The organism is Rhodococcoides corynebacterioides NBRC 14404 (genome assembly GCF_001894765.1).
GTDB classification, from domain to species: Bacteria; Actinomycetota; Actinomycetes; order Mycobacteriales; family Mycobacteriaceae; genus Rhodococcoides; species Rhodococcoides corynebacterioides.
Window position 1 is genome coordinate 113,193 of the sequence record NZ_BCWV01000005.1, and the last position, 230,686, is coordinate 343,878.

200 protein-coding genes, 1 tRNA gene and 1 pseudogene (2 of these 202 only partly in view) are annotated in these 230,686 nt (G+C 71.1%); 120 read left to right on the forward strand and 82 right to left on the reverse strand.

Translation table 11 applies throughout. From position 1 onward, the window contains the following. The 9 genes and pseudogenes from RC2_RS13050 to aroB form a co-directional block, all read left to right on the forward strand. Window positions 1-848, forward strand: the 3' portion of a protein-coding gene (locus RC2_RS13050) for a replication-associated recombination protein A (protein ID WP_371828698.1). 496 nt of this gene lie to the left of the window's left edge; the window shows 848 of its 1,344 coding nt (coding positions 497-1,344); the start codon falls outside the window, past its left edge; its stop codon occupies window positions 846-848. A 10-nt stretch (window positions 849-858) separates the two neighbouring features. Next, complete coding sequence (alaS, locus tag RC2_RS13055) at window positions 859-3,525, forward strand: alanine--tRNA ligase (RefSeq protein ID WP_068150517.1); 2,667 nt, start codon at window positions 859-861, stop codon at window positions 3,523-3,525. Window positions 3,526-3,527: 2 nt separating this feature from the next. Then, window positions 3,528-4,097, forward strand: coding sequence for a Holliday junction resolvase RuvX (gene ruvX, locus RC2_RS13060; protein ID WP_068150458.1), 570 nt, complete (start codon window positions 3,528-3,530; stop codon window positions 4,095-4,097). Between the two features lie 48 nt (window positions 4,098-4,145). Beyond that, on the forward strand, window positions 4,146-5,471 hold the full coding sequence (locus RC2_RS13065) for an endolytic transglycosylase MltG (protein ID WP_068150461.1): 1,326 nt from the start codon (window positions 4,146-4,148) through the stop codon (window positions 5,469-5,471). 3 nt (window positions 5,472-5,474) lie between these two features. Continuing rightward, on the forward strand, window positions 5,475-6,305 hold the full coding sequence (locus RC2_RS13070; RefSeq protein WP_068150465.1) for a shikimate dehydrogenase: 831 nt from the start codon (window positions 5,475-5,477) through the stop codon (window positions 6,303-6,305). A gap of 100 nt (window positions 6,306-6,405) precedes the next feature. Then, entirely contained in the window at window positions 6,406-6,993 is a 588-nt protein-coding gene (locus tag RC2_RS13075) for a prepilin peptidase (RefSeq protein ID WP_082895626.1), read from the forward strand. A 13-nt stretch (window positions 6,994-7,006) separates the two neighbouring features. Next, window positions 7,007-8,194 carry a chorismate synthase gene (gene aroC, locus RC2_RS13080; protein WP_068150520.1) on the forward strand — a complete coding sequence of 396 codons (1,188 nt, stop codon included), beginning with the start codon at window positions 7,007-7,009 and terminating at the stop codon, window positions 8,192-8,194. A 209-nt stretch (window positions 8,195-8,403) separates the two neighbouring features. Then, window positions 8,404-8,919, forward strand: a pseudogene (locus RC2_RS18455) (shikimate kinase); the annotation flags it as partial. 194 nt (window positions 8,920-9,113) lie between these two features. Beyond that, window positions 9,114-10,274 carry a 3-dehydroquinate synthase gene (aroB, locus tag RC2_RS13090; protein WP_068150471.1) on the forward strand — a complete coding sequence of 387 codons (1,161 nt, stop codon included), beginning with the start codon at window positions 9,114-9,116 and terminating at the stop codon, window positions 10,272-10,274. A gap of 4 nt (window positions 10,275-10,278) precedes the next feature. Here aroB and RC2_RS13095 read toward each other — a convergent pair whose 3' ends face one another. Then, the gene (locus RC2_RS13095; RefSeq protein ID WP_139277391.1) at window positions 10,279-10,812 is read right to left on the reverse strand and encodes a B-4DMT family transporter; all 534 of its coding nucleotides are present in this window, start codon (window positions 10,810-10,812) and stop codon (window positions 10,279-10,281) included. Between the two features lie 104 nt (window positions 10,813-10,916). Between RC2_RS13095 and RC2_RS13100 the strand changes: the two genes are divergently transcribed. The 25 genes from RC2_RS13100 to RC2_RS13220 all read left to right on the forward strand — a co-directional run bounded on the left by RC2_RS13100 (window position 10,917) and on the right by RC2_RS13220 (window position 36,336). Continuing rightward, a complete protein-coding gene (locus tag RC2_RS13100) occupies window positions 10,917-12,011 on the forward strand; it encodes a M24 family metallopeptidase (protein WP_068150477.1) in 1,095 nt (364 codons plus the stop codon). A 114-nt stretch (window positions 12,012-12,125) separates the two neighbouring features. Further along, entirely contained in the window at window positions 12,126-12,689 is a 564-nt protein-coding gene (gene efp / locus RC2_RS13105; protein WP_068150480.1) for an elongation factor P, read from the forward strand. After that, window positions 12,690-13,277: a transcription antitermination factor NusB gene (nusB, locus tag RC2_RS13110; protein WP_068150481.1), complete on the forward strand. Its 588-nt coding sequence runs from the start codon at window positions 12,690-12,692 to the stop codon at window positions 13,275-13,277. Between the two features lie 100 nt (window positions 13,278-13,377). Beyond that, window positions 13,378-13,962, forward strand: a complete 585-nt coding sequence (gene pyrR, locus RC2_RS13115; protein ID WP_068150484.1) for a bifunctional pyr operon transcriptional regulator/uracil phosphoribosyltransferase PyrR — start codon at window positions 13,378-13,380, stop codon at window positions 13,960-13,962. After that, the gene (locus RC2_RS13120; protein WP_068150486.1) at window positions 13,959-14,903 is read left to right on the forward strand and encodes an aspartate carbamoyltransferase catalytic subunit; all 945 of its coding nucleotides are present in this window, start codon (window positions 13,959-13,961) and stop codon (window positions 14,901-14,903) included. Before pyrR ends, RC2_RS13120 begins: the two co-directional genes overlap by 4 nt. Further along, window positions 14,900-16,192: a dihydroorotase gene (locus tag RC2_RS13125; protein WP_072681495.1), complete on the forward strand. Its 1,293-nt coding sequence runs from the start codon at window positions 14,900-14,902 to the stop codon at window positions 16,190-16,192. The genes RC2_RS13120 and RC2_RS13125 overlap by 4 nt, the downstream gene beginning before the upstream one ends. Beyond that, on the forward strand, window positions 16,192-16,722 hold the full coding sequence (locus tag RC2_RS13130; protein ID WP_068150491.1) for a PH-like domain-containing protein: 531 nt from the start codon (window positions 16,192-16,194) through the stop codon (window positions 16,720-16,722). Before RC2_RS13125 ends, RC2_RS13130 begins: the two co-directional genes overlap by 1 nt. Further along, the gene (gene carA / locus RC2_RS13135) at window positions 16,719-17,873 is read left to right on the forward strand and encodes a glutamine-hydrolyzing carbamoyl-phosphate synthase small subunit (RefSeq protein ID WP_068150493.1); all 1,155 of its coding nucleotides are present in this window, start codon (window positions 16,719-16,721) and stop codon (window positions 17,871-17,873) included. Before RC2_RS13130 ends, carA begins: the two co-directional genes overlap by 4 nt. Then, window positions 17,873-21,283: a carbamoyl-phosphate synthase large subunit gene (gene carB, locus RC2_RS13140; RefSeq protein WP_068150496.1), complete on the forward strand. Its 3,411-nt coding sequence runs from the start codon at window positions 17,873-17,875 to the stop codon at window positions 21,281-21,283. The genes carA and carB overlap by 1 nt, the downstream gene beginning before the upstream one ends. Beyond that, window positions 21,280-22,119, forward strand: a complete 840-nt coding sequence (gene pyrF, locus RC2_RS13145) for an orotidine-5'-phosphate decarboxylase (RefSeq protein ID WP_068150499.1) — start codon at window positions 21,280-21,282, stop codon at window positions 22,117-22,119. Before carB ends, pyrF begins: the two co-directional genes overlap by 4 nt. Window positions 22,120-22,337: 218 nt before the next feature. After that, window positions 22,338-22,658, forward strand: a complete 321-nt coding sequence (gene mihF, locus RC2_RS13150) for an integration host factor, actinobacterial type (protein WP_068101046.1) — start codon at window positions 22,338-22,340, stop codon at window positions 22,656-22,658. A 7-nt stretch (window positions 22,659-22,665) separates the two neighbouring features. After that, a complete protein-coding gene (gene gmk, locus RC2_RS13155; protein WP_068150502.1) occupies window positions 22,666-23,319 on the forward strand; it encodes a guanylate kinase in 654 nt (217 codons plus the stop codon). 51 nt (window positions 23,320-23,370) lie between these two features. Further along, complete coding sequence (gene rpoZ / locus RC2_RS13160; RefSeq protein WP_068101049.1) at window positions 23,371-23,664, forward strand: DNA-directed RNA polymerase subunit omega; 294 nt, start codon at window positions 23,371-23,373, stop codon at window positions 23,662-23,664. Further along, on the forward strand, window positions 23,661-24,992 hold the full coding sequence (gene coaBC / locus RC2_RS13165; RefSeq protein WP_082895627.1) for a bifunctional phosphopantothenoylcysteine decarboxylase/phosphopantothenate--cysteine ligase CoaBC: 1,332 nt from the start codon (window positions 23,661-23,663) through the stop codon (window positions 24,990-24,992). The genes rpoZ and coaBC overlap by 4 nt, the downstream gene beginning before the upstream one ends. A gap of 97 nt (window positions 24,993-25,089) precedes the next feature. Continuing rightward, complete coding sequence (metK, locus tag RC2_RS13170; protein WP_068150505.1) at window positions 25,090-26,304, forward strand: methionine adenosyltransferase; 1,215 nt, start codon at window positions 25,090-25,092, stop codon at window positions 26,302-26,304. Next, entirely contained in the window at window positions 26,301-28,325 is a 2,025-nt protein-coding gene (locus RC2_RS13175) for a primosomal protein N' (RefSeq protein WP_174552330.1), read from the forward strand. The genes metK and RC2_RS13175 overlap by 4 nt, the downstream gene beginning before the upstream one ends. Window positions 28,326-28,330: 5 nt before the next feature. Further along, a complete protein-coding gene (locus RC2_RS13180; protein ID WP_072681498.1) occupies window positions 28,331-29,254 on the forward strand; it encodes a methionyl-tRNA formyltransferase in 924 nt (307 codons plus the stop codon). Further along, window positions 29,251-30,792, forward strand: coding sequence for an RsmB/NOP family class I SAM-dependent RNA methyltransferase (locus tag RC2_RS13185; protein WP_072681500.1), 1,542 nt, complete (start codon window positions 29,251-29,253; stop codon window positions 30,790-30,792). Before RC2_RS13180 ends, RC2_RS13185 begins: the two co-directional genes overlap by 4 nt. Next, a complete protein-coding gene (locus RC2_RS13190; RefSeq protein WP_068153542.1) occupies window positions 30,789-31,511 on the forward strand; it encodes an SGNH/GDSL hydrolase family protein in 723 nt (240 codons plus the stop codon). Before RC2_RS13185 ends, RC2_RS13190 begins: the two co-directional genes overlap by 4 nt. Window positions 31,512-31,576: 65 nt before the next feature. Next, window positions 31,577-32,242 carry a ribulose-phosphate 3-epimerase gene (rpe, locus tag RC2_RS13195; protein WP_068153541.1) on the forward strand — a complete coding sequence of 222 codons (666 nt, stop codon included), beginning with the start codon at window positions 31,577-31,579 and terminating at the stop codon, window positions 32,240-32,242. Continuing rightward, entirely contained in the window at window positions 32,242-33,402 is a 1,161-nt protein-coding gene (ribD, locus tag RC2_RS13200) for a bifunctional diaminohydroxyphosphoribosylaminopyrimidine deaminase/5-amino-6-(5-phosphoribosylamino)uracil reductase RibD (RefSeq protein ID WP_072681502.1), read from the forward strand. Before rpe ends, ribD begins: the two co-directional genes overlap by 1 nt. Next, window positions 33,387-33,989, forward strand: a complete 603-nt coding sequence (locus tag RC2_RS13205; protein ID WP_072681504.1) for a riboflavin synthase — start codon at window positions 33,387-33,389, stop codon at window positions 33,987-33,989. Before ribD ends, RC2_RS13205 begins: the two co-directional genes overlap by 16 nt. A 112-nt stretch (window positions 33,990-34,101) precedes the next feature. Continuing rightward, a complete protein-coding gene (locus tag RC2_RS13210) occupies window positions 34,102-35,373 on the forward strand; it encodes a bifunctional 3,4-dihydroxy-2-butanone-4-phosphate synthase/GTP cyclohydrolase II (protein ID WP_068150903.1) in 1,272 nt (423 codons plus the stop codon). Between the two features lies 1 nt (window position 35,374). Next, window positions 35,375-35,857 (forward strand): 6,7-dimethyl-8-ribityllumazine synthase, encoded by a 483-nt coding sequence (gene ribH / locus RC2_RS13215; protein WP_068150907.1) that lies wholly within the window; start codon window positions 35,375-35,377, stop codon window positions 35,855-35,857. Between the two features lie 17 nt (window positions 35,858-35,874). Then, window positions 35,875-36,336, forward strand: a complete 462-nt coding sequence (locus tag RC2_RS13220) for a PH domain-containing protein (RefSeq protein ID WP_068150910.1) — start codon at window positions 35,875-35,877, stop codon at window positions 36,334-36,336. Here the strand turns inward: RC2_RS13220 and ggt are convergent. Continuing rightward, window positions 36,333-38,321: a gamma-glutamyltransferase gene (gene ggt, locus RC2_RS13225; protein ID WP_072681506.1), complete on the reverse strand. Its 1,989-nt coding sequence runs from the start codon at window positions 38,319-38,321 to the stop codon at window positions 36,333-36,335. The two genes, RC2_RS13220 and ggt, sit on opposite strands and share 4 nt — an antisense overlap. Window positions 38,322-38,440: 119 nt before the next feature. Here ggt and uvrC point away from each other — a divergent pair, with 119 nt between their 5' ends. From uvrC to ppc, 9 genes are all read left to right on the forward strand, one after another. After that, a complete protein-coding gene (uvrC, locus tag RC2_RS13230; protein WP_072681508.1) occupies window positions 38,441-40,615 on the forward strand; it encodes an excinuclease ABC subunit UvrC in 2,175 nt (724 codons plus the stop codon). A 44-nt stretch (window positions 40,616-40,659) separates the two neighbouring features. Then, window positions 40,660-41,550 carry an RNase adapter RapZ gene (gene rapZ / locus RC2_RS13235; protein WP_072681510.1) on the forward strand — a complete coding sequence of 297 codons (891 nt, stop codon included), beginning with the start codon at window positions 40,660-40,662 and terminating at the stop codon, window positions 41,548-41,550. Next, complete coding sequence (locus tag RC2_RS13240; protein ID WP_072681512.1) at window positions 41,547-42,548, forward strand: gluconeogenesis factor YvcK family protein; 1,002 nt, start codon at window positions 41,547-41,549, stop codon at window positions 42,546-42,548. Before rapZ ends, RC2_RS13240 begins: the two co-directional genes overlap by 4 nt. Continuing rightward, on the forward strand, window positions 42,545-43,522 hold the full coding sequence (gene whiA, locus RC2_RS13245) for a DNA-binding protein WhiA (protein WP_174552331.1): 978 nt from the start codon (window positions 42,545-42,547) through the stop codon (window positions 43,520-43,522). Before RC2_RS13240 ends, whiA begins: the two co-directional genes overlap by 4 nt. 142 nt (window positions 43,523-43,664) lie before the next feature. Beyond that, window positions 43,665-44,684, forward strand: coding sequence for a type I glyceraldehyde-3-phosphate dehydrogenase (gap, locus tag RC2_RS13250; protein WP_068153568.1), 1,020 nt, complete (start codon window positions 43,665-43,667; stop codon window positions 44,682-44,684). A gap of 4 nt (window positions 44,685-44,688) precedes the next feature. Beyond that, a complete protein-coding gene (locus tag RC2_RS13255) occupies window positions 44,689-45,906 on the forward strand; it encodes a phosphoglycerate kinase (RefSeq protein ID WP_068153565.1) in 1,218 nt (405 codons plus the stop codon). Next, window positions 45,903-46,688, forward strand: coding sequence for a triose-phosphate isomerase (gene tpiA, locus RC2_RS13260; protein WP_068153563.1), 786 nt, complete (start codon window positions 45,903-45,905; stop codon window positions 46,686-46,688). Before RC2_RS13255 ends, tpiA begins: the two co-directional genes overlap by 4 nt. A gap of 86 nt (window positions 46,689-46,774) precedes the next feature. Further along, window positions 46,775-47,008 carry a preprotein translocase subunit SecG gene (secG, locus tag RC2_RS13265; RefSeq protein ID WP_068101111.1) on the forward strand — a complete coding sequence of 78 codons (234 nt, stop codon included), beginning with the start codon at window positions 46,775-46,777 and terminating at the stop codon, window positions 47,006-47,008. Window positions 47,009-47,088: 80 nt separating this feature from the next. Then, window positions 47,089-49,866 (forward strand): phosphoenolpyruvate carboxylase, encoded by a 2,778-nt coding sequence (gene ppc, locus RC2_RS13270; RefSeq protein WP_068153561.1) that lies wholly within the window; start codon window positions 47,089-47,091, stop codon window positions 49,864-49,866. A gap of 268 nt (window positions 49,867-50,134) precedes the next feature. Here the strand turns inward: ppc and pgl are convergent, their stop codons facing one another. The 5 genes from pgl to tkt are packed head-to-tail and all read right to left on the reverse strand — an operon-like array spanning window position 50,135 to window position 56,548. Continuing rightward, complete coding sequence (gene pgl, locus RC2_RS13275) at window positions 50,135-50,863, reverse strand: 6-phosphogluconolactonase (protein WP_072681514.1); 729 nt, start codon at window positions 50,861-50,863, stop codon at window positions 50,135-50,137. Further along, a complete protein-coding gene (gene opcA, locus RC2_RS13280; RefSeq protein WP_174552332.1) occupies window positions 50,856-51,764 on the reverse strand; it encodes a glucose-6-phosphate dehydrogenase assembly protein OpcA in 909 nt (302 codons plus the stop codon). The genes pgl and opcA overlap by 8 nt, the downstream gene beginning before the upstream one ends. After that, on the reverse strand, window positions 51,761-53,320 hold the full coding sequence (gene zwf, locus RC2_RS13285; protein WP_068153345.1) for a glucose-6-phosphate dehydrogenase: 1,560 nt from the start codon (window positions 53,318-53,320) through the stop codon (window positions 51,761-51,763). Before zwf ends, opcA begins: the two co-directional genes overlap by 4 nt. Window positions 53,321-53,323: 3 nt before the next feature. Beyond that, window positions 53,324-54,442, reverse strand: a complete 1,119-nt coding sequence (tal, locus tag RC2_RS13290; RefSeq protein ID WP_068153343.1) for a transaldolase — start codon at window positions 54,440-54,442, stop codon at window positions 53,324-53,326. A 6-nt stretch (window positions 54,443-54,448) separates the two neighbouring features. Then, entirely contained in the window at window positions 54,449-56,548 is a 2,100-nt protein-coding gene (gene tkt, locus RC2_RS13295; RefSeq protein WP_072681518.1) for a transketolase, read from the reverse strand. 219 nt (window positions 56,549-56,767) lie between these two features. Between tkt and RC2_RS13300 the strand changes: the two genes are divergently transcribed. After that, entirely contained in the window at window positions 56,768-57,748 is a 981-nt protein-coding gene (locus RC2_RS13300) for a heme o synthase (RefSeq protein WP_068151986.1), read from the forward strand. A gap of 4 nt (window positions 57,749-57,752) precedes the next feature. Here the strand turns inward: RC2_RS13300 and RC2_RS13305 are convergent, their stop codons facing one another. Next, window positions 57,753-58,721 (reverse strand): quinone oxidoreductase family protein, encoded by a 969-nt coding sequence (locus RC2_RS13305; protein ID WP_068151994.1) that lies wholly within the window; start codon window positions 58,719-58,721, stop codon window positions 57,753-57,755. 105 nt (window positions 58,722-58,826) lie between these two features. Between RC2_RS13305 and RC2_RS13310 the strand changes: the two genes are divergently transcribed. Then, complete coding sequence (locus tag RC2_RS13310; protein WP_068151998.1) at window positions 58,827-59,207, forward strand: hypothetical protein; 381 nt, start codon at window positions 58,827-58,829, stop codon at window positions 59,205-59,207. On the opposite strand, the gene RC2_RS13315 is transcribed toward RC2_RS13310, so the two are convergent. The 4 genes from RC2_RS13315 to mptB all read right to left on the reverse strand — a co-directional run bounded on the left by RC2_RS13315 (window position 59,171) and on the right by mptB (window position 63,783). After that, entirely contained in the window at window positions 59,171-60,148 is a 978-nt protein-coding gene (locus RC2_RS13315) for a COX15/CtaA family protein (RefSeq protein WP_068152001.1), read from the reverse strand. The two genes, RC2_RS13310 and RC2_RS13315, sit on opposite strands and share 37 nt — an antisense overlap. A 68-nt stretch (window positions 60,149-60,216) precedes the next feature. After that, window positions 60,217-61,032: an ABC transporter permease gene (locus RC2_RS13320; RefSeq protein WP_068152048.1), complete on the reverse strand. Its 816-nt coding sequence runs from the start codon at window positions 61,030-61,032 to the stop codon at window positions 60,217-60,219. A 49-nt stretch (window positions 61,033-61,081) separates the two neighbouring features. Further along, window positions 61,082-62,038, reverse strand: a complete 957-nt coding sequence (locus RC2_RS13325) for an ABC transporter ATP-binding protein (RefSeq protein WP_068152004.1) — start codon at window positions 62,036-62,038, stop codon at window positions 61,082-61,084. Further along, a complete protein-coding gene (gene mptB / locus RC2_RS19070) occupies window positions 62,035-63,783 on the reverse strand; it encodes a polyprenol phosphomannose-dependent alpha 1,6 mannosyltransferase MptB (protein WP_072681520.1) in 1,749 nt (582 codons plus the stop codon). Before mptB ends, RC2_RS13325 begins: the two co-directional genes overlap by 4 nt. A 71-nt stretch (window positions 63,784-63,854) precedes the next feature. On the opposite strand from mptB, the gene RC2_RS13335 reads away from it, so the two are divergent. The 7 genes from RC2_RS13335 to RC2_RS13365 are packed head-to-tail and all read left to right on the forward strand — an operon-like array spanning window position 63,855 to window position 70,266. After that, window positions 63,855-64,721: a helix-turn-helix transcriptional regulator gene (locus RC2_RS13335; RefSeq protein ID WP_082895713.1), complete on the forward strand. Its 867-nt coding sequence runs from the start codon at window positions 63,855-63,857 to the stop codon at window positions 64,719-64,721. Beyond that, window positions 64,718-66,166 carry a Fe-S cluster assembly protein SufB gene (gene sufB, locus RC2_RS13340; RefSeq protein ID WP_068152006.1) on the forward strand — a complete coding sequence of 483 codons (1,449 nt, stop codon included), beginning with the start codon at window positions 64,718-64,720 and terminating at the stop codon, window positions 66,164-66,166. Before RC2_RS13335 ends, sufB begins: the two co-directional genes overlap by 4 nt. Next, entirely contained in the window at window positions 66,163-67,335 is a 1,173-nt protein-coding gene (gene sufD / locus RC2_RS13345) for a Fe-S cluster assembly protein SufD (RefSeq protein ID WP_068152009.1), read from the forward strand. Before sufB ends, sufD begins: the two co-directional genes overlap by 4 nt. A 48-nt stretch (window positions 67,336-67,383) precedes the next feature. Further along, window positions 67,384-68,157, forward strand: a complete 774-nt coding sequence (gene sufC / locus RC2_RS13350; protein ID WP_068152011.1) for a Fe-S cluster assembly ATPase SufC — start codon at window positions 67,384-67,386, stop codon at window positions 68,155-68,157. Next, window positions 68,154-69,407, forward strand: a complete 1,254-nt coding sequence (locus RC2_RS13355; RefSeq protein WP_068152013.1) for a cysteine desulfurase — start codon at window positions 68,154-68,156, stop codon at window positions 69,405-69,407. Before sufC ends, RC2_RS13355 begins: the two co-directional genes overlap by 4 nt. Continuing rightward, complete coding sequence (gene sufU, locus RC2_RS13360; protein WP_068152014.1) at window positions 69,404-69,889, forward strand: Fe-S cluster assembly sulfur transfer protein SufU; 486 nt, start codon at window positions 69,404-69,406, stop codon at window positions 69,887-69,889. The genes RC2_RS13355 and sufU overlap by 4 nt, the downstream gene beginning before the upstream one ends. Beyond that, a complete protein-coding gene (locus RC2_RS13365) occupies window positions 69,886-70,266 on the forward strand; it encodes a metal-sulfur cluster assembly factor (protein ID WP_068152015.1) in 381 nt (126 codons plus the stop codon). The genes sufU and RC2_RS13365 overlap by 4 nt, the downstream gene beginning before the upstream one ends. Here the strand turns inward: RC2_RS13365 and RC2_RS13370 are convergent. The 7 genes from RC2_RS13370 to RC2_RS13400 form a co-directional block, all read right to left on the reverse strand. Next, complete coding sequence (locus tag RC2_RS13370; RefSeq protein WP_068152017.1) at window positions 70,256-71,437, reverse strand: GNAT family N-acetyltransferase; 1,182 nt, start codon at window positions 71,435-71,437, stop codon at window positions 70,256-70,258. The two genes, RC2_RS13365 and RC2_RS13370, sit on opposite strands and share 11 nt — an antisense overlap. Continuing rightward, window positions 71,434-72,234, reverse strand: coding sequence for a phosphatidylserine decarboxylase (locus RC2_RS13375; protein WP_068152021.1), 801 nt, complete (start codon window positions 72,232-72,234; stop codon window positions 71,434-71,436). Before RC2_RS13375 ends, RC2_RS13370 begins: the two co-directional genes overlap by 4 nt. Beyond that, entirely contained in the window at window positions 72,231-72,491 is a 261-nt protein-coding gene (locus RC2_RS13380; RefSeq protein WP_139277392.1) for a hypothetical protein, read from the reverse strand. Before RC2_RS13380 ends, RC2_RS13375 begins: the two co-directional genes overlap by 4 nt. Next, entirely contained in the window at window positions 72,488-73,735 is a 1,248-nt protein-coding gene (locus RC2_RS13385; RefSeq protein WP_068152025.1) for an SDR family oxidoreductase, read from the reverse strand. The genes RC2_RS13380 and RC2_RS13385 overlap by 4 nt, the downstream gene beginning before the upstream one ends. 160 nt (window positions 73,736-73,895) lie before the next feature. After that, the gene (gene ku / locus RC2_RS13390; protein ID WP_068152029.1) at window positions 73,896-74,921 is read right to left on the reverse strand and encodes a non-homologous end joining protein Ku; all 1,026 of its coding nucleotides are present in this window, start codon (window positions 74,919-74,921) and stop codon (window positions 73,896-73,898) included. A gap of 43 nt (window positions 74,922-74,964) precedes the next feature. Further along, window positions 74,965-76,098, reverse strand: a complete 1,134-nt coding sequence (locus tag RC2_RS13395) for a lycopene cyclase family protein (RefSeq protein ID WP_245811110.1) — start codon at window positions 76,096-76,098, stop codon at window positions 74,965-74,967. A gap of 2 nt (window positions 76,099-76,100) precedes the next feature. After that, window positions 76,101-76,871: an SDR family oxidoreductase gene (locus RC2_RS13400; protein ID WP_068152033.1), complete on the reverse strand. Its 771-nt coding sequence runs from the start codon at window positions 76,869-76,871 to the stop codon at window positions 76,101-76,103. A gap of 100 nt (window positions 76,872-76,971) precedes the next feature. On the opposite strand from RC2_RS13400, the gene RC2_RS13405 reads away from it, so the two are divergent. Next, window positions 76,972-78,603 carry an ABC-F family ATP-binding cassette domain-containing protein gene (locus RC2_RS13405; RefSeq protein WP_068152036.1) on the forward strand — a complete coding sequence of 544 codons (1,632 nt, stop codon included), beginning with the start codon at window positions 76,972-76,974 and terminating at the stop codon, window positions 78,601-78,603. Here the strand turns inward: RC2_RS13405 and RC2_RS13410 are convergent. The 3 genes from RC2_RS13410 to RC2_RS13420 all read right to left on the reverse strand — a co-directional run bounded on the left by RC2_RS13410 (window position 78,590) and on the right by RC2_RS13420 (window position 83,576). Further along, a complete protein-coding gene (locus tag RC2_RS13410; protein WP_068152038.1) occupies window positions 78,590-80,077 on the reverse strand; it encodes an acetyl-CoA acetyltransferase in 1,488 nt (495 codons plus the stop codon). The genes RC2_RS13405 and RC2_RS13410 overlap by 14 nt on opposite strands. After that, on the reverse strand, window positions 80,074-80,643 hold the full coding sequence (locus tag RC2_RS13415) for a TetR/AcrR family transcriptional regulator (protein WP_068152050.1): 570 nt from the start codon (window positions 80,641-80,643) through the stop codon (window positions 80,074-80,076). Before RC2_RS13415 ends, RC2_RS13410 begins: the two co-directional genes overlap by 4 nt. A gap of 128 nt (window positions 80,644-80,771) precedes the next feature. Next, window positions 80,772-83,576: an aconitate hydratase gene (locus RC2_RS13420; protein ID WP_068152041.1), complete on the reverse strand. Its 2,805-nt coding sequence runs from the start codon at window positions 83,574-83,576 to the stop codon at window positions 80,772-80,774. 278 nt (window positions 83,577-83,854) lie between these two features. On the opposite strand from RC2_RS13420, the gene RC2_RS13425 reads away from it, so the two are divergent. Both RC2_RS13425 and RC2_RS13430 read left to right on the forward strand, forming a co-directional pair. Next, window positions 83,855-84,481, forward strand: coding sequence for an Rv1476 family membrane protein (locus RC2_RS13425; protein ID WP_068152043.1), 627 nt, complete (start codon window positions 83,855-83,857; stop codon window positions 84,479-84,481). A 311-nt stretch (window positions 84,482-84,792) separates the two neighbouring features. Further along, window positions 84,793-86,388, forward strand: coding sequence for an NlpC/P60 family protein (locus tag RC2_RS13430; protein WP_068152045.1), 1,596 nt, complete (start codon window positions 84,793-84,795; stop codon window positions 86,386-86,388). A 19-nt stretch (window positions 86,389-86,407) separates the two neighbouring features. Here RC2_RS13430 and RC2_RS13435 read toward each other — a convergent pair whose 3' ends face one another. Further along, window positions 86,408-88,321 (reverse strand): HNH endonuclease signature motif containing protein, encoded by a 1,914-nt coding sequence (locus RC2_RS13435; protein WP_139277394.1) that lies wholly within the window; start codon window positions 88,319-88,321, stop codon window positions 86,408-86,410. A gap of 282 nt (window positions 88,322-88,603) precedes the next feature. Between RC2_RS13435 and RC2_RS13440 the strand changes: the two genes are divergently transcribed. From RC2_RS13440 to RC2_RS13465, 6 genes are all read left to right on the forward strand, one after another. Next, the gene (locus RC2_RS13440; protein WP_082895760.1) at window positions 88,604-89,719 is read left to right on the forward strand and encodes an AAA family ATPase; all 1,116 of its coding nucleotides are present in this window, start codon (window positions 88,604-88,606) and stop codon (window positions 89,717-89,719) included. Next, the gene (locus RC2_RS13445) at window positions 89,716-90,666 is read left to right on the forward strand and encodes a DUF58 domain-containing protein (protein WP_068153018.1); all 951 of its coding nucleotides are present in this window, start codon (window positions 89,716-89,718) and stop codon (window positions 90,664-90,666) included. The genes RC2_RS13440 and RC2_RS13445 overlap by 4 nt, the downstream gene beginning before the upstream one ends. Further along, window positions 90,663-91,658, forward strand: a complete 996-nt coding sequence (locus RC2_RS13450) for a VWA domain-containing protein (protein ID WP_068153015.1) — start codon at window positions 90,663-90,665, stop codon at window positions 91,656-91,658. The genes RC2_RS13445 and RC2_RS13450 overlap by 4 nt, the downstream gene beginning before the upstream one ends. 85 nt (window positions 91,659-91,743) lie before the next feature. Next, a complete protein-coding gene (gene fabG1 / locus RC2_RS13455) occupies window positions 91,744-92,472 on the forward strand; it encodes a 3-oxoacyl-ACP reductase FabG1 (RefSeq protein WP_068153012.1) in 729 nt (242 codons plus the stop codon). 40 nt (window positions 92,473-92,512) lie between these two features. Further along, a complete protein-coding gene (gene inhA / locus RC2_RS13460; RefSeq protein ID WP_068153010.1) occupies window positions 92,513-93,337 on the forward strand; it encodes an NADH-dependent enoyl-ACP reductase InhA in 825 nt (274 codons plus the stop codon). A 52-nt stretch (window positions 93,338-93,389) separates the two neighbouring features. Further along, entirely contained in the window at window positions 93,390-94,442 is a 1,053-nt protein-coding gene (locus RC2_RS13465) for a ferrochelatase (RefSeq protein ID WP_068144345.1), read from the forward strand. A gap of 4 nt (window positions 94,443-94,446) precedes the next feature. Here the strand turns inward: RC2_RS13465 and RC2_RS13470 are convergent, their stop codons facing one another. After that, window positions 94,447-95,256: an Rv1486c family protein gene (locus tag RC2_RS13470; RefSeq protein ID WP_068144323.1), complete on the reverse strand. Its 810-nt coding sequence runs from the start codon at window positions 95,254-95,256 to the stop codon at window positions 94,447-94,449. Window positions 95,257-95,371: 115 nt separating this feature from the next. Between RC2_RS13470 and RC2_RS13475 the strand changes: the two genes are divergently transcribed. From RC2_RS13475 to RC2_RS13485, 3 genes are all read left to right on the forward strand, one after another. Then, window positions 95,372-96,193, forward strand: a complete 822-nt coding sequence (locus RC2_RS13475; RefSeq protein WP_068144321.1) for a DUF3097 domain-containing protein — start codon at window positions 95,372-95,374, stop codon at window positions 96,191-96,193. Between the two features lie 96 nt (window positions 96,194-96,289). Then, on the forward strand, window positions 96,290-96,721 hold the full coding sequence (locus RC2_RS13480) for an NfeD family protein (protein ID WP_068144318.1): 432 nt from the start codon (window positions 96,290-96,292) through the stop codon (window positions 96,719-96,721). Continuing rightward, entirely contained in the window at window positions 96,722-97,921 is a 1,200-nt protein-coding gene (locus tag RC2_RS13485) for an SPFH domain-containing protein (protein ID WP_068144315.1), read from the forward strand. Window positions 97,922-97,937: 16 nt separating this feature from the next. Here the strand turns inward: RC2_RS13485 and RC2_RS13490 are convergent, their stop codons facing one another. The 3 genes from RC2_RS13490 to RC2_RS13500 form a co-directional block, all read right to left on the reverse strand. Beyond that, window positions 97,938-98,453: a hypothetical protein gene (locus tag RC2_RS13490; protein ID WP_068144313.1), complete on the reverse strand. Its 516-nt coding sequence runs from the start codon at window positions 98,451-98,453 to the stop codon at window positions 97,938-97,940. Next, entirely contained in the window at window positions 98,450-99,076 is a 627-nt protein-coding gene (locus RC2_RS13495; protein WP_068144311.1) for a hypothetical protein, read from the reverse strand. Before RC2_RS13495 ends, RC2_RS13490 begins: the two co-directional genes overlap by 4 nt. Window positions 99,077-99,166: 90 nt before the next feature. Further along, the gene (locus RC2_RS13500; protein ID WP_245811111.1) at window positions 99,167-99,880 is read right to left on the reverse strand and encodes a TVP38/TMEM64 family protein; all 714 of its coding nucleotides are present in this window, start codon (window positions 99,878-99,880) and stop codon (window positions 99,167-99,169) included. A 268-nt stretch (window positions 99,881-100,148) separates the two neighbouring features. On the opposite strand from RC2_RS13500, the gene RC2_RS13505 reads away from it, so the two are divergent. From RC2_RS13505 to meaB, 3 genes are read left to right on the forward strand one after another with little or no spacing between them, the layout of a single operon-like run. Then, a complete protein-coding gene (locus RC2_RS13505; RefSeq protein WP_082895314.1) occupies window positions 100,149-102,080 on the forward strand; it encodes a methylmalonyl-CoA mutase family protein in 1,932 nt (643 codons plus the stop codon). A 50-nt stretch (window positions 102,081-102,130) separates the two neighbouring features. After that, window positions 102,131-104,365: a methylmalonyl-CoA mutase gene (gene scpA / locus RC2_RS13510; protein WP_068144336.1), complete on the forward strand. Its 2,235-nt coding sequence runs from the start codon at window positions 102,131-102,133 to the stop codon at window positions 104,363-104,365. Window positions 104,366-104,367: 2 nt separating this feature from the next. Further along, on the forward strand, window positions 104,368-105,384 hold the full coding sequence (gene meaB / locus RC2_RS13515; protein WP_068144309.1) for a methylmalonyl Co-A mutase-associated GTPase MeaB: 1,017 nt from the start codon (window positions 104,368-104,370) through the stop codon (window positions 105,382-105,384). On the opposite strand, the gene RC2_RS13520 is transcribed toward meaB, so the two are convergent. The 5 genes from RC2_RS13520 to RC2_RS13540 all read right to left on the reverse strand — a co-directional run bounded on the left by RC2_RS13520 (window position 105,360) and on the right by RC2_RS13540 (window position 110,722). Further along, window positions 105,360-106,358 (reverse strand): nucleoside hydrolase, encoded by a 999-nt coding sequence (locus RC2_RS13520; protein WP_068144306.1) that lies wholly within the window; start codon window positions 106,356-106,358, stop codon window positions 105,360-105,362. The two genes, meaB and RC2_RS13520, sit on opposite strands and share 25 nt — an antisense overlap. Further along, the gene (locus RC2_RS13525; protein WP_245811113.1) at window positions 106,355-107,695 is read right to left on the reverse strand and encodes a CoA transferase; all 1,341 of its coding nucleotides are present in this window, start codon (window positions 107,693-107,695) and stop codon (window positions 106,355-106,357) included. Before RC2_RS13525 ends, RC2_RS13520 begins: the two co-directional genes overlap by 4 nt. 2 nt (window positions 107,696-107,697) lie before the next feature. Continuing rightward, window positions 107,698-108,960, reverse strand: a complete 1,263-nt coding sequence (locus RC2_RS13530; RefSeq protein WP_068144302.1) for a saccharopine dehydrogenase family protein — start codon at window positions 108,958-108,960, stop codon at window positions 107,698-107,700. A gap of 21 nt (window positions 108,961-108,981) precedes the next feature. Beyond that, window positions 108,982-110,478 carry a glutamate-cysteine ligase family protein gene (locus RC2_RS13535; protein WP_068144298.1) on the reverse strand — a complete coding sequence of 499 codons (1,497 nt, stop codon included), beginning with the start codon at window positions 110,476-110,478 and terminating at the stop codon, window positions 108,982-108,984. 158 nt (window positions 110,479-110,636) lie between these two features. Beyond that, window positions 110,637-110,722: transfer RNA gene (locus RC2_RS13540), tRNA-Leu, on the reverse strand. Window positions 110,723-110,892: 170 nt separating this feature from the next. On the opposite strand from RC2_RS13540, the gene RC2_RS13545 reads away from it, so the two are divergent. Continuing rightward, window positions 110,893-112,224 carry a M20/M25/M40 family metallo-hydrolase gene (locus tag RC2_RS13545; protein WP_072681546.1) on the forward strand — a complete coding sequence of 444 codons (1,332 nt, stop codon included), beginning with the start codon at window positions 110,893-110,895 and terminating at the stop codon, window positions 112,222-112,224. 44 nt (window positions 112,225-112,268) lie between these two features. Continuing rightward, on the forward strand, window positions 112,269-112,796 hold the full coding sequence (locus RC2_RS13550; protein ID WP_068144296.1) for a YbhB/YbcL family Raf kinase inhibitor-like protein: 528 nt from the start codon (window positions 112,269-112,271) through the stop codon (window positions 112,794-112,796). A gap of 41 nt (window positions 112,797-112,837) precedes the next feature. On the opposite strand, the gene RC2_RS13555 is transcribed toward RC2_RS13550, so the two are convergent. The 3 genes from RC2_RS13555 to RC2_RS13565 are packed head-to-tail and all read right to left on the reverse strand — an operon-like array spanning window position 112,838 to window position 115,146. Next, window positions 112,838-113,905, reverse strand: coding sequence for a quinone-dependent dihydroorotate dehydrogenase (locus tag RC2_RS13555; protein ID WP_281250875.1), 1,068 nt, complete (start codon window positions 113,903-113,905; stop codon window positions 112,838-112,840). A 23-nt stretch (window positions 113,906-113,928) separates the two neighbouring features. After that, complete coding sequence (locus tag RC2_RS13560) at window positions 113,929-114,162, reverse strand: DUF5703 family protein (RefSeq protein WP_371828492.1); 234 nt, start codon at window positions 114,160-114,162, stop codon at window positions 113,929-113,931. A gap of 24 nt (window positions 114,163-114,186) precedes the next feature. Beyond that, window positions 114,187-115,146: a YncE family protein gene (locus RC2_RS13565; protein WP_156509715.1), complete on the reverse strand. Its 960-nt coding sequence runs from the start codon at window positions 115,144-115,146 to the stop codon at window positions 114,187-114,189. A gap of 218 nt (window positions 115,147-115,364) precedes the next feature. Between RC2_RS13565 and RC2_RS13570 the strand changes: the two genes are divergently transcribed. Then, window positions 115,365-115,736, forward strand: a complete 372-nt coding sequence (locus tag RC2_RS13570; protein WP_068144328.1) for a hypothetical protein — start codon at window positions 115,365-115,367, stop codon at window positions 115,734-115,736. Here the strand turns inward: RC2_RS13570 and RC2_RS13575 are convergent. Beyond that, window positions 115,733-116,671 (reverse strand): aldo/keto reductase, encoded by a 939-nt coding sequence (locus tag RC2_RS13575; protein WP_068144286.1) that lies wholly within the window; start codon window positions 116,669-116,671, stop codon window positions 115,733-115,735. The genes RC2_RS13570 and RC2_RS13575 overlap by 4 nt on opposite strands. 92 nt (window positions 116,672-116,763) lie before the next feature. Between RC2_RS13575 and RC2_RS13580 the strand changes: the two genes are divergently transcribed. The 5 genes from RC2_RS13580 (at window position 116,764) to mshC (ending at window position 121,168) form a co-directional block, all read left to right on the forward strand. Continuing rightward, on the forward strand, window positions 116,764-117,609 hold the full coding sequence (locus RC2_RS13580; RefSeq protein WP_174552333.1) for an undecaprenyl-diphosphate phosphatase: 846 nt from the start codon (window positions 116,764-116,766) through the stop codon (window positions 117,607-117,609). A 23-nt stretch (window positions 117,610-117,632) separates the two neighbouring features. Next, window positions 117,633-118,346, forward strand: a complete 714-nt coding sequence (locus RC2_RS13585) for a histidine phosphatase family protein (RefSeq protein ID WP_072681524.1) — start codon at window positions 117,633-117,635, stop codon at window positions 118,344-118,346. Window positions 118,347-118,457: 111 nt separating this feature from the next. After that, window positions 118,458-119,054 carry a DUF3090 domain-containing protein gene (locus RC2_RS13590; protein ID WP_068151548.1) on the forward strand — a complete coding sequence of 199 codons (597 nt, stop codon included), beginning with the start codon at window positions 118,458-118,460 and terminating at the stop codon, window positions 119,052-119,054. Beyond that, window positions 119,051-119,881, forward strand: a complete 831-nt coding sequence (locus RC2_RS13595) for an SCO1664 family protein (protein WP_068151563.1) — start codon at window positions 119,051-119,053, stop codon at window positions 119,879-119,881. The genes RC2_RS13590 and RC2_RS13595 overlap by 4 nt, the downstream gene beginning before the upstream one ends. A 45-nt stretch (window positions 119,882-119,926) precedes the next feature. Continuing rightward, window positions 119,927-121,168, forward strand: a complete 1,242-nt coding sequence (gene mshC, locus RC2_RS13600) for a cysteine--1-D-myo-inosityl 2-amino-2-deoxy-alpha-D-glucopyranoside ligase (RefSeq protein WP_068151547.1) — start codon at window positions 119,927-119,929, stop codon at window positions 121,166-121,168. 551 nt (window positions 121,169-121,719) lie between these two features. Here the strand turns inward: mshC and RC2_RS13605 are convergent. From RC2_RS13605 to RC2_RS13625, 5 genes are read right to left on the reverse strand one after another with little or no spacing between them, the layout of a single operon-like run. Next, complete coding sequence (locus RC2_RS13605) at window positions 121,720-125,844, reverse strand: TIGR02680 family protein (protein WP_068151546.1); 4,125 nt, start codon at window positions 125,842-125,844, stop codon at window positions 121,720-121,722. Next, window positions 125,841-127,175: a DUF2398 family protein gene (locus tag RC2_RS13610; RefSeq protein ID WP_068151545.1), complete on the reverse strand. Its 1,335-nt coding sequence runs from the start codon at window positions 127,173-127,175 to the stop codon at window positions 125,841-125,843. Before RC2_RS13610 ends, RC2_RS13605 begins: the two co-directional genes overlap by 4 nt. After that, window positions 127,172-128,665: a TIGR02677 family protein gene (locus RC2_RS13615; protein ID WP_245811114.1), complete on the reverse strand. Its 1,494-nt coding sequence runs from the start codon at window positions 128,663-128,665 to the stop codon at window positions 127,172-127,174. The genes RC2_RS13610 and RC2_RS13615 overlap by 4 nt, the downstream gene beginning before the upstream one ends. Window positions 128,666-128,715: 50 nt before the next feature. Beyond that, window positions 128,716-129,864 (reverse strand): MFS transporter, encoded by a 1,149-nt coding sequence (locus RC2_RS13620; RefSeq protein ID WP_082895691.1) that lies wholly within the window; start codon window positions 129,862-129,864, stop codon window positions 128,716-128,718. 25 nt (window positions 129,865-129,889) lie between these two features. Beyond that, window positions 129,890-130,720: a PAC2 family protein gene (locus RC2_RS13625; protein WP_082895690.1), complete on the reverse strand. Its 831-nt coding sequence runs from the start codon at window positions 130,718-130,720 to the stop codon at window positions 129,890-129,892. A gap of 148 nt (window positions 130,721-130,868) precedes the next feature. On the opposite strand from RC2_RS13625, the gene metH reads away from it, so the two are divergent. The 4 genes from metH to hisG are packed head-to-tail and all read left to right on the forward strand — an operon-like array spanning window position 130,869 to window position 136,307. Next, window positions 130,869-134,438: a methionine synthase gene (gene metH, locus RC2_RS13630; RefSeq protein WP_068151532.1), complete on the forward strand. Its 3,570-nt coding sequence runs from the start codon at window positions 130,869-130,871 to the stop codon at window positions 134,436-134,438. Beyond that, the gene (locus tag RC2_RS13635; protein ID WP_068151530.1) at window positions 134,431-135,102 is read left to right on the forward strand and encodes an HAD family hydrolase; all 672 of its coding nucleotides are present in this window, start codon (window positions 134,431-134,433) and stop codon (window positions 135,100-135,102) included. Before metH ends, RC2_RS13635 begins: the two co-directional genes overlap by 8 nt. Before the next feature lie 25 nt (window positions 135,103-135,127). Continuing rightward, a complete protein-coding gene (locus RC2_RS13640) occupies window positions 135,128-135,409 on the forward strand; it encodes a phosphoribosyl-ATP diphosphatase (RefSeq protein WP_174552328.1) in 282 nt (93 codons plus the stop codon). A 46-nt stretch (window positions 135,410-135,455) separates the two neighbouring features. Further along, window positions 135,456-136,307 carry an ATP phosphoribosyltransferase gene (gene hisG / locus RC2_RS13645; protein ID WP_068151526.1) on the forward strand — a complete coding sequence of 284 codons (852 nt, stop codon included), beginning with the start codon at window positions 135,456-135,458 and terminating at the stop codon, window positions 136,305-136,307. On the opposite strand, the gene RC2_RS13650 is transcribed toward hisG, so the two are convergent. Beyond that, complete coding sequence (locus RC2_RS13650; protein ID WP_068151559.1) at window positions 136,304-137,113, reverse strand: thioesterase family protein; 810 nt, start codon at window positions 137,111-137,113, stop codon at window positions 136,304-136,306. The two genes, hisG and RC2_RS13650, sit on opposite strands and share 4 nt — an antisense overlap. Further along, complete coding sequence (locus RC2_RS13655; RefSeq protein WP_371828708.1) at window positions 137,110-137,937, reverse strand: RecB family exonuclease; 828 nt, start codon at window positions 137,935-137,937, stop codon at window positions 137,110-137,112. The genes RC2_RS13650 and RC2_RS13655 overlap by 4 nt, the downstream gene beginning before the upstream one ends. Window positions 137,938-138,053: 116 nt before the next feature. Between RC2_RS13655 and RC2_RS13660 the strand changes: the two genes are divergently transcribed. From RC2_RS13660 to prcA, 6 genes are all read left to right on the forward strand, one after another. Further along, entirely contained in the window at window positions 138,054-138,935 is an 882-nt protein-coding gene (locus tag RC2_RS13660; RefSeq protein WP_068151522.1) for a tRNA (adenine-N1)-methyltransferase, read from the forward strand. Between the two features lie 94 nt (window positions 138,936-139,029). Further along, entirely contained in the window at window positions 139,030-140,811 is a 1,782-nt protein-coding gene (gene arc, locus RC2_RS13665) for a proteasome ATPase (protein ID WP_068151519.1), read from the forward strand. Between the two features lie 82 nt (window positions 140,812-140,893). Then, window positions 140,894-142,393, forward strand: a complete 1,500-nt coding sequence (gene dop / locus RC2_RS13670; RefSeq protein WP_068151517.1) for a depupylase/deamidase Dop — start codon at window positions 140,894-140,896, stop codon at window positions 142,391-142,393. 95 nt (window positions 142,394-142,488) lie between these two features. Continuing rightward, window positions 142,489-142,680 (forward strand): ubiquitin-like protein Pup, encoded by a 192-nt coding sequence (locus RC2_RS13675; RefSeq protein WP_068101305.1) that lies wholly within the window; start codon window positions 142,489-142,491, stop codon window positions 142,678-142,680. Beyond that, window positions 142,677-143,546, forward strand: a complete 870-nt coding sequence (gene prcB / locus RC2_RS13680; RefSeq protein ID WP_068151514.1) for a proteasome subunit beta — start codon at window positions 142,677-142,679, stop codon at window positions 143,544-143,546. The genes RC2_RS13675 and prcB overlap by 4 nt, the downstream gene beginning before the upstream one ends. After that, on the forward strand, window positions 143,543-144,346 hold the full coding sequence (gene prcA / locus RC2_RS13685) for a proteasome subunit alpha (protein ID WP_068151512.1): 804 nt from the start codon (window positions 143,543-143,545) through the stop codon (window positions 144,344-144,346). Before prcB ends, prcA begins: the two co-directional genes overlap by 4 nt. Here prcA and RC2_RS13690 read toward each other — a convergent pair. Further along, complete coding sequence (locus tag RC2_RS13690) at window positions 144,322-145,794, reverse strand: bifunctional phosphatase PAP2/diacylglycerol kinase family protein (protein ID WP_068151510.1); 1,473 nt, start codon at window positions 145,792-145,794, stop codon at window positions 144,322-144,324. The genes prcA and RC2_RS13690 overlap by 25 nt on opposite strands. A gap of 42 nt (window positions 145,795-145,836) precedes the next feature. Here RC2_RS13690 and pafA point away from each other — a divergent pair, with 42 nt between their 5' ends. From pafA to RC2_RS13725, 7 genes are all read left to right on the forward strand, one after another. Further along, window positions 145,837-147,195, forward strand: coding sequence for a Pup--protein ligase (pafA, locus tag RC2_RS13695; protein ID WP_201132967.1), 1,359 nt, complete (start codon window positions 145,837-145,839; stop codon window positions 147,193-147,195). A gap of 65 nt (window positions 147,196-147,260) precedes the next feature. Continuing rightward, complete coding sequence (locus RC2_RS13700; RefSeq protein ID WP_068151506.1) at window positions 147,261-148,262, forward strand: helix-turn-helix transcriptional regulator; 1,002 nt, start codon at window positions 147,261-147,263, stop codon at window positions 148,260-148,262. Beyond that, entirely contained in the window at window positions 148,259-149,236 is a 978-nt protein-coding gene (locus RC2_RS13705) for a helix-turn-helix transcriptional regulator (protein WP_068151503.1), read from the forward strand. The genes RC2_RS13700 and RC2_RS13705 overlap by 4 nt, the downstream gene beginning before the upstream one ends. A 90-nt stretch (window positions 149,237-149,326) precedes the next feature. Beyond that, complete coding sequence (gene tatA / locus RC2_RS13710) at window positions 149,327-149,617, forward strand: Sec-independent protein translocase subunit TatA (RefSeq protein ID WP_068151502.1); 291 nt, start codon at window positions 149,327-149,329, stop codon at window positions 149,615-149,617. A gap of 74 nt (window positions 149,618-149,691) precedes the next feature. Continuing rightward, complete coding sequence (gene tatC / locus RC2_RS13715) at window positions 149,692-150,672, forward strand: twin-arginine translocase subunit TatC (protein WP_068151498.1); 981 nt, start codon at window positions 149,692-149,694, stop codon at window positions 150,670-150,672. Window positions 150,673-150,701: 29 nt separating this feature from the next. Next, window positions 150,702-153,458, forward strand: a complete 2,757-nt coding sequence (locus RC2_RS13720) for a DEAD/DEAH box helicase (protein ID WP_371828707.1) — start codon at window positions 150,702-150,704, stop codon at window positions 153,456-153,458. A gap of 94 nt (window positions 153,459-153,552) precedes the next feature. Then, a complete protein-coding gene (locus RC2_RS13725) occupies window positions 153,553-154,275 on the forward strand; it encodes a DUF4333 domain-containing protein (protein WP_068151553.1) in 723 nt (240 codons plus the stop codon). A gap of 141 nt (window positions 154,276-154,416) precedes the next feature. Here the strand turns inward: RC2_RS13725 and RC2_RS13730 are convergent, their stop codons facing one another. The 4 genes from RC2_RS13730 to RC2_RS13745 form a co-directional block, all read right to left on the reverse strand. Next, window positions 154,417-155,244 (reverse strand): IS3 family transposase, encoded by an 828-nt coding sequence (locus tag RC2_RS13730; protein WP_072681526.1) that lies wholly within the window; start codon window positions 155,242-155,244, stop codon window positions 154,417-154,419. A 48-nt stretch (window positions 155,245-155,292) separates the two neighbouring features. Then, window positions 155,293-155,508, reverse strand: a complete 216-nt coding sequence (locus RC2_RS13735) for a hypothetical protein (RefSeq protein WP_082833963.1) — start codon at window positions 155,506-155,508, stop codon at window positions 155,293-155,295. 23 nt (window positions 155,509-155,531) lie between these two features. Further along, window positions 155,532-157,388 (reverse strand): DUF222 domain-containing protein, encoded by a 1,857-nt coding sequence (locus RC2_RS13740; RefSeq protein WP_072681528.1) that lies wholly within the window; start codon window positions 157,386-157,388, stop codon window positions 155,532-155,534. A 101-nt stretch (window positions 157,389-157,489) separates the two neighbouring features. After that, complete coding sequence (locus RC2_RS13745) at window positions 157,490-158,452, reverse strand: 5'-3' exonuclease (RefSeq protein WP_068149389.1); 963 nt, start codon at window positions 158,450-158,452, stop codon at window positions 157,490-157,492. Window positions 158,453-158,520: 68 nt separating this feature from the next. Here RC2_RS13745 and RC2_RS13750 point away from each other — a divergent pair, with 68 nt between their 5' ends. Both RC2_RS13750 and RC2_RS13755 read left to right on the forward strand, forming a co-directional pair. Then, entirely contained in the window at window positions 158,521-159,639 is a 1,119-nt protein-coding gene (locus RC2_RS13750) for a M24 family metallopeptidase (protein WP_068149392.1), read from the forward strand. Then, complete coding sequence (locus tag RC2_RS13755; protein WP_068149394.1) at window positions 159,636-160,394, forward strand: maleylpyruvate isomerase N-terminal domain-containing protein; 759 nt, start codon at window positions 159,636-159,638, stop codon at window positions 160,392-160,394. Before RC2_RS13750 ends, RC2_RS13755 begins: the two co-directional genes overlap by 4 nt. Here RC2_RS13755 and RC2_RS13760 read toward each other — a convergent pair. Continuing rightward, the gene (locus tag RC2_RS13760; RefSeq protein ID WP_068149426.1) at window positions 160,391-160,795 is read right to left on the reverse strand and encodes a PPOX class F420-dependent oxidoreductase; all 405 of its coding nucleotides are present in this window, start codon (window positions 160,793-160,795) and stop codon (window positions 160,391-160,393) included. The two genes, RC2_RS13755 and RC2_RS13760, sit on opposite strands and share 4 nt — an antisense overlap. 56 nt (window positions 160,796-160,851) lie before the next feature. Between RC2_RS13760 and dprE2 the strand changes: the two genes are divergently transcribed. The 4 genes from dprE2 to RC2_RS13780 are packed head-to-tail and all read left to right on the forward strand — an operon-like array spanning window position 160,852 to window position 164,396. After that, on the forward strand, window positions 160,852-161,613 hold the full coding sequence (dprE2, locus tag RC2_RS13765; protein WP_068149396.1) for a decaprenylphospho-beta-D-erythro-pentofuranosid-2-ulose 2-reductase: 762 nt from the start codon (window positions 160,852-160,854) through the stop codon (window positions 161,611-161,613). Beyond that, entirely contained in the window at window positions 161,610-162,827 is a 1,218-nt protein-coding gene (locus RC2_RS13770; protein WP_068149429.1) for a bifunctional cobalt-precorrin-7 (C(5))-methyltransferase/cobalt-precorrin-6B (C(15))-methyltransferase, read from the forward strand. Before dprE2 ends, RC2_RS13770 begins: the two co-directional genes overlap by 4 nt. After that, a complete protein-coding gene (gene cobM / locus RC2_RS13775; RefSeq protein ID WP_068149399.1) occupies window positions 162,824-163,573 on the forward strand; it encodes a precorrin-4 C(11)-methyltransferase in 750 nt (249 codons plus the stop codon). The genes RC2_RS13770 and cobM overlap by 4 nt, the downstream gene beginning before the upstream one ends. A gap of 37 nt (window positions 163,574-163,610) precedes the next feature. Then, window positions 163,611-164,396: a cobalt-precorrin-6A reductase gene (locus RC2_RS13780; protein ID WP_068149402.1), complete on the forward strand. Its 786-nt coding sequence runs from the start codon at window positions 163,611-163,613 to the stop codon at window positions 164,394-164,396. Here the strand turns inward: RC2_RS13780 and cobJ are convergent. Both cobJ and RC2_RS13790 read right to left on the reverse strand, forming a co-directional pair. Continuing rightward, a complete protein-coding gene (cobJ, locus tag RC2_RS13785; RefSeq protein WP_068149407.1) occupies window positions 164,356-165,849 on the reverse strand; it encodes a precorrin-3B C(17)-methyltransferase in 1,494 nt (497 codons plus the stop codon). The genes RC2_RS13780 and cobJ overlap by 41 nt on opposite strands. Further along, window positions 165,846-166,472 (reverse strand): precorrin-8X methylmutase, encoded by a 627-nt coding sequence (locus RC2_RS13790; RefSeq protein ID WP_068149410.1) that lies wholly within the window; start codon window positions 166,470-166,472, stop codon window positions 165,846-165,848. The genes cobJ and RC2_RS13790 overlap by 4 nt, the downstream gene beginning before the upstream one ends. Window positions 166,473-166,565: 93 nt before the next feature. Between RC2_RS13790 and RC2_RS13795 the strand changes: the two genes are divergently transcribed. Continuing rightward, window positions 166,566-166,931, forward strand: coding sequence for a hypothetical protein (locus RC2_RS13795; protein WP_068149413.1), 366 nt, complete (start codon window positions 166,566-166,568; stop codon window positions 166,929-166,931). Window positions 166,932-166,938: 7 nt separating this feature from the next. Here RC2_RS13795 and cobG read toward each other — a convergent pair whose 3' ends face one another. After that, window positions 166,939-168,066: a precorrin-3B synthase gene (gene cobG / locus RC2_RS13800; RefSeq protein ID WP_068149416.1), complete on the reverse strand. Its 1,128-nt coding sequence runs from the start codon at window positions 168,064-168,066 to the stop codon at window positions 166,939-166,941. Window positions 168,067-168,253: 187 nt separating this feature from the next. Between cobG and cobN the strand changes: the two genes are divergently transcribed. Both cobN and RC2_RS13810 read left to right on the forward strand, forming a co-directional pair. Continuing rightward, window positions 168,254-171,856 (forward strand): cobaltochelatase subunit CobN, encoded by a 3,603-nt coding sequence (cobN, locus tag RC2_RS13805; RefSeq protein WP_068149419.1) that lies wholly within the window; start codon window positions 168,254-168,256, stop codon window positions 171,854-171,856. An 18-nt stretch (window positions 171,857-171,874) separates the two neighbouring features. Then, a complete protein-coding gene (locus RC2_RS13810; protein WP_068101363.1) occupies window positions 171,875-172,255 on the forward strand; it encodes a PPOX class F420-dependent oxidoreductase in 381 nt (126 codons plus the stop codon). Between the two features lie 4 nt (window positions 172,256-172,259). Here the strand turns inward: RC2_RS13810 and RC2_RS13815 are convergent, their stop codons facing one another. Genes RC2_RS13815 through RC2_RS13825 form a run of 3 tightly spaced genes read right to left on the reverse strand, consistent with a single transcriptional unit; the run spans window position 172,260 to window position 175,949 of the window. Beyond that, window positions 172,260-173,651, reverse strand: coding sequence for a metallopeptidase TldD-related protein (locus RC2_RS13815; protein WP_068149423.1), 1,392 nt, complete (start codon window positions 173,649-173,651; stop codon window positions 172,260-172,262). Beyond that, window positions 173,648-175,180 carry a TldD/PmbA family protein gene (locus RC2_RS13820; RefSeq protein WP_072681530.1) on the reverse strand — a complete coding sequence of 511 codons (1,533 nt, stop codon included), beginning with the start codon at window positions 175,178-175,180 and terminating at the stop codon, window positions 173,648-173,650. The genes RC2_RS13815 and RC2_RS13820 overlap by 4 nt, the downstream gene beginning before the upstream one ends. Window position 175,181: 1 nt before the next feature. Next, entirely contained in the window at window positions 175,182-175,949 is a 768-nt protein-coding gene (locus RC2_RS13825) for a TSUP family transporter (protein ID WP_068150034.1), read from the reverse strand. 35 nt (window positions 175,950-175,984) lie between these two features. On the opposite strand from RC2_RS13825, the gene RC2_RS13830 reads away from it, so the two are divergent. From RC2_RS13830 to RC2_RS13855, 6 genes are all read left to right on the forward strand, one after another. Continuing rightward, entirely contained in the window at window positions 175,985-177,190 is a 1,206-nt protein-coding gene (locus RC2_RS13830) for a sensor histidine kinase (protein WP_068150018.1), read from the forward strand. A 10-nt stretch (window positions 177,191-177,200) separates the two neighbouring features. After that, window positions 177,201-177,860, forward strand: a complete 660-nt coding sequence (locus RC2_RS13835) for a response regulator (RefSeq protein ID WP_068150015.1) — start codon at window positions 177,201-177,203, stop codon at window positions 177,858-177,860. 38 nt (window positions 177,861-177,898) lie between these two features. After that, window positions 177,899-178,459: an FxsA family protein gene (locus RC2_RS13840; protein ID WP_068150012.1), complete on the forward strand. Its 561-nt coding sequence runs from the start codon at window positions 177,899-177,901 to the stop codon at window positions 178,457-178,459. Window positions 178,460-178,500: 41 nt separating this feature from the next. Next, window positions 178,501-180,081: an amidohydrolase gene (locus RC2_RS13845; RefSeq protein ID WP_068150026.1), complete on the forward strand. Its 1,581-nt coding sequence runs from the start codon at window positions 178,501-178,503 to the stop codon at window positions 180,079-180,081. Between the two features lie 2 nt (window positions 180,082-180,083). Beyond that, the gene (lnt, locus tag RC2_RS13850; protein ID WP_082895599.1) at window positions 180,084-181,658 is read left to right on the forward strand and encodes an apolipoprotein N-acyltransferase; all 1,575 of its coding nucleotides are present in this window, start codon (window positions 180,084-180,086) and stop codon (window positions 181,656-181,658) included. 329 nt (window positions 181,659-181,987) lie between these two features. After that, a complete protein-coding gene (locus RC2_RS13855) occupies window positions 181,988-195,430 on the forward strand; it encodes a non-ribosomal peptide synthetase (RefSeq protein WP_082895597.1) in 13,443 nt (4,480 codons plus the stop codon). 60 nt (window positions 195,431-195,490) lie between these two features. Here RC2_RS13855 and RC2_RS13860 read toward each other — a convergent pair whose 3' ends face one another. After that, complete coding sequence (locus RC2_RS13860; RefSeq protein WP_068150009.1) at window positions 195,491-195,835, reverse strand: RNA polymerase-binding protein RbpA; 345 nt, start codon at window positions 195,833-195,835, stop codon at window positions 195,491-195,493. Window positions 195,836-195,937: 102 nt separating this feature from the next. Here RC2_RS13860 and RC2_RS13865 point away from each other — a divergent pair, with 102 nt between their 5' ends. Then, on the forward strand, window positions 195,938-196,267 hold the full coding sequence (locus RC2_RS13865; protein WP_072681533.1) for a hypothetical protein: 330 nt from the start codon (window positions 195,938-195,940) through the stop codon (window positions 196,265-196,267). Between the two features lie 7 nt (window positions 196,268-196,274). Here RC2_RS13865 and RC2_RS13870 read toward each other — a convergent pair whose 3' ends face one another. The 8 genes from RC2_RS13870 to RC2_RS13905 form a co-directional block, all read right to left on the reverse strand. Then, window positions 196,275-197,153 carry an oxygenase MpaB family protein gene (locus RC2_RS13870; RefSeq protein ID WP_082895596.1) on the reverse strand — a complete coding sequence of 293 codons (879 nt, stop codon included), beginning with the start codon at window positions 197,151-197,153 and terminating at the stop codon, window positions 196,275-196,277. Further along, a complete protein-coding gene (locus RC2_RS13875; protein ID WP_082895598.1) occupies window positions 197,150-198,592 on the reverse strand; it encodes an aldehyde dehydrogenase family protein in 1,443 nt (480 codons plus the stop codon). Before RC2_RS13875 ends, RC2_RS13870 begins: the two co-directional genes overlap by 4 nt. A gap of 65 nt (window positions 198,593-198,657) precedes the next feature. After that, the gene (locus RC2_RS13880; RefSeq protein WP_068150001.1) at window positions 198,658-199,947 is read right to left on the reverse strand and encodes a lipase family protein; all 1,290 of its coding nucleotides are present in this window, start codon (window positions 199,945-199,947) and stop codon (window positions 198,658-198,660) included. Between the two features lie 14 nt (window positions 199,948-199,961). Then, window positions 199,962-201,566 carry a GMC oxidoreductase gene (locus RC2_RS13885; protein ID WP_082895595.1) on the reverse strand — a complete coding sequence of 535 codons (1,605 nt, stop codon included), beginning with the start codon at window positions 201,564-201,566 and terminating at the stop codon, window positions 199,962-199,964. Window positions 201,567-201,636: 70 nt separating this feature from the next. Beyond that, the gene (locus tag RC2_RS13890; protein WP_068149998.1) at window positions 201,637-202,200 is read right to left on the reverse strand and encodes a TetR/AcrR family transcriptional regulator; all 564 of its coding nucleotides are present in this window, start codon (window positions 202,198-202,200) and stop codon (window positions 201,637-201,639) included. After that, entirely contained in the window at window positions 202,197-203,378 is a 1,182-nt protein-coding gene (locus RC2_RS13895; RefSeq protein WP_245811115.1) for an MFS transporter, read from the reverse strand. The genes RC2_RS13890 and RC2_RS13895 overlap by 4 nt, the downstream gene beginning before the upstream one ends. Further along, on the reverse strand, window positions 203,375-203,959 hold the full coding sequence (locus RC2_RS13900; RefSeq protein ID WP_068144668.1) for a GNAT family N-acetyltransferase: 585 nt from the start codon (window positions 203,957-203,959) through the stop codon (window positions 203,375-203,377). Before RC2_RS13900 ends, RC2_RS13895 begins: the two co-directional genes overlap by 4 nt. Next, entirely contained in the window at window positions 203,956-205,182 is a 1,227-nt protein-coding gene (locus tag RC2_RS13905) for a cation:proton antiporter domain-containing protein (protein WP_068144670.1), read from the reverse strand. Before RC2_RS13905 ends, RC2_RS13900 begins: the two co-directional genes overlap by 4 nt. A 95-nt stretch (window positions 205,183-205,277) precedes the next feature. Between RC2_RS13905 and RC2_RS13910 the strand changes: the two genes are divergently transcribed. Then, window positions 205,278-206,108, forward strand: coding sequence for a dienelactone hydrolase family protein (locus RC2_RS13910; RefSeq protein WP_068144673.1), 831 nt, complete (start codon window positions 205,278-205,280; stop codon window positions 206,106-206,108). A gap of 6 nt (window positions 206,109-206,114) precedes the next feature. On the opposite strand, the gene RC2_RS18710 is transcribed toward RC2_RS13910, so the two are convergent. From RC2_RS18710 to RC2_RS19465, 5 genes are all read right to left on the reverse strand, one after another. Next, on the reverse strand, window positions 206,115-206,300 hold the full coding sequence (locus tag RC2_RS18710; protein WP_371828665.1) for a hypothetical protein: 186 nt from the start codon (window positions 206,298-206,300) through the stop codon (window positions 206,115-206,117). Window positions 206,301-206,632: 332 nt separating this feature from the next. Beyond that, window positions 206,633-206,899 (reverse strand): metal-sensitive transcriptional regulator, encoded by a 267-nt coding sequence (locus RC2_RS13920; protein ID WP_068144678.1) that lies wholly within the window; start codon window positions 206,897-206,899, stop codon window positions 206,633-206,635. A 52-nt stretch (window positions 206,900-206,951) separates the two neighbouring features. Further along, a complete protein-coding gene (locus RC2_RS13925; RefSeq protein ID WP_068144680.1) occupies window positions 206,952-207,371 on the reverse strand; it encodes a DUF302 domain-containing protein in 420 nt (139 codons plus the stop codon). A 32-nt stretch (window positions 207,372-207,403) separates the two neighbouring features. Beyond that, window positions 207,404-209,470, reverse strand: coding sequence for an MMPL family transporter (locus RC2_RS13930; RefSeq protein ID WP_139277408.1), 2,067 nt, complete (start codon window positions 209,468-209,470; stop codon window positions 207,404-207,406). A gap of 151 nt (window positions 209,471-209,621) precedes the next feature. Continuing rightward, a complete protein-coding gene (locus RC2_RS19465; protein ID WP_502226408.1) occupies window positions 209,622-209,789 on the reverse strand; it encodes a DUF8730 family Cys-rich protein in 168 nt (55 codons plus the stop codon). A 240-nt stretch (window positions 209,790-210,029) separates the two neighbouring features. Between RC2_RS19465 and RC2_RS19305 the strand changes: the two genes are divergently transcribed. After that, entirely contained in the window at window positions 210,030-210,158 is a 129-nt protein-coding gene (locus tag RC2_RS19305) for a hypothetical protein (protein ID WP_281250876.1), read from the forward strand. Window positions 210,159-210,189: 31 nt separating this feature from the next. Here RC2_RS19305 and RC2_RS13935 read toward each other — a convergent pair whose 3' ends face one another. Together RC2_RS13935 and RC2_RS13940 are read right to left on the reverse strand one after the other, a co-directional pair. Beyond that, on the reverse strand, window positions 210,190-210,696 hold the full coding sequence (locus RC2_RS13935) for a VOC family protein (protein ID WP_245811116.1): 507 nt from the start codon (window positions 210,694-210,696) through the stop codon (window positions 210,190-210,192). Between the two features lie 100 nt (window positions 210,697-210,796). Beyond that, window positions 210,797-211,360 carry a TetR/AcrR family transcriptional regulator gene (locus RC2_RS13940; protein WP_068144689.1) on the reverse strand — a complete coding sequence of 188 codons (564 nt, stop codon included), beginning with the start codon at window positions 211,358-211,360 and terminating at the stop codon, window positions 210,797-210,799. Between the two features lie 118 nt (window positions 211,361-211,478). Here RC2_RS13940 and RC2_RS13945 point away from each other — a divergent pair, with 118 nt between their 5' ends. Then, window positions 211,479-212,078, forward strand: coding sequence for an NAD(P)H-dependent oxidoreductase (locus tag RC2_RS13945; protein WP_068144691.1), 600 nt, complete (start codon window positions 211,479-211,481; stop codon window positions 212,076-212,078). Between the two features lie 93 nt (window positions 212,079-212,171). Continuing rightward, a complete protein-coding gene (locus RC2_RS13950) occupies window positions 212,172-213,578 on the forward strand; it encodes an HNH endonuclease signature motif containing protein (RefSeq protein ID WP_068144695.1) in 1,407 nt (468 codons plus the stop codon). Between the two features lie 6 nt (window positions 213,579-213,584). Here the strand turns inward: RC2_RS13950 and RC2_RS19310 are convergent, their stop codons facing one another. Together RC2_RS19310 and RC2_RS13955 are read right to left on the reverse strand one after the other, a co-directional pair. Next, the gene (locus RC2_RS19310; protein WP_261773484.1) at window positions 213,585-213,710 is read right to left on the reverse strand and encodes a hypothetical protein; all 126 of its coding nucleotides are present in this window, start codon (window positions 213,708-213,710) and stop codon (window positions 213,585-213,587) included. A gap of 59 nt (window positions 213,711-213,769) precedes the next feature. Next, a complete protein-coding gene (locus RC2_RS13955; RefSeq protein WP_068144699.1) occupies window positions 213,770-214,429 on the reverse strand; it encodes an SDR family oxidoreductase in 660 nt (219 codons plus the stop codon). 72 nt (window positions 214,430-214,501) lie between these two features. Between RC2_RS13955 and RC2_RS13960 the strand changes: the two genes are divergently transcribed. The 4 genes from RC2_RS13960 (at window position 214,502) to RC2_RS13975 (ending at window position 218,169) form a co-directional block, all read left to right on the forward strand. Beyond that, entirely contained in the window at window positions 214,502-215,122 is a 621-nt protein-coding gene (locus tag RC2_RS13960; RefSeq protein ID WP_371828666.1) for an FKBP-type peptidyl-prolyl cis-trans isomerase, read from the forward strand. Between the two features lie 118 nt (window positions 215,123-215,240). Then, complete coding sequence (locus RC2_RS13965; protein WP_068144703.1) at window positions 215,241-216,281, forward strand: ABC transporter substrate-binding protein; 1,041 nt, start codon at window positions 215,241-215,243, stop codon at window positions 216,279-216,281. Between the two features lie 101 nt (window positions 216,282-216,382). Then, window positions 216,383-217,345, forward strand: coding sequence for a FecCD family ABC transporter permease (locus tag RC2_RS13970; protein ID WP_082895330.1), 963 nt, complete (start codon window positions 216,383-216,385; stop codon window positions 217,343-217,345). Continuing rightward, on the forward strand, window positions 217,342-218,169 hold the full coding sequence (locus RC2_RS13975; protein ID WP_068144705.1) for an ABC transporter ATP-binding protein: 828 nt from the start codon (window positions 217,342-217,344) through the stop codon (window positions 218,167-218,169). The genes RC2_RS13970 and RC2_RS13975 overlap by 4 nt, the downstream gene beginning before the upstream one ends. On the opposite strand, the gene RC2_RS13980 is transcribed toward RC2_RS13975, so the two are convergent. After that, on the reverse strand, window positions 218,102-218,827 hold the full coding sequence (locus RC2_RS13980; protein WP_068144707.1) for an SDR family oxidoreductase: 726 nt from the start codon (window positions 218,825-218,827) through the stop codon (window positions 218,102-218,104). The two genes, RC2_RS13975 and RC2_RS13980, sit on opposite strands and share 68 nt — an antisense overlap. Beyond that, window positions 218,824-219,165 carry a nitroreductase/quinone reductase family protein gene (locus RC2_RS13985; RefSeq protein WP_068144738.1) on the reverse strand — a complete coding sequence of 114 codons (342 nt, stop codon included), beginning with the start codon at window positions 219,163-219,165 and terminating at the stop codon, window positions 218,824-218,826. The genes RC2_RS13980 and RC2_RS13985 overlap by 4 nt, the downstream gene beginning before the upstream one ends. Before the next feature lie 118 nt (window positions 219,166-219,283). Between RC2_RS13985 and RC2_RS13990 the strand changes: the two genes are divergently transcribed. Both RC2_RS13990 and katG read left to right on the forward strand, forming a co-directional pair. Then, complete coding sequence (locus RC2_RS13990; RefSeq protein WP_068144709.1) at window positions 219,284-219,733, forward strand: Fur family transcriptional regulator; 450 nt, start codon at window positions 219,284-219,286, stop codon at window positions 219,731-219,733. A 29-nt stretch (window positions 219,734-219,762) separates the two neighbouring features. Next, a complete protein-coding gene (gene katG, locus RC2_RS13995; protein WP_068144711.1) occupies window positions 219,763-221,970 on the forward strand; it encodes a catalase/peroxidase HPI in 2,208 nt (735 codons plus the stop codon). A gap of 45 nt (window positions 221,971-222,015) precedes the next feature. Here the strand turns inward: katG and RC2_RS14000 are convergent, their stop codons facing one another. From RC2_RS14000 to RC2_RS14015, 4 genes are all read right to left on the reverse strand, one after another. Further along, on the reverse strand, window positions 222,016-223,371 hold the full coding sequence (locus RC2_RS14000; protein ID WP_068144715.1) for a lipase family protein: 1,356 nt from the start codon (window positions 223,369-223,371) through the stop codon (window positions 222,016-222,018). A 27-nt stretch (window positions 223,372-223,398) separates the two neighbouring features. Next, window positions 223,399-224,385, reverse strand: a complete 987-nt coding sequence (locus RC2_RS14005) for an ABC transporter substrate-binding protein (RefSeq protein ID WP_068144719.1) — start codon at window positions 224,383-224,385, stop codon at window positions 223,399-223,401. Window positions 224,386-224,457: 72 nt separating this feature from the next. Then, window positions 224,458-225,375 carry a TIGR03620 family F420-dependent LLM class oxidoreductase gene (locus RC2_RS14010; RefSeq protein ID WP_068144721.1) on the reverse strand — a complete coding sequence of 306 codons (918 nt, stop codon included), beginning with the start codon at window positions 225,373-225,375 and terminating at the stop codon, window positions 224,458-224,460. 5 nt (window positions 225,376-225,380) lie between these two features. Beyond that, complete coding sequence (locus RC2_RS14015; protein WP_068144724.1) at window positions 225,381-225,875, reverse strand: SRPBCC family protein; 495 nt, start codon at window positions 225,873-225,875, stop codon at window positions 225,381-225,383. A gap of 130 nt (window positions 225,876-226,005) precedes the next feature. On the opposite strand from RC2_RS14015, the gene RC2_RS14020 reads away from it, so the two are divergent. Continuing rightward, window positions 226,006-226,830, forward strand: a complete 825-nt coding sequence (locus tag RC2_RS14020; protein WP_211266783.1) for an SDR family NAD(P)-dependent oxidoreductase — start codon at window positions 226,006-226,008, stop codon at window positions 226,828-226,830. Between the two features lies 1 nt (window position 226,831). Here the strand turns inward: RC2_RS14020 and RC2_RS14025 are convergent, their stop codons facing one another. Together RC2_RS14025 and RC2_RS14030 are read right to left on the reverse strand one after the other, a co-directional pair. Continuing rightward, complete coding sequence (locus RC2_RS14025; RefSeq protein ID WP_068144727.1) at window positions 226,832-227,554, reverse strand: Clp protease N-terminal domain-containing protein; 723 nt, start codon at window positions 227,552-227,554, stop codon at window positions 226,832-226,834. A gap of 31 nt (window positions 227,555-227,585) precedes the next feature. After that, a complete protein-coding gene (locus tag RC2_RS14030; RefSeq protein ID WP_068144730.1) occupies window positions 227,586-229,097 on the reverse strand; it encodes a flavin-containing monooxygenase in 1,512 nt (503 codons plus the stop codon). 70 nt (window positions 229,098-229,167) lie between these two features. On the opposite strand from RC2_RS14030, the gene RC2_RS14035 reads away from it, so the two are divergent. After that, the gene (locus tag RC2_RS14035; protein ID WP_072681536.1) at window positions 229,168-230,175 is read left to right on the forward strand and encodes an AraC family transcriptional regulator; all 1,008 of its coding nucleotides are present in this window, start codon (window positions 229,168-229,170) and stop codon (window positions 230,173-230,175) included. Between the two features lie 30 nt (window positions 230,176-230,205). On the opposite strand, the gene RC2_RS14040 is transcribed toward RC2_RS14035, so the two are convergent. Next, window positions 230,206-230,686 carry the 3' portion of an SDR family NAD(P)-dependent oxidoreductase gene (locus RC2_RS14040; RefSeq protein ID WP_068147797.1) on the reverse strand. 197 nt of this gene lie beyond the right edge of the window, so only the last 481 of its 678 coding nucleotides appear in the window; its start codon lies beyond the right edge, outside the window; the stop codon is at window positions 230,206-230,208.

The following is a 230,686-nucleotide window of genomic DNA, read 5'->3' on the forward strand; positions in this document are numbered from 1 at the left end:
TCCAGTTGCGTCCCCTCACCGACGACGACGTTCGGGTCGTGCTCACCCGCTCCGTCACCGACCCGCGCGGTCTGAACGGCACCGTCACCGTCGACGACGACGCGCTCGATCACCTGGTGCGTCTCGCCGGTGGCGACGCCCGCCGCGCCCTGACGGCGCTCGAGGCCGCGGCGGACACCGCCGTCGGCCTCGCGGCGCAGGACCCTCCGGTGGTCGACCTGACGGCCGTCGAGACCAGCGTCGACCGGGCCGCCGTCCGCTACGACCGCGACGGCGACCAGCACTACGACGTCGTCAGCGCGTTCATCAAGTCCATCCGCGGGTCCGACGTCGACGCGGCGCTGCACTATCTGGCGCGCATGATCACCGCCGGTGAGGACCCGCGATTCATCGCCCGGCGGTTGGTGGTGCACGCGAGCGAGGACGTCGGGATGGCCGATCCGACCGCGCTTCTGTCGGCCACCGCCGCCGCCCAATCCGTCGCGTTGATCGGCATGCCCGAGGCGCGGCTCGCCCTCGCGCAGGCGACGATTCATCTGGCGACCGCACCGAAATCCGGTGCGGTCACGGCGGCGTTGGGGGCGGCGATGGCCGACGTCGCGGCAGGCAAGGCCGGTCCGGTGCCGCCGCATCTGCGCGACGGGCACTACGCGGGCGCGGCGGCCCTGGGGAACGCGCAGGGGTACGCCTTTCCCCACGACGACCCCGACGGCGTCCTGGCGCAGCAGTACCCGCCGGACGAGTTGGTCGGCGTCGATTACTACCGGCCGACGACCCACGGTGCGGAGCGCGATCTGGCGACACGAGTGGGCAAACTCCGGCGGATCGTGCGGCGGTCGTCGCGATAGGGTGACCGTCGTGCAGACCCACGAGATCCGTCGCCGCTTCCTGGACCATTTCGAGAACTTGGGCCACACCCCGGTGCCCAGTGCCTCGCTGGTTCTCGACGATCCGAATCTGCTCTTCATCAACGCCGGCATGGTGCAGTTCGTGCCGTACTTCCTGGGTCAGCGCACCCCGCCGTTCGATCGCGCCGTCAGTGTCCAGAAGTGCGTGCGTACCGGCGACATCGAGAACGTCGGTGTCACCACCCGGCACAACACGTTCTTCCAGATGGCCGGCAACTTCTCCTTCGGCGACTACTTCAAGCGCGAGGTCATCGGGTTCGCCTGGACGCTGCTGACCTCCTCCGTGGAGGACGGCGGATACGGCTTCGACCCCGAGCGCATCTGGGCCACCGCGTATCTCGACGACGACGAGGCCATCCGGATCTGGAAGGACGTCGCCGGTCTGCCCGACGAGCGCATCCAGCGCCGCGGGATGGCGGACAACTACTGGTCGATGGGCATCCCCGGCCCCTGCGGACCCTGTTCGGAGATCTACTACGACCGCGGACCCGAGTACGGCCGCGACGGCGGTCCGGAAGCGGACGAGGATCGCTACATCGAGATCTGGAACCTCGTGTTCATGCAGAACGAGCGCGGCCAGGGGACCGGCAAGGACGACTTCGAGATCCTGGGACCCCTGCCGCGCAAGAACATCGACACCGGCATGGGTGTCGAGCGCGTCGCGTTCCTGCTCCAGGAGGTCGACAACGTCTACGAGACGGACCTCGTGCGCCCGGTGATCACGGAGGCGGAGCGGCTCTCCGGCCGCACCTACGGCGAGAATCACGAGGCGGACGTGCGCTTCCGCGTCATCGCCGACCATGCGCGGACCGCTGTCATGCTGATCGCCGACGGCGTCACCCCGGGCAACGACGGGCGGGGCTACGTCCTGCGACGGCTGCTGCGCCGCATCGTGCGCAGCGCCCGCCTGCTCGGCGCGACCGATCCGTCGATGTCGCGGTTCGTCACCGTCGTGCGCGACACGATGGCCGAGTCCTACCCGGAACTGGTCGAGGACTTCGCGCGCATCGAGTCCGTCGCCGTGGGGGAGGAGAGGGCGTTTCTCACCACCCTGACCTCCGGTTCCAAGCTGTTCGAGACCACCGCCCAGTCGGTCACCGCCGCCGGCGGGACGCGCATCGGTGGCTCCGAGGCGTTCGTGTTGCACGACACCTACGGGTTCCCCATCGACCTCACCCTGGAGATGGCCGCCGAGGCGGGTCTCGAGGTCGACGAGGACGGCTTCCGCACCCTCATGGCGGAGCAGCGCAGTCGCGCCAAGGCGGACGCACAGGCACGCAAGCACGCGCACACCGACCTGTCGGTGTACAAGGAGTTCGTCGATCGCGGGCCCACCGAATTCACCGGTTTCGACGAGCTCGACACCGAGGCCTCCGTGCTCGCCCTCATCTCCGGTGGCGTTCGCGTCCCCACCGCGGCCGCGGGGGAGGACGTCGACGTGATCCTCGACCGCACGCCGCTCTACGCGGAGGCCGGCGGCCAGCTCGCGGACATCGGCACGATCACCGGACCGGGCCTCCGTGTCACCGTGCGGGACGTGCAGAAGATCGCCAAGACCGTGTGGGTGCACAAGGTCACCGTCGACGAGGGGCAGCTGACCGAGGGTGACACCGTCACCGCGCACACCGATCCCCAGTGGCGCCGCGGTGCCACTCAGGGCCACTCCGGCACCCACCTCGTGGGTGGCGCGCTCCGGCAGATCCTCGGTCCGAACGCGGTGCAGGCCGGATCGCTGAACAAGCCCGGCTACCTGCGCTTCGACTTCACCTACCAGGGCGGGCTGAGCGAGTCCCAGCGCGAGGACATCGAGGCGGTCACCAACGACGCCGTCGGGTCCGACTATCCGGTCAACACGTTCACGACCGGTCTCGACGAGGCCAAGGAGATGGGCGCGCAGGCACTGTTCGGCGAGAACTACGGCGACGAGGTCCGCGTCGTGGAGATCGGCGGACCGTTCTCCCTCGAACTGTGCGGCGGCACCCACGTGCAGCACTCGTCGCAGATCGGCCCGGTCACCATCCTCGGCGAATCCTCGGTCGGCTCGGGGGTACGCCGCGTCGAGGCGTTCGTCGGACTGGACTCGTACCGGTACCTCGCGAAGGAGCGTGCGCTGCTCGCCGGTCTCGCCACATCGCTGAAGGTGCCCACCGACGAGGTGCCCGCGCGAGTGGAGAACCTCGTCGAGCGTCTGCGCGTCGCCGAGAAGGAACTCGAGGCCACGCGTGCTGCCGCGGTGCTGTCCTCCGCCGGATCGTATGTCGATGCAGCGCGGACGGTCGGAACGGTGCGGGTGGTCGCTGCCCCCGCGCCGACGGGTGTCGCCGCGGGTGACCTGCGCACACTCGCGTTGGACATCCGTGGCCGCTTCGGATCCGAGCCGGCCGTGGTCGCGCTCTTCGGCGACGTCGACGGCAAGGTGCCGTTCGTCGTCGCCACCACCTCCGGTGCGCGCGATCTCGGGATCGCCGCCGGTGAGCTGGTCTCGTCGTTCGGCCCGGCCATCGGTGGACGCGGCGGCGGGAAGGCCGACGCCGCCCAGGGGTCCGGCACCGACGCCGCCGGCATCCCCGCGGCGATCGACGCGGTCACCGCACGTATCGGCGAGATCGCGTCCTGACCGTGCCGCTCCGCGACGTCGTGCCGGACCGGCCCGGGGCCGACGATCCGGGACGGGGGCGTCGTCTCGGGATCGACGTGGGCAGCGTCCGCATCGGCGTTGCGTCCTCCGATCCCGACGGCGTCCTCGCGACGCCGGTGGAGACCGTGGCGCGTGCTCCGAAGACTCATCCCGACGCGTCCGACGTGCGACGCATCGTCGCGCTCGCCAACGAGTACGAGGCGGTGGAGATCGTCGTCGGGCTTCCGCGCACCCTGCGTGGGGAGCGCGGGAAGGCCGCCGACATCGCTGTCCGGTTCGCCCGAGTTCTCGGACGCGCCCTTCCCGGCACGCCGGTTCGCCTCGCGGACGAACGCTTGACTACGGTGAGTGCGGCGCGCGGACTTCGTGACAGCGGAATCCGGGCCCGGAATCAACGGTCGGTGATCGACCAGGCCGCAGCCGTGGCGATTCTGCAGGGGTGGCTCGACGAACGTCGGCGGCTCGAGCGCGACGACACGACCGTGCTGGACGAGACGGAGGGGGCACCGATGCCCGACAACGGTGACGACGGCGCGGGAGCCACGCAGTGAACGACGGCGCAGGAGCCACGCAGTGAACGACGGCGCAGGAGCCACGCAGTGAACGACGAGTGGGACACCGACCGCATCCCCGTGGTCCGGGAGGACCGAGGGCGCGACGGATCGCGAGAGCGTCGCCCGAGCGACGGGTCGGGTGCGGCGCGGCCACGCCCGGTGGGTGAGCGAGGCGGACCCACGCCGACGTCCGGTCGGGCGGGTACCCGACGCCGCCGGGCCGCGGAGGGTCGGCGGCGTCGCGCGCGCGTCGTCGGCGGTCTCGCGGTGATCGCGCTGGTGGTGCTGGTCGGCGCGGCCGGTGTGTGGGCGTTCTCGGCGTTCCGGGGTGGCCCGGAGCCGGCGGCGGACTTCGCCGGACCCGGCGGCGCCACCGTCGTCGTCGCGGTCCAGCCCGGGGACACCGCCGAGCAGATCGCGGAGGAGATGGCCGACAAGGGCGTCACCGCGTCCTCCGGCGCGTTCTACGAAGCAGCGCTGCAGAACTCGGCGATCACCGCGGTCCAGCCGGGCTTCTACCGACTGCAGGAGGGACTGCCGGCCGCGGACGCGGTGGCCACACTGGTGGATCCCGCCGCGCGTGTGGGTCAGATCCAGATTGCCGAGGGGCGACAGTTGCACGACACCACCGACGTCAACACCGGCGCCGTACGCAAGGGTATCTACACCTTGATCGCCGAGGCGAGTTGCGCTGTGGGCGAGGGTGTTCCGTGCGTGACCTACCAGCAGCTCGACGAGGCCGGGGCGGGCGATCCCGCCGAGCTCGGTGTCGCCGACTGGGCCCGCGACGCCGTGTCGCGCGTCCCCGATCGCGATCGCCAGCTCGAGGGGCTGATCGCCGCGGGCACCTGGAACGTCGACCCCAGCGCCAGTCCCGCGGAGATGATCCGTCAGCTGGTCACCGAGAGCGCCGAACTCTACGAGAGCACCGGACTGCTCGAGACCGGGGCGACCTCCGGCCTCGACCCCTATCAGGTGCTGGTCGCGGCATCGCTCATCGAACGCGAGTCCCTTCCCCAGGACTTCGCGAAGGTGGCCCGAGTCATCCTCAACCGGCTCGCGATCGGGCAGAAGCTCGAGTTCGACTCCACCGTCAACTACGCCCTGGACACCACCGAAGTGGCCACCACGGACGTGGACCGCGGCACGGTCACCCCGTGGAACACGTACGCGAGCGAAGGCCTGCCGGCCACCCCGATCTGCTCGCCGGGCGTCGGCGCCGTGCAGGCCGCCGAGAATCCGGAACCGGGCAACTGGCTCTACTTCGTGACCATCAACGCGCAGGGCGAGACGCTCTTCACCGACAATTATCAGACGCACCTCGACAACATCCAGAAGGTCGAGGGCGGATTCCTGGACAGTGGGCGCTGAGCGGTGGACGCCGACACCGGGCCCCGCCGGGCGGCCGTTCTCGGGTCGCCGATCGCCCATTCCCGGTCGCCGATCGTGCACCGAGCCGCGTTCGCCGCGCTCGGGCTGACCGACTGGACGTACGAGCGCATCGAGTGCACCGCCGACGAGCTCGCGCCGCTCCTCGACTCCTTCGGCCCCGAGTGGGTGGGGGTCTCGGTCACGATGCCCGGCAAGTTCGCCGCGCTGGCGTACGCCACCGAGCGCACCGCGCGCGCGGACGCGGTCGGGTCGGCCAACACCCTCGTCCGCATCCCCGACGGATGGCGCGCCGACTGCACGGACGTCGACGGCGTGACGGGCGCGCTCGGTACCGTCGGCGTCACCGATCTCACCGGCGCGTCCGTGGTCGTCGTGGGGGCGGGGGGCACGTCGCGGCCCGCGCTGGTCGCGGCCGCCGACCGCGGCGCCACCTCCGTCACCGTCGTCTCTCGCGATCGCGGGCGCGCGGCCGGAGCACTCGACTGCGCCGCGCGATGCGGTCTCGACGCCCGGTGGGCCGATCTCGCGGACCCCGGACTCGGCGACACCCTCGCGGGCGCCGCCGTCGTGATCTCCACGGTGCCGGCGGACGGCGCCGAGGCACTGGTGCCCGTTGCCGGAGACGTCGCGGTGCTGCTCGACGCCATCTACGACCCGTGGCCGACACCGTTCGCCGCGGCCGTCGAGCGAGCCGGGGGAATCGTGGTGGGCGGAGTGCAGATGCTGCTCCACCAGGCCTTCGGCCAGACCGAGCAGTTCACGGGCCGTCCCGCTCCGCGCGAGGTGATGACGCGGGCACTGCTGGGCGACTGACCGCCGTCCGTCGCGCGGGCGCTTCTCCCCGGGTGGGCGACCGTCCCCGGGGCACTGTTCGCGGCCCTGCCGGGGCGCGCCCGGATGCGAGCGTCGACCCGTGGTCGAACCCGTCCTCCCGCTCTGGGCCGTCGTCGCGGCCGCCTCGGTTCTCGGTGTCCTCGCCGTCGCGACCATCGGGCGATGGACACGGCCCACCCCGGCGGACCACGCGGCGGTCGCATTCGCGTGCGGGTGTGCCGCGGTCTCGAGTGGCGGGTCCGGGATCGCGGAGACCGCGGCCGTCGTCGCCCTCACGGCGTGGGCCGGGGTGCTGTGCGTCGTGGACGCTCACCTGCTCCGTCTGCCGGACGAGCTGACCCTGCCTGCGGCCGCGGCCGTGATCCTCGCCGCGGACCACCCGGGTCCGGCGATCGTCGGGGCGGCGACGTACGCGGCACTGCACTGGCTGGTCGCCGCGGCGGTGCCGGGTGCGGTCGGCGGCGGCGACGTCAAGCTGTGTCTGGCACTCGGCGCGGTGGGTGGGCAGGCCGGGACCGAGGTGTGGGTGTCGGCGGCCGTCCTGGCGCCGATCCTCGGACTGGTCGCGGCGGCCGCCGCGGCCGGTGTGGGCGCCCGCGGCCCGTATCCGTACGGACCGCCACTGTGCGCGGCGACCCTGGTGGCGTGGCTCGGCGCCGCGACGTGAAAAGATGGGACTCGTGTTGCGATGGATCACGGCCGGCGAGTCCCACGGCCCTGCACTGGTGTCGGTTCTCGAGGGCATGGTCGCCGGAGTCGAGGTGACCAGCGAGGACATTGCCGCTCAGCTCGCCCGGCGGCGTCTCGGGTACGGCCGCGGTGCGCGCATGAAGTTCGAGGCCGACCAGGTGACCGTGATCGGCGGTGTGCGGCACGGCCGCACCCTCGGTGGTCCCGTCGCGATCGAGGTCGGCAACACCGAGTGGCCCAAGTGGGAGCAGGTCATGTCGGCCGACCCGGTCGACCCTGACGTGCTGGCCGACCTCGCCCGCAACGCCCCTCTCACTCGCCCCCGGCCGGGCCACGCCGACTACTCCGGCATGCTCAAGTACGGCTTCGACGATGCCCGTCCGGTCCTCGAACGCGCCTCCGCACGGGAGACCGCGGCCCGCGTCGCGGTGGGCACCGTCGCGCGCGCCTTCCTGCGCCAGGTCCTGGGCGTGGAGGTGCTCTCCCACGTCGTGTCGATCGGCGCATCGGAGCCGTACGTCGGGCCGGAGCCGCAGCCCGGCGACCTCGAGGCGATCGACGCCAGCCCGGTGCGTGCCCTGAACTCCGCGACGGAGCAGTCGATGATCGCCGAGATCGAGGCCGCCAAGCGCGACGGCGACACGCTCGGCGGTGTCGTGGAGGTGGTGGTTCACGGCCTGCCCGTCGGACTGGGCTCGTTCGTCACCGGTGACAGCAAACTCGACGCCCGGCTCGCCGCGGCGCTCATGGGCATCCAGGCCATCAAGGGTGTCGAGGTGGGCGACGGTTTCGAGACGGCGCGACGGCGCGGCAGCGCCGCCCACGACGAGATCACGCCGGGTGACGACGGCATCGTCCGCTCCACCAACCGTGCCGGCGGTCTCGAGGGTGGCATGACCAACGGTGCCCCGCTGCGTGTGCGGGCGGCGATGAAGCCCATCTCGACGGTGCCGCGGGCTCTGTCGACGGTGGACATGTCGACGGGTGAGCAGGCCGTCGCGATCCATCAGCGCAGCGACGTCTGCGCCGTCCCGGCGGCCGGTGTGGTCGCCGAGACCATGGTGGCCCTGGTGCTGGCGCAGGCGACCCTCGAGAAGTTCGGCGGGGATTCGGTGGCCGAGACCGCGGACAACGTGCGTCGCTACGTCGAGAACGTGTCCCAACGCCCCCCGCGATGACCGGGCAGGCCGGAGGCCGGTCGAGTGATACCGGGCAGGCCGGAGGCCGGTCGCAGGACACCGGGCAGGCCGGAGGCCGGTCGCAGGACACCGGGCAGGCCGGAGGCCGGTCGCAGGACACCGGGCAGGCCGGAGGCCGGTCGCAGGACACCGGGCAGGCCGGAGGCCGGTCGAGTGATACCGGGCAGGCCGGAGGCCGGTCGGATCCGCTGCCGGGAGTACGGCCGCGAGTGGTGTTGATCGGCCCGCCCGGCGCGGGGAAGTCGACGATCGGTCGGCGGGTCGCGAAGGCCCTGGGCGTGGAGCTGTACGACACCGACGCCGCGATCGAGGAGCGCACCGGCCGGACGATTCCGGACATCTTCGCCGTGGACGGCGAGGCGGCGTTCCGGGAGATCGAGGAGCAGGTCGTCGTCGAGTCGCTGCAGTCGCGGTCGGGTGTGGTGTCGCTCGGCGGGGGTGCCGTGCTGTCCCCTCGGACCCGGGCTGCGCTGCAGGGCCACACGGTGGTCTACCTCGAACTCGGCGTCGGGGAGGGACTGCGCCGGACGGGCGCGCTGAACGCGAACACCTCGCGCCCGTTGCTGACGGGCGTCGATCCGAAGGCGAAGTACCGAGAACTGATGCGGATTCGCCGTCCGCTGTATCGGGAGGCGGCGACGATTCGGATCCGGACGGACGGGCGTAGTCCGTCACGCGTCGTGGCGGCGGTGCTCGATCGCTTGGGTGCGCCGCGCGAGCCGGCGGAGGCCGGACCGGATCGGACCCGGCGCACCGGTGCCCGGCGGCGGTCCCGCCGCGGAACGGGGCGGTCCGGGACGCACCGATCGGGGTCGTCCCAACCCGGGGCGTCGCCCGCCACTCCCGATCACCCGACCACACCTTCGGGGCGACCCGCCCCCCGATCGCAGGAGCCGACATGAGCCCGGACACCGACGGACGCAGCGACACCGACACCGGATCGGTCACGGGATCCGAGCCGGTGACGATCACCGTGAACTCGGCGGATCCGTATCCCGTCGTCATCGGCCGCGGTCTGCTGACGGAGTTGGTGGATCAGCTGCGCGGGACGCGAACGGTCGCGATCTTCCACCAGCCGCCCCTCGCCGAGACGGCGGAGGTGGTGCGGGCCGCTCTCGCGGAGACGGGTGTGGATGCGCATCGCATCGAGATCCCCGACGCGGAGGACGGCAAGGAACTGCCCGTCGCAGGGTTCTGCTGGGAGGTCCTCGGCCGGATCGGGCTGACCCGCAGTGACGCCGTCGTCGGGCTCGGCGGTGGAGCCGCGACGGACCTGGCCGGCTTCGTCGCCGCCACGTGGATGCGCGGGGTGCGCGTGGTGCACGTGCCCACGACGCTGCTGGCGATGGTCGACGCGGCGGTGGGCGGCAAGACGGGGATCAACACCGACGCCGGCAAGAACCTGGTGGGCGCCTTCCACGAACCGTCCGCGGTGCTGGTGGACCTCGTGACCCTCGAGACGGTGCCGCGCCACGAGATCGTGGCCGGGATGGCCGAGGTGATCAAGACCGGATTCATCGCCGACCCGGTCATCCTGGATCTGATCGAGGCGGACCCGGAGGCGGCTCTCGATCCCACCGGCGACGTGCTGCCGGAGCTCGTCCGGCGGTCCATCGAGGTCAAGGCCCGGGTGGTGGCAGCGGATCTCAAGGAGTCGGATCTGCGGGAGATCCTCAACTACGGACACACCCTCGGGCACGCCATCGAGCGGCGTGAGAAGTACCGGTGGCGGCACGGCGCCGCGGTGTCGGTGGGCCTGGTGTTCGCGGCGGAACTCGCTCGCGTGGCCGGTCGCCTGTCCGACGAGGTGGCCGACCGCCACCGGCGCATTCTCGAGTCGGTGGGGCTACCGGTCGGTTACGACGGCGATGCCTTCGGTCAGTTGCTCGAGGGGATGCAGACCGACAAGAAGAACCGGAACGGTCTGCTGCGCTTCGTCGTCCTCGACGACCTGGCCAAGCCGGGACGTCTCGAGGGACCGGATCCGTCGTTGCTCGCCGCCGCGTACTCCGCGATCGCGCGCGACGCGGGACCGGCTTCGACGACCGTCCTGCTCTGAGTCCCTAGGACCGGTCGCGAGCCGGCGCGAAGACCTCGGTGTCGGCGGACGAGTCGGCGGACGAGTCGGCGTCGGCGCGTCGCTCGTCGGGATCGGCGGAGCGGGTGCGAGGTCCGTCGTTCACGCCGCGCCGCGCCCACCATCGGCCGATCGCGACGGAGACGGTCGCGGGAACGAAGACCAACAGCACGGTGAAGGCAGCACCGGCGGTGATCTCGAAGATCAGGGAGTTGGCGCTGACGGCGAGGTTCGCGATCGCGGTGAACAACCACGAGAGGAACCCGGCGGCGACGCCGGCGACCAGCGAGGCCTTCAGCCAGACCATGGTGTGATCGGTGGCGTCCTCGTCGCCGCGTCGACCGGCGGCGATGCCGTCGAGAGCGCCCCAGACGAGCGCGACGAGCAGCACCGCCACGAGGGTCAGTATCTGCAGCATCGACCCGCGGGTGGGCGCGGCTGCGACGGCCAGAGCCAGCACCACCCGGGCCACCACGTGAACGAGCGTCATCCCCACACCGCGTACCACCCAGCCAGTCATGGAGCACACAGTAGCCACCGCGTCGTGACGGCGGGCGCACACCGGCCAGGTCCGTGCCCGGACACGGCCCCGGATGCCCTGCGGCCGAGCGGTACGTTCGAGTGATGCTCTCCGCCGATCATGCCGCCCGCCGCGACGCCCTCCGTTCCCTCGTCCGCACCGAGGGATGGGACGCGATGCTGGTCACCGACCTGCTGAACGTGCGCTACCTGACGGGGTTCACGGGATCCAACGCGGCGCTGCTGGTGTCCGCGTCCGACACGGCGGCGGGCGAGGACGGCACGGTGATCTGCACCGACGGCCGCTACGTCACGCAGGTGGCCGCCCAGGTGCCCGATCTGCGGGCGGTGATCGACCGGGCGGGCCCGGTGCGCCTGCTCGCCGACACGCCCGCGCGGCGGGTGGGTTTCGAGTCGCACGTCGTGTCGGTCGACGACCACGCTCGGTGGGCCGAGGCGGCGGACGTCGAGTTGGTGCGTGCCGCGCGCCCGGTCGAGCAGTTGCGCGTCGTCAAGGACGAGGTCGAGGTCGCGCTGCTCCGGGAGGCGTGCGGGGTGGCCGACCGTGCCTTGGCCACCTTGATCGAGCGGGGCTCGCTCAGGCCCGGTCGAACGGAGAAGGACGTGGGTCTCGAGCTCGACCACACCATGCTCGAGCTGGGGGCCGACGGCATCTCGTTCGAGACCATCGTCGCCACGGGCGCCAATTCGGCTGTCCCGCATCATCGTCCGGACGCCACGGTGCTGCAGCACGGCGATCTGCTGAAGCTGGACTTCGGCGCCGAGGTGGGTGGTTACCACTCCGACATGACGCGTACGGTCGTGCTCGGTGCGGCGCAGGACTGGCAGCGCGAGCTGTACGAGCTGGTGGCGCGGTCGCAGGCCGCAGGTCGGGAGGCCCTCCGGCCGGGCGCCGAGGTGCGAGCGGTCGACGGCGCGGCGCGCGCCGTCATCGACGACGCCGGCCACGGTGAACTGTTCCTGCACGGCCTCGGACACGGCGTCGGTCTGGAGATCCACGAAGCGCCCGGAATCGGCGCCACCGGCACCGGTACACTGCTTGCCGGTGCAGCGGTGACGGTGGAGCCCGGCGTGTACTTCTCCGGTCGCGGAGGCGTACGGATCGAGGACACGCTCATCGTCCGTGAGGACGAGCCGGAACTGCTCACGCTGACCAGCAAGGACTTCACCGTCCTCTGACGGCCCCACCCCGCGCCCGCGTGCGGCGCGCGATGCGGTGTGCCGGACGGCGAGTCCGACGCGGGCGTGCACCACCCGGGATTTTCCACCGCGACACGAGGAGATGCGAAGCACGTGGCTTCCACCAGTGATTTCAAGAACGGGCTCGTCCTGAAGATCGACGGCCTGCTCTGGTCGATCATCGAGTTCCAGCACGTCAAGCCGGGCAAGGGCCCCGCCTTCGTCCGCACCAAGCTCAAGAACGTGACGTCGGGCAAGGTGGTCGACAAGACCTTCAACGCCGGCGTCAAGGTCGAGACCGCGACGGTGGACCGCCGCGACATGACGTACCTGTACCACGACGGCAGCGACTACGTCTTCATGGACGGCGACACCTACGACCAGATCTCGATCGGCGAGGCCACCATCGGCGACGGGGCGCGCTTCCTGCTCGAGAACATGACGGTGCAGGTCGCCATGCACGAGGGTCTGCCGCTCTACGTGGAGCTTCCCGTCACCGTCGAGCTCGTCGTCCAGCACACCGATCCCGGCCTGCAGGGTGACCGGTCCACCGGCGGAACCAAGCCGGCGACCCTCGAGACCGGCGCCGAGATCAACGTCCCGCTGTTCATCAACACCGGCGACAAGCTCAAGGTCGACTCGCGTGACGGCAACTACCTCGGGCGTGTGAATTCCTGAGTGAGCGAGTCCGCCAAGACCGGTCGCCCGGCACCGAAGAAGCTCGGCGCGCGGCACAAGGCGCGCAAGCGCGCCGTGGATTTCCTGTTCGAAGCGGAGGCGCGTGACCTCGACCCCGTGGCCCTGGCCGCGGACCGTCGTGCGCTCTCCGCGGAGGACGACGCCGTCGCTCCCGTCAACGTCTACACCGACACCCTGGTCGCGGGCGTCGCGGAGAGCCTCGACCGCATCGACTCGGTCATCTCCGACCACCTGCACCAGTGGACCCTGGCGCGCCTGCCGGCCGTCGACCGCGCCATCCTGCGCGTCGCGGTCTGGGAGTTGCTGAACGCGACCGACGTGCCGCCGGTGGTGGCCGTCGACGAGGCGGTGGAGTTGGCCAAGCAGCTCTCCACCGACGAGTCGCCGTCGTTCGTCAACGGGGTGCTCGGTCAGATCGTGTCGGTGGCGCCGCAGGTTCGTGCGGCCGCCGCCGCTCGGCCGGTGGCAGAGCAGACAGCCGCCGCTCGGCCGGCGGCAGAGCAGACAGCCGCTGCCAGGCCGGCGGCAGAGCAGCGTGACGACGTTCCGGGGGAGCGGACCGACTGACACCGAGCGCCGTGCGCCGTCGGGCGCATTGCTAGACTCTGCTCGTTCGACATCCTTTAACGATCCGTCCCGTGAGGCGGAGAAGGAGGTCCCGTTTCTCGTGTCCGACGACGAGAACGTTTCCCACCACAGCCGCGAGCTGCTGTCCGCTGCCGACGTCGGCCGGACCGTCGCCCGCATGGCGCATCAGATCATCGAGAAGACCGCCGTCGGGTCCGACGGCGCGCCGCCGCTGATCCTCATCGGCATTCCGACGCGGGGGGCGACGCTCGCCCAGCGCCTCGCCGACCGCATCGAGGAGTTCGCCGGCACCCGGCCGCCCGTGGGGTCGCTGGACATCACGCTCTACCGAGACGACCTGCGCACCAAGCCGCACCGCGCGCTCGAGCGGACCTCGATGCCGGACACGGGCGTCGACGGCGCCCTCGTGGTTCTGGTGGACGACGTGCTGTTCTCCGGCCGCTCGGTCCGTGCCGCGCTCGACGCGCTGCGCGACCTGGGGCGGCCCCGCGCGGTCCAGCTGGCGGTTCTGGTCGACCGCGGCCATCGCGAGCTGCCGCTCCGTGCGGACTACGTCGGCAAGAACGTGCCGACGGCGCGGTCCGAGGACGTGTCGGTGCTGCTGGTCGAGCACGACGGCCGGGACGGCGTCGAGCTCCGGTCCGCCGGGGAGGACGTCCGATGAGCCGGCATCTGTTGACCACGGCCGCCCTGAGCCGCGTCGAGGCCACCGCGATCCTCGACGAGGCCGAGCGCTTCGAGCAGGCTCTGCTCGGTCGGGACGTCAAGAAGTTGCCGACTCTGCGCGGCAAGACCGTCATGACGGTCTTCTACGAGAACTCCACCCGCACGCGGGTGTCCTTCGAGGTTGCCGGCAAGTGGATGAGCGCCGACGTCATCAACGTCAGCGCCTCGAGTTCCTCGGCGTCCAAGGGCGAATCGCTGCGGGACACCGCGTTGACCTTGCGCGCCGCGGGGGCCGACGCCCTGGTGGTCCGCCACCCGGCGTCGGGGGCGGCGCACCGGATCGCCGACTGGACGGCGAACGCCGACGGCACGGGACCCGCGGTGATCAACGCCGGAGACGGTACGCACGAACATCCGACCCAGGCGCTGCTCGACGCCCTGACGCTGCGTCAGCGCCTCGGTGACATCGAGGGCCGTCGCATCGCGATCGTCGGCGACGTCCTGCACAGCCGTGTCGCCCGGTCGAACGCCACGTTGCTGGCGACCCTCGGGGCGGAGGTGGTGGTCATCGCACCTCGCACCCTGCTTCCGGTCGGCATCGAGACCTGGCCGGTGACGGTGGCGTCGTCTCTGGACGCGGAGTTGCCGGCACTGGACGCGGTCATGATGCTCCGGGTGCAGGCCGAGCGGATGAACGGCGGGTTCTTCCCGTCCGCGCGGGAGTACTCGATCGGATACGGGCTGAACCAGCGCCGGTTCGAGTTGCTTCCCGAGCACGCGGTGGTGCTGCACCCCGGTCCGATGCTGCGCGGCATGGAGATCGGCTTCTCCGTTGCCGACGCTCCCGAAACCGCTGTCCTGCAACAGGTTCAGAATGGAGTACACGTGCGCATGGCCGTCCTGTTCCGTCTCCTCATCGGATCGGAGGAGACGCGGTGAGCGTGTTGCTGCACCGAGTGCGTCCGTACGGTGAGGGCGAGCCGGTGGACGTCCTGATCGAGGACGGGATCATCACGCGGATCGAGGCGGACGTGGACGCGCCGTCGGCCGAGGTGGTCGACGGCGGGGGAGCGGTCCTGCTGCCCGGCTTCGTCGATCTGCACACCCACGTTCGCGAGCCCGGCCGGGAGGACACCGAGACCATCGAGACGGGGTCGGCCGCGGCGGCGCGTGGGGGATACACCGCGATCTTCGCCATGGCCAACACCTCGCCGGTCGCCGATTCGGTGGTGGTGACGGACCACGTGTGGCGTCGCGGTCGCGAGGTCGGGCTGGTCGACATCCACCCGGTGGGCGCGGTCACGGTGGGGTTGAAGGGCGCCGCACTCGCCGAGATGGGCACGATGCACGCCGGCGACGCGGGAGTGCGACTCTTCAGCGACGACGGTCACTGCGTGGCCGATCCGCTTCTGATGCGGCGTGCGCTGGAGTACGCCGCCGGGCTCGGCGTCGTGATCGCGCAGCATGCGGAGGAACCGCGTCTCACCGAGAACGCCGTGGCCCACGAGGGCCCGACCGCCGCTCGGTTGGGTCTGGCGGGGTGGCCCCGCTCCGCGGAGGAGGCCATCGTCGCGCGGGACGCGATCCTGGCCCGCGACGCGGGTGCTCGCGTGCACATCTGCCACGCCTCCACCGCGGGGACGGTGCAGCTGCTGGACTGGGCGAAGAAGCAGGGCATCGCCATCACCGCCGAGGTCACCCCGCACCATCTCTTCCTCGACGACTCCCGGCTCGAGACCTACGACGCCGTCAACCGGGTGAACCCGCCGCTGCGCGAGGCCTCCGACGTCGCCGCGCTGCGCGAGGCCCTGGCGTCGGGTGTCGTGGACTGCGTGGCCACCGACCACGCGCCGCACGCGGAGCAGGACAAGTGTTGCGAGTTCTCGCAGGCTCGCCCGGGGATGCTCGGACTCGAGACCGCGCTGTCCGTGGTCGTCGCCTCGATGGTCGAGACGGGCCTGCTGGACTGGCGCGGAGTCGCCCGGGTGATGAGCGAACGGCCCGCGGAGATCGTCGGGCTGACCGATCAGGGCCGTCCGATCGCCGTCGGCGAGCCGGGGACGGTGACCGTCGTCGATCCGGACACGCGCTGGACGGTCGCCGCGGAGGAGCTCGCCTCGCTGTCCGCCAACACTCCGTTCGATGCGCTGGAGCTGCCGGCGGTCGTGACCACCACGGTGCTGCGCGGTCGCGTGACGCACCGACGCACGACGAGTGAGGTGTCCTGATGGATCGAGTACTGCTCGTCCTGGCCTTCCTGCTCTTCTGGTTGGCGATGATCGCGCTGATCCTGTGGGGTTGGCGCAACCGGCAACGACGTCAGCAGGACGTGATCGGTGAGCTGCCGGCCGTGCCCGCCGACCTCGGGGCCGTGCTCGTCCCGCCGTGCACGGGTCTCTACGTGGGCTCGACCATCGCACCGAGCTGGCAGAACCGCATCGCAGTCGGGGACCTCGGGCATCGCGCCACCGGCACCCTGACCCGCTACGAGGCCGGCATTCTCCTCGAGCGCACGGGGGAGTCCGCCGTGTTCGCGCCCACCGAGTCCCTGCGGGCGATCCGCACCGAACGGGGACTGGCGGGAAAGGTCATGACCCGCGACGGACTGCTCGTGATCCGGTGGGAACTGCCGACCGGCACCGAGATCGACACCGGCTTCCGAGCCGACGACAAATCGGTCTACCCCGCCTGGGTGGACCGCCACGACACCACACCGGACGACGGTCCGGGCGATACCGACGAGAAGGAGACGGCGTGAGCAAGCCCGACGCCGCGGCACTGGTCCTCGAGGACGGGCGGGTCTTCCGCGGAGCCGCGTACGGCGCCGTGGGACAGACCCTCGGCGAGGCCGTGTTCTGCACCGGCATGACCGGCTACCAGGAGACGTTGACCGACCCCAGCTACCACCGTCAGATCGTGGTCGCCACCGCACCGCAGGTGGGCAACACGGGTTGGAACGGCGAGGACGACGAGTCCGTCGGCCCCGACGGGTCCGCGGACGACGCCCGCATGTGGGTGGCCGGGTTCGCCATCCGCGACGCGAGCCGTCGCGCCTCGAGCTGGCGCGCGACCGGCACGCTCGACGACGAGATGCGTCGACAGGACGTCGTCGGCATCGCCGAGATCGACACGCGTGCCGTGGTCCGTCACCTGCGCACGCGCGGGTCGATGAAGGCGGGCATCTTCTCCGGCGACGCGCTCGCCGACGTCGACACCCTCGTCGAGCGGGTGCGATCCCAGCCGTCGATGGCCGGAGCGGACCTGGCCGGCGAGGTCAGCACCACGTCGGGCTACGTCGTCGAGCCCGAGGGCGAGGCCCGGTACTCCGTCGTGGCGGTGGACCTCGGCATCAAGTCCAACACCCCGCGCATGTTCGCGCGGCGCGGTATCCGCGTCCACGTGGTTCCGGCGAACGCCACCATCGACCAGGTGCGCGACCTCGGTGCCGACGGTTTCTTCCTCTCCAACGGCCCCGGTGATCCGGCGACCGCCGATTCGGTGGTCCGCCTGACCGAGGAGGTCCTCGGCGACGGGACGCCGATGTTCGGGATCTGCTTCGGAAACCAGATTCTCGGGCGTGCGCTCGGCCGCGGGACCTACAAGATGAAGTTCGGCCACCGCGGACTGAACATCCCGGTGATCGAGCACGACACGGGGCGCATCGCGATCACGTCGCAGAACCACGGTTTCGCGCTCGAGGGCGAGGCGGGGGAGGAGTTCGACACTCCCTTCGGCCGCGCCGTCGTCAGCCACACCTGCGCGAACGACGGTGTGGTGGAAGGTGTCCGCCTGCTGGACGATTCGGCCTTCTCGGTGCAGTACCACCCGGAGGCGGCCGCGGGTCCGCACGACGCCGAGTACCTCTTCGACCGGTTCCTGACCCTCCTCGACAAGAAAGTCGGCAAGTAATGCCACGGCGTACCGACCTGAAGCACATCCTGGTCATCGGCTCCGGGCCGATCGTCATCGGACAGGCCTGCGAGTTCGACTACTCCGGCACCCAGGCCTGCCGCGTCCTGCGCGAGGAGGGCCTGCGCGTCAGCCTGGTCAACTCCAACCCCGCCACGATCATGACCGACCCCGAGTTCGCGGACTCCACCTACGTCGAGCCGATCACGGCGTCGTTCGTGGAGAAGGTCATCGAGAAGGAGGCCGCGGCCGGCCATCCCATCGATGCCGTGCTGGCGACCCTCGGCGGTCAGACCGCGCTCAACTGCGCGGTCGCGCTGCACGAGCAGGGCATCCTGGCCAAGCACGACGTCGAACTCATCGGTGCGGACTTCGACGCCATCCAGCGCGGCGAGGACCGTCAGAAGTTCAAGGACATCGTGGCGAAGGTCGGCGGCGAGAGCGCCCGCTCGCGTGTCTGTTACACGATGGACGAGGTCCACGACACGGTGGCCGAGCTCGGTCTGCCGGTGGTCATCCGCCCGAGCTTCACCATGGGCGGACTGGGCTCCGGCATGGCGTACACGTACGAGGATCTCGACCGGCTCGCCGGCGGCGGACTCGACGCCTCGCCGTCGGCCAACGTGCTCATCGAGGAGTCCATCTACGGATGGAAGGAGTACGAGCTCGAGCTGATGCGCGACAACCGCGACAACGTGGTGATCGTCTGCTCGATCGAGAACGTCGACCCCATGGGTGTGCACACCGGTGACTCGATGACGGTGGCGCCGGCGATGACGCTCACCGACCGCGAGTACCAGACCATGCGCGACCTCGGCATCGCGATCCTGCGCGAGGTCGGCGTGGACACGGGCGGCTGCAACATCCAGTTCGCGATCGACCCGGCGGACGGCCGTCTGATCGTCATCGAGATGAACCCACGCGTGTCCCGGTCGAGCGCACTGGCCTCGAAGGCGACGGGCTTCCCGATCGCGAAGATCGCGGCCAAGCTCGCCGTCGGCTACTCGCTGGACGAGATCGTCAACGACATCACCCGCGAGACCCCCGCCTGCTTCGAGCCCACGCTCGACTACGTGGTGGTCAAGGCCCCGCGGTTCGCGTTCGAGAAGTTCCCCGGCGCCGACGGCACGCTGACCACGACCATGAAGTCGGTCGGCGAGGCGATGGCCCTCGGCCGCAACTTCACCGAGGCGCTGGGCAAGGTGCTCCGGTCGCTCGAGACCAAGGCCACCGGCTTCTGGACGGTGTCCGACGAGGTCCTGGCCGGTGAGCGTGCCCGCGACCTCGACGCCGTGCTCGCGGACCTGAAGGTCGCCACCGAAGGCCGGATCTACGACGTCGAGCTCGCCCTGCGTCTGGGCGGCACCGTCGACCAGGTCGCCGCCGCGTCCGGCGTCGACCCCTGGTTCGTCGACGAGATCGCCGGACTGGTCGACCTGCGGGCCCGTCTGGTCGATGCCCCGGTGATCGACGAGGACCTGTTGCGGCGTGCGAAGCATGCCGGTCTCTCCGACCGGCAGATCGCGGCTCTGCGGCCTGAACTCGCCGGCGAGGACGGGGTGCGCTCGCTGCGCCACCGGCTCGGCGTGCGGCCGGTGTTCAAGACGGTCGACACCTGCGCCGCCGAGTTCGAGGCCAAGACGCCGTACCACTACTCGTCCTACGAGCTCGATCCCGGCGCGGAGACCGAGGTCGCTCCGCAGACCGAGCGCGGCAAGGTGCTCATCCTCGGATCGGGTCCCAACCGCATCGGGCAGGGCATCGAGTTCGACTACTCCTGCGTCCACGCGGCCACCACGCTGTCCGCGGCGGGGTACGAGACCGTCATGGTCAACTGCAACCCCGAGACCGTGTCGACGGACTACGACACCGCCGATCGCCTCTACTTCGAGCCGCTGACGTTCGAGGACGTGCTCGAGGTCTACCTGGCCGAGAAGGAATCCGGCCGCGGCGGCCCCGGCGTGGTGGGGGTGCTGTGCCAGCTCGGCGGTCAGACCCCGCTGGGCCTGGCGCAGCGACTCCAGGACGCCGGAGTGCCCATCGTCGGCACCTCGCCCGAGGCCATCGACCTCGCCGAGGACCGCAAGGAGTTCGGCGAGGTCCTCGTGGCCGCCGGCCTCCCGGCGCCGAAGTTCGGCACCGCGACCACCTTCGACGGAGCCAAGCGCATCGCCGGCGAGATCGGCTACCCGGTCCTCGTCCGGCCGTCGTACGTCCTCGGCGGGCGCGGCATGGAGATCGTCTACGACGAGGCGTCGCTGGACGACTACATCTCCCGCTCGACGGAACTGACGCCCGAGCATCCGGTGCTCGTGGACCGGTTCCTCGAGGACGCGATCGAGATCGACGTCGACGCGCTGTGCGACGGCACCGAGGTCTACCTTGGCGGGGTCATGGAACACATCGAGGAGGCGGGGATCCACTCCGGCGACTCCGCGTGCGCCCTCCCGCCGATCACCCTCGGCCGCACCGACATCGACGCGGTGCGGCGGTCCACCGAGGCGCTCGCCCGCGGCATCGGCGTGCGCGGCCTGCTCAACGTGCAGTACGCCCTCAAGGACGACGTGCTGTACGTGCTCGAGGCCAACCCCCGCGCGTCGCGCACGGTGCCGTTCGTGTCCAAGGCGACGGCGGTGCCGCTCGCGAAGGCCGCCGCGCGGATCGCCCTCGGCGCCACCATCGCCGAACTGCGGGCCGACGGTGTGCTCCCGGCGGAGGGCGACGGCGGACACGCCGCGTTCGACGCCCCGGTGGCGGTGAAGGAGGCCGTGCTGCCGTTCAACCGCTTTCGCAAGGCGGACGGCAGCAGCGTCGAATCGCTGCTCAGTCCGGAGATGAAGTCCACCGGCGAGGTCATGGGCATCGACGCCGACTTCGGCACCGCCTTCGCCAAGTCGCAGACGGCCGCCTACGGTTCGCTGCCGCTGTCCGGCTCGATCTTCGTGTCCATCGCCAATCGCGACAAGCGCTCGATGGTGTTCCCGATCAAGCGGCTCGCGGACCTCGGTTTCCGCATCCTCGCCACCGAGGGCACCGCGGAGATGTTGCGCCGCAACGGCATCGCCAGCGACGTGGTGCGTAAGCAGTCCGACGTCGTCGCCGAGGGTGAGCGCACCGTGGTCGACCTCATCGAGGCCGGGGAGGTGCACATGGTGTTCAACACCCCGTTCGGCAACAACGGACCGCGGGTCGACGGTTACGAGATCCGCAGTGCCGCCGTCGCCCGGAACATCCCGTGCATCACCACGGTGCAGGGCGCGGCCGCGGCCGTGCAGGGCATCGAGGCGAGCATTCGGGGCGACATCGGAGTTCGGTCCCTGCAGGACCTGCACAGCACGCTGGAGGCCTACTCGAACGCCGGACGGGGTCCGGCCGCCGGAGTGGCCGAGACGGCGGCAGTCTCGTCGTGACCGACACCGCGACCGGACGGTGGCGGACCCGCCTCGAGGCGGCCGTCACCGCCCGAGGTCGGCTGTGCGTGGGCATCGACCCGCACGCCGGGCTGCTGGCGTCCTGGGGCCTCGAGGACACCGCCGCAGGCCTCGCGGAGTTCGCCGAGGCGTGCGTGACGGCGTTCGCGGACGAGGTGGCCGTCGTCAAGCCGCAGGTGGCCTTCTTCGAACGCTTCGGGTCGGCGGGCTACGCGGTACTCGAACGCACGATCGCGGCGCTGCGTTCCGCCGGCGTCCTCGTCATCGCCGACGCCAAGCGCGGTGACATCGGGAGTACGTCGGACGCGTACGCGGCCGCCTGGCTGGACCCGGCGTCGCCGTTGGCCTCGGACGCCGTGACGGTGTCGCCGTACCTCGGTCCGGGCGCCCTGGAGCCGTTCGTGCGCCACGCGAGCGCGCACGGGGCCGGTCTGTTCGTCCTCGCGCGGACGTCCAATCCCGAGGGCGAAGGGGTTCAGACCGCCCACACGGCGTCCGGCGCCACCGTGGCCCAGCACGTCGTGGCGTCCGCGGACGCGGTGAACCGGGAGGCCGGTGACGCCGTCGCGGGCCTGGTGGTCGGCGCGACACGCGGACACGGTCTCGATCTGCGGGAATTCTCGGGACCGATCCTGGCCCCCGGCCTGGGCGCTCAGGGTGCGGCGGCGGCCGACCTGCCGTCTCTGTTCGACGGCGCGTCGAAGCTGTTGCTGCCCAACTCTTCTCGGGACATCGCGCGGCACGGGCCGGACGTGACGGCGCTCCGGGACGCCGCGCGGCGGGTTCGCGACGAGGTCGAACGGGCCCTCGCATAGCCGACGCACCGTCCGCGACACGGGCGGGGGGCCGGTTCGCAATCGCGAGCATGCCCGACTACGGTCGCTATCGCCGCTGGTCGACACCGGTGGCACGCCGGTCGATCGACCTCGCCGCCGCGCCGCACCCCGGCCGGGACTCACCGTTCCGGACCCGCCGTTCGGCACGGACGGATGGCGGACGCCGACCGATACACATACGACGAGACGGAGGAACCGTGGCCCTTCCCCAGTTGACCGACGAGCAGCGGGCTGCTGCTCTGGAGAAGGCGGCAGCTGCACGTCGTGCCAGGGCAGAGCTCAAGGAGCGCCTCAAGCGCGGCGGCACCGACCTGAAGCAGGTGCTCAAGGATGCCGAAGAGGACGAGATCCTCGGCAAGATGAAGGTCTCGGCGCTGCTCGAGGCCCTGCCCAAGGTGGGCAAGGTCAAGGCGCAGGAGATCATGACCGAACTGGAGATCGCACCCACGCGTCGTCTCCGCGGTCTCGGCGATCGTCAGCGCAAGGCGCTGCTCGCTCGGTTCGATTTCGAAGCCTGACAGGCGCGTGTCCGACAGTGACACCCGGGCGCGAGCGTCCGACCGTGCCACCGTCACCGCACCGGGGAGGGGTCGGCTGGTAGTTCTGGCCGGCCCCTCCGCCGTCGGGAAGTCCACCGTGGTGGCCCGCGTGCGCGCGGCGTTGCCGGACCTGTTCTTCAGCGTCTCGGCCACCACCCGGGCGCCCCGGCCCGGCGAGGTGGACGGACGGGACTACCGCTTCGTCGCCCCCGCCGAGTTCGACCGCATGATCGACGCCGGTGAACTGCTCGAGTGGGCCGAGATCCATCGTGGCCTGCACCGCAGCGGGACGCCGGCCGAACCGGTCCGCCGCGCACTGGCCGCCGGGGACCCGGTGTTGCTCGAGGTCGACCTGCAGGGCGCCCGCGCCGTGCGGGCCGCTGCGCCCGAGGCCCGGCTCGTGTTCCTCGCGCCGCCGTCCTGGGACGATCTGGTGACGCGACTGACCGGCCGCGGGACCGAACCGCCGGACGTGGTCGCGCGCCGGCTCGACACCGCCCGCGAGGAACTGGCGGCGCAGGGCGAGTTCGACACGGTCGTCGTGAACGACGATGTCGAGCGAGCGAGTGCCCAGTTGGTATCCTTGTTGGTCGACGGTGACCCGGAGGGCCATGGTGCCCCCGGTGACGGCCGTCCCTAGTCGGAGCATCCGCTCCGGCCACAGCGTTCGAAAAGCATTCAGGAGCACTTCGTGAGTAGTCCCGTAGCAGGCGTGTCGCGTTCCGAGATCGCCGCGTACGACACACCCCTGGGCATCACCAACCCGCCCATCGACGAACTGCTCGACCGCACGTCGTCCAAGTACGCCCTGGTGATCTACGCCGCCAAGCGCGCCCGTCAGATCAACGACTACTACAACCAGCTCGGCGACGGCATCCTCGAGTACGTCGGCCCCCTGGTGGAGCCGGGTCTGCAGGAGAAGCCGTTGTCGATCGCGCTCCGCGAGATCCACGCCGACCTGCTCGAGCACGTCGAAGGCGAGTGAGTCCGCTGGCCTCGCAGCGCCGACGCGTCGTCGTCGGTGTCGGCGGCGGAATCGCCGCCTACAAGGCCTGCGGAGTGATCCGTCACTTCACCGAGGCCGGGGACGACGTTCGCGTCGTCCCCACCGAATCCGCCCTGCAGTTCGTGGGGCGTGCCACGTTCGAGGCGCTGTCCGGTAACCCCGTGCACACGGGCGTCTTCGCCGACGTGCCCGAGGTTCCGCACGTGCGCCTCGGGCAGGAGGCCGACCTCGTGGTGGTGGCCCCGGCGACGGCCGACCTGATGGCGCGTGTCGCCGCGGGCCGGGCGGACGACCTGCTGACCGCGACGCTGCTCACCGCGCGGTGCCCGGTGGTGTTCGCCCCCGCGATGCACACCGAGATGTGGGAGCACCCCGCGACCGTCGACAACGTCGCCACCCTCCGTCGTCGTGGGACCGTCGTGATCGAGCCCGCGTCGGGTCGCCTCACGGGCAAGGACACCGGTCCGGGTCGGCTTCCCGAGCCCGACGAGATCGCCGCGATCGCCGAACTGCTCGCCGAGCGCGCCGACGCGTTGCCTCGCTCGCTCGAGGGTCGACACCTCGTGATCTCGGCGGGCGGCACCCGCGAACCGCTCGATCCGGTGCGGTTCCTCGGCAACCGCAGTTCCGGCAAGCAGGGCTACGCCCTCGCCCGCGTCGCCGCCCAGCGCGGCGCTCGGGTCACCCTGGTCTCCGGCTACACGACCGACCTGGCGCCGCCGTCGGCGGTCTCCGTGGTGACGGTCCGGACCGCACAGGACATGCAGACCGCCGTCCGCGAGGCCGCCGGGCACGCCGATGCCGTCGTCATGGCGGCCGCCGTCGCGGATTTCCGGCCCACCACCGTCGCCACCAGCAAGATCAAGAAGGGCGCGGACGAGCCGGACACGGTTCCGCTCACCCGCAACGACGACATCCTGGCGGGCCTGGTCACCGCCCGCGCCGACGGCGAGTTGCCGGCCGGGACGGCCATCGTCGGATTCGCCGCCGAGACCGGTGACGAGAACGGCGACGTCCTGACCCACGCTCGCGCCAAGTTCGCGCGCAAGAAGTGCGACCTCCTCGTGGTCAACGCCGTCGGCGAGGGGAAGGCGTTCGAGATGGACAGCAACGACGGCTGGATCCTGTCCACGGACGGATCCGAGACGGCCCTCGCGCACGGGTCGAAGGCGCTCATGGCCTCGCGGGTCCTCGATGCGTTGACCCCGTTGCTCGCCCCGGTCTCGACCGGGCCCGTGCTCGCGGCCGACCCCTCCACCCCCTCCACCGCGGACGGGGAGTGTACGAACACCGGCGACCCGCGCTGATTCGTGCGAGTGGCCGGTGACGCCCGGTCCTGCTGTCCCCTCCGATTCGGGGTACCCGGTCGGCGGTAGCCCTGTCCGTGTACGAGAGGAAACATCTGTGAGCACGTCCGCACGTCGGCTCTTCACCAGCGAATCGGTCACGGAGGGTCACCCCGACAAGATCTGTGACGCCATCAGCGATTCGATTCTCGACGCGCTTCTCACCGAGGACCCCCGGGCGCGGGTCGCGGTGGAGACCCTGGTGACCACCGGCCAGGTGCACGTCGCCGGTGAGGTCAACACCACCGCCTACGCCGACATCCCGCACATCGTGCGCGAGAAGGTCCTCGAGATCGGCTACGACTCGTCGGCCAAGGGCTTCGACGGCAATTCCTGCGGCGTGAACGTCGCCATCGGCGCACAGTCGCCGGAGATCGCGCAGGGTGTCGACAACGCGTACGAGTCGCGTGTCGAGGGCCTCACGGACGACGAGATCGACCGTCAGGGCGCCGGGGACCAGGGCCTGATGTTCGGCTACGCCATCAAGGACACGCCCGAGATGATGCCGCTGCCGATCGCGTTGGCGCACCGACTCTCGCGTCGCCTCACCGAGGTGCGCAAGACCGAGGTGCTGCCCTACCTGCGCCCGGACGGCAAGACGCAGGTCACCATCGAGTACGACGGCGGTCGTCCGGTGCGCCTCGACACCGTCGTGGTCTCCACGCAGCACGCGGCGGACATCGATCTCGAGAACATGCTCACCCCGGACATCCGGACCCACGTGCTCGACGCCGTGGTCGCCGATCTCGGCCACGACACTCTCGACACGTCGTCGGTGCGCCTGCTGGTCAACCCCACGGGCAAGTTCGTCCTCGGCGGTCCGATGGGCGACGCCGGGTTGACCGGCCGCAAGATCATCGTCGACACCTACGGCGGCTGGGCCCGGCACGGCGGCGGCGCCTTCTCGGGCAAGGACCCGTCGAAGGTCGACCGCAGCGCTGCGTACGCGATGCGCTGGGTGGCGAAGAACGTCGTCGCCGCGGATCTGGCCGAGCGGGTCGAGGTGCAGGTCGCGTACGCGATCGGCAAGGCGGCGCCCGTCGGACTGTTCGTCGAGACCTTCGGCTCGGAGAACGTCGACCCCGCGAAGATCCAGTCGGCCATCACCGAGGTGTTCGATCTGCGCCCCGGCGCGATCATCCGCGACCTCGATCTGCTGCGCCCGATCTACGCGCCCACGGCGGCCTACGGTCACTTCGGCCGCACCGACATCGACCTGCCCTGGGAGAACACCGACCGCGCCGAGAAGCTGCGGTCGGCCGCGGGGCTCTGACCGGCACCGCGCGACCGGCGGAGCGCGCGCCGATCGCGCGCGTGATCCCGCTGCTCGCGCTCGCTCACCTCGACCGGGACTTCGACTACGTGGTCCCGGTCGAGTGGGACGAGGCCGCGCAACCCGGCGTCCGGGTGCGTGTGCGCTTCGCCGGTCGCCTGGTCGACGGATTCCTGGTCGAGCGCCGTGACACGACCGACCACACCGGGAAACTGGGCTTCCTGGACAAGGTGGTCTCACCGGAAGTGGTGCTCACCGCGGAGGTCACCGATCTGGTGACGGCCGTGGCGGCGCGCTACGCGGGGACCCGGTCGGACGTGCTGCGCCTGGCGGTTCCGCCGCGTCATGCCCGCGTCGAAGCACAAGCACGGTCGATCGGCGCGTCCGCCGCACCCACCGTGTCGATCGACGGCTGGGTGCGATACCGCCACGGCCGGGAGTTCCTCGCCGCCCTCGCCGAGCGACGAGCGGCGCGGGCGGTGTGGCAGGCCGTACCGGGGGAGGACTGGCCGGCCCGTCTCGCCGAGCTGGCGGCTGCGACGGTCGCCGCAGGCGGCGGCGTCCTGCTCCTCGTTCCCGATCAACGCGACCTCGACCGGGTCGAGGCCGCATGTCTGTCCGTGCTCGACCCCGCCGCGGTGTCGGTGCTGTCCGCCGGTCTCGGGCCCGCCGAGCGCTATCGACGCTGGCTGGCCGTCGCTCGCGGCACGGCGCGGGTGGCGGTCGGTACGCGTAGCGCGGTGTTCGCGCCCGTGCACGACCTCGCACTGGTCGTGGTGTGGGACGACGGCGACGAGTCGCTGGTCGAACCGCGCGCGCCCTATCCGCATGCCCGTGACGTCGCACTGCTGCGTGCTCATCGCACCGGCACCGCGGCGGTGGTGGGTGGGTTCGCCCGCACCGCCGAGGCGCAGGCGCTGGTCGAGTCCGGATGGGCGCAGGATCTGCTCGCCGCGCGGGACACCGTCCGCGCCGCGGCCCCGCGCATCACTGCCCTGGCCGACAGCGAGCACGCCCTCGTGCGCGACCCCTCCGCCCGCGCCGCACGACTGCCCGCGGTCGCTTTCGCTGCCGCCCGCACGGCGCTGGCCGCCGGCCGGCCCGTGCTGGTCCAGGTGCCACGCCGCGGCTACGTTCCGTCGCTGGCCTGCGGGAAGTGCCGCACTCCGGCGCGGTGTCGGCGGTGCCACGGTCCGTTGGCATTGCCGTCGGCGCCCGGCGCGGACGGCGTCGGCAGTCCCACGTGCCGCTGGTGCGGCACTGCGGACGCGGCGTACTCGTGCCCGACCTGCGGGTCACGGGCCCTGCGCGCGACGGTGATCGGTGCCGGTCGCACGGCGGAGGAACTGGGGCGAGCGTTCAGCGGCGTCACGGTGCGACAGTCCGGGGGCACCGCGGTGCTGGCGTCGGTGCCCGCCGGCCCGTCTCTCGTGGTCGCCACCGTGGGCGCCGAACCCGTCGCCGAGGGCGGGTACGGCGCCGCCCTCCTGCTCGACGGGTGGGCGATGCTCGGCCGGGCGGACCTGCGGGCCGCGGAGCAGACCGTACGGCGCTGGATGGCCGCGGCGGCCGGCGTGATCCCCGCCTCGGACGGCGGCGAGGTGGTCGTGGTCGCCGAAGCCGACCTGCCCGCCGTCCAGGCGCTGATTCGGTGGGACCCGGTCGGTCACGCCGCCACCGAGCTGGCCGAACGCGCCGAGGTCGGATTCCCGCCCGCCGTGCATCTGGCCGCCGTGGACGGTGCACCCGACGCGGTGCGGACGCTGCTCGACGCCGCACGACTGCCCGCGGAGACCGTCACGCTCGGGCCCGTCGATCTTCCGCCGGGGGAGCGCCCGCCGGTCGGCGCCGACACCGCGGACGATCCGTCCGCGCCCGTCGAGCGAGTGCTGTTGCGGGTGCCCCGACAGTCGGGCTCGGCGCTGGCCCGCGCCCTCGCCGAGGCCCGCGCGGTGGTGGGAGCGAAGAAGGCCACGACGTCGGCGCTGCGCATCCAGGTCGACCCCCTCCGCATAGGCTGACGCGCGTGCGTCTCGTCTTCGCCGGTACTCCCGAACCCGCCCTGCCCGCCCTGCGACGTCTGCTCGCCTCGCCCCGGCACGAGGTGGTCGGCGTGCTCACCCGCCCCGACACGGTCGCCGGACGGGGCCGCCGGGTGGTGCGCTCACCCGTCGCGCAGCTCGCCGACGAGCACGGCATCCCGGTCCTCCAGCCGCCGCGACCCGGCGACGCCGACGCCGTACGCACCCTGACCGACTGGGCGCCGGACTGCTGCCCCGTCGTCGCCTACGGGGCGCTCCTGCGCCCGCCGCTCCTCGACCTGCCCCGGCACGGCTGGGTCAACCTGCACTTCTCCTTGCTTCCCGCGTGGCGCGGTGCCGCTCCGGTGCAGGCGGCGCTCGCCGCGGGGGACGAGGTGACGGGAGCCACGACGTTCCGCATCGAGGAGGGACTGGACACCGGGCCCGTCTTCGGAGTGGTCACCGAGACCGTGCGCGGCGACGACACCGCGGGGGACCTCCTCGGCCGGTTGGCCGAGAGCGGGGCCGGACTGCTGGAGGCGACCATGGACGGTCTCGAGGACGGCGCGCTGACCGCGGTGCCGCAGTCGACCGACGGTGTCTCGATCGCCCCGAAGATCACGGTGGACGCGGCGCGCGTCGATTTCACGCGTCCCGCCGTGGCCGTGGACCGCCATGTGCGCAGTGTCACACCGGCCCCGGGGGCCTGGGCCGAGGTCCACGATCTCCGCGTCAAGCTGGGACCCGTGACCGTCACCGAGGAGTCGCTGCCCGCCGGGGTCGTCGAGGTGCGCAAACGGGCCGTGCTGGTGGGAACAGCGACCGCCGCGGTGGAGTTGAGCTGGGTACAGGCGCAGGGCAAGAAGCAGATGGCGGCGACCGACTGGGCGCGCGGAGCACGGGACGTGGACGGGGCGGTGATTCGATGAGCGAGGATCGCTCCGGTCGACGCGGTGACGAGGATCGCGCCGGTCGACGCGGTGACGAGGATCGCTCCGGCACGCGTCGGCCCTCGCGGACCCGCGCCGGGAATCCTGCCCGCGGCAACACGCGCCCCCGACAGGCGAACCGTCCGAATCCCGCGGAGGCCGGACTCGATCCGGCGCGCGTCGCGGCACGCGACGTCCTGCGGGCGGTCCGGGAACGCGACGCCTACGCCAACCTGGTCCTGCCCGCCCTGCTCCGCGAGCGGCGTCTCGGCGAACGGGATGCAGCATTGGCCACCGAGCTCGCCTACGGCGCCTCCCGTGCTCGCGGGGTGTTGGACGCCGTCATCGCCCACGCGGCGTCGCGCTCGGTCGAGGAGATCGACGGGCCCCTGCTCGACGTCCTCCGGCTCGGCGCCTATCAGTTGCTGCGTACCCGTATCGCTCCGCACGCCGCGGTGGCCACGTCGGTGGACATGGTGCGCGCCGAGGCCGGCCCCGGGAAATCGGGCTTCGTCAACGCCGTGCTGCGGCGGGTGTCCGAACGCACGGAGGACCAGTGGGTCGCCGAGCTCGCCCCGCCCGCGGATCGCGATCCGGTGGGACATGCGGCGTTTCGTCATGCGCACCCGACGTGGATCGCGCAGGCCTTCCACGACGCCCTCGGCGCGGACGCCGGTGAGCTCGACGAGTTGCTCGCCGCGGACGACGCGCGACCGGCCGTCCACCTGGTCGCGCGACCGGGTGAGATCTCGGCGGACGAGCTGGCCCTGGTCACCGGCGGCGAGGTCGGCCCGTGGTCGCCCTACGCCGTCCACCTCGACGGGGGGGATCCCGGCCGCCTCGACGCGGTGCGCGAGGGTCTGGCCGGTGTGCAGGACGAGGGCAGTCAGCTCGTCGCCCGCGCCCTCGTCGAGGCGCCCCTCGACGGTGAGGACGGCGGCCGCTGGCTCGATCTGTGCGCCGGGCCGGGTGGCAAGGCCGCGCTGTTGGGTGCGTTGGCCGCCGTGGACGGTGCGACCGTCGACGCGGTGGAACCGTCCGACCATCGCGCCGACCTGGTGCGAAAATCCACGCGCGACCTGCCGGTCACGGTGCACACCGTCGACGGCCGGTCCAGTGGGCTCGAGCCGGGCTACGACCGCGTCCTCGTCGACGCACCCTGCACCGGGCTCGGGGCGTTGCGTCGCCGTCCCGAGGCCCGGTGGCGTCGCCGGCCCGAGGACGTCGCCGGCCTGGTCGTCCTGCAGCGCGAGTTGCTCGCCGCGGCCGTCGCGCTCGTCCGCCCGGGCGGCGTCGTGGTCTACGCGACGTGCTCGCCGCACCTGTCCGAGACGATCGGCGTGGTCGGCGACGCCGTGCGACGCCACGGGCTGATCGGTCTCGACACCGGCGTCACGGTGCCGGGTGTGCCGCGGTCGACGCGTCCCACGCCCGGGCGTGACGGGTCGGCCGGGACCCACGTCCAGCTCTGGCCGCACCGCCACGGCACCGACGCCATGTTCTTCGCGGCTCTGCGACGACCCGGTGGTGTCGCGTGACGACGCGCGGTGCGGTGGCCGCCCTCGCCGGCCTGGCGCTGCTGGGCGCCGGCTGTGCGGCCGGAACGACGTCGACCGCGTCGGTCGACACCCCCGATCCGGTCCGGGTGTCGGTTGCCGCCTCCGAGAACGCCGCCTCGCTCCCCGCCGCCGACGCGCCGCAGCGGGTGGCCGTCCTCGGCGACTCGTTCTCCGCGGGCTCCGGCAACGACGTGGTCTGGCCGGACGTGCTCGCCGACGAGCACGGCTTCGATCTGGTCAACGTCAGTCTCGGCGGCGCCGGCTACGTGGCGGGAGACGACGAGCTCGGGACGTTCGGCGACGAGGTCGACGACGCCCTCGCCGCGGATCCCGACGTCGTGCTGGTGGTCGGCAGCGAGAACGACGTGGACGAGGACCCCACCGAGGTGTACGACGCCGCCCTCGCCCTGTTCGCCCGGCTGCACGCCGGGGCGCCCGCGGCCGAGCTGGTCGCCGTGGGGCCCATCTGGAGCGGCGACGTCCCGGTTCCGGCGGAACTCCGCGACGTCGACTCCGCGGTGGAGTCCGCCGCGCTCGGCTCGGACGTGGACTACGTCGACACCCTCGACGCGGGGTGGTTGGCCGACCCGGCCATCATTCAGGACGACGGCGATCACCCCACCGACGCGGGACAGTTCCTGCTCGCCGAGGCCATCGACGAGGCCGTGGACGTCGTCGAACCGGGGCTGCTGGGATGACAGGGGCCCGGTTAGGCTCCTTGCCCGTGGCTCCTACCGATACGTCCCCGACCCCGCGGCATCCGATGATCGCGCCGTCGATCCTCTCGGCCGACTTCGCGCGACTGGCCGACGAGGCCGCGGCCGTCGCGGGCAGCGACTGGTTGCACGTCGACGTCATGGACGCCCACTTCGTGCCCAACCTGACTCTCGGGCTACCGGTGGTGTCCAGCCTGCTGAAGGCCACGGACATCCCGCTGGACTGCCACCTGATGATCGAGGACCCGGCCCGCTGGGCGCCGCCGTACGCCGAGGCGGGCGCGTACAACGTCACCTTCCACGCCGAGGCCGCCGACGACCCGGTGGCCGTCGCGCGCGACATTCGCGCGGCCGGCGCGAAGGCCGGTCTGTCGATCAAGCCGAACACTCCGATCGAGCCGTACCTCGAGATCCTGCGGCATTTCGACACTCTGCTGGTGATGAGCGTCGAGCCGGGATTCGGTGGCCAGAGCTTCATGCCCGAGGTCCTGGACAAGGCCCGCACGGCGCGCCGACTGGTCGACGCCGGTGAGTTGCGTCTGGTGGTCGAGATCGACGGCGGCATCAACGACGACACGATCGCGCAGGCCGCCGAGGCCGGCATCGACTGCTTCGTCGCCGGCTCGGCCGTGTACAACACCGACGATCCGGGGCGCGCCGTGGCCGCGCTGCGTGCCGCCGCGGCGTCGGCGTCACCCCACCTCACCGCCTGATGGTTCCGCTGCCGTCGGCGGTCGTCGACGAGGCGATGCGGACCGCCGTCGCCGTCAGCGAGTCGGCGCGCGGAATCAGCACGCCGAATCCGCCCGTGGGCGCGGTGATCCTGGACGCCGAGCACCGCGTCGTGGGCACCGGGGCCACGGCGGCCCCGGGCGGACCGCACGCGGAGGTCGTCGCCCTGCGCGAGGCCGGCGTCGCCGCGGCCGGCGGCACGGCCGTGGTGACCCTGGAGCCCTGCGACCACACCGGCCGGACCGGCCCGTGCACCGAGGCGCTGCTCGCCGCGGGCGTGGCGCGGGTCGTGTACGCCCTCGCCGATCCGACGCCCGCCGCGTCCGGCGGGGGCGACACGCTCACCCGCGCAGGCGTCGCCGTGGAGTCCGGGCGCCTCGCCGACGAGGTCGCTCGCGGCCCGTTGCGGGCCTGGCTGCACCGGCAGCGCACCGGTCGACCGCACGTCACGCTCAAGCTGGCCTCCACCCTCGACGGGCGGATCGCCGCACCGGACGGCACCAGCCGATGGATCACCGGTCCCGCCGCGCGCGCCGTGGTGCATGCCGAACGTGCCCGCCTGGACGCGATCGTGGTGGGGACCGGCACGGTCCTGGCCGACGATCCCGCGCTCACCGCGCGGCGCGACGACGGCACGCTCGCGTCGCGGCAGCCGCTGCGGGTGGTGGTCGGCCGTCGGGACCTGCCCGCCGGCCTCCGCGTACTCGACGACTCGGCGCCCACCCGGCTCGTGCGCGAGCACGATCCGCACGCCGTCCTGGCTGCGCTCGACGACGTGAACGACGTTCTGGTGGAGGGCGGCGCCACGCTGGCCGCGGCCTTCCTCGATGCCGACCTGGTGGATCGGCTCGTCGTGTACCTCGCCCCGACCGTGCTCGGCGCCGGGCGGTCCGCCGTCGAGTCGTCGTCGGTGGGAACACTGGCCGACGCCCGCGGGTTCCGCCGAGAGAGCGTCACCGTGCTGGGTGACGACCTCCGCCTCGACCTCGTCCCCGTCGCAGCCCCCTCCCACCCGGCCGCAGCCCCCTCCCACCCGGCCGCAGCCCCCTCCCACCCGGCCGCAGCCCCCTCCCACCCGACCGCAGCCCCCTCCCACCCGGCCGCCCGACCACAGCAGGAGCAGACATGTTCACCGGAATAGTCGAAGAACTCGGCACGGTCACCGCGAAGGAGGACCTGGCGGACGCGGCCCGGTTCACCGTCGAGGGCGCCGTGGTCACCTCGGACGCCTCGCACGGGGACTCCATCGCCGTCAACGGGGTGTGCCTGACCGTCGTCGAGGTGCGTGAGGGAGCGTTCACCGCCGACGTGATGCAGGAGACCCTGTCGCGCTCGTCGCTCGGGTCGCTTCGAGTCGGCAGCCGAGTCAATCTCGAACGCGCTGCGTCGCTCGGCTCCCGTCTCGGGGGCCACCTCGTGCAGGGCCACGTCGACGGCACGGGCACGGTGATCTCGCGCACGCCGTCGGAGAACTGGACGGTGGTGCGGGTGGCCCTGCCGCGCGAGGTCGCCCGGTACGTGGTGCACAAGGGGTCGATCACCGTGGACGGGGTGTCGCTGACCGTGTCCGCGCTCGGCGGTACCGGCGACGACCAGTGGTTCGAGATCTCCCTGATTCCGACCACCCTCGGCCTGACGACCCTCGGCACCGCCGAGCCGGGGACCACCGTCAACCTCGAGGTCGACGTGATCGCCAAGTACGTCGAGCGGCTGCAGAGCGCCGACTGAACACCGACAGACCACCGACCGAGCGCCGGGCCGACCGGGCCCGGACCGTAGGCTGGTAGGGACCGACCCCGCCCGCACCGCCGCGGGCGGCCTGACGTGGGGAGCGCGACGCGTGACCAGGTTCGACACCATCGAGCGAGCAATCGCGGACATCGCGGCCGGCAAGGCCGTCGTCGTCGTCGACGACGAGGACCGCGAGAACGAGGGCGATCTCATCTTCGCCGCCGAGAAGGCCACCCCGGAGCTGGTGGCGTTCATGGTCCGCTACACCTCGGGTTACCTCTGTGTTCCGCTGTCGGGTGAGGACTGCGACCGCCTCGGTCTGCCGCCGATGTACGCGACCAACCAGGACAAGCACGGCACCGCCTACACCGTCACGGTCGACGCCCGCGAGGGCATCGGGACCGGGATCTCCGCGTCGGACCGCGCCGCGACGATGCGCTTGCTCGCCGATCCCACCACCGGCGCACACGACTTCACGCGGCCCGGTCACGTCGTACCGCTGCGCGCGAAGGAGGGCGGCGTCCTGCGTCGACCCGGCCACACCGAGGCGGCCGTCGACCTCGCCCGGATGGCCGACCTGCGTCCGGCCGGCGTCATCTGCGAGATCGTCAGCCAGAAGGACGAGGGCGCGATGGCGCAGACGGACGAACTGCGCGTCTTCGCCGACGACCACGACCTCGCGCTGATCTCCATCGCCGACCTCATCGCGTGGCGACGCAAGCACGAGAAGCACGTGGTCCGCGTCGCCGAGGCCCGCATTCCGACCCGCCACGGCGAGTTCCGCGCCGTCGGCTACCAGAGCGTGTACGAGGACGTCGAGCACGTCGCCTTGGTGCGCGGTGACATCGCCGGTCCCGACGGCGACGGCAGTGACGTGCTCGTTCGAGTGCACTCGGAATGCCTGACCGGTGACGTGTTCGGATCGCTCCGGTGCGATTGCGGCCCCCAGCTCGACGCCGCTCTCGACATGGTGGCGAGCGAGGGGCGCGGGGTCGTGCTGTACATGCGCGGTCACGAGGGCCGCGGCATCGGGCTGCTGCACAAGCTGCAGGCCTACCAGCTGCAGGACGCCGGATCGGACACCGTCGACGCCAACCTCGCCCTCGGCCTGCCCGCCGACGCGCGCGACTACGGCATCGGCGCCCAGATCCTCGTCGACCTCGGCATCTCGTCGATGCGTCTGCTGACCAACAACCCGGCCAAGCGGGTCGGGCTCGACGGGTACGGCCTGCAGATCACCGAGCGCGTGCCGATGCCGCTGCGAGCCAACGCGGAGAACCTGACGTACCTGCGCACCAAGCGCGACCGGATGGGGCACGACCTGATCGGGCTCGACGCGTTCGACACCCCCACGATCACCCCCGACGCAGGAGGTCTGTGACATGAGCGGCGCCGGCGAACCCGTTCTGCAGCTGTCCGGGGCCGAGCGGCTGCGGGTCGCGGTCGTGGCGGGTCAGTGGCACGAGAAGGTCAGCACAGCCCTGATCGAGGGGGCCATGCGCAAGGCCGAGGACGTCGGCCTGACCGACGTCACGCTGGTGCGCGTCGCCGGCGCGATCGAGATCCCCGTGGTGGCGCAGCAACTCGCCCGCACCCACGACGCGGTGGTCGCCCTCGGTGTCGTGATCCGCGGCGGCACACCGCACTTCGAGTACGTCTGCGATGCCGTGACGGCCGGGCTCACCCGTGTCTCGCTGGACGAGTCGACGCCCGTGACCAACGGCGTCCTCACCGTGAACGACGAGCAGCAGGCGCTCGACCGCGCCGGCCTGCCCGGGTCCAAGGAGGACAAGGGCGCGCAGGCCGTCGCTGCGGCGGTGGACACCGCGCTGACCCTGGCCGCCCTCCGAGGAGAGCCGACGTGAGCGAGAAGGCCGAGGAGATGCGGACGACCGGCACCGAGGGCTGGGAACTCGAGGCGCGTCCGCGCAAGAGCGCCCGGTACGCCATCGCCGTCGCCGCCCTGCTCGTGGTCGTCCACACGGTGCTGGGCATCCTGCTGCGCACCGGCAACACGGGCGTCTACTTCCAGCGCGTCGACCAGATCGCCATGATTCTGATCGGCTGCGGCATGGGCGCCGGCGTGCTGCTGCTCACCCGCCCCCGCATCCGAGTCGGCGCGCAGGGCGTCCTGGTGCGCAACCTGCTGTCGGAGAAGCTCGTTCCGTGGGATCTGGTCCAGGGCCTGTCCTTCTCGCCGGGCGCGAGTTGGGCGCGCATCGAACTGCCCGACGACGAGTACGTCCCCGTCATGGCCATCCAGGCCAACGATCGCGAGTACGCGGTTCACGCCGCCCGCACCTTCCGCGCGCTCGAGGCGAAGTACACCGACTCGGTGCGCTAGCCGCCGGCGACGGTGCCCTCCCGCCGAGGATCCGCGCCGCCGGACCACCCGGTCTCCGTCCGCACGAGCGCGCTCGACCCGCTGGTCTGATCGGCGAGCGACACCTGATGGCCGCGCTCGCGCAATCCCTGCACCAGGGGATCGTTCGCCCCGTCGTTCGCGGTGTCGATCGCCGGATGCTCGCCGCCGACGTTGGTGGTGGGGGAGTTGGACGCGCCCACGTTGACCATCGACACGGCCTGTTGCGGGTCGAGGCCCCAGTCGAGCATCGCGACGAGGTTCTTCACGACGTACTGGATGATCGCCGACCCGCCCGGTGAGCCGGTGACGAGTCGGACATCGCCCCGCCCGCCGTCCTCGTCCCGGTCGAAGACCACGGTCGGCGCCATCGAGCTGCGCGGACGCTTGCCCGGCTCGACGCGGTTGGCAACCGGCCCGTCCGGTCCGTCGGGGGAGGCGGAGAAGTCGGTCAGCTGGTTGTTGAGCAGGAACCCCTCGGTCATGTGGAACGAGCCGAACGCCGATTCCACCGTCGTCGTCATCGACGCCACGTCCCCGTCGCGATCGGCGACGACGATGTGGGAGGTGCCCGACTCCGGACCGCGGTAGCTGCTCATCGGTACCGGCCCGAAATCTCCGGCGACGGCGGTGCCCATGCTGCGGCCGGGGTCGACGGTCGCGGCACGCGAACGCAGGTAGTCCGGGTCGAGCAGCGCATCCGGCGACCCGCCGGGCAGCGGGATGTAGTCGGGATCGGCGACGTACTTGTCCCGATCCGCGTAGGCGAGCCGCTCTGCCTCCGCGATCAGGTGGGCGGCCCGCGGATCGGGCACGCCACCGTCGACCTCGGTGTCCCGGGGCGGGTACTGCGCCAGGTCGAACGCGGACAGGATGCCGAGGGTCTGCGCCACGGCGATACCGCCGGACGACGGCCCGGGCATGCCGCAGACCACCGCCTCCCGATAGTCGCCGCAGACGGGATCACGATCGATCACGCGGTAGGACGCCAGATCGTCGAGCGTGAGGCGACCCGCGGTGCGTCCGGCGGTGGTGTCGGCGACGGCGTCGACGATCGACTGCGCGATGGACCCGGTGTAGAACGCGTCGGCGCCGTCGGTGGCGATCGCGCCCAGCGTCTTCGCCATCGCGGGGTTGGTCAGCACCGTGCCGGCGGACTTCGGTGATCCGTCCGGCTCCAGGAAGTAGGCGGCCGACGGCGGATCGAGGGCGAGTTGCGGCGCGGACCCGGCGATGGACGACGCCATGCGCTCGCCGATCGGGAAGCCGTCGTCGGCCAGCCGCACCGCCGGGTCGAACAGGTCACGCCAGGCGGTACGACCGTGATCGGCGTGGACTCGATCGAGCAGACGCACCGCACCCGGCACGCCGACGGCGCGGCCGCTGGACCGGGCGTCGGGAACCGGTGCGCCGAGGTTCGCCGGACGATCGGTCGGGGGGACGTCGTCGACGTAGCGGAGGTAGTCGCCGGTCGCCGAGGCCGGCGCCGTCTCGCGCCCGTCGTAGGCCTGCAGCTCGCCGGTCTCGCCGTCGAGGTACATCAGGAACGCGCCGCCGCCGATACCGGAGCTCTGCGGCTCGACGAGGCCGAGCACCGTCTGCGCTGTCACCAGGGCGTCGGCGGCGGTCCCGCCGTCCCGCAGCACCGCGCAGGCCGCCTCGGTGGCGAGGGGATTGGCGGTGGCCACCGAGTACTCGGACGTGGTCACCGCGGACATCCCGGTCCGGTAGCCCGTGCCGATCTCCGGGGCCCCGTCCGCCCCCGTGCCCGGCGCGCCGGTGACGGGCGTGCCCCCGCCCGCCGCGGCGCAGGCCTCGGCCGAACCGTTCGACGCCGTGGAGGAGTCGGACGAGTCCTCGTCGGACGACGATCCGGACGTGCAGCCGGTCGCGGCCAGGGTGGCGGCGATCATCACCGCGGCCGCACGTCGAAGGGGGCGGCGGGTGGGCCGGTCGGCGGTCGTCATCGCTCCATCACACCCTGCCCGGGCGTTCCCCGAGGCACTTCGGCGAACTCGTTCGCCGGGCGAAGCACCGCCCCGGCGTCGCGCGGGACGTGTCGCACCCGGCGACTAACCTGGTTCCCGTGCCCGACCCCGCTACATACCGCCCGGCCACCGGGACCATCCCGGTCGAGCCCGGCGTCTACAAGTTCCGCGACCCGCATGGACGCGTGATCTACGTCGGCAAGGCCAAGAGCCTGCGCAGCCGTCTCAATTCGTACTTCGCCGACATCGCGGGCCTGCATCCGCGTACCCGCCAGATGGTCACGACGGCGGCGTCCGTCGAGTGGACGGTGGTCACCACCGAGGTCGAGGCGCTGCAGCTCGAGTACAACTGGATCAAGGAGTTCGACCCGCGCTTCAACGTCCGGTACCGGGACGACAAGAGCTATCCCATGCTCGCGGTCACCATGAACGAGGAGTACCCGCGGCTGTTCGTCTACCGGGGGCCGCGTCGGAAGGGCGTGCGGTACTTCGGCCCGTACGCCCATGCCTGGGCCATTCGCGAGACTCTCGACCTGCTGCTCCGTGTCTTCCCGGCCCGTACCTGCTCCGCCGGCGTGTTCAAGCGACACGGTCAGATCGGCCGTCCCTGCCTGCTCGGCTACATCGACAAGTGCTCGGCGCCGTGCATCGATCGCGTGTCGGCCGCGGAGCACCGCCGCACCGTCGTGGACTTCTGCGACTTCCTGTCGGGCAAGACGGACAAGCTGGTTCGTGAGCTCGAGAACCGGATGCAGGCCGCGTCCGAGGATCTGGACTTCGAGGCCGCCGCGCGCCTGCGGGACGACATCGGCGCTCTCAAGCGCGCCCTGGAGAAGCAGGCCGTGGTGCTCGGCGACGGGACCGACGCCGACCTGGTGGCCTTCGCCGGTGACGATCTCGAGGCCGCGGTGCAGGTGTTCCACGTCCGCGGCGGTCGTGTTCGCGGACAACGCGGCTGGGTCGTCGAGAAGGCCGGCGAGGTCGTCGAGAGCGGCCTCGGGTCGGACTCCGATTCCGCGTCGGCCACGGATCCCGGCGGCGACGCCGCAATCGACCCCCGCGGCGACGCCGCGCTGGTCTCGCAGTTCCTCACGCAGTTCTACGGCGAGCAGGCGGCGCTGTCGGCCACCACCGACGAGGGTGCCGCCACCGCGGTGCCGCGCGAGGTGTTGGTGCCGGTTCTCCCGCCGGACGCCGAGGAGATCACCGCCTGGCTCTCGGAGCTGCGGGGATCGTCGGTCAAGCTGCGGGTGCCGCAGCGCGGCGACAAGAAGGCGCTGGCCGAGACGGTGGCGCGGAACGCCAAGGAAGCGCTGCAACAGCACAAGATGAAGCGGGCCGGCGACTTCACGTCGCGCTCGGCCGCGCTGCAGGGCATCCAGGAAGCCCTCGATCTCGACTCCGCCCCGCTGCGGATCGAGTGCATCGACATCTCGCACGTCCAGGGCACCGACGTGGTCGCCTCGCTGGTCGTGTTCGAGGACGGACTGCCCCGCAAGAGCGACTACCGCCACTACGCCATCAAGGAGGCGGCGGGCGACGGTCGCTCCGACGACGTCGCGAGCATCGCCGAGGTCACCCGGCGGCGGTTCCTCCGGCACGGCAAGGACTCGGGGGGCGATCTGGCTCCCGAGGCCGCGCTGGACCCGCAGACCGGTCGGCCGCGGCGGTTCGCGTATCCGCCGAATCTCTTCGTCGTCGACGGCGGCGCTCCGCAGGTTGCCGCGGCCGCCGCGGTGCTCGACGACCTCGGCGTCACCGACGTGGCCGTCGTCGGTCTGGCCAAACGGCTCGAGGAAGTCTGGGTGCCGGGCGAGGCCGATCCGGTGATCCTGCCCCGCACCAGCGAGTCACTGTTCCTGCTGCAGCGCGTCCGCGACGAGGCCCACCGGTTCGCCATCACCTTCCACCGCAGCAAGCGCAGCAAGCGGATGACCGCCTCGGCGTTGGATTCCGTCCGCGGTCTCGGCGAGGCGCGTCGCAACGCCCTGGTGTCGCACTTCGGCTCGGTGGCCAAGCTCAAGCAGGCGCAGGTGTCCGAGATCGTCGAGGTGCCCGGCATCGGGGAGACCACGGCGAGGGCCGTGCTCGACGCCCTGGGGGTGAGCGCTGCGCCCGACTCGCCCGAATCGTCCGAGTCGACGGACACCGACGTCGCGGTCGCACCGGACGGGCCGGTGCGCCATGATGGGGCCGACGACGAGGCCGGAGTCGACCGTTCCGCAGCGGAGCCGGCGAACGCGGTCTCGGGAACAGGATCGGTCGGCGAGTGACATCACCACGGACGGACGGCGGTCGGGACACGGCAGGAGACACCGTGCACACCGGGAACACCGACGACATCGAGGTCGCGCTGGTCACCGGCCTCTCGGGTGCGGGGCTGGGGACGGCCGCCAAGGTGCTCGAGGACCTCGGGTGGTACGTGGCGGACAACATGCCGCCGGAGCTCATCGGTCGGATGATCGAGATCGGGCGGTCCGCGGAGCCGCGGCTGGAGCGGCTCGCGTTGGTGGTGGACGTGCGCAGCCGACTGTTCAACGGCGACGTCCCGAGCCTGCTCGGTGACCTCGCGGCGGCCGACGTGCGCCCGCGGGTGCTGTTCCTCGACGCGTCCGACGACGTTCTGATCCGGCGGTTCGAGTCGGTCCGGCGCAGCCATCCGCTGCAGAACTACGGCGCCGACGGCACGTTGAGCGAGGGCATCGCACGCGAGCGCGCGCGATTGGCGCCGGTGAAGGAACGCGCCCACCTGGTGATCGACACCAGCGTGCTGTCGGTCCACGGGCTGCGCGAACGCATCGCCGCGGCGTTCGGCGACGAGGCGGCCGGCACGGTCGCCGTCACCGTGGAATCGTTCGGCTTCAAGTACGGCCTGCCCCTCGACGCGGACGTGTTGTGCGACATGCGCTTCCTGCCGAATCCGCACTGGGTACCGGACCTGCGCGCCCGCACGGGGCAGGATCCGGAGGTGGCGAACTACGTGCTGACCCAACCGGGCGCGGACGAGTACCTCGACCTCTATCACCGGCTGCTGGTGCTGACCCTCGCCGGGTACCGGCGCGAGGGCAAGCGGTACATGACCGTCGGGGTCGGCTGCACGGGCGGCAAACACCGCAGCGTCGCGGTCACGGAGGCCCTCGCGGCCCGACTCCGCCGGGACGACGACACGACGGTGCGGGTGGTGCACCGGGATCTGGGCCGCGAGTGAACTCCGAGTCCGTGGTGCACGCGCCGCGCATCGTGGCACTCGGCGGTGGTCACGGGTTGTACGCCACGCTGTCCGCCGTCCGACGCCTCTCCGACGACGTCACGGCCGTCGTCACCGTCGCCGACGACGGCGGATCGTCGGGCCGACTGCGGGCCGAGCTCGGGATGATCCCGCCCGGTGATCTCCGAATGGCGCTCGCCGCGCTGGCGGGCAAGGACCCCCGGAGCGGTCTGTGGGCCGAGGTGGTGCAGCACCGTTTCGGCGGCAACGGCGCCCTGGCCGGGCACAGTGTCGGCAACCTCCTGCTCGCCGGGCTGACCGAGGTGCTCGGTGATCCGGTACTCGCCCTCGACGAACTCGGCCGCGTGCTGGACGTGGCGGGCCGGGTTCTGCCGATGTCCCCGGTGGCCCTCGACATCGAGGCGGACGTCTCCGGCCTCGAGGAGGACCCCCGGGTCAGTCGCGTGATCCGCGGACAGGTGGCGGTCGCGACGACACCCGGCAAGGTGCGTCGGGTCCGCCTGCGGCCGGCCGATCCGCCGGCCACGGACTCGTCGGCGCGCGCGATCGAGCGGGCGGAGCTGGTGGTGCTGGGTCCGGGTTCCTGGTTCTCCAGCGTGCTCCCGCACGTCCTGGTGCCCGATCTCTTCGCCGCGCTGGCGACCACCGCGGCGCGCAAGGTGCTCGTGCTCAACCTCGGTCCGGAGCCGGGGGAGACCGCGGGATTCTCGGCGGAACGCCATCTGCACGTACTGTCCCAACACGCGCCCGGTTTGCGGGTGCACCACGTGGTGGTCGACTCCGCGTCGGTCCCGCCGGGGTCCGAACGCGAGCATCTCGCCCGCGCGGCCGCCCTGTTCGGCGCGGACGTCGTCTACGCGGACGTGGCGTCGGATGCGGTCCGCACCCACGATCCCGCCGCACTCGCGCGCGTTCTCGCCGCGCTGGCCGGCGGTACCGACAGCAGTGACAGGAAGGACACCTCGTCGTGGCCATGACAGCCGACGTCAAGGACGAACTCAGCAGGCTGACCGAGTCGAAGGCGTCGGCTCGGAAGGCCGAGGTCTCCGCGCTCCTGCGGTTCGCCGGGGGGCTCCACATCGTGGCGGGGCGCGTCGTGGTGGAGGCCGAGGTGGACCAGCTGTCCATCGCGCGGCGCCTGCGGCGGGAGATCTTCGACCTGTTCGGTTACGGCGCGGACGTGCACGTGGTGGGGGCCGGCGGTCTGCGCAAGAGCACCCGATGGGTGGTTCGGGTGGCCAAGGACGGTGAGGCCCTCGCCCGGCAGACGGGATTGCTGGATCTGCGGGGCCGGCCCGTCCGTGGTCTGCCCGCGCAGGTGGTCGGCGGAACCGTCGCCGATGCGGGTGCGGCCTGGCGCGGCGCCTTCCTCGCCCACGGTTCGCTGACCGAGCCCGGTCGCTCGTCCGCGCTCGAGGTCAGCTGCCCCGGGCCGGAGGCGGCTCTGGCACTGGTGGGTGCCGCACGTCGTCTCGGCGTCGCCGCGAAGGCGCGCGAGGTCCGTGGGGCCGACCGTGTGGTGGTGCGCGACGGTGAGGCCATCGGCGCGCTGCTCACCCACATGGGCGCGCAGGACACCCGCCTGACGTGGGAGGAGCGGCGGATGCGCCGCGAGGTGCGGGCCACGGCGAACCGCCTCGCCAACTTCGACGACGCGAACCTCCGCCGGTCCGCCCGCGCGGCGGTGGCGGCCGCGGCTCGGGTCGAGCGTGCTCTGGCCATCCTGGGCGACGACGTCCCGGACCATCTCGCGGCCGCCGGTCATCTGCGGGTCCAGCATCGTCAGGCCTCGCTCGAGGAGCTGGGACAGCTGGCCGATCCGCCGATGACCAAGGACGCGGTGGCGGGCCGCATTCGTCGGCTGCTGTCGATGGCGGACCGCAAGGCCAAGGACACCGGGGTCCCGGACACCGAGTCCGCGGTCACGGCGGAACTGCTCGACGAGGCCTGAGGGCACCCGTCGAGAGCACGGCCCCCGGGCACTAGGCTGACCGGTACCGACGCGGTCGGATCGACGTGTCCGTAACAGCACCCCCGGGTGCAGACGCAGCTGCGGCAACACGGTCCGCAGCCAGAAGCAAAAGGAGCGAACAGTGACGGTTCGGGTAGGCGTGAACGGCTTCGGTCGTATCGGACGCAACTTCTTCCGGGCGGTCGATGCGCAGAAGGCGCTCGGCACCACCGACATCGAGATCGTTGCCGTCAACGACCTCACCGACAACGCGACGCTCGCTCACCTGCTCAAGTACGACTCCATCCTGGGCCGCCTGCCCTACGACGTCTCGCTCGAGGGCGACGACACCATCGTCGTCGGCGACCAGAAGATCAAGGCTCTCTCGCTGCGCGAGGGACCCTCCGCGCTGCCGTGGGGCGACCTCGGCGTCGACGTGGTCGTCGAGTCCACCGGCATCTTCACCGACGCCGCCAAGGCCAAGGGCCACCTGGACGCCGGTGCCAAGAAGGTCATCATCTCCGCGCCCGCCAAGGGCGAGGACATCACCATCGTCATGGGCGTCAACGACGACAAGTACGACGGCAGCCAGAACATCATCTCCAACGCCTCGTGCACCACCAACTGCCTCGGCCCCATCGCCAAGGTGCTCGACGACGAGTTCGGCATCGTCAAGGGCCTGATGACCACCGTGCACGCCTACACCCAGGACCAGAACCTCCAGGACGGCCCGCACTCCGACCTGCGCCGTGCCCGCGCCGCCGCGCTCAACGTGGTGCCCACCGGCACCGGCGCCGCCAAGGCCATCGGCCTGGTGCTTCCGCAGCTGCTCGGCAAGCTCGACGGTTACGCCCTGCGCGTGCCGATCCCCACGGGTTCGGTCACCGATCTCACCGCCAACGTGCGCAAGAGCGCCTCGGTCGACGAGATCAACGCCGCCATGAAGGCCGCCGCCGAGGGCCCGCTGAAGGGCATCCTCAAGTACACCGACGCGCCGATCGTGTCCTCGGACATCGTCACCGACCCGGCGTCGTCCATCTTCGACTCGGGCCTGACCAAGGTCATCGACGACCAGGTCAAGATCGTCTCCTGGTACGACAACGAGTGGGGTTACTCCAACCGCCTCGTCGACCTGCTCGGCCTCGTCGGCAAGTCCCTCTGACGCGATGGCGGTCCAGACACTGCAGGACCTGATCGACGCGGGCGTCTCCGGACGCGGCGTCCTGGTGCGCGCGGACTTCAACGTCCCGCTCGACGGCGGCGAGATCACCGACGCCGGCCGGATCGAGGCGTCCCTGCCCACCCTGAACACCCTGCTCGAGGCGGGCGCCAAGCTCGTCGTGGTGGCTCACCTCGGTCGCCCGGAGGGCGCGCCGGACGCGAAGTACTCGCTGGCGCCGGTGGCCGCGAAGCTCGGTGAGCTGCTCGGTCGGCACGTCCAGCTGGCCGGCGACGTCGTCGGGCAGGACGCCGAGGCTCGCGCCGAAGGACTCACCGACGGCGACGTGCTGTTGCTCGAGAACGTGCGGTTCGATCCGCGGGAGACCAGCAAGAACGACGACGAGCGCCTCGCGCTGGCGAAAGAGCTGGCCACGCTGGCCGGCGACGACGCGGCCTTCGTCTCCGACGGGTTCGGCGTGGTTCACCGCAAGCAGGCGTCGGTGTACGACGTCGCGACGCTGCTCCCGCACTACGCGGGCACGCTCGTCGCCACCGAGGTGGACGTGCTGACCCGGCTGACCGAGACCCCCGAGCGGCCGTACGCGGTGGTGCTCGGCGGATCCAAGGTCTCCGACAAGATCGGGGTCATCGAGGCGCTCGCGCCCAAGGTGGACACCCTGGTCATCGGTGGCGGCATGGCGTTCACGTTCCTCGCGGCACAGGGATACTCGGTCGGCTCCTCGTTGCTGCAGGAGGATCGGATCGACACCTGCAAGGACCTGCTCGAGCGGTTCGGCGACGTGATCCACCTGCCCACCGACGTCGTGGTGGCGGACTCGTTCTCCGCCGACGCGGAGTCGAAGGTCGTGAAGGCGTCGGAGATCCCGGACGGCTGGATGGGCCTGGACGTGGGTCCGGACTCGGTGGATCGCTTCGACGCGGTGCTCGGCAACGCGAAGACGATCTTCTGGAACGGTCCCGCCGGCGTCTTCGAGTTCGAGAAGTTCTCGTCCGGCACCGCGGGGATCGCGAAGTCGATCATCGCGGCCACCGCCAAGGGCGCGTTCAGCGTCGTCGGCGGCGGCGATTCCGCGGCGGCCGTGCGCACGCTGGGCCTGCCCGAGGACGGCTTCTCGCACATCTCCACCGGCGGCGGCGCGTCGCTGGAGTACCTCGAGGGCAAGACCCTGCCGGGGCTGAACGTTCTGGAGGGTGACGCATGAGCAGGACTCCGTTCATCGCGGGCAACTGGAAGATGAACCTCAACCACCTCGAGGCCATCGCTCTGGTGCAGAAGATCGCGTTCTCGCTGCCCGCGAAGTACTTCGAGAAGGTCGACGTCGCGGTCATCCCGCCGTTCACCGACATCCGCAGCGTGCAGACGCTGGTCGAGGGCGACAAGCTCCTGCTCACCTACGGTGCGCAGGACCTCTCGCCGCACGATCAGGGCGCGTACACCGGCGACATCAGCGGTGCGTTCCTGGCCAAGCTGGGCTGCACGTACGTCGTGGTGGGCCACTCCGAGCGTCGCGCCGGCCACGGCGAGGACGACGCGACGGTGCTGGCCAAGACCACGGCCGCGCTGAAGCACGGGCTCACGCCTATCGTCTGCATCGGCGAGGGTCTCGACGTGCGCGAGGCGGGCGAGCACGTCGCGCACAACCTCGAGCAGCTGCGCGGGTCGCTCGCGGGGTTGACGGCCGAGCAGATCGCGAAGATCGTCGTCGCGTACGAGCCGGTCTGGGCCATCGGGACCGGCAAGGTCGCGAGCGCGGCGGACGCCCAGGAGATGTGCGCCGCGGTGCGGACCGAACTGGCGTCGCTGGCGAACGTGGACACGGCCGCCGCGGTGCGCGTTCTCTACGGCGGCTCCGTCAGTTCGAAGAATGTCGGCGAGATCGTCGGGCAGACCGACGTCGACGGTGCCCTCGTCGGCGGCGCGTCGCTGAAGGCCGACGAGTTCGCGACACTGTGCGCGATCGCCGCGGGTGGACCGCTGCCCTGACGTTTCCGTTCCGCAGTCGAGAAAGGGCACGTCGGACGACGTGCCCTTTCTCGTCGGTCGGGGCCGGGCCTGTAGGATCGTCGATCATGCGCACGTTCCTGGACATCCTGCTGGTGGTCACCAGCATCGCTCTGCTGGTCTTCGTCCTGCTGCACCGCGGCAAGGGTGGCGGCCTGTCGAGCCTGTTCGGCGGCGGCGTCCAGTCCTCCCTGTCCGGGTCCTCGGTGGTGGAGAAGAACCTGGACCGCGTCACGGTCTTCACGGGCATCGTCTGGCTGATCTGCATCCTCGGCATCGGCCTCGAGATCAAGTTCGCCTGACCCTTCTCCACCGTCCGATGTGACGGGGAGCACTCGTGGGCCGGGCCGCCTTCCGGCCGAGCGGCGGCGATACTGACTCCATGACCACCGTCGATCCCGGTTTACCCGCCACCGAGCCGCTGCGCGAGGACATTCGTTTCCTGGGCGGCATTCTCGGTGACATCGTCCGTGACCACGAGGGTCCGGAGATCTTCGACCTCGTCGAGCGTGCCCGCGTCGGATCCTTCCGAGTGCGCCGGTCCGAGATCGATCGCTCGGAACTCGCCGATCTCTTCGCCGGCATCGACATCGCGCGCGCCGTTCCGGTCATCCGCGCGTTCAGCCACTTCTCCCTCCTGGCCAATCTGGCCGAGGACATCCACCGCGAGCGTCGCCGCATGGTGCACGTGCGGGCGGGTGAGCCGCCGCAGGACAGCAGCCTGGCCGCCACGTACGCCAAGCTCGACGCCGCCGACCTCGACGCGGACCGGGTCGCGGATCTTCTGCGCGATGCCCTCGTCGCGCCCGTCATCACCGCGCACCCGACCGAGACCCGGCGACGGAGCATCTTCGAGACGCAGTCCCGGATCACCGAGCTCATGCGGTTCCGCGAGCGGACCGAGCTCGATCCGGCCGAGGCCCGCGAGACCGAGGTCGGCATCCACCGGCAGATCCTCACCCTGTGGCAGACGGCGCTGATTCGCCTGTCTCGCCTGCGTATCCAGGACGAGATCGACGTGGGCCTGCGGTACTACGACATGTCCTTGTTCGACGTGATTCCGACCATCGACGCCCGCGTTCGCGACGAGTTGCGTCGGCGCTGGCCCGAGGCGAACCTCGTGCCGCGCCCGGTGCTGCGGCCGGGATCCTGGATCGGCGGCGACCGAGACGGCAATCCGAACGTCACGGCCGAGGTGGTGCGCACGGCCACGGGGCGAGCCGCCACCGTCGCGATCGAGAAGTACCTCGGCCACCTCGCCGAGCTCGAGCGTGAGCTGTCGATGTCGGCGCGACTGGTCGACGTCGACGACGATCTGCAGCGGCTCGCCGACGCCTCGGGCGACGACTCCGCCTACCGCGCGGACGAGCCGTTCCGGCGCGCCGTACGCGGACTCCGTCGGCGGCTGTCCGGTACGGCGGCACGGGTCCTGGACACCGTGCCGACCGGCGCGCTGTCGCCCGCGCAGGTGGGCGACGCGGAGCCCTACGAGCGGCCGCAGGAGCTCGTCGCCGACCTCGACGTGCTCGACCGTGCGCTGCGCGCGATCGGGGACGACAGCATCGCCGACGATCGGCTGGCGACCCTGCGTCGCGCGGTCGACACCTTCGGGTTCCATCTCTCCGGCCTGGACCTGCGGCAGAACTCCGAGGTGCACGAATCGGTCGTCGCCGAACTGCTCGCGTGGGCCGGCGTCCACGCCGACTACGCCTCGCTGAGCGAGGACGAGCGGGTGGCCGTGCTGTCGGCCGAGCTCGAGACGCGGCGTCCGCTGGTCGGCGCCCGTGCGGAGTTCAGCGAGCAGACGGCGAAGGAACTGGCCATCGTCACCGCGGCGGCGGAGGCGGTGCGTCGGCACGGCCCCGAGGCGGTGCCGAACTACATCATCAGCATGTGCACCTCCGTGAGCGACATGCTCGAGGCCGCCGTGTTGCTGAAGGAGGCGGGAATCCTCGATCCGGGCGCACCGGGGGAGGGCCCGACGTCCTCGGTCGGTGTGGTGCCGCTCTTCGAGACCATCGACGACCTCCGTCAGGGTGCGGCGACCATCCGGGCGACGCTCGACGTGCCGGTGTACCGGGCGCTGGTCGAGGGCCGCGGCATGCACCAGGAAGTCATGCTGGGGTACTCCGACTCCAACAAGGACGGCGGATACCTCACCGCCAACTGGGCGCTCTATCGCGCGGAGCTGGACCTGATCGAGGCCGCCCGGGGGACGGGCATCCGCCTCCGCCTCTTCCACGGTCGCGGCGGCACCGTGGGCCGCGGCGGCGGTCCGAGCTACGACGCGATCCTCGCGCAACCGCATGGTGCGGTGACGGGGTCGCTCCGCCTCACCGAGCAGGGCGAGGTCATCGCGGCCAAGTACGCCGAGCCGAAGTCCGCACGACGCAACCTGGAGACGCTGCTCGCGGCGACACTCGAGAGCACCCTGCTCGACGTCGAGGGACTCGGCGACGGCGCGGAGGCGGCGTATGCCGTGCTCGACGACCTCGCGGACCGCGCCCGCGCCGCCTACGGCGCGTTGGTGCACGAGACCCCCGGCTTCGTCGACTACTTCCGACTGTCGACGCCGGTCGCGGAGATCGGTGAGCTCAACATCGGCTCCCGCCCGGCCTCTCGCAAGCCCACCAACTCCGTGTACGACCTACGCGCGATCCCGTGGGTGATGTCGTGGAGCCAGTCTCGCGTGATGTTGCCCGGCTGGTACGGCGTGGGGTCCGCGTTCGAGAGCTGGGTCGGCGACGACGAGGAACGGTTGGCCACCCTCACCGATCTCTACCGGCGGTGGCCGTTCTTCCGCACGGTGCTCTCGAACATGGCCCAGGTCATGGCGAAGTCGGATCTCGGCCTCGCTGCGCGCTACAGCGAGCTGGTACCGGACGAGGAGCTCCGCCGCACGGTGTTCGGGATGATCTCCGACGAGCACGCGCGCACCGTGTCCTGGTACCTGCGCATCACCGGCCACGATGGACTGCTCGACGACAATCCGGCGCTCGCACGCTCGGTGTTCAACCGCTTCCCCTACCTCGAACCGCTCAACCATCTGCAGGTGGAGCTGCTTCGTCAGCTCCGTGCGGGCGACGACCGGGAGCAGGTGAAGCGGGGCATCCTGCTCACCATGAACGGTCTCGCCACGGCTCTGCGCAACAGCGGTTAGCGCCGTCCGGCCCCCGGGGGGAACCGGACGGTCGCCGGCGGCGTCTGATCCGGTGGGGCGCCGGATCGGCGACACCGTCGAGTGAGTGGAGGGCCGCATGTCCGGATCAGGCGAGAATCGTTGTGCGGCAGCGTCATCGGCGTGGCGGGGCGGGGTTCCGCGGCGATCGGGTGGGGGTCGTGCGGTGCTCTCGTGCCGCCCGGATCACCCCGGTGGAGCCGACGACGCACGGCGGCGAGGGGACCCGAACACCGCCGGTCGGTGACCGTCAGAGCCGGGACGCCGACCCCTCGTCGAGGAACCACACCGTCGATTCCAGACCCACCGCGCCGGCGGCGGGATGCTCGATCGGGTCCGCTCCACCGACACAGGCGGCAACGGCGTCGGCCTTGCCCTCACCCGAGACGAGCAGGAACACGTGCCGAGTACGCCGGACCGCGGGAAGCGTGAGGGTGATGCGCTCCGGTGGCGGCTTGGGGGAGTCGGTGACGGCCAACACCAATCGCTCGGTCTCGCGGACGGCGTCCGTTCCGGCGAAGAGCGAATTGACGTGCGAGTCGGGACCCATGCCGAGCAGATGCACGTCGAACGTCGGCTCCCCGGACGGAGCCGCGAACGCCGCGATCGCCTGGTGATACGCGGCAGCCGCCGCGACGATGTCCCCGGGAGGTGTGTCGGACGCCGCCATCACGTGCACGCGCGCAGGGTCCACGTCGACGTGGTCGAGCAGCGCTTCCCGCGCCTGACGGTGGTTGCGCTCCGGGTCGCCCTCGGGCAGGAACCGATCGTCGCCGTAGAAGACGTCGACGGCGGACCAGTCGACGTCCCCGCCGACGTCACGCACCGCGGCGAGGGTGGCTACGCCCGTTCCGCCGCCGGTGAGGACGAGCGAGGCCGCCCCGCGGGCGCGTTGCGCCTCCACCAGGACCGCGACGATGCGCTCGGCGGCCGCGCGGGCCAGGGACTGCTGATCGGCGGAGCGGACGATCTCACTCATACGTCACCTTCCCGAGGGCGGCCAGGGCCTCCTCGTAGATCTCGTCGCGGTCGAGGCGCCGCAGTTCCTCGGCCAGGCAGTCGCGGGTCTCGCGGCGCGCGAGGGAGACGAGGGTGTCGGGTTGGCCGGTACGCCGGAGGGTGGCGGTCGTGCCGGTCTGCGGCCGGGAGATCGACACGACGCCCCCGCCGACCAGCCGCATCTCGACGGTCAACGGCCCCACCCGACGCGTGACGGGTACGGCGAGGCGTCCGGCCAGCCACCCGGCGAGGATGTCGAGGGCAGGTTCCTCCCACAGGCCCGACACCGTGACGGACTCGACGGGTTCGCCGACCTGGTCGAGCGCGGTGGTGAGCAGGGCGCGCCAGTAGGTGATGCGCGACCACGCGAGGTCGGTGTCGCCCTTGGTGTACGACGCGAGACGACCGGCGATCGCGGAGCGCGGATCGGGTGCGTGGGTGGCGTCCGTGATGCGGCGGATGGCGAGCTTGCCCACCTTGTCCTTGCCGGGAACCGGGGGAGCCTCGTCGGGCCACCAGGCGACGACGGGCGTGTCGGGCAGCAGGAACGGCACGACGACGCTGTCCTCGTGGTCCGCCAGATCACCGTGCAGGCGCAGGATCACCACCTCGGACGCGCCCGCGTCCCCACCGACGCGGATCTGGGCGTCCAGTCCCGGTGGGGCGTCGCGGTCGTCGGGGGCGAGCACGATGACGCGGCAGGGGTGTTCCCGACTGGCCTCGTTGGCGGCGGCGATGGCGTCCTCCGCGCCGGAGACGCTCTTGGTGAGCACCACCAGCGTGAGCACGCGCCCGAGGGTGACCGCACCGCCGGACTCGCGGATCTCCACGAGCTTCTTCGACACGTCACCGGTCGTGGTGGAGGGGAGGTCGACGATCACGGTCTTCTCCATTCACGTCCGGTGCGTTCCATCATCTCGTTGGCCGATTCCGGTCCCCACGTGCCCGCCTCGTAGGGGTCGGCGGTTCCGCCGGACGCCCAGAACTCGAGGATGGGATCGAGGATCTTCCAGGAGAGCTCGACCTCCTCGTTCACGGGGAAGAGGGACGGCTCGCCGAGCAGCACGTCGAGGATGAGCCGTTCGTACGCCTCGGGGGACGACTCGGTGAAGGCCTGCCCGTAGCTGAAGTCCATGCTCACGTCGCGCACCTGCATGGACGACCCCGGAACCTTCGACCCGAACCGCATGGTCACGCCCTCGTCCGGCTGCACCCGGATGACCAGGGCGTTCTGGCCGAGCTCCTCGGTCATCGTCGCGTCGAAGGGCAGGTGCGGCGCGCGCTTGAACACCACGGCGATCTCGGTGACCCGACGTCCGAGCGATTTGCCGGTGCGCAGGTAGAACGGCACTCCGCTCCAGCGGCGGGTGTCCACCTCGAGAGTGATCGCGGCGTAGGTCTCGGTGTTCGACTCGGCGTCGAACCCCTCCTCTTCCTTGAGTCCCTTCACGCGCTGGCTGCCCTGCCACCCGGCCGTGTACTGACCGCGGGCGGCGGTCTCGGCGAACGGTTCGGCCAGCTTGGTGGCCGAGAGCACCTTGATCTTCTCGGTCTGCAACTCGGAGGGCCGGAAGCTGACGGGTTCTTCCATGGCGGTGATGGCGAGCAGTTGGAGGAGGTGGTTCTGGATGACGTCACGGGCCGCGCCGATGCCGTCGTAGTACCCCGCGCGACCGCCGAGGCCGATGTCCTCGGCCATGGTGATCTGCACGTGGTCGACGTAGTGGGCGTTCCAGATCGGGTCGAACAACTGGTTCGCGAACCGCAGCGCCAGGATGTTCTGGACCGTCTCCTTACCGAGGTAGTGGTCGATGCGGAACACCGTGTCCTCCGGGAAGACCCGGTTGACCACCGCGTTGAGCTCCTTCGCGCTCTGCAGGTCGCGACCGAACGGCTTCTCGATCACCACCCGCCGCCAGCTCTCGCCGTCGCCGGTGGCCAGACCGGACGACGAGAGCTGCTCGCACACCGTCGGGAACGCACCCGGCGGGATGGACAGGTAGAACGCGTGATTGCCGCCGGTGCCGCGCTCGACGTCGAGCTGGGCGAGCGTGGTCTTCAACCGCTCGAACGCCCCGGCGTCGTCGAAGGTCCCCTCGACGAAGCGGATGCCCTCCGACAGACGCTCCCAGACGTCCTCCCGGAACGGTGTGCGGGAGTGCTCACGCACGGCGTCGTGCACGATCGTGCCGAAGTCCTGGTCGGACCAGTCCCGGCGGGCGAACCCGACGAGCGCGAATCCGGGGGGCAGGAGGCCGCGGTTGGCCAGGTCGTACACGGCCGGCATCAACTTCTTGCGGGCGAGATCGCCGGTGACGCCGAAGATCACCAGGCTGCAGGGCCCGGCGATCCTCGGCAGTCGCTTGTCACGCCCGTCGCGAAGGGGGTTCACCGGCCCGGAGGACTCCGGACCGGCGCCCCCGGCACCGTCGGCCACCGGTCAGCTCTTGGCTGCGTCGAGCTGCTCGCGGGTGGCGTCCAACAGCTCGCCCCACGCGGACTCGAACTTCTCGACGCCCTCGTTCTCGAGAACGAGGAAGACGTCGGTCAGATCGACGCCGAGCGCGGCGAGTCGGTCGAAGACGGCCTGCGAGTCCGGTCCGGTGCCGGTGACGGTGTCCCCGGTGATCTCGCCGTGGTCCGCCACGGCGTCCATGGTCTTCTCCGGCATGGTGTTGACCGTGTTGGGTGCGACGAGCTCGGTCACGTACAGCGTGTCGGGAAGCGACGGGTCCTTCACGCCGGTGGAGGCCCAGAGGGGCCGCTGGGGCCGGGCGCCCTGGTCGAGCATGCTCTGGAAGCGCGCGCCGACCTCGAACACCTGCTGGTAGGCGCTGTAGGCGAGGCGAGCGTTGGCCAGCGCGGCCTTGCCCTTGAGCTCCGTCGCCTCGGGGGTACCGATGGCGTCGAGACGCTTGTCCACCTCGGTGTCCACGCGGGAGACGAAGAACGACGCCACCGAGTGGATCGAGTCGAGGTCGTGCCCGGCCGCCGCGGCGGCCTCGAGGCCCTCGAGGTAGGCGTTCATGACCGCCTCGTAGCGCTCGACGGAGAAGATCAGCGTGACGTTGACGCTGATGCCTTCACCGATCACCTTGGCGATGGCCGGGATGCCGGCCTCCGTGGCGGGGATCTTGATGAGCAGGTTCGGCCGGTCGACGATCTTCCACAACTCGATCGCCTGCGCGACGGTCTTGTCGGTGTCGTGCGCGATCCGCGGGTCGACCTCGATGGAGACGCGGCCGTCGACCCCTGCCGTCGCCTCGTACACCGGGGCGAAGACGTCGCACGCGTTGCGCACGTCGTCGGTGGTGACGGTGCGGATGACGGTGTCGACGTCGGCACCCTGCGCGGCGAGCTGGTTCACCTGCTCGTCGTAGGTGTTCCCGGCGCTCAGTGCGGCCTGGAAGATCGACGGGTTGGTGGTGACACCCACGACCGACCTGGTGTCGATCAGGTCCTTCAGGTTGCCGGACTCGATGCGGGTGCGGGAGAGGTCGTCGAGCCAGACGGACACACCGGCGGCGGAGAGCTGCTCGAGATTCGTGTTCTGTGTCATGGGTGTCTATCCCTTCACGGATGCGATGGAACGCTGCGCGGCGGCCACGACGGCGTCGGCGGTGAAGCCGTACTCGCGGAACAGCGTGGCGGCGTCGGCGGATTCCCCGAAGTGCTCGAGGGAGATGATCTCGCCGTGGCCGCCGACGACGCGGTACCACGGCATCGCGATGCCGGCCTCGATCGAGACCCGTGCCGTGACGGTGGGCGGCAGCACCTGGTCGCGGTAGTTCTGGTCCTGGCTGTAGAACCACTCGACACAGGGCATCGAGACGACGCGGGCGGCGATGCCCTGGGCCTCGAGGGTCTTCTGCGCCTCGACGGCGTACTGGACCTCGGACCCGGTGCCGATCAGCACCACGTCGGGGGCGGCCTTGGAGGACTCGACCAGGACGTACCCGCCCTTGGACACGCCCTCGTAGTCGGTGCCCTCGAGAACGGGCACGCCCTGGCGGGTGAGGGCGAGTCCGACCGGGCCGCTGCTGGACGACCGCGCGAGCACGGCGCGCCAGGCGTGAGCGGTCTCGTTGGCGTCGGCGGGGCGCACGACGGACAGGTTCGGAATCGCGCGCAGCGCGGCGAGATGCTCGACCGGCTGGTGCGTCGGCCCGTCCTCACCCAGGCCCACCGAATCGTGGGTCCAGACGTAGATCGGATCGATGTCCATCAGCGAGGCGAGCCGCACGGCGGGGCGCATGTAGTCGCTGAACTGCATGAACGTGCCGCCGTAGGCGCGGGTCGGGCCGTGCATGACGATGCCCGAGAGGATCGCGCCCATCGCGTGCTCACGGATGCCGAAGTGCAGCGTGCGGCCGTAGGGCTCGGCGTCCCAGTCGTCGGTGGAGATCGAGGTGGGGCCGAAGGACTTCGCGCCCTCGATGGTGGTGTTGTTGCTGCCCGCGAGGTCGGCCGAGCCGCCCCACAGCTCGGGCAGGACGGGGCCGACGGCACCGAGGACCTTGCCCGACGCCGCGCGGGTCGCGACGGCCTTGCTGCCGGGCTCCCAGGTGGGGAGCACGTCGGTCCACCCCTCCGGGAGCGTGCCCTCGGTCAGTCGGTCGAGCAGGACGCGCCGGTCGGGCTCGCGCTCGCTCCAGGCGTCGAAGTCCTTGCTCCAGGCCTCGTGCGCCGCGCGGCCGCGCTGCAGCAGGCCCCGGGTGTGGGCGATGACCTCGTCGGAGACCTCGAACGTCGTGTCGGGATCGAAGTTCAGCGCCTTCTTCACCGCGGCGACCTCCTCGTCGCCGAGGGCGGCACCGTGGACGGCGCCGGTGTTCATCATGGTGGGCGCCGGGAAGCCGATGATGGTACGCAGCACGATGATCGACGGCTTGTCGGTGACGGCCTTGGCCGCCTCGATCGCCTCCTCGATGGCCGTGACGTTCTCGCCGCCCTCGACCACCTGGACGTGCCAGCCGTAGGCCTCGTACCGGGCGGCGGTGTCCTCGGACAGCGCGATGTCGGTGGAGTGCTCGATGGAGATCTTGTTGTCGTCGTAGAACAGGATCAGGTTGCCGAGCTGCTGCGTGCCGGCGAGCGAGGACGCCTCGCTGGTCACGCCCTCCTCGATGTCGCCGTCGGAGGCGACGACGTAGATGTAGTGGTCGAACGGGCTCTCGCCCCACGCGGGCTCGGGATCGAACAGGCCGCGCTCGCGGCGGGAGGCCATGGCCATGCCGACGGCGGACGCCAGACCCTGGCCCAGCGGCCCGGTGGTGATCTCGACTCCGGCAGTGTGGCGGAACTCCGGGTGGCCCGGAGTCTTCGACTTGAACGTCCGCAGCGCCTTCAGGTCCTCGAGCTCCAGGCCGAACCCACCCAGGTAGAGCTGGATGTACAGCGTCAGGCTCGAATGGCCGCAGGAGAGCACGAAGCGGTCGCGGCCGATCCAGGTGGTGTCGTTCGGATCGTGGCGCATGGTGCGCTGGAACAGCGTGTACGCCAGGGGAGCGAGACTCATGGCGGTACCGGGGTGGCCGTTGCCCACCTTCTGGACGGCGTCGGCGGCGAGGACGCGCACGGTGTCCACGGCGCGGGTGTCCAGGTCGGTCCAGTCGCTGGGGTGGTGCGCCCTGGTGAGGGCGGTGACGTCGTCTGTGATCGACACGAGCGAGGGTCTCCTGACACTGTCGGGGTGGGTGGCCAGTAGCAACGGCGCGAGCGGTGACCGCTCACACCCCGAGCCTAGTTCCCCGGGGTGGACGGCGCAGTCGTGGTACCCGCCGATTGGGGCGATGACACCGGCGGCGTCTACCATCGCCTGTAGTAGTGCCATCGGTCCGGTGGTGACGCGCGCGTGGATGTGGTTGGGAGAATTCGAGTGGCGATGCGGCAGAGCCCGAGTGGACACGGGTTCGCCGACAGTCCGCAGGTGAGCTCCCGGCCGGCGCCGACGTCGTTGCCCGGTCGACTGCTCGCGCGGGCTGCGGCGTACCTCGCTCTCACCAAGCCGCGCGTCATCGAACTCCTCCTCGTCGCGACCATCCCGACGATGCTGCTCGCGGATCGCGGCACCGTGGACCTGCCCCTCCTCTTCGCCACGCTCTTCGGCGGGTGGATGGGCGCGGCCAGCGCCAACACCCTCAACTGCGTCGTCGACGCCGACATCGACAAGGTCATGAAGCGCACCGCGCGTCGGCCGTTGGCCCGCGAGGCGGTCCCCACCCGCCATGCGCTGATCTTCGGTGTCGTCCTCGGCGCCGCGTCGTTCCTCTGGCTGTGGTGGGCCGCCAACCTGCTCGCGGGCTCGCTCGTGGTGGCGACGATCCTGTTCTACGTCTTCGTCTACACCAAGGGCCTCAAGCGCCGGACCTCGCAGAACGTCGTCTGGGGTGGGGCCGCCGGATGTATGCCCGCCCTCGTCGGCTGGTCCGCGGTCACCGGCACGGTGGGATGGCAGGCCGTGGTGCTCTTCCTGGTCATCTTCTTCTGGACGCCGCCGCACACGTGGGCGCTCGCGATGCGCTACAAGGACGACTACGAGGCCGCGGGCGTGCCCATGCTGCCGGTGGTCGCCACCGAGCAGGTCGTCACCCGCCAGATCGTGATCTACACCTGGCTCACCGTCGTCGCCACGCTGGCCCTCGTGCCCGCGGCCGGCGTGATCTACGCGGCGGTCGCCCTGGTGGCCGGCACGTGGTTCCTCGTCATGGCGCACCAGCTGTACTCCGGTGTGCGCAAGGGTCGGCCGGTCAAGCCACTGCGCCTGTTCCTGCAGTCGAACAACTACCTCGCCGTCGTGTTCCTCGGACTCGCGGTGGACGCCGTGATCGGCGGCGCCACCGTGAGCGAGATGCTCGGCTTCTAGCCCGTCACGGCTCCAGCACGATCGAGCCCGTGGTCCGACGCCCCTCGAGGTCCTCGTGGGCTCGCCGAACCTCCGCCAGCGGATACCGATTCCCCACGCGCACCGTCAGCGTGCCGTCCGCCAGTGCCTGCATGACGTTTCCGGCACGCCACTCCAGTTCGGCGCGGTCCCGGACGTGGTGGACCAGGGTGGGTCGCGTCAGGAACAGCGAGCCGCTGCGGTTGAGAACCTGCGGATCGACGGGCGGGACCGGTCCGCTGGCGGCGCCGAACAGTGCGACGGTGCCGCGTACTCGGGTGCTCGCGACGCTCGCGTCGAACGTGCTCCGACCGACGCCGTCGTAGGTCGCGGCCACACCCTCACCGCCGGTGAGGTCGCGCACGCGGGCGGCGACGTCCTCCTCGTACCGGAGGACGTGTGCGGCACCGGCTTCGCGGGAGAGGTCGGCCTTCTCGTCGGTCGAGACCGTCGTGATCGCCGTGGCCCCCTTGGCGACGACGAGCTGCGTGAGGATGAGCCCGACACCGCCCGCGCCGGCGTGGACGAGGACGGTGTCGCCGGGCTGCACGGGGTAGGTGGACTCGACGAGGTAGTGCGCCGTCATGCCCTGCAGCAGTACGGAGGCCGCCTGCGGGGCGTCCACTCCGTCCGGCACGCGGACCGCGACGGCGGCGGGCACGACGGCGAGTTCGGCGTAGCTGCCCGGCGCGGAGGCCCAGGCCACGCGATCGCCGACCGAGAAGTCCCCGCCGACCTGCTCGCCCACCGCTTCGACGACGCCGGTGCCCTCGTCGCCCGGGACGTAGGGCAGTTCCCGCGGGTAGGTCCCGGTACGGAAGTACGTGTCGATGTAGTTGATGCCGGCGGCGTCGACGCGGACGAGCAGATCGCCCGCTCCGGGCGTCGGATCGGGCACGTCGGTGAGGTCGAGGACGTCGGGTCCGCCGGTTCGGGTCACGAGGATGGCGCGCATGGGCGCAGTCTTCCATCGGCATCGGCCATCGGGTCGGATCCGGCGGAGGTTACCGGCCGGTAGCCTCCGGTCGAGGTCTTCCGACGATCGGCTATCGTCGCAGTCATGACCTCCGAGAGCCTCGAGAACGCGCCGAAGGGCGAGTCGCCGCAGAGCACGGAAACCGCCGCGCCGCCGTCGCGCCTCCGATCGTCGATCTCGTCCTTCGTGGACGCCCACGGCGGATCGGCCACGGCGGTGCTGCAGCCGCTCGGGCGCGCCGGGGTGCGGGTCACCCTGGTCGGCGCGGACGGCATTCTCGGCGATCGGGTGGCACCGGATCTCCGCACCGCCCACGACGTGGTGGACAGCCTCGACTCGGTCACCGTGGGCGAGTGGGATCGCGATCTCAGTTCGGTGGTGACCCCCCGCAAGGGGCACTTCGCCCAGATGGCCGGCTGGGTGGCCGGTCAGACGCGGTTCCCGAAGGCACGCAACGGCCTCTGAGCCTCGGCACCGGGAGCCTCTTCACGCTCGCGGCAGGCCGCCCACACGGCCGCCGTCGCGGCGGTGCACAGGGCGGCTCCTGCGACGTGCACGGCCACCAGGGCCGCCGGCACGTCGGTGAAGTACTGGACGATGCCCACCACGGACTGCGAGACGACGAGCGCCAGCAGGATGTGCAGTCGTCGCTTGAGCGGGGTGACCCCGGCGCGACCCACGGCGTACACGCCGAAGGTCAGGCCGACCAGCAGCGCGAGGTAGCCCACCAACAGTTCGGCGTGCAGGTGGACGAGGGTGACGATTTCCACCTCGAGGCGCGCGACATCGGCGTCCCCGGCGTGCGGTCCCGCGCCGGTGACCATCGTGCCCGCGATCAGGACACCGGACAGCACCGCCGCGGACAGGGCCGTGAGCCACCGCAACGGCGCGGGCACGGCGGCGACGGACACCGCGTCGTCCGGCTCGCCGATCTTGTGGAACAGCAGCGTGGCGAGCCACACCATGAGCATCGAGATGATCAGGTGGACGGCGACCGTCCACCACAGCAGGCCGGTGAGCACGGTGATGCCGCCGACGCCGGCCTGGAGCACGGTCCCGGCGGGCATGAGCCAGGCGTAGGCCACGATCTCGCGTCGCCGGCGCGCACGGGTGACGGCCAGGACGATCGCGGCCGCGGTGAGGACCACCAGGAACGTGAGCATGCGGTTGCCGAACTCGACGGCCTGGTGCAGAACCGGAACCTCGGACACTCCCACGGGAGTGAAGCTGCCGGGGAAGCACTGCGGCCACGTGGGGCACCCCAGACCGGAGCCCGTGACGCGGACGACGGCGCCGGTGACCGAGATGCCGCCCTGGGTCAGGATCACGAGGAACGCGATGATGCGCTGCGCGCGCACCGACGGGAGGGGAAGCCGGTCGACGAGGGAGAAGTAGGCGCGACGCACGGAACCGATGGTAGTCGCCGAGTCCTACACGCTGTCGTTGACGGCCCGGCGCGCGCGATCCCTGCCGGTCAGGTGAACGAGAACTTCCGGGTGGCCCACACACCGCAGACCGCGGCCCAGATCACCAGGACGAGGATGCCGGTCGAGTCGACATGGCCGACGACGGCTTGTTCGAGCGTCTCGGTCATCGCGCCGCTGGGAATGCAGCGGGCCAGCGTACGGACGATGCCGGGCAGGGCGTCCGTGGCGAAGACCACGCTGCCGACACCGAGCATGACGAACCAGGCGATGTTCGCGAGCGCGAGCACGATCTCCGCCCGCAGGGTGCCACCGAGCAGGAGTCCCATCGTGGCGAACGTCACGGTGCCGAGGGCGATGACGAGCGCCCCGATGCCGAGTCCGAGCAGAGTCGGTCGCCATCCCAGCGCCGCACCGATGACGCCGAGCACGATCGACTGCAGAATCACGACCACACCGACCGCCAGCGACTTGCCGGCGATGATGCCCCACGAGGGCAGAGCGGTGGCGCCGAGCCGTTTCAACGCGCCGTAACGCCGGTCGAACCCGACGGCGATCGCCTGACCGGTGAACGCCGTGGACATGACCGCGACGGTCATGACCGCGGGCACCACGGTGTCCACCCGAACCCCGCCGAGATCACCGAACGGCAGCAACGTCAGACCCACGAGCAGGGTCACCGGGATGAAGAGGGTGAGCAGCAGCTGCTCGCCGTTGCGGAGGAGCAACACCAGCTCGAGACGGGTCTGGGCGGCCAGCATCGACGCGCGGGGAGCGGGGCGCGGATCGGGGGCGAAGGTGCCGGGGGCGAAGCGCTCGGCACCGCTGCCGCCGGGCAGATCGGAGGACCCGGTGGGGCCCGACATCGTGGTCACTCGTCCGCCTTCGACTTCTGTGTCTTCGACTTCTGGTTCTTCAACTTCTCAGTTCCCGACCGGTCAGATCGAGAAAGACGTCCTCGAGGCTGCGTTGCTCGACCCGCAGGTCCGTCGCCAGCACGTTGATCCGCGCACACCACGAGGTGACCGTCGCGATGACCTGGGGATCGATCGTCCCCTCGAGCAGGTAGGAACCCGGTGCGGTCTCCTGCGGGTCGAAGCCCTCGGGCAACACGGTCTGCAGCAAGGTCAGGTCCAGACCCGGAGGCGCCGTGAAGCGCAGTTGTCCCTCGGCGCCGCGCCGGGTCAGTTCCGCGGGCGTTCCCGACGCCACGACCCGGCCGTGGTCGATGATCACCAGATCGTCCGCGAGGGTCTCGGCCTCGTCCATCAGGTGCGTCGTGAGGAGTACGGAGACGCCGTCGCGACGCAGGGCCCGGATCAGATCCCACACCAGCAGGCGAGCCTGCGCGTCGAGTCCGGCCGTCGGTTCGTCGAGGAACACCAGTTCCGGTCGGCCCACGAGGGCGCACGCGAGGGAGAGGCGTTGCTGCTGCCCACCGGAGAGTCGTCGATACGGAGTGCGCACCTGCTCCGTGAGGCCGAGCTGCGACATCAGCCAGGCCGGATCCAACGGGTCGGCGGAGTACGCGGCGACCAGATCGAGCATTTCGCCGGCCCTCGAGCCCGGGTAGGCGCCGCCGCCCTGCAGCATGACGCCGATGCGCGAACGCACCTCGTCCGATGCGCGCGTCGGGTCGAGCCCGAGCACGCTGACGCTGCCCTCGTCCGGCGCGAGGAAGCCCTCGCACATCTCCACGGTGGTGGTCTTGCCGGCCCCGTTGGGGCCGAGGAGGGCGAGGACGCGTCCGCGCCCCAACGTGAAGTCGAGACCGTCGACGGCCGTGGTGGAGCCGAACCGCTTGACGACGCCGGAGACGCACACCGCGGGCGACTCGGTGGTCGCGGCGGACGGAGTGGGTCGATCGGTCACGAGGGTCCAGCGTAGGCGTCGGTCCGCGGGGGAGGTGTTCCTGCCCCGTCCGGCGTCGCGATGCGTGCCCGCCAGGGCAGCGACGTCCGCGTCGCCGCGTACACGACGCCCAGGGTGACCACCGTCGCCAGCGCGGCCTGGACGATCACGAACGGCTGCACCTCGCCGCCGGTGGGCATGACGATGAGCGAGACGAACGCCGAGAACGCGATCACCGGAACTCGGAACGCCGGGCGCGTGGCCCATGCCGCGAGCGGGGTGACCGCCCAGAGCAGGTACCAGGGCTGCACGACCGGGAACAGGAGGACGAGTGCGCCGATGGAGACGCCGAGTCCGCCGATCGGGTGCAGGCGCCCGAGCAGTGTCGCGACCAGCATGCGGGCGATGACGACGGCGGCGACCGCGGACGCGATCGGTCGGGTGAGCGACAGCACGGCCGTCGTGTGGTCGCCGATGCCCAGGAGCACCCCGGCGCCACCCGTCGCGAGACCGAGCAGGGTGGGCAGGGACATCCAGCTGCGCACCGCGTTCGCCGTTCCCAGGGTGCCCAGCCACCCGAAGCCCAGGCCGCTGGCCAGACTGACCCCGACGATCACGACGAGCGCCACGACACCGAGCACGACCGCCGCGCGGACGACGTCGCGGAACCGTCCGCCCCGACGCCGGGCCAGGGCCATGCCCACGAAGCCCAGGGCGATCAACGACGGGATCTTCACCGTCGCCGACAGGGCGACGACGGCGGCGCCGGCGAGCAGGAGTGCCCGGCCGGTGCGGCGTCGTGTGACGTCGTCGAGAGCGTCGATGCCACGGAAGCACAGTTCGAGTCCGGCGAGCATGAGCCCGAGCATCAGCGCTTCGTTGTGGATGCCGGCCACCAGGTGGAAGAGCAGGAGCGGGTTGGCGGCGCCGAGCCACAGGGCGGCGACCGAGGACACACCGCACCGTGCCGCGAGGCGGGGGAGCGCCCACACGATCAGTGCCACCCCCACCAGCGCCACCGCGCGGTGCAGGAAGATTCCGGACACGATGTCGTCGCCCGTCAGCGCGGTGATGCCGCGGCCGATCCACAGGAAGAAGGGGCCGTAGGGCGCGGGGGTCTCCCGCCAGATGTTGGGCACCGTGCGCGTGAGGACGTGGTCGACGCCGAGGGCGGCCTGGGGACCGATCGCGTAGGGGTCGAGTCCGCGGGCCGTGATCTCGCTCTGTGCGAGGTACGAGTAGACGTCCTTGCTGAACATCGGGGGTGCGACGCACAGGGGGAGGATCCAGAGAGCCAGCGTCCGGTCGAGCTGGGATCGGGACAGTCGACGCGGCGAGGTCCCACGGCCGAAGGATCCGATGGCCAGCCGGCCCAGCAGGAGCCAGGCCACCACCACCAGGACGGTGCCGATCAGCGTGACGGTGAGGGCGGCCGGGAGGGCGCGGGCGAACAGGCCGAGGACGCGGACTCCCTGCACCGGGTTCTGCAGGACGGGTTGAGCTCCCGCCCCGAGTGCGCCGAGCGCCATCATGCCCGCGCCGACGGCTCCGAAGCGGCGGATGCGGGTGAGGTCTCGCACCTCGGCGGCATCGAGCGGGGGACGTTCGGGCTCGTTGTCGTGGAGGTAGGCCACTCGGTCCGTGCGGGAGGTCCCGTCCAGCCCGAGTGCTCGCCGCACGAACCGGCGTCCGTGATGCCGGGCGCGTCGGACCCGGGAGCGGTCGGCCGTCGCCTCGGCCGTCGCTCCGGCATCCTGTGCACCCACGGTTCGGAGCGTAGGCGACCGTGCCCCCGTCGCGGGCCCCGGCTCGGGCGCGTCTACCCAGGGTGCCCTTGCTGGAACCGCTCTCCCAATTCCGTCACACTGGTGTTGTGAAAACGACCGAACACCGATCCGCGAGTGGCGACGCGCCGCTCGAGACCGGCGTGTCGTCGGACGGCAGCACGCGGTCCGCGGTGGTCGACCTTCTCCTCGAGGAGGGGCCGATCAGCGCCTCCGAGGTGGCATCGCGCCTGGGTATCAGTGCTGCCGGTGTCCGTCGCCACCTCGACGCCCTCGTCGAGTCCGGCGCCGCCCGGGTGTCGTCGGCCGTCGGTCCCCGCAGCCGCGGCCGCGGTCGCCCGGCCAAGATGTTCGCCCTCACCTCGCACGGTCGGTCCCGCCTGGGCCACGCGTACGACGATCTGGCGGGGGCCGCGATGCGCGAGCTCCGCGAGATCGGCGGCGACGACGCCGTCCGCGCCTTCGCGAAACGCCGAATCCTGACCATCGTGCGCGATGTCACACCGGCCGACGGATCCGCCGACTCGACGGCCGAGACAGCCGACGCGATCGCTCGGGCGCTCAGCGGGGCCGGGTTCGCGGCCTCGACGCGTCCGGTCGGTGCCGGAGTGCAGATCTGCCAGCACCATTGCCCGGTCTCGCACGTGGCCGAGGAGTTCCCGGAACTCTGCGCAGCGGAACGCGAAGCGTTCGCCGACCTGCTGGGCACGCACGTCCAGCGCCTCGCGACCATCGCCAACGGCGATTGCGCCTGCACCACCCACGTACCGCTCGGCACGCCGACCGTCGGCCCCGACGCCCCCGACGGCGCCGACGGCAATAAGTCCGCGTCCGAGCGCGTTGCATCGGGTACCGACCTCGATCCAGCCACAGCCCAGCCCAGCCCCACCCGTGATCGCCTCCGGAAGGAGCCCGCATGACCGTCACACCCGACCAGGTGACCCCTACTCCGGCCCCGCTGACCCAGGACGAGACCATCGCGTCCCTGGGTAGCTACGGGTACGGCTGGGCCGATTCCGACGTCGCCGGCGCCGCTGCGAAGCGCGGCCTGAGCGAGGCCGTGGTGCGAGATATCTCGGCCAAGAAGAGCGAGCCGGAGTGGATGCTCGAGGCGCGCCTCAAGGCGCTGCGCACCTTCGACCGCAAGCCGATGCCGAACTGGGGTTCGGACCTCGACGGCATCGACTTCGACAACATCAAGTACTTCGTGCGTTCGTCCGAGAAGCAGGCGGCCACCTGGGACGATCTGCCCGCGGACATCAAGAACACCTACGACAGGCTCGGCATCCCCGAGGCGGAGAAGCAGCGCCTGGTCTCCGGTGTCGCGGCGCAGTACGAGTCGGAGGTCGTCTACCACTCGATCCGTGCGGACCTCGAGGAGCAGGGCGTCATCTTCCTCGACACCGACACCGGTCTTCGCGAGCACCCGGAGCTGTTCCAGGAGTACTTCGGTTCGGTCATCCCGGCCGGTGACAACAAGTTCTCCGCCCTGAACACGGCCGTGTGGTCCGGCGGATCGTTCATCTACGTCCCGCCGGGCGTCCACGTGGACATCCCGCTCCAGGCGTACTTCCGCATCAACACCGAGAACATGGGCCAGTTCGAGCGGACGCTCATCATCGTCGACGAGGGCGCCTACGTGCACTACGTCGAGGGTTGCACCGCGCCGATCTACAAGTCCGATTCGCTGCACTCGGCGGTCGTGGAGATCATCGTGAAGAAGGGCGGCCGCTGCCGCTACACGACCATCCAGAACTGGTCGAACAACGTCTACAACCTGGTGACCAAGCGCGCCAAGGCCGAGGCCGGCGCCACCATGGAGTGGATCGACGGCAACATCGGCTCCAAGGTCACCATGAAGTACCCGGCCGTGTGGATGACGGGCGAGCACGCCAAGGGCGAGGTGCTGTCCGTGGCGTTCGCCGGCGAGGGCCAGCACCAGGACACCGGCTCCAAGATGCTGCATCTCGCGCCGAACACGTCCTCGAACATCGTGAGCAAGTCCGTCGCCCGTGGCGGTGGCCGCACGTCGTACCGCGGTCTGATCCAGATCAACAAGGGCGCGCACGGGTCGAAGTCGACCGTCAAGTGCGACGCGCTGCTCGTCGACCAGATCAGCCGCAGCGACACCTACCCCTACGTCGACATCCGCGAGGACGACGTGACCATGGGCCACGAGGCCACCGTGTCGAAGGTGAGCGACGACCAGCTGTTCTACCTCATGAGCCGCGGTCTGACCGAGGACGAGGCCATGGCGATGGTGGTGCGCGGGTTCGTCGAGCCCATCGCCAAGGAGCTCCCCATGGAGTACGCCCTCGAGCTCAACCGCCTGATCGAACTGCAGATGGAGGGATCGGTCGGATGACCGTGCCGCAGACCGAAGACAAGCGCGCGATCGTCGCCAACAAGGGTGCGCAGTTCTCGTCGTACGACGTGAACGCGTTCGAGGTGCCGTCGGGTCGCGACGAGATCTGGCGCTTCACCCCGCTCCGGCGACTGCGTGGTCTCCACGACGGCTCCGCCGTGGCTACCGGCTCGGCCACGGTCACGGTGCCCGACGCTCCCGAGTCCGTGCGTGTCGAGACCGTCGGTCGTGACGACGCCCGTCTGGGCACCGCGGGTGTGCCGACGGACCGCGTCGCGGCCCAGGCCTACACGTCCTTCGTCGACGCCACCGTGGTCACCGTGGCGTCCGAGGCCGACCTCGACGAGCCGTTGACGATCACCGTCGAAGGGCCCGGGGTCGACGCTGTCGCGTTCGGCCACGTGCAGATCCGGGTCGAGGCCTTCGCCAAGGCCACCGTGGTGCTCGAGCAGCGCGGCAGCGGAACGTACGCGGAGAACGTCGAGTTCGTGGTCGCGGACAGCGCGCACCTCACCGTGGTGGCCCTGCAGGAGTGGAACGACGACGCCGTCCACGTCGCGTCCCATCACGTGAAGGTCGGCCGCGACGCCACCCTTCGCTACTTCTCGGTCAGCCTCGGCGGGGACCTCGTGCGGCTCACGCCGGTCGTGGAGTTCGACGGTCCCGGCGGCGACGCCGAACTGCTCGGCCTCTACTTCGCGGACGACGGCCAGCATCTCGAGCAGCGTCTGCTCGTCCACCACAGCGCCCCGCACTGCCGGTCCAACGTGGTCTACAAGGGCGCGCTGCAGGGCGATCCGTCCTCGGCGAAGCCGGACACCCACACTGTCTGGATCGGCGACGTCGTGATCGGCGCCGCGGCGGAGGGCACGGACACGTTCGAGCTCAACCGCAACCTCATCCTCACCGACGGAGCCCGGGCGGATTCCGTCCCGAACCTCGAGATCGAGACCGGTGAGATCGCCGGTGCCGGGCACGCGAGCGCCACCGGACGGTTCGACGACGAGCAGCTCTTCTATCTGCGTGCGCGAGGCATTCCCGAGGATCAGGCCCGCAGGTTGGTCGTGCGCGGGTTCTTCCACGAGATCATCGCCCGCATCCCCGTGGACTCGGTGCGAACCCGCTTGTCCGACGCGATCGAGGCCGAGCTCGCCCTCACCGGCGTCTGATCGCGGCCGCTCGCCCAGCATTCATTCACCCGTAGACGAAGGAAGTACATGTCCACCCTCGAAATCCGCGACCTGCACGTCGACGTCGCGCAGTCCGACGACGCGGCACAGCCGATCGAGATCCTCAAGGGCGTGAACCTCACGGTCTCGTCCGGCGAGACGCACGCCATCATGGGACCCAACGGTTCCGGCAAGTCCACGCTCTCCTATGCCATCGCCGGCCACCCCAAGTACCGGGTGACCTCGGGGACGATCACCCTCGACGGCGAGAACGTCCTGGAGATGTCGGTCGACGAGCGTGCCCGCGCCGGCCTGTTCCTGGCGATGCAGTACCCGGTCGAGGTGCCGGGTGTGTCGATGTCGAACTTCCTGCGCACCGCCGCCACCGCCGTCCGCGGCGAGGCACCGAAGCTCCGCCACTGGGTCAAGGAGGCCAAGGAGGCGATGACCGAGCTCGACATCGATCCGGCCTTCGCCGAGCGCAGTGTCAACGAAGGATTCTCCGGCGGCGAGAAGAAGCGTCACGAGATCCTCCAGCTCGGCCTGCTCGCACCGAAGATCGCCATCCTCGACGAGACCGACTCGGGTCTCGACGTCGACGCGCTGCGCGTCGTGTCCGAGGGCGTGAACCGGTACAAGGAGCGCCAGAACGGCGGCATCCTGCTGATCACGCACTACACGCGCATCCTGCGCTACATCACCCCGGAGTTCGTGCACGTCTTCGCGGGTGGCCGCATCGTCGAGTCGGGTGGGGCGGAACTCGCCGACGAGCTCGAGACCAACGGGTACGAGCGCTTCACGAAGTCCGCCGCGACCGCATGACCGCGTCCGTCGCCCTCGACGTCACCCGGGTGCGGGCGGACTTCCCGATCCTCGGACGAACGGTCCGCGACGGGAAGCCGTTGGTGTACCTCGATTCGGGGGCGACGTCGCAGCGGCCGACGCAGGTGCTCGACGCCGAGCGGCACTTCCTCACCACGTGCAACGCGGCGGTCCACCGCGGTGCGCATCAGTTGGCGGAGGAGGCCACCGACGCCTACGAGGGTGCCCGCGCGGCCATCGCGGCGTTCGTCGGTGCGGACGCCGACGAGGTGGTGTTCACCAAGAACGCCACCGAGGCACTCAATCTGGTGACCCACGTTCTCGCGGACGATCGCTTCGACCGGGCGCTCGGCCCGGGCGACGAGATCGTGATCACCGAACTCGAGCACCACGCGAACCTGGTGCCCTGGCAGGAACTCGCCCGGCGCACCGGCGCGACGCTGCGGTGGTACGGAGTGACCGACGACGGTCGCATCGACCTCGACTCGCTCGAGCTGTCGGACCGGACGAGGGTGGTCGCGTTCACGCACCAGTCCAACGTGACGGGTGCCGTCGCTCCGGTGGCCGACCTGGTGAGCCGGGCCCGCGCGGTCGGCGCGCTGGTCGTGCTCGACGCGTGCCAGTCGGTCCCGCACATGCCGTTCGACTTCCGGGCACTGGACGTCGACTATGCCGCGTTCTCCGGGCACAAGATGTTGGGTCCGTCGGGCGTCGGCGTCCTGGTGGCCCGGCGCGCACTGCTGGTCGCCATGCCCCCGTTCGTGACCGGTGGCTCGATGATCGAGACGGTGACCATGGAGGCCACCACGTACGCAGCGCCCCCGCAGCGCTTCGAGGCCGGTGTTCCCATGACCTCGCAGGTGGTCGGTCTCGGTGCTGCGGTCGACTACCTGACGGCACTCGGTATGGACGCCGTGGCCGCGCACGAACACGAGCTCACCGCCGCGACGCTGTCGATGCTGGCCGACCTCGACGGGGCCCGCGTGATCGGACCCACCGACACGGCGAACCGAGGCGGCGCCGTGTCCTTCGTGGTCGACGGGATCCACGCGCACGATCTGGGCCAGATCCTCGACGACGAGGGCGTCGCCGTGCGAGTCGGCCACCACTGCGCGTGGCCGCTGCATCGCCGGTTCGGCGTGGCCGCGACGGCTCGTGCGTCGTTCGCGGTGTACAACACACTCGCCGAGGTCGACGCCCTCGGCGCGGCGATCGTCCGTGCGCAGGAGTTCTTCGGGGTGCGGTCGTGAGAATGGACGCGATGTACCAGGAGGTCATCCTGGACCACTACAAGCATCCCCACGGCCGCGGACTCCGCGACCCGTTCGACGCCGAGGTGCACCACGTCAATCCGACGTGCGGTGACGAGGTGACCCTGCGGGTCCACGTGGTCGACGGCGCCGTCGCCGACGTCTCCTACGACGGTCAGGGGTGTTCGATCAGCCAGGCCGCCACATCGGTGCTCACCGACCAGGTCACCGGCTCGACGGTGACGGACGCCCTGCGGACGGTCGACGCGTTCGCCGAGATGATCGGCAGCCGCGGACGCGTCGAGGGCGACGAGGACGTCATCGGTGACGGCATCGCCTTCGCCGGTGTCGCGCAGTACCCCGCCCGCGTCAAGTGCGCTCTGCTCGGCTGGATGGCGTTCAAGGACGCCGTGGCGCAGTCCGTCGCCGGCAGCCCCGATCCCGTTCCCACCCCGCCGCAACCCACCGGAGGACAGTCATGACCGACACCAACGAGGCCCCCGCCGGCCCCGACAGCGCAGCGACCCCCGAGACGCCCGAGAACGCCGCGGTCATCGCCGATCTCGAGGAGGCGATGCGGGACGTCGTCGACCCCGAGCTCGGTATCAACGTGGTCGACCTGGGACTCGTCTACGGCATCGCGATCGACGACGACGCCGTGGTCACCCTGGACATGACGCTGACGTCGGCTGCATGCCCGCTGACCGACGTCATCGAGGATCAGAGCCGAAACGCGCTGGTGCGCAGCGGTCTGGCGGACGAGCTCAAGATCAACTGGGTCTGGATGCCGCCGTGGGGCCCCGACAAGATCACCGACGACGGCCGCGAGCAGCTCCGCGCGCTCGGCTTCACGGTGTGATCGAGCGTTCGTAGATGCGGTAGGTCCGCGTCGGGTCCACCGGGTAGGACGCCAGCACCGAGCGGAACCATCCGCCGTCCGATTGGACCGGCGCGGCCTCCACCGACCGGTAGCCCTGGTCGTGGATCCGCTCGAACAGTTCGAAGATCAGCAGAGCCGACACGCCGCGGTCCGGGCACGACGGGTCGACGAACATCATGTCCAGTCGAACGTGGTCGCGTCGGGCGCGACCGCCGGGTCCACGCCACCGCAGCAGAGTGTGCAGGTCGCGTACCAGGCCGAACCGGGAGCGGACGGCGCCGAGCGCGGCGCGGTTGACGTCGGGGAGACCCATGACGAAGCCGACCAACTCGCCGTCCAGTTCGGCGAACAGGACGATCTCCGGATCCATGATCGGTCGCATGGTGTCGGCCAACGCCCGCATCTCGTCGGAGTCGACGGGCGTGAAGCCCCAGAAGTCGGCGAACGCCGTGTTGTACAGCACGCGGACGCGCTCGATGTCCTCGTCGAACCTCGACGGGTCCATCGGCCGCACGGTGACGGAGGACCGCGCCTTCCATCGCTTGCCCATCTCGTACTTGCGGGCGAAGGTGGGCGTCTGGACCAAGGTGTGCGGATCCTCGCTGAAGAAGCTGTGGAACTCCTTCGCGCCGGCCAGCCCCCACGACTCGAGATGGTCCGCGTAGTACGGCGGATTGTGCGGCATGCCGACCAACGGCGGAATGTCGTTGCCGTGCACCAGAACTCCGGCACTCCACAGCATCGACGGGCTCAGCGGCCCGACGACCGTGGTGAGCGAGCGCGCACGCCCCCAGTCGGCGACGGCGTCGAGCAGTGCGTGCGAGACGGCCGGGTCGTCGATCGCCTCGAAGTACCCGAAGAAGACCGTCGATGCCCGGTATTGCCGATCGAAGACGTGGTCGTGGATCGCGGCGATCCGGCCGACGGCGCGACCGTCGCGGTACGCGAGAAACGCCCGCGTCGTGATGCGACTGCGCGTCCCCGCCGACGGTGACACGAGCACGTCGCCGACGTCGGCGGCGTCACCCGGGATCCAGTTCGGATCGTTCCGGTAGACCAGGAAGGGAACGCCGCGGAAGCGCGCCCAGTCACGCCGGGTGCGGACCGGCCGCACGTCCACGTCGGAGCGTCGCGTGACGGTGGTGGTCATGTCGTCCTCCTCGGGCCGAGGCCCCTGATCGTCGAGACCGTCGGTTCGTCGGGTTCGGTGGGGGTGCGGGCGGCCGTGATCACGCGGGCGAGCACGGATTCACCGGCCCACACGTACTGGCCGGGCCGGACGTCGACGGCCGACACGAGCGAGTCCGGCAGGAAGACGTCGCACTGCGAGCCGAACCGGATGAGTCCGTACTGCTCACCGCGGGCGAGCCGGTCACCGGGCCGGGTGTGGGCGACGATGCGGTCCACCCACAGATCGGCGATCTGCGTGACGTACACGACGGCCCCCGTGGCGTGCCGGAGGCCGATGGTGAGGCGCTCGTTGGTGAGCAGGTATTCACACTCCCGATCGAACGGACGTTGCCGCAGAACGAGATTCGCGGTCATCCGGGCCATCGACCGATTGAACGGGGCGGCGCCCCGGTGTTCGCGCACGGTCACCGTGCCCGCGATAGGGGCCCGGTTCCGGTGGACCGAGTGCTCGGTCATGTAGGTCCCGACCAACCACCCCGACACGCCGGGGTCGGGGCGGTCGGACGGATCGGCGTCGGCCGCGCCCACGTACTCGGTGAGCGTGATGGACCGCCGCTTCTTGATCGCGACGGGCACCTCGCCGTGCTCGACCCGTTTGACGTAGGTGACGTAGCCGTCCGCGGCGGCCACCACGGTGTCCTCGTCCTCCGGAGGAATGCGCGTGGGGTCGCGCAGGAAGGCGGCGCTGCGCCAGTACGAGTACCCGGCGACCACCGCCGCAGCGGCTGCTGCTGCCGCGGCCCGCGGCCGGGTCATGCCGTCCCGCCGTGATCGATGCGCTCGGCGAGGCCGACGAAGCGGTCGTAGAGCCGCGTCCCGAGCAGACGGTCGAGGAGCACGGCAGGGGCGCCGAGGGCGACCACGGCGACGTAGTAGACGAGCCCGAGGACGAACTGCACGAGGTCCCCGGTCCAGGTGCGGACGGCGTACCGACGCCCCGGCCGGACGAACACCGGTTGCGGCGGTACCCGACCGGAGGGTGGTGCGCGGTGCGGGTGGGGGCGCGTCGTCACGCCGAGACGAGGCCGGTACGTCGCCCGGTGACGTCACGGAACTCGATGTGAGCGAGATACTTCGTGAAGAGCGCCGTGTGGTCCCACCACGAGGTGTCCGTGCCGGCGGGCAACACCGACGGGGCGTTGGAGCGACGGATCAGATCGTTGACGTCCGAACCGAGCAGAGCCGCGGTCCGCGCGGGCGGGATGTGCTGGTTCACGCGCCGGACGAACTCGTCGAACGGCACCAGGTCGAGGCCCAGAATGTCGGCGAGCACCGCGTTGGAGTACGGCTCGGGATTGGACGGCACGAGGTAGGCGAGGGGGGAGTCGGCGAGCGCGTTGTCGGCCAGGACCTGCGTCAGCACGTCCACCGGTGCGTAGTTCATGCCCGGCCCGTCCCACAGCGCACCGACGCTGTTCCCCAGCTCGATGGCGCGCCAGAAGCTGTAGACGCGGCCCGGATCCTTGCCGACGGTGGTCGACCCGAGCACGTACGGGGACTCGCACAGCGTCACCGAGGCGAGCGCGTCGGCGTTCAGCCAGCGCAGCAGGCGGCCGTTGATCCACTTCATCTGGCAGTAACCCGAGTACCACCACGAGTCCGGACGCAGGAAGTCCTCCGGATTGCAGTAGAGGAAGGCGCCGATGGACCCCATGTAGGTGAGGTGCTTCCGGCGCGACTCCAGGGTGAACTGCACGACGCGCAACAGGGACTCGAACCAGTCGCGGCGCAGGTCGAGGTACGTGGCGTCGTAATCCGTGCTGCTGGCGGAGTTGAAGACCTGGTCCACCGTCTCCCGGAGATGGACGAAGGTGGCCTCGTCGAGTCCGAATCGGGTCCGGGTGGGCACCGCCTCGATCACGGTGATCTTGGACCGATCGATCTCCGTGATGTCGTAGCGGGCGACGGTCTCCTCGAACCGGTCGGCCGCGGGGACGTCCGCGCTTCCGCGGACGCCGGCGTAGACGGTGGTGACGTCGTCACGAGTCGACAGCTCCGCCACCAGGTGTGCACCGACGAATCCGTTGGCTCCGAACACGAGTGCGACCTCGTGCCGCGGCTCGGGCATGTCCGCCACGGCGTCGGCCGTGGCGGGGTCGAGAACCGGCCGCAGCAACGTGGCGTCGCCTGCGCTCAGTGCGGCGATGTCCGCGTACTTGCGTGGAAACAGCAGCGACGGCGCGTCCGCGGTCAGTGCCACGACCGGACTGACGAGATGGGCGTCGTTGGCGACGGTCGTGAACTCGTGCTCGAACATGTGTCTCTCTCCCCGACTGGTTCCCCGACAGCCGACCCGGCCGACGTCGACCACGTCGTTGCGTGGCATCAGGGACAAACTCTAAAGACGGGTCCGCTGTGACATAACACCTTCGGCGTTGTGAGGCTTACGGATACGGCACCGGCGAATTGTGTTCGTGTCACGCGCCTTTGCGTTCGCTGTGGTCCGCTGCATCACGGCCTTTCGTCGCGGCGGCCTTCTTCGCCGCAGGTTTCTTCGCGGCAGCTTTCTTCGCAGGAGACTTCTTCGCGGGAGTCTTCTTCGCGGGAGTCTTCTCGGCTGCAGTCTTCTCGGCAGGAGCCTTCTTCGCGGAAGCCTTCTTCGCAGGAGCCTTCTCGGAATCCCCGTCACCACTGTCCGGCGCGCGCCCGCGCCCGGACCGGCCGGCGGCCTCGACGCTGCGCTGCAGCGCGGCGACCAGATCGACCACCTCGGCGTCCTCGCCCGTGTCCTCGTCCTCACGCTCGGCGTGGACCACCTTCTCGCCGCCGTTCTCGATGGCCTCGTCGAGGACCTTCCGCAGTTCGACCTGGTACTCGTCCGTGTACTCCGACGGGTCGAAGTCGCCGGACATGCTCTCCACGAGGGCACCCGCCATCTTCAGCTCCTGGGGCCGCGGCGAACTCACGCCGTCGAGGGAGCCGAACTCGGCGGCGCGGACCTCGTCCGGCCACAGCAGGGTCTGGATCATGAGGACGTCCTCGTGCACGCGCAGGGCCGCGAGACGCGTCTTCTGCCGAAGAGTGAAGTGCACCAACGCCGTTCGGTCCGTCTCGGTGAGGGTGTCCCGCAGCAGCACGTACGCCTTGGGGGACGTCGAATCCGGCTCGAGGTAGTAACTCTTGTCGTAGAGGATCGGATCGATCTGCTCCGTCGGAACGAACTCCAGCACCGGGATCTCGTGCTTCTCGGCGGCGGGGAGCGACGAGAAGTCCTCGTCGGTGAGGATCACGCGATCGCCGTCGGGCGACTCGTACGCCTTGTCGATGTCGGCGTACTGGACGGACTCGCCGCAGACGGAGCACTTGCGGTCGTACTTGATGCGACCGCCGTCCTTGCCGTGGACCTGGTGGAACTTGATGTCGTGGTCCTCGGTGGCGGTGTACACCTTCACCGGGACGTTCACCAGCCCGAAGGCGATGGCGCCTTTCCAGATCGATCGCATGGCGTCAATCTTGGGCCACGGGCCGTCACGGCGCCACCACCTGTCACGGCAACCACGGAACCGATACCCGTGCGCGCCGACCGACGGTACGGACGATGGCGCGTCGGTGGCGCGATCCGGCCTCGCGGAACAGCTCGCCCATGGCCCGCGCCGTCCCGGGGAGGTCGTCGTCGCCGGACAGATAGGCACGCTGGGCGGCCACGGGGAGATCGAAGAACCGATCGAAGAAGTCCGCGAGCTCGTCCGACGGGAGACCGAGCAGCACCTGTCCGCCGAGTCGTCGCAGGGACGCCACCGCGGCGGCGGACCGAGAGGTGACCGGTGTGCCGGCGACGACGTGGCGGGCCACCGCCTCGGCTCGACGCAGCGACGACGCCACGCTGTATCCGGTGGCCGGGTGCAGGGCGGCGCTGCGGGCGCCGGTCACCTCCACGCCGGCCGGCGGTCCCGACGGCGGAGCCATGGCGAAGCGCACGCGTTCGACGTCCTCGTCGCCGCGGAGCGCGACGCCGCGACCCTGCAGGCGGCGGTGCAGTCGCGCGGCCAACTCGGCCTGGTCGGGACCGGGCTCGCCGACCAGCGACGTCTCCTCGAGCAGCACCCGATCGGCGTCGAGACGCACGCCGTACAGGAACGTCGGGTGCTCGTGCGGGTCCGTGCCGTTGTCGCGTCGCCAGTCCATGACCAGGGTGTCGGCGCCCTCGAGCGCAGGTTCCGCGACCTCCGGACGCACGATCACTCCGTATGCCCGCTGCTCGGGCACCCCGGGCCCGACGGCGGAGCCGCGTGCGTCGATCACGACACCCGCGCCCACGCGGCCTCCGCTGCGCAAGGTCACGCCCCCGGCGTCCACGGTGACCGCGACGTCCCGCACCACGGAGGCCGGATCGACGGTCAGCGCGCGCTGCAGGGCCACGGTGTCGAGCACCGTGTACGCGCGAGCCACGTGATGCCGACGAGCGCCGACGACGGTCGCGGACGGCGTCGTCGTCGCGCGGACGTCGGACGGAAGCCAGTCCGGCAGTTCGTCGTCCCACATCGCGTACGTCTGCGTCCACCGACGATCCGGGCGAGGATCGACGAGGACGACGGCGGCTCCCGCCGCCGCGATGCGGTGCGCCGCGGCACGTCCGGCAGGTCCCGCCCCGACCACCACGGCGTCGGGTGAGGGGAACACGGTCAGAGCGATCCGGTGGCCAGCAACCCGCCGTCGACACGCACGGTCTCGCCGGTGATCCAGGACGCCTCGTCGGAAGCGAGGAACCCGACGAGCGCGGCGACGTCCTCGGGCGTGCCCAGGCGCTTCATCGGGTAGCCCTGCGACGCCGCGTCCTCGCCGCCGGCCACGAGGGCCTCTGCGAACTTCGTCTTGACGACACCGGGGGCGACCGCGTTGACGCGAATCCGCGGCCCGAGCTGCCAGGCGAGCTCCTCCGTGAGCCGGATCAGAGCGGCCTTCGAGGCACCGTAGGCGGCGATGACGCCGGTGGAGCGCAGTCCCGCGACACTCGCGACGGTGACGATCGCGCCGCCGTGCTCGCGCATCCAGGCGTGGTAGGCGCGTTGCGTGTATCCGAGGGTGGCGACGACGTTGACGTCGAAGATCTTCTTCACTCCGTCCAGGTCGGCGTCCATGAGGGAGCCGTAGACGGGATTGATCCCGGTGTTGTTGATCAGGATGTCCAGCGATCCCAGTTCCGCGACCGTCCGGTCGACCGTGGACTGCCGGGATTCCGCGTCGCCTGCGTTGCCCGCGATCGGCAGGACGACGGCACCGGGCACGGCGGCGCGCAACTCGTCCGCGGCCGCGTTCAGCTGGTCCTCCTTGCGCGCGGTGATGGTGACCGCGGCGCCGCGGGCGAGCAGGTCGGCGGCGACGGCCTTGCCGATGCCGCGACTCGCTCCGGTGACCAGGGCGACGCGGCCCTGCAGATCCGTGTGGGTGCTCATGGGCCCGACGTTAGCGGAGTCACTCTCGAGCGGTGAATTCACTGGTTCTCGGCGGATAGAATGAGGGTTTGCCGCATCGCCGACGTTGGGAGTTCGTACCGTGATCACCGCCACCGACCTGGAGGTTCGTGCCGGTGTGCGCACCCTTCTCTCCGCCCCCGGGCCCGCGCTGCGGATCCAGGCGGGCGACCGGATCGGCCTGGTGGGCCGCAACGGCGCCGGCAAGACGACGACGCTGCGCATCCTGGCGGGGGAGGGGGAGCCCTACGCGGGCTCCGTCACCCGCACGGGCGAGCTGGGGTACCTCCCGCAGGACCCAAAGGAGGGCGATCTCGACGTCCTGGCCAAGGACCGCGTGCTGTCCGCTCGCGGCCTGGACTCGCTGCTGCGGAAGATGGAGAAGCAGCAGGCCCTGATGGCCGAGGTCGCGGACGACGATCGTCTGGACAAGGCGGTCCGCAAGTACGGCGAGCTCGAGGAGCGATTCGCCTCGCTGGGTGGTTACGAGGCCGAGAGCGAAGCGGCCCGCATCTCCAACAGTCTCGGCCTTCCCGACCGCATCCTCGCGCAGCCGCTGCGCACGCTGTCCGGTGGTCAGCGTCGTCGCGTCGAGCTCGCGCGCATCCTCTTCGCGGCCTCCGACGGCAGTGGAGGCCGGTCCGGCACCACCCTGCTGCTCGACGAGCCGACCAACCACCTCGACGCCGACTCCATCACCTGGCTCCGCGGCTTCCTGCAGAACCACGAAGGCGGCCTGGTGGTCATCAGCCACGACGTCGAGCTGCTCGCGGACGTGGTGAACCGCGTGTGGTTCCTCGACGCCGTCCGGGGCGAGGCCGACGTGTACAACATGGGCTGGAAGAAGTACCTCGACGCCCGCGCCACCGATGAGCAGCGACGACGCCGTGAGCGCGCCAACGCGGAGAAGAAGGCGTCGGCGCTCCGGGCCCAGGCGGCCAAGATGGGCGCCAAGGCCACCAAGGCCGTCGCGGCGCAGAACATGGTCAAGCGCGCCGACAAGCTCATCGCAAACCTCGACGAGGAACGGGTGTCGGATCGCGTGGCGCACATCCGCTTCCCGGAGCCGGCGCCCTGCGGCAAGACCCCCCTGATGGCGTCCAACCTCACCAAGGTCTACGGCTCGCTGGAGATCTTCACCGGGGTGGATCTGGCGATCGACCGCGGCTCTCGCGTGGTGGTTCTCGGCCTCAACGGCGCGGGCAAGACCACCCTGTTGCGGATCCTGGCGGGGACGGAGAAGTCGGACTCGGGCGGGCTCGAGCCGGGCCACGGTCTGCGCATCGGTTATTTCGCCCAGGAGCACGACACGCTCGACGACATGGCGTCGGTGTGGGAGAACGTCCGGCACGCCGCGCCGGACACCCCCGAGCAGGAACTTCGGTCGCTGCTGGGTGCGTTCATGTTCACCGGGCCGCAGCTCGAGCAACCGGCCGGCACGCTGTCCGGCGGTGAGAAGACCCGTCTCGCGCTGGCCGGCCTGGTGTCCTCGGCCGCGAACGTGCTGCTGCTCGACGAGCCGACCAACAACCTCGACCCCATCTCACGCGAGCAGGTCCTCGAGGCGCTGCGCAGCTACAAGGGCGCGGTGGTGTTGGTGACGCACGATCCCGGTGCTGCCGAGGCGCTGTCGCCCGAGCGGGTGATCCTGTTGCCGGACGGCACCGAGGACCACTGGTCGCAGGACTACCTGGATCTGATCACGCTGGCCTGACGGTCAGTACGCCGCCCTCGTCGGCCACGTCGATCGTGCGCCCGACCAGCGAGAGTGCGTCGGGCCACGCCTCGGCGGCCGTCGTGCGGCCGGCCACTCGGCGACCGTCCGCGGTCTCGGCGATCACCAGGGTGGCGTCGGGCGTCCCCGCGCGGCCGAACGTGGTGGCCGCGGTGAGCACCGTGACGGGCCCGCGGTGATCGGTGGCCACATCCGCGGCTGCCGGCGCGACCGTGACGACGCCGCCGTCACCGAGGCGCCCCTCGGGGTGCGGCTCCGTGCCGAGCAGGACGACGTGCTGATGTGTCAGGTATCCACCGTTGGCGTGGACCAGAGCCGGACCGGCCGCGCGATCGCGACGAAGCCGGCGCACCGCCTCGGCGATGCCGTGCAGGCTGTAGCTCGACAGGGGACCCCCGAAGAACGAGTGACCGCCCAGCAGGGTGGGAAGCAGGTCCTCGGCCGCGCCGATCGACCGCAGTTGCGCCAGAAGCAGTTTCGGGACGATTGGGAAGCAGCTGTAGGCGTCGACGAGGGCGGGCGGACCCGCCGCACCCACCCGGTCGATCACCGAGGCGAGGGCGGGGGAATCGCCGAAACTGCGGCGCTGCACCACATCCGGGGTGTCGGAGGCCCCTGCACCACCCCACACGTGGACGACGCGGTCCTCCGGAACACCCGCGTCTCGCGCGGTCTGCAGCGAGCACACCACCACGGCCGCCGCCTGATCGACGAACGGCATGGCGTTCATCGACAGCGGATAGGCATCGGAGACGGCCCGGTTGTCCGGTGTCACGGAGGCGATCTCGTCGGCGGTGCGTGCGCCCGGGTTCCACGCCGCGGGGTGGTCGGCCGACACCGCGGAGAACCGCGCGTACAGCTCGGCCGACTCCGCTCGGGCCCGGTCGGCCGTCAGGCCGAGGGCGTGAGCACGGGCGTTCTCGAACAACGGGTAGATCTGGACCGGAGCCAGGATGCCCGCGCGCTGCATGGCCGCGCTGCCGAGGTCCTCCGGATCGAACGTCGGCGGCCCGCCCGGCTCGGCCGTCCAGCCGGCCTCCACCGGGTCCCGCCCGGCCTTGCCCAGTCCTCGTAGTGATGCCTGCGCCTCGCCGCCGACCACCAGGGCGACGTCGTCCGTCCCGTCGGCGATGCCGTCGGCGACGGCGTTCAGCAACGCCACCGGCCAGTGCCCGCCGACCGTCGTCGTGGACGACGTCCGCAGAGTCCAGCCGTGGCGACGGGCGAGGAGGCCGGGAAGATTGTCGTACCGCCAGCTGGTGGTCCGCACCGCGTCCACCCGCGTCACGGCCTGCGCGAGGCGGCCGGACCCGGTGTCGGTCAGCGCGCGACGGACGGCGTCGTCGACGAGGTCGAGCGGTTCCGCGGGCGTCGGCGGCGTGGTCGCCGAGCCGCGCGAGAGATCGGCGACGCCCACGATCACGGGCAGTCGTCGTGGATCGGTGCCGGTCATGCGCGCTCCCGTCGAACGGATTCCTCGACGAGGTCGAGGACTGCGGACAGGTCGTCGGTGTCCTGTCCGGAGGCCAGCCGGGTCACGAGCCCGTCCATGACCAGGTCGAGAAAGCCCAGCAGCACCGTGGTGGGCACGTCGTCGCGCAGTCGGCCCGCGGATCGCTGACGCTCGAGGCGGGCGAGCACGGCCCCGCGCAACTCCACCGAGCGCTCCGTCCACCCGGCCCGGAACTCGGCGTCGGTCTTGAGGCGGCGTGCGATCTCGAGGCGGGTGCCGAGCCAGTCGAAGTCCTGGGGTGCGGCCAGCATGTCACGCATGACCTGCACGAGGCCCTGGTCCGCGGCGACGTCGGCCATGCGATGGGCATCGTCCCGCGCCAGCGCCAGGAAGAGCCCGTCCTTGTCCTTGAAGTGGTGGAAGATCGCGCCCCGGGACAGTCCGGTGGCCTCCTCGAGCCGCCGGACGGTGGCGCCCTCGTAGCCGTACGCGGCGAAGCAGCGCCGGGCGCCGTCGAGGATCTGACCTCGGCGGGCGGCGAGGTGATCCTCGCTGACCTTCGGCACGTCCGTCTCCTGTTCGTCTCGATGGCGTCGTCGCACGGGGAGCCGGGCCACCATCGCAGAACGCGCACGACCGGCGAGCGATCGTGCGCGTTCCGCGTGGGGTGTCCGGCGAACGGGGTCGGCTGGAATCAGCCGATCATGTTGCGCAGCACGTACTGCAGGATGCCGCCGTTGCGGTAGTACTCCGCCTCACCGGGGGTGTCGATGCGGACGACGGCGTCGAACTCGATCTTCTCGCCGTTCTCCTTGGTCGCGGTGACGTGCATCGTCTTCGGCGTGCGGCCCTCGTTCAGCTCCGTGATGCCGGAGATGTCGAAGGTCTCGGTGCCGTCGAGCTTCAGCGACGACGCCGACTCGCCCTCCGGGAACTGCAGCGGCACGACGCCCATACCGATGAGGTTGGAGCGGTGGATGCGCTCGAACGACTCGGTGATGACCGCCTTCACGCCCAGCAGGCGCGTGCCCTTGGCCGCCCAGTCACGCGACGAACCCGAGCCGTACTCCTTGCCGCCCAGCACGACCAGCGGAGTACCGGCCTTCTGGTAGTTCTGCGACGCGTCGTAGATGAAGGCCTGCGGGCCACCGTCCTGCGTGAAGTCACGGGTGTAGCCGCCCGAGACGTCGTCGAGGAGCTGGTTGCGCAGACGGATGTTCGCGAACGTGCCGCGGATCATCACCTCGTGGTTGCCGCGACGCGAACCGAAGGAGTTGTAGTCCTTGCGCTCCACGCCGTGCTCGTCGAGGTACTGCGCCGCCGGCGTACCCGGCTTGATGGCACCGGCGGGCGAGATGTGGTCGGTCGTGACCGAGTCACCCAGCACGGCCAGCACGCGGGCACCCGTGATGTCGGAGACGGGCTCCGGATCCTTGGGCATGCCGTCGAAGTACGGAGGCTTCCGCACATAGGTGGACTCGGTGTCCCACTCGAACGTCTTGCCGTCCGGGGTGGGCAGTCCGCGCCAGCGCTCGTCGCCCTTGAAGACGTCGGCGTAGCCCTTGGTGTACATCTCCTTGGAGATCGACGAGTCGATGGTGTCCTGGATCTCCTTGGGGGAGGGCCAGATGTCCTTCAGGAAGACGTCGTTGCCCTCGGAATCCTGACCCAGCGCGTCGTGCTCGAAATCGAAGTCCATGGTTCCGGCCAGGGCGTACGCGATCACCAGCGGCGGCGAGGCCAGGTAGTTCATCTTCACGTCGGGGGAGATGCGTCCCTCGAAGTTGCGGTTGCCCGAGAGCACCGCGGTGACCGTGAGGTCGTTGTCCTGAATCGCCTCGGAGATCTTCGGATCCAGCGGGCCCGAGTTGCCGATGCAGGTGGCGCAGCCGTAGCCCACGAGGAAGAAGCCGAGCTTCTCCAGAGACGGCCACAGGCCGGCCTTGTCGTAGTAGTCGGTGACCACCTGCGAGCCCGGCGCCATGGACGTCTTGACCCACGGCTTGCTGGTGAGGCCCTTGTCCACGGCCTTCTTCGCCAGCAGGGCGGCGGCGAGCATGACCGACGGATTCGAGGTGTTGGTGCAGGAGGTGATCGACGCGATGGCGACCGCACCGTGATCGAGGACGAAGGAACCCTGCTCGTCCGAGTCGACGCGCACCGGGTTGGTCGGGCGACCCTCGGCGTTGCCGGCGGCGGAGTGCAGCGGAGCCGCATCGTCGTCGGCGAAGGACAGCGTGGCCGGATCCGAGCCCGGGAACGTCTCGTCGAGTGCCTCGTCCAGCTTCGACGGGGTGGCGTCGACGTCCTCGCCACCCACGTAGTTGTGGATGTCCTTGCGGAACGCGATCTTGGACTCCGACAACAGGATTCGGTCCTGCGGACGCTTCGGGCCGGCGATCGAGGGGACCACGTCGCCGAGGTCGAGCTCGAGGTACTCGGAGTACGCCGGCTCCTTCTCGGGATCGTGCCACATGCCCTGTTCCTTGGCGTACGCCTCGACCAGAGCCAGCTGCTCCTCCGAGCGTCCGGTCAGGCGCAGGTAGGACACCGTCTCGTCGTCGATCGGGAAGATCGCGGCGGTGGAGCCGAACTCGGGGCTCATGTTGCCCAGGGTCGCGCGGTTCGCCAGCGGCACCTCGGCGACACCCTTGCCGTAGAACTCGACGAACTTTCCGACGACGCCGTGCTGACGCAGCATGTCGGTGACGGTGAGGACCACGTCGGTGGCGGTCACGCCCGGCTTGATCTCACCGGTGAGCTTGAAGCCGACCACGCGGGGGATGAGCATGGAGACCGGCTGGCCGAGCATGGCCGCCTCGGCCTCGATACCGCCGACGCCCCAGCCGAGCACGCCGAGGCCGTTGACCATCGTGGTGTGCGAATCGGTGCCGACACACGTGTCGGGGTAGGCCTGACCGCCCCGCACCATGACGGTGCGGGCGAGGTGCTCGATGTTGACCTGGTGCACGATGCCGGTGCCGGGCGGGACGACCTTGAAGTCGTCGAACGCACCCTGGCCCCACCGCAGGAACTGGTAGCGCTCACCGTTGCGCTGGTACTCGATGTCGACGTTGCGCTCGAAGGCGTCCGCGCGGCCGAAGACGTCGATGATGACGGAGTGGTCGATGACCAACTCGGCGGGAGCGAGGGGATTGACCTTCTCCGGGTCTCCGCCGAGAGCGGTGACGGCCTCGCGCATGGTGGCGAGGTCGACGATGCAGGGCACGCCGGTGAAGTCCTGCATGATCACGCGGGCCGGCGTGAACTGGATCTCGATGGACGGATCCGCGGTCGCGTCCCAGTTCGCGATCGCGTCGATGTGATCCTTGGTGATGTTGGCGCCGTCCTCGGTGCGCAGGAGGTTCTCGGCGAGAACCTTCAGTGCGTAGGGCAGCTTCTCGGTGCCGGGGACGGCGTTCAGACGGAAGATCTCGTACGAGTTCTCTCCGACCTCCAGCGTTCCCTTCGCGCCGAACGAATCGATACTTGCGCTCACGTCAGCTCCAGTCGTCTTCTCTTCGCTACCGCCGACGGGGCTGTGTCGACGGTCTACGAGAGGAAGCGGGTCACCCGCGATCGGGTCGGATCGGGCTGGATCCGGCGCCGCTGCTCTCTCGGTTCGATCCTAACAGTACGCTTGTCCTGTAAAAAAGGCGCGAACCGTCTCCGGTCGGCGCGCCGTGGACCGGCGTACGGACCTCATCGTTCTCCACCGGCGACACAGGTGCAACGAGCGGGGTCGGAGAGCCGACCGTGCCGTAGGGTCCAGGCGCGATGTCGATCTCACATTCCGTCCCGGTTCACGCCGCTCCCGCGGCGGCGGAGATTCCGCCGTTCGTGGACGTCCCGTCGACACTGGCCGATGTCGCCGCCGACGGCGTCTCGGCGCCGGCCGAGCTGGTGCCCGGCCTCGAGGCCGTCGTGGCGCGGGCGCAGGACGAGGGCATCACCCTGAACATCGTGGTTCTCGACGAGCCGGCTCGGCTCGATTCGTATCTCCGGGACCTGGCCACCGAGGTGGGTGCGGCCGACGGCGGTACCGTGCTCGTTCTCGGTCCCGGCCAGGTGGGCACCTTCAGCGACAGCATCGACCGCGTGACGCTCGAGGCGGGCCAGGACAGCGCCTACACCTCCGATCCCGTCCTGTCGGCGAATCAGTTCCTCGACGTCGTGGTCGCGCCGGGGCCGTCGTGGACCGGACTGACGCTCGCGCTCGTGGCGGTGGTCGCGCTCGTCCTCGGTGCCACCGGGTGGGCCAACGCACGTCGCTGGCAGGCGCAGCAGGGAATGCCCGAGCGAAACGCCGACACGTTGGGTCTGGCTGCACCGAACACCGCAGTGTCGGACCCGGTCGACTCGAGGCATGTCACCGCCACGGACGCCGTGCAGGCGAAGAAGTAGGGACATCTCCCGAAATATTTTGCTCGGCCTTTTCCGCACAACCTCCTGATCAGCGCAGATGTCGTCGTCGAACGACATCTGTGTCATTTGTGACTGGAGTTCCCTCAGCGGTCAGAGTGTCGTACGGTTCTCGTGGCACTGCTTGGGGAAGAAGTGTCGCAGAGGGGCGTTCGTGGTCTCCGGGTCGTGCGTGTCGGGCGTGACGATCGGTGTCCGTCCGCCGTTCCCGTGCTGCGTCGTGCCTTCCCTCGGCGCTGCGGGGTGACACGCGCGGCCGACACCAGCGCGGTGGGGACACGAGGGAGACACAGTTGAGTCGAACCGGCCTGAAGGGTCGACGGAGCGCTGCGGGCCGAACCCGGCGTCGGTCGATCGGTGTCGCGGTCCTACTGGCGATCTCCGTCGCGACGGCCGTCACTCCACCCCCGGCCTCCGCCGTTCCGCCCCCACCGCCCAATCCGTCGGACGCCGACATCGCCGGCGCGCAGGCACGGGTCGGCGACGGCATCAGCCGCGTCAGCGATCTCATCGACCGAGTCGCCGCCGCGAATCAGCAACTCGCCGCACTCGATGCCGCTGTCGCCGTGAAGCGCGAGGACGTCAACAAGGCCCTCGTCGACCTCCAGAACGCACGCTCCGCGGCCGACGCCGCAGCCGCCGCCGTGACGCTGGCGCAGCGCGCACTCCAGGACGCCGGCCAGATCATCTCGGACGCGCAGCGCAAGTTCGACAGTGCCGCCGTCACCGATTACATCCGCGGCACCGGCTCCGCCGGGGCCTCGTCGCTGCTCGACGCCGATGGGCCGCAGGACGTGCTCGACCGTGCCCAGCTGCTGCGATTGCTCTCCGCCAAGCAGAACGCGGTGCTCGACGGCCTTCAGCGCGCCCGCACCGAACAGGCCAATCGGGACTCGGCCGCGCGAGCCAGCAAGGTCGAGGCGGACCGTGCCTCCGCCGCCGCCGACGCGAAGAAGGCCGAGGCGGAACAGGCCATCGCCGCCGCGGTTGCTGCTCAGCAGGATCAGTCCGCCCGCAAGGCTGCCGTCGAGGCCAACCGTGACGCGGCCGCCGCCGAGCTGGAATCCGCGCGGGCCGGCGCCGCCGGACTCGAAAGCCAGCGAGATGCGTACACGAGGTGGGACGCTCAGCGTCAGGCCGAGGAGGCCGCAGCGGCGGAGGCCGCGCGCCAGGCGGAACAGGCCGCCGCCGCGGCGGCCGCACGGGTCGCCGCCGATCAGGCCGCAGCCGACCGCGCTGCCACGGCGGCCGCCGCCGCACCCGATCACACCGACCTCGTCGGCGCGACCCGGCCGGGGACCGGAACTTCTTCCGGGTCCGGCGCCGGTGCGTCGAGTGGCGCCGGCACGTCGGGCTCGGGCACGTCGAGTGGCGCGGGTACGTCGAGTGGCACGGGTACGTCGGGCACGGGTACCGGCACGACCACGCCGAGCAAACCGAGTGTCGGTAAGCCTGCTGTGACCGGTAGTGCAGCGATCGAGCTGGTCATCGACCGCGGAATGTCGGTGCTCGGGACGCCGTATTCGTGGGGTGGCGGTAACGAGAACGGGCCCACCAAAGGCATCCGTGACGGCGGTGTCGCCGACAGTTACGGCGACTACAACAAGGTGGGCTTCGACTGTTCGGGCTTGATGATGTACGCCTTCGGCGGCTTGGGCATCTCGCTGCCTCATTACACCGGGTATCAGTACACGGCCGGTAAGCAGGTTCCGTCGTCCCAGATGAAGCGCGGCGACATGCTGTTCTGGGGGCCGGGCGCATCGCAGCACGTGGCGCTGTACCTCGGCGACGGCACCATGCTCGAGGCGCCGCAGTCGGGCGACGTGGTCAAGGTGTCGCCGGTGCGGTGGAGCGGCATGACGCCGTACGCCGTGCGCATGGTGGAGTGACCCACGCCGACCCTTCCCCTCAGAACGGGGGTGGGGTGTCGTCGGGTGGGTGGAGCTTCATCGCGTTGCGGAGTCTGTTGCGGTTGCGTTCCTGTCGTCGGCGGGCGTGTTTCTGCTCGGTGCGTGGGGCGGGTCGGGTGCGTTCGGTGAGGCCCGGTCTCGGTGGTCGCGGCGTGGACGTGTCGGGTGGGTCGCCGAAGACGATCGTGTCGAGTCCGGGGTGGACGTCGTGGCCCGTGAACGCGGGGCCGAGGACGGTGCGTCCGCCGGGGATGGTGATGGTGCGAATCAGCCGGCTCGGATTATTCGGGTCGGGGTACTGGTCGTCGACGAAGTCCCCGAACGTCTTCAGAAGGTGATGGAACCGGCATTTGGCGCCGAGTCCGGCCGCGTCGGTGCGCCCGCCCTGCTCGGGGTGGGTGTGGTCGTATTCGGTGATGTGGTCGAGGTCGGCGTCCCAGGCCGGCTTGTTGCAGCCGGGCCAGGTGCAGAACTGATCCCGCGCCCGCACATAGGCATCGAGGGCGGCGGAGGGGCGGTACGGGTTCGACGGCTGGGTCGCCGGGAGTGGGGTGTCGGTGCCGTCGCCGAGGGGGCGGATGACGGTTCGGGGGTCGGCGGCGAGGTCGCGGACGTGGGCGCCGGAGATGATGCCGATGCCGGCGAGGAATCCGACGCCGTCGACGGTGTCGAGACCGAAGGGCTCCTCGCACCCCCGAGTGCTGGGTGCCTCGTCCTCGGCGACGGTCGCATCGGCGCTGACATCGACGTCGGCGTCGGCTTCGGCGTTCTGCCCATCCGATGACAACGATTCTGCTGAAACCGACTCCACCGCAACCGCCCCCGCCGCAACCGCATCCGCCGCAACCGATTCTGCCGCGGGCGGTTCCGTCGTAACCCGTTCCACTGCAACCGAACCCGTCGCATCACCGTCGACCTCGACCTCGGCCCGGGTCTCGACGCGGTCCGCGTCCGGTCGCGGCAGGTGCTGTGGCGACCTGCAGACCCGGTCGGACTCCGGGGCGGGGACGGGGCCGGTGAGGGTGGTGGTGTCGGTGACGAGGTGGATCACGATCCGCGGCGCGGTCGCCGCGAACCTGCCGGGGTCGATGTTCTTGTAGCGGCAGTCGGTGATGGGGCGGTCGCAGTCGCACCCGAACTCGGTCTGGGTGACCAGCGCGTAGTGCGCATCGGAGGCCCGCGCCGCCTTCGACCGGGTGTCCTTGGGGCACACCTGCGCCGCGAGGCGGTGCACGGTCTCAGCGAACACGGCGGTGTCCTCGGCGGACCGGGTGTCCGTCGTCGTGGCCATCCCGTCCCGCCCGGTCTCGACGGTGAACTCCCGGTTCCGCTTCGCTGCTTCTCGGCGTGCGCGGACGGCGTCGGGGTCGCGGCGGTGCACCATCGTGTCGACCATGATCTCCATCCGCGCCGGCGACCACGACCCGGGTTTACGGAGGGCGCGGGCGATGTCGGCGTCGACCAACGCCGCGTAGCACTGGCCTTCGATGAGTTCGGTGCGGGAGACGATGGTGCGGATGTGGTGCGGGGTGACGATTCCGTCGCGTAGGCACTGCGCGACCTGAGGTAGCCGGTCGCGGAGGGCGACGGCGTCGGTGAGCAGGGTGCGGGCGGCGAACGGGGTGATCGACATCGTCGTGGCGATCGTGGCGGCGCAGCGGGTGAACGCGTCGAGCTCACGCCGGTCCTCGTCCTCGAACGGTTCCACCAGTTCGGCGTGCATAGCGGCGGCGAGCTGGTATTCGAACCACTTCAGGTACGCCACCCCGGCGGCCGCGTGCACCAGGGCGTCCAGAGCCCGGGCAGAGGGCGGGTCGGTGGTGGCGGGCAGACCCAACGCGGAGTGATCCAATGCAGCCCACGGCGTCGCCGCCGTGCTCGCCGCACCTGCCCCCACCTGCACACTCGTCATGCCGCCGACCCCCCAGTCGCTCGTATGTTCGAGTGTACCGGCACCCACCGACACAGTCGATGACACGCACGCACGAACCTGGCGGCCTCAGCGCGGGAGTTGGCCGGCGACGGTCTTCCGGAGCGCCCCGGCCGGCCCCTCGTCACCGCTACCGGTCGACTGTCGGTGACACCTGCCATAGTGGGGGAGGTCAGCAGTGCACACAGGGCATCCGGCGCGCGGTGTCCCGGGCAGAAAGCGGTGGTTCCGAAGGTGACCTCACGAGAGACCGACACGACCGACATGGCTCGGGACGTGCAGACGCTCGAGAAGGCCGTCTACGAGGTCAAACGGGTCATCGTGGGTCAGGACCGGCTGGTCGAGCGCATTCTCGTCGGGTTGCTCGCCCGCGGCCACGTGTTGCTCGAAGGTGTTCCCGGCGTGGCGAAGACGCTGGCGGTCGAGACGTTCGCAACGGTCGTCGGAGGATCCTTCTCGCGCGTCCAGTTCACTCCGGATCTGGTTCCGACCGATCTGATCGGCACCCGGATCTTCCGGCAGGGCAAGGAAGAATTCGACATCGAGCTCGGCCCGGTGGTCGCGAACTTCGTGCTCGCGGACGAGATCAACCGTGCCCCCGCCAAGGTCCAGTCGGCGCTGCTCGAGGTCATGGCCGAACGGCACGTGTCCATCGGCGGCCGCACCTATCCGATGCCGGATCCGTTCCTGGTCATGGCCACGCAGAACCCCATCGAGAACGAGGGCGTCTATCCCTTGCCGGAGGCCCAGCGCGACCGATTCCTCTTCAAGATCGTCGTCGACTACCCGTCGGTGGAGGAGGAGCGCGAGATCGTCTACCGCATGGGGGTCGCGCCGCCGACGCCGCAGCAGGTACTGAACCCCGACGAACTGGTGCGGTTGCAGAAGGTCGCCGCGTCCGTGTTCGTGCACCATGCTCTGGTCGACTACGTCGTCAGGGTCATCGCGGCGACACGCAACCCCCGGGACGTGGGACTCGACGACGTCGCGTCCTGGATCGCGTACGGTGCGTCCCCGCGCGCGACCTTGGGCATCATCGCGGCCTCCCGCGCTCTCGCACTGCTGCGCGGTCGCGACTACGTGGTGCCCCAGGACGTCCTGGAGGTGATTCCCGACGTGCTGCGCCACCGACTCGTGCTGTCCTACGACGCGCTGGCCGACGAGGTGACCCCCGAACAGGTGATCACCCGCGTCCTGCAGACCGTGGGTCTCCCGCAGGTCGGAGTCCAGGCCGTGCCGCAGCAGGGCCCCGCACCCCAGCATGGCCCGGCTCCCCAGCAAGGCCCCGCGCCGCAGCAGGGCTCGGCTCCCCAGCAGGGCCCCGCGCAGCAGCAGAGCCCCGCACTCCAGCAGGCTCCGGCGACCGATTCGTCGCGGTGACGGACACGAACCACGGCCGGCCCCCGTCGTTCGCGTCGGGGTCGCTGGAGGATCCCCGGCTGACGTCGGCTCTGCGCACCCTGGAGCTGACGGTTCGTCGTCGTCTCGACGGGGTGCTCCACGGTGATCATCTCGGCCTGATCCCGGGTCCGGGGTCCGAGCCGGGCGACGCCCGCGAGTACCAACCCGGCGACGACGTCCGTCGAATGGATTGGTCCGTGACGGCGCGCACGACCCAGCCGCACGTCCGCCAGACCGTGGCGGACCGCGAGTTGGAGACGTGGCTGGCGATCGACCTGTCCGCCAGTCTCGACTTCGGGACGGCGGGATGCGAGAAGCGTGATCTGGTGGTGGCGGCTGCTGCGGCGATCGCTCACCTGACCACCGGAGGCGGCAATCGCCTGGGCGCGGTGATCACCACCGGTGACCGCGTCCTGCGGGTGCCTGCTCGCGGGGGCCGGCCGCACCTGCAGTCGCTGCTCGAGACCGTCGCCACCACCCCGCACGCCGCGGAAGGCACGCGCGGCGACCTGGCCGGCGCGATCGACTCCCTCCGCCGCCCGGAACGTCGCCGCGGCCTCGCCGTCGTGGTGAGCGATTTCCTCGGGTCGACCGACTGGGAGCGCCCGCTCCGCGCGATCGCAGCGCGTCACGACGTCCTCGCCGTCGAGGTGCTCGATCCTCGCGATCTGGAACTCCCCGACGTCGGTGACGTGGTGCTGCACGATCCGGAATCGGGACGGACCCGCGAGTTCTCCGTGACGCCGCAACTGCGATCAGACTTCGCCCGTGCCGCGAGCGATCATCGCCGTGACGTCGAGAAGATCCTGCGAGGTTGCAACGCACCGCGGTTGACGCTGCGGACCGACGGCGACTGGATCGCCGACGTCGTTCGGTTCGTGTCACGGCGGCGCCACGGTGCGAGCGTGGGGACGAGCACGCGATGAGCCTTTCCGGATTCTCGGCGCCCTGGTGGTTGCTGTTCCTGCTTGTGGTGGTCGGCCTCGTGGTCGCCTATGTGTGGGCGCAGCGCCGGCGGGTGCGCAACACGCTTCGCTTCACCAACCTGGAACTGCTCGAGCGGGTCGCGCCGGCGCGCCCCGGTCGGCTCCGTCATCTCCCGACCGCCCTGATCCTCGTCGGGCTGCTGTTCCTCGGGATCGCGCTGGCCGGGCCGACGTCGGACCAGCGGGTGCCCCGCAACCGCGCCACCGTGATGCTCGTGGTCGACGTGTCGTTGTCCATGGAGGCCACCGACGTGGAGCCGAGCCGCCTGGCCGCCGCTCAGGAGGCGGGCAAGCAGTTCGCCGACGGGCTCACGCCCGGCATCAACCTCGGACTCGTGGCGTTCGCGGGAACGGCGTCGGTGCTCGTGTCACCGACGGTGGACCGCGACGCGACGAAGTCCGCCATCGATCGACTGCAGTTGGCGGAGCGCACCGCGACCGGCGAGGCGATCTTCACGGCCATGCAGTCCATCGACACCCTCGCGGCGGTGCTCGGCGGGTCCGACGCGGCTCCGCCCGCCCGCATCGTGCTGCTCTCCGACGGGAAGCAGACGGTGCCCGACGACCCCGACGACCCACGTGGTGGATACACGGCGGCCCGTGAGGCCGAGGCCAAGGGCATTCCCATCTCGACGATTTCGTTCGGCACCAGCTTCGGCACCGTCGACATCACCGACGAGCAGGGCGAGACGCAGCGCGTCGCGGTTCCCGTCGACGATCCGTCGCTCGAGGAAATCGCCGACCTGTCCGGTGGCAGCTTCTTCACCGCATCGAGTCTCGAGGAACTGACCGAGGTCTACGACACCCTCGAGGAGCAGATCGGATTCGAGACCACGCGGGGCGACGCGAGTCGGCCTTGGCTGATCGCCGGAGTCCTGTTCGTCACGGCAGGATTCGTCACAGCATTGTCGCTACGCCAACGGGTGCCCTGACGCACGTCGGTAGAGTACCGGCGGGCCGTCCGGCCCCCGACCGTCCGCGCTGCGGCCGTCGCCCCCGAGAGAGAGTCGAGAGTTCATGTCGTCCGCACCCGAATCGTTCGTCGCCCGGTCCGTACTGGTCACGGGAGGCAACCGGGGTATCGGACTCGCCGTGGCTCGTCGGCTCGCGTCGGACGGGCACAAGGTCGCCGTCACCCACCGCAGCTCGGGCGCTCCCGACGGCCTGTTCGGCGTGCAGTGCGACGTCACCGACTCGGACTCGGTCGACGCAGCCTTCACCGAGGTCGAGAAGCACCAGGGTCCGGTCGAGGTGCTGGTCGCCAACGCCGGCATCACCGACGACACCCTGCTCATGCGCATGAGCGAGGAGCAGTTCACGTCGGTGATCGACGCCAACCTGACGGGTGCGTTCCGGGTGGCCAAGCGGGCCAGCCGGTCGATGCTTCGGGCCCGCTTCGGCCGCTTCGTCTTCCTCGGCTCGGTGGTCGGTATGGCCGGTGGCCCCGGCCAGATCAACTACGCGTCGTCCAAGGCGGGCGTGATCGGCATGGCTCGATCGTTGACCCGCGAGCTCGGGTCGCGCTCCATCACGGCCAACGTCGTCGCACCCGGGTTCATCGACACCGACATGACCGCCGCCATGGACCAGAAGTACCGAGACATGGCACTCCAGGCGATCCCGCTGCAGCGCGCCGGCACCCCCGAGGACGTGGCCGCCGTGGTCAGCTTCCTCGCCTCGGAGGACTCGGCCTACGTCTCGGGCGCGGTGATTCCGGTCGACGGCGGCATCGGCATGGGCCACTGACCACTCTTCTTCTCTCGTCGACGAAAGGCTCGAAGACCTCATGGGCGGACTGCTCGAAGGCAAGACCATCCTCATCACCGGCATCATCACCGATGCCTCCATCGCGTTCCACGCGGCCAAGGTGGCGCAGGAGCAGGGCGCGACGGTGATCATCACCGGGTTCGATCGGTTGCGACTGATCGACCGCATCGCCCAGCGGCTCCCGCAGCCGGTCCCGCCGGCCATCGAGTTGGACGCGACCAACGAGGAGCACCTCGCGGCGCTGCCCGACCGACTGCGCGAGGTCGCGCCGAACGGCATCGACGGTGTGCTGCACTCCATCGCGTTCGCTCCGCGCACGCTCATGGGACCGGATGCGAAGCCCTTCCTCGAGGGACCGGGTCCGGACGCGGCCGCGGCGTTCCAGATCTCGGCATGGAGCTACGCCTCCGTCGCCCGTGCCGTGCTGCCGGTCATGAACGAGGGGGGCTCCATCGTCGGTATGGACTTCGATCCCCGCACGGCCATGCCGTACTACAACTGGATGGGCGTCGCCAAGGCCGCGCTGGAATCCGTCAATCGCTACGTGGCACGTGAGGTGGGCGCGGCGAAGAAGGTGCGGTCCAATCTCGTGGCGGCCGGGCCGATCAAGACGCTCGCCGCGAAGGCCATCGCCGGGACCGCCACGGGCGACGCCGCGAAGATGAATCAGCTCAACGAGTACTGGGACGGCGCGTCGCCCATCGGATGGGACGTCGAGGACCCGACCGCGGTCGCCAAGTCGATCTGCGCGTTGCTCTCGGACTGGCTTCCGGCCACCACCGGGTCGATCGTCTACGTGGACGGCGGCGCCAGCCACAACACCTGGTTGCCCGAGAATCTCTGATCCTGCGCGGGCCGGACAGGGACGCCCTGTCCGGCCGGGCAGAATGGGAGCCATGAACTACGACGCGCTGTTGGTGCTGTCCTTCGGCGGCCCGGAAGGCCCGGACGACGTGCGACCGTTTCTCGAGAACGTCACGCGCGGACGGGGAGTCCCACCGGAGCGCCTCGACGCGGTGGCCGAGCACTATCTGCACTTCGGTGGTGTCTCGCCGATCAACCGGCTGAACCGGGAGATCATCGCTGCGGTCGAGGCCGAATTCGCGCTCACCGGCGTGGATCTGCCGGTGTACTTCGGCAATCGGAACTGGCACCCGATGGTGGAGGACACCGTGGCCGGGATGCGCGACGACGGTGTGCGCAACGCGCTGGTCTTCCCGACCTCGGCTTGGGGCGGGTACTCGGGGTGCCGTCAGTATCACGAGGACATCGCCCGGGCGCGCGCTGCGGTCGGCGACGGAGCCCCACAACTGACGAAGCTGCGCCAGTACTACGACCACCCGCTGCTCGTCGAGGCCTTCGGCGACGCGATCACCGCTGCGCTGCATCGACTTCCGGCGGACAAGCGTGCCGGAGCGCGTGTGGTGTTCACCGCACATTCGGTGCCGGTGTCGGCGGATACCGCCGCAGGACCTCCCTCGGCGGGTGGGCATCTCTACAGTCGTCAGGTCGCCGAGGCCGCACGGCTGTGCGCGGCGGCCGCCGGCGTCGCGGAGCACGATCTCGTGTGGCAGTCCCGGTCGGGCCCGCCGCAGATCCCGTGGCTGGAGCCGGACATCTGCGATCACCTCGAGACCCTCGCCGCCGACGGGGTGGACGCGGTGGTGGTCTGTCCCGTCGGGTTCGTCTCGGACCACCTCGAGGTGATCTGGGATCTCGACACCGAGGCCGTCGAGAAGGCCGCGGCACTCGGCATCGCCTTCGAGCGGGCCGGAACTCCGGGCGACGACCCGCGCTTCGCGACGTTGGTGCGAACGTTGGTGCAGGAGCGCACCTCCGGGGTCGCCGCAGCGCGTCTGGGATCAGAGCCGGCGTTCGGCACCACGGTGGACGGCTCGCCGTGCAACCCCGGGTGCTGTGAGCCGCCCGTTCGCCGTCGCCCCGCCTGACCGATCAGGGGTGCAGGAAACGGTCCACCGCGTCCGTGACGGCGACGCGGCGGGCCGTGCGCACCGCGGTGCGCAACGATCGCACGGTGGTCTCGCGCGTCTCGGCGCCGGTGCTGGTGGGCGCCTCCGACGGCGCCGCGACGTCGGCGGCGTCGAGGATGGCGTCCACGCGGTCCGCGGTGTCGAGCACGCGCGTGATGCGTTCGGACAGAAGGGGATACGGGTGCGCCTGCGCCGCCGCCAGGCGCTCGGCGATGACGACGCGCGGGTCGCCGATCCGCCTGGTGACCACTGCGGGCGCGGAGCCGAGGACGTCGGCCGCCTCCCGCACCACCTCCCGCATCGTGTACTCCACCTCACCGAGTGCGGTGTCTCGGCGAGCCGGTGGTTGCCGGAAGCGGAACACGGTCCAGCGCAGCACGTCCGGACCTTCGACGGTGGGGACCAGGCCGATCCCGACGCCACCCGGAACCCCCACCATGACGCCCTCGCCCGCGGTCAGGGCGGCGGCCGCGAAGGCAGTGCCGGTCGGCAGACCCGCGACGTCCCCGGGGACGGGTAGAACCAACTCGACCGTGGCCGCCGCCTCACCGGCCGGCGCGGCGAGGCGGAGAACGCTCAACAGCGTGGCGGATCCGACGTCTCGCGGCGTCGGCCACGGTAGATCCAGGTCCTCGGCAGTTTCCTCGTCGCCGGCGACGACCAACGCCAGCGGGGCCCACCGACCGAGGGCATCGAGAACGTCGTCGGGCGCGGCCCGGCCGCCCAGCCAGGCGCCGGACCAGATCGCGAGAGATGCCGAGGGTGAGGACACGAGAGACGAGTTTAGGCGGGGGCACCGACAAGGACGGCGTGGCGATCGGACCCCCGGGGACGATGCCGACTAGCGTGAGTCGGCCCGGTGACGGAACGGACGAAGGCAGGTCGTGATGGCGAGCCAGGGGTACGGAGACATCTTCGCGGGCCACACCCGACGACGACGCACGGCGGCGCCCACCGTCGCAGCGGAGCGTGACCTCGTCGTGGAGGACGCCGCGACCGGGTTCTGTGGGGCCGTCGTGGGATTCGAGCGCACGTACGACGGCGAGTTCGTCCGTCTCGAGGACGGACGGGGCCGCACGCGGCTCTTCGCGATGCGCGAGGCGGCGTTCCTCGTCGACGGATCACCCGTGACGTTGACCCGGCCGGTACCCGCCGCGACCGCCGCGCCACGACGCTCGGCGTCCGGATCGACGCGCGTCGAGAACGTCCGCGCCAGTGTGGCTCTCCCGAGCCGCATCTGGGTGGAGGGCGTGCACGACGCCGCGATCGTGGAGCGGGTCTGGGGCCACGACCTCCGCGTCGAGGGTGTCGTCGTCGAGTATCTCGAGGGACTGGACAACCTGGCGGATCGCCTGCAGACCTTCGGACCCGGTCCGAAGCGCAAGGTGGGGGTGCTCGTCGATCACCTCGTGGCGGGGACGAAGGAAGAGCACCTCACGCGCTCGCTCGGGCCGTTCGTGGAGGTGACCGGTCACCCGTACATCGACGTCTGGCAGGCGGTGAAGCCGTCCGCCGTCGGCATCGCGGCGTGGCCCGTCGTGCCGCGCGGAACCGACTGGAAGACCGGGGTCTGCGACGAATTGGGCTGGGGCACACCGCGCGACGGGTGGCGTCGCGTCTACGAGTCCGTGTCCTCGTTCCGCGACCTCGAGGCGCCGTTGATCGGCGCCGTGGAGCGGCTCATCGACTTCGTGACCGACCCGGCCTGAGTCCGATTCGTCCCGTTCGGGGACGGCTCGGTAACGATCCGTGCCGACCCCCGGCGCACGGACGACGCGGTCGGTTCTCGTCGCTACTGTGGAGTCGTGGTTGCACTTCTGTGGGTCTTGGGTGCGGTGCTTCTCGCCGCGGGCGAGGCGCTGTCCGGCGACTTCTTCCTGCTGATGCTGGCCGGCGGCGCGCTGGGTACGGCGGGCGTCTCGGCGCTCACCGACTTCCCGGTGTGGGGTGACGCGCTGGTCTTCGCGGCCCTGTCGGCCGCGCTGATCCTCGGGGTCCGCCCGGCCCTGACCCGGCGGTTCTCGACGCCACCCCCGACGCCGACCGGCATCCAGGCCCTCACCGGGCGGACGGCGCAGGTTCTCGAGCCCGTCGACGAGGTCTCCGGGACGGTGCGTCTGGACGGTGACGTGTGGACGGCGCGTCCGCTCGATCCCACGGAGGTGTACGCGGCCGGAACGACCGTCACCGTGATGAAGATCGACGGCGCCACGGCCGTCGTGTGGAAAGGACCCTAGATGGCTGAATACACCGCGTTGATCGTGCTGGTCGTCGTCGTCCTGTTCGTGGCTCTCGTCGTGGCCAAGTCGGTCACTCTGGTGCCGCAGGCCGAGGCCGCGGTGATCGAGCGTCTCGGCCGGTACTCGAAGACCGTGTCCGGGCAGCTGACCTTCCTCGTGCCGTTCGTCGATCGGGTGCGGGCGAAGGTGGACCTCCGCGAGCGGGTCGTGTCCTTCCCGCCGCAGCCGGTCATCACCCAGGACAACCTCACGGTGTCCATCGACACCGTCGTCTACTTCCAGGTGACCAACCCGCAGGCCGCGGTCTACGAGATCAGCAACTACATCGTCGGCGTCGAACAGCTGACCACCACCACGCTCCGCAACGTGGTCGGCGGTATGACGCTGGAGGAGACGTTGACTTCTCGTGACTCCATCAACGGGCAGTTGCGGGGCGTGCTCGACGAGGCCACCGGTCGATGGGGCCTGCGCGTGGCGCGAGTCGAACTCAAGAGCATCGATCCGCCCCCGTCGATCCAGGAGTCGATGGAGAAGCAGATGAAGGCGGACCGTGAGAAGCGGGCCACCATCCTCACGGCGGAGGGCAACCGCGAATCGTCCATCAAGACGGCCGAGGGCGCCAAGCAGAGTCAGATCCTGTCGGCGGAGGGCGCCAAGCAGGCCGCCATCCTCGAAGCCGAGGGCGAGCGGCAGTCGCGGATCCTGCGTGCGCAGGGTGAACGTGCCGCGAAGTATCTGCAGGCCCAGGGCGAGGCGAAGGCCATCGAGAAGGTCTTCGAGGCCATCAAGGCCGGGAAGCCGACGCCGGAGCTGCTCGCCTACCAGTACCTGCAGACGCTGCCGAAGATGGCGCAGGGCGACGCCAACAAGATGTGGGTGGTGCCGTCCGACTTCGGGGATGCCCTGAAGGGCTTCGCCAGGCAGCTCGGCGCGCCGGGCGACGACGGCGTGTTCCGGTTCGAGCCGAGCGCGCACGACGACGTCCGGAGCAAGCCGGAGGACGATTCGGACGAGGTCGCGGAATGGTTCACGACCAAGACCGACCCCGCCATCGCCGAGGCCGTCGCGGCGGCGGAAGCAGTGGCGCGTAAACCGGTCGACACCTCGCTCGCGGCGGCGGCACGGGACCAGCGCGCATCGGAGATCGAGCAGTCGGCGGTGTCGTCCTCGGAGCCGACCAAGCAGATCGACAGCTGAGTCCGTCCGGCCGGGGTCATCGGAGCAGTGCGAGTCCGATGCCTCCGGCCGCGGCGGCCCACAGGACGCTGGCGAACGTGCCGATGATGAAGTACTCCGACGACTGCGCACGGCGGAGTTCGGGGTAGCGCGCGAGACCCTTCACGGCGAGCACCACGGCGATGCCCTCGGGCCAGCCGGCCAGGACGGTCACCACGACGGCGGTGCGTTCGAGGGCGCCGATCACCAGTCCGCCGCGCAGAACCGTGTCCGGCCGGTCGTCGGCGCCGTCCGTTCCCGACACCGTCGGGGCGAGCCGAAACACGCTGGGCGCCAGCGTGAGTCCGCCGAACACCGCGGCGAGACCGCACAGCACGATCGATACGGCGGCGGCGACGCCGGTGACCGGTGTGGACCGCGCGACCGAGGCCAGTCCGGCGACCGCCAGAGCGCTCGATGCCATGACCGAGGGCAGCCACCACGCCACTCGGGAGACCGGGGGCAGCGCCGCGGCCGTCGCCACGGCGAGAGAGACGATCACCAGGACGATCACGGGGTGGCCTTCCGGGAGGGTCGGTCGGCGGTCGCCTCGTCGGCGCGGCGGTCGGCGGTCGCGAGCATCCGGGCGACGACGGGTCGCGCGGCGCGTTCGAGGTGCCATCCGGCGACGGCGAGTCGTTGGGACACCGCCTGGGGCGTGATGGACAGTGCCTCGGCGACGGCGTTCTGGGAGCCGAGTCGGCGGAGCGCGGAGATCGCGTCGCGCCCCTGCTCGGTGCGCCGGGCGACGAGCACGGCGAGGAGGGCGACCACGGCGTCGGCATCCGCGGCGGAGTCGGCGTCGACGCCGCGCACGGCGATGCGGGCGGGGGCGCTCTTCGCGCTCTCCACCGCCTCCCGCGCCGACTCGAACGCCGGTCCGCGCCCGGCACGGGTGGACTCGGGAAGCGGGTGTTCGACCGGCCCGACGCCGATGCCGATGCTCCAGTGGCCGTCGTCGACGAGATCCAGCGCGACGTCGAGCACGGTGTCCGCGGTGTCGGCGACGGCCTGGATCTCGTCCCCGGCGGTGCGCTCGAACGGACGCACCAGAGCGGGCCGGGGGGAGTGCAGGACGTCGTCGACGCGATCGACGTCCCGTCGACTGCCGCGTTGGTCGACCGTCATCACGAACATGGATCAACCTTAGAGACTTGAATCGACCGAATCAAGCGTGCACCGTTGACCTCGGGAGCGCTGACGCCGTTCTGCCTTGATCGGGCCGGATCAAGTATCGAGGCTTGACGTCGCCGGACCCGACGACTCCGATGATTCCGGTGATCCCGCGACGGGCAGTCGCGCGTCGAGAAGCAGCCCGAGGACTCCCACGGCGATGCAGACGCCGGACACCGTCAACAGCACGGGATCGGCATGCCCGGCGAGGGCGTTGCCGAGCAGCACCACGCCCACCGTGCCGGGCACGACACCGACGACCGTGGCGAGCGCGAACGGGGCGAGACGCACCGAGGACACCGCGGCCGAGTAGTTGACCACGGAGAACGGAACGGGCGCGATGAGGCGCAGGCTGCCGACGGCCAACCATCCCCGGCGTTCGAGGCGGGCGTCGACGGCGCGGACGAGCGGATGGCGGAGGTGGCGGGACACCACGGTGCGCCCGAGCGCGCGCACCGCCACGAAGGCGAGTACGGCACTGACCGTGGTCGCGCCGACCGCGACGAGCAGCCCCGTCACGGGCCCGAACAGCACCCCGGCCGAGACGGTGAACAGCGTGCGCGGAACGGGCAGGACAGTCACCAGGGCGTGCGCGAGGAAGAACACGACCACGAAGGTGGGTCCGACGGCCGTGGCCCAGTCGCGCAGCCGCTCCACGGACGGCAGTGGAACGAGCGCGGCGAGCACCACGAGCGCGGCGATCGCGAGCAGCACCCCCACCGCGCGCACGACGGGCCGTCGACGGGCGGCGCGCGGGTTCGTGGTCACGTCGACCGAGCCTAACGGCGTGTCCCGCACGACCACCGAGAACGATCGGAGGACCGATGCTCGGACGACCTAGCATTGTGAAGTTTGTCTCAGGTCCGGGGCCGTGCATGACGGTCCGGGGTGTCGGAGAGTGCGGCTAACATCACAATCGTTCCGAGTCCGAGTCCGAGTCCGAGTCCGAGTCCGAGTCCGTGTCCCCGCACCGTCCCGAAGCACCGTCCCCGAAGCCGTGGTCGAGAGGCAGTCCGTGTCCCCAAGCCAGCCGCACATGCCCACCGAGGGTGGCGTTCCGTCACCGGTGACGTCGACCGACAGCACGGACCCGGTGGGTGCGGAGGTCCCGGTGCGCAGCGCCGAGGACGGCTTCGCGGCCTGGCGCGAGGCCGTTGCCGGCGTGTTGGCGAAGAGTCGACGCGTGGATCGGTCCGAGCTGCCGGACCGTCCCGAGACGCTGCTCGAGACCACGACGTACGACGGCGTGACCATCTCCCCGCTCTACGGACCTCTCGACGAGCAACCGGAACCGCCGCTGCCGGGCCACTTCCCGTACGTCCGCGGAGGCGACCGGCACCGCGACGTCCACGTGGGGTGGCGCGTCGCCGGACGGTACGGCCGCGACGATGCCGACGCGGCCACCGTCAACACCCGCATGCTCGACGGTCTGCAGAACGGCATCAGTGCCCTCTGGCTCTCCACCGGTGCCATCGGCGCCGGTGGTGTGGCCGACGCGCTCACGGGCGTGCTGCTCGACCTCGCCCCGCTCACCGTGGACGCAGGCGCGGACCTGCCCGCCGTCGCCGACGCCGTGTTCGACGTCCTCCCGGCCGAGACCCGGGTGACCGTGTCGCTGGGCGCCGCCCCGTTGACCGACGCGGTCGCCGAGGTACCGACGGTCTCGCTCGAAGACACCGTCGCGCTCGCCCGCCGGGCCGCCGCGGACGGTCGCGGCGTCCGCGCGATCACCGTCGACGGCACCGTGTTCCACGACGCCGGAGCGGCGGACGGGCAGGAGATCGGGCTCGCCGTGGCCGCGGGCCTCGAGTACGTGCGCGCGCTCGTGTCCGCCGGAGCCACCGCAGCGGAGGCGCTGTCGCAATTGGAATTCCGATTCGCCGCCACGGACCAGCAGTTCGAGACCATCGCGAAGTTCCGTGCGGCACGCCGCGTCTGGGCTCGCGTCGCACAGGTCCTCGGCGCCCCGGACCACGGCGCGGCGCCCCAGCACGCGGTCACGTCCGCCGCCATGATGACGCAGCGCGATCCCTGGGTGAACATGCTGCGCACCACCCTCGCGGTGTTCGGTGCGGGCGTCGGTGGCGCCGACGCGGTGACGGTCCTGCCGTTCGACGTCGCCCTGCCGGGCGGCGCGCCCGACGTCAGCGAGACGTTCGCGGCCCGCATCGCGCGCAACACCCAGCTGCTGCTGCTCGAAGAATCGCACCTCGGCCGGGTTCTCGACCCCGCGGGCGGGTCCTGGTACGTCGAGTCCCTCACCGATGCCACCGCGGAGGCCGCCTGGACGGTGTTCCAGTCGATCGAGCGCGCCGGGGGCTATCGGTCCGCCCTCGACAGCGGCGAGATCACGCGGACGGTGGCCGAGACGCGGGCCGCGCGCGAGCAGGACATCGCCCACCGACGCACCTCGGTGACCGGCGTCAACGAGTTCCCGAACCTGCAGGAGCCCCCGGTGACGCCCGGTGACGGCACCGTCGACGGTCGCCCCGTCGCCCGGTACGCCGCCGCCTTCGAGGCGTTGCGCGACCGCGGCGACGCCGTCGCGGCCGAGCGGGGGAGCCGTCCCGTCGTGCTCTTGGCACCCCTGGGGTCGGTCGCGGAACACAACGCACGCACCACCTTCGCAGCCAATCTGATGGCCTCCGGCGGCATCGAGGCCCTGAATCCCGGCGCGAACGCCGACCTGGCCGCCGTCGCGGCCGAGACGGGATCACCCGTCGCGATCGTGTGCGGCACCGACAAGCGCTACGCCGAGGACGGTCCCGCTGCCGTCCGCGCCCTGCGCGATGCCGGCGTCACCACCGTCCTCCTCGCGGGGAAGAGCTCGACCTTCCCCTCCGACACGGACGGCGCTGCGCTGCCGGACGGCGATCTCACCCTCTCGATCGACGCCGTGGCCGAACTGAGCCGCATCCTCGACCTGCTCACGGGCGCCGACCCCGCTCCGGAAGGACAGCCCGCATGACCGAGACGCCGAACACCGAGACCCAGAACACCGAGACCCAGAACACCGCGATGCCCGACTTCGCGACGATCCCGCTGGTCGACCCCGACGCGTCCGACACTCCCGACACCGGCGCCGCGGACACCGATGCCGCCGCCCACATCGCCGCCGGCGTCGAGGCCAACGGGTACACCACCGACCAGGTCACGTGGTCCACGCCCGAGGGCATCGACGTACGGCCGGTCTACACCCGCGCGGACCGCACGGAGGCCGCCGAGCAGGGCTATCCGCTGGAGTCCTATCCCGGGGCCGCACCCTTCCTGCGTGGGCCCTACCCCACGATGTACGTCAACCAGCCGTGGACCATTCGCCAGTACGCCGGCTTCTCCACGGCGTCGGAGTCCAACGCCTTCTACCGGCGCAATCTCGCTGCCGGTCAGAAGGGACTGTCGGTCGCGTTCGACCTCGCGACGCACCGCGGTTACGACAGCGACCATCCGCGCGTGCAGGGCGACGTGGGCATGGCGGGCGTCGCCATCGACTCCATCTACGACATGCGGCAGCTCTTCGACGGTATCGACCTCGGGTCGGTCTCGGTGTCGATGACCATGAACGGTGCGGTGCTGCCCATCCTCGCGCTCTACGTCGTCGCGGCGGAGGAGCAGGGTGTGGGACCGGAGAAGCTCGCCGGCACCATCCAGAACGACATCCTCAAAGAGTTCATGGTGCGCAACACCTACATCTATCCGCCCGAGCCGTCCATGCGGATCATCTCGGACATCTTCGAGTACACCTCGACGCACATGCCGAAGTTCAACTCGATCTCCATCTCCGGCTATCACATCCAGGAGGCCGGGGCGACGGCCGACCTCGAGCTCGCCTACACACTCGCGGACGGCGTCGAGTACATCCGCGCCGGGCTCGCGGCGGGCATGGACATCGACACCTTCGCCCCGCGGTTGTCGTTCTTCTGGGCCATCGGGATGAACTTCTTCATGGAGGTGGCCAAGTTGCGCGCCGGCCGCCTGCTGTGGGCGGAGTTGGTCCAGCAGTTCCAGCCGTCGAGCCCGAAATCGCTGTCCCTCCGCACGCATTCGCAGACTTCGGGGTGGTCGCTCACCGCGCAGGACGTGTTCAACAATGTCGCCCGCACGTGCGTCGAGGCCATGGCCGCCACCCAGGGCCACACCCAGTCGCTGCACACCAACGCGCTCGACGAGGCCCTGGCGCTGCCGACGGACTTCTCCGCCCGCATCGCGCGCAACACCCAGTTGCTCCTCCAGCAGGAATCCGGGACCACTCGGCCGATCGATCCGTGGGGCGGGTCGTACTACGTCGAGTGGCTCACCCACCAGCTCGCCGATCGGGCCCGGGCGCACATCGCCGAGGTCGAGGCCGCTGGAGGTATGGCGAAGGCCATCGGTGAGGGCATCCCCAAGCTCCGCATCGAGGAAGCGGCCGCGCGGACCCAGGCGCGGATCGACTCCGGCCGCCAGCCGTTGGTGGGAGTCAACAAGTACGTGCCCGACGAGCCCGATTCCATCGAGGTGCTCAAGGTCGAGAACTCCCGCGTCCGGTCCGAGCAGCTCGAGAAGCTCGATCGACTGCGGGCGGAACGCGATCAGGACCGCGTCGACGCCGCGCTGGCGGCGCTCACGGCCGGCGCCGAGTCGCGCGAGGGCGGGATGGAGACCAACCTCCTCGCGCTCGCCGTCGACGCCGCGCGCGCGATGGCGACCGTCGGTGAGATCTCCGACGCTCTCGAGAAGGTCTACGGTCGGCACCGTGCGGAGATCCGCACCATCAGCGGTGTCTACCGCGACGAGGCGGGGAAAGCGAGCAACATGGTGCGCGCCGGAGAACTCGTGGATGCCTTCGCCGAGGCCGAGGGACGACGCCCCCGCATCCTGGTGGCGAAAATGGGTCAGGACGGCCACGATCGCGGCCAGAAGGTCATCGCCACGGCGTTCGCCGACATCGGATTCGACGTCGACGTCGGCCCCCTGTTCCAGACGCCCGACGAGGTGGCTCGCCAGGCCGCCGACAACGACGTGCACGTCATCGGCGTGTCCTCGTTGGCGGCCGGTCACCTCACGCTGGTGCCCGCGTTGCGCGAGGCCCTGGCGGACGTCGGCCGTCCGGACATCATGGTCGTGGTGGGCGGCGTCATCCCGCCGGGCGACTTCGACGCGCTGCGCGAGGCGGGTGCCGCGGCGATCTTCCCGCCCGGCACCGTCATCGCGGACGCCGCGGTCGACCTGGTGCAGGCGCTGGCCGAGTCGCTCGGACACGGAGCGAACGCCTGACCATGGCCGATCGACCCACCGTCGCCCGGCCCGTCGTCGACGTCGACGCTCTCGCGACATCCGTGCGCGCGGGGGAGCGGGCGGGGCTCGCGCGCGCCATCACGCTCGTCGAGTCGACCCGCGACGATCACCGAGACCGGGCGCAACAGTTGCTCCAGCGGTTGCTCCCGCACGCCGGCGGCGCTCATCGTGTCGGGATCACCGGCGTTCCCGGCGTGGGGAAGTCGACGTTCATCGACGCGCTCGGGATGTACCTGATCGAACAGGGACATCGGGTGGCGGTGCTCGCGGTCGACCCGTCGTCGTCGCGCACGGGGGGATCCATCCTCGGGGACAAGACGCGGATGGCCCGACTCACGGTGTCCGATCGTGCGTACATCCGACCGTCGCCGACGTCGGGCACGCTCGGCGGTGTCGCCAAGGCCACCCGCGAGACCATCGTGCTGCTCGAGGCCGCGGGGTACGACGTCGTCCTCGTCGAGACCGTCGGCGTCGGCCAGTCCGAGATCACCGTCGCCGGCATGGTCGACTGCTTCTGCTTCCTCACCCTCGCCCGCACCGGCGATCAGTTGCAGGGCATCAAGAAGGGCGTGCTCGAGCTGGCCGACCTGGTGGCGGTGAACAAGGCCGACGGCAACCACATCCGCGACGCCAAGAGCGCCGCCCGTGAGCTCGCCGGTGCGCTGCGGTTGATCCACCCGCACGACGCCGTGTGGGTGCCGCCGGTGCTCACCACCAGCGCCATCGAGGAGACGGGCCTGGACGAGTTCTGGGCAACGGTCCTGCGTCACCGCGAGACCCTCACCGCCGCAGGGCAGTTCGAGGAGAAGCGGCGCACGCAGACCGTGCGGTGGGTGTGGACCATGGTCCAGGACCAGGTGATGCGGCGGCTCGAGACCGATCCGGACGTGCGGACCGTGCGGGGTGACGTCGAGCGCCGCGTGGCCGACGGCTCTCTCACCGCGGCGCTGGCGGCACAGGAGATTCTGGCGGCCTACGACCGTCCGAGCGGAGCCTGAGCTCGCTGAGAGGCAAACGCACCGACTCTCGCGACGAGGTCGTCGAAGAAGGCCTCGGGGTCGGTCGCCACGGCGATGGCCGCGTTGGGTTCTCGCCCCCAGTGACCGCGTCGATCGGCCACCGTCGTCCCGCGGGTGAGGGTTCCGGCGAGTTCGACGTCGACCGTGGCCGTGCGGTACTCGGCGATCTCCGGACGGAGGGCGACCGCCGCGGCGAAGGGATCGTGCATGTGCGCGAGGTATCCCTCGCCCTGCGCCTCGTGGAACTCGAAGTAGAACCGGATGGCGTCGGCGAGGTGCCGCACGATCGGCACGTCGGGACCGCCGGCCGCCGCGATCATGCGGTCCAGGTGGTGCGGATGCATCTCGATCGTCTCGGTGAGGTTCAGGCCGCAGACGATCGGCCCGCGTCCCGCCGGCGCCGCGGAGAAGGCGTCGAAGACCTCCTTGGCGGCCTCCGGGTCGACCGCGACGTTCCATTCCGACGTCGGTGTCGTGTTGCCCGGGTGGTCGAACGATCCGCCCATGATCACCACCCGCCGCAGCAGGGTCGGCAGGGCCGGCTCGAGGCGGAGCGCGAGGGCGAGGTTGGTCGACGGACCGGTGACCAGGCCCGTCAGCTCGCCGGGGTGAGCGCGCGCCAGCTCCACCCAGGCGGTGGCCGCCGACCGCGCGGACAGCGACCGGGTGCTCGGCGGCAGGTTCGCGTAGCCGACGCCGAGGGGGCCGTGGGTGTCCTCGGTGGTCATGAGCGGAGCGACCAGCGGACCGTCCGCGCCTACGCAGACCTCGACGTCGTGGAGTCCGCAGAGATCGAGCCAGGACGCCGTGTTGCGCGTGACCTGCGCCGTCGGCACGTTGCCCGCCGTGCAGCACACGGCGACGATCTCGGCGGCCGGGTCGGCGGCGAGCAGGACCAGGGCGAGGGAGTCGTCGATACCGGTGTCGACGTCGACGATCAGACGGGTGGTCACACGGTCTCCGGGGTGGGGTAGCGGGGCTCGTCGGAGCCCCACGGACGGGCGGGCCACGGGTAGTCGTCGTACTCCGCCAGGGCGGGGCGCGCGGTACGGACGGATCCGTGCGTCACGGTGTGCGTTTCGGGGATCGGCGTGCGCTCGCCACCGTCCGCCGAGCGCGGCAGGGCGAGCAGGTGCGCCGCCGTCCGGCCCAACGACGCCGTGACGGTGCGTCCGATCCCGCTCTGCGCTCGGAGGGCCAGCGCGTCCACGATCCCGGCCGCGAGGAGATACCCGGTGGCGTGGTCGAGCGCCTGCACCGGCAACGCTCCGGGTCGGTCGTCCCTGCCGCACAGCACGGCGATTCCGGACGCGGCCTGCACCAGGCTGTCGAACCCCCGTCGACCCGCGAACGGGCCGCGCGTCCCCCACGCCGACACGGACGCGACCACAGCGCCGCCGGGCCGAACGGACTCGACGACGGACATCACCGTCGAACCCGGTCGGTACCCGCGGACGACGACGTCGGCGGTGGTCGCGAGGGCGGCGAGGCGATCGCGCTGGTCGGGATCCTCGACGTCGAGGAGAGTCGACGCCTTGCCCGCGCCGGTGTCGAGGTGCTGCGTCTCGATCTCGGGCAACCGCGGCGAATCGACGCGCAGTACCGAGGCGCCGAGCAGGGCCAGCACGCGAGTGGCCACCGGCCCCGCGAGGACCCGGGTGAGGTCGAGGACGCGCATCCCCGCCAGGGGACGGCGGGCGTCGGTGGGCGCCTCGGCCAGCGACGACGTCCCGTCCGGGCGCACCGACGTCGTGACCAGGGGGCCGGTCGCGGCGAAGCGGCCGGCCGGCTCGTCGTCCCACTCCGACGGTGTCCGCACCGCGACCACCAGTGCGCCCGCGGCCGCCGCGGAGTCCTCGATCTCCCGTGCCGACACCCTCGCGAGGGCGGTGGCGACGGCGGCCGGATCGTCGGGCACACCGAGCAGCGCACACAGCCGGTCCCGGTGGTGGGGGTAGTTCGCGTGCGTCCGCACCCACCCGTCCGCGGTCGGCCAGAAGCCGGACAGCGGCGCGAATCCCGGTGCGGCACCGCCGTTCACCCGCAGCAGGTCCCCGCCGCCGAACGACGACGCCACCCGGTCACCGTCTATCGACCACGGCTGCGGGTCGAGATCCGCAGCGCGGCAGTAGCGATCGACGGCCGAGCAGAGAGCGGCCACACTGCCCGTCGCGAGGGCGGCGACCGGCAGCGGGCCGGCCAGCACACCGGGCGATTGCGGCACGACCGCGATGTCCTGCAGGCGTCCGTGACCGTGATCCGCCTCGTACTGCGTGAGGGTGTCGAGCACGCTCAGACCTTGCGCGCCGAGATCTCCATCCCGGCGGCGCGCAGGCGCGTGATCAGTGCGGTGCCGATGCCCGACGCCGGGGTGAGCACGCCGCCTCCGAGCGACGGCAGCTCGTCGCGGTTCTTCACCAGGGCCAGCGCGGACTCGCCGAGCATCAGCGCCGTGGCGGCGTAGCCGGGATCCCCCTTGGCCTTCACTCGCGAGACGTAGTGCTCGCCGCTGGTGGTGGTCGTGTAGATGTCGACGACGAAATGACCCTTCTGCCGGGTCTTCTCGCTGGGGCCGCTGCCCGGTGCGGGCAGCACCTTGTCCAGCAGGAATCGCGTCGGCTTGAAGGCCAGCCCGGCCACGAACGCGCCGAGCCCGGCGAGGACTCCGGCTGCGAGGACGGGGGAGGCGGGGGAGGACCCCACGCTCATGACCTCGTTGTACTTGAAGGTCTTGCCGTAGGGGTAGCCGAGTATGGCGTTGGTGCGACGCACCACGCGCGTGTTGTACGACGCCATGACGAACGGCGCCTTCCAGCCCTTCAGCGACGGGTGGATCGACGATCCCTTGAGCACCGGGGCGTCGTTCTGCCGACCGAAGTCCGGCTCGATCGAGCGGTCGGGGCTGAGGGAGTAGGGGCTCGCGGCGAGCTTGGCGGCGGCGCGGTCCTTGGTGATCTCGTCGATCTGGCCGCGGAGCGAGTCGATGGTGCCGCCGCTGACGCCGCCGCTCATCGACGTCACCACGAGCGTGGTGTCGGTGAGATCGCCGGCGCCGTCCTCGGTGACCTTGCGGTGCAGTTCGAACACCCCGATGTCGGACGGTACGGAATCGAAGCCGCAGGAGTGGACGATGCGTGCACCGGTGCGCACGGCGGTCTCGTGGTTCTCGTCGGCGCTCGCGCGGGCGAACAGGACTTCACCGGTGAGGTCGACGTAGTCGGTGCCCGACTCGGCGCACACGCGGGCCAGGACGCGGCCGTACTTGGTGTAGGGACCGACCGTGGTGAGGACGACGGACGTGCGCTGCGCGAGAGCGGTGAGCGCCGCCTCGTCGTCGGCGTCGGCGACGACGAGCGGCCAGTCCGCCGCCCGCGCCGGAAGTCCCCGACGGGTGGATTCCAGCTTGTCCCGACTCCGGCCCGCCAGCGCGACGGTGGTGCCGTCGGGGGCGTGCCGGGCGAGGTACTCGGCGGTCAGCGCTCCGACGAATCCCGTTGCGCCGTAGACGACGATCTCGAACTCGCGGGCGGTGGACTCACGCGTGGAATCGGCCATTCCCCGACACTACTAGCGCGCTCACCACGACCACGTGTGGACCGGCTCGCCGTCGTGCATGCGCTCGAGGTAGTCGGCGAGCATGCCCGCGAGAGCGCGGTCACGGTCGTCCCCCGCCCGTTCCCGAGCGGCCAGCGCCGAGCGTTGCCACACGGCGCCGTTCTGCCGACGCAGACACCGCCCCTCGATCACCCGGAGGTAGCGGTCGCGGACGTCGGGGTCGACTCCGAACGCGTCGAGGCCCGCCTCGGCCATCGGGAGCAGACGACGCAGCACCAACTCCTGGGGGGACACCCAGCCCACTTCCGGCCAGTAGCACCGCGCGTCGATGCCGCTTCGCGCCGCGGAGTGCAGGTTGTCCTGCGCCGCGTCGAAGGACATCTGGCTCCACACGGGACGGTCGGCGTCGACCAGCGAACGCAGCGCGCCGTAGTAGAACGCGGCGTCGGCCATCACGTCGATCACGGACGGCCCGGCAGGCAACACCCTGTTCTCGAGGCGCAGGTGATGCTCGCCGCCCGACGTGTCGTAGATGGGGCGATTCCAGCGGTAGACCGTGCCGTTGTGCATCTTCAGCTCGGTCAGTTCCGGCGTCCGGCCTGCGGCGAGCTCGGCCATCGGATCCTGATCGGAGACCACCGGCAGCAGCGCGGGGAAGTAGCGGGAGTTCTCCTCGAACAGGTCGAAGATCGAGGTGATCCATCGCTCGCCGAACCAGACTCGCGGCCGCACGCCCTGGTTCTTGAGTTCCTGCGGGCGGGTGTCGGTGGCCTGCTCGAAGAGCGGGAGGCGGGTCTCGTGCCACAGGGCGCGTCCGGCGAGGAAGGGGGAGTTGGCCGCCAGGGCCACCTGCACGCCGGCGAGGGCCTGCGCAGCGTTCCAGTGGGCCGGGAATTCGTCCGGCGAGACCTGCAGGTGCAGCTGCACGGAGGTGCAGGCCGCTTCCGGCAGGATCGTGTCGACGATCCGGTGCAGCGACTCCGCCTCCCGGCTGCCCGGCAGCGGCACCCCGGTGACGTTGAGCTCGATGTCCTCGCCACGCGCGGCGAAGATCTGCCGGTTGAGCAGGTCGTACCGCGGGTTCTCCGACAGCCAGCGCGCCGCGAAGTGCTCCTCGCGCAGGGTCGGCAGCATGCCGATCATCGCCAGCGCCGAGCCCGTGCCCTTCGCCCGCGCGTCCGCGTGGTCCAGCGACGCGCGGAGTTCGGTCTCGAGGGTCCGCATCCGATCCCCGGCCAGCGGCGCGGGCGCGACGTTGATCTCGATGTTGAACCGGCCCAGCTCGGTCTGGAAGTCGGGATCGGCGATTGCCTCGAGGACGGCGGTGTTGGCCATGGCCGGGTCCATCGCGTCGTCGACGAGGTTGAGTTCGATCTCCATCCCGATCCGCGGTTCGTCCACCGCGAAGGTGTCGTCGGCCAGCATCGACGCGAGGGCGTCGAGGCACTGCTGCACCTTGCGCCGGAAATCCTGGCGGTCCTGGCGGCTGAACGTGCGCTGCTCGACCTCGTCACCCATGGGGACATCTCATCACGCAGCGGCGGCGACGACGAGACACAGGGGCCGACGAGAGACGGGGGCCGACGAGAGACGGGGGCCGACGAGAGACGGGGCACGAACGACACGAAGGCCCCGGATCCAATGACCCGGGGCCTTCGTGAAACCTCTGCTCGACGTGTCCGAGGGGGGACTTGAACCCCCACGTCCGTTAATAGGACACTAGCACCTCAAGCTAGCGCGTCTGCCATTCCGCCACTCGGACCTGCTCGCACCGCTTCTCGCGCTGCGCAGATGAATGTAGTCGATGCGCCGCGTCCCACCAAAACGGCACGTCACACCGCACCCACCCGCACCGTCGATGGTAGGAACGAAGCCGTGTCCAGCAGCGAGCAGAGCCCCGAGACCAGCCCCGAGAACGCTTCCGAGAACACGGTGTCCGGCACCGTCGCGATCGACGAGGTGGTGGACCTGGTGGCGTCGTTGATCCGCTTCGACACCACCAACACCGGCGACCCGACGACGACCGTGGGGGAGCGAGAGTGTGCCGAGTGGGTGGCGCGGCAGCTCGAGGAGGTCGGGTACGAGACCGAGTACGTCGAGTCCGGAGCGCCCGGCCGCGGCAACGTGTTCGCCCGCCTGCCCGGGGCGGACCGCTCGCGTGGCGCACTGCTGGTGCACGGTCATCTCGACGTGGTGCCGGCCGAGCCGGCCGACTGGAGCGTGCACCCCTTCTCCGGCGCGGTCGAGGACGGGTACCTGTGGGGTCGCGGCGCCGTGGACATGAAGGACATGGTCGGCATGGCGCTGGCCCTCGCCCGGCAGTTCCGCTCTCAGGGCACCGTGCCACCGCGCGACCTGGTCTTCGCGTTCCTGGCCGACGAGGAGGCCGGCGGAACGTGGGGCTCGCACTGGCTGGTCGAGCATCGGCCGGACCTGTTCGAGGGCGTCAGCGAGGCCGTCGGCGAGGTGGGCGGCTTCTCCCTCACCGTGGCCCGGCCGGACGGCGAGGAGCGGCGGCTCTATCTGGTGGAGACGGCCGAGAAGGGCCTGGCCTGGATGCGCCTGACCGCCAAGGCCCGCGCCGGTCACGGATCGTTCCTGCACGAGGACAACGCCGTCACCTACCTCGCCGAGGCCGTCGCGGCTCTGGGCAAGCACCAATTCCCGCTGGTGATGACCGAGTCGGTGACCGAGTTTCTCGCCGCCGTGTCGGCCGAGACCGGTCTGGAGTTCGACCCGTCGTCGCCGGACATCGACGGCACCCTGGCCAAGCTCGGGAGCATCGCGCGCATCGTCGGGGCGACGCTGCGGGACACCGCGAACCCGACCATGCTCGACGCCGGCTACAAGGCCAACGTGATTCCCCAGACGGCCACGGCCACCGTCGACTGCCGCGTGCTGCCCGGCCGCAAGGAGGCCTTCGAGCGCGAGGTCGACGAGTTGATCGGACCGCACGTGGAGCGGTCGTGGATCGCCGACCTCGAGCCGTACGAGACCACCTTCGACGGGCATCTGGTCGACGCGATGAACGACGCCATTCTCGCGTTCGACGAGAACGGGCGGACCGTGCCGTACATGCTGTCGGGGGGAACGGACGCGAAAGCGTTCGCCAAGTTGGGGATTCGATGCTTCGGCTTCGCGCCGCTCAAGCTGCCCCCGGAACTGGATTTCGCCGCCCTGTTCCACGGAGTCGACGAACGGGTACCCGTGGACGCGTTGGTGTTCGGCACCAAGGTGTTCGAGCACTTCCTGCTGCACAGCTGACCCGGCACGCGGGTCGGCCCACCACTCTTCGAGAGGAATCGCCGATGTCACGGGACCCCTACGCCGACCTTCCGACGCTGCCCACCTTCGAGTTGACGTCGTCGGACATCACCGACGGCGAGCCGCTGAAGAAGGACCAGGTCAGCGGCGTCATGGGCGCCGGCGGACACGACAATTCGCCGCAGCTGTCGTGGTCGGGCTTCCCCGACGGGACCAAGAGCTTCGCCGTCACGGTCTACGACCCCGACGCCCCCACGGGCTCGGGGTTCTGGCACTGGGCCGTCGCGAACATCCCGGTCACCACCACCACGTTGGTCTCGGCCGCGGGCGACGATGCCTCGACGGGTCTGCCGAACGCGGCGGTCACGCTGAAGGGCGACGCCGGACTGGCGCGCTACATCGGCGCCGCCCCGCCGCAGGGGCACGGCGTTCACCACTACTACGTGGCCGTGCACGCCGTCGACGTCGAGCAGCTCGAGATCGACGAGACGGCCACCCCGGCGTACCTCGGCTTCACCCTCTTCTCCCACGCCATCGCCCGCGCCGTGATCCACGGGACGTACGAGCAGTAGACCGAAGTACCGACGCGGTCGGCAGCGTCAGGCGTGCAGGGTCACGCGAGGTCGCTGCCGACCGCGTCGGACACTCGCGCGTATCCGGCAGCGCGGGCCCGCTCGGCGAGTCCGGTCGCGAGGCGCCGCGCCCAGAAGGGCCCGCCGTAGACGAAGCCCGTGTACCCCTGCACCAGCGTCGCTCCGGCGCGGATGCGTGCCCAGGCGTCGTCGGGTGTCTCGATCCCGCCGGCGGCGATCAGAGTGAGCCGGTCGCCGACACGGGCACGCAGGCGACGCAGCACCGCGAGCGACCGGTCCGCCACGTACGGGCCCGACACCCCGCCCGCGCCGAGGTCCGCGGCTCCCGGTGTGCGCAGCCCGTCGCGGGCGATGGTGGTGTTGGTCGCGACGATGCCCGCCGCGCCCAGGTCGAGAGCCAGATCGGCGACGGCGTCGACGTCGTCGTCGGACAGGTCCGGTGCGATCTTCACCAGGACCGGCACCGACACCGCCGCGATCACCGCGCCCAGCAGCGGGCGGAGCGACTCCACGGCCTGCAGGTCGCGGAGACCCGGGGTGTTCGGAGAGCTGACGTTGACCACGACGAAATCCGACAGCGGGCCGAGCAGGCGAGCGCTGGTGGTGTAGTCGACCGCGGCGTCGGCGGCCGGTGTCACCTTCGTCTTGCCGATGTTCGCCCCGATCGGCAGATCACCGCGGCGACGACGGAGGCGGTCGGCGACGGCGCCGGCGCCCTCGTTGTTGAAGCCCATGCGGTTCAGCAGTCCGCGATCCCGCGGGAGCCGGAACAGCCGGGGCGCCGGGTTGCCCGGCTGCGCGTACGCCGTCACCGTGCCGATCTCGGCGAACCCGAAGCCCAGCGGTCCCCAGGCATCCACGCCCTCGCCGTTCTTGTCGAAACCGGCGGCCAGGCCGACCGGGGTGGGGAACTGCACGCCGAACGCCTCGGTGCGGAGAATCGGATCCCGCACCACCAGTACCCGCGCCACGAGCGCGCGCAGCGGGGCGAACCGAGTGACCAGCCGCATCGCGGCGAAGGCGAGGTGATGGATGCGCTCCGGAGGAACCAGGAACATCAGGCGCAGCAGAATCCGGTAGGGACTCACGTCGGTGCGGTCTCCGTCTCTCGTCACAGTTCGGGGTCGGGAACGTGCTGGGCCGTCTTGCGCCGTTTGAGCAGCACGCGGCGGCTGCCGTCGGTGTACAGGCGCACGCGGGAGAGCTCCCATCCGCCGAACTCCGCCGAGATCGCGAGCCGCATCGACGCGGTCACCCGCGTCACGTCGGGCGGCAGCTTGATCGGCACGTACTCCCAGTCGTCGGACTGGATCTGCCAGCTCGCGGGGACGGCTCGGTTCGGCATGGGCATCGCGACTTTCGGTCGGGGTCACTCGCGGGTCGGTATCACCTGCACACCGGCGCCGTCGTTCGAGCCTACGAACAATCGTCCGGAACGCGAATCGACCGCGAGGGAATCGGGTTGCTTCACGGTGGGGAACCGTGCCGTCTCCACCGGAATTCCGCTCGAGACGTCGAAGCCGAGCACCTCGTTGGTGGCCGTCGTCGTGACCCACACCGTGCCGGCGTCGTCGCACGCCACGGCGAACGGCGACCCCGCCACCGGATAGCGCTGGCGCATGATCAGGTCGTCGCCCGTGAAGATCATCAGCTCGTCGTCGGCGGTGTCGGAGACCACGATCGCGCCGTTGGCACACCCGACCGTGCGGGTGGCGCCGTCGCCGGCGCGCAGCGCTTCCCCGAGTCGATCGCCCGTGACGTTCACCGTGGTCATGGACGTCTGCCGGGTATCGAGTGCCACCAGATCGTCTCCGGCGGGGACCAGTCCGTCCACGGAAGCGAGGCCGGCGATCGACGACGACACCGCGCCGTCGGAGTCCACCACGGACACTCGGCCCGTCGCGGAGCCCACCGCGTAACCGTCGTCGAACACGGTCGCCGAGATCGCGCCGCCGTCGACCGGCCACGCGGTGGTGGCACCCGACTCGGCGTCGACCCGAACGAGCCCGTCCGCGGTGGTGACCAGGATCTCCCCGGCGCGGCCGGGATGGACGGAGGTGCCGGGCGACGGGAGCGACACCGCGCGCGGGGCGCCGTCGTCCCCGGCCAGGAGAACGCCGTCGTCGGTCAGGATCGCCAGGATCGAGGTGTCCTCGTCGACGGCCAGCCCCCGCACCGTGACCGGCCCGCCGAGAGCGGGCGGTGCGACGGTGCCGGCGGGCGTCGTCGACACCTCGGGGGACGCCGCTGCCGTTTCCGGCTCGCGGGTGTTGGTCGGCGTCGATTCGGACTGTTGCCCACCGCACGCGGCCAGAAGCACTGCGATCACGCTCACCGTGATCATCCCGGCCGACCGGGACGTTCGCCGTCGAGCATCCGTCGTCGTCGCAGGTCCCACGGGTCGTCTCGTCTCCTCGTCGCTCGCCATCGTCACCATACGATCACGTCTCGCGGCGCGCCCACCGCGCGGGGAGACGCGACAGCCCCCGTCGAGGGTGGGTACGGTCCGATGTGTCCGTTACCGCTGGTTCCACGGGGGTGTCCATCGTGAGCCGTCCGACCACGCCGGACCCGACCGGGCCCGACTTCTCCGTCGACGACGTCACCACCGGTCCGCACGCGCACGGATTCGGCACCGCGGCCGACGGTCGCGCGTTCGCGTTCCGGGTGCGCGGCAAGACGCTGCGCGTGGAGCTCTACCGCCTCGGGGCCACCGTCACGGTGCCCACGGACGTCGACGTCGACGCGGTGGCGGACGTCGACGTGACCGACGTGGACCTCTGCGACGAGCGCTCGGTGACCGCTGCCGTGCGGGATGCCGTCGCCACGGTGCACGCGCCCGACGATCCGCGGTCCGCCGACACCACGTTGGTCCGTGCGCTGCTCGGCCGACTCGACCCGCGCGGCGGAGCCGACTAGCGCCACGGCGCGCTGACGTCGTCCAGAGCCGCCGCGATCGCCGGGGGCAGGTCGACGTCCTCGGCCGCGAGCACCCCGGTGAGCTGACCGATGTTGCGGGTCCCCACCACGGTCGACGCGACGCCGGGCCGATCGCGTGTCCAGGCGAGACCCACCGCCAGCGGCGAGGTACCCAGTCCGTCGGCCGCGGTCAGGACGGCCTCGACCACCTTGCTGCCGTCCTCCCCGAGGAACGGTGCGATGCCCGCGGACCGCACGGGATCCGCGCCGCGGGCATCCGCCGGGACGCCGTCGCGGTACTTGCCGGTGAGCACGCCGCCGCCGAGCGCGGAGACCGCCAGCACGCCCACACCGTGCCAGGCGGCGGCCGGGATCAGATCGTCCTCCGTTCCGCGCGCCAGCAGGGAGTACTCGGCCTGCGCGGCCACCACCGGGACGCGGGACGCCAGGGTGGCGAGCTGCCAACCGCGGTACCCCCGAACACCCGCGTAGCGCACCCGTCCGGACGAGACGGCGGTCTCGAGCGTCGCCGCGATCTCGTCGAGCGGCGTGCGCGTGTCCCACGCGCCGACGCTCCACAGATCCAGGTGGTCGGTGCCGAGGTCGCGCAGCGTGCGGTCGAGCCCGGCGAGCAGCGCCCGCCGGGAGCAGTCGACGGTCCAGTGCCCGGCCGCGTCGGCCGGACTGACACCCGAGTCGACGCTGAGCACCAGGTCGGCGCGGGGGACGACGTCGTCGAGGATCTCGGCCAGGACTCGCACCGCCCGGCCGTCGCCGTACGTGTCCGAGGTGTCCACCAGGGTCCCGCCCGCCTCGACGAAGGCGGTGATCTGGGCGGCGGCGTCGTCGCCGTCCACCCCACGCCCCCACTCCCCGGTGCCCAGTCCCAGGCGGGAGACGCGAAGTCCGCTGGTACCGACGGTTCTGTGCTTCATGGTGGTGACTGCTCGCTTCGTTGCCGGACGGCGGGTGACCCCGTGATCGAGGGACGACCCTAGTACGGTCGGCACTCGTGACGTCGACCGTGATCGCCGATTCCATGTCCTGGCTGCAAGCCGTGGTGCTCGGCGCCGTGCAGGGCCTGACCGAGTTCCTGCCGATCTCCTCCTCCGGCCACTTGCGCATCGTGTCCGAGGTGTTCTTCGGTGACGACGCCGGCGCGTCCTTCACGGCCGTGACGCAACTCGGGACCGAGGCGGCCGTGCTGCTCTTCTTCGCGAAGGACATCGTGCGGATCGTGCGAGCGTGGTTCCGCGGGTTGGTCGACCGGTCGCAGCGCGACGATCTCGACTACCGCATGGGCTGGTACGTGATCTTCGCGACTATTCCCATCGGCGTCATCGGTTTCGTCTTCAAGGACGCCATCCGCACCGGTGCACGGAATCTCTGGATCGTGGCCACGATGCTGATCGTGTTCGCGCTGGTTATCATGATCGCCGAGAAGGTGGGCACGCAGCGTCGCCCGATCGAGAAGCTCACCACCCGCGACGGCCTGGTCATGGGTCTGGCGCAGTGCCTCGCGCTGATCCCCGGCGTGTCGCGGTCCGGCGCGACCTCGAGCGCCGGGCTCTTCCTGGGCCTGACGCGGCCCGCTGCCGTGCGGTTCTCGTTCCTGCTCGCCATCCCCGCCGTCACCGCGTCGGGGCTGTTCTCCCTGCCGGACGCGTTCTCGCCGTCCGGGGAGGGTCTGCAGGCGTCCGGGCCGCAGCTGCTGGTGGCCACGCTGGTCGCCTTCGGGCTCGGCTACGCGTCCATCGCCTGGCTCCTGCGCTTCGTGGAGAACCACTCGCTGAACTGGTTCGTCGGGTACCGCATCGTGCTCGGCCTGGCCGTGATGGCCCTGCTCGCCACGGGGACCATCGCCGCCACCTGACGCGCGGTCCCTAGGCTGGTCCCATGACGGTCATCCTGCTGCGGCACGGGCGCTCGACGTCCAACACCGCCGGTACCCTCGCCGGCCGGTCCGAGGGCGTCGAGCTCGACGAGGTCGGACGGGAGCAGGCGGAGAAGATCGTCGCCCGACTCGACGGCATCCCGGTCGCCGCCATCGTGCGATCACCGCTCCTGCGCTGCGAGCAGACGGTGGCGCCCCTCGCGGCCGCGCGTGGCCTCGACCCGGTGGTCGAGGGTCGACTTCTCGAGGTCGACTACGGCGAGTGGACGGGCCGTGCGATCAAGGATCTGACCGGTGAGAAGTTGTGGAAGGTCGTCCAGCAGCATCCGTCGGCGGCGGTGTTCCCCGGCGGCGAGGGACTGGCCGACGTCCAGGCCCGCGCCGTCCGCGCGGTTCGTGACCACGACGAGCGGTTGGCCGCCGAGGCCGGCCACGACGTCGTGTGGGTCGCGTGCACGCACGGCGACGTCATCAAGTCGGTGCTCGCGGACGCCCTCGGGTCGCACCTCGACCAGTTCCAGCGCATCGTGGTCGACCCGTCGTCCATCTCCGTCGTGCGCTACACCGAGACGCGGGCGTTCGTCCACCGTGTCGGCGATCTGGGCGGCGACCTGCGCCAGGTGGTGCCGCCGCCCCCGAAGGCCCCCGAGGCCCCCGACGCCCCCGACGGCGGGGAGTCCTCCGACGCCGTGATCGGCGGCGGAGCGGGTCGCTGACCGCGCACGCTGGACAGCACGCGGATAATGACGATGGAGGTCGCCAGGCCACCATCACCGCCGGACACGAACCCCGACACGGGGTCCGGCGCGGATACGGAAGGTGAAAGTATGTCCCGCGCGATTCACGTCTTCCGCACTCCCGATCGGTTCGTCGCCGGCACGGTGGGCGAACCCGGTGATCGGTCGTTCTTCCTGCAGGCCGTGCACGAGGCCCGCGTCGTGTCGGTGGCGCTCGAGAAGCAGCAGGTGCAGGTGCTCGCCGACCGGGTCGGGCTGCTCCTCGACGAGGTGGCCCGACGGTTCGGTGCCGAGGTGCCGCCGTCCGACACCGACCCCTCCGACATCGACCCGCTGGTCACCCCCGTCGACGCCGAGTTCCGTGTCGGCACCATGGGGCTCGGGTGGGATGCCGACGCCGGGGCCGTCGTGGTGGAACTGCTCGCCATCACCGAGACCGAGATCGACGAGTCGGTGGTCCTCGACGACACCGACGAGGGCCCGGACGCCGTGCGGGTGTTCCTCAGCCCGGAGCAGGCGCGGGAATTCGCAGCCCGCAGCGAGCGGGTCATCGCCGCCGGTCGGCCGCCGTGCCCGCTGTGCGGGGAGCCCCTCACGTCCGGCGGGCACATGTGCGTGCGCACCAACGGCTACCGGCGTGGACCGGTCTCCGGGTCCGCCGTCACCGATTTCGGGGACGACTCCTGACCGCCCCCGACGACCTCGACCTGCTGACCACGGCCGAGCTGACCATCGTCGGCCGCGTCGTGCAGGCGTCCAACGCGACCCTGGTCTGCGAGATCTCCCGTCCCGAGACCGAGACCGAGACCGACACGGCCGCCCCGCTGCGCTGCGTCTACAAGCCGGTCCGCGGCGAGCAACCGCTCTGGGATTTCCCGGACGGGACGCTCGCCGGGCGGGAGGTGGCGTCGTACCGCGTGTCGGAGGCGCTCGGGTGGGGAGTCGTGCCGACCACCGTGCTGCGCGACGGGCCCGTCGGTCCCGGCATGGTGCAGCGGTGGATCGACACCGTCGACCGACGCCCCGAGGCGGGCGACGGCATCGACCTGGTCGACATCTGCCGGCCCGACCTGGTCCCCGACGGCTACCTTCCGGTGTTGCGGGGACACGACGAGACGGGGGAGGAGATCACCCTGGTCCATGCCGACGACCCTCGACTGCACCGCATGGCCGTGCTCGACGTGATTCTCAACAACGCCGACCGCAAGGGCGGCCACGTCCTCGAGGGCCTCGACGGCGCGGTCTACGGCGTCGATCACGGCCTCGCGATGCATCGCGAGAACAAGCTGCGGACGGTGCTTTGGGGCTGGGCCGGCGATCCGATCGGCGCGGACCTCGTGGCCGATCTCGAGCGAGTGCTCGAGGCGCTCGGCGGTTCGCTGGGCGACGAGTTGGCACCCCTGATCACCGACGCCGAGATCGACGCGCTGCGGCGGCGGGTCCGATCCCTGGTCGAGCGGCCCGTGATGCCGGCGCCGACGTCCTCGCGGCCGCTCCCGTGGCCCGCCTTCTGAGCCTGGCGAACGGTCCGTCGCCGGTCACCGGATAGGCTGGGCGCCATGCAGTCCTGGCCCGATGTCGCTGTCCCCACGGTTCCCGGCGAGGGCCCTGCCCTCCGCCTGTACGACACCGCGGATCGCGCCGTGCGGCCCGTCGCACCGGGTTCGACGGCCACCATGTACGTCTGCGGCATCACCCCCTACGACGCCACCCACCTCGGTCACGCCGCCACCTACCTGACCTTCGACCTGGTGCAACGCGTGTGGCGCGACGCCGGCCACGACGTGCACTACGTGCAGAACGTCACCGATGTCGACGATCCCCTGTTCGAGCGCGCGGCCCGCGACGGCGAGGACTGGCAGTCCCTCGGGCAGCGGGAGACCGACCTGTTCCGGTCCGACATGACCGCACTGCGCGTGCTTCCGCCCCGCGACTACATCGGCGCCGTCGAGTCCGTCGCCGAGGTGGTCGAGTTGGTGGAGAAGTTGCTCGCGTCGGGTGCGGCCTACACCGTCGACGATGCCGAGTACCCCGACGTCTACTTCCGCGCGGACGCCACCGAGCAGTTCGGGTACGAGTCCGGGTACGACCGCGACACCATGGCGCGCTTCTTCGCCGAACGCGGCGGTGATCCCGATCGCGCCGGCAAACGGGATCCTCTGGACGCGCTGATCTGGAAGGCCGCCCGGCCGGGCGAACCGTCGTGGCCGTCGCCCATGGGCCCCGGCCGCCCGGGGTGGCACATCGAGTGCGCCGCGATCGCGCTCAACCGGATCGGCTCCGGGTTCGACGTGCAGGGCGGTGGGAGCGACCTGATCTTCCCCCATCACGAGTTCTCGGCCGCCCACGCCGAATCCCTCACCGGCGCCGACCGTTTCGCGCGTCACTACGTGCACACCGGCATGATCGGGCTCGACGGGGAGAAGATGTCGAAGTCCCTCGGCAACCTGGTGCTGGTGTCGAAGCTGACGGCGGCCGGAGTGGATCCCGGCGCGATCCGCCTGGGCCTCTACGCCGGCCACTACCGCCAGGATCGCTCCTGGGACGACGCCACTCTCGACACCGCGAAGCGACGACTCGAGGCATGGACGGCCGCGGCGGCCCTGGAGTCCGCCCAGTCGGCCGAGGACACCGTCGCCCGCGTCCGCCAGCACCTCGCCGACGACCTCGACACCCCCAAGGCCCTCGACGCCCTCGACGCCTGGGCGCGCGACGCCGTCACGATCGGCGGGTCCGACACCGCGGCGCCGGGGTTGATCGCCGATACGGTGGACGCGCTCCTGGGTGTGCGGCTGCGCTGAGCACAGCTTCGCGCGTCGATGTCCGACGCGACCATCTCTCGCCGCTTCGTTCGTGTTCTGCCCGGCGTCCACGGTGACGGCGATCCCGAGTTCGTCGACGTGATCGTGGTCGCGACGCACTCGTACGCCGCCCTGGCTGCACGCCCACGAGGGGTCGGCGCGGTCGGCGTTCCTGTCGGACCTCAGGGTCACGACTCCGGCTCGCACGGTGGTGGACTGCGCCGCGGACCTGAACGACGGCGCCGCCGGCAAGCTCGTCGACGAGTGCATCGCCGCCGGCCTGACCGTGAGCGCGGTCAGGGCGGAGCTGCGGCGCGGCGTCCGCCACAGCGCACGGGTGCGTCGGCTGATCGACACGGTCGCGCGCAACGTCGCCTCGGAACCCGAACGGCTGTTGATCCGCGCCCTCGCCGGCCGCGGATACCGACTGGAGGCCAACGCTCGGGTGGGGCAGTTCGTGGTGGATCTCCTGGACCGGCGAGCACGGCTGATCGTGGAAGTCGACGGGCTCGAATTCCACAGTGCGCCGGACGTGTTCCACCGTGCTCGCCCTACACCTCCGCGAAGTCGAGACCCCCCGACACCGGGGTGGGCACCCGGCGCCGCTGCGGCGAGCCGAGGGCGGCGGCGAGATCGGACCCGTCGTGTTCGGCGAGGAGTTCGCCGTCGTCCCAGACCAGCAGGGCTGCGCTGACCGTGTTCTCGGCCGCGGAGTGGGCCAGGTCGTAGTGCGCGCAGCCGGGAACGCCGGCGTAGGTGATCCAGAGGTCGTAGCCCGTCATGAACAGGTCCAGGTCGAACTGCACACTGAGGCCCAGCAATTCGCGTCGGCCGTTGTCGTCCACACCGGCGAACGCCTCGTCCAGCGCGAGCAGCCGGGGGGAGTGCGGATCCGCGGAGGACAGCATCACGTGCGCCGCCGCGAAGAGCGGCAGGTGCAACGACACCGACTGCTCGCCGCCGGAAAGCGCGCTGTGCCGGGCGACGGTGAGTCGATCCTCGGACCCGTCCGCGCCGAGAAGAGTGAAGGCGAACACCCGCCACTGCCGGTAATCGAGTGCCTCCGTGAGAATCTCGGGGTACGAGCGCTCGGGATGCGCCGCCCTGGCTGTGCGGATCCGCGCCGCGAACCACGCCCGGATGCGGGCCAGATCGTCCGGCGACAACGCGGCACTGTCCCGCTCGAGCAGCTTCGAGACGGCCCGCCCCTCGTCGTCGAGCGTGTCCGCGAGCACCCAATGGACGCCGATGGTGGACCCGGAGGACATCCGCCGTTCCTTCATCTCCGCCCCCATCCGGGCGATGAGGGCGCGCGCGTCGACGGTGCGCTCGTGGATCTGCTGCGCCAGGCCCGTCAGCAGGGCGTCCTCGAGGATGCGGCGTTCGGCGTCGGTCAGCAGGGTCTCCTGGTCGCGCCGAGCCTCCGCGACCCGGGAGGCGAACTCCGCCACGGTGGTTCGGCCGCGCTCGTCCTGCACCCGCACCACCGTGACGCCGTCGACGGCGTCCCACTCGAGGCGGAAGTCCTGACCCGACGCCGCCAGACCGGCATCGAACTCCTGCAGTGCCGTGGTGAGAGCGCTGCGGGTGGATTTGCGCGTCGAGTCGGTGGCCTTGACGTCGGCGGTGGCGGCAGCGAGGGCGGTCAGCAGACCGCGGACCTCGGTGGGCAGCACGTCCGGTACGTCGTCGGGCGTGGTGGCCGCCTCGGCCCGGTAGAGCACCTGCTCCGGCGTGGACCACGCGGCCTCGCTGGTGGGCCACGGGTGGTACGGAGCGCCGAGGACGGTCAGCAGGTCGGGTTCGGCGTACGGGGCCAATCGGCGAGCGTCCGTGAGGGTTTCGGTGACGGCCGCCGTCAGTTCCGCCGTCGCGGTGCGGAGCGCGCCGTCGGCGGCTCCGGTGTCCTCGCCCGCCGCGGTGGCCGCCTTGCGCGCCGCGGCCTGCTCCTTCTTGCACTCCTCGATGCGGCGGCGGACCGCGGCGAGCTCGGCGTCGATCTGCTCCGCGTCGGCGCCGAGGGACTCGCGCAGCACCTCGAGCTTCGCCGACTGCTGCTCGTATCCGGTCTCGGCGATCGCGGCCTCCTCGGCGTACTCCTCCGCGTTCCCGACGGCTTCGTCGAGGCGTGCCGACGCCTCCCGCTCGCGTTCGGCCGCGCGGTCGACGTCGCCGCGCTGCCGGAGAAGGGCGTGCCCGGTGTTCTCGAAATGGCGGATCGCGGCGGCGAGGGCGTCGAGTTCGCGTCCGGACGCGGGCACGCGATGCGTCACCGCGGCGGTCCGCAGCGCCTTCTCCGCGGCCGCCTGCGCAGCCACGGCCCGGTCGAGGTCCTGGTCCGCAGCGGCGGCGGCTTCCGAGATCGAGCGCAGCGCACCGGCCGCCTCGACGGTGCTGCGCAGCGCCGCCGTGATGGACGACGTGCCGGGCAGGCGGTCGACGGAGCGCTCCACGGCGTCGAGACGAGCGCGAGCGTCGCCGGCGGCACGGTCGGCGCTCTCCACCTGCGCGCGGGTCCGGTCGATCTCGGCGTCGAGTTCCGCCGCGCGAGCGGCTCGCCGACGCGCCCGCGCCGTGGCGCCGATGTACTCCGCGGCGGGCTTGGCATGGGACCCGCGCAGCACCCCCAGGGCGAAGGAGCCATCGGCGGCGACGCGGACGGGCCCGTCCCCACCGAGTGCCACGGACTCGAGGATCCGCCGCACCGCGTCCGCGTCGACGGCGGGGTCGTCCTCGACCGTGAGCACGTCGGCGAGCGAGGGTCCCTCGACGGGGCCGAGCGCGGTGAGCGCGGTGTCACCCCGCACAACCGCGCCGTCCTCGCCGACGAGGGCGTCGAGGATTCCCGCGGCCTCGAGGGCGGCCTCGAGACCGGCCGCGTCGGCGTCGTCGACGTGCTCGGCGAAGCGCACGAGCTGCCAGAGAGCCACGCCGTTCTCCCGCGGCCCGCGGATGTGCGGGACGGGCGGCGCGTCGTCGTGCTCGGCGGCGACGCGGGCACGGTCCGCCTCCAGCTCCGCGAGGTGTCCACGTGCGTCGTCGGCCGTGCGCGTCGCGTCCCGCTCGGCCGTCCGGAGGGCGTCGACGGTGTCGCGGAGGCGCTCGCGCAGCACGTCACGCACCGACGGAGCGTCGTCGTCTCCGAGGGCTTCGAGCGCCTCCGCGAGCGCCACGGGCACGTCGGCGTCGTCGACGACGCGCGAGGCCTCGGTCCACCACGACCGCAGCTCGCCGGCGCACCGTGACCGTGCCGCCGTGACCGTGGCCTCGGCGTCCTGCACAGCGGCCAGCGCGCGGTCGCGATCGTCGCGACCGCGGTCGGCCGCCCGCTCGGCGCGGGCGCGGTCGGCACTCGCGCGGTCGACCTGCTGCAGCGCCGCGCGGACCGCGCGGACGTCGGCGTCGCGCTCCTCCGCGTGGCCGCGCACGGCCGTGGTGATGCGGTCGACGCGCGCGTCGGCGGGCAAGGCGGTCCACGCGATCCCCGCATCCTCCGCCGCGGCCGTCAGCTCGTCCTCCGCGCGGGCGACGATCGTGGCCACCTCGCGAGCTCGCTCCGCCGCGGCGTCGGCGTCGGCGCGGCGACCGGCGACGGCCTCCTGCGCCCGGCGCGCCTTCTCGGCCTGCTGCTGGGTGGAGATCTCCAGGCGCCGAACGGCGTCGGCGAGATCGTCGAGTTGCTGCTTGCCCTCGTAGGCCGACGAGCGTTGCAGCGTCTGTTGGTCCGTCAGCGCGCGATCGAGAGCGCGATCGGCCTCGTCGAACCGGAGCTCGGCCGCCTCCCGCTCGGCCCGGCGTCGGTCCTGCAGGGCGCGGGCGGCGAACACGGCGGTGACGGCGTGATCGACCGCGTCCAGGCGGCGGGAGACCTGGTCGACGTCGGTCCGCGCCTGGACCGCCAGGTACCGGCCGTACACGTCGAGGAACGAGGTGGCGGCCCGATCCGCCTCGGCGATCCCCTCGAGCGCGCGGCCCACCTCCTCCATGTCGCTGAAGGACCGCGCCGCGTCCAGGACCAGGTGGTCGTCCAGCGGGCGCAGGCCGTCCGACAGCGCCCGCGAGAGGCCCTTCGGGTCGAGGTTCTTCGCGAGCTGCGGGCGCCGGAGCGTCAGCACGAGCGTGATGAGCTGGTCGTAGCGCTCGGCCCCGAGGCCGAACATGCGCGCGTCGATGGCCGCCCGATAGTCGATCGGGCGATCGACGATGGCGTCGCTGCCGATCTGGTCCGCCAACTGCTTCTTGGTGAGAGGACGGTCATCGTCTCCGAGCAGCGAGAAGTCGACGCCCACCCGGCCGTCGACGACGAAGTACCACCGGGTGACCTTGTCGACGGACCGGGTGGCGCGCATACCGATGCCCACCGTGACGCATTCCGGATCGTCGGCTCGACCGCGGCCGAACTCCATCCACACGTAGCTGTGCGCCGAATCCTGGCCCCGGTACAGGAGATTGGACTTCATGGTGCGTTCCTCGCCCGCGAACGGGTTCAGGCGACGCGGCTCGATGCGACCGTCGAGCACGAACGGGTAGAGCACCTCGAGGGCCTTGGTCTTGCCGGAGCCGTTGGGTCCACGCAACACCAGGCGACCGTCGGCGAAGGAGAACTCCTGATCCCGGTAGTCCCACAGGTTGACGATGCCGGCCCGCGTGGGGCGGAAGCGGGAAGTACGGGTCACGAGAGGTCCTCCGTGCGTGCGGGTTCGAACAGATCGGGGGCGGCCGAGCGCTCGCGCACCGTCACCACCACCCCGCGGTAGCGGGCGAGGGCCGGCAGCGCCGCGACACCGCCGTCGACCGGAGCGATCAGCGTCAACCGTTCGAGCAGGGTGAGCGCAGCGCGCCGGAGACCGGCGGCGTCCGCCTGCCACTGGGCGGCGAACGTCCGCCCGTAGGTGCGGACGACGGTCTCGACGGTCTCGGCGAGCCAGGCATCCGAGACCACCGGATGCAGCGGCGGTGCGGCGGGAACGTGATCCGGATCGGCCGCGGGATCGGGCTCGTCGTTCAGCGTCTCGAACACGCCGCCGACGGGGACGGCCGTGTCGAGTGCCGCGACCAGGTCCGCGGTGCGGTCGATCGTCACTGCCACGCGAGGCAGGGCATCGCCGTCGGGATCGAGCACCCGATCGGCGATCTCCCCGGCCAGCAGCAGCGCCACCTGGGCGACCGTGCCGGTGGACGGGAAGCGGAGGTCGGACAACCGTCCCGACGTGTCGATCAGCGCGACCCCCTCGGCGCGACGCTCGGCGGTCAGACCGGTGAGCAGCGCCACGTCCGCGATCGACCGGGCGTCGGGAACGTCCTGCTCGGTCGACGCGTCGTACACCACCGGCCGTTCGACCAGGGCACGGCGAGCGCGGCGGGCACGGTCGGCAGCGTCACGGGGTGGATCGGCGAGCAGGCCCGCCGCGCCCGCGAGGTGTTGCACCGGCCGGGGTGGTCGGAACAGGGCGGCGACGATGCTCGGGTCGATGTCGTAGAGCGCCTCGCCGGAGTCCGGATCGCGGGCCCAGCCGCCCGCGTCGCCGTCGGCGAGGCTGATCGCTCCGCGAGTGGTGAGCCACGAGACCGCGTCGACGAAGGCATCGCGGTCGGCCGCCCGGTCGGTGTCCAGGTCGACCCCCACCACGCGGCGGGCTTCCGAGGTCACGGCGTCGGCGAGTTCGGACAGCGTGACCTGGTCGCCTGCCCGGCCGAGCGCGGCCAGCACCAGAGCCACCAGGGCGTAGCGACGACGGTCGAACACGCGGTCCGCGGCCGTGCGGGCCGGCCGGGTGGCATCGAGCCGATCGACGACGGGATGCAGGCGCGCGGTGGTCTCGGTGACCTCGAGGCGGTAGCCGAACGCGTCCTGGAGATCCTCGCGCAGTTCCGTCGCCCACCGCCGCACCAACGGCAGGGCGACGCGATCCGGGTAGGTCCGGGTGATCAGGTGGTGGGACAGAACGGTCCGCACGGCGCGCTGGTAGTTGTCGAGCGCGAGGCCCGGGACCGAGTGCACCCTCATCGGTGCGCTCCCGGGGCACGTCGGGTGACGGTGACGGCCAGCTTGTCCAGGTGCAGCACGCCGCGGTGCGTCCGAACCACGGTCGAGTGCTCGGACGGGACGAGGGTCAACGACGTCGCTCCCTCGGTTCCGGTGGTCGACTCGAGTCGCCCGGTCACCGGCACCCGCGCGCCGAGGGCCGCGTCGAGGAGGGTCAGCAGGACCGCGGTCTCCTCCGGACCGAGGACGCGGCCGTCGACACCGCCGTCCCCGAGCGCCGTGGCGGCCTCGGCGCGGCGACGCTGCGCGTCGAGTTGACGCTCGCGCAGTCGACGCATCCCGGCGTCGTTGCGGTGGACGCGCGCCGGTGCGCCCGCGGTCGGGGCTCGGCCCGTCTCGGCCAGGGTGCGGGCGATCTCGACGGGAGGGGCGTCCCACCACGACCGGTGGTCGGGGATCAGTTCGGCGTCGGGATGTGCCATCGACAGGTGCCGTGGCCGGCCCAGCCCGAACGTCGCGTCGAACAGCGCGTGTGCCGCGTCCTCGGTGGGAGCGGCGGCGAACCACCCCGCGAGGTGGCGCAACTGCGATTCCCGACTGACGCCGGTACGACGACTCTCGGTCACCCGCCGCAGCAACGCGAGCACCGCGGTGATCGCACTCATGGTGCCGTCGCGGAGACGGTCGACCTCGGCGGTGCCGTCGTCGGCCGCGAACCAGTGGACGAGCCCCGCCCAGCGGGCCGCGCGGTCGGCGCGGCGGTCGGTGCGCTCGAGGAAGACCCGCTCGTCGCTGTCGGCCGCGCGGTCCAGCAGGGCGTCGAGGCCGGTCCGCTCGACCGCGTCGATGGCCGCCGCGAGCTTCGGCGCGTAGCGCGCGAGGTCGGAGGAGAACTCGCGCATGTGCGCGAGCAGGGCGTCCTTGTGAGCCAGGAACGTCTCCGGGGTGACGTCGGTCGTGCGCACGAGGTCCCCGAGCGAGAGGTAGAAGTGCGCGGCGCGGGTGGCCAGGTCGTTCAGCGCGGCGTCGAGACGCACGAGCTTGCGATGCACCAGGTCCGCGTCACCCGCCCGATTGGCCGCGGCCAGATCCTCGAGGTCGGCGAGCAGCTCGGGCAGGGCCAGCCGGGACAGCGCGGCGTCGTCGGGACGCGCGGCGACGACGTCCTCCACCGCGCGGTAGGCGTGATAGCCCACCTGACCGAACTGGTAGACGTAATGGCGGTTGCGGTACTCCGCGAGGGTGGCGGCACGGGACCCGTCGTAGCTGCGTTCGAGCACACCCCAGGTGTGCAGCTGGTCGAGCAGCGGCCCGATCTCTGCCGCGGTGAGAGTGTCCCCGGAGCCGGTCCGGGCCAGGATGTCGGCGACGTCGCCCGCGTGGAGAAGCACGACGTACCCCGTTCGGGCGTGGTCGAACGCGCGGAGAACCCGCAGGTAGTCCAGCCGTTTCTCGGCCGTGGCGAACGACAGCAGCCGCAGGCGGTCGTCCAGTGCGGTCGAATCGGTCACCGAAACAGGGTAGGGGTCGCTCCGGTCCGACCCCGCGCGGGTGGCGGGGCTCACCGCCGGGTCCCGCGCAGCACGAGCAGGGGTGCGGCGATGCCCAGCAGCAGCGCCGGGACGACGAACGCCACGTGCGGATGCACCGCGTAGAGAGGCGTCAGCGCCAGCGGCGCGGCGGCCGCGCCGAAGAATCGGAACGACTGCACCACGGACACCGCACCGCCCCGATTGGCGCCGGCCGAGCCCAGCACCGCGGTGTTGACCCCGACCAGGATCATCTGGGAGGCGACGCCGGCCGCGGCCCACACCAGCGCCACCACCAGCAGCACGTCGACGGTGCCGGCGACGAGCACCGCCGCCGCGCCCACCGGGGCGGCGAGGACGATGGTCCGCCGCGCACCCCATCGATCGATCAACCCGCCCGCGCGGCGCGCCGTGAGGATGCCGGCGACACCGAAGACGGTGAGCAGCAGCCCGCGCTGTGCGGCGGTGAGTCCGAAGGTGTCCTCGCCGCGGAAGGCGACGAGGAAGCTCAGGCCGCCGAGGGCGCCCCAGCCGAGGAAGGCCACCGTCGCCACCCGCAGGACCGGGAGGGTCACCGCGTCGCGCAACCGTCCCGCCGGCGCCCCCCGCTCGGATTCTCGATCGTCGTCGACCTCACCGGGCAGTCCGGCGGCGCCGAGCGCCACCGACACCACCGCGAGCACGACGAAGGCCAGCCGCCAGTCGAGTTCGGCGGACAATCCGCCCACCAGGGGAGCGCTGGTCTGCCCGGCAGCCTGGCAGGCGCCGAACGTGCCGAGGACGCGCCCGAGGCGCTCGCGCGGGGTGACCGCGGCCAGGGCCGCCAGCAGCAGGGGAGTGGTGAACGAGTTGGCGACGCCTTGCACCGCACGAGCACCGAGCAGCAGGCCCAGCGTGGGTGCGAGAGCACACGCCAGCGAGGACACGGCGTACAGCGCGTAGGCCCAGCGCACCGTCCGCACGCGGCCCCACCGCGCGCCGAGCGTTCCCGAGACGAGCATGACCGCCGCGAACGGCAGCAGATACGCGGTGAGCGACGACGACGCGGTGCCCGTCGACACGCCGAGGTCACCGCCGATCTCCGGCAGCATCGAGGCCACGACACCGCCGCCGAACGGTCCGAGGAACCCGCCCGCGTACAGCGCGGCGACCCGCAGCGACGCCCAACGGCCCTCGCTCACCACCGGCGTGGCCGGTGAGCGGGGCTCACGCGCCGAACCGGCCCGGACCGCGTCGGCGCAGGTACCGCTCGAACTCCGCCGCCAGCGCGTCGCCGTCCACCTTGGCCACGGCCTCGTTCATGTCGACCTCGGCGTCGCCGCGCTCCTCGAGCGAGCGGACGTACTCGGCGATCTCCTCGTCGTCCTCGGTCATCTCGGTGACCTGCTGCTCCCAGTCCTCCGCCTGTGTGGGCAGCTCGCCGAGGGGCACCTCGATGTCGAGCACGTCCTCGACACGCTGCAGCAGCGCCACGGTCGCCTTGGGGTTCGGCGGCTGCGACACGTAGTGCGGCACGGCCGCCCACAACGACACGGCCGGGACCCCGGCGCGCACGCACTGGTCCTGCAGGACACCGGTGATGCCCGTCGGGCCCTCGTACCGCGTCTGCTCCAGGTTGAACTGTTCGGCGGCGTCGGTGCTGTACGCGGTACCGGTCACCGGAACGGGCCGCGTGTGCGGCGTGTCGGCGAGCAGCGCGCCCAGGATGACGACGGTCCGCACACCCAGTTCCTCGACGAAATCGAGCAGGTCGTCGCAGAAGCTGCGCCACCGCATGTTCGGCTCGATGCCGCGGAGCAACACCACGTCGCGATCGCTACCGGGAGGCGAGCACAGCGACAGCCGGGTCGACGGCCAGTCGATCTCCCGCGTCACCCCGTCGACCTGCCGGACGGTGGGCCGGTTCACCTGGTAGTCGTAGTAGTCCTCGGAATCGAGTTCGGCGAGCGGCGCCGCGTCCCAGATCAGTTCCAGGTGCTCGACGGCCCCGCTGGCCGCGTCGCCCGCGTCGTTCCACCCCTCGAACGCCGCGACCATGACGGGGTCACGCAGCGTCGGCACGGCCCGATCGTCGCCGTCGTCCGTCTCGCGTTCGCCCGGGGGCTCGAATGGCTCGCTCACCCGCCCAGCCTACGACCCCCCTCTCCCGCGCCGATGTGTCGTGGTCGCCCTCTACGCTTGAACCATGCCTGTCGAATTCCGGTCACGCCTGCTCGATGCGCTGAACCAGCGCGTTGTCATCGGCGACGGTGCCATGGGCACGATGTTGCAGGCGGCGGACCTCACGTTGGACGACTTCCGCGGGCTCGAGGGGTGCAACGAGATCCTCAACGACACGCGCCCCGACGTGCTCCGCGCGATCCACCGCGAGTACTTCGAGGCCGGTGCCGACGCGGTGGAGACCAACACCTTCGGCTGCAACCTCCCCAACCTCGCGGACTACGACATCGCGGATCGGATTCGCGAGCTCTCCTACAAGGGAACCGCGCTCGCCCGCGAGGTGGCGGACGAGGTGGGGCCGGGCCGGGACGGGATGGGCCGGTTCGTCCTCGGCTCCCTCGGTCCGGGCACCAAGCTGCCGACGCTCGGACACGCCCCGTTCCGCGCGCTGCGCGATGCGTACACCGAGGCCGCGCTCGGCATGATCGACGGCGGTGCCGACGCCGTGCTGATCGAGACCTGCCAGGACCTGCTGCAGGTCAAGGCCGCGATCCTGGGGTCGCAGGCCGCCATGGAGCAGCTGGGCGTGCGGATCCCGATCATCACGCACGTCACGGTCGAGACCACCGGAACCATGTTGCTCGGCAGCGAGATCGGCGCGGCGCTGACCGCGATCGAGCCGCTCGGGGTCGACATGATCGGGTTGAACTGCGCCACCGGTCCGGCGGAGATGAGCGAGCACCTGCGCCACCTCAGCAAGCACGCCACGGTGCCGGTGTCGGTCATGCCGAACGCCGGTCTGCCGCAGCTCGGACCGAAGGGCGCGGAGTACCCCCTGGCGCCCGACGAGCTGGCCGAGGCCCTCCGCGGTTTCGTCACCGACTACGGCCTCGCGCTGGTGGGTGGCTGCTGCGGCACCACCCCGGAGCACATCCGCCAGGTCGCCGACGCGGTGCACGACGCCCCGCGGGGCCACCGGACCCCGGCGCCGGAGAACGGCGTGTCCTCCCTCTACGCAGCGGTGCCGTTCGATCAGGATTCGTCGGTGCTCATGATCGGTGAGCGGACCAACACCAACGGCTCCAAGGCATTTCGCGAGGCGATGATCGCGGAGGACTACCAGAAGTGCATCGACATCGCGAAGGACCAGACCCGCGACGGCGCTCACATGCTCGACCTCAACGTCGACTACGTGGGCCGCGACGGCGCGGCGGACATGGCGGCACTCGCGTCCCGGTTCGCCACGTCCTCGACGCTGCCGATCATGCTCGACTCCACCGAGCCGGCGGTGCTCGAGGCCGGTCTCGAACACCTCGGCGGCCGCTGCGCGGTCAACTCGGTGAACTACGAGGACGGTGACGGGCCGGGCTCGCGCTTCGAGCGCATCATGCAGCTGGTCACCCGTCACGGCGCCGCCGTCGTCGCCCTCACCATCGACGAGGAGGGCCAGGCGCGGACCGCGGAGTGGAAGGTGCGCATCGCCGAGCGCCTCATCACCGACATCACCGAGAACTGGGGTGTGCCGAAGTCCGACATCATCATCGACGCGCTGACCTTCCCCATCTCCACCGGGCAGGAGGAGGTGCGCCGGGACGGCATCGAGACGATCGAGGCCATTCGCACGCTGCACGAGCGGCACCCCGAGCTGCACTTCACCCTGGGCATCTCCAACATCTCGTTCGGCCTGAACCCGGCCGCGCGGCAGGTCCTGAACTCGGTCTTCCTTCACGAGTGCACGGAGGCCGGTCTCGACACCGCCATCGTCCACGCGTCGAAGATCCTGCCGATGGCCCGGATCCCCGACGAGCAGCGTCAGGTGGCGCTCGATCTGGTCTACGACCGTCGGCGCGAGGGGTACGACCCCCTGCAGGCGCTCATGGCGCTCTTCGAGGGCGTCTCCGCCGCGTCGGCGCGCGAATCGCGGGCGCAGGAACTCGCCGGTCTACCGCTGTTCGAGCGGCTGGAGCGTCGCATCGTCGACGGGGAGCGTGCCGGCCTGGGCGACGACCTCGACGAGGCCATGCAGACCACGCCGCCGCTGGCCATCATCAACGAGACCCTGCTGTCCGGCATGAAGACGGTGGGCGAGCTGTTCGGCTCGGGTCAGATGCAGTTGCCGTTCGTGCTGCAGTCCGCCGAGGTGATGAAAGCCGCAGTGGCACATCTGGAACCGCACATGGAGGCGACCGACGAGGACGGCAAGGGCCGCATCGTCCTGGCCACCGTCAAGGGCGACGTGCACGACATCGGCAAGAACCTCGTCGACATCATCCTCAGCAACAACGGCTACGAGGTGGTCAACCTCGGCATCAAGCAGCCCATCCAGGCCATCCTCGACGCCGCGGTGGACAAGCGGGCCGACGTCATCGGCATGTCCGGACTGCTGGTGAAGTCCACCGTGGTGATGAAGGAGAATCTCCTCGAGCTGAACGCCAAGGGTGTCGCGGAGCAGTTCCCCGTGCTGCTCGGCGGCGCGGCGCTCACCCGCAGCTACGTCGAGAACGACCTCGCGGAGGTGTACGAGGGCGAGGTCTCCTACGCCCGCGACGCGTTCGAGGGGCTGCGCCTCATGGACAGCATCATGAACACCAAGCGCGGTGTCGCTCCCGCCCCCGACAGCCCGGAGGCACTCGCCGCGGCGGCCAAGGTGGCCGAGCGCAAGGAACGCCACGAGCGCTCGCGCCGGATCGCCGAGAAGCGCAAGGCCGCCGAGGTCCCGGTGGAGATCCCGGCGCGGTCGGACGTCGCGGTGGAGAAGGAACTGCCGACGCCGCCGTTCTGGGGCAGCCGCATCGTCAAGGGCATCGCCCTGGCCGAGTACTCGGGACTGCTGGACGAACGTGCCCTGTTCCTCGGCCAGTGGGGCCTGCGCGGCGCCCGCGCCGGCGACGGCCCGACGTACGAGGACCTGGTGGAGACCGAGGGTCGGCCGCGTCTGCGGTACTGGCTCGACCGTCTCAGCACGGACGGCATCCTCGCCCACGCCGCGCTGGTCTACGGGTACTTCCCGGCGGTCTCCGAGGGCAACGATCTCGTGGTGCTCGAATCGCCGGAACCCGATGCGCCGGAACGGGTTCGGTTCACCTTTCCCCGTCAGGACCGTGGGCGGTTCCTGTGCATCGCCGACTTCGTCCGGTCCCGCGACCTCGCTCGCGAGACCGGGGTGGTCGACGTCCTGCCGATGAACCTGGTCACCATGGGCCAGCCCATCGCGGATTTCGCCAACGAGCTCTTCGCGGCCGACGCCTACCGCGACTACCTCGAGGTGCACGGCATCGGCGTCCAGCTGACCGAGGCGCTGGCGGAGTACTGGCACCGCCGGGTCCGTGAGGAGCTCGTGCTCCCCGGCGGCCGCTCGCTGGTCGACCAGGACCCCGACGAGGTCGAGGGCTACTTCAAGCTCGAGTATCGCGGCGCGCGGTACTCGTTCGGCTACGGCGCCTGCCCCGACCTCGAGGACCGCATCAAGCTGGTCTCGCTGCTCGAGCCGCAGCGCATCGGCGTCGACCTGTCCGAGGAACTGCAACTGCACCCGGAGCAGTCGACCGACGCGTTCGTGCTCCACCACCCGGAGGCCAAGTACTTCAATGTCTGAACTCCAGGCCGTCCTGTTCGACATGGACGGCACGTTGCTCGACTCGGAGCGACTGTGGGACGTCGCCGTCTACGAGCTCTCCGCGCGGTTGGGCCGAGAACTGACGTCCGAGGTCCGGGAGTCGACGCTGGGCAATTCCATGCAGGGAGCGCTCGCCAAGGTGTTCGCGCACGTGGGCCGGGAGGCGACGCCGGAGAACCTCGCCGAGGCCGCGGAGTGGCTCAACGGGCGCGTCCGCGTGCTGTTCGCGGACGGTCTGCCCTGGCTTCCCGGGGCCGCGGAGACCCTGGACGCGGTCAAGGCCGCCGGTCTGGGCTGCGCGCTGGTCACCAACACCGAGCGGGCGTTGACGGAGGTCGCGCTGGAGACGCTGGGACGTCACCGCTTCGACGCGACGGTCTGCGGCGACGAGGTCGCGTCGGCCAAGCCGTCGCCGGATCCCTACCTTCGGGCGGCTCGCCTGCTCGGGGTCGACCCGGCGTCCTGCGTCGCCGTCGAGGACTCGCCCACGGGGACGCAGGCCGCGAGTACCGCCGGGTGCGCGGTTCTGGTCGTCGGCACGGAGGTCCCGGTGCCCGCGGCGCCGGGACGCACCTTCCGCGACGGGCTCGTGGGGGTCACCGTCGACGAGCTCCGGGACGTCTCCACGCGGCGACCGTCCTGACCGCTGCACGTCGGGTCGCCGTGACGTGGAACAATCAGGCCCCGTGAAGAACTTCGATTCCCTGTTCGCCGAGCTCACCGATCGTGCCGTGACCCGCCCCGAGGGGTCGGGCACGGTGGCAGCGTTGGACGCCGGTGTGCATGCGCAGGGGAAGAAGGTTCTCGAGGAGGCCGGTGAGGTCTGGATCGCTGCGGAGCACGAGTCGGACGAGGCCCTCGCCGAGGAGATCTCGCAGCTCCTCTACTGGGTCCAGGTGCTCATGGTGGGCAGGAACATCTCGCTCGAGGACGTCTACCGACATCTGTGACGCCCGCCGTCGCCCCTCCCTCCCACCGAGAACCGAAAGCCGAACCATGTTGCGTGTCGCCGTTCCCAACAAGGGCGCCCTGTCCGAGCTCGCCGCCGAGATCCTCACCGAGGCCGGATACCGCCGCCGTACCGACTCCCGTGACCTCACGGTGCTCGACCCCGCCAACAACGTCGAGTTCTTCTTCCTCCGCCCCAAGGACATCGCCATCTACGTCGGATCGGGGGAGTTGGACCTGGGCATCACCGGGCGAGACCTCGCGCTCGATTCCGGCGCTCCCGTGGCCGAGCGCCTCGCGCTGGGCTTCGGATCCAGCACCTTCCGGTACGCCGCGCCGGCGGGCCGGGAGTGGTCCCCGGAGGACCTCGCGGGGCTCCGCATCGCCACGTCCTACCCCAACCTGGTGCGCGCCGATCTCGCCCGACGCGGCCTCGAGGCCACCGTCATCCGCCTCGACGGCGCCGTGGAGATCTCCATCCAGCTCGGCGTGGCCGACGCCATCGCGGACGTCGTCGGCTCGGGACGCACACTGCGCCAACACGATCTGTTGGCCTTCGGCGAATCGCTGTGCGACTCCGAGGGTGTGCTCATCGAGCGCGAGGGGTCCGATGGGCACGATCGCGCTCGCAACCAGTTGATCGCCCGCGTGCAGGGTGTGGTGTTCGCCCAGCAGTACCTGATGCTGGACTACGACTGCCCCCGCTCGTTGCTCGACCAAGCGGTCGAGATCACACCGGGGCTCGAGTCGCCCACCCTGTCGCCGCTGGCCGACGAGGCCTGGGTCGCCATCCGGGCCATGGTGCCGCGCAAGGGGCACAACGCGGTGATGGACCGTCTGGCCGACCTGGGCGCGAAAGCGATTCTGGCGTCGGACATCCGGTCCTGCCGAGCGTTCTAACCCCGCGCCCGCACCTCGAGCGTCTGGAAGGACCGGCCCACGGGGCCGTGCTCGTCGTGCAGGACGGCCGAGCACAGCCCCACGCCGTCGTCGCTCAGCGCGGTGCTCGCCTGCACCCCGACCCACTCGCCGCGCGGCACGCGCACGATCTCGACCGTCAGGTCGGTGTTGAGGAACGTGTGGCGGGTGGGATCGATGCGCGCGGCGACGCCGTTGGCGATGTCCGCGACCGCGAACAGTCGCACGATCGGTGACGTCGACTCACCCTGCACCACAGGGTGTTTCGGTCGAGCCCACACCGATCCGGGGCCGCTCTCGGTGGCGGACTCGCCGCCGCGGAAGTCCAGGCTGTCCAGGAAACCGCCGTGCCAGTGCTCGGGGAACACCCACCGGGACTCGCTCTCGTGCGGACCGGGACGCAGCGGAGGGTCGACGTCGTGTCGGATCGACGCAGTGTCCGACGTCGCGATGCGCCATCCGGTGCCGCGAGCGACCGTGCGGGGACGGCCGTCGGGACCGTCGGCGACCAGTTCCGCCGACAGCATCGACACCCGGCGCCCGGGCCGCTCCACGCGTGCGCGCACGTCCAGTTCGCCGACCGGAATCGGTCCCAGGATCTCCATGGTGACCCGGGCGAGGCGGCTGCCCTCCTGCGGCGAGCACTGCTCGAGTGCGCGGGCGAGCAGCGCGGACGGGGGAGCGCCGTGCTGCATCGTCTCCGCCCACACGCTGGTGGTGTAGGCCGTCGCCCGGACGCTCTCGACGCCCTCCCGCCGCGGCGCGATCGGCACGAAGAGGGCGGTCACGACACCGCCTCCGTGCCGGGCCACCCGGGGTACTCGGGTGGCGTGCCCCCGAAGGACGGGCACAGTGCCTGGTAGTCGCACCACGAACACAACCGGCTCTTCCTGGGCCGGAAGTCTCCCGTCTCGCCGGCGGTGCGGATGGCGGCCCAGATGGCCGTCAACGTCCGCTCGAACCGAACGAGCTCGTCGGCGTCGGGCGTGTAGGTGAGCTCCTGACCGTCCGCGAGGAAGATCAGCTTGAGCTGCGCCGGCACCACTCCGCGGGTGCGCAGCAGCACCAGCGCGTAGAACTTCATCTGGAACAGCGACTTCGGCTCGGCGAGCTCGCGCGGCGCACGGCCCGTCTTGTAGTCGACCACCCGCACGGCACCACTGGGGGCGACGTCGATGCGATCGACGATGCCGCGCAGCACCACACCGTCGGCCAGCTCGGTCTCGACCGACTGCTCGCAGGACTCCGGATCGAAGCGCGTGGGGTCCTCGAGCGCGTAGTACGCGGCCACCAGAGCCTGCGCCTCCGCCAGGAACTTCTCCACCTCGTGCTCGGCGACCACCTCGCCCGCGAACTCGCGCTCGGCCTTCACCTCGGCCCACGACTGCTCGATGAGCGCGAGCGCCCGCTCGGTCACCCGATCCGCGGCCGGCAACCCGAAGAGATTCTCGAGCACGCGGTGGACGAGGGTGCCGCGCAGCTGCGCCTTGGACGGGGGCGCCGGGATGCGGTCGATGGCCCGGAACCGGTAGAGCAGCGGGCACTGCTTGTAATCGGCTGCACGAGAGGGCGACAGCGCCGGACGGCGCCGCACCCGGGGTTCGGTGGAGATGCTCACGGCTCACGACACTAAGCCCGACCACCGACAACCTCGGGCACCTGCCCTACAGTTCTCGAGGCGCGTCCCGCGTCCTGCACCCCGCACCCCTTTCGAGAGGAACCCCTACCGTGGAGCCCACCGGCACCGAGTCCGCACCGAGCCGGAGCGGACCCTTCCGGGTGGGCGACCGGGTTCAGCTCACCGATGCGAAGGGTCGGCACTACACGGTGGTGCTCGAGGAGGGCAAGGAGTTCCACACCCACCGCGGCGGCATCCGGCACCAGGACCTGCTCGGTGCCGACGAGGGCTCGGTGGTCACGTCCACCAACGGCACGCCGTACCTCGCACTGCGTCCGCTGCTGGTGGACTACGTGCTGTCCATGCCCCGCGGCGCGCAGGTCATCTACCCCAAGGACGCCGCGCAGATCGTCCACGAAGGCGACGTCTTTCCCGGCGCCCGCGTGCTCGAGGCCGGCGCCGGGTCGGGCGCCCTCACGTGCTCGTTGCTGCGCGCGGTGGGGGAGTCCGGACAGGTCGTGTCCTACGAGGTGCGCGACGACCACGCCGAGCACGCCGTCCGCAACGTCGAGACCTTCTTCGGGACGCGCCCGGCCAACTGGGATCTGGTGATCGACGACGTCGCCGCGTTCGACGTCGCGCGGCACGGCGGCCTCGTCGACCGCGTGATCCTCGACATGCTCGCGCCCTGGGACGCTCTGCCGGCGGTGTCGCAGGCCATCGTTCCCGGCGGCGTACTCATCGTGTACGTCGCCACCACCACCCAGCTGTCGAAGGTGGTCGAGGCGTTGCGCGCGCAGGAATGCTGGACCGAGCCCCGGTCGTGGGAGTCGATGGTGCGCGGGTGGCACGTCGTCGAACTGTCCGTCCGGCCCGAGCATCGCATGCAGGGCCACACCGCGTTCCTCGTCTCCGCGCGTCGCCTCGCCGAGGGCACGGTCACCCCCAAGCCGCAGCGCCGCGCCGGGAAGACGGGAAACACGCCCGCCTGACCCTCGCCGCGACTCCCGGCCCCTGACCTCGACGTCCCGCACGTTCCCGTACTTGGCGGTAGCGTTGATCGATACGTTTCGGGAGGAGTCCTGCATGAGCCCTACTGATCACTCGGACCAATCCGCATCGGCGGCCGAACTCGAGTCGCTGCGCGCGGAAGCCGCTGCCCTTCGTCGTCAACTCGCGTCGACCCGTGGGGGAACACTGCCGTCGGCCGAGGTGCGGGACCTCGAGAACAAGATCGACACGCTGACCACGCGCAACGGCAAGTTGCTGGAGACCCTCAAGGAAGCGCGTCAGCAGCTCATCGCGCTGCGCGAGGAGGTCGATCGACTCGGCGCCCCGCCCAGCGGCTACGGCGTCCTGGTCCACGTGTTCGACGACGGCAACGTCGACGTGTTCACCTCGGGCCGCAAGATGCGTCTGTCCTGCTCACCGAACATCGAGGTCGAGGCCCTGCGTCCCGGCCAGACGGTCCGGCTGAACGAGGCATTGACCATCGTCGAGGCATGCGAGTTCGAACGCGTGGGGGAGATTTCGGCCCTGCGCGAGGTGCTCGACGACGGCCGTCGCGCCCTGGTGGTCGGCCACGCCGACGAGGAGCGCGTGGTGTGGTTGGCCACTCCGCTGCAGGAGATGGCCGACGACGAGTCGCCGGAGGATCCCGACGGGCCGTCGCGGCGGCTGCGTCCCGGCGACTCCCTGCTGGTCGACACGAAGGCCGGCTACGCCTTCGAGCGCATTCCGAAGGCCGAGGTCGAGGACCTGGTTCTCGAGGAGGTGCCGGACGTCGGCTACGAGGACATCGGCGGTCTCGGTCGCCAGATCGAGCAGATCCGGGACGCGGTGGAACTGCCGTTCCTGCACAAGGACCTGTTCCGCGAGTACTCGCTGCGCCCGCCGAAGGGTGTGCTGCTCTACGGCCCGCCCGGATGCGGAAAGACGTTGATCGCCAAGGCTGTCGCCAACTCCCTGGCCAAGAAGATCGCGGAGGCCAAGGGCGAGGACGCCCGCGAGGCCAAGTCGTTTTTCCTCAACATCAAGGGCCCGGAGCTGCTGAACAAATTCGTCGGCGAGACCGAGCGCCACATCCGGCTGATCTTCCAGCGGGCGCGTGAGAAGGCGTCCGAGGGCACGCCCGTCATCGTGTTCTTCGACGAGATGGACTCGATCTTCCGCACCCGAGGATCCGGTGTGTCGTCCGACGTCGAAACCACCGTGGTGCCGCAGCTGCTCGCCGAGATCGACGGTGTCGAGGGCCTCGAGAACGTGATCGTCATCGGCGCGTCCAACCGCGAGGACATGATCGACCCGGCCATCCTCCGGCCCGGTCGCCTGGACGTGAAGATCAAGATCGAGCGTCCCGACGCCGAGTCGGCCCTGGACATCTTCTCCAAGTACCTGGACGAGTCGCTGCCCGTCGCGGCGGACGACCTCGCCGAGTTCGGCGGCGATCGTGCTGCCTGCATCCGCGCGATGATCGAGCGGGTCGTGGAGCGTATGTACGCCGAGAGCGACGACAACCGCTTCCTCGAGGTCACGTACGCCAACGGCGACAAGGAAGTCCTGTACTTCAAGGACTTCAACTCGGGCGCGATGATCCAGAACATCGTCGACCGGGCCAAGAAGTACGCGATCAAGTCGGTGCTCGACACCGGCACCAAGGGTCTGAGTGTCCAACATCTCTTCGACTCGATCGTCGACGAGTTCGCGGAGAACGAGGACTTGCCGAACACCACCAACCCGGACGACTGGGCCCGCATCTCCGGCAAGAAGGGGGAGCGCATCGTCTACATTCGCACCCTCGTCACCGGCAAGAACGCGAGCACGAGTCGGTCCATCGACACCGAGTCGAATACCGGCCAGTACCTGTAGACGGACGCCGAACCGACCGGCGGAGCCCCCGCGAGCACCCGCTCGCGGGGGCTCTCCGTCTCTCCTGGCCTAGTCTCGAATCATGGAGCGCATCATCGGTGTCGAGGTCGAGTACGGCATCTCGTCACCCACCGAGCCAACGGCCAATCCGATTCTCACGTCCACCCAGGCCGTCCTGGCGTACGCGGCGGCGGCCGGCGTGCCCCGCGCCAAGCGCACCCGGTGGGACTACGAGGTGGAGTCGCCCCTGCGGGACGCCCGGGGGTTCGATCTCGGTCGTTTCAGCGGGCCGGCGCCGGTGATCGACGCCGACGAGGTCGGCGCGGCGAACATGATCCTCACCAATGGCGCCCGGCTGTACGTCGACCACGCGCACCCGGAGTACTCGGCTCCCGAGGTCCGCGACCCGCTCGACGCGGTCATCTGGGACAAGGCGGGCGAGCGCGTCATGGAGGCGGCCGCCCGACACGCCTCGTCGGTACCCGGTGCACCCCGCCTGCAGCTGTACAAGAACAACGTCGACGGCAAGGGCGCCTCCTACGGCACCCACGAGAACTACCTCATGTCCCGTGAGACGCCGTTCTCCGCCATCGTGGCCGGACTGTCGCCGTTCTTCGCCTCCCGGCAGGTCTTCACGGGCTCCGGGCGCGTCGGGCTGGGTCAGTCCGGTGACGAGCCGGGATTCCAGCTCTCCCAGCGCGCGGACTACATCGAGGTCGAGGTGGGCCTCGAGACGACGCTCAAGCGCGGCATCATCAACACCCGCGACGAGCCGCACGCCGACGCCGACAAGTACCGCCGCCTGCACGTCATCATCGGCGACGCGAACCTGGCCGAGATGGCCACCTACCTCAAGGTCGGCACCACCGCGCTGGTCCTCGACATCGTCGAGGCGGGGGTCGACCTGTCGGACCTCCAGCTCGCTCGCCCGGTGACGGCCGTGCACCGCATCAGCCACGACCCGACGCTGCGCACCACGGTCGCGTTGGCCGACGGACGCGAGCTGACGGCGTTGGCCCTGCAGCGCATCTACCTCGAGCGCGTCTCGCGCCACCTCGACAGCCGCGGTGAGCGGGATGCACGGGCGGACGACGTCGTGGAGAAGTGGGCGATGATCCTGGACAAGCTCGAGCGTGACCCGATGGAGTGCGCGACGCTGCTCGACTGGCCCGCGAAACTGCGTCTGCTCGAGGGATTCCGCACGCGGGAGAACCTGGGGTGGTCGGCGCCGCGTCTGCACCTGGTGGATCTGCAGTACTCCGACGTCCGGCTCGACAAGGGCCTCTACAACCGCCTCGTCGCGCGCGGGTCGATGGAGCGCCTGGTCACCGAGCAGCAGGTCATGGACGCCGTCTCCACGCCGCCGTCGGACACCCGTGCCTACTTCCGCGGGGAGTGCCTGCGGCGCTTCGGCTCCGACATCGCCGCCGCCAGCTGGGACTCCGTCATCTTCGACCTGGGCGGGGAATCGCTGGTTCGCATTCCCACGCTCGAACCGCTCCGGGGCAGCAAGGCACACGTCGGCGCGCTGCTCGACTCGGTCGACTCCGCCGCCGAACTGGTCGATCAGCTCACCGGCTGATCCGCCCGACCGCGCGTTGCCACCCCCGCCCGCGACGCGCTCGGTAGGCTCGAAGATCCACGCGACGAACCGGTGGTACGACGAGGAGGCCCGCAATGGCACAAGAGCAGACCACACGCTCCGGTGGTGGCGACGACGACGAAGGCGGTGCCGAGGGCGCGTCGGGCCAGGAGCGCCGCGAGAAGCTCGCCGAGGAGACCGACGATCTGCTCGACGAGATCGACGACGTGCTCGAGGAGAACGCCGAGGACTTCGTGCGGGCCTACGTTCAGAAGGGTGGCCAGTGACGGAACCCGAACGCCGCAACACGGGCGACACTCTCGCCTACGGTTCCCCGTTCTCGTCCTTCACCGATCACCTGCGGGCGTACGCACCGCATCTGCTGCCGGAGAACCGCTTCCGAGCGGATCCTGCCGCCCCGGCGTTCGCACAGGAGGCCGCCATGAGCGACATCGCGCCGCACGGCACCACGATCGTGGCGGTCACCTACGACGGCGGTGTGATCCTTGCCGGTGACCGGCGGGCGACGCAGGGCAATCTGATCGCGAGCCGGGACGTCGAGAAGGTCTACGTCACCGACGAATACTCGGCGGCCGGTATCGCGGGAACCGCCGGCCTGGCCATCGAGCTGGTCCGGCTGTTCGCCGTCGAACTCGAGCACTACGAGAAGATCGAGGGCGTTCCGCTCACCTTCAACGGCAAGGCCAACAAGCTGTCGTCGATGGTGCGCGCCAATCTCGGTGCCGCCATGCAGGGTCTGGCCGTGGTCCCGCTGCTCGTGGGGTACGACCTGGACGCCCCCGACGCCCGGCACGCCGGTCGCATCGTCTCCTACGACGTCGTCGGCGGCCGGTACGAGGAGCGGTCCGGCTACCACGCGGTGGGATCCGGCTCGCTGTTCGCGAAGTCGGCCATGAAGAAGCTCTATCGCGACGGGCTCACCGAGGACGACGCGCTGCGCGTGGCGGTCGAGGCGCTCTACGACGCCGCGGACGACGATTCCGCCACGGGCGGACCGGATCTGGTGCGGGGAATCCTGCCCACGGCCGTGACCATCGGCGCGAGCGGAGCCACGTTCGTCGAGTCGGCGCGCACCGAGGCGCTGGCCCGGGCGATCGTGCAGGACCGCACGGAAGGGGGAGAGCGCCGATGACCATGCCGTACTACGCGTCCGCCGAGCAGATCATGCGTGATCGCTCGGAGTTGGCGCGCAAGGGAATCGCCCGCGGACGCAGCGTCGTCGTCCTGACGTACGCGGACGGGGTGCTCTTCGTCGCCGAGAACCGATCGTCGGCGCTGCACAAGGTCAGCGAACTGTACGACCGGCTCGGCTTCGCCGCGGTGGGGAAGTACAACGAGTTCGAGAACCTGCGCCGTGCCGGGATCGTGCACGCGGACACCAAGGGATACACCTACGACCGCGCCGACGTGACCGGCCGCTCGCTGGCCAAGGCGTACGCACAGACCCTGGGCACCATCTTCACCGAGCAGCTCAAGCCCTACGAGGTGGAGATCTGCGTGGCGGAGGTGCCACGGCCGGGGGAATCCGGTGTGCCGCAGCTCTATCGGATCACCTACGACGGGTCGATCGTCGACGAGCGTGACTTCGTGGTGATGGGCGGAACCACCGAGCCCATCACGGCGGCGCTGCGCGAGGCGTACCGCGGAGACCTGGATCTCGCGTCCGCGGTGGGCATCGCGATCACCGCGTTGCAGGACGGGACGTCGACGCCCACCAACGGTGGCGGGGAACCGGCGGAACGCCGGGTGCTCGAAGTGGCCAGTCTGGAAGTGGCGGTGCTGGAACGCCATCGGCCGCGGCGAGCGTTCCGCCGCATCGGCGGGGCGGCGCTCGAGGCGCTGCTGCCGGGGTCGGGTGCCGGGCCGAGTACCGAATCAGTCGACACGCCCGCCGAGGCGGGCTCCGATCAGCCGACGCCGCCCGGTCCGTAGACCGTGAGAAGCGAGGGTCGGGCGACGAAGTCGAAAGCCCGGCCCTCGCCCGCGATCTCGCCGTCGACGGCCACCGCCACGGGTGGGCCGTCGTGCCGCACCGACAGCGTCGTCACCCGCTCCTGCCGGTAGGTCGGTGACGAGCCGAGACTGCCGGTCAGGGCGGCGAGCGCGAGACGCGTCCGCGAGAGTCGGATGCGCGCCCGCAAATAGCGCACGTCGAGGACGCCACCGGCGATCGACGGTCGGGACATCGGAACCTGATCCGCCGGCGCGTAGCTTCCGTTGCCCACGAACAACATCCAGACCGGATCGACGCGCCCGCCGACGACGGCGTGCAACGGTCGGGCGACGGTGAGGACGGCCACCATCGCGGCGGCCGCGGCGGGCCACTTGCCCACCCGGTCGGTCCACCGGTCGCGCAGGCGCACCGTGTCCGGGTAGCCGCCGATGCTCGCGGTGTTGACGAACAATGTCGGCTCGCCACCGTCGATGCTCACGCTGCCGAGATCCACCCGCGCCGCGTGCCCCCGCTCGACGGCGGCGGCGGTGGTCGACACCCGGGTCAGGCCGATGTCGCGCGCGAAGTGGTTGAGCGTGCCGCCCGCGAAGACGGCGAGCGGCAGCTCGGTTCGCACCGCCGCGGTCACCGCGGCGGCCACCGTGCCGTCGCCCCCGCACACACCGAGGGCGAAGACGGAGTCGTCGACCTCGGCCTGCAACCGAGCCGCGAAGTCCTCGCCCTCCGTCGGCTGCACGAATCGCGCGTCCGGGAGCGCCTCGGCGACCGCGGCGACGACCTCCGAATTGTGCGTTCCGGCAGCGGGATTCACCAGGACGATCAGCCCGCGACCACGGTGCAGAGCCGGCGCCGACCCACGCCCGCCCAACTGTGCGGGAGTGGCCGACCGTACCGCCCACCACCGCCTGGTTCCCAGCGCGATCCCGGCTCCGATACCCGCGCCGACCACGACGTCCGAGGGCCAGTGGACCCCCACGTGGACCCGCGAGTACGCGACCGCGAGGGCGAGGGGCGCGACCACGAGCCCGGCCGCGGGGGACTCGAGAGCGACCCCCGTCGCGAACGCCGCCGCGGACGCCGCATGCCCCGACGGGAACGACGACGAGACGGGGCGAACGCCGAGCCGACGCAGGGCCGGAACCGCGACGGCCGGGGGACGGTCGCGCGGGAGCAGGGGCTTGAGGACGCCGTTGGCCACCGAGCTGGCCCCGGCGACAGCGAGCAGTCCGCGAACAGCACCCCGACGGCGGGCACCGCCGGTGGCGCTGAGCGCACCGGCGACGAGCACCCACAGCACGCTGTGGTTCGCCAGGGAGGTGAGGCCGCGCAGGACGGGGTCGGCCGGTCCCGGCCGGGTCGCGTAGCTCGACCGGACCAGCGCGAGATCGACGGCCCGGGTCCGGTTGCGAATCGATCGTGCGCTCATCGCTGCCACCCTACGGTCCGCCGGTGGTTGTACTGTCGAACCGTGGAGCGACGAATCATGGGGATCGAGACGGAGTTCGGTGTCACGTGCACGTTCCACGGGCATCGTCGGCTCAGCCCGGACGAGGTGGCGCGTTACCTCTTCCGACGCGTGGTGTCGTGGGGACGCAGTTCCAACGTGTTCCTGCGCAACGGTGCGCGGCTCTACCTCGACGTCGGGTCGCACCCCGAGTACGCCACGGCCGAGTGCGACTCGCTCGAGCAACTGGTCGCGCACGACCGTGCGGGCGAGCGGGTTCTCGAGGATCTGCTGATCGACGCCGAACAGCGCCTGTCGGACGAGGGCATCGGCGGCGACATCTATCTGTTCAAGAACAACACCGACTCGGCGGGCAACTCCTACGGCTGCCACGAGAACTACCTCGTCGTCCGAGCGGGGGAGTTCTCCCGCATCTCGGACGTCCTGCTGCCGTTCCTCGTCACGCGCCAGTTGATCTGCGGCGCCGGAAAGGTCCTCCAGACCCCGAAGGCGGCCGCGTTCTGTCTGTCCCAGCGCGCCGAGCACATCTGGGAGGGCGTCTCGTCGGCGACCACCCGGTCCCGGCCGATCATCAACACGCGAGACGAACCGCACGCCGACGCCGAGAAGTACCGGCGGCTGCACGTGATCGTCGGCGACTCGAACATGGCCGAGCCCACCACCATGCTGAAGGTGGGCAGCGCCGCGCTCGTTCTCGAGATGATCGAGGCGGGCGTCTCCTTCCGAGACTTCGCGCTGGACAACCCCATCCGCGCCATCCGTGAGGTCTCGCACGATCCCACCGGTCGCCGCCCGGTGCGCCTCGCCGGTGGGCGGCAGGCGAGTGCGCTCGAGGTGCAGCGCGAGTATCACGCGCGGGCCGTCGAGCACCTGCGCAACCGCACTCCCGACGTGCGGATGGAACAGGTCGTCGACCTCTGGGGTCGGACCCTCGACGCGGTCGAGGCCCAGGATTTCGCCAAGGTCGACACCGAGATCGACTGGGTCATCAAGCGCAAGCTGTTCGAGCGGTATCAGGACCGGTACTCGATGGACCTGTCGGACCCGAAGATCGCACAGCTCGACCTCGCGTACCACGACATCAAGCGGGGCCGAGGCGTCTTCGACGTCCTGCAACGCAAGGGACTGGTCACGCGGATCACCGAGGACGCGGCCATCGACGAGGCCGTCGACACTCCGCCGCAGACGACACGCGCCAAGCTGCGCGGAGAGTTCATCGCGGCCGCCCAGAACGCCGGCCGCGACTTCACCGTCGACTGGGTGCATCTGAAGCTGAACGACCAGGCGCAGCGCACCGTGCTGTGCAAGGACCCGTTCCGATCGGTCGACGAGCGGGTGGAACGGCTGATCGCCTCCATGTGACCGTTGATCCCCGGGTCGGCGTTGCGCCGCCGGGGACGGGGGACCCGAGCCACTAGGCTGGGTCGGTGGCGGTATCCAAAGTCGAACGACTCATGAACCTGGTGATCTGCCTGCTCTCGACCCGGCAGTTCCTCACCGCGGAGCGCATCCGCGCGTCCGTCGCCGGCTACGAGGACTCGGTCAGCGACGAGGCGTTCGGGCGCATGTTCGAGCGCGACAAGAACGAACTCCGCGATCTCGGAGTGCCGCTGGAGACCGGTCAGCTCTCCCGCTTCTCCACCACCGAGGGCTACCGCATCAATCGCGATCGGTACGAGCTGCCCGAGATCGATCTGGCCCGCGACGAGGCCGCCGCCGTGGCCGTGGCGGTGCAACTGTGGGAATCTCCCGAACTCACCTCCGCCGCGCAGAGCGCGATGCTCAAGCTGCGCGCGGCCGGGGTCCAGGTGGACCCCGAGCACTCGCCGGCGGCCGTGACCGCCATCCCGGCGCGGAGCCGCGGATCGGAGCCCGCCCTCGGCAAGCTGCTCGCCGCCATCGACGCCGGCAAGTCCGTCCGCTTCCCGCATCGGGCGTCGCCCACCGCGGACGCCGTCATACGCACGGTCGAGCCGTGGGCCGTCGTCACGCAGTCCGGACGCTGGTACCTCGTCGGTCACGACGTCGACCGTCGGGACGTCCGCACCTTCCGGCTCTCACGCATCGGTGACGACGTCGTCGCCTTCGGCCGGGCGGGATCGGTCCGCAAGCCGGACGACGTCGACCCGGCTGCGCTGGTCGCCCGCCTTCGCGGCACCGGTGGCGTCGCCGGGACGGCGCGGGTCTGGGTGGCCGACGGGCGCGCGGAGGAAGTACGCCGGCTGGGATCGCCGACCGAGACCCGAACCGTCGCCGGTCGTACGGGCGAGGTCGTCGACCTGTCGGTGCGGTCCTGGGAGTGGGTGGCGCGCGTGATCGCCGGGCACGGCGCCGATGCGATCGTGCTGGAACCGGACGAGCTCCGCGATCAGGTGGTGCGCATCCTCACCGGCGTCGCGGACCGCGACGGGGCGGCGGTGACGCCGTGAGCGTTCGCCTGTCGTCGCGCCTGGCGCGCCTGCTCAATCTGGTGCCGTACTTCATCGCCAACCCCGGCATCAGTGCGGCCGACGCGGCCGCCGAGCTGGGGGTCACCACCAAGCAGCTGATGGAGGACTTGAATCAGCTGTGGCTGTGCGGTCTGCCGGGGTACGGCCCCGGGGATCTCATCGATCTCTCCTTCTCGGAGGAGAGTATCCAGGTGACGTTCTCCGCCGGCATCGACCGGCCGTTGCGGCTGACGTCGACCGAGGCGACGACGCTGCTCATCGCCCTGCGTTCGCTGGTGGAGATGCCGGGCATGGTGGACCCGACCGCCGCCCACCGCGCCATCGCCAAGATCGAGCAGGCGGCGGGTGTGGCCGCGCCGACGTCGGGCCCCGCCGACGACGACGCGCCGGAGGAGAGCCCGGCCGTCGCCACCGTGCGCGGGGCACTGGCCCGGGGGCGTGCGCTCGACCTGACGTACTACTCGGCGTCGCGGGACGTGGTGTCGATGCGCACCGTCGACCCGGTGCGGATCGTGCTGGTGGACGAGCACAGCTACCTGCAGGCGTGGTGTCGGTCCGCCGAGGGGGTGCGACTGTTCCGGCTCGACCGCATCGATGCCGCCAGGGAACGGGACGAGCCGTCGACGCCGCCCGACCGGGCCGTGGGCGGTGACGACGCGCTGGACCTGTTCCACGACGACCCGTCGCTGCCCGTCGCCCGACTGCTCGTCCGACCCGACCACATCTGGCTGCTGGACTACTACCCGATGGTGCGCGTGCTCGACCACGCCGACGGGTCGGTCGAGGTGACCATGCGGTTCGCCACCCTGGACTGGATGTCTCGGTTGGCGATCGGCCTGGGTTCGGGCGTCACGGTCCTCGGTCCGGACGAGCTGGTCGAGGCCGTCACCGAGCGGTCGCGCGCGGCGCTGGCGGCATACCGGCAGGCGCGAGAGGCAGCCGATGAACACTGAGCGAATCCTGCGGTTCGGGGCCGATTCACGGCCGCTGACGCAGGGCTCGGTCCGGTAGCATCGGCTCCACCGATACTGGGAGGTTTCAACATGGGTGCCCTACAGCCCTGGCACTGGATCGTTCTGATCGTCGTGGTCGTTCTGCTCTTCGGCTCGAAGAAGCTGCCCGAGGCCGCGCGTGGTCTCGGCCGTTCGATGCGCATCTTCAAGAGCGAGGTCCAGGAGATGCAGAACGACGGCAAGAAGGGTGAGGCACCGGCGCCGCAGGCTCCCGCGCAGCAGCAGCCGCCGGCACAGTTGCCGCCCACCGCCGCGCAGGTCGATCCCGCCCCCGTCGCGCCGGCGTCCGACGTGCGCGACGAGCACCCGCGTTCCGCCTGACCGTTCCTCCTCGTCCGCTGCCGTGACCGTTCCGCGGTCACGGCAGCGGTGAGTCGATCCGGAAGACTTGATCCGTGCGCATACCGTTCGACCCGCGGCAGAGACGACGCCGCGTCAATCCCGACGGCACCATGTCGCTGGTCGAGCATCTGTACGAGCTGCGGACGCGGCTGCTGTGGTCGATGGTCGCCGTCCTGCTCACGACGCTGATCGGCTTCTTCTGGTACTCCCATTCCCTGTTCGGCATCGAGTCCCTCGGTGACCTGCTGCGTGGCCCGTACTGCTCGCTCCCGCCGGAGAGTCGGGCCGAGCTCAGCGCGGACAACGCATGCCGTCTGCTCGCCACCGGACCGTTCGAGCAGTTCATGCTCCGCTTCAAGGTCGCCATCACCGCCGGCGTCGTGCTCGCATGCCCGGTATGGCTGTATCAGATCTGGGCCTTCATCACGCCCGGGCTGTACAAGCACGAGCGCCGCTATGCGATCGCCTTCGTCACCGCTGCGGCCGCGCTCTTCGTCGCCGGCGCCGTTCTCGCGTACGTGGTGGTGGCCAAGGCACTGCACTTCCTGCTCACCATCGGTGACAACGTGCAGATCACCGCCCTGAGCGGTGCCGAGTATTTCGGGTTCGTCATCAACCTGCTGGTCATCTTCGGGGTCAGCTTCGAGATCCCGCTCCTCATCGTCGCCCTCAACGCCGTCGGCGTCCTGCGCTACGAGAAGCTCCGCAGCTGGCGCCGGGGCCTCATCTTCGCCATGTTCGCCTTCGCGGCCGTGGTCACCCCCGGCGGCGACCCCTTCTCCATGACCGCGCTCGCCCTCGCGCTGTGCGTCCTGGTGGAGGTCGCGATTCAGGTGGCGCGCCTCAACGACCGGCGACGGGCCCGTCGCGACACCGAGCAGTGGGGCGATCTGTCCGACGACGAGGCGTCGCCCCTCGAGACGCGGGCCACCCCCGTCGGCGCACCGACGCCCGTCGAGAGCGCCCCGACGCCCGTCTCGCGGCCGACGTCGGTCCGTCTGGACGAGCGGGCGGACTACTCCGACACGGTCTGACGCCGCGGTCGACGGCTAGTGTGGATTTCGTGTCCACCGAGAGCGACCGCGTCATCGTGGCAGACCTGGACGGACCCCGGCTGACGGAGTTCACGTCGCTGCTGCCGTTTCCCCTCGATCCGTTCCAACGACGGGCGTGCCGTGCCCTCGAGGACGGGCACGGGGTTCTCGTCTGCGCCCCGACGGGCGCGGGCAAGACCGTCGTCGGCGAGTTCGCCGTCCATCTCGCCCTGTCGTCGGGCGCCAAATGCTTCTACACGACGCCCATCAAGGCGCTCAGCAACCAGAAGTTCGCCGAGTTGACCGCGCGCTACGGACGCGGCCACGTCGGGCTGCTCACCGGGGACCAGAGCATCAATTCCGACGCGCCGATCGTCGTGATGACCACCGAGGTTCTGCGGAACATGCTGTACGCGGAATCACCTGCGCTGCGCGGACTCTCGCACGTAGTGATGGACGAGGTGCACTACCTGGCCGACCGGTTCCGCGGCGCCGTGTGGGAGGAGGTCATCCTGCACCTGCCCGAGGACGTCCGGCTGGTCAGTCTCTCCGCGACCGTGAGCAATGCCGAGGAGTTCGGCGCCTGGATGGAGACCGTGCGGGGCAACACCGCCGTGGTCGTCGACGAGACCCGCCCGGTCCCGCTCTGGCAGCACATCCTGGTGGGCCGGCGTCTGTTCGACCTCTTCGACGTCGACGCGAACGCGGGTGCCTCCGGCCCGGTGATCGACAAGACGCTCGTCCGCTACGTCAAGGAACGAGTGAACGCCGAGCGCATGGGCGCCTGGGAAGCGCCACGCGGCCGCGGGCGTTCCGGGCGTGGCGGTGGCCGGCCGGGGCGGCCCGAGAGCCGACCCATCCCGCGGCCGGAGGTGATCAAGCTTCTCGACGAGGAGGGCTTGCTGCCGGCGATCACGTTCGTCTTCAGCCGCGCCGGCTGCGACAGCGCGGTCGATCAGTGTCTGCGGTCGGGGTTACGTCTGACCACCGAGGAGCAGGCGGTGCAGATCGGTGAGGTGATCGAGCGTCACACTGCCGAGATCCCGCGCGGCGACCTCGACGTGCTGGGGTACTGGGAATGGCGCGACGCGCTCGAGCGCGGGCTCGCCGCGCACCACGCGGGCATGCTGCCCGTGTTCCGCCACACCGTCGAGGAACTGTTCGTCCGCGGTCTGGTCCGGGCGGTGTTCGCCACGGAGACGCTGGCCCTGGGCATCAACATGCCGGCGCGGACAGTGGTCCTGGAACGGCTGGTCAAGTTCAACGGCGAGACCCATGCCAACCTGTCACCGGGGGAGTACACGCAGTTGACCGGTCGTTCCGGGCGACGCGGCATCGACGTCGAGGGACACGCCGTCGTGCTGTGGCAGTCCGGCGTCGAACCCACCGAGGTGGCCGGACTGGCGACCACCCGCACGTTCCCGCTGCGCAGTTCCTTCCGGCCGTCGTACAACATGGCGATCAACCTGGTCGAGCGGATGGGGGTCGACGCCTCGCGGGCCCTGTTGGAGCGATCCTTCGCTCAGTACCAGGCCGATGCGTCGGTGGTGGGGTTGGTGCGCGGCATCGAGCGCGGCGCGGCCACCCGGAACGAACTCCTGACGAAGTTGGGCGGCGCCGATTCGCCCTACGTCGAGTACACCGAGCTGCGTGCCCGGCTCAAGGAACGGGAACGCGAGCTCGAACGGCAGGGACGGACGGACCGGCGGAACGACGCCGTCACCTCCCTGGTCGGATTGCGACGGGGCGACGTCATCTCCATTCCGTCCGGCCGGCGGTCCGGGCTCGCGGTGGTCCTCGAGACGGACACGAACTCCGTCGACCCGCGGCCGTTGGTGCTGACCGAGGACAAGTGGGCGGGGCGAGTGTCGTCGGCGGACTTCCCGACGCCCGTCTCGGCTCTCGGTTCGATGCGACTGCCGCGCCACGTCGATCACCGGACGGCCCGGACGCGGCGCGACCTGGCGTCGGCGCTGCGCAGCACCGGCATAACCCCACCGGGACGCGGGCGTCGGGTGAGATCCTCGGCCGCGGACGACCGCGAACTGTCCACCCTCCGCCGCGCCGTGCGGTCGCACCCCTGCCACACGTGGCCCGACCGCGAGCACCTGGCCCGGCTGGCCGAGAAGTACAGCCGCGTGGAACGCGAGACCGACGCCATGCGGCAGAAGGTCGCCGCGACCACGAACTCGTTGGCGCGGACGTTCGACCGCATCCTCGCCCTGCTGACCGAACGGGGCTACGTCGAACATGCCGAGGGGGAGGTGCGCGTCACCGAGCGTGGTTCCAAGCTCACCCGGCTCTACTCGGAGTCGGATCTGCTGGTGGCCGAGTGTCTCGCCGAGGGCGTGTGGCGCGGACTCGGGCCGGCCGAGCTGGCGTCGGTGGTGTCGGCGGTGGTGTTCGAGTCCCGGCAGGAGGGCGAGAGCATGGCGCAAGGCCCCACGGGGAACATTCGTCATGCTCTGGCGCGCACGCTCGCGACGTGGCACGACCTCCGCGCCGACGAGATCCGACTCAAGCTTCCGCCCACGCGGGAACCGGACACCGGATTCATGATCGCCGTGTACAAGTGGGCACGGAAGGAGTCCCTCGAGGACGTCCTGTTCGCTGCGGGTCAGCACGGCCGGGCCCTGTCCGGCGGCGACTTCGTCCGGTGGTGTCGTCAGGTGATCGACCTCCTCGACCAGATCCGCACGGCCGCCCCCGACACCGAGGTCTCGGCCGCGGCGAGCAAGGCGATCTCGGCGATCCGACGCGGCGTCGTCGCCGTCGACGCCGCCTGACCGGGTACGGTGCGACCGGAGCAGCCGACGCGGTGACCGCACGATCCGCGGCGACGCGACGCACGCGGACTCGACCGATGCAGTGGAGGCGATCATGACCGGCCCGTACGACAAGAACGACCCGTCGCAACAGAGCGACGGCGGGTCGGACCCGTCCACGCGGTCGTTCGAGGGCCAGTACCCGCCGCCCGGACAGAACCCGTATCAGCAGGGATACGGACAGCAGCAGGCTTACGGTCAACAGCCCCAGTACGGTCAGCCGGGTTACGGGCAGCAGCCTCAGTACGGCCAGCCGGGTTACGGGCAGCAGCCCCAGTACGGCCAGCCGGGTTACGGGCAGCAGCCCCAGTACGGCCAACCCCAGTACGGTCAACAGCCCCAGTACGGTCAGCAGGCGTACGGCGAGGCCCCGGCGTACGACCAGCAGCCCTACGGTCAGCAGCCGAACTACGGGGGTCAACAACCGTACGGCGGCCCGGGGTGGCAGAACCCGCAGCAGTCCTCCTCGTCGTCGAGGAAGGTGCTGTTCATCGTCGGCGGCATCATCGTCGCGCTGCTCGTCGTGGTCGGGGTGGCAGGGTCACTTCTGTTCAGTAGCAACACCTTCGACAATGCCGCCGTCCAGGACGGTGTCGCGAAGATCGTCACGGAGAGCTACGGCGCCATCGACGTGACCGACGTGTCGTGCCCGTCCGGTCAGAAGGCGGAGACGGGAACGCAGTTCACGTGCACCCTCACTGCCGACGGTGCGCCCCGATCCGTGACGGTCACCGTCAAGGACGACGACGGCACCTACGAGGTCGGCCGCCCACGCTAGAAGGACCACGCACCCTCAGAACGGGGGTGGGGTGTCGTCGGGTGGGTGGAGCTTCATCGCGTTGCGGAGTCGGTTGCGGTTGCGTTCCTGTCGTCGGCGGGGGAGCTTGACCCGGTTTCCCGGACAGTTCGGGTTGGGTGTTCAGGCCACGTCTGAGGTGACCCGTCGATGGTAGGTGTGTTCGTAATCCACTGGCGAGGAGTAGCCGATCCCGGAGTGCCGGCGATGCGGGTTGTACCAGGCTTCGATCCATTCGAAGATCGCGGAGGCGAGCTGATCTCGGGTGTCCCATGATCGGGTGTCGAGCAGCTCGCGTTGCATCGTCGACCAGAACGATTCCATCATCGTGTTGTCGACGCTCGAGGCCACCCGACCCATCGACCCGAGCAGTCCTGCCGTGCGCAGTCGTTGGCCGAAAACCCAGCTGGTGTACTGAGATCCGCGGTCCGAGTGCGTGATCGTCCCGGTATCGGGGTGGCGGCGCCACAGCGCCATCTGCAGTGCGTCTACGACGAGGTCGGTACGCATGTGATCGGCGATCGACCATCCCACGATGCGCCGGGAGAATGTGTCGAGGACCCCGCAGCAGTACACCTTGCCCGTGCCGGTGGGGTGTTCTGTGATGTCGGTGCACCAGATCTGATCGGGCCGCTCGGCGACGAACCGGCGGGCGACGAGATCGTCGTGCACCGCTGGTGCGGGTCGGTGGCGACGCTTGTGGCGGGCACCGATACCAGCAACGCCGAGTAGCCGCATCACCCGTGCGACAGGTTTGCGTCCGACCGAGATGCCACCGCCGAGACGGAGTTCGGCGTGGACCCGCGGCGTGCCGTAGCACCCGCGTGAGCCTTGGTGGATATCACGGATGCTGTTGGCCAACAGTGCATCCGACATATCACGCTCGGACGGTGGTCGATGTCGCCAGTCGTAGAATCCGGACCTCGACACCTCGAGGGTCCGGCAGGTCACCTAGGGCGGGGAAGCCGTCCGCAGCCAATTCGTGGACCAGCCGGAACCCTATTTTGGGAGGATGTTCTCCCGCGCGAAATAGGCGCTTGCGCGTTTGAGGATCTCGACCTCGGTCTCGAGGCGCTTCTTGTCTCGGCGCAACTGTGCCAGCTCGGCGCGTTCGCTCGTGGACAGACCGTCGACGCGGCCGGCATCGACGTCGTCGAGCTTCATCCACCTGCGCAGACACGACTCACTGATGCCGAGGTCGGACGCGATGCGCATGACACTCGCCCCCGGCTGACGTGTCAGGTCGACCGCCCGGCGGCGGAACTCCTCGGGATGGGCAGCGGGCATAGCTCGGACTCCTCTCCTGCAGCAGCAACGCTACAGATCAGGTGTCCGGGAAACCGGGTCAAGCTCCGGGCGTGTTTCTGCTCGGTGCGTGGGGCGGGGCGGGTGCGTTCGGTGAGTTTCGGCGTTGGTCTGCTGGCGGTGGGTGGGTCACCGAAGACGATGGTGTCGAGTCCGGGGTGGACGTCGTGGCCGGTGAACGCGGGGCCGAGGACGGTGCGTCCGTCGGGGATGGTGATGGTGCGGATCAGCCGGGCCGGGTCGGTGGGGTCGGGGTACTGGTCGTCGACGAAGTCCCCGAACGTCTTCAGGAGGTGGTGGAACCGGCACTTCGCTCCCAACCCGCCGGCCGACGTCGTGCCGCCGCGGGTGGGGTCGTGGTGGTCGTATTCGGTGATGTGGTCGAGGTCGGCCTCCCACGCCGGCTTGTTGCAGCCGGGCCAGGTGCAGAACTGATCCCGCGCCCGCACGTACGCATCGAGTGCCGCGGAGGGGCGGTAGGGGTTCGACGGCTGGGTCGCCGGGAGTGGGGTGTCGGTGCCGTCGCCGAGCGGGCGGATGACCGTCCGGGGGTCGGCGGCGAGGTCGCGGACGTGGGCGCCGGAGATGATGCCGATGCCGGCGAGGAATCCGACGCCGTCGACGGTGTCGAGACCGAGGGGCTCGTCGCATCCGTGCGGGCCGTCCGAGGACTCGTCGACCGCCGGCGACTTGGTGGAGGTTGGGTCCGCGGCGGCGTCGGCCTGGTTTGCGGTGCCGGGCTGATCCACTGCAACCGGTCCTGCTGCGACCGGTTCTGCTGCAACTGGTTCCGTCGCATCGTGCCGGACCGCGGGGGTGGGTTCGGTGTTCGGTCGGGGCAGGTGCTGTGGCGACCTGCAGACCCGCTCGGACTCCGGGGCGGGGACGGGGCCGGTGAGGGTGGTGGTGTCGGTGACCAGGTGGATCACGATCCGCGGCGCCGTCGCCGCGAACCTGCCGACGTCGATGTTCTTGTAGCGGCAGTCGGTGATGGGGCGGTCGCAGTCGCAGCCGAATTCGGTCCGGGTGACCAACGCGTAGTGCGCATCGGAGGCCCGCGCGGCCTTGGAGCGGGTGTCCTTGGGGCACACCTGCGCCGCGAGGCGGTGGACCGCGGCGGCGGCGAGGGCGGTGTCCTCGGCGGGCCGGGTGTCCGTCGTCGTGGCCATCCCGTCCCGCCCGGCCTCCACGGTGAACTCCCGATTCCGCTTCGCTGCCTCTCGGCGGGCGCGGACGGCGTCGGGGTCGCGGCGGTGCACCATCGTGTCGACCATGATCTCCATCCGCGCCGGCGACCACGACCCGGGCTTACGCAGAGCACGAGCGATGTCGGCGTCGACGAGGGCGGCGTAGCACTGCCCCTCGATGAGTTCGGTGCGGGAGACGATGGTGCGGATGTGGTGCGGGGTGACGATTCCGTCGCGTAGGCACTGCGCGACCAGGGGTAGCCGGTCGCGGAGGGCGACGGCGTCGGTGAGCAGGGTGCGGGCGGCGAACGGGGTGATCGACATCGTCGTCGCGATGGTCGCGGCGCAGCGAGTGAACGCATCGAGCTCACGCCGGTCCTCGTCCTCGAACGGTTCCACCAGTTCGGCGTGCATGGCGGCGGCGAGTTGGTATTCGAACCACTTCAGGTAGGACACCCCGGCAGCCGCGTGCACCAGGGCGTCCAGAGCCCGGGCAGAGGGGAGGTCGGTGGTGGCGGGCAGACCGAGGGCGGAGTGATCCAGCGCAGCCCACGGCGTCGCCGCCGTGCTCGCCGCACCTGCCCCCACCTGCACACTCGTCATGCCGCCGACCCCCCAGTCGCTCGTATGTTCGAGTATACCGGCACCCACCGACACAGTCGATGACACGCACGCACGAACCCGCGGGGCGAAGCCTGGCCGACCTACCGACCGCGGGCCATCGCCTTCCGGAGCCGCTCCGCGGAGTTCTCGAGGCCCAGCTCGGCAGCGAGGGCGTCCAGACGCTCGGGGTCGACGGGTTCGGTGGGGAGGTCGTCGGACGTGGACCACAGGATCTCCGCGTCGGTCACCACCCGCACCACGGGGAGGGCCGCGTCGATGTAAACCCGCGCCGCCGCGAGTTTGGCGCGCATGCCGGCGGCGAGGTCCGTGTCGCCCGAGTCGGCGGCGGCCAGCAGTGCTTCGAGCGATCCCCACCGCGTGATGAGCGACGACGCCGTCTTCTCGCCGACACCCTTGACCCCCGGCAATCCGTCCGACGAGTCTCCGCGCAGCAGAGCGAGTTCCGCGTAGGCCGGCCCGGGACGATCGATCGGAACGCCGTACTTCTCGGCGACCTCGGCCGGTCCGAAGAGCTCCGCCTTGGCCAGTCCACGCCCGGCGTAGAGAACACGGACCGGAACGGGCTCGTCCGCCACCACCTGCAACAGATCGCGGTCACCGCTGACGACCACCACACGATCGTGACGCTCGGTGGCGGCGAGGGTGCCCAGGACGTCGTCGGCCTCGAGTCCCTCCGCGCCCGCGGTCGCGATGCCCGCCGCCGCCATGAACTCGAGGATGAGGTTCACCTGGGGCCCCAGCGCATCGGGCGCTTCCTCCGCGTCCGGCCCGGCGGCCGATTCCTCGAGCACCCGGTGGGCCTTGTACGACGGGACGAGGTCGACCCGGAACGTCGGCCGCCAGTCGAGGTCGAGGCACACCGCGAGTCGCGTGGGCTGCGTCCGGGTGATCAGGGAAGCGACCATGTCGACGAAACCCCGAACCGCGTTCACCGGGCGCCCGTCGGGTGCGGTGATGGACTCGGGGAGCGCGTGGAACGCACGGAACCACAGACTCGCGGCGTCGAGCAGCAGGACGGTGCCGGGAGCGGAATCGTCGGTCATGGTGGCTCATCCTGCCGCATCGGGCCGTCCGCGCATCGGCGGACGGCCCGCCTCGATAGCCTGGCGACATGACGCGTTTTCCTGCCGAGGTGTACCGAGATCGACTGAGCCGAGCGGCGGAGCTGATGCGCACCGCCGGCGTGGGTGCGCTGCTGGTGACACCGGGTCCGGATCTCGCCTATCTCCTGGGGTCCCGCGCCGAGTCGTTCGAACGGCTCACCTGCCTGGTGGTCCTCGCGGACGGGGATCCGTTCGTCGTGGTCCCGCGGATCGAATTGGCCGCCCTGCAGGACTCGGCGGCCGCGGACCTCGGGCTCGAGCTTCGTGACTGGGTGGACGGGCAGAACCCGCACCGCATGGTGACCGACGCGGTGCCGCCGCAGGCTCGGGTCGCCGTGGCCGACGCGATGCCCGCCCTGCACCTGGTCCCGATTGCCGACGCGCTCGGGTCCGTGCCCGCTCTCGCGACGCCGGTGCTCCGCGAACTGCGCATGGTCAAGGACGCAGCGGAGATCGACGCGCTGCGCCAGGCGGGGTCCGCGATCGACCGGGTCCACGCCCGCATGGCAGAGCTCCTGGTGGTCGGGCGCACGGAAGCCGAGGTGGCGCAGGCGATCTCGGCCGCCATCGTCGAGGAGGGGCACACCGAGGCGGCGTTCGTCATCGTCGGTTCCGGACCGCACGGAGCGGACCCGCACCACGAGGTGTCCGACCGCGTCGTCGAGACGGGCGACGTCGTCGTCATCGACATCGGCGGCCCCGTCGAGCCCGGCTACTACTCCGATTCCACCCGCACCTACGTCATGGGGGAGCCGTCCCCCGACGTCGCGGCCAGGGTCGCCGTCCTCGAGCGGGCCCAGCAGGCGGCAGTCGACGCGGTACGTCCGGGCGTGACGGCGGAGGCCGTCGACGCCGCGGCGCGCGACGTGCTGGCCGCCGAAGGACTCGCCGAGGTGTTCCTGCACCGCACCGGTCACGGCATCGGGCTGTCGGTGCACGAGGAGCCGTACATCGTGGGCGGCAACGACATTCCGCTCACCGAGGGAATGGCGTTCAGCATCGAACCGGGGATCTACTTCCGCGGCGACTGGGGTGCGCGCATCGAGGACATCGTGGTGGTGACCGCCGACGGATGCGAATCGGTCAACACCCGCCCGCACGGCCTGACCGTCCTCGCCGGCCGATGACGCTCGACCACCTCGCGACGATCGGGCGCGAGGGCGATCGCCTGGCCGCCATGCCGGCAGACGCCCTGTCCGCGCCCGTCCCGACCGTGCCGGGGTGGACGCTCGAGCACGTCGTCCGGCACACGGGCAAGGTGCACCGATGGGTTGCGAGCGTCCTGCGGGCCGGCCCGGGTGCCGACGTCGCACGTATCGCGCGGGAGGACGTCGCGTCGTTGCCGAGAGGCCCGCAGGCGCTGGAGGCCTACCGTGACTCACTGCACGACGTGATCGAGGTGCTGGCCGAGACCGATCCGGAGCGGCCCACCGAGACGTTCGTCGGACTGCGGACCGCCGCGTTCTGGACGCGGCGGACGGCCCACGAGGTGAGCGTGCACCGGATCGACGCCGCCGACGCCGTGCATGCCGCCGGGGGTCCGGTGCCCGAACCGCTCGACGCGGAGTCCTCGGCGGACGGCATCGCCGAACTCACCGAGCTGCAGTACCGATTCCGGCTCGCCGCGGACCGCCTCGACCCTGCGGTCGTGGGATCGACGGTCCACCTCCATGCCACCGATCGTGACGACGTCGAATGGGTGATCACCCTCGGCGCGGACGGAGTCACGGCGCACCGGGGTCACGAGAAGTCCTCGGTAGCGTTGCGCGGCGACACGGCTGCGCTGTATCTCACGCTGTGGCGTCGCCGTCCGGTGGAGGCGCTCGACACGGTCGGCGATCCGGCTGTCGCCCGAGTCCTGCTCGAGGCGTCTCGCTTCTAGAGTCCGCGTAGAGACGCCGACCCGAGAACGCGCGACACCGCGATCTCGACGACGACGCGCTGCGGGTTCTCCCGCGGCGGCTTGTAGCGGGCGGCGTACCGATTCTCGGCGTCGCGCACGCTCTCGGCGTCCCGCACCACCCGAGACGGGCCCTCGAGGGTCAGCCAGCGAGCGCCGTCCACCTGAGTGACCGCGGCGTACCCGCCCCGCTCGGCGTTGCGGACCTTCTGCGACCCCTCCCGGGTGATGACGCGGGCGACCCTCGACTCGGCGTCCCACGTGAATCCGACGGCGACGACGTGCGGCGTCCCGTCCGGGCGCAGGGTCGCGAGCGTCGCGAGGTGGCGTTCGGTGAGGAACGCGACGGCGTCGGCGTTCAGGGACGAGGCGTCGCTGGGCATGCCGATCACGGTACCGGGGGGCGGCGTCGACCGGTCGGTGACGGACAGGGAGACACATGGAGGACACTGGGGCGGTGACAGATCCCGGAACCGTGGTGTTGTTCGGCGGCCGCAGCGACATCGGTGTCGAACTCGCCGCCCGAATCACACCGGGCCGACGGGTGGTGCTCGCAGCCCGGCGCAGTCACGACCTGGCGGCATCCGTCGCCCGCATGGAGTCCGCCGGCGCCGCGGCGGTGGGCACGATCGAGTTCGACGCCGACGACCTCGCGTCCCACGCCGACGTCCTCGCCCGCGTCGAGTCCGAGCACGGGTCGATCGGCACCGTGGTGATCGCCTTCGGCATCCTCGGCGACCAGGGGCGGGCCGAGACCGACGCCGCACACGCGGCCGCGATCGTGCACACCGACTACACCGCGCACGTTCACCTCCTGACGCTCGTCGCGGACCTGTTGCGCCGACGGGGATCCGGCGAGATCGTCGTCTTCTCGTCGGTGGCGGGGGTGCGGGTTCGTCGCGCCAACTACGTCTACGGCTCGGCCAAGGCGGGTCTCGACGGGTTCGCCTCGGGTCTGCAGGATGCGCTGCACGGCAGCGGAGTTCGGCTGGTGCTGGCGCGGCCGGGGTTCGTGATCGGGTCGATGACCGAGGGCATGTCGCCCGCGCCGATGTCGAGCACGCCGGAGCAGGTGGCCGACGCCGTCGCGACGGCCCTGCGCACCGGACGCGACACCGTGTGGATTCCCGGGCGCCTGCGTCCGGTCTTCGCGGTGATGCGGCTGCTGCCGCGGGCGGTGTGGCGGCGGATGCCGCGATGACGGTGATCGACGTGGTCGGGATCGGTGCCGACGGCTGGGACGGCCTCGCGCCGGCCTCCCGCGATGCGGTCGCAGCAGCCGAGGTGCTGTTCGGCTCGCCGCGCCAGCTCGACTCGGTCCCTGTCGACGTGACTCCTCCTGCCGGACGGCGCGTGTCGTGGCCGACGCCCCTGCTTCCGTCGCTGCGGTCGACCCTGGAGGAGCACGCCGACCGGCGGCGGTGCGTCCTGGCGAGCGGTGACCCGATGTTCCACGGGATCGGCGCCACCCTGGCGCGACTTCTCGGCGCGGACGCCCTTCGGGTGTTCTCGCATCCCAGCTCGGTCTCGCTCGCGTGTGCACGGCTCGGATGGTCGCTCCCCGACGTCGAGGTCGTGTCCCTCGTCGCCCGCGACCCCGCCATCGTGCTGCCCGCGCTGCACCCGTCTGCTCGGCTCGTGCTTCTCTCCGAGGACGACACCAGCCCGGTCTCCGTGGCGACCCTGTTGCGAGAGAACGGCTTCGGCGACGCGCGGCTGACCGTGCTCGAATGCCTCGGAGGAAGTGCCGAGCGGGTTCGCAGCGCGACGGCGGAGGACTGGCAAGCCGACGACGTCGACCCGCTCAACCTGATCGCAGTGGACGTACCGGGCGACGGACCGCGCCGGACCCGCAACCCCGGTCTGCCCGACGACGCCTACTCCGGCGACGGTCAGCTCACCAAGCGCGAGGTCCGTGCCCTGACGCTCGCCGTCCTCGATCCGTCACCGGGCGAACGACTCTGGGACGTCGGCGGCGGATCGGGCAGCATCGCGATCGAGTGGATGCGGACCCATCCGCGATGCCGCGCCGACACCTTCGAGCGGGTCGCCGGCCGTGCCCTGACCATCGCCGCCAACGCCCGCGCTCTGGGGGTCCCCGGCCTCACGATCCACGACGCGGCCCCGGCCGCCTTCACGAACGCGCCGACACCGGACGCGATCTTCGTCGGGGGCGGCGCGACGGCTCCCGGCATGCTCGAGGCCTGCTGGGCGGCCCTGCGACCCGGCGGACGCATCGTCGTCAACGCCGTCACCGCCGAGACCGAGGCCCTCGTCTTCCGCTGGTACACGGAGAAGGGTGGCACGTTGCGTCGCATCCAGATTCAGCGCGCCGAACCGGTGGGCGGCTTCACCGGATGGCGCCCGCAGATGCCGGTGACGCAGTGGTGCGCGGCGAAGGGACAGCGCCCATGACCGTGTACTTCGTGGGCGCCGGACCCGGCGCCGCCGACCTGATCACCGTCCGCGGCGCTCGGATCATCGCGTCGAGCCCGGTGTGCCTGTACGCGGGATCGCTCGTGCCGCGCGAGCTGTTGGCGACCTGCCCGGCCGAGGCGAAGGTGGTCGACTCCTCGCGCATGACCCTCGACGCCATCGTCGCCGAGATGGTCGACGCGAGCGCCCGCGGCGAGGACGTCGCCCGCGTGCACTCGGGCGACCCGTCGCTCTACAGCGCCGTGGCCGAACAGGCCCGTCGGCTCGACGCGGCCGGTGTCGACTACGCGATCGTCCCGGGCGTCCCGTCGTTCGCCGCCGCATCGGCCGCCCTCAAACGGGAGCTGACGGTGCCGGAGGTGTCGCAGACCGTGGTGCTGACCCGCATCTCGACGCTGTCGACCGCCATGCCCGAGGGGGAGGATCTCGCGACGCTGGCCCGCAGCCGCGCGACGATGGTGATCCATCTCGGCGCCCGGCAGATCGACCCCATCGCCGTCGAGTTGGCCCAGCACTACGGTGCGGACTGCCCGGTGGCCGTCGTGGCGTTCGCCAGCCGGGACGACGAGACGATCGTGCGCGGCACCCTCGCCGACATCGCCGCCGCGACCGTGGCCGCGGGCATCGTCCGCACCGCCGTCATCGTGGTCGGCCGGGTCCTCGCGGCGGAGGGGTTCCCGGACAGCTTCCTGTACTCGAGCGCACGACGCGCACTCGATCACTAGCGGTCACCCTCGTCGGGCTCCTCGTTAAGGTCGAGGCATGCACGTTCTTCTGCTGGGTGGCACGTCCGAAGCCCGCCAACTCGCCGCCGCCCTGAACGGGCGTCGGGGCATCGAGGTGACGTCGTCCCTCGCCGGCCGCGTCGCCGACCCCGCCCTGCCGGTGGGTCGGGTCCGCAGCGGCGGCTTCGGTGGGGTCGACGGGCTGCGCGCCTGGCTGCGCGAGCACGAGGTGACGCACCTGGTGGACGCGACCCACCCGTACGCGGAGACCATGACGCGTCACGCGGTGCAGGCCGGCGCCGAGGAGTCCGTTCCGCTGATGGTGCTGCATCGGGCGCCGTGGACTCCGTTGCCCGAGGATCGATGGATCGACGCGCCGTCGATGGCCGACGCCGCCGCCGTGATCACGGACCACCCCGAGTGGCACCGGATCCTGCTCACGATCGGGCGGCAGGGCGTCCACCACTTCGCGCACCTGGACGACCGCGAGTTCACGGCGCGGTGCATCGATCCGCCCGAGGACCCGATGCCCCCGCGCACCACGGTGCTGGCCGAGCGCGGACCGTTCGACCTCGACTCCGAACGAGAGTTGTTCGCGCGCACCGACGCCGACGTCCTGGTGACCAAGAACAGCGGCGGCAAACTCACCTCCGCGAAGTTGCGTGTGGCGCGTGAGCGTGGTCTGCCCGTCGTGATGGTGCAGCGCCCGGCGCTTCCCGACGACACCCCGTTCGTCTCCACGGTCGCGGAGTGCGAACGGTGGGTGCTGACGACGCAGCCGGTCAGGTCCGTGCCGACTCCGTCGAGTACCGACGAGACGTGAACACCCGGGGCGTCGGGCCCGAACGGTCCACCGCCGTCGTCGACGCACCCACGATGAGCAGGCACCGCATGTCGATCGTCTCGGGATCGAGGTCGACGAGGTCGACCACCGTCACCGACTCCTCGGGACCGGAGACGTCGCGGCCGACGATCACCGGCGTCGCCGGATCCCGGTACTCGAGCGCGATGTCCTTCAGCGCCGCGACCTGGTGCCGACGCGTGCGAGACGCGGGGTTGTAGATCGCCACGGCCATGTCCGCGGCCACCACCGCGCGCAGACGACGCTCGACGACGTTCCACGGCTTGAGCCGGTCGGACAGCGAGATGACCGCGTAGTCGTGCCCCAGCGGCGCACCCACCCGGCTGGCGACGGCGTTGGCTGCCGTCACCCCGGGACACACCCGGACGGGGACGTGCTGCCATCGCGGTTCGGCCGCCACCTCGAGCACGGCGGCGGCCATCGCGAAGACACCGGGGTCACCCGACGACACGACCACCACGCGCGACCCGCGGTCGGCCAGGTCGAGCGCCATCTCGGCGCGCTCGGACTCGACGCGGTTGTCGCTGGCGTGCCGACGCTGTCCCGGCCGCGCGGGCACCCGGTCGATGTAGGTGGTGTACCCGACCAGATCCGTGGCGCGCGCCAGTTCCTCCCGCACCTCCGGCGTCGTCCAGCGCGCGTCGCCCGGACCCAGGCCGACGACGACCACCTCGCCCGCGGCGGGCGCCTCGGTCGCCGCGTACGACGGGCTGGGGACGACGGCGATGGAGAAGTACGGCACGGCCGACTCGTCGACGTCGGCGAGGGACCCGACCCGCTCGCCGTCGGTGCTGGCGCGCTCGACGTACCGCGCCTCGTCCAGTCGTCCCGCATCCGAGAGCGCCTGGCGCACAGCGGGAAAGGTGCGGCCCAGCTTGAGGATCGCCGCCGAGTCCGTCTCCCGGAGACGACGGGTGAGCTCCGGCACCGGCAGCGTCCCCGGCAGCACGGTGAGCACCTCCTCGCCCTCCACCAGGGGCTCGCCGAGCGCGGCGGAGGCGGCGCTGACGCTGGTGACCCCGGGCACGATCTCGGTCTCGTAGCGGTCCGCCAGGCGCACGTGCATGTGCTGGTACGAGCTGTAGAACAGCGGGTCGCCGGCGGCCAGGAGCGCCACGGACCGACCCGCCGCGAGGTGCACCGCGAGACGCTCCGCGGCCTCGGTGTAGAAGTCCGCGATGGCGCCGTCGTACCCCAGCGGATGGTCGGTGGTGCCGGTGGTGACCGGGTAGACCAGGTGCTCCTCGATCTGGTCGCCGCGCAGGTACGGCTCCGCCGTGCGCCGGGCGATGCTGCTGCCGCGGGCGCTGTGGAACGCGACCACGTCCGCCTCGGCGATCACGCGGGCGCCCTTCACCGTGACCAGCTCGGGATCGCCCGGGCCGATCCCGACGCCCCACAGCTTGCCGGTCACTCCTGCTCCGTCGCCAGCGCGTTGACGGCGGCCGCCGTGATCGCGCTGCCGCCCCGGCGCCCGAGCACCACCAGGTGGTCGAGTGCGAGCGCCGACGACACGAGGTCGTCCTTCGATTCGGCCGCGCCGATGAAGCCGACCGGGCCGCCCACCACCGCGGCGGGCCGTGGCGCACCCGCCTCGAGCAGCTCGAGCAGACGGAACAGCGCGGTGGGCGCGTTCCCGATCGCCACGACGGCGCCGTCGAGCCGGTCGACCCAGAGATCCACCGCCGCAGCGGTTCTCGTGGTGTTCAGCGCCCGCGCCATCTCCGGAACTCTAGGATCGTTCAGCGTGCAGAGCACCTCGTTGTCCGCCGGCAACCGCCGCCGCGTGACACCCGCCGCCACCATCGTGGCGTCGCACAGAACCGGTGCCCCGGCCCGCAACGCGGCGCGGCCCTTCGCGACGACGTCGGGCGTCGACGCGATCGACTGCGCCAGATCGACCTCGCCGCAGGCATGGATCATGCGCACCACGACCTGCGCGACATCGGCCGGAAACGCCGACAGGTCCGCCTCCGCGCGGATGGTCGCGAACGAGCGCCGGTAGATCTCGTCGCCGTCGCGCACGTAGTCGTACATGGGAACCCACGATAGGGAGACGCGTCGTTAACAATGACGACGACCCCGACGATGTGACGGTCACCACCCCGTCGACGAATCCCGGGAGCGACCATGACCCACACCGCCCGCCGTGCCACCCTCGCCCTGCTCACCGTCGGCGCCGCCGCCGGAGCGCTCCTCGCCCCCGGCGTCGCCGCCGCCGCGCCGCTGCGGGGGCCGGACCTGCAGGTGGTGCGCTCGAGTGTCTGCACCGCCACCGTCACCAACCGCGGCGACGTGACCGCGACGGGTGTGCGGCTGCAGTATGTCGGCATCTTCTTCGCGAACGTGCCCGGCCGGGACATCGCACCCGGGGCGTCGGACCAGTTCGGCTACATCGACTGCAACATCGCTCCACAGCTTCCGGTCGTCGTCGTCGCCTATGCCGGCAACGGCGAGACGAATCCCTTCGACAACCTCGCGCAGGTGAACCCCTGACGGGGGCCTAGGTACGGCGATAGCCCTCGCCCGTCGCCACGACGTCGGTGACCTCGCCGACGGGTCGGCCGCAGCGACGCTCGCACCCCACCCAGTGCTCGCTGCCCGTGCCGATCTCGTCGGCGGCCACCGCCGCGTCGAGGTCGGCGCGGACGTCGGCGCGGGACTTGGCGCAGCCGGGGGAGCCGACGCACGAGCTCACCCGCGCCCAGGGCGACTCCGCGTCGAAGATCAGGCCCATCGGGGCGAGGACCCGCACCACCTGCTCCGCCGCCCACTCGTCGAGATCCACCAGGATCAGCGATCGCCACGGCGTGACGATCACGTCGCGCTCGACGGCGGCGAGGAACTCCGCGGTGCGCGCCGGCAGGACGCCGTGCGCGACGGTCGCGCCCAGCGCCACCGTCGCGTCGCGCTGGACGAACCAGCCGAGGGGCGCGGTGTCCGCGTGAGCGACGGGCAGGGGCGCCGCGGTGGCCGTCACGGCCAACCCGGCCAGCACGTCCGCCGCGCCGCCGGGGAGCTCGGCGATACGCCAGTGACCGTCCCGCGCCGCGCGGAACGCCCGCGCCGCCGCCACCATCACGTCCACCGCCTCGGCACGAGCAACCCGCACCCCGGTGTCCTGCCCGGCGAGGATCAGCGCGAACTCGTCGCCACCCACCGCGTGGACCCCGATGTCGGCGCCGAGGCCGGAGACGTCGCCCCGGCCGTCGTCGAGCGAGAACAGGATGCGCCCGGGCAGGTCGGCGAGCTCGGCGTCGGCGAGCAGCGCGTCGTCGAGATCGCCGACGAGGTCCCGCACGTCCGCGTCCCCGTCGACCCGACCCGACAGGGGAGAGGCCAGGATGTTGCGCACCCGCTCGTGCGTCTCCGACGGCAGCAGCCCGGCCTCGGCGAGACGACGCGCGAGCTCGTCGGGATCCGACACCGCCCGCAGTTGCACGTTGCCCCGTGAGGTGAGCACCAGGTCACCGTCCCCGAGCTCGGTCGCCGCGCCCGCGAGCACGCCCAACTGGGCCGAGGTGATCCGGCCGCCCGGCAGACGCACCCGCGCCAGGGCTCCGTCCGCCGCGAGGTGGACCTGCAACGCGCCGGGGCAGGCGTCGGGACGGGTGCGGTCGGGCGAGCTCACCGGTCCAGATTACGGACGGGCCCGATCTCGCCGTACGATCACGCCAGGAGCAGCGGGGAAGCCGGTGGGAATCCGGCGCGGTCGCGCCACCGTGACCGGGCGGTACTCGCCCGGAAGTCGGACCTCGGGCTGCTCGCCGACACACTCTGCCGATGGGGCGCGAACACCCCGAGGAAGGCACCACCGCATGATTCTGCTGCTCTCGACCTCCGACACCGACCTGCTCAGCGCCCGTGCGAGCGGCGCGGAGTTCCGGTGGGCCAACCCGTCGCGCGTCCTGGTCGACGAGCTCCCCACCATGCTCGAGGGCATCGACCTCGTCGTCGTCCGCATCCTCGGCGGCCGCCGCATGTGGGAGGCGGGCATCGACGCCGTCCTCGCGTCGGGCCTGCCGGTGGTGATGCTCGGCGGCGAACAGGCCCCGGACGCGGAACTGATGGAACTGTCCACCGTGCCCGCCGGCGTGGCCGCCCAGGCACACCAGTATCTCGCCGAGGGCGGTGCCGAGAACCTCCGCCAGCTCGCCTTCTTCCTCTCGGACACCGTGCTGCTCACCGGACACGGCTTCGCCGAACCGGCGCACCTGCCGACGTGGGGCCATCTCGATCGACCCGACAGCGACGCCACCGGTCCCACCGTCGCCGTCCTCTACTACCGCGCCCAGCATCTCGCCGGGAACGTCGGCTACGTCCACGCGCTGTGCGACGCCATCACCGCGCACGGCGCCCGGCCCCTGCCGATCTACTGCGCCTCGCTGCGCAACGCCGACGCCGATCTGCTGGCGACGCTGCGACGAGCCGACTCGATGGTGGTCACGGTGCTCGCCGCGGGCGGTACCAAGCCCGCCGGCGCGTCCGCGGGTGGCGACGACGAGGCGTGGGACGTGGCCGAGCTGGCCGCCCTCGACGTCCCGATTCTCCAGGGCCTGTGCCTGACCAGCCCGCGCGCGACGTGGGAGGCGAACGACGACGGCCTCTCGCCGCTCGACGTCGCCACCCAGGTCGCCGTGCCCGAGTTCGACGGGCGCATCATCACGGTTCCGTTCTCGTTCAAGGAGTTCGACGACGACGGCCTGAGCACCTACGTCCCGGATCACGAGCGCTGCGCGCGCGTCGCGGGCATCGCCGTGCGGCACGCGCGGCTGCGGCACATCCCGGCGGCGGACAAGCGCGTCGTCCTCATGCTGTCGGCCTACCCGACCAAGCACGCCCGCATCGGCAACGCCGTCGGGCTCGACACCCCGGCCTCGGCGATCCGCATGCTGACCCTGATGCGCGAGCACGGATACGACGTGGGCCCCGAGACCGGCGACGACGCCGTGCCGGGACTCGCCGCCCGCGACGGCGACGCCCTGATCCACGCCCTCATCGCGGCGGGTGGGCAGGACGCCGACTGGCTGACCGCCGAGCAGCTCGAGGGCAACCCGATCCGTATCTCGGCCGCGCGCTACCGGCGGTGGTTCGCGACCCTGCCGGACGACCTCCGCGAGGGCGTCGTCGAGCACTGGGGCGAGGCGCCCGGCTCGCTCTACGTCGATCGCAGCGCCGACCGGGACGGTGAGATCGTCATCGCCGCACTGCAATTCGGCAACGTCGTCCTCATGGTGCAGCCGCCGCGCGGGTTCGGCGAGAACCCCGTCGCGATCTACCACGATCCCGATCTGCCCCCGAGCCATCACTACCTCGCCGCCTATCGGTGGCTGGCCGCTCCGGTCGAGGACGGCGGGTTCGGCGCCGACGCAGTGGTTCACCTGGGCAAGCACGGCAACCTCGAGTGGCTGCCCGGCAAGACGCTCGGCATGTCCGCGTCGTGCGGAACCGACGCCGCGCTCGGCGATCTGCCGCTGATCTACCCGTTCCTGGTCAACGACCCCGGCGAGGGGACCCAGGCCAAGCGTCGGGCCCACGCCACGCTGGTCGACCACCTCATCCCCCCGATGGCCCGGGCGGAGAGCTACGGGGACATCACCCGGCTGGAGCAGCTGCTCGACGAGCACTCGAACATCTCCACCCTCGATCCCGCGAAGCTCCCCGCCATCCGTCAGCAGATCTGGACGCTGATGACGGCGGCGCAGATGCACAAGGACCTCGGCCTCGAGGAGCGGCCCGACGAGGAGGTCTTCGACGACATGCTCCTGCACGTCGACGGCTGGCTCTGCGAGATCAAGGACGTGCAGATCCGCGACGGCCTGCACGTGCTCGGCGAGGCGCCCCGCGGTGAGGCCGAGGTGGACCTGGTGCTCGCGATGCTCCGGGCTCGGCAGATGTGGGGCGGCGAGCGCACCGTGCCCGGACTGCGGGAAGCGTTGGGGCTCAGCGAGGACGGCGACGAGGCCCGCACCTCCGTCGACGCGATCGAGGAGCAGGCACGCGGCCTGGTCGCCGCCCTGGCCCGCGCGGACTGGGCCGAGAGCGCGGTCGACGACATCGCGGCCGGCCTGCCGGACACCGTCGCGGACATCCTGCGCTTCGCCGCCGTCGAGGTGGTGCCGCGCCTGCGCGCGACCGACCAGGAGGTCGAGCGCGTCCTGCACGCCCTGAACGGCGGCTTCGTGCCCGCCGGTCCCAGCGGCTCACCCCTGCGCGGGCTGATCAACGTGCTGCCGACCGGGCGCAACTTCTACTCGGTGGACCCGAAGGCCGTGCCGTCCCGCCTGGCGTGGGAGACGGGCCAGGCGATGGCGGAATCCCTGGTCGCGCGGTACCTGGCCGACCACGGTGAGTACCCGTCGTCCGTCGGATTGTCGGTGTGGGGGACCAGCGCGATGCGCACGTCCGGCGACGACGTCGCCGAGGTGTTCGCCCTGCTCGGTGTCGCACCGGTGTGGGACGAGGCGTCGCGCCGCGTCACCCGCCTCGAGGCGATTCCGCTCGCCGAGCTGGGCCGTCCGCGCATCGACGTCACCGTGCGCATCAGCGGGTTCTTCCGCGACGCCTTCCCGCACGTGCTCGCCCTGCTCGACGACGCGGTCCGGCTGGTCGCGGCGCTGGACGAGCCGGCCGAGCAGAACTACGTCCGCGCCCACATGCAGGCGGACCTGGCCGAGCACGGTGACGAGCGTCGGGCCACCACCCGCATCTTCGGGTCCAAGCCGGGGACCTACGGCGCGGGACTGCTGCAGCTGATCGACAGCAAGAGCTGGCGCAGCGACGACGACCTCGCGCAGGTCTACACGACGTGGGGCGGCTTCGCGTACGGGCGCGGCCTGGACGGTGTGCCGGCGGCGGACGACATGCGCGCGTCGTACCGCCGGATCGCGGTGGCGGCCAAGAACACCGACACCCGCGAGCACGACATCGCCGATTCGGACGACTACTTCCAGTACCACGGCGGCATGGTGGCCACGGTGCGCGCACTGACCGGATCATCGCCCGAGGCGTACATCGGCGACAGCACCCGCCCCGAGTCCGTGCGTACCCGCACGTTGCACGAGGAGACCTCGCGTGTGTTCCGCGCCCGCGTGGTCAACCCGCGGTGGATGGAGGCCATGCGGCGCCACGGGTACAAGGGCGCGTTCGAGATGGCCGCCACGGTCGACTACCTGTTCGGGTACGACGCCACGACGGGCGTCGTGCAGGACTGGATGTACGAGAAGCTCACCGAGAACTACGTGCTCGACGAGACCAACCGCAAGTTCATGGAAACGTCCAATCCGTGGGCGCTGCACGGTATCTCGGAACGTCTGCTCGAGGCCGTCGAACGCGGCATGTGGGCGGAGCCGGATCCGGCGATGCTCGCCGATCTGCGCGCGGCCTACCTCGAGACCGAGGGCGAGCTCGAGGGCAGCTGAGCGCCTAGTCTGGTGCGCATGACGAACCCCTTCGGCGAGGTCGGTACCGCGAAGTACGTCCTGTTGACCACGTTCACCAAGGACGGCACCCCGAAGCCGACGCCCATCTGGGCGGCCCTCGACGGCGAGGAGCTGCTCATGTGGACGCAGCGGGAGTCGTGGAAGGTCAAGCGGATTCGCAACACCCCGCGCGTCACCGTCGCCACGTGCGACCGCAGCGGCAACAACGCCGGCCCCGCGCTCGAGGCCACCGCGGAGGTGCTCGACGACGCCGGGACCGAGCGCACGCGGAAGGCCATCGCCGCCAAGTACGGCCTGGTGGGCAAGATCGGCGTCACGTTCTCGGCCCTGGTCAAGGGCAAGTCGAGCACCGTCGGACTGGCCGTGCGCCGCGCCTGACCCTCTAGCGCGCCGCGCTGACCGACGACATGTGGAAGTCCGGCACGCGCAGGGGTGGCATCGCGGCGCGGGTGAACCAGTCCGACCACTCCCGCGGCAGCGTGGGAACGGTCGCGCCCGCCTCGGTGGCCCGCCGGAGCAGATCCAGCGGGCTCTCGTTGAAGCGGAAGTTGTTGACCTCGGCCGTGATCCGCCCGTCCTCGACGAGGTAGACCCCGTCGCGCGTCAGTCCGGTGAGCAGCATCGTCGTCGGATCGACCTCGCGGATGTACCAGAGCGTGGTCAGCACCAGGCCACGCTCGGTCCGGGCCACCATCTCGTCGAGGGTGCTGCCGGTGCCGCCGGTCATCACGAGGTTGTCGCCCGGCACCGTCGGACGGGTGCCGAACTCGGCGGCCGCACTGCGCGGGTAGGCCAGCGCGGAGATCACCCCGTCGTCGATCCACTCGACACGCTCGGCGTCGGCGCCGTTGTCGAACACCGACACCGAATCCGACGACGCCTCGGCGACCACGAACGGTGCGTACTCGAGTCCCGGTTCGGCCGGGTCCGAGTACAGGGAGAGGCCGAGGGAACCGAGCCGCTCGCCGACGCGAGTACCGCCGCCGGGCGCGGACAGGGCCGTGCGGCCCTCCTGCGCTCCGCGTCCGTCCATCGACCACATCAGGTCGATCATGAGATCCGCGACGGCCGACGGCGGAAGGATGGTCTCGTAGCGGCCCGCCGGCAGTTCGACCCGCCGGGCGGACCAGTCCAGGCGCAGGGAGAGCTCCGCCAGCATGCCGTCGACGTCGAGACCGACGAAGTCCCGCGTGTGCGTGCCCACCCACGCGCTGGCACCGTCCAGCAGACCGCCGCGCTTGCCGTTGATCTCGAACGACCCCGTCGGTTCGACGGTCCGCCGCCGCACGCCGGTCGACGTGCCGAGCCACAGGGTGCGCACGGTGTGTCGGACGAAGCCGTAGAGGGCGTCGGCGCCGTCGAACCCCCGCGCGAGACCGGGCACGATCGACTCGAACACCTCGATGCCGCTGCGGGCGGCCACGTCGCCCCAGCCGGCCTCCGGCTGCTCGCCCGCGATCAGCGGCAGCGCGTCCGACGCCGGGGGAGCGGTGCGGGCGGCGTCCTCGGCGGCCCGGACCACCGCCACTACGTCGTCGGGGTCGGCACTGGTCGACGACACGGTGCCCACCCTGGTCGTCTCGCCGTCGCGCACGATGGACACCACCGTCCACGCCCGACTGTCGGCGATGCCGTTGGTCGTCATGGAGTTGCCGGCCCACCGCAGCGACGATTCGGAGACGTCGGCGACGAGCACGACGGTGTCGCTCACGGTCGCGGCGAGCAGAGCACGCTCGACCAGGTCGTGTCCGGCGAGAACCACGGGCGCGCTCATCGATCACCCTCCGTTCTGGTGTTGAGGACGTTCACTCCGCGGAACAGCGCGGCCGGGCACCCGTGGGACACGGCCGCGACCTGACCGGGCTGAGCCTTGCCGCAGTTGAAGGCGCCGCCCAGGCGCCACGTCGACGGTCCACCGACCGCCTCCATCGAGCCCCAGAATTCCGTCGTGGTCGCCTGGTAGGCGAGATCGCGGACCTGCCCCGCCAGCCGACCGTTCTCGATGCGGAAGAACCGCTGGCCGGTGAATTGGAAGTTGTAGCGCTGCATGTCGATCGACCACGACTTGTCGCCGACGACGTAGACGCCGTGCTCGACGTCGGCGATGAGGTCGTCGACGGTCCGGTCGACCGCCGGGTCCGGCTGCAGCGACACGTTGGCCATCCGCTGGATCGGCACGTGCTGCGCCGAGTCGGCGTAGGAGCACCCGTTGGACCGGTCCAGACCCAGGCGGTGGGCGAACACGCGGTCCAGTTGGTAGCCCACCAGCACCCCGTCCCGCACCAGATCCCACGACTGCGCGGCCACTCCGTCGTCGTCCCAGCCCACCGTGGCCAGGCCGTGCGGTTCGGTGCGGTCGGCGGTGACGTGCATGACCGGACTGCCGTACTGCAGCGTGCCGAGACGATCGGGCGTCGCGAAGGACGTTCCTGCGTACGCGGCCTCGTAGCCGATGGCGCGGTCGTACTCCGTGGCGTGGCCGATCGACTCGTGGATGGTCAACCACAGGTTGGTCGGATCGATCACCAGATCCGTCGGACCCGGCTCGGCCCCCGGCGCGGCGATCTTCTCCCGCAGCCAGTCCGGGATGCGCGCGAGCTCGTCGTCCCAGTCCCACAGGCCGTCCGGTCCGGCACCGTCGCCCACCAGGTACTCCCAGCCCCGACCCGTCGGGGGAGCGAGCGTGCGCATCGAGTCGAACCCCGTGTCCCCGCCGACGGACACCGCCTCGAGCTGAGGGTGCAGTCGCACGCGCTGCTGGGTGATGCGGGAGCCGGCCAGGTCGGCGTAGAACGTCTGCTCCTTGACCTGCTGCACCGACGCGGTCACGTGATCGATGCCGTCCGCCGCGGACAGGCGGGCGGACCAGTCGGCCAGCAGGTCCGTCTTCTCCGCCGTCGGCACGGTGAACGGGTCGATCGCGTAGTCGCTCACCCGCACGGCGTTCTCGTACACCGGTTCCGGCGCGAGGACGACCGGATCGCGGTTCAGGTCCCGCAACGCCAGCGCGACCCGGACCGCGGCGCTCGCCACCGCCACCGCGTCGTCGACGCGGAGCCCGGCGCCGGACGCGAACCCCCACGTGCCGTCCACCACCACGCGGACGGCCAGGCCCACCGCGCGGCCGTCGACCGCCGACTGCAGCGCGCCGTCGCGCAGCTGCAGGGACTGCGTGAGCACCCGGTGGACCCGCAGATCGGCGTGCGTGGCGCCCGCGGCGCGCGCCGCGGTGAGGGCCCCGTCCGCGAGCGCGTGCAAGGGAAGAGCCAGGAAATCGGCGTCGACGTCTCTCACCGACGTCACGCTAGCCGAATTGTTGCCAGCCGAGCCGGATCACGAGGGCCACGACCACCACCAACAGCACGACGCGCACGAAGCCGGCGCCGCGCGCCAGCGCCATCCGCGACCCCACTACCGACCCGACGACGTTCGCCGCCGCCATGGCGAAGCCCAGCGCCCACAGCACGTCGACCGTCAGCGAGAAGAACGCCAGAGCGCCGAGATTGGACCCCAGGTTGATCACCTTCGCCATCGCCGCGCTGCGCACGAACTCCGTGCCGAGCAGCGTGGCGAACGCGATGATGAGGAACGTGCCGGTGCCCGGCCCGAGAATGCCGTCGTAGAACCCGATCGCCACCGCCGCCGTGATCACCACCAGCACCACGCGGCGACGGGTCGGCGGCTCGCCGATCACCACCCCCACCGTCGGACGCGCCGTCACCAGGATCGCGACGCCGACGAGCACGACCAGCACGATGGGGACGAAGAGGTCCTTGTCGATCAGGCCGACCACCGCGGCCCCGCACGCCGACCCGGCCGCGGCGAGCACGCCGGCCGGCGCCATCAACCGCCACTGCAGGGGCACCCGGCGCGCGAAGGTCACCACCGCCGCCGACGTGCCCGCCACCGCCGCGAGCTTGTTGGTCGCCAGGATGGTCTGCTGCGTGGTCGCGGCCGGAGTCACCAGGAGCAGTGCGGGCAGCAGGATCAGCCCGCCACCGCCCACCACGGCGTCCACCCAGCCGGCGGCGAGGGCGGCCGCGAGCAGAACCGACCAGTCACCGACTCCCATGCCGGCCATTCGATCACAGCTAGAGTTCGACCCCGATGCGCCCGCTCACCACCTGGTTCCGAACCCACCCGTTCGCGGCGGACGGCCTCCTCGCCGCCGCGCTCTTCGCGCTGGAACTCACCGGACTGGCCGGCGTCGGTGAACCGGCGGTCACCGTCGCCCTCGCACTGGCGCTGGCGACCGCTCTCGCCTGGCGACGCCGCGCTCCGCTGGTGAGCGCCTGGGCGATCTACGCGCTGCTCGTGCTCGGCATCGTCGCCGACCGCATCGTGCGGTTCTCCGACGCGCCGCCGCCGGGCCAGCTCTTCGCGGTGGTGATGCTCTACACGCTCGTGCTCTACCGGGACCGGCGGCTCGCGGCGCTGTACGCGGGCGCGCTCCTGGTGGCGGAACTCGCCTCGCGCGTCGTTCTCGGGACGGACTTCGTCTTCACCGCGTTCTTCCTGCTGCTCTACGTACTCGCCTGGATCACCGCCGCCTACCTCGGCGCTCGACGCGCCTACATCGCGGAGGTCAGCGCCCGGCTCGCCGTGGCCGAGGCCGACCGTGATCGGCGCGCCGTCGAGGCCGTCTCGGCGGAACGCACCCGCATCGCTCGTGAGCTCCACGACGTCGTCGCCCACGCCGTCAGCGTCATGATCGTCCAGGCGGACGGGGCCGGCTACGCCCTCCGCGCGGATCCGGATCGCGCCGAGGCCGCGCTGCGCAACATCTCCACGACGGGCCGGGCGGCCCTCGCCGAACTGCGCCGCACCGTCGCCCTCCTGCGCACCGACGACGCCACCACCGCCCATCCCGAGTACGGCACGGCTGCCCTCGCCCGCGTCGTCGAGATGATGCGGGCCGCGGGACTGACCGTCTCGATGGAGATGAGCGGCGACCTCGACGCCGTGCCCCCGTCGATCTCCCTCGGTGTGCACCGCATCGTGCAGGAATCGCTCACCAACGCGCTCCGGCACGGCGGGGACCGGCCGCGCGCCGTCGTCGTCGTCACGAGGGCGGACGACGCGGTGACGGTCTCGGTGACCAACACGCCACGACGGCCGGGCGCGACCCCGCCGCCGGACACGGCGAGGCCGGGCGTCGAACTGAGCGGCACCGGATCGGGATTCGGGGTCATCGGCATGCGGGAGCGGGTGGCCGTACTCGGCGGCGATCTGCACGCCGGCGACGCGCCCGACGGCGGGTGGGAGGTACGCGCGGTGATCCCGCTCGACCCCGCCGAGCCGACCGCACAGTAGTTTCTCCGCCATGACCGTCTCGGTGCTCGTGGTCGACGATCAGGAACTGATGCGCATGGGCCTGGCGATGGTGCTCGGCGCGCAGGACGACCTCGAGGTCGTCGGCGACGCCGCGGACGGCGCCTCCGCACTCGCCGCCGTCGCCCGCCTGCGACCGGACGTCGTCCTGATGGACGTGCGCATGCCGGGTATCGACGGCGTGACCGCCACCGCCCGCATCACCGCGGACTTCCCGGACGTCCGAGTGGTGGTGATGACCACGTTCGATCTCGACGAACACGCCCTCGGCGCCCTCCGCGCGGGAGCCAGCGGGTTCCTGCTCAAGGACACCCCGCCGGAGGATCTGGTCTCGGCGATCCGCAGCGTGGCGGCCGGGGACGCCGTCGTCTCGCCGCGCGTGACCCGTCGCCTGCTGGGCAACCTCATCGCCGAGCCGCCCGCCGAACCGCGACCGAGCCCCGAGATCGACTCGTTGACCGACCGGGAACGCGAGGTCCTCCTGCTGATCGCGGCGGGCAGGTCCAACGCCGAGATCGCAGCCGAGCTGGTGCTGTCGGAGGCCACCGTGAAGACCCACGTGGGCCGCGTCCTGGCGAAACTGGGGTTGCGCGACCGAGTCCAGGCCGTGGTGCTGGCGTACGAGCGCGGGCTGGTACGGCCGGGTTCGTGACTCGGGAGAAAAAGACGGTGCTCGTGCGTTGATCGGACATGCCGCTGATCACGTTCGTCCTGTACCTCGTGGTGGAGCTCGCTGCCCTGGTGTGGCTGGCCTCGACCGTCGGAATTCTCTGGACCGTGGTGACCGTCCTCGGGTTGTCCGTCCTCGGCCTGATCGCCATGCGCTCGCAGGGCCGACGCGTGCTCGGGGAGCTGCGCACCGCGAATGCGCGGCGGGTGCGCGGCCCGGCGGACGCGGCGGCCTCGGCCGGCGCGGTGACCGACGGCGCACTCGTCGCGATCGGGTCGCTGCTCCTGCTGATCCCGGGCCTCGTGTCGTCCGTCCTCGGCCTGCTGCTGATGATTCCCCTGACTCGGGCGATCCTGCGGCCCGTGGTGGCGCGGTTCGCCGCGCGCCGCGTCGAGAACCTGGTCGCGTCGGGTCGCCTGGTGACCACGCGGGGCCGGTTCCGGTCCGGTCACGTCGTCATCGACGGCGACGTGGTGGCCGAGCCGACCGATCCCCGGCCGCGGACGACCCCGCAGGTCGTCGAGGGCCAGGTCATCGAGGGCACTGTGATCGAGAGCACCCCCCGGCCCGACGCGCGGTGACCCGCGGGCGCGCGTCGCGCGCCGACGGGCAGACTGGGCCCGTGAGCACGCAACTCCTCGTCGGCGGACGGATCTACAGCCCCACCAACCCGGACGCGACGGCGATGGCCGTCACCGACGGCACCGTGTCCTGGATCGGGGAGGACCGGCCCGGACGCGCCCTGCACCCGGACGCCGAGATCGTCGACCTCGACGGCGCGTTCGTCGCGCCCGCCTTCGTCGACACGCACGTGCACACCACGGCGACCGGTCTCGCGCTGATCGGACTGGACCTCGGGTCCGCCGTGTCGCTGGCGGAGTGTCTCGACCGGGTCCGTCGGTACGCCGCCGAGCACGCGGACGCCGTGGTGTGGGGGCAGAACTGGGACGAGACGGCGTGGCCCGAGCAGCGTCCGCCGACCACTGCGGAGCTCGAGGCCGCGGCCCCCGGAAGGGCCGTCTACCTGACGCGGATCGACGCTCATTCCGCTGTGTGCTCGGCCGCGCTCCGGCGCGCCGCCGGGGTGGACGCCGACGCCGATGCTCCGGTCGTCGCGGACGATCACCACGCCGTCCGCCGTGCCGCACGCGCCATGCTGTCCGCGGCCGACCGTCACCGCGCCCGCGTCGCCGCCCTCGACCTCGCCGCCTCCCACGGCGTGGTGGCGGTGCACGAGTGCGCCGGGCCGGACATCTCCGGTCTCGCCGACCTGGGGGAGCTGCTCACGGTCGAGCACGGGGTCGAGGTCCGCGCCTACTGGGGTGAGGCGGTCCGCACGGCCGACGACGCGCGGGACCTGCTCGCCGCGACCGGAGCCCACGCTCTGGGCGGGGACCTCTTCGTCGACGGGTCGATCGGGTCGCACACCGCGTGGCTGCACGCGCCGTACGCCGACGCGGAGGGACACGGTCTGTCCTTCCTCGACGCCGACGCGATCGCGGCACACCTCGCGGCCTGCACCGAAGCCCGGATCCAGGCCGGATTCCACGTGATCGGCGATGCCGCCACGAGTGCCGTCGTCGAGGCGATCGAGCGGGTCGCCACCGACCTCGGCGGACCCGCCGTCGCCGGTCGGGGACACCGCCTCGAACACCTCGAGATGGTCACCCCCGAGCACGCCGCCGTCCTGGGTGCTCGCGGAGTCATCGCGAGCGTGCAGCCGGTCTTCGACGCCTACTGGGGCGGCGAGCACGGGATGTACGCGACCCGACTCGGAGCCGACCGCGCCCGGGCACTCAACCCGCTGTCCCTCCTGGCCTCCTCGGGTGTGTCCCTCGCGCTCGGGTCCGACTCCCCGGTGACCCCGCTCGATCCGTGGGCCGGCATCCGGGCCGCCGTCCACCACCGGACCGAGGGGAGCGCCATCTCCCCGCGCGCGGCCTTCGCCGCCGCCACCCGCGGCGCCTGGCGTGCCGGCGGAGTCCGCGACGGTGTCGCCGGCACGCTGGTGGCCGGTGCGCCCGCGAGCTACGCGGTGTGGGACGTCGACGAGCTGGTGGTCAGCGCCCCGAAGGACTCGGTGCAGCGGTGGTCCACCGACCCCCGCTCGCGCGTACCCGCGCTGCCGCGACTCGACGACGACGCGCGCGCCCCGCGCTGCCTCCGGACGGTCCACCGCGGAGTCACGGTGTTCGCCTCGTGACGGTGCTCGTCCGACTGCTCGGGTCCGCCGCGGCCGGGGTCGTCCTGTTCCTGTCCTTCCCGCCTCGCACCCTCTGGTTCCTCGCTCCGGTGGCCGTCGCCCTGGTCGTCCTGAGCCTCACCGTGCCCGGACGCGACGGGCGTACGCCGGGACTGCGCGCGGGCGCGTCGATCGGAGCCGTGTTCGGTCTCGGGTTCTTCCTGCCGCTGTTGCCGTGGATCGGGGAGTACGTCGGTCCGGTGCCGTGGATCGCGCTCTCGGTCGCGGAATCGGTGTTCGTCGCCCTCTTCGGGCTGGCCGTCGTCCTCGTGGCCCGGGTGCCGCTCGCGCCGCTCTGGATCGCGGCCGCCTGGTCCGCCACCGAGTGGCTGCGCAGCACCGTGCCGTTCGGCGGGTTCCCCTGGGGCCGACTGGCATTCGGGCAGTCCGAGTCGGTGCTGCTGCCGATCGCGTCGGTGGGCGGAGCCCCGCTGCTCTCGTTCGCGGTGGCCCTGGTCGGCACTGCCCTCGCGGCCGCGGTGACCGCCCTTCTCGGCGGCGCGCGCCGACGCGTCGTGGCCGCGGGCCTGATCGCGGCGGTCGCGATTCCCGCGGTCGGCCTCGCGCTGCGTCCGACGCTCGCCGGCCCGACGGACGGTGACCGCACGGTCGTCGTCGCCGCGATCCAGGGCAGCGTGCCGCGACTGGGGCTGGACTTCAACGCGCAACGACGCCAGGTGCTCGACAACCACGTCCGGGAAACCCTGCGCCTCGCCGACGAGGTCGACGCCGGGCGCAGTCCGCGCCCCGACGTGGTCGTGTGGCCGGAGAACGCGTCGGACGTCGATCCCACGCGGGACCGCACCGCCGCGGACGAGATCTCCGCTGCGTCCGTTCGAATCGGCGCGCCGATCCTGGTCGGTGCGGTGCTCGCCAACCCGGACGGCACCAGCACCAACTCGGTGCTGGTGTGGGACGGTGCGGCCGGGCCGGGGGAGCGGCACGACAAGAAGATCGTGCAGCCGTTCGGCGAGTACCTGCCGTACCGGAGCTTCTTCCGGCTGTTCTCCTCCTACGCGGACTCCGCCGGCAACTTCGTCCCCGGTAGCGGTGACGGCGTGGTGCACACTCCCGTGTCCGCCGGATCCGATGCGGTGGCGCTCGCCGTCGGAGTGGCCACCTGCTACGAGGTGGCCTTCGACCGAGCCCCCGCGGAGGCGGTGGCGGCCGGCGCACAGATCCTCGCGGTCCCCACCAACAACGCCACCTTCGGTGACACCGAGATGACCTATCAGCAGCTGGCGATGTCGCGCGTGCGGGCGGTCGAGCACTCCCGGACCGTGGTGGTGGCGGCGACCAGCGGCGTGAGCGCGATCGTCGCTCCGGACGGAACGGTGACGTCGCGCACCGGACTGTTCGACGCCGACCACCTCGTGGCCACCGTCGGCGTTCGCTCCACCACCACTCCGGCGACCACGTGGGGCGCCCGAATCGAGGCCCTGCTGGTGGTCGTCGGTGCTGCGGCGGCCGTCGTCGGTGCCGCGCGGACGGTGCGACGCCGGCGAGAACAGGGACAGGGTCCGAACACGGACGACTAGTACTCCTCGGACGTCGTTCGGTCTCCGTTCGTGTAACAATTCCCCAGTCGAATCCGACGAAATAAGTGAGATGTCACCAATCCATCGCCCCGCCCGGCGCGAATTACCGACCAAGAGTCCTGTTACCGCCGACGGGGAGAACGACATCCGATAACGCAGCCTGCACACCAGAGCCAGCACCACCACACGTACGGAGCGACCACGGTCGGGGACACCGAGTCACACGTACTTCGCCGGCCGCGCCGCGCGCTGCCGGCGAACCACTGCCCGATTCTCGGTGAGATGTGTGTGTCGCTCGTCGTATTCGACGAGCGAACGGAGCATGTCCGATGACGTCGTCCACGACGGTCGAGTCCACCGGCGGTACGCCGGACCACCGACCGGCCGACACCGGCGCCTTCCCGTTGAGCCCCGCCCAGACCGGGTTGTGGTTCGCGCAGAAGCTCGCCCCCGAGGTGCCGCTGACCGTCGCGCAGTACGTCGACGTGGCCGGTCCGCTGGACGCCGACCTCGTCGCGGACGTGGCCGCCACCGTCGGAGCGGAGCTCCAATCCGGGTGCATCCGCGTGCTCGACATCGACGGCCGACCACATCAGGTGGTGGACACCGAGTCGGTGCACACGCGGCGCCTCGACCTTCGCGGTGAGGCCGACCCGGTGGCGGCGGCGCATCGCTGGATGCGCGACGAGATGCACGCCCCCGTCGACGTCGAACGCGACCCACTGACGGTCAACGTGCTCCTGCGCGTGGAGGACGAGCGGTGGCTCTGGTACACCCGGATGCACCATCTCGCCGGTGACGGTTTCGGCGCCGTGACCGCCCTGCGCCGGGTCGCCCAGCTGTACACCGCAGCGACCACGGGCGTCGACGCGCCGCCGCAGCGCGCGCACGATCTGGCCGAGCTGTACCGGGCGGAGGAGACCTACCGCCGGTCGCCGCGCTTCACGACCGACCGCGAGTACTGGGCCGCCAAGACGGCGGGACTCCCGGAGCGCTTCTCGCTCGTGCCGCGCTCGGCGCCTGCCGCCGCCACCCGGCGCCGCGTGGACGGCATCGCCGCGACTTCGGTGACCGACGCCATCACCGCGGTCGCCGCCCGCGTCGACGGCACCGAGGCCGCGGTGCTCGTCGCGGCCATCGCCGCCTACCTCCACCGCGTCACGGGATCGGCCGAGGTGGTCCTGAGCCTGCCGGTGTCGGTCCGCACGACGGCCGCACTGCGCCGTTCCGGCGGCATGTTCTCCAACGTGGTTCCGCTGCGCCTGCGCATCGAGGACCACACGACACTCGACGAGCTGATCGCCGCGGTGACCCTCGAGATCACCGGCGCGCTCCGACATCAGAAGTACCGCCACGAGGACATCCGCCGCGACCACGGCAGCAGCACCGACCAGCGCGGCTTCTTCGGCCCGATGGTCAACATCATGCTGTTCGACTGGAGCGTGCAGCTCGGGGATCTGACCGGCCATCTCCACAACCTCTCCAGCGGGCCGGTCGAGGATCTCGCGTTCACCATCTACAACAGCAGCACCCCCGGGGCGGGACTGAACATCGACCTCGAGGCGAACCCCGCCCTCTACGACGACCTGGAGCTCGGCGCCCACCACCGCCGGTTCCTGGCCTTCCTCGCCGCGCTGCTGGATCGGCCCGCCGCGGCCCCCGTCACCGACACTCCGGTCTTCCTGCCGGACGAGCTCGAGACCGTCGTCCACACGTTCAACGACACCGCCGCGACCGTCGAGCCCGACACCCTGTGGAGCGCGTTCGCCCGTCGCGTCGCGGCGACGCCGGACGCCCCCGCCCTGACCTTCGGGGAGACCACCCTCACCTACGCCGAGACCGCGGAGCGCGCCGGCCGAGTCGGCACCGCGCTGCGCCGCCGCGGCGTCGTGCCGGGCGACGTCGTCGCGCTGTCGATGCCGCGGTCGCTCGAGTCGGTCCTCGGCATGTACGGCGTCCTGCACGCGGGCGCCGCCTACCTTCCACTCGATCCCGAGCAGCCCGCCGAACGCATCGCCTCCGTCCTCGACACCGCCCGCCCGCGCTGCGTGCTGACCGAGGACGACGTCGCTGCGGCGGTGACCGACTCGGACGCCTCGGCCGCACCCGCGCCGGTCCGTCCCGACGACCTCGCGTACGTCCTGTTCACCTCCGGCTCCACCGGTCGGCCGAAGGGCGTCGCCGTCACGCACCGGGCGATCACCAACCGGCTCGAGTGGATGCAGCACGAGTACCCGCTGACCGACGACGACGTGGTCCTGCAGAAGACCCCGTCGACCTTCGACGTGTCGGTGTGGGAATTCTTCTGGCCCCTGCGTGTCGGCGCCCGGCTGGTCATCGCCGAACCCGGGGTGCATCGCGAACCGCGCCGGTTGCTCGCCGCGATGATCGACGCCGAGGTCACCACGGTGCACTTCGTGCCGTCGATGCTGGCCGCCTTCGTGGCAGAGATGCGCGACTCGCGGGTCTGCCCCACCCGTCTGCGCCGAGTGTTCAGCAGCGGTGAGGCGCTCCCCGCCGACACGGCCGCCGCCTTCACCGACGCGACGGCGGTGCCGCTGCACAACCTGTACGGCCCCACCGAGGCAGCCGTGGACGTCACCTACCGCCGCTTCCGCCCGGGGGACGTCGGCACCGTGCCCATCGGACGCCCCGTGTGGAACACCCGGGTGCACGTGCTCGACGCGCGGCTGCGCCCGGTGCCCGTCGGCGTGGCAGGGGAGCTCTACCTCGCCGGCGTGCAACTGGCCCGCGGCTACGTCGGGCGCCCCGACCTCACCGCCGACCGGTTCGTCGCCGATCCGATCGCCGCCGACGGGAGTCGGCTCTACCGCACCGGCGACCTCGCCCGGTGGCGCAGCGACGGCGACCTGGACTACCTCGGCCGCACCGACTTCCAGGTCAAGGTCCGCGGCCTGCGCATCGAGCTCGGCGACGTCGAGGCCGCCCTGCTCGCCCACCCCGGCGTCGATCACGCCGTGGCCGTCGCCCGACCGGATCACCGCGGCGACACCCGACTGGTCGGATACGTCGCCGGACCGAGCGCCGCGTCCCTCTCTCCCGACGACGTCCGCGCGACCGCGGCGGCCCGCGTGCCGGCGTACATGGTTCCCGATGTCGTGACCGTGCTGGACGCCCTCCCGCTGGGCAGCAGCGGCAAGGTCGACCGGCGCGCCCTTCCCGAGCCGACGGCACCGTCGCCGGCCGACGACGTCGCCCCGCGCACCGACCTCGAGCGTCGTATCGCGACCGTCCTCGCCGACGTGCTGGAGATCCCGGCTCCCGGCGTTCACACGAGCTTCTTCGACCTGGGCGGCAACTCGCTCTCGGCCACACGCGTCGTCGCGCGACTCACGAACGATCTCGACCGCCACGTGGGTCTCGACGACCTGTTCACCGCGCCGACGGTGGCCCGACTCGCCGAACGACTGACCGCGGTGGACGCCCCGGCCCACCGACCGCCGCTGGTCGCCGTGGCCCGACCGGACGTCGTGCCGCTGTCGCCGGCGCAGCAGCGGCTGTGGTTCCTCAATCGGCTCGATCCCGGCTCGGCCGTCTACAACATGCCGCTCGCGCTCGACCTCACCGGACAGCTGAACCTGTCGGCGCTGCGGCAGGCGCTGACGGACGTGGTTCACCGGCACGAGAGTCTGCGGACCGTCTTCCCCGACGGCCCGACCGGGCCGCACCAGGTGATCGAGGAGCCGGGGACGCCGGATCTCGGCCCGATCGACATCGCCGAGCCCGACCTCGACCGGGTCGTCGCCGACGTCGTCGGACACGGATTCGACGTGCGCCGCGACCATCCGATCCGTGTGCGTCTGTTCCGACTCGGCTCCGACCGTCACGTCCTCGTGGTGGTCCTGCACCACATCGCGGCGGACGGGTGGTCGTTCGTTCCACTGGCGGCCGACGTCGCCCTCGCCTACGCCGCGCGCGCCGCGGGGGAGGCGCCCGCGTTCGCGCCGCTGCCGGTCCAGTACGCCGACGCGGTGCTGTGGCAGCGAGCCGTGCTCGGTGACCCCGCCGATCCGGGCAGCGTCCTCGCCGCCCAGACCGCGTTCTGGACGGACCGACTCGCCGGTCTGCCCGAGGTGCTCGACCTGCCCACTGACCGACCGCGCCAGGCCGTCCCCGCCGTCGCGGGCGCAGTCCACGCCTTCGAGCTCGACGCCGACCTGCGCGCGGCGATCACGGCTCTCGCCACCGCGCACTCGGCGAGCACCTTCATGGTGGTCCACGCCGCACTCACGGCACTGCTCGGCCGGCTCGCCGACACCGACGACGTCGCCGTCGGCACTCCCGTGGCCGGGCGCGGTGACCGGGCGCTCGACGGCGCGGTCGGCATGTTCGTCAACACCCTCGTGCTGCGCGCCGCACCGCGCGTCGACCGGTCGTTCGTCGACCTGCTGCGTGCGGTCCGCGACGACGATCTCGAAGCGTTCGCGCACGCGGACGTGCCCTTCGACACGGTGGTCGACGCCGTCGCGGCCGACCGGACGTCGGCGCACCACCCGCTGTTCCAGGTCATGCTCTCCTTCGACAACCTCGCGCCCGCCGCGGTGGCCCTGCCCGGGCTGACCGTCGCCGCCGGCGAGGTCGACACCGGCACCGCGAAGTTCGACCTGACCGTCGAGTTGGTGGACCGCCCGGGCGGCGGGTTCCAGGCTCGCCTCGGGTACGCGACCGCCCTGTTCGACGACACCACGGCGGCCGACCTCGCCCAGCGTTTCCTCGCGGTGCTCCGTCAGGTCACGGCCGATCCGACCGTCCGTGTCGGCGACGTCGACCTGCGGCTGCCCACCGACGTGGCGCCCGAGGCCGACGCGGTCCTCGTCGGCCCGCCCGGTGGCGCGCCGACCACGCTGCCGGAGTTGCTGCGCGCCACGGCCGCCCGGTTCCCCGACCGGGACGCGGTGATCGAGGCCGACCACACCCTCACCTACGCCGAACTGGATCGGCGATCGGATCTGCTGGCCGCGGCACTCGTCGACCGGGGGATCGGACCCGAGGTCCGGGTGCCCGTCTGCGTGGGCCGCTCGGCGGCATCGCTGATCGCCCTGTGGGCCGTCGCCAAGTCCGGTGGCGCCTACACCCCTCTCGACCCGAAGTACCCCGCGGACCGACTGGCCACGATGGTCGCCGACACCGGCGCCGTCGTCGGACTGGCCGGCGACGAGCGCGCGATGCTCCCGGACACGGTCCACTGGCTCGACCCGCGCACCGACCACGCACTCGCGGCGGCGCCCGTCGCCGTGCCGGCACCACACCCCGACCAGGCCGCCTACCTGATCTTCACGTCCGGCTCGACCGGCCGCCCCAAGGCCGTCGTGGTGTCCCACCGCGGCATCGCGGATCTCGCCGCCGACACCGCAGCGGCCGCCGGGGTGGACGAGACCATCCGCGCCCTGCACTTCGCGTCGCCGTCCTTCGACGTCTCGCTGATGGAACTGCTGATGGCATTCGCGGTGGGCGGCGCGGTGGTCCCGGCTCCCACCGACGTCTACGGCGGCCGCGACCTCGCGGCGCTGCTCCGCGACCGTCGGGTCACCCACGCCGTGGTCACCCCCGCCGCACTCGAGACCGTCGACCCCGACGGTGTGCCCGACCTGCGGTTCGTCGCCGTCGGTGGCGACGTCTGCACGCCCGCGCTGGTCGAGCGGTGGGCCCCCGGCCGCACCATGCTCAACGTCTACGGTCCCACCGAGGCCACCGTCGTCGTCACGCGCACGGAGCCGATGAATCCCGGCGAGCCCGTCACCATCGGCCGTACCCGCACGGGCGTCGAGACACGCGTACTCGATCGCCGGCTCCGTCCGGTCGCGCCGGGAGTGCGCGGCGAGCTGTACCTGTCGGGACCGAGCCTCGCCCGCGGCTACCAGGGCCGCCCGGGGCCGACCGCGGAACGCTTCGTCGCCGACCCCGACGGTCCGCCCGGTTCTCGGATGTACCGCACCGGAGACGTCGTCGCACTCCGCACGAACTCCGGCATCACCGCGGCTCCGGACACCCGTGCCATCCATTTCCTCGGCCGCGCGGATCACCAGGTCAAGGTGCGCGGCCATCGTGTCGAGCTGGCCGAGATCGATGCCGTGCTGCAGACCGAGCGCGCCGTGACGTGGTCGGTCACCCTGCTGGTCGACGCCGATCGGCGCGACGTCGCGCGGCTGGTCACGTACGCGGTGACCGACGCCGAGGACCGCGACGCGCTGACCGCGCGACTTCTCGAGGCCGCCCGCCGCGCGCTGCCGGACTACATGGTGCCCGCGTCGATCGTCTGGCTCGACGCGCTGCCGCTCACGCCGGCGGGAAAGCTCGACCGCCGCGCCCTGCCCGTGCCCGCGCCCCCGCAGAGCGACGTCCCGCACGAGGAGCCGGCCACCGACACGGAACGGACCGTCGCGACGGCCTTCGCCGACGCTGTCGGCCTCGAGCGGGTCGGGCGCCGTGATCACTTCTTCGACTCCGGAGGCAACTCCCTCACCGCGACCAGGGTCGCGGCGACGCTGTCCGACGCGCTCGGCCGGGACGTCGCCGTCCGCACGATCTTCGAGCATCCGACCGTCGCCGCTCTGGCGGCGCGCATGGATACCGTCGCCGCGCTGGCGACGCGACTCGACACCGACGCCGGCCCCGCCCGCGTGCCGCTGGTCCCGCAGGAGCGCCCGGCTCGGATCCCGCTGTCCCTGCCGCAGCAGCGACTGTGGTTCCTGAACCGGCTGGATCCGACGTCCGACGCGTACACGATCGCACTGTCGGTCACGATCGACGGGCCGGTGGACCGGGACGCACTGGGGCGCGCGGTCCTCGACGTGCTCGACCGCCACGAGGCGTTGCGCACCGTGTTTCCCGAGACCGACGACGGCCCGCACCAGGTGGTGCTGCCCATCGACGACGTGCGCGACCGACTCGACGTCCGCGACCTCCGCGGGGCCACCCGGGCGGACGCCGTCCCGCAGGCCCTGCGGTCGCTGGCGCACCGCGGCACCGACCTCACCACGACCACCCCGGTGCGCGCGGTGCTGCTGCGCGTGTCCGACACCCGCCACGTCCTCGGGGTCGCGATCCACCACATCGCGGCCGACGGATGGTCGATGCGGCCCCTCACCCGCGACCTCGTCGCGGCGTACACGGCGCGGGCGGCCGGGCGGGAGCCGGAGCTGCCGCCTCTCCCCGTGCAGTACGCGGACTTCACGCTGTGGCAGCGCCGCATGCTGGGCGACGAGTCCGACCCGACGTCTCGCGCTGCCGCGGACCTCGCGTTCTGGACCTCGACGCTGGCGGGCCTGCCCGACGAGTGCACCGTGCCGGGCGACCGACCCCGCCCGGCACTGCCCGGCCACCACGCCGGCTCGCGCGAGTTCGCCGTGCCCGAGGGCACGATGGCCGCCCTCACCGCAGCCGCCGCGCGGCACGGCGGTACGCGCTTCATGGCGCTGCACGCCGTCCTCGCCTCCGTGCTGAGCCGGCTCGCCGACACGACCGACGTCGTGATCGGCACCCCGGTCGCCGGGCGCCACGACGCCGCGCTGCACGATCTCGTCGGCATGTTCGTGGGCACCGTGGTGCTGCGCACCCCGATCGAACCGGGCGACAGCTTCGCCCGGGTGCTGGAGCGCGTCCGCACGGTCGACCTCGATGCCCTCGGCCACACCGAGCTGCCGTTCGAGCGCGTCGTCGACGCCCTGTCGCCGCCGCGGGTCGCGGGGCGGCACCCGCTGGTCCAGGTGGTGCTCACCGTGGACGAGAGCATCGACACCACCGTGTCGACGGGGGACCTCACCTGGTCGGCGGAGCCGATCGACATCGACCGCAGCAAGTTCGACCTCGACGTCGCCGTGATCGGCGGCCCGGACGGGTGGACCGTCCGCATCACCTACAGCCGGGACCTGTACGACGAGTCGACCGTCGACCGCCTCGGCGAGCGGTTCCTCACCGTCGCCGCGGCCGCCGCGGCGCATCCCGAGCGCGCGCTGGGCGACGCGTCGCTGCTCACCGCCGACGAGCGCGCGCGCCTCGACGCGCGCATCCCCGAACCGGTCGACGCGCCGGTGGTGCTCCCGGACCTGTGGGCGTCCGCGGTGCGCCGCGGCGGCGATCGACTCGCCGCCGTCGGCACCGCCGGCGAGCGGGTGACGTACGCCGAGCTCGATCGCCGGTCCACTCGGCTGGCCCGGCGCCTGCTCGCGCACGGTGCCGGCCCCGAGGACGTCGTCGCCGTCGCGCTGCCGCGCTCGCTCGCGGCGATCGCCGCGGTCCTCGCGGTGACGAAGACCGGGGCCGCGTGGGTTCCCGTGGACCCGCGCTATCCCGCGGACCGCGTCCGCCACATGCTCACCGACAGCGGTGCCCGGCTGGGCCTCACCGCGGCGGACCATCGGCCCGACGACGACCTCGCGGACGTGTGCTGGCTGGACGTGGAGCACGACCCGACCGACACGCTCGATCTCCCCGTCACCGACGCCGACCGTCGACGCACGCTGCGGGCGGACCACGTGGCGTACGTGATCTACACGTCCGGGTCGACGGGTGTGCCCAAGGGTGTCTCGGTCACCCATGCCGGACTGTCGGCGTTCGCCGACGCCGAACGCGCGCGGTTCGCCGTCGACGCCGACGCGCGGGTGTTGCACGTCGCGTCACCGAGCTTCGACGCGTCCGTGCTGGAACTGCTCATGGCCGTGGGATCCGGCGCCACGCTGGTGATCTCGCCGCCCGACGTGTTCGGCGGGCGCGAGCTGGCCGACCTGATGCGTCGGGAACGCGTGAGCCACGCGTTCGTCACCCCGGCCGCCCTGGCGACGGTCGACGAGGACGTGTCGGCGACGGCTCTGCCCGACCTGCGGACGGTCGTCGTCGGCGGCGAGGCCGCGGGCCCGGACCTCGTCCGACGCTGGGCGCCGGGCCGTCTGATGGTCAACGGCTACGGACCGACCGAGACGACGGTGGTCGCAACGACGGACGTCCTGGAGGTGGACCGTCTCGTCACCGTGGGCACGCCGATTCCCGGGGCACGAGCCGCGGTCCTCGACGTACGTCTGCACCCGGTCCCGGACGGCACGACGGGCGAGCTGTACCTGGCCGGGCCCGGGCTCGCGCGAGGTTACCTGCGCCGGGCGGCGCTGACCGCGGGCCGGTTCGTGGCCGATCCACGGGGCGCGGGGGAGCGGATGTACCGCACCGGCGACCTCGTCCGGTGGACCACCGACGGACGGCTCGAGTACGTCGGACGCACCGACACGCAGGTCAAGCTGCGCGGCTTCCGCATCGAGCCGGGGGAGATCGACGCGGTCCTCACGGCGCGCGACGACGTGTCCTTCGCCTACACCGCGGTCCACGTCGACGAGACCGGCATTCCCGCTCTCGCCTCGTGGGTCGTCCCCGCGGCCGCGGCCACGATGGACCCGGACGCGGTCCTCGCCGATCTCGCCCGCACGCTCCCGGCGCATCTGGTCCCGGCCACGGTCACCACCCTGACGGCCGTACCGCTCACCCCGGTCGGCAAGCTCGACCTCTGCGCACTGCCCGCCCCGACTGCCCCGGCCCGCGCGGACCGGGTCGTCGAGGCCCCGGCGACGCCGACCGAGCGCATCGTCGCCGACGTGGTGGCGAGCGTGCTCGGCGACGGGTGCGGGCCGATCGGCCGCGACGACGACTTCTTCGCCCTCGGCGGCAACTCGCTGCTGGCCACGCAGGTCGCCTCGCGCATCGGATCACGAACGGGCCGAACGGTTCCCGTCCGCGCCCTGTTCGAGCACCCGGGCGTGCGCACGCTCGCTGCGCACGTGGACACCCTCACCGCCGACGACACCCCCGCACCGGGCAGCATCGCGCGACCCGACCGGTTGCCGCTCAGCCCGGCGCAGACACGGCAGTGGTTCCTCAACCGGGTCGATCCGTCGTCGCCCCTCTACAACGTGCCCGTGGTGGTACGTCTCGACGGGCCGCTCGACGTGGCCGCTCTGCAGGCTGCGCTCGGTGACGTGGTGACGCGGCACGAGGTGCTGCGCACGGTCTACCCGGCAGCGTCCGACGGTCCGGAGCAGGTGATCCTGCCCGCGGTCGACGTGCCTCTCGCCATCCGCGACGTCGCCGAGGACGAGGTGCACTCCGCCGCCCTCGCCGCGGCCGGGACGGGCTTCGACGTCACCGTCGATCCACCGCTGCGCGCCACGCTGCTGCGCCTCGACCCCACCGCCCACGTACTGGTGCTCGTGATGCACCACATCGCCGCCGACGGGTGGTCGCTCGGGCCGCTGGCCGCCGATCTCACCGGTGCGTACGACGCGCGGTCCGCGGGCCGCGCACCCGAGCTGCCGCCGCTCGAGATCCAGTACGTCGACCACACGCTGTGGACGCAGGCGCGGCTCGGCTCCCTCGACGACCCGTCGTCGCTCCTGACCACGCAGCTGGCCTGGTGGACCGAGACTCTGGCCGGCGCCCCGGACACTCTCGGCATTCCCACGGACCGACCGCGTCCCGCCACGCCGTCGTACCGCGGCGGCACCGTCGACGCGCACCTGGACGACGATCTGCACCGTCGTCTCCGCGAGGTGGCCGCCGAGGAGGGAGCCACCCTCTTCATGGCTCTGCACACGGCCCTCGCCGTGACCCTCGGGCGCCTCGACGGGCGGTTCGACACCGTGGTCGGCACCGCGGTCGCCGGACGTGGGCACGAGGCGATCGACCGGCTCGTGGGCATGTTCGTCGGCACCCTCGCGCTGCGCACCCGGATCGATCCGCGATCACCGCTGCAGGAGGCCCTGCGGGCCGTGCGCACGGCCGACGTCGAGGCGTTCGCTCGGCCCGACGTGCCGTTCGAGCAGGTGGTGGACGCGATCGCGCCCGCCCGGTCCGCCGCGCGTCACCCGATCTTCCAGGTGATGCTCACGGTGCGGGACGACGTCCCCACCCGAGCCCGCATGGGTGCAGGCGGCGCCGTCGTCGATGCCCGGGTGGCCGAGATCGACGTCGCGGTGGCCAAGTTCGACCTGCAGGTCACCGTGACCGAGCACCGCACCGACGCCGGCGAGCCCGCCGGGCTCACCCTCGGGCTCGACTACGCCACCGATCTCTTCGACGAGGCGACCGCGCGGACGCTGCTCGACCGGCTCGGCACCGTGCTGCGCACCCTCGCCACCCGGCCCACGACGGCGGTCGGCGCGATCGACCTGCTCACGCCCGACGAACGCGCCGCGCTGGTCCCCGTCGGCGCACGTCACGCGGACGCGCCGCGGACGTTGGCCGCCGTCCTCGACGACGCCGTCCGACTCTCGCCCGACGGCATCGCCCTCGAACACCTCGGCCGCGCGCTCACCTACCGCGAGCTCGACGCCCTCACCGACCGGTGGGCTCGTCGACTCGTCGCGCAGGGAGTGGGCCCGGGCACCCTGGTCGCCGTCGGCATTCCGCGCTCCCTGGACTCCGTGGTGGCCGTGCTCGCGATCGTGCGCGCGGGAGCGGGGTTCCTGCCGGTCGATCCGGCCTATCCGGCGGATCGCATCCGGCACATGCTCACCGACGCACGGCCGACCCTCGGCCTGACCACGGCCGATCACCGCGCGGCACTGGCCGTGGACGGGACCGAGACGGTCTGGCTGCTGCTCGACGACGAGACGCTCGCATCCGGGCCGCTCGCCCCGGGCGCGCTTCCGCGGGCCGAGCTCGCCCATCCCGCCTACGTCATCTACACCTCCGGATCGACCGGAACGCCCAAGGGCGTCGTCGTCACCCACGCCGGGGTGTCGACCTTCGCCGCCGAGCTCACCGACCGACTGGACGTCACGAGCGCCTCCCGCGTCCTGCACTTCTCGTCGGTCAGTTTCGACGCGGCCGTGCTCGACCTGCTGTTCGCGCTCGGCGCCGGCGCCACGATGGTGATCGCACCCACGACCGTCGTGGGCGGCCGGGAGCTCGCGGAGTTCCTCGGCCGGGAACGGGTGACCCACGCCTTCGTCACCCCGGCGGCGCTGACCACCGCCGATCCGGCCGCGGCGACCGCGCTCACGCATCTCGTCGTGGGCGGCGACGCCTGCTCCCCGGACCTGGTGGCGCGCTGGGCCCCGGGCCGGAACCTGCACAACGCCTACGGTCCCACCGAGACCACCATCGTCACCGTGATGTCCGACGCCCTCACCCCGGGTGCACCCATCGGCATCGGATCACCCGTCCGCGGCGTCGCCGCCGTCGTGCTGGACCGGCAGCTCGAGCCCGTGCCGTACGGCGTGGTGGGCGAACTCCACCTCACCGGTGACGCGCTCGCGCGTGGGTACCTCGGGCGCAGCGGCCTGACGGCGGCGCGCTTCGTCGCCGCGCCGCACGGCAAGCCGGGGGAGCGGATGTACCGCACGGGCGACCTGGTGCGGTGGCGTCGCACCGACGACGGCCCCGTGTTGAGCTACGTGGGCCGATCCGATCACCAGGTCAAGGTGCGCGGATTCCGCGTCGAGCTCGGCGAGATCGACGCCGCCCTCGAGGCGCACGACGACGTCGAGTTCGCCGTGACCCTCGGTGTGGCCGACGGCGACGACGCAGGACCGACCACACTCGCGTCGTACGTCCTCGTCCGGTCGGGGTCGGCGGTGGACGGCACCGCGCTGCGTCGCCATCTGACGCGGCGGTTGCCGTCGTACATGGTGCCGACGTCGGTGACGCTGCTGGACACCGTGCCGCTCACGCCCACCGGCAAGCTGGATCGCCGGGCCCTCCCGGCGCCCGCACCCCTCGCCGACACGGTCTACCGGGCCCCACTGACCCACACCGAGGACCTGGTCTGCGCGGTGTTCGCCGAGGTGCTGGCGGTCGACCGGGTGGGCCGGGACGACGACTTCTTCACCCTCGGCGGCACGTCCCTCGTGGGCGTGCGCGCGGCTCACGAGTTGGGGGAACGGCTGGGCCGAACCGTGCCGGTGAGCCTGCTGTTCGGAACCTCGACCCCGGCCGAGCTGGCCTCCGCCCTCGAGGAGCCGACCGCCGGGAACACCGATCTCCTGGCGCCGCTGGTGACGCTCCGAGCCGGCCGCGACGACGTCGCGCCGCTGGTGTGCGTGCACCCGGCGTTCGGCCTGGCCTGGACCTATCACGGTCTCGCGCGGCGTCTCGGTGGCGACCGTTCCGTTCTGGGGCTCCAGACTCCGACGCTGGCCGGCGAACGGTCCGAGTTCGACTCGATCGAGGATCTGGCGCGTGACTACGTCGACCGGCTGCAGGCAGAGCACCCGACGGGTCCGTACCACCTGCTCGGGTGGTCCCTCGGCGGACTGATCGCGCACGCCATGACCGCGGAGCTCGAGCGGCGCGGCGAGCGGGTCGCGACCCTGGCGATGCTCGACAGCTACACGCTCACGGCCGAGTACCTCGACCGGGTGCCCACACTGCGCGACCTGATCGAGGAGGTCACGGGAACTCCACTGCCCGAGGGCCTCGATCCGACGCCCGCGGACGCCGCCGACCTGGCCCGCGCGGCGGGCGACGGGGCCGCGGCGCTGACCGCCGACGTCGTCGAGCGTCTCCATCGCGGGTACGTGCACGGCAGCACGCTGGCCCACCGCTACCGGCCGACGCCGGTCGAGGCCGACGTGCTCTTCTTCTCCGCCACCGCCGACGAGGTCAACGCGCACGACACCCGTCGCCGCGCCGCCGCCTGGGAGCCGTTCGTCCGGGGGACGGTGCAGGACCATCCGATTCCGTGCGCGCACGCGCACCTCACCACGGATCGCGCGCTCGACGTGGTCGTGCCGGTGCTCGACGAACACCTCGGGCCCCGACACCGGTGAGGTGTCGGGGCCCGAGGTGGGGTCGAACGAAACCAGACGCCGGCTCCGCGTCGCTGTGTCCTAGACGCCGGCTCCGCGTCGTTTTGCCTTGAGCAGGTCCAGCCGCTCCTTGAGCAGCTCGTCCAACTCCTCGACGGAACGGCGCTCGAGCAGCATGTCCCAGTGGGTGCGCGGGGGCTTGACCTTCTTGGCCTCCGGCGCGGTGCCCTCGACGAGAGTGCCCTCCATACCGTTGCGGCACATCCACGTGCCCGGCAGCTCCGCGTCGTCCGCGAACGGCACGTCGAAGATCTCACCGTTGTCCGTCTTGTACCGAGCCATGCGACGAGGCGCGAGGTCGTGGTCGCGATCGGTCTCGTAGCTCACCGCTCCGAGCCGACTACCTCGAAGTACGCGGTCTGCCATAAGAGTCCTCTCTGTCGTCCTGCGTGCTCTGGAATCAACGCACCGGGATCCGGAAACGTTCCCGCACGAACGCACCATCCTACCCCGGTATCGTCGACGTTCGTGATCGGCAGACGGCGTCCCGGAACGTGCGTGTGGTGCGGACGCCCGGTCGACGAGTCCGGGACGGGACGTCGACGCCGCTACTGCCGCCGGTCCTGCCGACAGCGAGCCTACGAACAGCGCACCTCCGTGCGCGGCACGACGGTGCCCGACGACGCCGTCCTGTTGACCGCCGCCGAGGCCGAGGCGCTGGCCGACCGCGCGTTCGGGGTGCGCTGCGCGGCCGAGGACGTCGCCACGGCCGTGGCCGAGGGCGCCGACGCCGACGAACTCGCCGTGCTGTCGGCCCGCATGGTGGAGATGGCCCGCGACGCCGAGCGGCTTCGCTGACCCGTCGTCAGAGTCGGCCCGGGCCCAGGTCCGAGGGGTGGTACCCGACGGGATAGCCCGGGTAGGTGCGATTGCGCGGGTCCCGCGCGATGCGGGACGTCCGCCGGGGCGGAAGATGACGAACCGCACGAGCTCGCGCTCGCAGGCCCGCCTCGGCGACCCGGCGCGCACCCGGCGCCGCAGTGGGGAAGCCGAACGCGCGGCGCATGTCGTCGTCGATCATCGCGTGCACGACGCCGCGGATCGCCGGGCGCGACACCGCCGGGTACCAGGAGGCGAGCAGCTCGCGGGTGTAGGTCCCGATGCGACGGTTGTCCGGCGCGAAGCCGAATCGGTCGTGCTCGTACTCCATTCGGAAGGCATGGAACTCGGCCACGGACTCGGGGACGTCGGCGATTCCCATCCGCGTTCCGACGGCGCGGTAGAACTCGACCGCGGCGCGTCGTTCGTGGGGATGGAGTCGGCGCCAGCCGTAGCGGTCGATCCAGTCGAGGGGGTCGAAGGCGAACGTCGACAGGACGTAGAGCATGTCGTCGCGGTCGATGTCGTACTGCGCGTGGAGGCGATTGACCGTTCGCAGCGACGCTCGCCCACGCTCGGAGTCGTATCCGTGTTCGACCAGTTCCGACATGAGCAGCGACGTGTCGTCGTACCGCTTCTGCGGACGCTTCTCGAACTCGCCGGTGCGCGCGAGCAACGCGGAGATGCTGGGGACGCAGTAGGTGCGGAACAGCGCGAACTCGAGCGATCGCTGGTAGTCCCAGGGAAACTCGTACCCGGCGGTGATGCGATGGATCGCCTGCGCGTCGGCGACGGGATCGAGCCGGTCGATCGCCTCGAGCCAGCCGTATCGCCCGCGGCCCCGCTGCGGGAGCGTCGCGGTCATCGCCGGCGCCGACCGTGAATCTTGGTGAGCAGGAAGCGGGCGACCGCGACGTCGCGTCGCTTGCGCGTCATGGTGACCAGGTTGAGCGGTGCCGAGAACCGCTGGCGGGTGACGGATTTGACGCGCGAGAACTCTCGCAGTCCGTCCGCGCCGTGGATGCGCCCGAAGCCGGAGTCGCCGACCCCGCCGAACGGCAGGGCACCGATGGCCGCGAATCCGAGCACCGAGTTGATGCTCACCACGCCCACCCGGAGCCGATCCGCCGCGCGTCGCCCGGCCGCGTCGGATCCGGTGAACACCGAGGCGCCGAGGCCGTACTTCGAGGTGTTCGCCCGGTCGATCGCCTCGTCGAGGTCACGGACGCGGTTGACGACGACGGTCGGGCCGAACGTCTCCTCGACCTGGGCCTCGCTGTCCTCGGGAACGTCGAGCAGCACCACCGGATCGACGTAGGGCGGGCGAACCGACTCGGGACCGCCGACGACGGCCCGACCGCCGCGGGCGAGCGCGTCCTCGACCTGCGACCGCACCACGTCGACCTGACGGGGGAGGGTCATGCGGCCGTACTGCGCGTCGGCGGCGTCGCCGACCCGCAGGTTCGTCACGCGCGCGACGAGCTTGTCGACGAACCGGTCGGCGAGCGCGTCCACGACGTAGACGCGTTCGACTCCGGCGCACGTCTGTCCGGCGTTGCCCATGGCTCCGAAGGCGGCGAACTCGGCGGCGGCGTCGAGATCGGCACCCTCGTCGACGATGAGCGCGTCCTTGCCGCCACCCTCGACCACGATCGGCGTCAGCGACTCGGCACAGGTCGCCATGACCTTCTTGGCGGTGGCCGTCGAGCCGGTGAACGCGACCTTGTCGACGCCGGCGCGGGCCAGGTGCGCGCCGACCGCACCATCACCCACCACGGTCTGCAGCACCGGGTGGGGCGCCGACAGGGAGTCCCAGGTGTCGGCGAGCCAGGCGCCGGTCCGGGGGGTCAGCTCGCTCGGCTTGAACACCACCGCGTTGCCGGCGGCCATCGAGTAGGCGATGGACCCCATCGGGGTGTAGACGGGGTAGTTCCACGGGCCGATGACTCCGACCACGCCCATCGGTTCGTAGCGCACCGACGCCGCCTGGTTGGCGCTGACCAGGCCGGGCAGGACCGATCGTTCCCGGAGCACGCGGCGGGCGTTCTTCGCCGCCCACGTCAGATGCTCGACGGCGAGCATCACCTCGAGCAGGGCGTCGTCGGCCGGCTTGCCCGTCTCCTCACGGACCACGTCGACCAACGACGCCGAGTTCCGGGCGACGACGGACTTGAACTCGAGCAACCAGTCCTTGCGGTCGTCGTGGCTCAGGCCGCCCCACCACCGCGCGGCGTGACGGGCCCGCCGGACCGCGTCCTCGACTCGGTCCCGATCGGTGGGGATGGACGTCTCGTCGATGGTCATGAACGCCGACACTAGGCGCGCCCGCGGGGGCGGGCAATGACCGATCCGTCCGATCCGGGTGACCGTCAGAGCCCGGAGCACCCGTTCACGGGAACGTCGGCGAATCGGTCCATCATGTACCGCGCCGCCGCGCCCCCGTAGCCGTCGATCAGCTGGGGCCCGAAGTGATTCGGCAGGACCGCACCGGTCAGGATCGGCGGGATCTCGTCGGTCAGGAACGTCACCGCGCCGCCGCGTCCGCACCAGTCCTCGGCGAGACGACGCGCCTGGCCGTAGGGGACCGTGTCGTCGTTGCGTCCGCTGGTGACGAAGACTGGTGCCGACGGACGCAGGCTGCCGATGCGCTGCTGCGCCAGGATCGGTCCCGCCTCCGGAATGGTGCCCAGGTTCTCGAGCAGCGGTCGGCCGTCGCGGGTCAGGGTGTCGGTGCGCAGGAAGGGGTGTCGCAGGATCGTGTCCGCGATGCACTCCGTGGACACCTCGGCGAGCAGGCGCTTGCCGGTCTCGGTGGTGCGCTCGTCGACCCGGGCCTGCAGCTCCGGGTGACGCTCGACGAAGCCGTTCAGCGCGTACCCGATCACGCCGCCGATGAGGGTGCCGTCGACGGTCCCGAGCACCTCGAGCAGGTCGGCGGTGGGGGCACCGGCCCACGTTCCCTTGACGTTGAGCTCCGGTGCGTACTGCGCGGCCAGTTCCGCGGCGGCCGCGGTGGCGCCGCCACCCTGCGAGTAGCCCCAGAATCCGACGGGCGCCGCGGGGTCGCCCGCGAGGGAGTTGGCGGCCCGGGCCGCGTCGAGCACCGCATGGGCCTGCTCGAGCCGGTTGACGTAGGTGTGCAGGCCCGGCGTGCCGAGGCCGATGTAGTCCGTGACGAAGACCCGTGCCCCCATCGCCCGCCAGAGCGTCGACGACACCAGCTCCTGGTTGGCGGACAGCGACGGCGGTGACAGCGCCGCGTTCAGTCCGGTGGTGAACGCGCGCGACGGGGCGCACTGATCGCCCTGCCCGATGGTGCCCGGGGCCACCACGATCGTCGGGCGCGGCCCCGCACCGGTCCAGGGACCACCGGCGTCGAGGTACGTGCCGGTCACGGCGACGGGATCGCCCGCCTCGGTCCGCGAGGTGTACATGACGCGGGTGCCGGTGACCGGGTAGGGATCGCCGGGTGCCGGTGCGGCCAGGTAGACCGGCATCGGCTCGGTGCGCACGATCGCTCCGGGCGTGGTGTCGAACTGCGCCGGGGGTGTGTAGAAGTCCGGTGCGGCGGCCGCGGTGGGCGCCGTGAGCACCGGCAGCGTGGCCGCGATCAGGGCGACGGCGATCGCGCCGACCGTTCCTCGGATCGAACGTGTCATGGTGACCTCTCGTGTCAGACGACGGTGCCGACGTCGCGGGCGATGATGGAGTCCATGGCGCGCTCCGCCACGGCGGCGATGGTCATGGACGGGTTGCAGGCGGCGCAGTTGCCGGGAATCAGCGCGCCGTCGAGAACGAAGAGGCCTCGCTGTCCGAGCACACGCCCGTCGAGGTCGCACACGGCGTTCATCGACGCGCCGCCCAGGGGATGCCAGGTGGACGGGAACGCGGCGTTGGTGTCGATCAGCACGCTTCCCGGCCCGGCGATCGCCTGCACGCGGGGGCCGATGGTGGAGGTCTGGATCGCGGCGTCGCCCTCGTACGGCCACCGCAGGATCGCGTCGTCCTTCGCGGCGTCGTAGACGAAGTGGCCGCGGGCGTCGCTGACGCCGTATCCGACGAGCACCGTCGTGTGCTCGTTGATCCCGAGTTGCGGCATGGACGCCTGGATGACCGTCGACGCCGTGCGGGGGTTCGACCAGTCGAGGCTGCCGTAGACCACCGGCCCGCCCTGGACCGGTCCGAAATCGTGCTCGGCGGTGGACCAGGCGTAGATGCGGTCGGCGTTCGACCCCCAACCCCGGCCGAGCGCGTCGGGCAGATCGGGGATGCGCCCGGCTGCCGCGGCGCGCATCAGCAGGCGGGTGGTGTTCATGGTGCCGGCCGCCATGACCAGCGTGCCCGCGGTGAGGATCAGGTTCTCCAGGACGGTGCCGCGCTCGTCGATGCGCTCGACGTACACCGTCCACCGGCCGTCGGTGGCGCGCTCGACGTCGGTGACGTGATGCAGGCTGCGGACGTCGACGAACCCCGTGGCCTCCGCCGCGGCGAGGTAGGTGACGTCCACGGAATGCTTGCCGCCGTTGTTGACGCCCATCGCCCCGTCGCCGTTGGTGTAGGACGGGCGCATCTTCCCGGCGAGCTCGTCGAGGGCGAACTGCCAGTCGATCGGCATCGGGATCTTCGACACCGGTTGCCCGGCCCGGCGGGCGTTGGCGGCGAACGCCCGCGGAGCGGCGTAGGTCGGCGACTCGATCAGTGCGTCCGGCGCCACCTCGAGGCCGAGCATGCGAGCCACCCGCGGGTAGTGGACGCGGTTCATCAGATCCCAGTCCAGCTCCTCGGGGAACTGGGTGAGGAAGACGTCCTTCGCCGGTTGGAGCGTCATGCCCTGGTACACGAGCGAGCCGCCGCCGACGCCGGCCGGACAGAGCACGGTCATGTTCTCTCCGGGGACCGCCTCGACGAGGCCGGCGTACCGACCGACGTCGAGGGGGCGGCCGAAGAGGTTGGTACCCGAGCCGTACCAGAGAAGACGCTCGTCGGGAGCCGTCGCGGACGGGAACGTCGTCGAGTTCGGACCACTGGGCCAGCGCCGACCGCGTTCGAGGACCGTCACCGGCACGCCCGCCTCGGCGAACCGCAACGAGGCGACGCCGCCGCCGAATCCGGACCCGATGATCAGCACCCGATGGTCCTCACGCGTGAGGGCGACCCGCCGCGGGCCGGCCGTTCCGCGTGGCGACGCGGTCGCGGTCGTCCCCACCACCGTGCCGGTCACGGCCGCTCCGAGAGCACCCACCGCCCCCGTCACGAACGCACGTCTGGTCACCGTCATCGTCGGAATTCCCCCCCCTGGTGTCACCGGCGGTGATCAGTTAGACACTTTCAGCCGGAAGTGTCAAGCGTCACGGGGGTTCCGGATCGCCCCGCATCGACCGAGGCAGGGTGCGACGCAGGAACGTGCGCAAGGCGTCGTCGTCCCGCGTCCGAGCGTCGTCGAAGATCACCACCGACAGCCCCAGTCGCACCACCAGCAGCGCGATGTCGTCGAGGGCCTCGTCGTCGATCGCCGGGTCGATCTCGCGGAGCGGGGCGAGCAGCGGGAGGAGCACGGGGAAGGCCTCGTCCACGACAGCGTCGCCCAGTATGGGATTCGCCGAATCGAGCCGGAGCAGGGTCGCGAGCACCGGGTGATCTCGCACCGCGCGGCGGCCCGTGACCAGCAGATCGATCACGAAGTCCCGCGGCGAGACGGCCGAGGCCCCGCCCGCCCGCAACCGCCCGAACACCTCGAGCGCCAGTTCCTCGAGAGACTGCGACACCATCTCCTCGCGCGACCCGAAGTGCGCGTAGACGGTCTGGCGAGACACCCCGGCCACCTGCGCCACGGCGGCGATGGTCACGGCCTCGAACCCTCCGCGCTCGATGACCTCCCACGTCGCCCGCACCACCCGGTCTCGGGCGCTCACGCGGCCACCCGACGGTGCGCCCGGAGGGCGAGCGCACCCGCGACGGCGACGAGCGCGGCCACCACCGCGGCGAAGACGATGCCCGCCGTCGTCACGCCCACCGCGCGCGTCAGGACGCCCTCGGCGACGACGGGCACGCTGATGGCGACATAGGTGACGACGAAGTACGCCGACGTCGTCGATGCCTTGCGGTCCGCCGGCGCTCCCGTGGCGATGCCCGCGAGTCCGCGTGCGAAGGCGATGCCCTGGCCCGCGCCGCCGGTCAGACCGGCCGCGGCGAGCACCGGCCACCACCCGGTCAGCAGGGCTGCGACCAGCAGGACCATGCCCGCGAGCATCGCCCCCACGGCACCCGCGTCGGCGCCCCGCTCGGACAGTCGCCGACCGAGGAGTTGGCCGACCAGCGACCCGCCCATGACCGTCACCACGAGTCCGGACTGGCCGAGCACGGACTCGACGCCGGCCACCTGCGCGGCGATCGTCGGGGCGAGGGCCGTGAACAGACCCATCACCGCGAATCCCGCGAAGCCGAGGATCGCGGCCCGCACGAAGAAGTCGCGCACGGTCTCGGGGACCGCGGGGGAGAGGGGGCGGAGGCGGCCGGGGCGCCGCGGCCGGGTCTCCGGCACCACGGCGACGATCAGGGCCGCGGCGGCGACGAGGACCAGGTGCACCACGTAGGTCGTCCGCAGCGGAGACGGCGCCACCGTGACCAGGACGGCCGCGAGCACGGGCCCGGTGCCCAGACCGCCGATGGTCGCCAGACTGGCCAGCAGCGGTGCCCGTGCGGACCACCGGCCCTGCGCCATCTCGATGACGGCGACCGAGGCCGTGCCGACGAACACCCCCGCCGACAGGCCGGAGACCACCCGAGCGATCAGCAGGACCGTGGTGCCGTCGGCGAGGAGGAACACCACGTCGCTCACCGCGGCGAACGCCAGACCGAGCCCGAGCACCGGGCGGCGGCCGAGGACGTCGGACCAGGTGCCGAAGGCGACGAGCGCAGCGATCACCCCCACCGCGTACACGGCGTAGACGACGGTCACGGTGAGGATCGAGAAGCCGAACTCACGTTCGTAGTGCGTGTACAGCGCGGTGGGCATGGTGGTGCCCACCATGACCGTCAGCAGCACCGCCGCGAGACCCAGCGTCTGCGGCGCGCGCCCCGCCGTCGTCACGCGAAGGTCCGGCGCACGACGACGCGCGGGAACCCGCCGGCCACGGCATCGGTGGTGGCGACCATCTCGAATCCGGCGGCCTCGAACACCGACCGCACGCCGACGAACGCCATCGTGAGGTCGACCTTCTCACCCCGATTGTCGACGGGATAGGCCTCGACGGCCGGGGCCCCGTTCGTCCGCGCGTACTCGGCGGCGCCGCCGACCAGCGCGTGCGACACACCCTGCCCACGGTGTCCGGGGCGCACCCTGACGCAGATGATCGACCACACCGGAAGGTCGTCCACCGGAGGGATCTTGCGCGAGCGGGCCACCGGGAGCTCGGCACGCGGCGCGACCGCGGCCCACCCGACCACCTCGTCGCCGACGTAGGCGAGGACACCCGGCGCGACGTCCCGGCTGCACAGCTCGAGCATCGCGTCCCGCCGCTCGGTGCCCTGCAGCTCGCGGTGGACCTTCGCCGGCAACCGGTGACTGAGACACCAGCAGACGTTCGCGCCCGGGTTCTTCGGCCCGACCATGACCGCGACGTCGTCGAACCGCGCGGCAGTCGCGGGCAGAATTCGTACCTCGCTCGTCATGACCCGCCTTCCGCGGACACTCCGGCCCGCACGTATCCGGCGCCGACGCGACCGACGGCGACACCGTGAAACAGTATGCTGGCCAACACCGTCAGAGCCATGACGTACAGAACGAAGAAGGCGTCGTCCAGGTCGGCCATCTCGTTCCAGGCGAGCAGTCCGAAGACGATGGACGCCGAGCCGCGGGGGCCGAGCATCGCCACGGCGCTCCGATCTCGCCGGGCGAAGTCGCTGCCGAGCAGGGCCAGCCGGGTCGGCAGGATGCGCACCACCGTGAGCGCCGCCGCGACGAACACCACGATCTCCCAGCCGGGCAGCCCGACCCCGATCAGATACGACACCGTGGCACCGAAGACGAACCACATGGCGGTACTGCTGAGCACCGCCAGGTCCTCGACCATCGCCAGTTCCGTGGTGTCCACGGTTCGTCCGGCCGTACGAGACGCGTGGAACACGATGCCGGCGACGAACGCGGCCACGAACCCGTTGCCGGACAACACCGTGGCGCCGGTGTAGGACAGGAACACCAGCAGCACGACGGCGAGACGAACGCCGCGCGGGTCGGCGAGGCCGCGATCGACGACGAATCGGATGGCGCGCGCCCCGCCGTAGCCGACGACGGCGCCGACCCCGCCCGCCACCACCGAGGCCTGGATCCCGTGCAGCACGGCCTCGGCGGTGCTCTCGTGCGGGCCGTCGTCGTCGATCAGCGCCAGCGCGATCACGAAGATCGGCGCGACGATGCCGTCGTTGTATCCGCTCTCGACGTTGAGCAACCGCCGGACGCGGAGCGGAATTCGGTGGTCGCGCAGCAGAGTCGAGGCGGGGGAGAGGTCGGTGGGGACCACCACGCAGGCGATCACCGCCAGCACCGCCAGCGGCAGATCCGTGAACAGCACGGCGCCCAGACCGAGGGCGAGCGCCATCGAACCGGGCAGGGCCAGGGCGAGGAGCCGCACCGAAGCGGACCGCTCGCCGCCGAAGAGTCCGCCGCGGACCTCGGTGGCGTCGACGAACAGCAACAGCGCCAGGACCAGCTCGACCACCTTCTCCGTGGCCGGAGCGTCGATCAGTTCGGTCAGGTCCACGCCCGTCAGCGGGGCGACGATCATGCCGGCGACGACCACGATCAGCGGCGCGGAGATCCGACGCGCGGCGAGACTGCGTGAGACGAGAAGACAGGCCAGTCCGACACACAGTCCGACCACCACGAACGGCCCCACCGCGTCACCTCCCGAGTCTCGGTGCAGATCACGATGGCACGAGTGGTCTCGCGGTGCGAGGTTCGCCGATCGCCCACGAGGGGCATGATGACGCCATGCGGCCACCGGGGAACGATGCACTGACCGATTTCGACCGAATCGAGTTCACGGCGCACGGCCGATCGGCGCCGGTGTACCGGCTCGGGACCGGCCCCGCCGTCGTCGTGATGTCCGAGATGCCCGGCATCACCCCACGGGTGGCGGATTTCGCCCGCGCGGTGGCCGCCCTCGGCTGCACCGCGGTGGTGCCGCACCTGTTCGGGCGGGACGGTCACGATCCCCGAGCGAGTCGCGTGCCGGCAGCCGGCTTCGCTGCCTCCGCCGTGCGGGCAATGGTCCCCGCCTGCATCAGCAGTGAGTTCACCGTGCTCGCGACGGGTAGGTCGTCGCCGATCGTGACCTGGCTGCGCGCACTGGCCGCCAAGGAGCACGAGCGCTGCGGCGGACCGGGTGTCGGCGCGATCGGCATGTGCTTCACCGGTGGGTTCGCGTTGGCCATGGCCGCCGACGATCGTCTGATCGCGCCCGTGCTGTCCCAGCCGTCGCTGCCGTTCGCGGTCACGCCGAGCCGGATCCGGTCCATCGACGTGAACACGGACGACCTGCGGACCGTCGAGAGCCGCTGCGCCCGCGGCGACCTCCGCGTCCTCGGTCTGCGCTTCCAGGGCGATCGGATGAGCCCGTCGGGACGCTTCGCGTGGCTGAAGGAGAGACTCGGGGACGCGTTCACGGCCGTCGAGCTACCCGACGCGGCGGCGAACCCCGACGCTCCCGGTCCGCCGCACTCGGTACTGACCGAGGGCCTGATCGACCGCCCCGGTGAGCCGACCCGAGAGGCGCTCGACCAGGTCCTGGCCTTCTTCCGTGAGCGACTGCTCCCCGGCTGACCCGGGTCACGGCTCGATCACCACTCGCCCGATCAGCGCGCCGTCCATCCGGAACCGGTAGTGCAGGTCGACGACTCCGCCGGGGAAGTCACCCTCCAGGTGCTGACGGACCTCCACGCCGGTGTCGGTCGCGGTCGCGCCGGTGAACTTGGCGGTGTAGGTGAACGGGCTGCCACTGACGGCCTCGGCCATCCAGGTCTCGATCGCAGCACGGTGACCCCCGCCGCATCCGTGTCGGTCCGGCACGATCCCGCGCTGACGGTGTGGGCCGTGACCGACACCATCGACCTCGCGGACATCGACACGTGGTTCGCGGCGGCCCTGACCACGCAGCTCGCGGCGGTCGGCCCTGGACCCTCCGCGATCGCCCCCGGCGGCCTCTACGACCGCGACCTGTTTCTCGAATCGCGTGGTGCGGCAACGCTGTTCGTTCCCGCGCCCGAGCAGGTCGACCCACCGGCCGACGTCCGCGCCGCGGTTCTGCCCGACGCCGACCACGCCGTGCTCACCCACGTCGGCGGGTGTCACGCGAGAGCGAGGAACAGTTTCTCCAACTCGGCTTCCGTCATGGGCTCCTTGTCCGCGCCCTCTCCGGTCAGGCATTCGCGGAGCCCGGTGGCGACGATCTTGAACCCGGCCTTGTCGAGAGCACGCGACACCGCCGCCAGTTGAGTGACGACGTCCTTGCAGTCACGGCCGTTCTCGATCATCGAAATGACGCCCGCGAGTTGGCCGTTGGCGCGGCGAAGCCGGTTCAGAATGAGTGCGATGCTGTCCTCGTCGCCGATCATGGCGTGCTCCTGTTCGAGAGTTCTCCTGGTACGCATCGTACCCCAGGGGGCATCAGGCGAGCCCGTCTCCGGTGGCACCGAGGGCGGCGATCGCTGCGCGCAGCCTCTCGCCGGCGTCGCGGGCGACGTCGCCGAGCGCCGGTTCTCCGGTGGCCTGGACCATGACGTCGGGATTCATGGCGTCGACGACGATCGCGCCGTCGCGGTCGGGGTCTTCACGGACGACGACGTTGCAGGGCAACAGCAGTCCGATGGTCCGCATGATGCCGACGGCGCGGTGGGCCAGCGGCGGGTTGCAGGCGCCGAGGATGAGGTAGCGCTCCATGTCCTCGCCGAGCTTGGCCTTCAGGGTGGCCTGCATGTCGATCTCGGTGAGGACCCCGAAGCCCTGGTCGGCGAGGGCGTCGCGGGTGCGCTGGACGACGGTGTCGAAGTCGGTGCCGGTCAGCGTGGTGGAGAGAGCGATGCTCATGGTGTGTTCCTTCCGTGTGGGTGGTGCTGACGTCAGTGGGAGAAGCCGATGGACGGGAGGACCTTGCGGAGCCAGGCCGGTGACCACCAGGCGGCGCGTCCGGTCACCCGCAGCAGGACCGGCAGCAGGATCAGTCGGATGAGCACGGCGTCGAGGAGCACGGCCACGCCCAGGATGATGCCCATCTCCTTCGGCGGGAGCGGGTCGGCGAGGGCGAAGGTGAAGAACACGGCGACCATGACCGCGGCGGCGGCGAAGATGACGCGCCCGGAGTGGGCGAGACCGTCGATCATCGCGGTCGCGGCGTCACCGGTGCGTTCGTGGTGTTCCTTGGCGGTGGCGAGGAGGAAGACGGTGTAGTCCATGGCGATGGCGAAGATCATCGCGAAGAAGAACACCGGGCCCCACCCGTTCAGGAATCCCTGCGGGGTGAAACCGAGCAGCGAGGCGCCGTGGCCGTCCTGGAAGATCGGCTTCGCGACGCCGAACGCGGCGGCGGTGGAGAGCAGGCTGACAGCGGCGCCGAGGAATGCGATCAGCGGAGCCTGCAGTGCGACGAGGAGCAGCACGAATCCGAGGACCAGGATGATCGCGATCACCAGCGGCAGGTAGTCGTTCAGGGCCTGCTGCAGGTCCAGGTTCTCCGCCGGGGCTCCGCCGACCAGGGCCGGCTCGGGGAGCTCGCTCCGGAGGTCGGCGAGGATCGTGCCCATCGACGCATCCGACGGGTCGACCGTCGGGATTGCCTGCAGCAGTGCGTAACCGGAGCCGTCGGCGGCGGGTTGCGGCGGGGTGACCATGGCGATGCCGGGCACCTGCGACGCCGCGGCTGCGGTGTCGGCGGCATCGGATTCGGGCACCACGATCTGCAGGGCGCCGGGGGCACCGTCGCCGAACTGCTCCTGCACCAAGGCGTAGCCCTGGCGGACGGGCGCGTCGTCGGGGACGACGGAGATCGAAGGCATGGCGACCTTCAGGCCGAGAACCGGGAGGGCCAGGGCGACGAGGACACCGATCGAGGCGAGCGCGAACGGCCACGGATGCCGGTGCAGGAGCGCACCCCATCGGGCGAAGACGGGGGAGCGGTGCTGCTGGCGCGTGGCGTAGGGGAGTGCGGCCGCGTTCACCTTCGGTCCGAGCGCGCCCAGGGCGGCGGGCAGCAGAGTGAGGGTGGCGAGCAGGACGAAGGTGACGGCGAGCATGATGCCGACGGCCATGGTTCGCACGGCGGGGGCGGGGACGATCAACACGGCGGAGAGGCTCACCAGCACGGTGATTCCCGACAGGACAACGGCCTTGCCGGCGGTGTCCATGGTCTCGGCGACGGCGGCGCGGGGATCGTTCGAGCGGAGGGCGTCGCGGAAGCGGGCGACGACGAACAGGGCGTAGTCGATGCCGAGGGCGAGGGCGAACATCATGGCGAAGTTCATGGCCCACACCGAGATCGGGGTGACCTCGTTGAGCAGTACCAGCCCGCCGGCGGACGCGACAAGGCCGGCGATGGTGAGCAGCAGCGGCAGTCCGGCCGCGACGAGCGAGCCGAACGCGAGGACCATGATGACGAGCGTGACGGGCCAGGAGATCAATTCGGCCTGGATCATCGCGTCGTGGTTGGCCTTGTTGAAGTCCGACCACAGCGCCGACGCGCCCGTGGGGTAGACCTCGACACCGTCACCGGACAACGCGGTGAGCTGTTCCTTGACGCTGTCGACGGCGGTGACCATCTCGTCGGTGGTGCCCGCGGCGCCGGCGATCAGGATGCCGGTGCGTCCGTCGGGGCTGATCGTCGTCCCCGGCTGCGGGGGCACGATCTCACCGAAGCGGTTGTCCGAGGACAGGATTCGGGTGGCGTCGGCCAGCGCCGCGGTTGCGGCAGGGTCCGTCAGGGATCCGGCGTCGTTGTGGACGACCACCTGCACCGCCGCGGAGGAATTGCCGCCGAAGTGTTCCTCGGCGAGTTCGCGGACCTGCACCGATTCCGACCCGTTGGCCTGCCAACCGGCGCCGGCGAGTGACGAGAACACCGACGGCGCGGCGGATCCGAGGGCGATCAGCACGATCAGCCAGGCGCCGAACACCCAGCGACGGCGGGTGACCATGACGGCGCCCCATCTGCCGAGGCGACCGGGTGATGTCTCCGGGTTGTGACCGGGCCGGGACTCGGCGACGGTGTCGGACTGGGACACGGGTAACTCCTGTGCGGGTAGTGGAATCGAGAGGGTCGCAACGGGACCGCTGACCGCGGCGCTGTCAGCGGCGGAACAGCGAGCGCAGACCGCCGGACGCGCGGGGTGTCGCGGAGCGGTCGCACGTGCATCGACGGGACGTCGGCACGGACGCCATCACGCTGTCGACGTGACGGCCGCATCCCGACCACGTCGTCTTGCCGCACGTGGAACACGGAACGGGACTGCACATGGCGAACTCCTGGGATGTCGGGGCGGGATACGAGCCAGAGTGACATATACATCCGGGGGTATGCTAGTACCGGTGGGGGTATCTGTCACCACGTCGCCCGCGAAGCACTGGCCGATTGCGGACCGTGCTCACGCCGTGATTCACACGACGGGGGACCTTGACGAGATCCTGACGCCGATGGGAAGAAAAACAACGACACGGGCCATTCCGAGTCCCGCCTCTGATTCCTACGGTCGACACATGCCACAGCGACAGGAACTGCCCACCCGCTTCGACCACGCGCCCACGGGATCGGGAGCACTGCTCCTCGTCGCCCTCGTGGTGTTCGCCATCGGCTTGTCACTGGCGATGCGCGCATGGATCCTCTGACGGTTGTCACGCCGACGTCAGCGGCGGGCCCTCACTCCGCAGCGTGACAGACGGCTTCGACGTTGTTGCCGTCCGGGTCCCGCAGGAACACGCCGTAATACGCTGCGTGGTACTGCGGCCACACCCGCGGTGCATGCAGAATCTCCACACCCCGTGCGACAGCGCGTCGGTACACCTCGTCGACAGCGTGGCGAGTGGGCGCGGTGAACGCGAGGTGGATCGGTCGAGTGCCGTGATCAACGAGCGGGTTCACCCAGAATCGGGGAAAGTCGTCGACCCCGGCGATACCCACGAACGGACCGTCGTCTCCGCCGTACCGCAAGACTTCGTGAAGTCCGAGGGACTGGAAGACGTCGACGTAGAACGCCACGGCCGCATCGATGTCGGCCGCCTGGATCGACACATGATCGAGCATGCGCGAAATCGTAGTGCTCGATGGTCCGGCAATCCTCAGGACTACTGTGGTCGCCGACGAAAATGCCGCCGCTGTGCTTCCCACGACCACGTCGAAAGTCGACGCGTCGAAGGCGTCGGACACGGTCGTGGCAGGTTGAGACGTGTTCCCGCATTCAGCCTCGACTCGTCCCAGGTTCAGTGCCGATAATCGACATTATGTCAGTTTGTATCTGACCACCGGCCTACGCCCGCTCCACCACCGACACGACGACGGCGCTCACCTCGTCGTAGGCCTCCTGCACCGTGAGCGCGCCGTCGGCCGCCGCGGCGGAGACGGCGTCGGCGGCGCCCAGCAGGCCGACCATCGCCGGCGTCGACACGACGCCGTTCCGCGTGTGCCGCGCCAGGATCCGGCGACACTGATCCGCGTACGCCTGGTCCGCCCGTCGTTTGTAGTCCGCCAGCTCGGTCGACCCCGCCAGGGCGGCAGCCACCCCGGCGAGTTCGCGTCCGTGGCGCACTACGCAGTCCACGTACGACACGGCGATGGCTCGCGCGGTGTCGACCGGCCCGCCGTCGCCGACCTCCGCCACCGCCGCATCCAAGGCAGCGGACTGCTCCGCGTCGTACTCCTCGAACATCGCGACGACCAGGCCAGCGCGCGTCGAGAAATGATCGTAGACAACGGGTTTCGTGATTCCTGCGACCTCCGCGAGACGCCCGAGGGTCAGGGCGTCCGCACCGCCCTCCCGCACCACGCTCCAGGCGAGATCGAGCAACTGGCGCCGTCGGTCCGCTCTGGTCATCCGCTGCCGCACCACCCGACACTCTCCTTCGTCGCGCCCTACCTACCAATAGTAACTTACGAGTGGTAGCTTCAGACCAGAAACCTACCATCGGTACATAGCCGGAAGGGGCCTTCCCGTGCGCACTCTCGTCGTCGTCGACCATCCCGACACCACCTCGCTGACCCACCACGTCGCCCGTCGTCTCGCTGACGACGTTGCCCGCCGAGGCGACGACGTGACGATCGCCGACCTCCGCGCCGAGGGCTTCGACCCGCGGTTCACCCTGGCCGACCGGCAGCGGTACAGCGACGACGGACCGCTCCCCACCGATGTCGTGGCCGAGCAGCGCCGCCTCGACGACGTCGACCACCTCGTCCTGGTGTTCCCCGTCTACTGGTGGTCGGTACCCGCGACCCTGAAAGGATGGATCGACCGGGTGTTCGTGCGCGGGTGGGCTTTCGACGACACGGCCGTTCCCGTCGAGCGCAAGCTCGGGCACCTCACCGTCCACCTCGTGGCCGTCGCCGGCGAGGACGCGGCGGGGTTCGCGAAACGGGGTTACGACACCGCGATGGCAACGCAACTCGAGACCGGGGTGATCGGATACTGCGGCGCACGTCTCGGCGCGCGGGTGACGCTCCACTCCTCGGAAACCACGTCGCGGGACGAACTCGAGCGTGCCGTCGACGACGCGGTCACGTCCGTCGCCGCCGCGCAGGTCGGAGCCCCCGTGTGAACGTGTGTTCGAATCGTGTCGGTGGGTCGGTCTAGTCTGTCGTCGGTGTCGGGGGGCACCTGATCGGTGAGACCGTGACGGGGGGTGAGGGCAATGACCGTGATCGACGACGTCCTCGCGTCCCAGCGGGCCGCGCACGCCGCATATGCCGCCACCGTGCGCGGCGCGGTCGCCTACATCACCGAGAGCCCATCGGGCCACCACGACGCCGACGCGGTGGAACGGGCCCTCGTCTCCGAGGTGGCCGCACGCCTGACGGTCAGCCGCCGCACCGTGCTGGACTGGATCGGAACCTATTGCGCGGCAACACCTGCGGTGCGGGATGCGTTCCACTCGGGACTGCTGCCGTGGGCGGCGTTCCGGTCACTGTGCCGCGCACTCGCGGGCACGACTCGTCGCGACGAGCGACTCCTCGGCCGACTGATCGACGCCGCGCGCGGCGCCACTCCGGGGTCCGTACCCGCCGCCATCGACGGCGTCCTCGCGGAGTACGACGCCACGTGGCATCGTCAGGCCCGCGAGACGGCCACCGCCGAGCGCGGGATGACGGTGCGCCGGCTCCCCCGCGGCCAGGCCGAACTCCGCCTGCGAGGGCCGGCCGAGATGATCGCGGACATGAGTCGGTGCGTGACGGACGCCGCTCGCCGCCTGTGCGGGACGGATTCCCGGTCGCTCCCCGCGCGCCTGTTCGATGCCGCGCACGCCGTGATCACACGCGGCGCTCTGTCCTGCACCTGCCCGGACCCGGCGTGCCCGCACCGTAGCGTCGACACGGCCCCGCTGCCGATCCCCCGCGCGTGCATCGTGATCGACGCCGCCACCGCGGCCGGCCTGTCCGGCGAGCCCGGTCACCTGATCGGCTGGGGGCCGGTTCCGGCCGACACCGCGCGCCACATCGCGGCGGACGCGACGTGGCAGGCCGTCATCACCGAGGCGACCTCGAGCCCGATGACGACCCGGGCCGATCGGGACCCCCAGCAGGAAGATTCTCCGCTGCCGGTGGCGAGTCCCCATCGCCGCGGGCGGCCCAGTCGGCTGTCGGGATGGGTCCCCGACGTCGGGTCGACCGCGCGATCGACGGCATGGACCGCGATGCGCACCGCGGTCGACTTCCTGCGTGCCCATCCCGACCAGGAGGATCGCTTCCGATTACCCCCGCCGGATCGGATCGCGACTCCCCCGCCGCGGTCGGCGCTCGTGTACGCGCCGAGCGCTGCCCTTCGCACCATCGTCGAGGCGCGCTACGCCACCTGTGTCGCGCCGGGATGCCGCGTGCCCAGCTCCGACTGCGACCTCGACCACGTCGAGCCGTTCGACCACGACGAGCCGCTTCTCGGCGGCTGGACCGAGCTGACCAACCTCGAACCGCTGTGCCGCACCCACCACAACGACAAGACGGCCGGCCTGTGGCGTTACCGCATGCTCGACCACGGCATCGTCGCGATCCGAGATCCTCACGGACACAGGTACTTCACCGCGCCCGACAGGCTCGAGCGCTGAGCTGGACTAGAAGGACCCGCCGCCGAGGATGTGCACCAGACCCAGCACCAGGAAGCTGGCCACGTACAGCGGTCCGCGAATCGGATCCCCCGCGGACGCACCCTCGCGCAGCCATTCGACGATGTCGGTCACCATCACGTCCTCCTTGCTCGTTCGTCGGTGCCCCGATTCTAGAACAGACCGGCCGGATTTCACCCTGCCGCGTCTGCAGGATTTCCGAAGCGAATGTCGAAGGGCCGCTGCGTCACCGGCGTCTCGTGCAGTCGGAGGTACTCCTCGGCGATGACGTCCGGGTCGTAGTCGGTGCCGGGCGCCACCGGGCCGCACACCGTGACCGTCGAACATCCGATTCCCCGTGGCGCCCACTCGGTCGCCAGGAGTTCCACCAGCGCCCGCAGTCCTGCCTTGCCCAGCGACAGCGTGGTCAACGTCGGCAGCGGCGTGGGCATGCCCGCTGTGGCCAGGAACGATCCGCCGCCGTGGTCCACCATCCGCGGCAGCAGGTATGCCGCCGCGGTCACCGCCCCTCCGACGTTGACGGCAAACGTGTCCGCCACCGTGCGTGCATCGAGATCGGTCACGCGGTCGGTGCGGATGACCCCGGCGTTGTAGACCACCACCTCGGGCACCCCGAGACGGTCCACCAGATCGCCCAGTGCTCCACCGAGCCCCGCCTCGTCGGCGACGTCGGCGAGCACCCCGGCCGTCGGGGTGTCGAGGTCGGCCACGACCTCGTCCACCGTGGCGCGCGTGCGCGCCACGACGCCCACCGGCCGTCCGGTCGAGGCGAACCGACGCACCACCGCCCGACCGATACCCGGACCCGCCCCGATCACGAACACCGCACCCATGCCGCCTCCTGCCCACGTCCGGCAACGCTCGTCGCCGCCTCGGTGCGACGTACCCCGTCTGTACCGTGGGCGATCGTGACTCTCTCCCGTACCACCGTGATCCTGGCCGCCTGCGCCACCGCCTCGCTCGCCCTGGCGGGGTGCAGCAGCAGCGATACCGCGGCGCCGACCAGCACCACCTCGGCCGCGGCGAGCGCCGGCGCAAGCACCGGCACCGCCGACTCCCCGCGCGCGACGTGCCCCACCGCGGAGCCCGCGGACGACGCGGCCGCGGACTGGACGGTCGACGGAGACACCGGCTCGATCGCCGTCGTCGGGCCGACGGCCGACACCGCTCCGCGCGTCGACGTGCAGGGACCGTTCTCGGTGGCCGAGACCCGCGTGCAGACCCTGACCACCGGCGACGGTCCGGTCGTCGGGGACTCCGCTCGGGTGTCGGTCTGCTACCAGGGCGTCAACGGCCGCGACGGGTCGGTGTTCGACAGCGCCTTCGAGCGCGGCGCGCCGGTCGCGTTCCCGCTCGCGAACGTGGTCCCCGGTTTCCAGAAGGCGATCGCCGGCCAGACGGTCGGGTCGACGGTGGCCGTCGCGGTGACGTCGGCCGACGGGTACCCCAGCGGTCAGCCGCGTGCCGGCATCGAGCCCGGCGACAGCCTCGTCTTCACGATCGACATCCTGGATGCCTCCGCCTGACGTCGCCGGTTTCCCGACACCGCGGGTATTAGGTTAGCCTCTGCTCGGTCGCGCACCGGCGCGATGCGGTCGTCGACAGCACGGCGACCGATCACCGTGGAGAAGGATCCCTCGACTCGTGCGTGCTCGTCGTCTCGGCCTGGTGGCCGTCGCAACCCTGACCTTCGGCACCCTCGTCGCCTGCGGCGCGTCGGAGGAGGTGACGGAATCCACCGCGGCCACCACCGACGGCGGCACCGTCTACCCGCTGACTCTCGACAACTGCGGCGAGACGGTGACCGTCGACGCGCCGCCCTCGCGCGTGGTCTCGCTGGACCAGGATTCGACCGAGATCCTCCTGTCGCTCGGGCTGCAGGACCGCATGGTGGGCACGGCGTCGTGGACCGACCCCGTGCGCGCGAACCTCGCCGAGGCCAACGCCACGGTGCCGCGCCTCGCCGACAACGCCCCCACCTACGAAGTGGTGCTCGACACCGAGCCCGACTTCGTCACGGCATCTTTCGGGCGTCACTACAAGCAGGGAGGCGTCGCGGAGCGCGCGCGCTTCACCGAGGTCGGCGCCCCGGCCTACCTGTCCCCCACCGACTGCGACAACGGCCGCAGCGTCAACGGCGGCACCGCTCGCACCACTCCGCTGACCATGGATTCGCTGTACCAGGAGATCACCGAGCTGGCGGCGATCTTCGACGTCAACGAGCGTGGTGCGGCACTGGTCGACGAACTGAAGTCGCGCGTCGCCGCTGCCACCGAGGGCGTCGAGAGCGGCGACCTGACGGCCGCGTTCTGGTTCGCCGACACCACCAGCCCGTACATCGCCGGCGGCTACGGCGCCCCGAACCTGCTCGCGACGTCGCTCGACATCGGGAACGCCGGCGCCGACATCCAGGACGACTGGGCGGCTCTGGGATGGGAGAGCGTGGTGGACCGGGATCCGTCGATCCTGGTGCTCGGCGACCTCACCCGCGATCGCTTCCCCGGCGACCGCCTGGCCGACAAGATCGCGTTCCTCGAGTCGGACCCGGTCACCAGCACCATGACGGCCGTCCGCGAGAAGCGCTACCTGACGCTGCACGGCGCCGAGATGAATCCGTCCATTCAGCTGGTCGACGGCCTCGAGAAAATGTCCGCCGGTCTGCGCGAGCTGGACCCGTCGTCCTGAGCGCGCCCGCCACGGACCGGCCGACGCCGGTCGCGCCGCCGGCGCCTCCGTCGCGCCGCCTGCGGTGGACGCTGCTGGCCGTCGGAACCCTGGCCCTCGGCGTGTTCTCGGTTCTCGTCGCCATCACCCTGGGCCCGGCGAACATCTCGCTGGTCAACGTCCGCGACGTCCTCCTCAACCACCTCGGGATCACCGACGTGCCGGTGAAGGCGAGCAAGGACGCCATCGTCTGGGAGGAACGCCTCCCCCGCGCCCTCGTCGCCGCGGCCACCGGTGTCGGCCTCGGAATCTGCGGTGCGGTGATGCAGTCATTGCTGCGCAACCCGCTGGCCGACCCGTTCGTCCTCGGCATCTCGTCCGGCGCATCCACGGGCGCCGTCGTGGTGGGCGTCCTCGGCGTCGGCGGCGCCTCGCTCGGACTGTCCGGCGGCGCGTTCGTCGGCGCGCTCGTCGCGTTCGCGCTGGTGTTGTTCCTGGCGCGGATGTCCGGCGGTGGCACCGACCGCGTCATTCTCGCCGGAGTCGCGGCGACGCAACTGTTCTCGGCTCTCACGTCCTTCGTCATCTTCGCGTTCGCGGACTCGGACGAGACCCGTGGCGTCATGTTCTGGCTGCTGGGGTCCTTCGAGGGGGTGCGATGGAACGACGTCGCTCTCTGCGCCGCCGTCGCGGCCCTCGCCGCAATCCTGTGCTGCTACTACGCGTTCGTGCTCGACGCGTTCTCCTTCGGTAGCTCGGTCGCGTCGTCGCTGGGCGTCGACGTCCGCCGGGTTCGCCTGGCGTTGCTCGTCGGCACGGCGCTCGTCACCGCGGCACTCGTCAGCGTCGCCGGCGCGATCGGCTTCGTCGGGCTCGTTCTCCCCCACGCCGCGAGGTTGCTCGTGGGGCCGAACCACGCCCGCCTCATCCCGGCGACGGCACTCATCGGTGCGATCTTCATGGTGTGGGTCGACGCCGTGTCCCGCGTGGCCTTCGCCCCCACTCCGCTGCCGGTCGGCGTCGGCACCGCGCTCGTCGGCGTCCCGGCGTTCATCGCGATCATGGCGAGAGGACGACGCGCATGACGTTGCGAGCATCGGCGGTCACCTGGAATCGCGGCGGCGCCCTCGTGGTCGACGGGGTGACGATCGATCCGCGGCCCGGCGAGATGCTGGGCCTCCTCGGCCCCAACGGGTCCGGGAAATCGTCGTTGCTCACCCTGATGGCCGGGGCCGCCGCCCCCACGTCGGGACGGATCGACCTCGACGGCGCCGACCTGGCGACACTGCGCCGCAAGCACATCGCTCGCGCGGTCGCCGTGGTGGACCAGCACGCGCACACCGACGTCGACGTGACGGTGCGGGACGTGGTCCGGCTGGGCCGCATTCCTCACCGCGGCGCGTTCGGACCGTCGGCCGACGACGAGTCCGCGGTCGCGGCCGCTCTCGAGCAGACGGGCCTGACCGACAAGGCCGGATGCCTGTGGCGGCGCCTGTCCGGCGGCGAACGCCAGCGTGCGCACATCGCCCGCGCCCTGGCACAGCAGCCGCGCGAACTGCTCCTCGACGAACCCACCAACCACCTCGACATCCACCACCAGCTCGAGATCCTGGCGCTGATCGCCCGCCTGCCGATCACGAGCGTGGTCGCTCTGCACGACCTTAATCTGGCCGCGTTGTTCTGCGATCGGATCGTGGTGATGCAGGAGGGCCGGGTGGTCGCTGCGGGCGCGCCGGCCGACGTGCTCACCGAGGACCTCGTGGCCCGCGTCTACGGAGTGCGGGCCGTCGTCACCCGGGAGAGCACCGGGCGCGTCCACATCCGCTTCGAACCGGGCGCTCCTACTCCCCCGTCGGACGCACCGCCAGCTCCACCAGCTCGGCCTCGCGAGGTGTCGTCAGCGCGGTGACGATCAGGTGGGCGATCGTCACGGGCGACATGCCGTGCGCGGCGACGTCGGCGCGGAACCGCTCGGCGTCGGATCCGGTGGCGGCGTCGGCGATCGGGGTGGCGACGTACCCGGGTGCGACCGTGGTGACGCGGACCGGATGCTCGGCGAGTTCCATCCGTAGCCCCTCGGCGATGGCGTGCGCGGCGAACTTCGTTCCGCTGTAGACCCCCATCGTGTCCCTAGGCACCCGTCGTCCCGACAACGAGGACAACACGACGACGTCACCCGCGCCCGAGGCGATCAGGTGCGGGACCGTCGCGCGCAGAGTGTGGAGCAGGCCGATCACGTTGACCTGGACCAGGTTCGCCATGTCCGCCGGGTCGTCGGTGGCGACGTGGATCGGGCGGGCGACACCGGCGGAGGCGACGACGCCGTCGAGTCCGCCCAGCTCGTCGGCAGCACGATCGACCGCGGCGGTCAACGCGGCCGCGTCCGTGACGTCGGCCGGGACGGCGAAGCCGCCGATCTCCTCGGCCAGCGCGGAGAGCTCCGCGTCACGACGGGCGATCAGGGCGACGCGGGCACCGGCGGACGCGGCGAGTCGCGCTGTGGCCGCGCCGATTCCGCTGCTCGCCCCGGTGACCAGGAGACGTCGCCCGATCAACGAGCCCGTCACGACTCGAGCGTGATGGTCACCGTGACCGCGCCGGTTGTCGACTCGGTGGCCTGCGCCGTGCCCCGGTGCTCGACGCCGGCGATGTCGACGGTCACCGGGGCCGGGTCCGGACGGAAGTTCCGCCACCACGACTTCTGGCTCGGCGCAACGACTGTGACGGTGACGACGTCACCTCTCCTCGAATAGGCGACCGGCAGGGAGATGCGCCGACCCGACTTGCGCCCGGTGTAGGTGACGGTGGCGAGGCCCCGGCCGAGGAGCGAGCCCAGCCCCGGCATCCGCATGAGCGGCCGCACGAGCGTGTTGGCGGCACCGGACACGGTCTGGAACAGCGTCATGGTGGTCAGTATGAACCAGAACGGCCGACGCCGGGCGGACGCGCGCGGTGCGTTTTTCTTGAACCATTCCAGTTTGCGAGGCATACTGGTCCGCGTGACCACGACGACGTACACGGAGATGCTGCGCGGTGCGGCCCTTCGCGTCACCCGGCCCCGCCTGGCGGTGCTGGGAGCGGTTCACGACCATCCGCACGCCGACACGGAGACCGTGTTCGGAGCCGTCCGGGCCACCCTGCCCGGTGTCTCCCGGCAGGCCGTCTACGACGTCCTGCACGCTCTGACCGACAACGGCCTCCTCCGTCGGATCCAGCCGTCCGGTTCCGTCGCGCGTTACGAGACGCGAACCGGCGACAATCACCACCACGTCGTGTGCCGCGTCTGCGGCGCGATCGCCGACGTGGACTGCGCGGTGGGATCGGCTCCCTGTCTCACCCCGGCTTCCTCGCACGGGTTCACCGTCGACGAGGCCGAGGTCGTGTACTGGGGTCGGTGCGAAACATGTTCCGCTCAGCGTCATTCCGTGACACACACCAGTGAACAGCCCACACTCCGGAGGGGAATTTCGTGACCGAAGACCACGTCACTCGCGAAAAAGAGATGAACGAGCACCAGCCGCAGGACGGGGGCGCCGCCGAGGGCGGGAAGTGTCCGGTGATGCACGACCGGATGCCCACCCCGGTCGAGGGTGGCGGCAACCGTGAGTGGTGGCCGAAGTCCCTCAACCTCAAGATCCTCAAGAAGAACCCGGCCGTGGGCGATCCCATGGGCGAGGACTTCGACTACAAGGCCGAGTTCGAGTCCCTCGACCTGAACGCGGTCAAGGAGGACATCCGGGCGCTGATGACGCAGTCGCAGCCCTGGTGGCCCGCCGACTTCGGGCACTACGGCCCCTTCTTCATCCGCATGGCGTGGCACGCCGCGGGCACCTACCGCAAGCAGGACGGACGCGGCGGCGCCGGCTCCGGCATGCAGCGCTTCGCTCCTCTCAACAGCTGGCCGGACAACGCCAGCCTCGACAAGGCACGCCGTCTGATCTGGCCGGTCAAGCAGAAGTACGGCCGCAAGCTGTCCTGGGCCGACCTGATCGTGCTCACCGGCAACGTCGCCATCGAGGACATGGGTCTGCCGACCTGGGGCTTCGCCGGCGGCCGCGTCGACTCGTGGGAGCCCGAGGAGGACGTGTACTGGGGCCCCGAGCAGACCTGGCTGGGCGACGAGCGCTACTCCGGTGACCGCACGAGCCTCGAGAACCCCCTCGCCGCGGTCCAGATGGGTCTGATCTACGTCAACCCCGAAGGCCCCAACGGTGAGCCCAACCCGCAGCAGTCGGCCCTCGACATCCGCGAGACCTTCGGCCGCATGGCCATGAACGACGTCGAGACCGCCGCCCTGGCCGTCGGTGGCCACACCTTCGGCAAGGTGCACGGCGCCGCCGATCCCGACAAGTACGTCGGCGCGGAGCCCGAGGGTGCCCCCATCGAGCAGATGGGTCTGGGCTGGAAGAACAGCTACGGCACCGGCCACGGCGCCGACGCCATCACCAGCGGCCTCGAGGGCACGTGGACCCCGACGCCCACCAAGTGGGACAACACCTTCCTCGAGACGCTGTACGGCTACGAGTGGGAGGTCCACAAGGGACCGGGCGGCGCATGGCAGTGGCGTCCGAAGGACGGCGCCGGAGCCGACCTGGTTCCGGACCCGGCGGACCCGAACAAGCGCCACCAGCCGATGATGCTGACCTCCGACCTCGCGATGCGCGTCGATCCGATCTACGAGAAGATCACGCGCCGCTGGCTCGAGCACCCGGAGGAGCTGGCCGAGGAATTTCAGAAGGCCTGGTTCAAGCTGACTCACCGCGACATGGGACCGGTGTCCCGCTACCTCGGACCCGAGGTGCCGTCGGAGACCTTGCTCTGGCAGGACCCGATCCCGGCCGTCGATCACGACCTGATCGGTGAGGCGGAGATCGCCGAGCTGAAGTCGACGATCCTGAACTCGGAGCTCACCCCGACGCAGCTGATCAAGGCTGCCTGGGCCGCGGCGTCGTCGTTCCGCGGGTCGGACAAGCGCGGCGGCGCCAACGGTGGTCGCCTGCGTCTGCAGCCGCAGATCGGTTGGGAGGTCAACGAGCCGGACGAGATCGCACAGGTCGTCCGCGTGCTCGAGGGCATCCAGGAATCCTTCTCGGGCACCGTGTCGTTCGCCGATCTCGTGGTGCTCGGTGGCGTCGCCGCCGTCGAGCAGGCCGCGAAGGACGCGGGCGTCTCCGTCACCGTGCCGTTCACGCCGGGTCGCATGGATGCCACGCAGGAGGACACCGACGTCGACTCGTTCTCGGACCTCGAGCCGAAGGCCGACGGGTTCCGGAACTTCCTCGGCAAGGGTCAGCGTCTCCCCGCGGAGTACTCGCTGGTCGACCGCGCCAACCTGCTCACCCTCAGCGCTCCGGAGCTGACGGTGCTGGTCGGCGGCCTGCGCGTCCTCGGCGCGAACCACGGCGGCTCCACCCACGGTGTGTTGACGAACTCGGTGGGCACGCTCACCAACGACTTCTTCGTCAACCTGCTCGACATGGGCACCGAGTGGGTCCCGACCGCCGAGGAGGGCATCTACGAGGGCAAGGACGCGGCGACGGGCGAGGTCCGCTGGACCGGCACGCGCAACGACCTGGTGTTCGGCTCGAACTCCGAGCTGCGCGCCCTCGCCGAGGTCTACGCCTGCGACGACGCCAAGGAGAAGTTCGTCCGTGACTTCGTCGCGGCCTGGGACAAGGTCATGATGCTCGATCGCTTCGAGCTCGCCTGATCCGTCCGGATCGCGGTCACGCGACCGACAGCGGCGCCCCCGTACTCACCGAGTGCGGGGGCGCCGCCGTGTGTGCGAACGAATGGGCCGGCGCAGCAGCGCGCGCACGAGCGTCGACGCCATCGAGCCGTACCCCGCGACGCTCGGCCGTTGCGTCGCGATCGAGAACACCGTCGTCGTGGTCCCCGGCCCCGGCGGTCGGCCGGCGACACGATCCGCGAGCCAGGCGAGAGACAACGGCACCGACAGCGGCAGCAGCGTGACGTGCTCGCTGGTGCGGTCGCGCAGATACTCCACCGACGCGCCCGCGTCGCGATACCGCTGCACCTGACCGTCCACGTCGTCGACGGCGATGATCTGATCGTGCGTCGCCTGCACCACGAGCATCGGGAAGTCGGGAGCCGTGCCGCCGGGTCGGATCTCGTCGAAGATCGCCACCATCTCCGGCAGAGCCACCAGCTCCGTGAGCGGCAGTGTCGTGTGGCGCTCGAAGTCGTAGCCGCGTAGCCGTACGAGGGCCGCCATCGTGGTCATCCGCTCGACCGAGGTCAGGATCTCGAGACCCTCCGCGGTCACGTACCGGTGCAACAGCCGGTCGAAATCCGGGTAGGTGCGACGCAGTCCGGCCACCACCAGAATCGGCAGAGCGGCGTACGGAGTTCCGTTGAGCCGCAGGAACGCCGACGCCGGGTCACCCACCGGCGAGCCGAGCACCGCCCCCACGACGTGGAGTTCCGGCGCGTGCTCCGCGACGCCCTCGGCGGCCCAGGACGACGCCAGTCCCCCACCGGAGTATCCCCACAGCGCCACCGGGGTGTCGGCCGCCGAGGCGGCGCGCTCGAAGGACAGGGTCGCCCGGACGGCGTCCAGCGTGCAGTACCCGGGTTCGGAGGGTGCGCCCCAGTGACCCTCCGCCCCTTCGTGATCGGGGATGGTGACGGTCCATCCCAGGCGCACGGCGTGCAGGGCCAGCAGGAACTCGAACTGCGGTACCGACCCGCGGGCGTGGGCATGCCACCGCAGGGCGTAGGACGGGAAGGACCGACCGGATACCGCGTCGATGGCGCACTGGTACGACAGCAGGGGCCGGCCGCCGGCGCTGCCCCGGCCCGAGTCGGCCGGGAGCAGCACCGTGGTGACACTCACGTGCGGACGGTTCTCCAGGTCACGGGTCCGAAACAGCAACTGCCAGGCGTCGATTCGCTGCCGCAGCCGCCCGAAGAGCGCCAGACGCACCGGCCGCGTGCGCAGCACGGTTCCGCACGCCGCGTTCTCCCAGCCGTCGGGCGCGGTGTAGAACGGGTCCCGCTCCGGCGGGGTCACAGGACCTTCCGACCATTCCTCCGCCACCCACGGTTCCGCGGTGGCATCCTCCGGCTCGACCGGTCGTGGCGCTGTCATGGTGACTGTGTACCCCGGGACGTCGACCTAGCCCTCGACGGTGCCCACGACGGTCGAGGGATCGTCGTCCGTCGCGCGGGCCAGCGGCGGCACCAGGGCGTCGACCGCGTACGGCAGGGACAGCGGCGAGGCGAACCCGAGCGCAGCCGGGACGTCGGTCCCGAACGTGCCGGTGTACACGGTGCGGTCGTCCCGAACGACCGGCAGGCTCTGCAGCAGAGCGTCGTTCGCGACGTCCTCGCGATCGACCCCCAGGAGGACGAGGGTGTCCTGGTTCAGCAGGTCGTAGCGCTCCGGACTCACCGTGCCCGTGGTCTCCGGCGTGACGAAGCCGAGGTCGGTGAAGAAGCGGTTGCGGGGGTCCCCGGCCTCGAGAATGTAGAACGTGCCGTCGAGGTACAGCGCCACGGCGGCGGTGCGGCCGGCGAAGGACGGGTTCTCGGACGTGGCCGTGGCGAACGACTGCTCCACCTTCTCGCGAGCGGCGTCCGCCTCCGCCGTCCGCCCCAGAGCCGTGCCGTAGGCCGCGAGTTGATCGCGCCACCCCGGCGTCTCCTCACCGTCCGCCCCGGGAATGTCGCCGACGGTGGTGGCGATGCGGCCGAGCTGCTCGTACTGCGACGGTTCGAGGTAGGCGTAGGTGGCCATGATGAGATCCGGCGACGCGGCCGCCACGCCCTCGAGGTCGAGCGTGTCGCTGCCGACCTCGGGAATGTCGGCGCCCGCCAGCTGATCCTGCGCCCAGGGACGGGTGCGGTACTCGTAACCGGTGAACCCACGGGTGGCCACGGGCGTCACCCCGAGGGCGAGCGCGAAGTCCTGGTCGTTGTACCCGGCGGTGACGACACGCTCCGGAGCCGACTCGACGGTGACCGTGCCGAACTTGTCGGTGACCTGCGCGGGGAACGCGCCGTTCGACGCGGCCGCGGTGCCACCGTCGTCACCCTGACTGCACGCAGCGGTGCCGAGCAGCAGAACCGCGGCGGCGGCGGAGAGAGCGACGGTGTGGCGCATGCGGGGCCTTTCGACGGAACGACGGGTCGAGGTAAGGCTAACCTCACGGATGCGACGCGTCGTCGCCGGTGCCTAACCCAGCTCGAGCGCGGCGGCGAGGCGGCGCCAGTCGTCGGCCGGCGGCACGGCCATCGACTCCCCCAGCACCTGCAGCAGCACCGTCGTCGCCCCGGCGTCGAGGTGCTCGCGGACTCGGCGCACGGTGGCCTCGAGCCCGCGGGTGACCATGGCCTCGGCGAGGCGGTCGCTGCCCCCGCGGACGAAGTCCTCCTCACCGAAACCCAGTCGCGCCCAGTTGTTCCGGTAGTTCGGCAGGCCGGTGTAGATGTTCAGATGCGCATGCGCGCGCTCGCTCCAGACGCTCTCGTCGGCGTCCGCTGCCGGGTCCACCACGGCAGCCTGCTCGACGATCAGCCGGGGCCGGCTCGAGTGCCCGGCGTCCAGGATCTCGCGTGCGGTCGCCGTGTGCTCGGGCGTCACGAGGTACGGGTGCGCGCCCGCCGTCCGGTCGCGGGAGAGCTCGAGCATCTTCGGGCCGAGCGCCGCCAGGACCCGCGGGGCGTTCGCCTCCTCCCCCGCCACGGCGGCCGGCGCCGCGTCGAGCGCGTCCAGGTAGTCCCGCATCGCCGCGACGGGCTTGCCGTACAGGTGGCCGCGCATCCGTTCGACCAGGGGCGCGTGCGAGACGCCGAGCCCGAGGACGAACCGTCCCCCGGACGTCGCGTGCAGGGTGCGGGACGCGGACGCGGTCGCCACGGCGTCGCGGGCGTAGATGCTGGCGATACCGGTTCCCACCTCGAGTCGCTCGGTCGCCGACAGGTAGAGCTGGGCCGCGGTGAGCGCCTCGCGCCCGTACGCCTCGCCGAACCAGAGGGACTGCCACCCCTGGCCCTCGATCTCGCGCGCGACGTCCTGCGCCTCTCGCGCCGGGACGCCGTCGAGCGTGCCGGTCCAGAGTCCGATGGTGGGGCGAGGGTCCGGTGTCGTCATGGACCTCAGTGTGCCCCGCCGCGCTCGAGGACGACCCGGAGGCGACCAAGTGTGGCCTCGATGTTGGCGGTGTTGCCCGCGGCCCGGTCCCGCACGCCGGTCGCGAGGCCGCCGAGCCCGACGAACCACGACGGCCGCCGGTCCCACATCCGCTCGGTCACCAGGGTGCCGCCGTCCGGCGCGGGGTCGAGGTCGTAGCGCCAGTGCGCGATCGGCACGACGCCGCGGGGGCCGTAGTCCACGTCGAACGCGAAGGCCCGGCCGGCGTCGACGTCGGTGACCGTGCAGCGGGTCGACCAGCGACGCACACCGTTGCGGTTGTGTCCGCGGAACACCGCCCCCGGCGCCGCTCGCGTGCCGGAGACCCACTCCATCGAGTCGGCCTCGACGGCGATCGACGCCAGTCCGGCCAGATCCGTCAGGACGGCGAACACCGCGTCCGGGGCGGCCCGGACCGTGGTGGATCCGGAGGCGAGCGCGGGGCCGGTCGGAGTGGGCACGGGCCGAGCCTAGGCGACCGGTCGCTCCGTCGTTCGAGAGTCGGCAGTGTCGTCCAGAGTCAAGAAGGGTTCCACTCGGTCGGGCACTGTGGAGCGTCGACCGTGTCGCCACCGACCCTCAGGAGAGCTCGTGCCGAAGTTGCCCCCGTTCCGTTTCCCCGGTTCCGTCGCGCTGGTCACCGGCGCCGCCAGCGGCATGGGCGAACAGATGGCCTACGAACTGGCCCGTCGCGGAACGGATCTGGTGATCCTCGACCGTGACGGCGAGCGTCTCGCCGATGTCGAGAGAGCGCTGCGCGCGCAGTCGCCCGGCCGGTCCGTCGACGCGGTCGTGGCCGACCTGTCCGACCTCGACTCCCTGGGTGTGGTGCTCGACGGCATTCTCGAGCGGCACCCCCGCATCGACCTGTTGATCAACAACGCCGGCATCGCGTTCGGTGGTTCGTTCGAGCAACTCAGCGCCAAGGACTTCGACGCTGTGATGACCATCAACTTCACGGCGCCCGTGGACATCACCCGCCGCCTCCTGCCCACCCTGCGCCGGTCCCCCGGTGCGCACATCGTGAACATCTCCTCGCTGTTCGGCATCGTCGCCCCGCCCGGGCAGTCGGCCTACTCCTCGAGCAAGTTCGCGATCCGCGGGTTCACCGAGAGCCTGCGCCACGAGCTGGCCGGACACATCGGCGTCACGTCGGTCCACCCGGGCGGCATCAAGACGCGCATCGCCGAGACCGCCGGCAGCGCGGCCGGCGCCACCGAGAAGGAGATCGCCGACGGGAAGGCGACGTTCGCGCGGCTGTTGACCTACCCCGCCGACAAGGCGGCCCTGCGGATCCTCGACGGCGTCGAGAAGCGCAAGGGCCGGGTGCTCATCGCGGCGACCGCGTTCGGCGTGGACGCGCTCGCCCGGTTGTTCCCCGCGTCGTACTACGCGGTGATGCGCCGCGGCATGTGAGTCACGAGAGGTCGAGAGCGGCGACGAGGTCGGCTTCCACCCGCGCCTTGTCCACTCCCAGCGACGTGAGCAGACCGTCGCCGTTCTCGTTCTCCAGGAGTGCGAGCAGCACGTGCTCCGTGCCGACGTAGTCGTGTCCGAGGCGGAGCGCCTCGCGGAAGGTGAGTTCCAGAGCCTTCGTGGCCGCGGCGTCGAAGGGGATCAAGGGCCCGCGATCCGCGTCGGGATCGACGGTAGCCTCGGCCGCCGCGAGGGCGGCATCGCGGATCGCCTCCGCGGACGGCCCCTGCGCACACAGGAAGCGGTACCCCAGCGATTCCGGTTCCGCGAGCAGCCCGAGCACGAGGTGCGCCGGGGTGATCTCGGTCGATCCGAGCCGGTGCGCCTCGTTCTGCGACACGACCACCACGTTGCGTGCCCGCGGCGTGAAGCGAGCGAAGCCCTCACTCGCATCCATCGGGGCGTCACCCGACGCCTTGGAGACGAACTTCTTCTGCGCGGCCTGCTTGGTGACGCCCATGCTCCTGCCGATGTCCGCCCACGAGGCGCCGGACCGGCGCGCCTGGTCGACGAAGTGACCGATCAGGTGATCGGCCACCTCGCCGAGGTGGTCCGCCAGAACCATGGCGTTGCTCAGCCGGTCGAGCGTGTCGGGGTGGGTCGACGTGATCGCCTGGATCAGATCGTCGAGGCGAACGTGGGTGACCGGTGCCGGAGTCGTCATACGTCAACGATAAGTTGACGATCCCAACCCGTCAACTGGCAGTTGACGCTCCCACGCGCACACGACGCGGCGTCCCCTTCAACGTCTTGCTCAGGTCCCCTCGCAGCGTCGTGAGGCTGTCCAGCACGTAGTTCTGCCGCACCTGCCAGGGACCACGGTCCCCCTGGCGCGGGAAGGCGTCGATGGAGCGCTGGACGTACCCCGACTGCAGATCGAGCAGCGGACGTTCCTCGAGCGGGCCGTCGGGCGTGGGAACCACGGCGCCGAAGCCGCGCTTGTCCATGAACCCCAGAACGCGGCACACCAACCGGTGGGTGATGTCGGCGCGCAGCGTCCACGACGCGTTGGTGTAGCCGATGCAGATCGCGAAGTTCGGCACGCCCGTCATCATCGCGCCCTGCCAGACGAACTGCTCGGACAGCGTCACCGGTACGTCGTCGACGCACAGTTCGATGCCGCCGAACGCCAGGAGCTGTAGGCCCGTCGCGGTGACCACGATGTCCGCCGGCAGCGTCGTCCCCGACACCAACCGGATGCCGTCGGCCTCCACCCGCTCGATGCGGTCGGTCACCACCGACGCCTTCCCCTTCTTCATCGCCCGGAACAGATCGGCGTCGGGGACCGCGCAGAGGCGCTGGTCCCAGGGGTTGTACTCGGGAGTGAAGTGCTCGGCGACGAGCTTCTCGTCCTTCAGGATGCGGGTCGAGAGGTTGGTCAGCAGCGTCCGCGCGGCCTGCGGACGGCGGCGGCAGAACTGGTAGAACGCCGTCGAGAAGGCGATGTTCTTGAGCCGAATGACGGTGTGCGCCAACTGAGCCGGAAGATACTTGCGCAGCGTGTCGGCGCGCTTGTCCCGGCCCGGCACAGCGCTGATCCACGTGGGGCTGCGCTGGAGCATGGTGACGTGCTCGGCGTCCGGCGCCATGGACGGCACCAGGGTCACCGCGGTGGCCCCACTGCCGATGACCACGACTCGCTTGCCCGTCCAGTCGAGATCCTCGGGCCAGAACTGCGGATGCACCACGTCGCCGCCGAAGGAGTCGAGACCGGGGATGTCCGGGTCGTACCCCTTGTCGTAGTCGTAGTAGCCGGCGCAGCTGTAGAGGAACGTGCACGTGAGCGTCTCGGAGCGGGTGTCGCCCTGCTCGTCGGTGACCTGCAGGTCGAGCGTCCACAGTGAGTCCGCGGTGGAGAAGTTCGCGCCCACCACCTTGGTGCCGAACCGGATGTGGCGGTCGATGCCGAACTCGCGCGCCGTCTCGTGGATGTAGTCGAGGATCGATGCCCCGTCGGCGATGGACTTCGCGTCACGCCAGGGCTTGAACTGGTAGCCGAGTGTGTACATGTCGGAGTCCGACCGCACCCCCGGGTAGCGGAAGAGATCCCACGTGCCACCGATCGCCTGTCGCGCTTCCAGAATCGCCCAGGTCTTGTCCGGGTGCTCGGTGGACAGGCGGTATCCCGCGCCGATGCCGGACAGTCCGGCTCCGACGACGACGACGTCGAGATGGCGGGCGTGGTCGCGCTCGGTGGAGGAGGTCATGGCGTCCAGTCTCCCGACTGCTCGTCACCGGCGCTTGACTTCACGCGACAAGTCCTTGACTCTGTGCGACATGCCCGCCATCCGATCGGCCGGACTTCGCGGGTTCCGCGCCGCGGTCGCGGAACTCGGCGGCGACGCCGAGGCCTTCGCGCGCGCCGCCGGCCTGCCGGTGGCCGCCCTCGACGCCGACGACCTGCTGGTCGAGGACGTCGCGATGGCCGCCACCCTCGACGTGGCGGCGACTGCACTGCGGTGCCCCGACCTGGGACTGCGCATCGCCCGCCGACAGGACCTCGGAATGCTGGGTCCGCTCGCCCTGGCCATCCAGAACTCGTCCACCGTCGGCGAGGCGCTCGAGTGCACCGAGCGGTACCTCTTCGTGCACGCGCAATCCCTCTTCCTCGCCGTGGAGGAGGATCCCTACGGCGTCCCGGGGGTGGTGGCCCTGCGCTACGGCACGAAGCCGGGCGTGATCGCGCCGATCCAGGGCACCGATCTCGGACTGGGCTTCCTGCACCGCGCGACCGTCGCCCTCGTCGGCGGTCCCTACGGGCTGCGGTCGGTGGAACTGCCGTACGACCCGCCCGCTCCCCTCGAGGTCTACGAGCGGTTCTTCGGTGTCGCCGTCCGCCCCGGCCGAGCCGCGGCGCTGTTGCGGATACCGGCCACCCTGGCCGCACGACCGCTGCACGGCGGCGACGACGCGCTGCGCCGCCTGGCGTTGGCGTTCCTCGCACAGTCCGGTCCGGGCGGGGGCCCCGAGGTCTCCCCGCGCGTCCGCGCCATCGTCGGCCAATCCCTCGGCACCGGTGTACCGACCGTGTCGGGCGCCGCGCACCTGCTCTCGATGCACCCGCGGACCCTCCAACGTCGACTGGCCGACGAGGGCACGTCGTTCGGAGCGATCCTCGACGACGCGCGACGGGACGAGGCGCGGCGCTACCTCACCACCACCGACCTGCCGATGACGCAGATCGCCGCCGCCGTCGGGCTGGCCGAGCAGTCGACCTTCACCCGAGCCTGCCGCCGCTGGTGGGGCCGGACGCCGACGGACGTGCGACGGCGCGGCGCGCCCTGACGGGCACGGCGCGGCGCGCCCTGACTCGGATCAGCCGAACTCGGTCGACGACACGTCGGTCTCGTCTCCGGTGATGGCGGCGACGATGCGGTCGGCCACCACGTCGGGGTCCAGACCCTCCGGCATCCGCGGCGCCTCGCCGGCCACCGGACGCGTCGCGAGGCCGGTCTCGGTGTGCGGCGGTCGGACGTCCACGATGCGAATCTTCCGCCGTCGGGCTTCCGGACGCGCCGCCGCGAGGAACGCGCCGATCCCTGCCTTCGACGCGCTGTACGCGGCCATGCCTCCGACGGGCTTCTCGGCCACGACGGCACCGAGATTGACCACCACGCCGCCGTCCCCCACTGCGCCGAGCGCGGCTCGGACCAGCCGCAGCGGCGCGAGGAGATTGACCAGCAGCAGGTCGTCGACGGTGTCGTCGTCGACCTCGGCCGCCGGGCCGAAGGCGACCACACCGGACGCGATCACCACCCCGTCGAGACGGCCGGCCTGCTCGGCGGCCTCGGCAACG

Coding starts and splice junctions, on each gene's coding strand:
- aroB (WP_068150471.1), top strand. CDS start 9,114: ATGAGCCCGGACACCGACGGACGCAGCGACACCGACACCGGATCGGTC.
- RC2_RS13095 (WP_139277391.1), bottom strand. CDS start 10,812: ATGACTGGCTGGGTGGTACGCGGTGTGGGGATGACGCTCGTTCACGTG.
- RC2_RS13100 (WP_068150477.1), top strand. CDS start 10,917: ATGCTCTCCGCCGATCATGCCGCCCGCCGCGACGCCCTCCGTTCCCTC.
- RC2_RS13120 (WP_068150486.1), top strand. CDS start 13,959: ATGAGCCGGCATCTGTTGACCACGGCCGCCCTGAGCCGCGTCGAGGCC.
- RC2_RS13130 (WP_068150491.1), top strand. CDS start 16,192: ATGGATCGAGTACTGCTCGTCCTGGCCTTCCTGCTCTTCTGGTTGGCG.
- carB (WP_068150496.1), top strand. CDS start 17,873: ATGCCACGGCGTACCGACCTGAAGCACATCCTGGTCATCGGCTCCGGG.
- RC2_RS13185 (WP_072681500.1), top strand. CDS start 29,251: ATGAGCGAGGATCGCTCCGGTCGACGCGGTGACGAGGATCGCGCCGGT.
- rpe (WP_068153541.1), top strand. CDS start 31,577: ATGATCGCGCCGTCGATCCTCTCGGCCGACTTCGCGCGACTGGCCGAC.
- ribD (WP_072681502.1), top strand. CDS start 32,242: ATGGTTCCGCTGCCGTCGGCGGTCGTCGACGAGGCGATGCGGACCGCC.
- RC2_RS13205 (WP_072681504.1), top strand. CDS start 33,387: ATGTTCACCGGAATAGTCGAAGAACTCGGCACGGTCACCGCGAAGGAG.
- ribH (WP_068150907.1), top strand. CDS start 35,375: ATGAGCGGCGCCGGCGAACCCGTTCTGCAGCTGTCCGGGGCCGAGCGG.
- RC2_RS13220 (WP_068150910.1), top strand. CDS start 35,875: ATGCGGACGACCGGCACCGAGGGCTGGGAACTCGAGGCGCGTCCGCGC.
- ggt (WP_072681506.1), bottom strand. CDS start 38,321: ATGACGACCGCCGACCGGCCCACCCGCCGCCCCCTTCGACGTGCGGCC.
- whiA (WP_174552331.1), top strand. CDS start 42,545: ATGACAGCCGACGTCAAGGACGAACTCAGCAGGCTGACCGAGTCGAAG.
- RC2_RS13255 (WP_068153565.1), top strand. CDS start 44,689: ATGGCGGTCCAGACACTGCAGGACCTGATCGACGCGGGCGTCTCCGGA.
- tpiA (WP_068153563.1), top strand. CDS start 45,903: ATGAGCAGGACTCCGTTCATCGCGGGCAACTGGAAGATGAACCTCAAC.
- secG (WP_068101111.1), top strand. CDS start 46,775: ATGCGCACGTTCCTGGACATCCTGCTGGTGGTCACCAGCATCGCTCTG.
- ppc (WP_068153561.1), top strand. CDS start 47,089: ATGACCACCGTCGATCCCGGTTTACCCGCCACCGAGCCGCTGCGCGAG.
- pgl (WP_072681514.1), bottom strand. CDS start 50,863: ATGAGTGAGATCGTCCGCTCCGCCGATCAGCAGTCCCTGGCCCGCGCG.
- tal (WP_068153343.1), bottom strand. CDS start 54,442: ATGACACAGAACACGAATCTCGAGCAGCTCTCCGCCGCCGGTGTGTCC.
- RC2_RS13300 (WP_068151986.1), top strand. CDS start 56,768: ATGCGGCAGAGCCCGAGTGGACACGGGTTCGCCGACAGTCCGCAGGTG.
- RC2_RS13305 (WP_068151994.1), bottom strand. CDS start 58,721: ATGCGCGCCATCCTCGTGACCCGAACCGGCGGACCCGACGTCCTCGAC.
- RC2_RS13310 (WP_068151998.1), top strand. CDS start 58,827: ATGACCTCCGAGAGCCTCGAGAACGCGCCGAAGGGCGAGTCGCCGCAG.
- RC2_RS13320 (WP_068152048.1), bottom strand. CDS start 61,032: ATGTCGGGCCCCACCGGGTCCTCCGATCTGCCCGGCGGCAGCGGTGCC.
- sufB (WP_068152006.1), top strand. CDS start 64,718: ATGACCGTCACACCCGACCAGGTGACCCCTACTCCGGCCCCGCTGACC.
- sufD (WP_068152009.1), top strand. CDS start 66,163: ATGACCGTGCCGCAGACCGAAGACAAGCGCGCGATCGTCGCCAACAAG.
- sufC (WP_068152011.1), top strand. CDS start 67,384: ATGTCCACCCTCGAAATCCGCGACCTGCACGTCGACGTCGCGCAGTCC.
- RC2_RS13355 (WP_068152013.1), top strand. CDS start 68,154: ATGACCGCGTCCGTCGCCCTCGACGTCACCCGGGTGCGGGCGGACTTC.
- RC2_RS13365 (WP_068152015.1), top strand. CDS start 69,886: ATGACCGACACCAACGAGGCCCCCGCCGGCCCCGACAGCGCAGCGACC.
- RC2_RS13370 (WP_068152017.1), bottom strand. CDS start 71,437: ATGACCACCACCGTCACGCGACGCTCCGACGTGGACGTGCGGCCGGTC.
- RC2_RS13375 (WP_068152021.1), bottom strand. CDS start 72,234: ATGACCCGGCCGCGGGCCGCGGCAGCAGCAGCCGCTGCGGCGGTGGTC.
- RC2_RS13385 (WP_068152025.1), bottom strand. CDS start 73,735: ATGTTCGAGCACGAGTTCACGACCGTCGCCAACGACGCCCATCTCGTC.
- ku (WP_068152029.1), bottom strand. CDS start 74,921: ATGCGATCGATCTGGAAAGGCGCCATCGCCTTCGGGCTGGTGAACGTC.
- RC2_RS13400 (WP_068152033.1), bottom strand. CDS start 76,871: ATGAGCACCCACACGGATCTGCAGGGCCGCGTCGCCCTGGTCACCGGA.
- RC2_RS13410 (WP_068152038.1), bottom strand. CDS start 80,077: ATGACCGGCACCGATCCACGACGACTGCCCGTGATCGTGGGCGTCGCC.
- RC2_RS13425 (WP_068152043.1), top strand. CDS start 83,855: ATGTCGATCTCACATTCCGTCCCGGTTCACGCCGCTCCCGCGGCGGCG.
- RC2_RS13435 (WP_139277394.1), bottom strand. CDS start 88,321: ATGACGAGTGTGCAGGTGGGGGCAGGTGCGGCGAGCACGGCGGCGACG.
- RC2_RS13440 (WP_082895760.1), top strand. CDS start 88,604: ATGGCTCGGGACGTGCAGACGCTCGAGAAGGCCGTCTACGAGGTCAAA.
- RC2_RS13450 (WP_068153015.1), top strand. CDS start 90,663: ATGAGCCTTTCCGGATTCTCGGCGCCCTGGTGGTTGCTGTTCCTGCTT.
- fabG1 (WP_068153012.1), top strand. CDS start 91,744: ATGTCGTCCGCACCCGAATCGTTCGTCGCCCGGTCCGTACTGGTCACG.
- inhA (WP_068153010.1), top strand. CDS start 92,513: ATGGGCGGACTGCTCGAAGGCAAGACCATCCTCATCACCGGCATCATC.
- RC2_RS13465 (WP_068144345.1), top strand. CDS start 93,390: ATGAACTACGACGCGCTGTTGGTGCTGTCCTTCGGCGGCCCGGAAGGC.
- RC2_RS13475 (WP_068144321.1), top strand. CDS start 95,372: ATGGCGAGCCAGGGGTACGGAGACATCTTCGCGGGCCACACCCGACGA.
- RC2_RS13485 (WP_068144315.1), top strand. CDS start 96,722: ATGGCTGAATACACCGCGTTGATCGTGCTGGTCGTCGTCGTCCTGTTC.
- RC2_RS13495 (WP_068144311.1), bottom strand. CDS start 99,076: ATGTTCGTGATGACGGTCGACCAACGCGGCAGTCGACGGGACGTCGAT.
- RC2_RS13505 (WP_082895314.1), top strand. CDS start 100,149: ATGCCCACCGAGGGTGGCGTTCCGTCACCGGTGACGTCGACCGACAGC.
- scpA (WP_068144336.1), top strand. CDS start 102,131: ATGCCCGACTTCGCGACGATCCCGCTGGTCGACCCCGACGCGTCCGAC.
- meaB (WP_068144309.1), top strand. CDS start 104,368: ATGGCCGATCGACCCACCGTCGCCCGGCCCGTCGTCGACGTCGACGCT.
- RC2_RS13530 (WP_068144302.1), bottom strand. CDS start 108,960: ATGGCCGATTCCACGCGTGAGTCCACCGCCCGCGAGTTCGAGATCGTC.
- RC2_RS13535 (WP_068144298.1), bottom strand. CDS start 110,478: ATGGGTGACGAGGTCGAGCAGCGCACGTTCAGCCGCCAGGACCGCCAG.
- RC2_RS13550 (WP_068144296.1), top strand. CDS start 112,269: ATGTCACGGGACCCCTACGCCGACCTTCCGACGCTGCCCACCTTCGAG.
- RC2_RS13560 (WP_371828492.1), bottom strand. CDS start 114,162: ATGCCGAACCGAGCCGTCCCCGCGAGCTGGCAGATCCAGTCCGACGAC.
- RC2_RS13575 (WP_068144286.1), bottom strand. CDS start 116,671: ATGAAGCACAGAACCGTCGGTACCAGCGGACTTCGCGTCTCCCGCCTG.
- RC2_RS13585 (WP_072681524.1), top strand. CDS start 117,633: ATGACGGTCATCCTGCTGCGGCACGGGCGCTCGACGTCCAACACCGCC.
- RC2_RS13590 (WP_068151548.1), top strand. CDS start 118,458: ATGTCCCGCGCGATTCACGTCTTCCGCACTCCCGATCGGTTCGTCGCC.
- mshC (WP_068151547.1), top strand. CDS start 119,927: ATGCAGTCCTGGCCCGATGTCGCTGTCCCCACGGTTCCCGGCGAGGGC.
- RC2_RS13610 (WP_068151545.1), bottom strand. CDS start 127,175: ATGAGGGTGCACTCGGTCCCGGGCCTCGCGCTCGACAACTACCAGCGC.
- RC2_RS13625 (WP_082895690.1), bottom strand. CDS start 130,720: ATGGTCGCGGCGTTCGAGGGGTGGAACGACGCGGGCGACGCGGCCAGC.
- metH (WP_068151532.1), top strand. CDS start 130,869: ATGCCTGTCGAATTCCGGTCACGCCTGCTCGATGCGCTGAACCAGCGC.
- RC2_RS13635 (WP_068151530.1), top strand. CDS start 134,431: ATGTCTGAACTCCAGGCCGTCCTGTTCGACATGGACGGCACGTTGCTC.
- hisG (WP_068151526.1), top strand. CDS start 135,456: ATGTTGCGTGTCGCCGTTCCCAACAAGGGCGCCCTGTCCGAGCTCGCC.
- arc (WP_068151519.1), top strand. CDS start 139,030: ATGAGCCCTACTGATCACTCGGACCAATCCGCATCGGCGGCCGAACTC.
- dop (WP_068151517.1), top strand. CDS start 140,894: ATGGAGCGCATCATCGGTGTCGAGGTCGAGTACGGCATCTCGTCACCC.
- RC2_RS13675 (WP_068101305.1), top strand. CDS start 142,489: ATGGCACAAGAGCAGACCACACGCTCCGGTGGTGGCGACGACGACGAA.
- prcA (WP_068151512.1), top strand. CDS start 143,543: ATGACCATGCCGTACTACGCGTCCGCCGAGCAGATCATGCGTGATCGC.
- RC2_RS13690 (WP_068151510.1), bottom strand. CDS start 145,794: ATGAGCGCACGATCGATTCGCAACCGGACCCGGGCCGTCGATCTCGCG.
- tatA (WP_068151502.1), top strand. CDS start 149,327: ATGGGTGCCCTACAGCCCTGGCACTGGATCGTTCTGATCGTCGTGGTC.
- RC2_RS13725 (WP_068151553.1), top strand. CDS start 153,553: ATGACCGGCCCGTACGACAAGAACGACCCGTCGCAACAGAGCGACGGC.
- RC2_RS13735 (WP_082833963.1), bottom strand. CDS start 155,508: ATGCGCATCGCGTCCGACCTCGGCATCAGTGAGTCGTGTCTGCGCAGG.
- RC2_RS13740 (WP_072681528.1), bottom strand. CDS start 157,388: ATGACGAGTGTGCAGGTGGGGGCAGGTGCGGCGAGCACGGCGGCGACG.
- RC2_RS13745 (WP_068149389.1), bottom strand. CDS start 158,452: ATGACCGACGATTCCGCTCCCGGCACCGTCCTGCTGCTCGACGCCGCG.
- RC2_RS13750 (WP_068149392.1), top strand. CDS start 158,521: ATGACGCGTTTTCCTGCCGAGGTGTACCGAGATCGACTGAGCCGAGCG.
- RC2_RS13755 (WP_068149394.1), top strand. CDS start 159,636: ATGACGCTCGACCACCTCGCGACGATCGGGCGCGAGGGCGATCGCCTG.
- RC2_RS13760 (WP_068149426.1), bottom strand. CDS start 160,795: ATGCCCAGCGACGCCTCGTCCCTGAACGCCGACGCCGTCGCGTTCCTC.
- dprE2 (WP_068149396.1), top strand. CDS start 160,852: ATGGAGGACACTGGGGCGGTGACAGATCCCGGAACCGTGGTGTTGTTC.
- RC2_RS13770 (WP_068149429.1), top strand. CDS start 161,610: ATGACGGTGATCGACGTGGTCGGGATCGGTGCCGACGGCTGGGACGGC.
- cobM (WP_068149399.1), top strand. CDS start 162,824: ATGACCGTGTACTTCGTGGGCGCCGGACCCGGCGCCGCCGACCTGATC.
- RC2_RS13780 (WP_068149402.1), top strand. CDS start 163,611: ATGCACGTTCTTCTGCTGGGTGGCACGTCCGAAGCCCGCCAACTCGCC.
- RC2_RS13790 (WP_068149410.1), bottom strand. CDS start 166,472: ATGTACGACTACGTGCGCGACGGCGACGAGATCTACCGGCGCTCGTTC.
- RC2_RS13795 (WP_068149413.1), top strand. CDS start 166,566: ATGACCCACACCGCCCGCCGTGCCACCCTCGCCCTGCTCACCGTCGGC.
- cobN (WP_068149419.1), top strand. CDS start 168,254: ATGATTCTGCTGCTCTCGACCTCCGACACCGACCTGCTCAGCGCCCGT.
- RC2_RS13810 (WP_068101363.1), top strand. CDS start 171,875: ATGACGAACCCCTTCGGCGAGGTCGGTACCGCGAAGTACGTCCTGTTG.
- RC2_RS13815 (WP_068149423.1), bottom strand. CDS start 173,651: ATGAGCGCGCCCGTGGTTCTCGCCGGACACGACCTGGTCGAGCGTGCT.
- RC2_RS13825 (WP_068150034.1), bottom strand. CDS start 175,949: ATGGGAGTCGGTGACTGGTCGGTTCTGCTCGCGGCCGCCCTCGCCGCC.
- RC2_RS13830 (WP_068150018.1), top strand. CDS start 175,985: ATGCGCCCGCTCACCACCTGGTTCCGAACCCACCCGTTCGCGGCGGAC.
- RC2_RS13835 (WP_068150015.1), top strand. CDS start 177,201: ATGACCGTCTCGGTGCTCGTGGTCGACGATCAGGAACTGATGCGCATG.
- RC2_RS13840 (WP_068150012.1), top strand. CDS start 177,899: ATGCCGCTGATCACGTTCGTCCTGTACCTCGTGGTGGAGCTCGCTGCC.
- RC2_RS13855 (WP_082895597.1), top strand. CDS start 181,988: ATGACGTCGTCCACGACGGTCGAGTCCACCGGCGGTACGCCGGACCAC.
- RC2_RS13860 (WP_068150009.1), bottom strand. CDS start 195,835: ATGGCAGACCGCGTACTTCGAGGTAGTCGGCTCGGAGCGGTGAGCTAC.
- RC2_RS13870 (WP_082895596.1), bottom strand. CDS start 197,153: ATGACCGCGACGCTCCCGCAGCGGGGCCGCGGGCGATACGGCTGGCTC.
- RC2_RS13875 (WP_082895598.1), bottom strand. CDS start 198,592: ATGACCATCGACGAGACGTCCATCCCCACCGATCGGGACCGAGTCGAG.
- RC2_RS13880 (WP_068150001.1), bottom strand. CDS start 199,947: ATGACACGTTCGATCCGAGGAACGGTCGGCGCGATCGCCGTCGCCCTG.
- RC2_RS13885 (WP_082895595.1), bottom strand. CDS start 201,566: ATGACGGTGACCAGACGTGCGTTCGTGACGGGGGCGGTGGGTGCTCTC.
- RC2_RS13900 (WP_068144668.1), bottom strand. CDS start 203,959: ATGACGAGCGAGGTACGAATTCTGCCCGCGACTGCCGCGCGGTTCGAC.
- RC2_RS13910 (WP_068144673.1), top strand. CDS start 205,278: ATGCGGCCACCGGGGAACGATGCACTGACCGATTTCGACCGAATCGAG.
- RC2_RS18710 (WP_371828665.1), bottom strand. CDS start 206,300: ATGGCCGAGGCCGTCAGTGGCAGCCCGTTCACCTACACCGCCAAGTTC.
- RC2_RS13920 (WP_068144678.1), bottom strand. CDS start 206,899: ATGATCGGCGACGAGGACAGCATCGCACTCATTCTGAACCGGCTTCGC.
- RC2_RS13925 (WP_068144680.1), bottom strand. CDS start 207,371: ATGAGCATCGCTCTCTCCACCACGCTGACCGGCACCGACTTCGACACC.
- RC2_RS13930 (WP_139277408.1), bottom strand. CDS start 209,470: ATGGTCACCCGCCGTCGCTGGGTGTTCGGCGCCTGGCTGATCGTGCTG.
- RC2_RS19465 (WP_502226408.1), bottom strand. CDS start 209,789: ATGTGCAGTCCCGTTCCGTGTTCCACGTGCGGCAAGACGACGTGGTCG.
- RC2_RS19305 (WP_281250876.1), top strand. CDS start 210,030: ATGCCACAGCGACAGGAACTGCCCACCCGCTTCGACCACGCGCCCACG.
- RC2_RS13940 (WP_068144689.1), bottom strand. CDS start 211,360: ATGACCAGAGCGGACCGACGGCGCCAGTTGCTCGATCTCGCCTGGAGC.
- RC2_RS13950 (WP_068144695.1), top strand. CDS start 212,172: ATGACCGTGATCGACGACGTCCTCGCGTCCCAGCGGGCCGCGCACGCC.
- RC2_RS13955 (WP_068144699.1), bottom strand. CDS start 214,429: ATGGGTGCGGTGTTCGTGATCGGGGCGGGTCCGGGTATCGGTCGGGCG.
- RC2_RS13975 (WP_068144705.1), top strand. CDS start 217,342: ATGACGTTGCGAGCATCGGCGGTCACCTGGAATCGCGGCGGCGCCCTC.
- RC2_RS13985 (WP_068144738.1), bottom strand. CDS start 219,165: ATGACGCTGTTCCAGACCGTGTCCGGTGCCGCCAACACGCTCGTGCGG.
- RC2_RS13990 (WP_068144709.1), top strand. CDS start 219,284: ATGCTGCGCGGTGCGGCCCTTCGCGTCACCCGGCCCCGCCTGGCGGTG.
- katG (WP_068144711.1), top strand. CDS start 219,763: ATGAACGAGCACCAGCCGCAGGACGGGGGCGCCGCCGAGGGCGGGAAG.
- RC2_RS14000 (WP_068144715.1), bottom strand. CDS start 223,371: ATGACAGCGCCACGACCGGTCGAGCCGGAGGATGCCACCGCGGAACCG.
- RC2_RS14005 (WP_068144719.1), bottom strand. CDS start 224,385: ATGCGCCACACCGTCGCTCTCTCCGCCGCCGCCGCGGTTCTGCTGCTC.
- RC2_RS14010 (WP_068144721.1), bottom strand. CDS start 225,375: ATGACGACACCGGACCCTCGCCCCACCATCGGACTCTGGACCGGCACG.
- RC2_RS14025 (WP_068144727.1), bottom strand. CDS start 227,554: ATGACGACTCCGGCACCGGTCACCCACGTTCGCCTCGACGATCTGATC.
- RC2_RS14030 (WP_068144730.1), bottom strand. CDS start 229,097: ATGACCTCCTCCACCGAGCGCGACCACGCCCGCCATCTCGACGTCGTC.
- RC2_RS14035 (WP_072681536.1), top strand. CDS start 229,168: ATGCCCGCCATCCGATCGGCCGGACTTCGCGGGTTCCGCGCCGCGGTC.